Raw genomic sequence first — 230686 nt, 5'->3', positions numbered from 1 at the left:
TTTCAATAGGAAGCGGAAAGCGACATTAGCAAAGAGATTTATTTAACTACAATGATGTTGTTGAACATAAAAGAAAGATGGAAATTGTGCTTAGTTTATGAACACTCAGCTTTTCTTGATCAACTAAAAAGGGTGGTTAGTTGGACAAGGAGAAATAATTGAAGGTGTCGAATTACAAAATACAGGTTAATAAAAGGTATAAAGATGTTCCCAATATTAAGATGATAGAGGTGTGTTATGTTTACAAATGCTTATATTGAAACTGAAAGATTAATTATTAGGCCTTACCAACTCGATGATTTGGAGAGTTTATATAATTTGCAAAAAGATCCTGAAGTACACCGTTTTATTCCAGAACCAATTTATTCTTTGGAAGAAATGGAGAATATTATTAAGTGGAGTATAGATGCAAATAAAAAGAACAATGTAAATAATATTGTAAAATTCAATCTTGCCATAGTAGAAAAAGAATCTCGAAAATTAATCGGTTATTGTGGATTAGGACCGTTAGACTTTGCCCCTTCATCAACAGAATTATATTATGCTTTAAGACAAGATAAGTGGGGAAATGGATATGCTACAGAAGCTTCAAAGGCTCTTTTGAAATATGGCTTTTCAGTTTTACGGATAGAAAATGTTGTAACTACTGTTCATCCTGAAAATCTAGCCTCTATTCATGTATTAGAGAAATTGGGATTTCAATATAAGTATAAAGTTAAAGACATAGAAGTAGAATTTCAAGAATTTGAAGGTTTACTTTTCTTCTCTATGGCAAATCCGATTTTTCAAGTAAACTGATTAATAGTAAGTTTATTATCCTTTGTTGAAAAATAATTGCTGTTTACCAGAAATCTAAGAATAATATAAAACGCCATTCTTTTAGTATTTAATTTCACAAAGAATAGCGTTTTTTCTAATGTTAAGGATGATTAGCATAATTCTTATTTTTTTCTTAATGCTTCTTTTGCAAGTGTATCTGCTGCACGATTTTCCGAACTAGGAATCCATTTAATAAAAAATAAATCAAATTTCTTTGAAAGCTCGAGCGCTTCTTCCAAATAAGGTTTATATGCTTCGTTTTTTACATATTCCTTTTCAATAGAGGCGACGACAATTTTAGAATCAGAACGAACAGAAATAATACCAGTTGATAATTTGAATGCTTCTTTTAATCCGCGAACAAGTGCGATGAATTCCGCAGAATGATTATCACTTTCCCCAATAGACTCTCCAATTTTGATTAATTGACCTTCACCTTTTATAAAGATTCCTATTGCGCTAGGTCCAGGATTTCCAGCAGTTGCTGCATCAATATATAATTCAATCATTTAGTCACCTGCTACATTATATTTATTACTCTAGTATATTTGATGTAGCGAAATATGCAAAGATAAAGAAGGGGAATAGGACTAGTTTGAATAGCGTAAACTAAAAAGCAATTGTAGAAAGCAAATAATTGTAACTAAATGCTCCAAGTAGTACAATAAAAATTATTGAAATTTAGAGGTGAATCGAATTGATGGACAAAGTAACCGTCATAAAAGAAATTGACGAAATCGTGGAAAATTATTGTGAAGGTTGCTTCGTGAAAAATCAACTTCGGAAAGACCGAGGGAAGTCTGGTGCCCACCGATTCTGTATTGAGTCATGTACGGTTGGGGAGCAGTTACACTTTTTAGGCGAAGAACTTTTAAAAGTTTATACAAAATAACCTACTTCTATGTTAAAAACACCATGAGTTTTATCTCTTGGTGTTTTTTTGTTGTTGAAATAACTGATAGATGCTAGTAACATGTTGATAACAATTACTGAATAATTACAATAATTGTTCTATTTCAACAATTTGTTGTGTAAATTTGTAAATAATTATTGACTACTTTGGATAGTGTTTGTACACTGTGAATATACAAATGTTTTTATAGGAGATACAAATGAGTAAATATATAATGTAAGGATATGATAAAATGAAAGTATGTAAATTTGGTGGAACATCTGTTGCAAGTGCAGAACAAATTAAAAAGGTGGGAGCAATCGTACAGTCTGACCCTACAAGACGCCTGATTGTCGTTTCAGCTCCAGGTAAACGTTTTAGTGATGACACAAAAGTAACAGATTTATTAATAGAATTAGCTAATGCTGCATTGCAACAAGGTGCGGTAGAAGAGAAATTAGAAAATGTTGTAAAACGTTATAAAAATAACGCAGATGGACTTGGTTTAGATCATGCCATTTGTGACGTCATTGAAGCTGATTTACGTAAACGTATTGCAGAAGCGGGTTCGATTTCGGATGAATTGTTGATGGATAGCTTAAAAGCGAGTGGAGAAGACAATAACGCTAAAATGATTGCAGCTTACTTTAATAGTATTGGTCTTAAAGCAAAATATATGAGTCCATATGAAGGTGGCTTAATTGTTAATGATCTACCGGCTCGGGCACAGGCATTACCAAAAGCATACGATAATTTGAGTGGCTTAAAACATTCACAAGAAATCGTCGTATTCCCTGGCTTCTTTGGTTATACAGAAGATGGAGTTTTACGTACATTTGAGCGTGGAGGATCAGATATTACAGGGTCAATTTTAGCAGCAGCTGTAAAAGCTGAGCTATATGAAAACTTTACTGATGTAGATTCCGTGTTTTGTGCAAATCCTAAAGTCGTAAATTGTCCAATTGAAATAGAAGAAATTACATATCGAGAAATGCGTGAGCTATCTTATGCGGGTTTCTCGGTTTTCCATGACGAAGCATTAATGCCTGTTTATAAAGTAGGTATTCCAGTATGTATTAAGAATACAAATAACCCATCTGCACTAGGCACAAGAATTGTGTCTGAACGTAAGTCAAATCATAGTCCAGTAACAGGGATTTCTGCTGATAGTGGGTTTTCAATTTTATACGTGAGTAAATACTTGATGAACCGTGAAATCGGATTTGGTCGTAAATTACTACAAATATTAGAAGACGAGAATATCTCATATGAGCATACTCCATCAGGTTTGGATGATATCTCAGTAATTATTCGAAGTCACCAATTAACTCCTGATAAAGAAGATCGTATCGTAAAACGTGTTGAAACAGAATTACAAGCAGACGACGTGCACTTCCGTCATGATTTCTCAATGATTGTAATCGTTGGAGAAGGTATGAATAACAACACAGGGTTAGCAGCGCGTGCGACAACAGCCATTTCAAAAACTGGTGCTAATATTGAAATGATTAATCAAGGATCGTCAGAAGTTAGCCTCGTATTTGGTGTTCGTAAAGAATTTGAAAACAAAATTTTACAAGCGCTATACAATGAATTTTTCGCACTTTCAGCTTCAGTCTTAAAATAATATTTAATTAAAGTTGTGCCCTTAAGTCGATTGAACGATTTATAGGGCCTTTTTTTTTCAAAAAACAATGTGAATTTATACTCTTAGCAAACAGTTTCAAATCAAAGAGTAATCCCATATCTAATGGAGAATAGAATCATTTAAAACTATGATAAATAAAGAATTTTTTAAGTTTATCAGCAGATATAAGGTCTACATTTTAGTAAATAAAATTAAGCAAGGTTCAGATAAATGAAAAAATTTTTAAAATAATCATCTTCTTAATTGCAATTTACATATACTTTCATATAGATTAGTAATAGTAACTTATTTTACAGGAGGTGAATTCTTTATTCTGAATCTGAAATAAGGATCAGATCAGATATAAAGAACATGATTGGACAATGATATAGCCATTAAGTTAGTTGTTTTCGTAATACTAATTGCACTTACTGCGTTTTTCGTAGCTGCGGAATTTGCGATAGTAAAGGTGAGATCAACTAGAATTGACCAGCTTGTACTTGAAGGCAATAAAAAAGCTTTAAGAGCAAAAAAGGTCACGAATAATTTAGATGAATATCTATCAGCTTGCCAGCTTGGCATTACGATTACGGCATTAGGGCTTGGGTGGTTGGGAAAACCGACTATTGAAGCTATCTTGAAACCATTATTTGAAATATTCAGCTTAGATGCTCGTATTTCCTCGGTGGTATCATTTATTATTGCGTTCTCAATCGTAACATTTTTGCATGTTGTAGTCGGAGAGCTTGCACCAAAAACATTAGCAATTCAACAAGCTGAAACCGTCACATTGCAAACAGCTGGATCACTTATTTTATTCCACAATATTATGTATCCAGTCATTAAACTTTTAAATGGTTCTGCAAGAGGCTTAACCGCATTATTTGGTTTGAAAATGCAGTCAGAATCGGATGCTGCTCATAGTGAAGAAGAGTTACGGATGATTTTGTCAGATAGTTATAAAAGTGGTGAGATTAATCGTTCTGAGTATAGTTTTGTGAACCGTATTTTTGAATTTGATGATCGCATTGCAAAAGAAATTATGATCCCTCGAACGGAAATTGTTAGCCTTGATCAGCATCTCACACTTAAAGAAGTATTTGATGTGATTAATGTAGAGCAATATACGCGTTATCCTGTCGTGGATGGAGATAAAGACCATATTATTGGCATTGTTAATATGAAACAGCTGTTAACAGCTTTTATTTTAGATGAAAAGAATGCTTTAAAGCAGATAACTCACTTTATGCAACCTGTGATTCGTATTATTGAGACGGTTCCGATTAGTGATTTATTACTCAAATTTCAATTAAAGCGCATTCATATGGCGATTCTTATGGATGAGTATGGAGGTACATCCGGTCTTGTCACAATCGAAGATATCATTGAAGAAATTGTTGGTGATATTAAAGATGAATTCGATTATGATGAGTTACCAGAAGTGCAAAAAATAGCAGAAGATCATTATAATTTAGATGCAAAGCTTAGACTAGAAGAAGTAGAGACACTCTTAAATATCGATATTAATGATGAAGATATCGATACAATTGGAGGGTGGTTTATGACAAATCATGATCGCATCTTAAAAGGTGAGAAGCATGAAGCTGAAGGCTATGAATTTACCATTCAAGATGTCAATATGCATCAAATTGTAAGACTCGAAGTGAAAAAAGTAGCTTTATAATGTTAAGGCGTTTCTGAAGTTGTTTTAAGACTTTGAAACGCCTTTTTATATTGCAATCAGATAATACTATTATGTATTTTTTTTAGGGATTGAAGCTTCCACTTCTTAAAACTTTGTGGGCAAATTATTCACAATAAAAAAAGCTATTCTCAAGTTAAACTTGTAGAATAGCTGTAATCTTTTATAATTTACTCACATTTGCTGCTTGTGGGCCTCGATTACCTTCAATGATCTCGAAGCTAACATCTTGTCCCTCTTCTAAGGTGCGGAAACCTTCCTCTTGGATGCCTGTGAAATGGACGAATACATCTTCACCATCATTGTACTCTATAAAACCATAACCTTTTTCGTTATTGAACCATTTTACTTTTCCTTGTTGCATGTAGGTTCCTCCCATATGAAACAGAATGTTCAAGCATGAAATCCATCACATATTATATGTGAAATGATAGATGAATATTCACTAAACCTTAATATAACAAGGTTTTTAAGAATATTTATAAAGCACTGGTACCATAATGATGCCTAAAATAAAAATTACCATGAAGTTTCTTGGTTTCTCATTATTTCACCAATTTTTGTGAAGCCACTTTCTTTCTATCTTTAGAAAAAGATAGACTTTCTTTGTTGTTACATCAGATTCATGCCCTTTTAGAGCCAATTAGTTCGAGTAGAACATTTGCCTCAGCTTATAAAGAAGTGTAATTTTTTTAGTAACACAATAAGCAATGTCGATAACACGAATAGATACCTTGTTTTTTGGTGTCGTAATTTCATACTTAGTAGTATTTATATTCGGATTATACAATATTTTCGCAATACTTATTGTAGCTTTATTATAATCGATATCTGTCCATTTTAACACTAATAACTTACCTAAACGCAGTCCAATCCATGCAAGCATGTTGAAAATAAAATGATTTCCAGCTTTTCAAGCTAATGAAGTATCCAAAAATTCTCTTAATGCTTCTTTCTCGAAATAAACATCTGTTACAACTTCATTTTCTAATTCCTCAACAGTTTTACTGTTTTTAGTATTTTGGCGAATTCTGTTGGATCCGTATGAATTATCTCTGGTGTTCTTTTATTGATAGTAATAGCATTTAATTAGCATATATTACTTTTCTCTATGGTGGGATAATCATTGTAGAAGGGGGTGGTATTAATGAATATCACAATAAACAGATTAATAATTCTCAAAGATAAATCTTTTGATTCAAGATATGTTACAAAGACGTTTACATCTGAAGTCATTCCTCATGAAGGAGATTTTATAAACTCTACTGCTTTCGAAAAAGATGAGGAAGTTGAAGTAAGTAGTGTAGTTATTGATTATGAACAAAATGAGTGCATGGTTTATCTAGAGGCACTTTATTTAGAATCTGATAAAAAAGAGCATCTTAAAAATATGGTAGACATGTATATGCTTCATAATTGGAAATGTGAACAGCAGTAAAGTGGTCATTGCGTTAGATGCTAATACTAATCAAGTAGTTGGTTTTATAACAGCAATTAGCAATGGAGTTCTATCTGCCTACATTCCGTTCCTTGAAGTTTTGCCAGATTATAAAAAATAAAGGCATTGGCAAAGAGTTAGTAAAGCAATGTAAAAGAGCTTGATGACATTTATATGGTTGATTTGTGTTGTAATGATGACTTAGTTCCTTATTATGAGAAGTTAGGAAAGTTAAAATCGAACAGAATGCTCTTAAGAAATTACAAAATGCAGTCGGGTAATTCAGACAAATAAATATAAGAAAAACGCTTGGAGAATATCCAAGCGTTTTTGTGAGCTAAATTATTAACTAAACTTACGGTGAATAATAGATTTTTATTTCAGAAAATTATGATATAATGAGAGCGAATTTATTTAGAAAGGATTGATTAATATGAAACAGGTAATAAAGGTGATTGAAAAGTAGATATGGTTTCTCTTTTCAATCTTAATGAAAAGAAAACAATTGAAAAGAGGATAAATGATGTATTCAGACAAAGAATTGACAATTAGACCAATAATAGAGGAAGATTTATTTCGCTTATGGGAGCTCATTTATAAAGACGAAAAACCAGAATGGAAAAAGTGGGATGCTCCGTATTTTCCTCATCAATCCAAACCATATGAAGAATTTCTGTTATCAAAAGATGAATGGATTGGTGATGAAAGCTTTTGGGTAATTGAAGTAAATGGAATTGTACGAGGTATTATCTCTTATTATTGGGAGCATGAGTCATCTAAATGGCTTGAAATGGGGATAGTATTACATGAAGCAGGCACATGGGGAAAAGGCATTGGTACACGAGCATTACAATTATGGGTCAACCATCTATTTTCAACGTTACCATTAGTTCGTGTAGGTTTTACAACATGGTCTGGAAACGAGAGAATGATTCGTGTTGGTGAAAAACTTGGCATGCAAATGGAAGCACGCATTCGTAAAGTTCGCTATTATGAGGGCGTTTATTACGATTCAATTCGTATGGGTATTTTAAGAGAAGAATGGGAAAACAATGGATTGCATACGGAATACAGTACATTGAAAAATAAATAAACGTTCCCCAATGCAATTCTGGGGGCACAATAAAGCACTCTAAACATTGATATAAAAATGTTTAGAGTGTTTTTCTGTATTCCCCTCACATGCAGCTTTTTATACAAAGGTATATGAACATAAATACAATAAGACTTTTCAAGATTTTGCAGAAAACGCTGCAGGTATGCTATCTGAAAAAAACGTGCATATATAGACAATTTATTCACGCTGTAAATCTGCATTTTTTAATCGGTAGTCCAATTTCAACTAACGGGTATGATTGTTCAATATGAGCAGTCGCTTCCTGTGCTAACGGAGCAGCATTCCTGTTTGAAAGATGTTCAGGGTCTTGAAAGAAAAAGAGTCCTCTAGTATGATGCATGAGTGTCAACGAGCATTGACCCATCATCAAACAAGGAGGACTCCCTTATGCATTCTAAATGGAATGATAAAATTAATCAAGTTTCTGAAAATACACTCGTTGTCGGTATGGACATTGCCAAGCATGTTCATTACGCCTGCTTTGTCGATGAACGAGGGCGTGTGATTGAAAAAGCTTTTGCGGTACATCAATCGAAAGAAGGCTTTGAAAGTTTGTATGATAAGATTTGTCAAACGATGAAGATAGCTAACAAAACAGAGGTGATTGTCGGTATTGAGCCTACAGGTCACTACTGGATGAATTTAGCGTATTTCCTAGATCAATATGGTATTCCACTCGTCATGGTGAATCCAATGCACGTAAAACGTTCTAAGGAATTGGATGATAATTTACCGACAAAGCACGATAAAAAAGATGCATTAGTCATCGCTCGCTTATTGAAAGATGGACGTTTCAGTTATCCACGTTTACTAAAAAACGTTGAAGCCGAACTCCGTATCGGCTCTACCCTTCGTTCAAAATTAACGGAAGATTTAGCGAGTATTAAAAATCGAATCATTCGTTGGCTAGATCGCTACTTTCCAGAATTTACTCAAGTCTTTCCGAATTTCGGGAAGATGGCACTTGCAACACTCGAAATGACGCCATTACCAAAGGATATTCAAGGGAAAACAGCTGAAGAGCTTGTATTTCTTTACCGTCAGGTAGAGGGGATGAGAGTTCCACAGTTACCTAAAGCAAAGCTTCTTATTGAAGTAGCGAAGAACTCTATCGGATTATCAGAAGGGACACAGATGGCACAACATGAAATCGCCACGCTCCTACGTCAGTATCGCTTATTAGAAAGCGAAATTGAATCTGTAAACAATGAATTAGCCGAAATGGCTAAAACAACGATGGAATATGATCTACTTGCATCAGTTCCTGGTTTAGGAAATGCGACAATCGTTGATTTACTATCAGAAGTAGGTAGCTTTTCACTTTATGAAAATCCACGCCAACTTATCAAACTAGCGGGATTAACATTACGAGAAAGCTCGTCTGGTCAACATAAGGGACAAAAACATATCTCTAAACGTGGACGAAAGAAACTCAGAAATATTCTTTTCAAAGTAATGGTACCACTGATTCGTCATAACGCAGCGTTTAAACTGCTTCATGAATATTACACCACACGCCAGCAAAATCCTTTACGTGGAAAGCAATCAATGGTGGTACTGTGTGGTAAATTACTGAAGGTATTACATGGTATTTGTAAAAAGAAAGTCAGTTTTGACGAGAAACATATGATGAAAGACCTCTACTGTCTCGCAGAGGCAGCGTAAACAAATTTTCTTCATCGAACTATAACTAGAAGGATGACACGGAGAAGCCAGCAAAATAACTAAACTCAGACTATGAGTCCCCGGAGCAGCTTAGCAGGCCTCTGCCTTATGAATAGACCGAACGAAGGAATGTAAGCGCACGGACGCTAAGAGACATGGGAGGGTACGTCGTCATAAGTATCGCAGAGATTCATTGTGCATCACATAATGGATAAAAAAAGCTAATGATTTTCATTAGTTTTAGCGAAGCGTACGCTCGATTTGGTAATAAAAACTATAAATTCAATCATCTGTTTACAAAAGAGATGGAAAAATATTTTCACTACATCACGAAGTGATGAAAACCGTTGATACTTCAATGTTTATAGAGGGAGGTTTGTTGAAAAAGGAGGGTAAATCTATTTATAGTGGTTTTTTTACATTTCTATTGACATTAACGTAATGTCATACTTTAACATTAACTTTAAAGTCAAAGTAAAGTGGTGGGAAAATGGAGATACTAATCGAAAATACGATTGAGCAATATGAAGGTTTATTCTCGTTAGCGAATAACCGAGAAAACTTTTACAGATTTTCAATGATGAAGCCATTTGCGAAAATGTGGAATACCATTAATGTCCCTATCGTAGCCAAACAACAAAATGGCTACGATGTGATTATGGCTACAAAAATGCTGGGATATCTTGATATATCAGAAGATGAAAAAGGGAAGGTAGCATTAGGGAAACTTAAAGATATGAGTGCCCTTAAAATAGCTAAGGATACATTAAATGAATGCATGTCCTTTCTTGAAACTAATAATTTGCAAATTAACGCTGATGAATTGAAGTTCGGTTTATATATTGCGAATCCAGAAAAACTAAAATTACAAAAGGGGTATTGTGGGTTTGGTGGTATTCCGGGATATATTCATGTTTCTATATTCCCTAATTCATATAATATTCCTAGATTGCCAGCTGTAATAGCACATGAATTTCATCATAATATTCGATTTTCTTACTTTGATTGGGATCATGGTAATGTTACAGTAGGCGATTACTTAGTGATTGAGGGGTTAGCAGAATCCTTTGCGAAAGAACTTTATGGAGTGGAACTATTGGGGCCGTGGGTTACTTCTTTTGATGAGTAGGATTTGGAATATTCGAGAGACGTCATCAAAGAAGTATTACATGTCAAAGGATTTACGGAGATAAGTAGTTACATGTTTGGAGACGAAATCGCTATAGAACAAGGGTATCAACCAGTTGGACTATCTTCTTTTGCAGGTTATGCCGTTGGCTACCAAGTAGTACAAGCATTTCTGAAACGGAATAATGTAAGTATAAAAGAGGCGACATTGTTGCATACCGATAAAATTATTCAAAATTGTGGCCTGTTTTCTAAGTAGAACCTGTTTATTAGGGCGTTAATCTAAAGAAGGATTAACGTCCTCTTTCTTGAATTTATTGACCAAAATTAAAGATATTATGGGAAGATTACTTATGCCACTAACTGGGTACTTTAGTACAAGATCTTTGAGCTGTTCAGACAGCTCTTTCTTACCTCCAGTCAAGTACTCTTGAAAGAATTTTATTGGAATAGATGATATTGATTTAGGTGGTAGGGGTACCCCTACCACCTAAATCAATACTCCACGTTATCACACCACATTCATACAAAACCTGTTTAGTTAATCGTATGTCTTGAATAAATGTAGAGTTAATTCATCTAGTTTTTCATATTGTAGAAAAACATTAGATTCATTTACAATAAAATGGAAAAGGTGTATAGTTTTATATATAACTTATAAAAGTTGGGTTTCTTCTTCTTGCTTAAAAGTAAAGATTTTCATTTTTTTGTGGGAATCCTGGTAATGCGTACTTTTAGGCAACTTTAAATCGCGACACATCAATTGAACAGGATAGTGCGCCTTCTCTACATTAATATGTTTGATAATTTCTTGATCCATCACTTTTTCGCGAATATGGTCATAGCCTCTTTAAAAATTTCTACCTTTTGTTTTAAGCGTAAGTTTTCTTTCTATATGGCCGATATATCAGCTGGTGTAAGTGATTCTTCAACATTAATTGGGGAATATACTTTAATTCATTTATAGATAGTTACTTCAGTGACACCATATTCACTGGAAAGTTAATTTACGGGTGTACCAGTGTGATAAAGTTCTACGATTGTTTCTTTAAATTCTTTGATGTATCGTTTTTGTTACATTACGGACACGTCCTCTCTTAATTACTAGGATAGGGACTTAACTTTAATGTGTCCATGCAACTATATTAAATTAAGTCAATTTCAGATGTTGGTGATAAATTATAAACGCCCAGTTTAAAAAAGGTGCACTTGAATTAATAGTCTAATTGATAATAAACAAAGAGGATGAATACGGCTATTCACTAGTAAAAAAAATATCTAGTAAAATTACCATATCTGAAGGTGCTTTTTATCTTATATTAGGAAGATTGGTAAAAGAAAAACATCTAACTACTTATCATCAAGAATCAACAGAAGGACCAATTAGAAAATACTACAAAAATATAAGGGATGGAATGGATAAACTTGAAACGTTGAAGTTTGAATGGAAAGAGTTTTTCCTAATTATTAATCGCTTTATCGAGGAGAATGATAAACTTGAACAGGAATAATTTTTTGAAATTACTCAAAAATAGTGAAGTTTATGTCTGAAAAAGAAAAAAAAGATATAATAGATGAATATAATATGCACTTTGCTGAGGGGAAACATGAGAATAAAAGTGAAGAGGAAATCTCTAAAGAATTAGGGAATCATGTAGAGATTGCTAAAGAATTAAACGCTGTTTATTCTATTAAGAAGGTTGAAGAGAATAAGAGCATTAGAAGTATGTTTACAGCACTGTTGTCAATTATGGGATTAGGTGTAATGAAATTTATTATTATTATCATGAGTTTATTTCTGCTACTAATACTCTCACCATTTATATTAGCTTATATCATTGGTGTACCTATCATGATTCTATCACCACTGACTTTAATTGTAATGGGATTTGTTAATGGATTTAGTACAATTGGATTTGCTGAAGTTTTCGAGTCCGTAAAAGGGTTTATTATAGGCTCTTTTTTAGCATTCCTAGGTTATTATATAGGGAAATCTTTTGTTAGACTATTTATTAAATGCTTGAGATGGAACACGTCAATTGCAAGGGGGAAACAATTATTATGACAAGGATTTTCTACAGCTTTCTAATTCTTCTGATACTAAGCGCGTGTTCGCAGGAAGAATATATTGACGATACAGAAGATGAAATTCTTCTTACTACTCAGGACGTAGTGATTCCTAGTACCATTTTCACCTCTGAAAAACAAGATAGTATAATAGCCGAAGATGAAATAAAACTAAGCATAAAAACATATCTTGATAGCTATGAAGAATTATCTAATGCTAGTGAACCATTTCAAGAGATTATTAATGAAGACAAAAAACTCAATAAAAAAGAATTAGAGAAATTCGACAAAATTAACAAGCTTACAAAAGAAAATGATAAGAATTTTTCTAACTATATTTTAAATAATACATTGCCTGAAGGTTTTCAAGAAGAGTCTGAAAGAATTAGCCAGTACATTATAGGTTTAAATGAGATCCTTTCTGAAGTAGGTGAAATGGTAGGTGACGTAAATAAAGATGGTATTCCAAAAGTAAACACCTTTTTATCAATACTTGGTAAAAGTGATGTGGTGAATGGAAGAGAACAGAAAAAAATAGAAGAATTCCTTGATAAGAAACATATTGATACTAAAGCATTTGAACGGGAACATTAAGAAAAAGAAAAGTAACAGAGTAATTCATTGAGCTTTATAAGATTGAAGCTGAAAAAGGCTGTCCCAAAAATCCAAACAGGGTACCCCTACCACATAAATCAAAATTGCGTGGTGAAATGCCACTTTCAAGAACTTATTCATACACGCTACGGACGCAACTTTATGAGGTTTCCTCTGAGGTTGCGTTTTTAATTTGTCGTAATACTCCACAAGATGGTTCTTTGTCTTTTGGCGAAGTGTGTGTAGAAAACAATCGTTCTAATTCTGGAAAACTTAGTTGAAGAATAAACACTTTAATTTATATATTACAAATATGAAAATTTTTGGAAAAATGTTAAAGTTGTATGTGGGAGGAAATAAAACAAGACAATATATCGTTTGGGTCTATTTAGATTCAAAACAAGTCAAAATAAATGGGCATCCATATGGAAATATAGAAATTAATAAAAGTATGATAGGAAGTTTTGTACCATCACCTTATGAGGAAATGAGTGAAGATCTAAAAGAGATTATTTCAGGAAAGAGATACACTGTAAAGGTGGAGTGATCATGTATCAGTTTATTTTTCGACAATGGAAAAATAGAAAGGTAACAATTCTATTAATTATTATTGGCTTTTTTATTGGCAGTTTAGTAATGTCACTTGGGACAAGTGCATCTATAGAATCATTAGAATATATAAATGATCAAAAAGCGGGCAATCCTGAACAGCAATTAGATGTTTTTTTATCACGTAATGGCGATTGGAATCAGAAAGATGTTGAAGATACAGTAGAAAGATTAAGTGAATTTGGAGAAGTACAACTTCTTAGTATGGGGAATCGAAAGCTCGATCAATATAATGACAGCTTTCCAATCGTTCCAGTGTTATTTCATCAGGAACCAGACTGGCATATACCATTAATTGAGGGTAAGTACTTTTCAAAAGAAGACATGAAAGAAAATAAATCAATTATCATCGGGAAAAGTATTGCTGATAAGCATAATATTAATTTAGGCGATAGAGTAGTTATTGAGGGTGAAAAATTTCTCGTGATTGGTATTGGTGGGCGTTCTTCAAGAGAAACTTCATGGGAGCATGCTATATATATGCCTTGGAAAGAGTATCTGGGAATATATAGTGATTGTTTTCTAGAAGAAAATGATCTTCATAGTGTTACCATTCGTTTAGAAAGTGGAAAAGACCAATTTATGCAAAACAGCAACATGCTTATAGAGACAGCGAATCAGAAAGGGATCAAATTAGCTTACAAAAATGTGAGTAATGTAGATTCTAGTTCGTTCCGAAATTCGCTTGTTATCACAATAGTGGCTACCGTACTTATCTTTACCATAGCAATTATCAACATTATTCATTTAATGTTGTATTGGTTAGGGGAGCGAAAAAGAGAAATTGGTATTATGAAAGCATTAGGAGCGAACAACGTATATATTGCTAAAACAGTTCTGCTTGAAGTTTTAATCATGTCTATCATTGGTTGCTTACTAGCAATTTCAGTACAATATCTTGCCATGCTACTATTATCTGATTCTTCTCTTGGAAAAGAGATTACCTTTCAAGTAACATGGTTAAATTTATTCTATGCAATGGGTGTGTCTTTGTTTTTTGGAATGATTTCGGCAATTGCTCCTATGTTGAATGCTATGCGTTTTGAGCCTATCAGTGCTATTAATCGTACGTGAGGTGTTATATTTGATAAGACTTATCTACCAATCAATAATCAATAAGAAAAGTAAGTTTTTATTACTGATGGTGCAGTTTACAATTGGTTTTACTGCGTTATTATTTGGATTAAGTTGTATTTTTAATCTGTTACAATATAAAAAAAGTATTGAAGAGTTAGCCCCCTTAGACACGGTTCATGCTTATATTAATGAAGAGGATGGTTTATTAGAAAATAATATAAACATGATTAATGAATACAGCAATATCTTTCAACAACTAAGGGAAAAGAACCTAGTTGAAAAGCTAGGTTTGTTTGAGACTATGTATGTTTATGACAAACCACAAGAAACAAAGAATGAATCACGTTTATATATTCTAAACAATGACAGTATTGAAATGTCAAACCTTACTTTGCAGGAAGGAACTATGAGCCCATTAGAAAGCGATGTACATTCTTTTGAAAATGAAAAGATACCTGTTGTTGTAAGTGCTGCAATGAAAGATCAATATAGAATAGGGAAGACTTATCAACTATATTATGTGAATGGGCATACAGACAAGTATGAAAAGATAGCGATTGAGGTTGTTGGAATTTTGGCATCATCTTCACATTTTTGGCCTGGGGGTTCAACTTATATTAGTGAAAATATCATGAACAATAAAGAGTTTATCTTAGCCCCTCAATTTAAGGAGTTTGAAGTAGCTATGGCATATGCATTCAACTCATTGATTCAATTGCCAGAACACGAAACAAGAGAAGCTAATTTGGAGCAAATTCAATTGCTGTTTAAGCATAACGGTTTGGATTTACAATATACCACATTACAAGATGAAGTAGACTCCTATTATGAAGCTCAAAAAGTATTTATTATAGGTACAATAACTTTCGCAGCCATTCTTTTGTTACTATCCTTGTTGGGATGTATCGGTGCTATTTTAGCTAGTATAACTACGAGATACAAAGAGTTTGGCATTTATTATTCATTAGGATTTACAAAGAATCATATGATTCGATTGGTATACGGAGAAATAATCGCTGTTTTTGGGGTTTCTTTCATTATAGCTACAGTTATTTGTAAAATTCTTTTTGTAACCCTTTTAGTGAATGAAGCACTCACTATGAATTTATCTGTTATTGCTATTGCATTCGTGATTATGATTATCTGCATTATGCTATCTACAATCATGCCTTTTATAAAGCTAAAGAAGATAGAACCAATTGAGATGATTAAAGGAGTGAATAGATAGATGAACTATATTGAGCTAAATGGAATTAATAAACATTTTGAAGTAGGGGACGGAAAAATTGTCTTAAAAGACATATCTCTACACATTAATAATGGAGAAATGATTGCTATTATGGGGCCATCTGGATCGGGAAAATCTACTTTACTTAATATTCTGGGACTACTAGATCGACCAACTTCTGGTACATATTACTTGGAAGATAAAGATACAAATTTATTAAAAGATAAAGAGAGAGCTTTCACCAGAAATAAGAACATTGGGTTTGTATTCCAAAACTTTAACTTAATTAATGAGTTGTCCGCATTGGAGAATGTTAAGATAAATCTGCAATTTTATAATTTGTATAGCAAGAAAAAAGTAGATCATAAAGAGGCATTACATAGAAGCAAAGAGGCATTAATATCTGTAGGCTTAGAAGAACACATCAATAAACGACCGTTACAGCTTTCTGGGGGACAGCAACAAAGAGTAGCAATTGCTCGTGCAATAGTGAATAATCCGACATTTATTTTGGCAGATGAACCAACAGGAGCACTCGACTCAAGTACAACTGAAGAAATTATGCAGGTATTTAAAAGATTAAATCAACAAGGAAACACAATTATTATTGTTACACATAATACAGAAGTAGCAAATCAATGTAATCGTATCATTGAAATAAAGGATGGAGAAATAGTTGCAAATGGAAAGTAGGTAGCACGGCAGCTAGTACTCATCTAGAAAAGAATTCATTTTGATCTATCTTTATTTCAAAACTACATTCGTTGACTATAATGAGAATAAGTCCAAATGCTTTGTCTATTGAAAATTAATGGATTTGATAACAGCGATAGTTCAAACAACTATCTCTATAAAGAAATCATTGTTCTGTGCACGTTAATAGTCGTATTAATAAGTACCATTACGATCACTTTTATGGACAATACAGTTAACGAACTTCTTAAAAATTCAATTAAGGTGAATAGTCTACCAATCAATTGTAAGAATAAGATGTTAGCAGAATTAGTTACTTATAAAGCAGAATTAAAATAACAAAATAAGGGCTTGGAGTGAACGTTTCTTATTTGGAAATCAAGGACAGCACCACGTTGAATTGGTCCTTTCATTAAAAGAGGTAGGTGTGAATCTGAAAGACTGAAAAACTCAGAAAAACGATAAAACTAGTTAATTGGAGTGCATGCGGCGACTCCTTGGGGAACTAACGAACATCTTGAGACCCCGCAGGAGCGTTAGCGACGAGGAGGCTCAAGGTTAGTCCCCAGGAAAGCGTCCTTCGGAACGGAAATTAACGGCATCGAAGAAAAAGCCATGGCAGAGACGATTAATCATTTCCGCCATGGCTAAAATTCATTTTATGAACTTTTTCAGTGCTCTCCCTTATTGGACGGGGCTTTTTATTAAGGGGTCTTTATTTTGTCTTTTCTTAGTAGTCTAATCTAATATTTGGATCATTACTAAATATTGAATTAGTTTGGGAAAGGATGGACCTCACTAGGAGGTCTTTGCTTTTGTAGCTCGTTTTCTTGTAGTCGGTTTTTTCTTCGTAGTTTGAGTCTTATCTAAAGAGGCTTGAAGCGCTGTCATCAAATCGGTTACATTATTAGGTACTGGTTGTTTATCGCTTGATGTTACAGTATTAGAAGCTTTCTTTTCTTCGATTAATTCCATTAATGCCGTGCGATAATCATCAGTGTATTTTGTGGGTTCAAAGACTGTTGTGAGTTGGTCGACTAGCAATAGTGCGGTATCAAGTTCCTTCTTAACTACTGTTTGTTCGCTTGGAATATTAGGGACATCAGCAACACTCCTCACTTCATCAGGAAAATGAATTGTTTCCATGACTAGTGACTCTTTATAAACACGTACTATTGCCAGTTGTTCTTTTGATCTTATTATGATTTTCGCAACGCCTATCTTACCTGAATCTTCTAAGGTTTTTCTTAACAGGGAATAAGCTTTACTCCCAGTAGTATCAGGAGATAAAAAATAAGAACGATCGAAATAGATAGGATCAATTTCTTCTATCTTTACAAAATCGATTATTTCTACAGCCTTATCCTCATTTTCTTTTCTCAGGTTCTCTAATTCCTCAGCGTTTAATACTACAAACTTATTTTTTGCATATTCATATGCTTTTACAATATCCTCGTCCTTAACTTCTTTATTACAACCCTCACATACTTTTTTATAACTAATTGGTGTATTACATTCTTTGTGTAGTTGTCTCAACTTAATATCTTTATTTTCGGTTGCTGAGTGGAGTTTAACTGGTATATTAACCAATCCAAAACTAATACTACCTTTCCAGACTGTATGCATATTCAAGGCACCTCTTTTCTTCTTATTATTAATCTTTTCACTGTTTTTATGTATTAGTAAATAGGATTAATCAAAAACTAGATAGAAAAAGAAAGAAAGTTGGCATAAAATGAAACCCATGCTAATAACTGCTGCAACAGAAATACCTCAAGGGGATGAGTGGCTATATGAAGCAAAATATGATGGCTTCCGTTGTGAATTAGAGTGGGAGAATGAACCCGTTTTAAAGAGCAGAAACGGGAACATACTTAATCAGAAATTTCCTGAGATCATTAATAATTGTCTTGAAATAAAAGAACAAATAAATCCGTTCTTACCATTAACTTTAGATGGTGAATTAGTTTTTTTAACAAATAATTTTCAAAGTAATTTTTCTGTAGTCCAAATGCGAGGTCGAATGCGAAGCCAAAATACTATCAACAAACATGCTAATGCGTTCTCTTGTCATTATGTTGTGTTTGATTGTTTAAAATATAAGGGGAAGAGTCAGACAAACTCATATTTGGAAAAGCGTGAAGAAGTCTTGCAAAAGCTATTTGAAACGCTCAACCTTCCAACTTCCATTAATTATCAGGATGTAAATAGAATCCAGTCCATTGATGTTTTTCAAGATAGTAAGTTATTGTGGAAGGAAATCTTAATTAGCGGTGGGGAAGGGATTATTGCAAAAAGAAAGAACAGTAAATGGATGAGCGATAAGCGAACAACTAACTGGTTAAAAATTAAGAATTGGAGATATGTGAGTGTAATCCTAATAAAATATGATAAAAGCAATGGTTTTTTCTCAGGTGCTATTTATCGAAATGAATCTCTTATGGAGGTAGTCACTTTTCGTCATGGACTTAATGAAGAAGAACTCCATACTTTGATAACTTTATTCCAAACAAATGGGACTGAAAGAAAAGGGATTTGGGAAATTGCACCGTCTATCTGCGTAGAAATAGCGTGCATTGATTTTATGGGGGAAACATTAAGAGAACCAAGCTTTCATTCATTCAATTTCGAGAAGAAAATAGAGGATTGTAATTGGAAGCAAATGCAACGCCAACTTTTCCCATACCCTGAATCTGTTCAGGTTACACATCCTGATAAACCTATATGGCCGGCAAGAAATATTTTAAAAGACGATTACTTGTTATACCTACAACAAATAGCTCCATACATGCTACCATTTTTACGTGACCGAAATTTAACTGTTATTCGCTTTCCGCATGGCGCATCAGGCGAAAGCTTTTATCAAAAAAGCAGTCCAGAAAATACCCCTGATTTTGTTTCAACCAAACAAATTGGAGATACGAACTTTATTATATGTAATAATATTGAAACCCTTCTGTGGTTAGGAAACCAATTAGCTTTAGAATTCCACATTCCATTTCAAACCATTCATACAAATAAACCAACTGAAATTGTATTTGACCTGGACCCACCATCAGTAAATGAATTTCATTTAGCAGTCAGAGCTGCATTGCATATGAAGGCTATTTTTGACAAATTTCAGTTGAGATCATATGTCAAAACGTCTGGGGGAAAAGGTATGCAGATATATATTCCATTGCCGAAAGGTGCTTTCACTTATGAAGAGACAGGTATATTCACTAAGTTTGTATGTGATTTTATAATTGAGCAGGATCCACAATGGTTTACGACAGAACGTTTGAAAAAGAATCGTAATAATAAACTGTATTTAGATTATGTCCAACATCGTGAAGGAAAGACAATTATTGCTCCATACTCTCCAAGAGGCAACGATAAGAGCTTAATAGCAACACCATTATTATGGGATGAAGTGAATGAGAATTTAAACCCTAGTATGTTTACAATCGCAGCTGTTTTAGAACGTATTAAAAAGATAGGGAATCCATTCCAAAATTTTCAACAAAGTGAAAACGAACAAAAATTTACTGATGTACTTAAGCAATTACAAAGCCTACTAGAAAAAGACTAATATGTATACTCTAAATAGAAAAAAATCCCGTCCCAAAATATAACTTAGGACGGGAGTACAATTATTTCTTCACCATATCACTTCTCGATAGCTGTGGTTGCAATTATCCATTCACCACGATTAACTTCATGCTTAACAAAGTAAATAGAGCCTCAGTAAATGAATGATGTATTTCTTCTTCATTACGTCTGCTTGCTTTCAAACGCTCTTGTAAGGTGTAAGAAGATTAAAATATGGCACCTAATAATTTCAGCTTTATCCCGTTCAAGATGAGGTAATGAAATTTAAGGGAAATATAAAAAACCTGAGCAAATTGCCCAGGTCTACATCAATCCTTATGCATTAATTTCAAAATGAAACTTACGATAAAAATCAAAATGATGGACCCAATTAGAGCTGGGAAAATATAAAAGTCACTTAGTGTAGGACCCCACCGACCTAATAATTTCCCTCCAATCCAAGCCCCAATAATTCCTGCAATTATATTTCCAATAATTCCACCTGGGATATCTTTACCAATGATTAAACTTGCTAACCATCCTAGAATACCACCTATAATTAGAAACCAAATAAAGCTAAACATATACACACCTCCTTAAGGTATTTTTTATAATCCCCAAATAAGGTGGAAATATGAATGCTTAATCTAACATACCTACTAATATAAAAGGGTTTCTAACACATGGGTTGAATAAGATTCTATTTGAAGTCCTTTAAAATATCATTTTGACCATCGTTAATGTCAATAAGTTCCGATACGGTTACAAATTTGTAGCCTTGCTTTTGTAGTTCAGGTATTATTTTTTTTAGTGCTTTTATCGTTTGAGTCCGATTCCCTCCACCATCGTGGAACAGTATCACATCACCGGGGTTTGTACTATTTACTACTTTGTTTATAATTTTTTGAGATTTAATTTCTTTCCAATCCAAAGTATCTTGGTGCCAAGACAAAATTACTACTTTATAACCGTTTCGCGTAGCAACATCTATCATTTTATCAGTGTATTGCCCACCTACAGGGCGAAACAACACTGGATAGAAGCCTGTAATACTGTGTGTAATATCGTTTACTTGGTTTTTTATTTGATATAAGGTTGCATTAAGAGCATGGGTAGACGAAGAGTAAAAAAGTTATAAATAGATAGATTATCCGTGAATTAGGATAAGAAAATGGCTGTCCTAAAAGTTAGATATTGGGACAGCTATTTTAATGTTTATAAACTTACTTGACATTACTAAATAATTAAAATATACTAAGTTACGAAAAGTAAGGAAAAAGAGATATGGAGGATTTAGATTATGCAACAGATTGGACAAGTTTTTTTACGAGTGATTTTAGGAGGGTTATTTGCCATCCATGGTTATATGAAATTCCAAGGAGGTATTTCGAATATAGTTGGCTACTTTGATAGTTTAAGTATTCCAGGCTTTGTAGCATATTTTGTAGCAATCGTTGAGCTCGTTGGGGGAGTAGCCATGATATTAGGCCTAGGTAGCCGAATTATCGGTGCATTATTTGCAATCATTATGTTAGGTGCCATCATAACGGCAAAATGGTCTTTAGGCTTGTTAGGAACTGATGGTATGGCTGGCTATGAATTTGAGTTAGCTTTACTGGCAATGTCAGTGTACTTTGCTTTTGCAACGCCAACACCACTTTCTGTAGATGCTTTATTGAAATCTAAAAAATAATAAGATGAGGTATTCAAATGATATATCATGAGAAACCTAATTTATATTAAGAAAAATAATAAATTTAAAGAGTGATAGCCGATGATGGCCGTCACTCTTTTTGTTCTACACTTTAGGGTTTTTATCTTAAATATTTGTGGTGCCGAAAATAAATGTACTTAAAATTATTACAAAATATTTTTTAGCAAATATTACGGTAAAGATAGGAATGACGCGTGATAAAATTATATCCAAACACCACAAATTATATTATGTGTTATATATGAAATGGTGGATGAACTATAAGATAAAAATTGTCAATTGATTGTCGAATAAGCATATGTTTTACTGGGAAAAGTACTTTATAATAGTCTTGGGTAGAAAAATATAAAGATTTACATCTTATTACCCTCAATACAAAAAAATGATTAAAGTAAACGAAAGAGGGATCTGCTGTGTCTAAAACCGTTCAACCTTTATCAGATTTAGAAATCGCACAAAATGCTACAATGCGTCCCATTACGGAGATTGCTGAGATTGCAGGCATTCCATTAGAAGCGTTAGAACTTTACGGAAATTATAAAGCGAAAATCAATCCATTAAAACTACCTGAAAATATAACAGCGGCAAAAGTGGTTCTTGTAACTGCAATCAGCCCTACACCTGCAGGAGAAGGTAAATCAACTGTTACTGTAGGACTTGCTGACGCACTAAACCAACTAAATGAAAAAGTCATCGTTGCATTACGAGAACCTTCTCTGGGCCCAATTATGGGTATGAAGGGCGGGGCAACTGGTGGTGGCTACGCTCAAGTATTACCAATGGATGATATCAATCTTCATTTCACTGGAGATATCCATGCAATTACCACTGCAAATAATGCCCTTGCTGCATTAATAGATAATCATATCCAGCAAGGTAACGTTTTGCAAATAGACCCACGACGTATTATATGGAAAAGGTGCTTAGATATGAATGATCGAGCACTCCGGAACATTGTTATTGGTTTAGGTGGACCTGTGCAGGGAACACCACGAGAAGATGGTTTTGACATTACAGTAGCTTCAGAAATAATGGCTATTTTCTGTTTAGCAAAAGACTTACAAGATTTAAAAAAACGTATTTCTGATATTGTCGTTGGCTACACATATCAACGTGAACCAGTGTTTGTTCGTGATTTAGGAGTAGAAGGCGCCCTAACTCTATTATTAAGAGATGCTTTCAAACCTAATTTAGTTCAAACTATAGAAGGAACCCCAGCTATTATTCATGGAGGTCCATTTGCGAATATTGCACATGGCTGTAATTCAATAGCAGCAACAAATACAGCTCGTAGGTTAGCAAATATTGTCGTGACAGAAGCAGGATTTGGGGCAGATCTAGGTGCTGAGAAATTTATGAACATTAAAGCGATGCAAGGCGGGTTTAAACCTAGTACGGTCGTAATTGTTGCCACTGCACGTGCTTTGAAAATGCACGGTGGTGCTTTGAAAACCGAGTTGAAAGCGGAAAATGTAGAAGCGATTACAAAAGGAATTGAAAATTTAGCGAAGCATGTGGATACTATTCGCAACTTCGGTGTTGAACCAATAATTGCGTTAAATCGCTTTATAACAGATACGGAAGCTGAACTTGCTACTATTTTAGAATGGTGCCAAGAAAATGACGTTAAAATAGCTCGTACGAATGTCTGGGAAGAAGGCGGTAAAGGTGGCATTGAATTAGCCAAACAAGTACTATCTGTTATTAACGAAGAAAATAATTTTGCACCACTTTATGATGTTTCGGCACCTATTGAGGAAAAAGTACGTACAATCGTTCAAAAAGTATATGGAGGACTTGGTGTTCACTTTACAGATAAAGCATTAAAACAAATGGCTCAAATCGAAAAATTCGGTTGGGATGCATTACCGATTTGTATGGCGAAAACACAGTATTCTTTATCAGATCAACCGTCATTATTAGGTCGTCCAGAAAACTTCACAGTAACAGTACGAGAAATTATCCCTAAATTAGGTGCTAAATTCCTCGTTTGTTTAACAGGAGATATTATGACAATGCCTGGTTTACCAAAAACTCCAGCAGCATTGAAAATGGATATCGATGCTGAAGGGAATGCGGTTGGACTTTTTTAACTAGTGAATTGAATGAAGAGTTGTCAATTATTGATTTGAAAATCAATTTTAGGCAGCTCTTTTTTAGTTGTTACTTCATTTCGAAAAAAGTTTTCACCAATAAGATTAGGGGGTCATATAGTGGAGGAAAGGATCATGGCTGAATTAAACACTAAACTACAACCTAATACCAAGTATGCAGATAAGGTTATTTAGAATGGGAGGCAGTAAGAATGGGAAGAGAATTTATTTACTTGTTTGATGAGTGGGCGAAGTCGTATGAGGCATCAGTGACTGGTCAGCATAAAGAATATCGTGATGTTTTCGAAGGGTACGAAAGTATATTACAAAAAGTTGCAAATGCTTCAATAGGTACAGTTATAGAGTTTGGAACTGGAACTGGAAATTTGACATTGAAATTAGAGGCGGCAGGGAGAGAGGTAATCGGGATTGAGCCTCATGAGACAATGCGTGAAATTACGGGTAAACGATGCCCTAATGTTCAGCTTGTTGACGGTGATTTACAAAACTTCACAATAGAAAATAAGCATATAGATTCAATCGTTAGCACCTATGTTTTTCATCATTTAACTGATGAGGAAAAACTAGAAGCTCTAAAAACATATGCCAAACTATTACAACCTGGCGGTAAAATTATTTTTGCAGATACAGCATTTGAATCTGAAGAGTATAAAAAGGCACAGATAAAGAAGGAGAGATCTCGTGGCTACCATGAAGTCGCGGATGATTTAGAACGTGAATATTATACTACAATTACAAAATTACTAACGATGTTTCAAAAGGCAAGCTTTGACGTCTCATTTGAACAATTAAACGATTATGTTTGGTATATGGAAGCAATCAAGAAAAGCACCTAATAATAAGTGATTTATAAAGTGTTTAAAAGGTGGCATGAATATGACTTTGTATAATAAGGTTCAGCAATTAATTGGTAATACACCTTTAATGGAAATTACCCATATTGAGATTCCTAATAATTGCCGTATATTTGCGAAATTAGAGTATTTAAATCCTGGTGGAAGTGTCAAAGATCGTCTTGGCATTGCATTATTGGAGGATGCGGAGAATAGAGGGATAATACGCCCAGGAAGTACGATAATTGAGGCGACTGCTGGTAATACAGGGATTGGTTTAGCACTGGCTGCAATAGGTAAAGGTTTTCATGTGAAATTTGTTGTACCTGAAAAATTCAGTCAAGAAAAACAAACGTTAATGAAAGCTTTAGGTGCAGAAATTATTAATACACCAACGGCATTGGGGATGCAAGGTGCTATAAAAAAAGTAACAGAACTTGTTGAAGCCATTCCGGACTCTTTTTCACCTAGTCAGTTTTCAAATCCTGCAAATCCAGCAACCTATGAAAAAACATTAGGTCCAGAGATTTGGATAGATTTAGATGGAAATATTGATGTGTTTGTAGCAGGAGCAGGTTCTGGAGGTACCTTTATGGGAACAGCTCGTTACTTAAAAACACAAAAAACAAATTTGAAAACAGTTATTGTAGAACCAGTTGGCTCCATTTTAAATGGAGGAGAGGCATCAACGCATGTTACAGAGGGTATTGGAATGGAGTTTTTACCTGATTATATGGAAAAATCGTATTTTGATGCAATTCATACTATAAGAGATGAGGACGCTTTTCGCGCATTAAAAGAGTTAGCAAAAAAGGAGGGCTTACTTGTAGGAAGTTCTGCAGGGGCAGCTTTCTATGCCTCGCTACTTGAAGCACAAGTTGCAAAGCCAGGAAGTAATATTGTTACTGTTTTTGCTGATTCGAGTGAACGTTATTTAAGTCAATCTATATATGAATTATTTGAAGAGGAGCCTATTTAAATGAGAGCAAAAACAAAATTTATTCATGCCGGTATTGTTGGTGATGAAACAACAGGTGCTGTATCAACTCCTATATATCAAGTAAGTACTTATAAACAAGATGCTGTTGGAAAGTTTCGTGGATATGAATATTCTCGAACAGGAAATCCAACACGCCATGCATTAGAAGTTTTAATTAGTAAACTTGAAAATGGACATGCAGGATTTGCTTTTAGTTCAGGAATGGCCGCTGTAAGCTCTGTAGTTATGCTTTTCAAACAAGGTGATCATATTATTGTAACCGATGATGTCTATGGAGGGACTTTTAGAGTCTTTACAAAAGTTTTAAATCGATTTGGTATTGAGGCAACATTTGTTGATACTGCTAATATTCAAGACGTAGAAGATGCAATTCAACCTAATACAAAAGGAATTTATGTAGAAACACCAACGAACCCATTATTGAAAATTACAGATATTAAGCAGATAAGCATTTTAGCAAAACGACATCAACTACTAACAATCGTAGATAACACTTTTTTAACCCCTTATTTGCAACAACCAATCACACTGGGTGCAGATATTGTTTTGCATAGTGCAACAAAGTATATTGGTGGGCATAGTGATGTCATAGCAGGTTTGGTCGTTGTAAATAATGCAGAACTGGCAGAACAATTACATTTTGTTCAAAACTCAGTTGGAGCAATATTAGGGCCTCAAGATTCATGGTTACTAATTCGAGGGATTAAAACTTTGCCAATTCGAGTAGAAGAAGTAAATTCTAGTACTCAAAGGATAGCAGAATTCTTGGAACAAAATAGTAAGGTAGGCAAAGTGTATTATCCGGGACTAATAAATCACCCAGGTCATGAATTACAAAAGGCACAAGCAACTGGTTTTGGAGGTATGATTTCCTTTGATGTTGGAAGTGCAGAGAAGGCAGAAGAAGTAATCTCTAAATTACGATATTTCACATTAGCAGAAAGCCTAGGTGCAGTGGAAAGTTTGATATCCATTCCGGCACGTATGACACATGCTTCCATTCCTACTGATCGTCGTGTGGAACTTGGAATTGTAGATGGACTTGTACGTATTTCCGTAGGTATTGAAGATGTAGAAGATTTACTAGAAGACTTAGAACAAGCACTATTATAAAATAAAATGAAACAAAGTGATTGGCTACCTTTATAATAGGAGGTAGCTGTTTTATTTAGGAGGAACAAAAATGAAAATTGTAGAGCAATGTGAGCAAATGGTAAAGGATATTTATAATCAGTTTGATGCTAGTCATGACTGGCAACATATAGAACGAGTTATGCAAAATGCACAAGCAATTTTGAAAACGGAACCAACAGCAGATGTTGAATTAGTAGTACTTGCAGTTTTATTGCATGATGTAAGTGATTCGAAATATACCGATTCAAAAGAAAATGAACAACGTATTTTACAACAGCTTAATATATCTGAACAAAAGCAACAAATAATTCGAGATATCATTGCTTCTGTTTCTTACAATGGTGGCAATCAATTAGAAGCTACATCAATTGAAGCGCAGATTGTACGTGATGCAGATCGTTTAGATGCAATCGGAGCCGTGGGAATTGCTAGAACATTTGCTTTCGGAGGGGCGAAAGGTCGTAAACTCTATGATGACCAAGAAGAAGCACGCCATAATATGTCTGTTGAAGACTATCGTAATAAAGAAACAGCTTCTGTTACACACTTTTATGAAAAGCTTTTACTACTTAAAGATTTAATGACAACAACAAAAGGCAAGCAGATGGCTAAAGAACGACATGAATTTATGGTATGCTTTTTAAAACAGCTTAAAAATGAAAGAGACGGGGAACTATGAGCCATTTAATTATATCTAATCTAACAAAAACAGTCGGAGATAAAACTCTATTTAAAGATATCGACTTTACTATTTATAGCGGTGAACGCGCTGGTTTAATTGGCATTAATGGCACCGGTAAATCAACGCTTATGTCCATACTAGCTGGAGAGCTAGACGCAGACCAAATTGACAAGGATCACCCAAACAAATACCGCATCGCACATTTACCTCAAAATCCAGAATTTGCTCAAGATGAAACAGTATTACAAGCTGTATTCTCTGGTGATTCACCGATTCTAAAACTAAACCGTGATTATGAAGATACACTCTCTTTACTGGGGAAAAGTCCAGAATCATCTCAATTACAGACGCAATTATTCCGTTTACAACAAGAAATGGATACCCAGCAAGCATGGGACGTTAACGCATTAGCGAAAACAGCTCTTACAAAACTCGGTATAGAAATGTTTGATGAACAGGTTACTAATCTATCTGGGGGGCAACAAAAACGTGTCGCTTTAGCGAAAGTACTAATTGAGCCTGCAGATTTATATTTACTAGATGAGCCAACCAACCATTTGGATGTGCAATCAACTGAATGGCTACAAGAAATGGTGCTACGTTTAAAAGGCGCTGTCATCTTTATCACCCATGATCGCTACTTCCTTGATGAAATTTCGACGCATATATATGAACTTGCAAATCAAACATTGTACAAACATAAAGGTAATTACGGAGACTATTTAGAATCCAAAGCGATTCGTGAGGAAATGACTGTTGCCACTCAAGCAAAAATGCGCAACCGTTATCGATCAGAACTGAAATGGATTCGTCGCGGAGCACAGGCCCGTTCAACCAAGCAAAAAGCACGTATTCAACGTTTTGAAGAACTATCTGATAATATAGACCGTAAATCAGATGATGGAGGTCTTGAACTTGGTTTAGCAACATCAAGACTAGGTAAAAAAGTGTTGGAAGCAGAAAGTATCACAAAATCTTTTGGTGAACGTCATTTAATTAAGGATTATTCATTCCTTTTACAACAAGGCGATCGCATCGGTATTATTGGTGCAAACGGAGCAGGGAAAAGTACTCTCTTGAAAATGCTTGCTGGTGAGGTTGTACCTGATCAGGGGCGAATAGAAGTTGGCTCCACGGTCCGTATTGCACACTTTACACAACAACTGCCGCAAATGAATGACAATCAACGAATGATTGAGTATATTCGTGAGTCAGCAAATGATATTCAAGATTCAGAAGGGGAACATCATTCGGCTGCATCGATGCTCGAACGTTTTTTATTTCCATTGCATACGCATGGAACGCCAATCGGCAAGCTGTCTGGTGGAGAACGTAAACGACTATATCTATTGAAACTGTTAATGGAACAACCTAATGTTCTTTTACTGGACGAACCTACAAATGATCTAGATATTGAAACACTTTCTGTTTTAGAAGACTTTATCGAACAATTCCCAGGTGTTGTTGTGACCATCTCCCATGACCGTTTCTTCTTAGATCGTATTGCGAAAAAACTCTGGATATTGGATGGACAAGGTGGAATCGACGAAAGTCTCGACATCTACAGTGATTATTTAGCAAAACTTGAAGCAGTACCTGCACCTGTGAAAGAAGAAAAAGTTGAAAAACCAAAAGAACAAAAAGTGAAAACTCAAAAGAAAAAACTTTCATTCAAAGAACAAAAAGAATGGGAAACAATAGAAGCTGATATTGCAAAATTAGAAGAAGCGATAATGGAAGCAGAAGAAGGTGTCTCGACAGCTGGTTCTGACTTCACAAAACTTCAACAATTAACAGCAGAGTTGGAAGAACTGAACGCGAAGTATGAGCACCTTATTGAACGATGGGAATACTTACAAGACATTGTGAACCAATAAGAGGGGGATTACAAATGAACATTTTAACAATAGAACCAACACCAAGTCCAAATACAATGAAAATCGTTTTAGATCATGAATTACCATTTGGTAAAGCATATAACTATAACGAAGCCAATAAATCTGATGCGCCAAAAGAAGTGCAAGACATACTTGCAATCGAAGGTGTTAAAGGAGTCTATCATGTAGCGGATTTCCTAGCGGTAGAACGTATTGCAAAGTATGACTGGGAAAGTATTTTAGCAGCTGTTCGTATTGCATTTGGTGAGGATGAGCAAGTAAAGAATTGTGAAGAACAGGTAGACGAACATTTTGGAGAAGTATATGTACATGTTCAAATGTTTAAAGGTATCCCATTACAAGTCAAAGTGTTTGATAGTATTGCTGAAAAACGTTTTGGCCTAGCAGAACGTTTTATCAATGCTTTTAATGAAGCGATGAGTACGGATGAGAACTATATCTATGAACGCAAATGGGTAGACTACGGTGTCCGTTACGGTGATAAACAGGAAATTGGTGATAGCGTTGTTGCAGAACTTGAGGCATCTTTCCCTCAACAACGTATTGATGAACTGATTTCGGCAAGTAAAGAGAAAAAAGACGTTGTTGAGACACGTAAACGAAAGGTTTCGTTAGAAGAATTTTCAGTAGATGATTGGGAAACCCGCTTCCAACTGCTAGATCAAATGGCGGATCCAGAAGTTGAAGATTTATCTTTACTTGAAAAAGCTTTACAAGATGAGAAAATGTCTATTCGTCGTCTAGCAACAATCTACTTAGGCATGGTGGAAGATGTTGCAGTTGTACCCCTATTAGTACAAGCACTAAATGATAAGAGTTCTTCTGTACGTCGAACTGCAGGGGATTGTATAAGTGATCTAGGCTTTGTAGAGTTTGAATCGGCAATGGTGGAGTCGCTTAAAGACCGTAACAAACTTGTGCGCTGGCGTGCAGCCATGTACTTGTATGAAACGGGTACAGAAACCTCACTTAAAGCTCTTGAAGAAGCAAGTAATGACAGTGAATTTGAAGTGAAACTACAAGTGAAAATGGCCATCGCTCGCATTTCACAAGGCGAGGAAGCAAAGGGTTCTGTTTGGAAGCAGATGACAGAAGCACGTGCTTCAAAAAAGATTAAGTAAATAATAAAAAGACAGCTGGGATTAAAAAATAAATAGACTAAACTAAAAAAGAGGATATATGCTCAATATATGAACATATATCCTCTTTCCATAACGGTTATGTTTCTGTAGAAGTGACGAAGACCAACTAAAGTGGGTTAATATGAATATTGTAGTTTCAATTAGGCGTAACAATAACTGGAACATATTGAATTCTTATGAGATCAACAAGAAAAAGCAAATAGTAGTTTAGGTGAACCGTACCATAAGGAGGTGCGGTTTTCTAATTAGGAAGATAAAGTTTGCATGCAATGCACATTATAATAAGTTGTCCAGAATTATCTTAAAGTTATATAATTAATAAACTAATTATATAGAGGAGTTGAAAAAGAATATGTTCGCGAGATATAAAGTGTTTTATATTGTCTTTAGCCTGCTAGCGGTAGCTTTTGTTGTGACGGGTTGTGGAAATTCAACAAAAAGTGGGCAATCAGAGAAGATAGTGGTAAAGGAATCGGGCGAAAAAAAGGACTATTCATCAGCTGTGAAAGAAAATCCAATTGTGACGATTACTATGAACAATAATGAAAAAATAGTTATTGAACTAGAGCCTTCTACAGCTCCAAATACGGTAGCTAATTTTATTTCATTAGTTAAAAAAGGTTATTATGATGGTCTTATTTTTCATCGGGTTATCCCTGATTTTATGATCCAAGGAGGAGATCCTTCAGGAAATGGATCAGGTGGACCAGGATATTCTATTGAAGGTGAATTTTCTAAAAATGGTTTTGAAAATAATCTGAAACATGAGCGCGGTGTCATTTCAATGGCAAGGACGAATGATCCAAATTCTGCGGGATCGCAATTTTTTATTATGGTAGAAGAATCTCAACAACTTGACGGAGAATATGCTGCTTTTGGGAAAGTAATTGAGGGCATGGAAACAGTAGATGCTATCGTTGCCTCTGAACGAGATAGTGCAGATAAACCGTTAAAAGGTCAGCAAATGAAAAAGGTCGAAGTGGATACGAAGGGCTTTGACTACCCTACACCAGAAGTACAAAAATAGAGGATATGACAATCTGAAATTGGGCGAATTTATCTTATATCGGGAGCGTCAATCCAATAACTTGTTAAATTGGCAAGGAATTCGATTTGGTTGTATTGTAAGCATGAATGAAGAATAATAAAACCAAAATCAGTGCTTCTATTAGAATAGAAGTTGCTGATTTTTTTGACTAGAAAATAATATTTAATATGGAGTTTATTTTATGTCTTGAGAAGTATTGCTAACTTTTAATATAGATAATCGAATAAATACAAAGAAGGCATTTTTTCAACAATCATTTTCAAAAATTAGTTCCTTTATATTTTATTTTATATTTATAGTGTGACTTTTGTCTCCCTATAGTATAATGGAGTAGTTATGTAAAAAGAAATAGTTAATGGATTTAAAAGCTTTACTTGGGTTATCAAGTAGTAGTTAAATTAAGAATGGGAGAGATAATATGATTTGTGGGAAATGCGATTGTGAAAAAAAGCCGGCTTTAATCGTGCAAAACTTCAAACTTAACGGTGGAGAACTTCATATTCAAAATATACCTGCAGCGCTTTGTGATTGTGATGTATGGTTAGCACCTTCTATCAGAATGGAACTGCAACAATATGCATCAGAAAATAGTCATTTACAAGGTATAAATAATATTTCATTTGAAGAGATTTAATAAAATAATTTGTACATATCTGTAGAAGGACTTCTGAAACTGGAAGTCCTTTTTGAAATCATTTATTTTCAGTTAATACTTTACGTTTTTTATATTCCATAGATGTAAATATACGCAAGCTACGATAGATAAACTGTATACATAATAGAAATATGATTACTCGAACAACGGGACTTTGAATAGGTGCTACGATCGAAAATACAAATAGTGAGATGCCTAGAACAGTAAAGAAGACAGCAGTATTGACATCTTTCATCAACAAAACTCCTTTTTAATACTACGTATGATTGTTAATGTATTTTCCTCACATTACAATCTTTCTATACACTCGAAATAAAAAAATAATTGTTAAAATCTTAATGAATAAAAGTAGAGTCTTCTTTAAAAATTTCACAAACACTTTTGGGGATTATTCAAAAATTAAAAGGGTTTTTAGAATATCAATATAAAAAACGAAAAAAAATTGAAAAATTTGTGAACAATTGTTTATAATTGTACTAATAATAAATATAAAAGAAAAAAAGTGACTTAGAGTGCTCAAAAATGAATTTGATTAAAACTTTCGTATTTCATTGAAGAAAAGAAATAGACCATTCCTAAATAGATTGTTTTGCATAAGCTATTAGATAAGAATTCGTTAAAAATAAAAAGTATTGATAATTATATATGTTTAAAAAGCTATATAAAGGCAACTTAGTATTAACAAAATAACAATAAGATTGTATAGAAAGGAGATTGCCGATGGATAAAATTAGACTTATACCTCATGATGTTATGTACGCAGAAAAAATATCACCATTAATCAGTTCGAAATTAGTGAAAAGTGCACTAGGCATGAATGATTATCAAACATCAGTCAGTGGGGTACTCAATTTTATACGTGGCATGCAACTTGCTGAAAGAGAAAATCAACAAGTATCTCGTGTTATTATTAATTCTGCTTTTGAAATAGTTGGTGTTACAACTCTAAAAGAAATAGATCATGAAAAGAAGTTATGTCATATTGGCACTTGGATTGCTGATCCTTTTTGGGGATTAGGATATAATGAGCAAGCAAAAGAACTAATTCTGTTATTAGCATTTAATCGGTTCAATTTAGACTATGTATTTGCGGGTGCCAGAGTAGAAAACATTCGTTCTCAAAAAGCACAAGCAAAACTTCCGTATATGACATTATCAGTTGAAGAAGATTTTCCTGAAGAACTTAAAAAAATTGAACGTCAAGAAAAAACGCCCTGTGTTTTAAATGTCATTAAACGAGATGATTTTCTAGCATGGTACCATTCGCGATATTTTGGTAAAGTTGCGAATAGCTAAAAAACGATTCCTAATAGTAGGAGTCGTTTTTTGCTTTCACTATATAAATAAGTGGAAAAATATCTTTTTTTGAAACCAGTAGTCCATATAACCCGTATAATAATTATAGAAGGGGATGAGTAGTTGTATTATTCGTCAAAAAAAGATGCTTTGTGTAAGTATGATTTTGAATATCACTTTACACAGCCGCTTTTTTCACTAACTTTATCATTTTAAGAGATTATGAATGTCTTCTAAAGTTGGTAGAGCAGAAAATGCTCCTTTTTTAGTAGTGGTTAGAGCACCGCAATGATTAGAAAAGGACAGTAATTCGCAAGCAAACTGTGTACAAAAGTTAGCTAATTCATTTATCTCGACGTTATTTGTCAAAAGTTTAAATAAGAACGCACCTATAAATGCATCTCCAGCCCCGGTAGTATCTTGTGCCATAACATCACAACCTGGAATACTAAAGGCTGTATCCTTTGTGAAAAGAGTTGCGCCACTAGCACCTCTTGTATAAATTACAACTTTTACATGACCTGTAAACAAAGATGCGATTGCTGTTTCCTCCTCTTCGATACCAGCGATGAAAAATAGTTCTTCATCTGAAATTTTCACAATATCTGCTAGAGGTATAAATTTTAAAATAGTTTCTCTACAATTTTCTTTTGAAACCCATAAAGGAAGTCGTACATTTGGATCAAAGCTTATCAAAGTACTATTCTCACGTGCAAGGTAAATCGCTTTTTTATGAGCTTCTTTCATTGGACTTTCAACTAAATCAACTGAACAAAAATGCAAAATATCACCATGTGAAAACCATTCTGACTCTATATATTCTTCTTTATATAGCAAATCAGCAGAAGGCTTTCGATAAAAGGAAAAATCTCGCTCCCCTTTGTCAGTTAAAGAAACAAAAGCAAGAGCAGTATTTGCTTCATTTGTTAATTTAATTAAATCAGTATTTACCTGCAAGTTTTGTAATGATTCAATTAAAAATTGACCAAAAGCGTCGGCTCCTACTTGGCTTATTAAAGAAGCGTTTCCCCCGAGTTTTGCTACAGTTGCAGCTACATTTGCCGGGGCTCCACCTGCCATTTTTTCAAAAGATGCCACGTCTTTTAACATGATTCCTTGTTGTTGAGGGATAAAATCTATTAATACTTCTCCAATTGTATATAAAGTTCCCATATAGTTTCCTCACCTTCAATATGCTATGTATTCACTTTATTTTACATGGAAATGAAAAACAATGATTAAGTTGATTTCTAATAGGAAAAGAATAGTGGGTATTTGTTTTTCTATTCCAGTTACTAAAATTGAACTGATGCTAAAACAAATTATTTATTCACGGTAGTATTGATGTATAAATCTTCCCTAAGGAATAGGTTCCGCTATTAATAGTAAAACGTGAGAAATTTTAGTATGATTAATTATGTAAACTATTGTTATATTAATGTTGCATTTATATGATTCATACATAGTAAAACAGGAGGTCTAGATGAAAAAGCGGTTGATTATAGTCATCACATGCCTAATTGTGATGGGTGCTGGACTATATGCAATTCTTCATGTATCTGCCATCCATCAAAGGAAGTCCATATTTTTCCAACAACAGACGATGGAAGAACCAAAATTCTTAGTAGATAAACGTGCAGTTCTTTATGCATCTTCAGCGACACCACAGCTAGAAAAAGGAGTAGGGGAAAGTTTAGCGATATTTATTGATAAAAAAGGCTTTGCCACTGCAATGGAAATGGCGGGAATGGAATTCGGAGTAAGTAAATACAATGGTGAACAATTATATTTGGATGCCAGAAAAAGTGTTTATCTAATAGGGAAAAACGCGCAACAATTCCCGATGAAACGTGATGAAATCCGTAATACTCTTTCTGGTTATATCGCTTCAGAAGAAATCTTTTATAGCCTCTATAACACTGGATTTAGTAATGATGCTGATTATGACACAGGTGTAAGATATGGCAATACATCTGGCTTTAAAACAGCATCACTACCATTTTACGTGGCTACAGCAGGTACGATGAAAGATCAAATAATTGTTTTAACAAAAGATCTTATTAAGGATAGCTTTGATTTAAAATCGGTTACTTTAAAAGACAAAGTAAAAATAGAACAGTTAGCAACAGTTCTATTACCTCATGCTGAAGAATTGGATCCAATCTCATCCATTTTAGAAGATAAGGAAAATTATTATTTTGTTCTCTCATATTTAGAAAACGATGCAAAAGAAGAAATATTGCTTGCAACTATAAATAAACTAACATTCACTGTAAATGTTAAAAACCTCGCTGAGTATCGTAGTGAAGAAATTGTATCAGACTCTTTACCTTACAACTTTGATAATTCAACACACATTCATAATCAGGAATTATATTATATTAACGGTTTAGGGGAAGTATATTCATACAATACTTCTAATGATGTCATCCAAAAAAAATTCCGACTTAACCGACCAACTGGAGATTTCCATCCAGAGTTTGAGCAAGTCGATTTTAGAGGACAAGCGCTATTTTATTTAAATAATCGAAAAAAAGACGTCTATTATTTAGAGAAATATGATTTGATAACCGGTGAAATGATAGAAGAGCAGAAGGTAGAAAACCTAAATGAAATATTAAAATCAGGTAAAAAAGATCTTATATTATATAACTTGGAATTATTACATTCATAAAGAAAACCCAGATGCTTAAATGCATCTGGGATTTTTTTATGAAAAAAATCTTTCTTTAGATTTGTAAAACCTATGTAACAAGTAAAGGTGGGGAATTCTACATGATTTTTCATATTTACGTAATATTTGAACTACCAATTTAAGAATGCTTTGGGATGTACAGAAATTATAACTCCCGATATTCCAGTATTTAATCCGTCATAAGGTAAAAAGTAGGCTTAAAACTCATATTTTTCACAAAAATGATAGGTTCAGCATTTAATAAGTAGTAATGACACTGCAATAAAACTTTTATTAGGGACAAGAATCTAAAATGAAGGAGAGGAAAAACGAGTGGTCAAAATTAGAAAACACCTAGTTTCACAATCAATCATGAATAAAGTAACGAACGGGACCGGAAACGGTCATAAATGGATTACTATTCACGAGACAGATAATACTAGAAAAACTGCCAATGCAAATGCTCATGCTCGTTTACAAGCAATGGGAAATAGTCGTGCTGCCTCATGGCACTGGACAGTAGATGATAAGGAAGCGGTACAATCTTTTAATCATAATGTTAAATGTTGGGCTGCCGGGGACGGTAATGGCAACGGTAATGCAAATTCAATCCACATTGAAATATGCGTAAATGAAGATGGAAACTACAAAAAAGCAGTTGAAAACACCGCTATTTTGGTTGCTAAAATTATGAAAGATGAAAAAATTCCTATTAGTAATGTTGTTCAACACAATCATTGGAGTGGTAAAAACTGTCCATCTAAAATGCGTAGTGGTAAAGCGGCATACACATGGTCAACATTCCGGAATTTAGTCATAAAAACACAAATTATTACTGTTTCAAAACCTACAACAAATAAGACTTTTCAAGTTCAAGTGTTAGCAAGCGTATTGAATTACTATAATGGACCAAGGTGGTCTAAACCGACTGGTACAGTAAAAAAAGGTGAGAAATTAACGATAGAAAAGAAAGTACTTGTAAATGGTTCAGCGATGTATAAAACAATTGGAGGCACTTATGTGACAGCAAACTCAAAATATGTAAAAAGACTTTAACCCTGAAAATAATAAATCATTTGATTATTAATGATTTACTTTGGTTTGAAGGGAGGTAAGTTTTATGGCATTTAATAATCCAAAGTGGAGAAGGTTCATAAGTTCTCACTTACTCAAACATGTAGAACCTATTCCTGGTAGTATTGTCTATTGTAAATTACTAGGGCTTCCAAATAAAATCATAGGTACACCTGATCATACCGGCATCTATGTTGGTAGAAAAAGAATAATAGAGCTGAATGGTAACGAACATATAATAGAAGTAGATTACTATAACTTTCTAAATGGCTCATCTGTACGTTCTGGAATAGAATTATATGTAGCTTGCGATATAAATGGTAATGTCTTGCATGACCCAGCTATTGCTAGGAGAGCGATAGCAGCAAAAAATAAACACAATGGTTATAATCTAATCAGGAATAATTGTCATATGTTCACATCACGTTGCATAAAAGGAACAAACAACGACCCACTAGATGCAACATTTATGAACGTCGAAAGAAATATAAAAAAGCATTTTGGCGTTCCTGTAATTAGTTGGCGCATTGTAAAACAGTAAATCCACCTTAAAATTCTTTGATCTATAAGTAATTAGTAAGGTATTATTGTTGCAGTAGATATTGTAACAAAATAGTAAAAGTGCCAAGCGGGTTTAAACTTCAGGCTTGGCTTTTTACATTCCAATGTTGATTAATGTATGTATTATGTGTACATGCATATTTAGTTTCTATCAATTTTCCGCTCAATTCTAGCTAATTGAGCAACTATAAAATCTAATTGTTTTTGCATATTTTTCAATTGGCGGTTATTATTTGATTGGTTTTTTGTATTTATCTGTTCTGCTGCCTGAACTTCATTTATCTCCTCCACAATGGCTAGAGCGGTTAAAGCATCTGCTATTATTGTAACGGCCGCGGCAAGAACCTCAATTTTGGCGGAATTTTTTGTTCCGGGTAATGCTGAACTTATTAATTCATCTAAATCTATATTAGTGTTACTCTTTTTCAATGCCTTACCCTCCCTCAGATAAAACATAACATCTAAAGATTAATTAATGATACATCAATGAATAAGGACTATTTATTGTCAAATGAACTTCATCTCTAATATTAAATCGTTCATATTAATTCTCGGAATTTCTGTAACTAATAAGAGCAGTTTTTAATGCAGCATAATTTCCTATAGCTGCATACCCGTAAAACCAATAGCTGCATACCCGTAAAACCAACCCATAAATATACCAGCAAGTAAATCATTTCGGTGGCTAATGAAAATAGAAATAAATAATCCAAAGAATAATGCAATTGTAGGAACAAATTTCGAAGGAGTATGATAAATAATTTTAATCATCATAATAATTGGAATGGCAATAACAGCATCCCAAAAATTTGTATGGATAATAGGGAAATTCATGCACTCACCACTTTCAACAATAATGATTTTATTTTCACCTGAAACAAATTAATTATTCACGTTGTTAATTCAGGGGAATTTGCGGTATGAGTGACATGTTGCTACTGAAGTGCCTAGTGTATTGATTCAATTCCTGCTTAACCGTAAAAACGAAATCCTTTGAATTAGTGTCAGAAAATGCAGTGAATAGTGTTCAATTTAGTTACAAAAAATAAAGACCAATCATCTGTATAGCACAACGAATGCTCTTTTAGAAATTAAATTCTTTTTTATAGTGTATGATACTTTTAAGTAGGTGTAACTTGTACAAAGCGTACTGTAAATAAGGAGAGTGAAAGAAGGTAGTGTAGAGGTTGTATTGTGAGTTGTTTGGTCTGAATATTTACTAGTTATATAAGTCTTTATTATCAATTGTCTAACCGATTTCGATAAAATAAATGTCTGTTATTATAATCTGGCTCATTTTTTGTGAAAGTACAGTAAGTTCATTTGCATATTCGCATATGACGGCATATCATGAAAATAGAAATAATTGTTTTTCAAAAAAGCAATTGTTTCACTATGTTAAGATTGTCTAAAGGTCAATCGGTTAAGGAGGTGTATGGGGTGGATGCAATTGATGTATTAACAAACCTAGAGAAGTTGAAAGCGCACTTCCAGCCCATTTTTAGTGCAGACGAGCACATTGTCATTGCATATGAAGTCTCTGGTAAGCTGATAAACAATGAAGAGACTTTAAGTTTAAATTCATTTGCCTACGATGACGATATTCCGGAAGAATATCGAGTGGATGTGGAGCATAGAATTTTGCATTTAGCTCTCTCGCAATTAGCGGAGGAGTCAAAGGATTTCGATATTTACTTACCTTGTAATGCCAACTTGTTAGTACTTGATTATGGAGAAAGTTATTTTGAAGTCATAAAAAAATATATACCTGAAGAAGAGCTAAAACGTATTGTTCTTGTAATCTCAGAGCACAATTATAATGGTGAATTTAGACAGCTTAATAATATCATTCGTTATTTCCAAACATATGGTATGAAAATTGCTATTAATCAGGTTGGCTCTGAAAGTCATTGGGATTATATTAAAACGCTGTCTCCGAATATTTTGAAGCTGAATATAGAGCATTTAACTTATCAATCTTGGGGTGAGCAAAATGATTTGTTCAAATCTCTGGGTAAATTAGCGCGTAAAATTGGCGCAAATATGTTATTTGAAGGGATCGATAAAGAATTTCAACTTCAATTTGCGTGGAAAAATGGAGGACGTTATTACCAAGGGAAATATCTAGCTGATGTACATACAGGAACAATTCCGCGGGATCAATTGAAAAAAAGTTTCAAAGAACGGTGTCAGCAGTTTATCTCAGCAGAAAAGCGCTTGCTTGAAGACAATTACAATGCATTGAAAACTTTACAGAATACATTAGAGAAATCCGTACATCTTATGAAGCCATCGAGCGACAGTACAGAACAACTTTTAGCGCTTGCTAAAGAACTAGATGCATACTCCTTCCGACTTTATATTTGTGATGGAGAGGGTTTTCAGACATCTCCTAATATCATGCGTATAGATAAGAAGTGGGCTATACAGGAAGAAGCAGTTAATAAAAATTGGAGCTGGCGTCCATACTTTTTAAAAACAATTATTGAAATGCGTAATGACCAAAGTAGTGTGTTGTCTGACTTATATAGCGATATAGACACTGGGGAAATGACACGTACTTTCTCAATAGCAGTTAATGAGAATGAATATTTATTTATTGACATTTCCTACGATTATTTATACAGTCATAATATTTTTAGATAAAAGGGGTACTACTAGGTGAGATAATGTCTCAGCCAAGTAGTACTTTTTCTTTTTTTCATAAATTACAAATTTACCATGTTCTTACCTTTATTATTAGTAAAAAACGATTGTGCAAAATTCACTTACGACAATTATTCTATTTTAAATTTATTTTATACAGTTCTTTCGATGTAGTTTGCAATTCGTTTTAGATTTTAGCGTGTGTCGGTTTGTTAATTGGGCATGCTTATATCGTTAAACACCTTAAGGAGGTTACTGGATTTATGTCAATAAGCAAAGAACTTCAGACCCTGAAAGAGTTTCAATGTACGAATCGTAGTGTGTTAAGTGTATATTTAAATACTAATCCAGCTGATCCGGATCAGCTAAAAGGTGCATGGAGCATACAGTTGAGAAGTGGTTTAAAAAGAATGGAAGAGTATATAATTGCTTCCAAAGATGAGGATGAACTGAATGCATTTAAAACAGTGAAAGAAAAAGTCTTAAAAGAAATTGAAGATCGTCAGAATGAATTGAATAAAGGTGTCATCATTTTCGCTTCGGAAAATCCGAGTCTGTGGTCGGTCCACTATGTACAAGTGCATATGAAAACAAGCTTTCATTGGGAGGATCATCCGGTAATTGGAGAAATGGAATACATCTATAAAGCTTATCCTGAGGCAGGCATTGTTTTACCGAGTTTTGGAGAAGTACGCATTCTAGATACGGCTATGGGTTTCTTGAATGACGAACTTATTTACGATTTCGAACCGAACCTTCAAGAATGGGGAAATAGAAAAAAAGTGACGCCTGACAATCACCCAGGAATCGGAAGTACCAAAGCGAATGCATTAGAACCTCGATTAAAAGAAAATTTGGGTCGCTTCTATAAAGGCATTGGGGAAATTGTTGACAAATTAAAGAAAGAACGTGGCTGGAAGGAGATTTATGTGGCAGGAGAAGCCGAAATGGCAAAGGCTTTCGCTGAAACCTTACGAGAAAAACCAGCAAGATGCATTCACAAAAACCTAAATAACAGCAAATCTTATGAAGTGATCCACCAAGTTTTGGAAAAATAACGTAGCAAGAAAAACTAACTGACTCATTTCAAAATGAACCAGTTAGTTTTTTTGGCGTTCTAGGTCTCGAATTCCACAAAAAATATGATAATTTTATGAATTTGGGGTAAAACTATAACAAGTTAGTTTTGATATAAGAATGCTTTGTAAGCGCTTAAAATAATTGAAAAGTATGAATGATTTTTTAATTTACATCCTTTGCACTATTTGTTAAGATGCTTAATAGTTGTCTGTCATCAGATGTATAATAAAGGAATTTATAAAAGGGAATTGTTTTTCAACTACATACAAAGAAGGTGTCTAATATGAATGTATTATGGGGAATATGCGGCATACTTGCCGTTCTTGGTATAGCTTTTATTTTTTCAAGTGCAAAAAAATCAATCAATTTGCGAACAATTTTAGTGGGATTAGCGATTCAAATCTTGTTTGCTTTTATTGTATTGAAATGGGAAACAGGGCGTGAAGGTCTCGTTGCTTTTTCAAATGGCATACAAAATTTAATTTCGTATGCGGGTAAAGGAATTTCGTTCGTGTTTGGCCCTGCAGCTGATACTCAAAATTTCGGTTTTGTCTTCGCTTTCCAGGTGCTGACCGTTATCATTTTCTTCTCTTCATTAATTTCTGTTCTATATTATTTAGGAATAATGCAGTTTTTTATTCGAATTCTTGGAGGAGCTCTTTCAAAGCTTCTTGGAACTAGTAAGGCAGAATCTGTTTCGGCAGCCGCAAATATTTTTGTAGGGCAGACAGAAGCACCGCTTGTTATTCGACCATTTATAGCGAAAATGACAAGATCAGAGCTTTTCGCTATTATGACAGGAGGACTTGCTTCGGTCTCCGGGTCTGTTTTAGTAGGTTATGCATTATTAGGTGTTCCATTAGAATATTTGATTGCCGCAAGCTTTATGGCTGCACCAGCAGGATTAATTTTGGCGAAGATCATGATCCCAGAAACAGAAGTTGTAAATGATGAAAACTTCAAGATGGAAAAAGATGATTCTTCTGTCAACGTAGTAGATGCAGCAGCACGCGGTGCAAGTGATGGATTGAAATTGGCGGTAAATGTTGGAGCAATGCTACTTGCTTTTATCGCAATTATTGCACTTTTGAACGGAATACTAGGTGGATTAGGAAATATCTTTGGATTTAAAGGGTTATCACTTGAAGGGATTTTAGGTTTAATTTTTTCACCACTTGCATTTGTCATCGGAGTCCCTTGGTCAGAAGCAGTTCAGGCTGGCTCTTTTATCGGGCAAAAGTTAGTGCTAAACGAATTTGTTGCCTATTCTGCTTTTGCGCCTCAAATTGCGGAGTTATCTCCAAAAACAGTTATTGTAGTTAGTTTCGCGTTATGTGGATTTGCAAACTTAAGTTCGATGGCAATTTTGTTAGGTGGTTTAGGTTCGATGGCACCAAACCGTCGTTCAGATGTTGCACGCTTAGGATTTAGAGCTGTCGCTTCAGGGATGTTGGCATCGTTATTAAGTGCAGCCATAGCTGGAATGTTTATTTAAACTACCGTACTGAATAATGGCACTGAACATAATTTTGTTTTTAAAAATATATGGGGGACCTTACCAATTAATTGGTAAGGTCTTTTGCATTTTCAGTGACAATTTGATTGAACTCATCACTCTGAAGCTTTTCGAACTTATTGCGTCCTTTCTTCTCTTAACACCATCCTCATGCGGATAGAATGTAATACTCACCATTATAATAACGTGCTTTTCAAGCCCTCGTGCCAAGCCCTTTCACCTAATTGGGGATTCTTGGAAAACAATCCCGATCTCAAGCCAATTAGAAGGCTCATGTTACTAGTAGTAAAATACGATTCCTACAACAACTTCATTTACTTCAATTGCCCAAAAGGTATCATTCTGGACAAACTTATAGTTCATATTAAGAAAATCTTCATAGGCCATTGTTTTATGAAGATAGTAAGGGGCATCCCACAGTTTCCATTCGGGATTTTCATCTTTAAAGATTAACGCCCATAGTTGTATGAAATGTATAAGAAATTAATTAATGTATCATTTTACAATTTAATACATATGATGTATTATTATTAATTATATTAACAATGTTAATATGGATATAAATAATAATGATTGTGTGAGGTGTTTGTATGAAGGGAAGAGACGTTGTATTAGGATTATTGATGGAGAAAGAGCTATCAGGCTATGATATAAAAATTGTATTTGAAGATGTATTCACACATTTTTTTGATGGTAGCTTTGGGATGATTTATCCAACTTTAAAACAGTTGGAGAAGGACGGGAAAATCAGGAAAGAAGTCTTGATACAAGATGGAAAACCAAATAAAAAAATGTTTTTCATAACGGAAGAGGGCCGAGAAGAGTTCCAGCAATATTTGGAGAGCGATCTGGAAAAAGAAGTATTGCGTTCTGATTTTTTAATGCGCATGTATTTTGGTAAATATAGCGATGCACAAACTATTCAAACATGGATGGAAGATCAAATAAAAAGAAAAGAAACGGCAATCGAAGATCTTTTGTCAAAATACGAAATGTGGAAAAAGGGCATGACATTTGAAGAAGAAGTTTCATTAGAAGTTGGTGTCGCAACCTATGTTGCAGAAGTTGAAACATTAAAGAAAAAGTTAACACAGCTAAAGGAAAAAAGGATATGAGCAAGAAGGGTAGTTTTTGAGAGTGAATTGTTTTAATAATTAGGGGGAGATTCACATGGAGCAGTCAAAAGGAATTAAAATCGTCTTTTTAATGTGTTTAGGGATTTTCCTTTGTATGATTGATACAACGATTATGAATATAGCTTTACCAGCAATACAAACTAATTTAGGAACTACATTAGAGAAGATGTCATGGATTTTAAATATATACACAATGTCTATTGCGGTACTTGCGATTCCATTAGGACGTATTGCGGATATATTTGGGAAAGCGAAAATGTATATTATTGGATTACTTGTATTTGGGTTTGGTTCAGTATTATGTGCTTTTGCGAATACAGGAGATTTTCTTATCTTTTCGCGATTTATTCAAAGCATAGGAGCTGCTATATTATTTCCTACAAGTATGGTAATTGGTGTATCAGCAATGCCATTAGCTAAGCGGAATATAGCACTTGGGATATTAGGCGTTACACAAGGTCTATCAGCCGCAATGGGTCCCGTGATAGGTGGCGTTATTACACAAAACTTAGGATGGAGGTGGGTGTTCCTTGTTAATATTCCATTTTGTATAGTCGGTATTATCCTTTGTTTTGTTTTACTTCCAGTTAGAAGTGAAGAGCGTATAATATCTAAAATAGATTGGGTTGGATGTGTAATATGTAGTTCAACTATTTTCTTATTCACTTTAGTTTTAGTGAAAGGGAATATATGGGGCTGGATGAGTGGACTTGCATGGGCATGTTACGTTACTAGTATCATATCTTTCGTATTATTTATATTAGTCGAAAGAAGAGTAGTTTCGCCAATGGTGAATTTACAGCTATTTAAAGATCGGATTTTTGTCGGAGCTTCAATTGTTGTTATACTAAGTAATTTGTCTTTAATCGGAGTAACTGTATTACTTCCTACTTTCCTTACAAAAATGCAAAATCGAACAGAATTAACAGCTTCTTTATTAGTGACACCAATTTCAGCGATGATATTTTTAGTTTCTCCTTTTGCGGGAATTCTTCTTAACAAAATTGGCAAAGTTCCTATTATATTATTAGGATTTATTACTATGAGTGTTTCGTATTTTTGGCTACAAATGATCAGTATTCAGTCTTCAAATCAAGAGATTATATTACCTTGTATGTTATTAGGAGCTGGATATGGTTTAGTTGTAGGGCCAATAACGATCTTAACAGCTTCCTCATTTGAAGGAGAATTACTAACGGCTTCCCAAAGTGTTGTATCGATGCTACGACAAGTAGGTATAGTATTAGCAGTAGCAATATTTGTATCAAGTTTAACGCATAATTTAACAATTAATAAAAATAAAATTGAACAATTTGCGGAAGAAAAAGTACGTGAAATTCATGTGGATAAAAAAGAGCAAGATAAAATTTTACTAGCTGCTAAAGATAAAATAAACGAAAACAGTTTAGAAGAAAGTAATCAAAAGAAACAAGTCGGAGAAAAATTCGGAGTTACTCAAGAGCAAAAAGATGCTCTAATTCAACAAACCGTGGAGAAAGCAATAAAAGACATCCCAGAGAATTATAAAGAAATAAAGAAAGCAGAGATAACAAAACAGGTAACAAAAGAAGTAGAAGAAAAGTCAGAGAAAATAAATGATGAAATTCAGAAATACTCACAAGACATTAGTCGTTACGCAGAAAAAAAATTAGCAATGAGTTTTACTGATTTATATAAAGTAAGCGCACCAATTATTTTGGTTTGTGGATTAGTGAGTTTGTTGTTTATTGGGAGAAGAAAGGAATCTGTTTAGTAAATTCAAATGTGGATTACAATATCCTGAATGACAGCAAACTCGGCTTATACTCCGTTCTATGCTCATAAATACAAAACTCTCGAATATCTTTATATTTTCCTTGTGATTAATAAATAAAAAAATCATGAATTTGTTCATCTTGGGGAAGAATATACTTATAAATTCTTTCAACAAGGACCGAATTTTTTATCAATTTATATTCATTTTGAGAGTTAGCTATTGTTAACAAAGCTTTAACATAAAAATAAGTTCTATCTTTGTTATTTTGGATTAAACTTATTGTAGGGCGAACTGAACAAGGGAGGAAACGACATAGCAAAAAAATTGGGAATTTCAGCTCTATTGATATTTGGAGTGTATGCTTTAGCGATGTACTTTTATATTTTTCATAGTGGTGGAGGCGCAATACCAGCAGGTTTAAAGGGGACTGTTGCAGATCCTTCGGTATTTATGTCTGAGCGCGAATTATTATTAAGTGGGGAGTACTCAAATATTAGGAATTTCCTCTTTTTTGTAGCGACGCCATTTGAATGGCTCTTCTACTTCTTAATGTTGCTTATAGGGTTATCTTTCATGTTAGAAAAATGGTCAGCGTCATTATCTAAATGGACAATCTTCAAAAACGTAATTTATTTATTTTTATTGTCCCTTCTTACTTATATTGTATTATTTCCATTAGATTATTATCGCTTTTCCCTAAGTAAGAAATACGGGATTAGTAACCAGAATTTTTCTTCGTGGATGAAAGATGGAGTAATAGACTTTTGGGTTAGCTTCGGCATGACTGTAGTGATTGTGTCAGTTCTGTACTGGCTCATTAAAAAAAGTACCAAGAGATGGTGGCTATATGCTTGGTTATTAACGATTCCATTCTCTATTTTTATCATGTTTATACAACCGGTAGTAATTGACCCATTGTATAATGATTTTTACCCGCTGAAGAATAAAGAATTAGAAACAAAAATTCTGTCTCTAGCAGAACAGGCAAATATTCCAACGGAACATGTGTATGAAGTGAATATGGCGGAAAAAACTAATGCTCTCAACGCTTATGTTACTGGGGTCGGTAGTAATTCGAGAATTGTGCTGTGGGATACGACTTTAAATCGTTTATCAGATAATGAAATTCTTTTCATAATGGCACATGAAATGGGACATTATGTAGAGAAACATATTTATTTTGGCATGTTAGGTTATATCTTTATGACACTTATTGGTCTTTGGCTAACTTCGAGGATCATGATTTGGGTTATCGCAAGATATGGGAATGTATTAAAAATAAAGAAAATAAACGATATTAGTTCGCTCCCTTTGTTTTTACTGATTACTTCAATTCTATTATTTGCATCAAGTCCTCTTTCAAATTATATTTCTAGATATCAAGAATCAAGAGCCGACCAGTATGCAATCGAGTTAATGGGAGATAAAGAGGCGGCGGTAAAGGCGTTTCAACAGCTCACGAAATCTGGGTTAAGCGAAGTAAATCCGCCATTACTCGTAAAATGGTTCCGATATACGCATCCTCCAATGTTAGAAAGGATTTATAAAGTGGCGGATCAAAAAAGTGCAGAAGAGTAAGGAAGTCCGTGCATGAATTGTTCAAATAGCTATAGTTGTGAACAATTTTTGTGGTTACTGGCTGATTGTAGTTATTCCCATTTTTCAGAAAAAACTATTAAATTTTTTATTCGTTGAAACTCAACTATAATATAATTCAATTGCGCTTATGACATGGTCACCGAGTAGAAGTTCAGAAGCGTTAGTATGAGTGTTGTGTAATTTTTTATTTAATGGATAAAAAAATGATGGCACAGGATAATTTGTTAGGGAGAGTAGCTATGCGCAATATTTTTATCATTACAATGGGTTCTATTTTAGTAGGGTTTGCTTACAATTTCTTATTAATTCCTCATGAAATTCTAAGCAGTGGATTAAGTGGAATTGCTATCATGCTTGGTCTAGTAACACCTTTCAATACAGGAATATTAAACTTTTTATTAAATCTTCCTTTACTTATTATAGGTGTAATGAAATTAGGTAAACGGTTTATTGGATATACAATTCTTTCAGTACTTGTACTTTCAGTCAGTTTGTATGTAATTCCGGTTTATAAAGTAACACATGAGCCACTTCTAGCAGCACTATTTGGTGGAGTTATTACGGGAATTGGTATTGGAATAATTTTCAAAGCATCAGGTTCATCAGGTGGCTTCGATATTATTGCAATGCTGCTAAATAAGAAAAGAGATTTTCCTCTTGGAGCAATGATTTCTGCGATGAACGCGGTCGTTGTAATAATTTCTGGCTTTGTATTTAGCTGGGATGCAGCATTATATACGCTTGTAGCGATTTATGCGACTGGTAAGGTTATTGATACGATTCATACGAATCATATTAAACTCACTGTCATGATCATTACAGGTAAAGGTGACGAAGTGAAAGAGAAGTTACTTGCAAATCTTTATCGAGGAGTAACAATTATGGATGGTGAGGGAGCTTTTACTGGTGAAGGTAGAAAAGTCCTTATTACTGTAATAACACGTTATCAATTATCAGAAGTTAAAGAGATGATTAATGAAGTCGATCCAAATGCGTTTGTGAACATCACTGAGACAAAAGAAGTTATTGGGATGTTTGATCGCGGATAAAATATAAAAAATTACACTGTTGTTTTAGCAAGAAAAATAGAGTTGAACCTGATTTTAGGTCAACTCTAATTTTTTTATTTTCAGTTTTCAACGTATTCTTTAATGTATCATATATAATACTTTTTGATTTTTTATGTTAACCTAAGATTTTGTATAAGGGATCTTAATACACCCCATTTGTGAGGTAATGTAGGAAAGTTATAACTTTGCTTAATAAGAATCTAATAGAGTACATGTTATAATCTATAAAACTTCCAACTTCGGTTGATGTTTTTTCAACATAATAACGAATAAACTAGCTAAAACGCACATGCTACCAGCTAATATGAAAGCCCATTGATATGAGCCTAATACTTTGAAAATGACACCCCCGCCAAATGCTGCAACCCCGGCACCTACTTGATGAGCTGCCATGATCCAGCCATACATCAAGGTGCTTTTTTTTAGGCCAAATTCTCGGCTTGCCAATCCAATAGTAGGAGGGACTGTGGCAATCCAATCTAATCCGTAGAAAATAGAAAAAATAACTAGCCATACATATGAACCTTGAGCTAAAGCAAAAGGTAAAAACAATAGAGATATCCCTCGTAAGCCGTAATACCAAAATAGAAGCCATCGATTGTCAATTCGATCGGACAACCAGCCAGATAATGTTGTGCCCACTAAGTCGAATACCCCCATAAATGAAAGCATTGCCGCTGCCGTTACAACAGGAATGCCAAAACCAATACAGTAGGAAATGAAATGTGTCCCGACCAAACCACTAGTAGATAAACCACAGATGAAGAAACTACCTGCTAATAGCCAAAACTCCTTTAATCGCAAGCCCTCCATCAGCGTACCCAACGCTAATTTAAATGGATTTTGCAAAAGATTAGGCTGTTCCGGAAACTGCCCTCTTTTCTCCTGTCCATAAGGTAGAAGACCCTTATCTTGAGGGAAGTCCTTCATAAACAGAAGAATTAATAATAGCATTAAAATACTAAGAATAAAGATAAGTCCGGTTGCATAACGCCAAGAATATTGGTCGATTATTTTAGCTAATACCGGTAACAATATTAATTGCCCGGTTGCTGTACTTGCCGTTAAAATCCCAACTGCAAGACCACGCTGCTTCACAAACCATTGATTCGCAATTTGTGTACTTAATACGGTTAAGAATAATCCAGAACCAACTCCGATCATGACACCCCAAATCAATACTAATTGCCACTGTGTTTGCATAACGAAAGTCAGTGCAAGTCCTATGGACAATGTCAGCATTGAATAAAGCATCATTCTCTTTAATCCGAAGACCTCTACAAAAGCTGCCATAAAAGGTCCCGAAAAGCCATATAAAAATAAGCTCACTGCAAAGGCAAAAGAGATGGCAGGACGACTCCAACCAAACTCAAGCTCAAAAGGAACTATAAATACACCTGAAGAAGACCTAATGATGCCTGCCGCAATAATAGAGAAGAATGTAACCGCTAGAATAATCCAGCTATAGTGAACCTTTTTCATTAAGTACTTCAACTCATTTCTAGTCATTAACCATTGAATTACCGGGTTTATATAAAAATATGAAATGCTACACAAAAATACAGTGATAGCATTAGTATGATAAATATTACGAATTGTCTGATATATTGTCAATGGTATGGAGGTAGTTAATTTGGATAATTTCAATTTATGATGTTAAATATATTATCTATATCAACTGTATTTAGCCATTTGATAGAGGGGATTCAAATGGTCTTTTTTCTATCGCTATAAAAGCATTTATAAAACTTATCTCAAGTTATCTATAAGGATTAGTTAAACAAGTTTTCAATGTACAATGCATAAGATTAGTAATATAAACAATAGGAAGGTGGAATTCTGTGTATAATCCTAATGCTCATCAACCACCATGTAACTCATCTCGTGTTATAACAGTGACTGGAAACGGGAAAGTCGCTGTTCAGCCAAATTATGTACAACTTCAATTAGAAGTGATTACAGAAGGAAAAGATGTGAGTAAAGCACAGCAGGAGAATGCGAACATTATGAATCGTGTTATTCAATCAATTTTGTCACTCAACATTCCAAGAGAGAATATCCAAACTGCTGCCTATAATATCGTGCCAAATTATGATTACGTTGAAGGTAAACAGGTTTTTAGAGGTTATGAAGTGACAAATGCCATTACTGTTAAAGTAAAAGAAACAAATCAAATTGGTACTGTAATTGATACAGCTGTACAAAATGGTGCAAATCGCGTTCCAGGAATTCAGTTTAAAATTGAAAATGCAGAATTTTATTATCAACAAGCGCTCAGTTTAGCTCTCCATGATGCACAAATGAAAGCAGCAACAATAGCCGAGACAATGAGATTACCATTCCTTCCACAACCGATAGAGATTGTAGAAGAGAGTAATGCAGGTCCTGTTTTATATAAAACTGTTGCCATGGCTGAACAGAATTTCTCCACCCCAATCGAACAAGGTCAAATTACAATTAGTGCAGCGCTAAGGGTTAAATTTCAGTATTAATATATAAGTGATCTAGCTAAATTAGATGGGAAAAATACAAATATGTAAGCTTGTAAATTAATAGAATGAAACCCAATAGACTTATTTTCTTTTCAATAAAATAACACCAGATGAGTTTATATACTCATCTGATGTTATTAGATTAACCTATTTAAAAGTTAAATTCATCTGGGTTGGGACCACAACGGAAGTTATCATTTAGTGCATCAATTTGAGCCATTTCTTCAGCAGTTAGTTCAAAGTCAAAGATGTTAATGTTTTCTTCCATACGTGATTCAGTCATTGTTTTTGGTATTGTTACAACATGATGTTGTAAATCCCATTTTAAGACGATTTGAGCAGCAGTTTTATTATGCTTTGCTGCAATACTTTGTAGAGTTTCGTCTTTTAAAAGTTCGCCGTTCATTAGCGGAGACCATGCTTCAACTTGGATGTCGTTCTCCACGCAATAGTTACGAACCTCTTGTTGTGTAAGGCGAGGATGAAATTCAATTTGGTTAATAACGGGTTTGATTTCTGTTTCTTTTAGCAAGTTTTCTAAGTGGTGAACTTGGAAATTACTTACGCCAATTGAACGAACACGACCTTCTTTATAAATTGTTTCAAGTGCTTTATAAGCTTCCAAATATTGATCTTGCCCAGGCCAGTGAATTAAGTATAAATCTAAATAATCTAAGCCCATTTTTGATAAACTGTCATCGTATGCGTCAAGTGCATCTTCATAATTTAAGCCCGCATTCCAAACTTTTGATGTGATGAATAATTCCTCACGAGTAACTAAACCTTCAGCAATTGCTTCTTTAATCCCTTGTCCGACCATTTCTTCATTGCCATAAATTTGTGCAGTATCGATGCTACGGTAACCTTTTTTAATTGCTGTTTTTACAGCTTCTGCAAGTTCTGCACCATTTTCTACACGGAAAACACCGTAGCCCAAAAGGGGCATTTCTATTCCATTATTTAAAGTTGTTGTTTGTAAGTTCATTTTGAACACTCTCCTCAATTTTTTCTTGTTTGATACAAATAGCAGCTAAAATCACAGCTCCACTAACCATAATACCAGCGATCCATGTCGTATGGATTAATCCCATTGACTTAGCGATAACTCCTCCAGCATATGAGCCAATTGCAATTCCTGCATTGAAAGCAGCGATGTTAATAGCAGAAGCGACGTCTACAGCACTTGGGACAAAACGCTCAGCTAAAATTACGACATAAGTTTGCAGTCCTGGGACATTCATAAATGCAAATAGCCCCATGAATAAAATAGTAATTAAACCTGCTATTTTAAATGGTACAGTGAAGTAAAGAACAAATAACACAATCGCTTGAATCACGAACATATAAAATAATGCACGAATGGGATTGTTATTAGCTAGTTTACCACCAACTGTATTACCAATGGCAACTGTTACGCCATAGAATAAGATTATAAGTGTCACTGTTTGTGCTCTAAAGCCTGTTACTTCTTGCAATAAAGGTGATAAATAAGTAAAGACGACAAATGTACCACCATAACCTAGTGCAGTAATGATGAACACTAGTAATAAGCGGCCGTTTTTCACTAGCTTTAGTTGTTCTGCAAAGCCTGTTTTGGTACCTTTTTGAATAGAAGCAGGTACTAAAATGATATTGGCAATTAAAGCCAGAACTCCAATCACTACTATAAATGCGAATGCTATGCGCCAACCAAATTGCTGTCCGATTAATGTCCCGAAAGGAACCCCTGTTATTGTTGCTACAGTTAATCCAGTAAACATGATCGCTATCGCACTAGCACGACGATTTGCAGGTACAAGGCTCGCTGCAATTGTTGAGCCAATTGACATAAATACACCATGAGCTAACGCAGAAACTAGTCTAGCTACTAGTAATAAGCCGATTGTTGTAGAGAACATGGCTATACTATTACCGAGTATGAATATAAGCATAATCCCAAGAAGTAATTTTTTTCGTGGAATATGAGCTAGTAGAGATGTGAGTACAGGAGCGCCGATCATTACGCCAATCGCATAAATAGAAACAGTCAAACCTGTTACTTGAAGCGAAGTTTTTAAATCGGCTGCGATCATTGGTAGTAATCCAACGCTTATAAATTCAGTTGTCCCAATGGCAAAAGCAGTCACTGCAAGTGCAAGCAGAGCCTTTGTATTTGTTTGTTGCTGTTCTTTCATAGAATCTCCTTCTTTTAATCAGTGTGCAATTACTTGCCAAATGTTCCGGAACAAATGTTATTATGGAGCATGTAAAACAGAAAAGGAAGTACGTACTTTTTTGTTATATAGGAACCTTCTAGTGCCTACAAACAAATGTTCTTATAAATAGAAAGAGGTTATTGATGATGGAAACGAAGAAAAAATACAATATATCAGTAGAAGCAACTCTTGAAGTTATCGGTGGGAAATGGAAATGCGTCATTCTATGTCATCTCACACATGGAAAAAAACGCACGAGTGAATTGAAACGACTGATGCCAAATATTTCGCAAAAGATGTTAACACAACAATTACGTGAATTAGAAAATGATGGAGTCATTAACCGTATTCTTTATCACGAACTCCCACCTAGAGTAGAATATGAATTAAGCGGATACGGAAAAAGTTTAAAACCCATCTTGACATCACTTTGTAATTGGGGAGAGGATCATATTGTTAAAGTTTATGGTAGTAAAGAAGGTTACTTAGAGGATAATGGATTGAATGATTAGCTATAAAGAAAATATGAAATATGCAATAACAGTGTACTAATAGATATGAAAATCATTAATGTCCGTTTTTGGATGTAATGAATGCGATGCGGCAAAACGGGAAGATATTATTTTCTTAAAAGAATTACCATTATTCGAATAAGCTTCAATAAAGGAATCCATATGATTGGAATAATAAATGATTTTTTTTGCTAAATTTGTAAAAATAAAAAATATCCATTGACTAATGGAAAATAATCCTGTATATTGATAAAAATTTAAATAATAAACGCAATGACAAGGACATGAGTAGTTCATAACGGTTTACAGAGAGGGAAGGTAAGGCTGGAAACTTCCTAACGCAGTAGAAAGACTTACCACCTTGGAGCAGTATTGGTGAAAAAAGTAATCAGTACCGTAGAAGCAACGATATAGCTTACACAAAGCCATCAACAGGTAGCTTATTTAGTTATGAGATGGAAATTTGGGTGGAACCACGGGTATAAACCACACTCGTCCCTATATGAGGGATGAGTGTGGTTTTTTTTATTGATAATTAAATAATGAATGCAATGATAAGGACACGAGTAATTCTAACCGCTTTACAGAGAAGGAAGGCAAGGCTGAAAACTTCCTAATGCGAATGAATTACTTACCACCTTGGAGCAGTATTGGTGAAAAAGAGTAATCAGTACCGTAGAAGCAACGATATAGCTTACACAAAGCCATCAACAGGTAGTTTATTTAGTTATGAGATGGAAATTTGGGTGGAACCACGGGTATATGACACGCACTCGTCCCTTTATATAGGGATGAGTGCGTGTTTTTATTTTATAAGAAAATAGGAGTGGATTGTTATGAGTCGAAAGGAAGTTTTGATTAAGTTTCCAGACGGAAATGAAAAGCAATATTTGCAAGGCATATCATTAGGAGAAATCGCGAGTTCTATTAGTTCTAGTCTAAAAAAGAAATCGGTGGCGGGAGAAGTAAATGGAATACGATATGATTTGAATCGAAGTATTACAAATGATGCAGAAGTAAAACTATATGATTTTAAGTCATCAGCTGGTATAGAAATTATGAGACATACTTCAGCACATGTATTAGCACAAGCGATTAAAAGAATATATGGTGATGTAAACTTAGGTGTAGGACCAGTGATTGACAATGGTTTTTATTATGATATTGACATGGAAAGTACAATTACAGCTCAGGAGTTAGCGAAAATAGAGAAAGAAATGTCTAAAATAATTTCTGAAAACATAGAGATTGAACGTGCTGAATTGTCACGTGATGAGGCGAAAAAACTTTTTAAAAAAGATCCATTAAAGCTAGAACTACTAGAAGACATTCCTCAAGATGAAATAGTAACAGTATATCGACAAGGAGAATTTATAGATTTGTGTCGAGGTCCGCATTTACCTGCAACTGGATTTATTAAAGCATTTAAATTAACACATGTTTCAGGGGCATATTGGCGAGGGGATAGTAACAATAAAGTACTACAACGATTATATGGTGTGGCTTTTGCTACAAAAGAGGAGATGAAAGAATATTTTCATTTTGTAGAGGAAGCGCAAAAAAGAAATCATCGTAAACTAGGAAATGAATTAGAGTTATTTATGTTCTCGGAAGAAGCACCAGGTATGCCATTTTACCTTGCTAACGGGCAAATTATTCGAAATGAATTGGAAATGTTCTTACGTAAACTTCAACATCAATATGATTATCAAGAAGTACGCACGCCGTTTATGATGAATAAAAGAATGTGGGAGCAATCCGGACATTGGGATCATTACAAAGAAAATATGTATTTCACAGAAGTAGACGATCAAGAATTTGCATTAAAGCCTATGAATTGTCCCGGTCATATGCTTATTTTCAAAGACAAACGTCGGTCATATCGTGAACTCCCAATTAGAATGGCTGAATTCGGTCAAGTGCATCGACATGAATTTAGTGGGGCATTAAATGGTTTATTGCGTGTTCGCACATTCTGTCAAGATGATGCACATATTTTTGTAAGACCAGATCAAATTGAAAATGAAATTTTACTTGCCTTACGTTTAATAGATCGTGTATATCAAACATTCGGCTTTGAATATGAAATTGAATTATCAACACGACCAGAAGATTTTATGGGAAGTGAACAATTATGGGATAAGGCAGAAGCGTCACTTGGAAGAGTATTAAAAAACCTTGGCTATTCCTACAAGATCAATGAAGGGGACGGCGCGTTTTATGGACCTAAGATTGATATTCATATAAAAGATGCTATTAAACGTAGTCATCAATGTGCAACAGTTCAGCTTGATTTCCAGCTACCAGAAAAATTCGATTTAACATATATAGATGAACAAAATCAGAAGGTCAGACCGGTCGTGATCCACCGTGCTGTATTTGGGTCAATAGATCGTTTTTTAGGGATACTTATCGAGCACTTTAGTGGTGCATTCCCAATTTGGCTATCACCTATTCAAGTTAAAGTGATACCAGTATCAAACACAATTCATAAAGGATATGTTGAAGAGATTACAAGACGGTTAAAACAAGCAGAAATACGTGTAGAACTTGATTTACGTGAAGAAAAACTAGGCTATAAAATGAGGGAAGCACAGATGAAAAAGGTTCCTTATATTTTAGTGATAGGTGATACAGAACTTGAAAATCATTCTGTTAACGTAAGACAATATGGTCAGGAAACATCAATGGAAGTTCAGCTTGATGAATTTATTTCTGAAATAAAAACTAGCATTGAAAATAAATCTTTGCAAATGATGAAAGTATAGATGTTTTTAAATAGAATTTGAATTGAATATCGATTTAATATTAAAGGCTAGTGAAAGTTTTATTACAGGTGATATATATACTAAAAATTTTATAAGGGGCTTCAGAAAAATGCGGATTTACAACATTAAGAAATATGCATAATTTTATTCATTAAAGTCGATAGTGCAACAGTGTTCCAAATACCACTAAAGCATTTCTATGACTGACTTTTGAAGAAAGTGCATAAAAACATGAATAAATAATGTTCACAAGGAAAGCCACGAATCGTTGATGGTACAAAATTCGTGGCTTTTGGGTATATTTCCAAACTTTCATTTGGGAACGTTTATTAGGTGTTGGTTTAGAATAAAGATTGATTATAAATCACTCTAAATCCTTGATTTTACTGCATATAAAAAGCAATCGTTTTGAATAAAGATTGATCAAAACGATTGCTTTCTATTATTTTTAAGAACTGTTTTTTATAAAAAAGATTGTTTATTTTAAAAATCTCCTTATTCCACTAAAGCCCCCCGTTAGTTTAAGTACAAACCTTCACAATCTCCCTTAGTTCCATAAGACAAATATGTGCCAACGCAACTCCCTTATTGCACCTGTTAGGTTAAGAACTACGCTTTTTTATTTTTAATCTCTTCCAACAAAGAGATAACCCTTTCATTCTGTTTAATTATTGTTTGATTTTGATTTCTCATTTTTGTGAAGTTAAATAAAAACATTAATAAGATTGCTAATATAAGGAAATTCATAATTCACCTCTACCTCTATTTTTCTCTAAATTAAACCAGCTCTTATGCAACTAGCCTGCCCCTTTAGTTGAATAAGAAAAAAGAGCTGTTCTGGACAGCTCTAACGATCTTGTACTAAGCACCCATTACTTTAAGTACATTTCCTTCACATTCATACACCTGTTGAGTTTGTTACTCTTTTTTCTTATTTGATAGTAAATAAACACATACAAGTATAACCGCAATGATTGAAGTAATTATAGAATATCTAAAAATATTAAAGAAAAACTCTGGATAAGGTGTTACAACAAATGAAGTCATTCCCTCTACATCAGTTGTGCTTTCTTCTATTTGCATAAAAGCGACTAATATGAAGAAAGTAACAACAAATGAATATATCCCTGTTTTCACTAAGATTTTCTCCATTTAAAAACCCCCTAAAATGTAACGCATTTGGTCAAATAGAGGAAGTTGAACAAAATACGTTTGAGTTTGAGTTATTGTTTCTTTCGATTTCACTATACTTTACCACATTTATAATAATATAACTTATTCGACTAAACTGCCCTTTTAGTCTAATAAAGAAAAAAGAGCTGCATATCCAGCTCAATGATCTTCAAGTATAGCACCAGTTAGTTTAAGCGGGATTATTCCCAAATTCAAATTGTTAATAATTAAAGTTAGTATTATTACAGGAATGCTGCCACCATTGTAATAAAACCAACAATTAGTAAAGCATATATGCTTAACACGATTATTTTCACTCTTCCTTTTTCACTAAATATCGCTAATAAAATGGACACTCCTACCCCAGCCATTAAAAAGTTTGTTCCTATCGTACCAGAAACTTTTCCTACCATAAATAACTTCATAATGAGAATAGTCACTATGAAAACAATAATGGATATAACCCCTAAATGTTTTCTCATTTTCTTTCCTCCCACTTAAATGTAACCATAAATATCCAACACAGCAATTTCTATCTATATATAAGTATTTCAATTACCTTAAAAAGAGCAGATTGAGCAGCTCAACGATCTTCTACTAAAGCACCCCGTTAGTTTAAGTGTAATTCTTCACAAACAAATAGCAGGTTTAGTTAAAGTCTTTTTTATATAAGGCTGTTTTAGTAAAGGTTGTTGATTAATACCAACGTGATGTTTGTAAAACACATTTGTAGCTAACGTGTACCAAAAACAAAGAGGGACGATGTCTTTTTGTACATTCGCCCTCTAGGAATTCTCTAATCTAACAGCCCTTTTCGAATGAGATTTGCCGTAATTGGTTCCCGTCCAATTTCTCTCGCCCATATTGATAACTGACCTATGTGATGTATCTCATGAACGATGACATGTCTTATAACTTCACCGTATGTGAAATTAAAAAATTTATGCACATCAAGTTCTCCCGTCCAGTCCATAACAAATTTCTCTATGTTTGGGCGACAAGTATCTGATAGTTCTTTAACTGCATCAAGTGATGTATAGTTCTCGTAACGGTAATGAAACTCAGGTTTCCCCTGCAAACCATTAATCCAAGCTTGCTCAACATCTACAACGTGCAATAGAGTTCGAAGAATGCTACCTACTCCACCTATACGGTGCTGTGATAATTCATCAGAAGATAGCTGCTTACACCAATTGAACCATTCATCCCGAACCTGCCAATTGTATTGAAGTAGAGCCTGCATTGTTAAACACCTCCTACCAGTATTTAACTTTCTCTGACTAATTCTACAAAGGTGTTTTATATCCTCTTTCTCGGCTGTCCTAGTTCAATAATTTGTCCTCATTTGTATTCATCGTCTAGTAGTGGATGAATTCCCCTCATTTATTACTTCCTGAACTTTTGGACTCATCAACGTTTAACCCTCCTTTCTATGAACTAATCTGCACCGTTAGTTGAATAAGAAAAAAGAGCCGTCTGAACAGCTCGACGATCTTCAACTAAAGTACCCCGTTAGTTGAAGAGTATCGTCTTCAAGATGCTCAATTAAATTTTGTTAGCATATATACTCTAGTATGGTAAAATTAATTCTATAAAAATTATTATCAATTTTGTAATATATACTTTTACTTACATTATAAGGAGAGGGAGTGTCCATACCATGAAAAAGAAAATACTTGTGCTTTTATCTATGGGTTATGGGTACTCGACTGCAGTTTTCTTTTAGAAAAATAGTAATTGGTGGAGTCTGCCTAATTATTTAAGAAGATAGCAGAAAATTTATAACGAGTGAGGTAATATTATGAAAAAAATTATTAGAAAAAACCCTAAGCTAATGCCAAAACCAGTAGGCGACTACAGTCATATCACTAGAGTGCCTAAAGGGGCAGCCTTAATAGTAACATCAGGTCAAGTAGGAACAGACATGAAAGGCAATGTTCCGAAGAGTTTAAACGACCAAATAACTAATACTTTTGCAAACATGAAAAAGGTTCTTGAATCAGAGGGGTTGTCTCAAGAGAACGTTATTAAGGTTAATATCTGGGCGACTGAAGAGATAGACTGGGATTATTTTGACCTTAAATGGAATGATTTTTTTAATAATGAATTCCCATCTATGACAATTGCATATACATCAGCATTAGGATTGCCTGAATTAAAAATAGAAATTGAACTATGGTGTGCTGAAACTTAATGACAAAAAAGGAACAGTGTTTTACTGTTCCTTTTTTGTCATATTCTGTTCTTGTTTCTACTTGAGTTAACCTGTACCGTTAGCAGCATAACAAAAAAACTGCTCATTAGCAGCCTTAATCTTAAGCTCTTACACCCGATAATTCAAGAAGATAAGTCTTATATTATGTACTAACTAATAGTGAAACTTTGCCCTTTATCATCAACTTACTCCACCATACTTATTACAATAAAATACTACTTCTATGTGATCAGGAGAAGACACACCGTTTTGTGAATATATTCCGCCTACAGCAACAACATATTAACGACCACCATCACTTGTTGAACCATTATATCCTTTTTGTATCCAACTTACTCCACCACTTTCAATTTCCGAAGATATAGAATTCATCCTAAAGAGGTTACTGAGTTTGGAAATTTTATTTGGATTGAAGATCCTGAAGGTCGACTGGTCGAGCTTTGGGAGAAATAGCGAGTTGGTCAAGCCGTGATAGCTTACATTTCTTTCTGAGAGATCCTATTCTACTACGGCGAGGCATTACATCATGTACCCATAAGTGATAAGCCTCGCAATGTCGAATGCCACCTCTATGCATTAAAATGGTAATAGCAATATTACGCCAGTTGTAACTCTCAAGAAAACTTAAGTCGTTCTTTTTGTTCGTCTTCTTAAAGCCTTCCCGTAGTAATTCGTGAATCTTATCTTCAGGAAATGCTTTTGTTCCGCTGTTATCACTTGAAGGAGCTCTAGCATTTCTCCATGGATTGAGTGGCTTTACATTAAAGTTCTGTGCATCCAATCAGAGAATTGTGTTAGTGAGTAGAGAAGAATATTCGATGTAGTGGTTCTTTTAGGTAACCAGTAAAGACCACTTGGATCATACCCATCTTCACCAATCGTCCTAGAATGCATAGATTTAGCAAAGGATTCAAAAAAAGCCTTTGGAGATGAAAAGTAATGTTGATTTGCATTCAAATAATCTAGCATTAATTCCACTGCCTGTATAAGTTTGTTATGCCAGACTTGCTCATTTCATGGTTTTTTAGCTGATACTCGTGCAAGAGATGTAAAAGACTTGTTTCTCCATTGTGCTCTACGAGAAGAGAATACAAATCAGTACTTCTACAAGTGTTGTCTTCGTATGTTTTTGCTAGCACTCTTACATATCTCATAAATTCCCCCTGTATCATCTATGTATCTCGAATTGGCGTTATGAAATTTCATATACTTGGTATTAGGTGTATATTTTACCTTTAATAACATTTTAGGACAATGAAAAAATACAGCCTTTTATGTATATAAAGACTGTATTTCGTGGTTAAACTATTAGTTTTAGTATGGTTTCTTGCCTGTAATAAAAAGTTCGCTAGCCTTTTCTAATATAAAAAACGTAAAGTGAACTTGACCTACCAAAAACTGTAAAGTATACTTTACGTAAAGCTTCCTTTACAAGAAAGTGATGGGGAATTATGAAAAATAATATCAAAGATTTTCGAGCAATACACAAATATACGCAAGACGAGCTTGCTGAAAAGTTGGAAGTATCCAGACAGACAGTCATTTCATTAGAAAAAGAACGATACAATCCATCGATTACGCTTGCGTTTAAAATTGCTCGGCTATTCAACTGTTCCATAGAAGATGTATTTATTTATGAGGAAGAATAAATAGGAGGAGCACTTGTTTTGAAGGTAGAATATTCAGATGAAATCTATGTTCACTGTGTGTGCAAAATGTGGCGATGTGTTTTCAATGACCATTGAGAATCCAAACAGACTTTAAACTCAAATTAGGAAGGAGTAAAGACAAATGAAAGAAACGAAAATGGGTTTTATCATAATGGGATGTATTTTTGGTGTTATGGCCTTATTTATAAATGGAGCTTCAATAAGTGTAAATAAATTTCCATCTTCACTAATGCTATTTGGTATTTGCATTATGTGTTTTTGCTTAGCCTACTTAGCACCTCACCTTACCTCAAAAGATGAACGAGCACAAAAAATAAAAGAGAGAGCCATTTATGTGAATTATTTCATTCTAATCGCTGTAGTTGTAATATTAATGATAGTCTTTAACCCAGTGAGTAGTCTACATATAGATGCTTACAATCTACTGACAATAATGATAACAATTTATATATCTTCGGTATTACTAACAATGGTCTACTATGCGAAGAAATATTAAAAACTAAAGTATATAAAAGCGTAGATGTAATGATATGCGATTTGTAACCCACTTATCTATATTACATAAAAATAAGTATTAGAAATGCTGTGGGAAAGTTTTTAAAAGATAGTTTTTTCTCCATTCTTCATGTTTATTGTGGAGAAAATGGTACTATAGTATTGGGGTAGTGGTGAGTGATACAAGAGAAGGTAGTAACCTCTATGATAGTCTGCCATTAATATCCTAAATAATTATTGCTTTTTGAGAAGGGGAATTTTACAACATGATTATGAAATTCAAGAGAATGTCTGCATTATTAGCGGCTTCTTTATTGATGCTGTGTGTATGGGTAGGGGTTATGCCCAATTCAGCAGAAGCTGCGGCAAAGAACGTCTACACAATTTCACCAGTAACAGTACCAGTGGATAAGGCGATGAAGAAATATACTACATATAATAGTAATACTAAGCATTATTATGTGCTACGCTCCTATTTAGAGAAAATGGAGAAAAAAGGTGGCGGCACGCTCATATTGAAAAAAGGTACTTACACAATTAGTAATACGGTATATGTGCCGTCAAATGTAACAATTAAAATGAAAGATGGCGTAAGTATTGTCAAAGGTCAGAAAACAGGTACAAGCAAATTTAAAGCCTCAAAATCAATTTTTCAATTCATAAAACCATCAAAAGCCAATAAATCAGGTGTGTATGGAAAATATAATGGTGAAAAAAATATTACCTTTATCGGTGAAGGTAAAGTAACGATTGACATGAAATATGAAAAAGATAGTATTGCTTTGATTATGGGACATAATCAAAATGTAAAAGTGGAAAACATTCAATTCAAAAATATGTATTCGGGCCACTTTATTGAGCTAGATGCTTCTAAGAATGTAGTAATAAGAAAAAATACATTTACAAATTCGAAAGCATCAGCAAATAAAAACAAAGAAGCTATAAATATTGATACACCGGATAAAACAACAGCAGGATGGAGTCAAAAATGGAGTAAATATGATAAAACTCCAAATCAAAATATAACTATTGAAAACAATAAATTTAAGAATCTAGATCGAGCTATTGGTACACATAAATATTCAGGCAAAATGTATCATGACAAAGTTATCATCCGTAATAACCACATTGATAAAACTCGCTTGGATGCCATTCGTGTCATGAATTGGTCGAATGCTGTTATTGAAAATAATATCATTCAGAATGTAGCAAATGGCAATTCAGCTACCCGTGGAATTCTAGCCAGTGGTGCAATCAACCCAACATTTAAGAGTAATACTTTTAATACAGTGGGACGAACCATTCAATTTATGGCTTGGAAAAACAGTGGTCCAGGCTCACAGTATGATGTTACGTACAATAAGCTGAATGAAGCTAACAAAATAGCACTACTAACAAACAAAGCCATTAATACTTCTGAAACGATTATTCGAATTAATAATTCCTACAACGAATTCATACAAAACACTGAAAAAATTCAACTTGCGTCAAAGTGATTTACATGGGGAAAGAGACCTTTAACAAAATAAAGGTCTCTTTTTGATGGTATCTTAAGATGTAAAGTCACTGATAAGAATGTGGAGAGGTCTTTAACGAAACACATTGTGTGAGGAATTCAGTGTTTCATTAAATTCCTCCTAGGTTTTCAAAAGGGTCTTATACCGCTTCAAGTTTAAAAACTTCTACAAGCAATACAAAGGATTTACAGTGATTTTATGGTAAAATATTTAAAATGAGATAAAATTTAGTTGTATTATTGATTGGTAGAATTACGATTGAATTGGGAGTGTAGGAGTTTGAATAATTCTTGGAACAAATTTATATATAAAATTGGATCCCCAATTTATGATAAGGTTTTTAATTCAGGTATCTTCTTAAATGCTCGAAAACGAATATTCCAATCAATACCATTCGATAGCAAACAAAAAATCTTGTTTGTTGGTGTAGGGACGGGTGCTGATTTAGAGTTAATCAATTACGCTGACCTAGATATAACAGCAATTGATTATTCACCTGATATGCTTGGAAAAGCAAAAATAAAGTTCAAGGATTCTACCATTAAATTTTTAGAAATGGATGCTCAAAATATGGTTTTTGAAGACGAATCTTTCGATTATGTAGTAGCAAGTCTAATACTTTCAGTTGTACCAGATGCTAATAAATGTTTTCAAGAAATAACAAGAGTTTTAAAGCACGAAGGAAAAATAATGATTTTTGATAAATTTGCTCCTGAAAATAAAAAACTTTCGTTACCAAAAGTACTTTTAAGACCAATTATTAGCGTATTAGGAACTGATATTGGCCGAAGTTTTGAAGAATTAATTCCAAAAAATAATAAACATATAAAAGTAGAAGAAGATATACCAATTATGATGAATGGAATGTATAGGAAGATAATAATTGCAATAATTCATTGATTAATGTAAGTTGAAGCGCTTTTTACTAACGAGGCTGTTTACTTTAATAAAGGGAGACGAAAAAATAAAATGGTGGAATTATGTAGGTGTAATAAAACATATGATTTAAAAGTTGAAGCCGATATAGCTGCAGATGCTATCTGGTGTAATAAATGTTATAGTAACTTTGACATAGAAAACGTTCCAATTTCAATCAAGTTGAAGGCTGAATTAATGGAGTGGATATTGCAATATGGTAAATGGATTGATTGGGAAAATGATGGAATAGTTCCTAACGGAGTAGAACTTGAAGAAAAACATAATCAAGAGGGCTTGAAATTAACAGAAAAAGTACAAAAAGAACTTGCAGAAAAATATAAAGTTTCGTTTTCGCCTTCTACATTTGCAAAAAGACATGCAAATAAAATACAGTAAACCTCATTGCATTAACGGGGGCAAGAGTTGAAGTACCGGCTGCCATTGGCCATTTAATTGAATAAGTGAATATCTGCATCTGTTATAAAGATGCAGTTTTTTTAATTTAGATATGATGCACGATGGAAATTTAAAAAATGTTGTAACGAAATCGATAATTTTATGATACATAGGTGAATGGTCAAACGGAAAAGGGAGGGTAGCAGTGGATAAAGACAATATATATCAAGAATATGGGGATTTTATTTTTAAATACTTAGTAACGTTAACAAACAACCTTGATTTTGCAGAGGAGCTAACTCAAGAAACATTTTATCAAGCGATTAAATCCATTAATAACTTTCACGATAATGGTAAAGCCAAGTTTTCCACGTGGCTCTGTGCAATTGCTAAAAACGTTTGGCTACAAGAATTGAACCAAAAAAATAAAATCCAAAAATTGAATGAATCATTAAAGAGTGAAAATACAACTTTTTGCGATTTAGAAGATGAGTATATAAAAAATGAGGATAAAATTATGTTTTTTAAAAAGGCTCATCAACTCAGTGAGGATAAACGAGAAATACTTTATTTAAGATTGTTGGGTGACTTATCGTTCAAAGAAATTGGTTCAATTTTTGAAAGGACAGAAAACTGGGCAAGAGTGACTTTTTATAGAGCAAAACTTGAAATCAGAAAGGGTGAGTAGGGTTATGAACCATAGTGTATTTAAGGATTTGGCTCCTGCTTATATTGATAAATTAACAAGTGAAGAAACAAACGAACAGATAGAAAAACATATGGATCAATGTGAAGAATGCCGAAATTATTTAAACAAAATGAAGGGAGATTTATTTTCAGAAGATGAAAATGAGAGAAGAAAAGATAAAAGGAACATTGATTATTTCAAAAAGGTACGCTCCAAAAATAGAAAAAAGATCTTAGTTATCGTATCATCACTACTAGCAATGTTTCTTGTTCTGATAACTGCTTATTACTTTGTGTTTGTAAATATGTGGCAAGCAAGTTCCAGTAATGTTGAAACAAACATTCAGAGTCAGGGCACGATGGCTACGCTCTTATTCAAAGCAAAAAAGGACAATCATTATATAATTTTAACAGATGCAAAAACAGATGAGGGATATACACATACTATATTTGTGTATGAAAAAAGGAACGATTTCTCTACCCCAGCAAAAATCCTAAAAGATGGGAGTGGCATTTCTTTCACATTTGCAGATGAAAACACATTATTACTGTACAATGGGAAGAAGAAGAAACTAACGGATGAAGATAAAGTAACTATACAATATAAAGATAAAACCGATGTAATACCTATAAAAGATTTATATGATAAAGGTAACGATGCTGAATGATTTAAAAATGGGATAGCAGTTATACCGCAATCGTGCGCGATTGTGGCATAAGGAAATGATTTTTAAACGACTTTATTGTTGCTTCCTTAAGTTCCTATTCAGTAATTAAAAAAGGAATTAAACAACTTTATTTTTACACCGTCCGCAAAAGCGGAAGGTGTAATTCATTCTTTCAGCTTCAAAATTAAACAACTTTATTGTCACTTAACATCTGCAACTAATAGTCCTTCAGACAAACAGGCAATTGTTGATTTTATACAGGGTACTCGGTCTAAAAAGTTTAGGTCTTGCTATTTCAAAAAACATACGGATAGTCTCTTTGCCTTCCATCAAGCATATTGTATTAGTTGTAAACCAATACTAAAATCATTTAATTTCAAACTAATATGTTAAAATATCACTAACATAGGAATGTAAATTACTGAGGATGAGAAGGGGGATACAATATGGAAGACAACATATTGTTATCTAAGCTTATTCCACCAGAACCTGCTATACATTATATGAGACGAGCAAAGGTCATGAAGAAGTTAGCACGAAGTCAGCATACGAAGCTTACTATTTTACATGGTGGAGCGGGTTTTGGTAAAACTTCCGCATTGGCACAATTTTTAGCAGATCAACCCAATGCTTTCTCTTGGTATCAAGTGACAGAAGATGATGACGATGTTCTGCCATTTTTACGTCACTTGTTTTATAGCGTGCGGAATGTATATCCTTCTTTTGGAGAAACAATGATTGGTTGGGATCAGCTTTCAATGTTTCCTAAAGTTGAAGAGTTAAATAAGCTCTTTACTATGTTTGTAAATGAGTTTTGCAAGATGCGAGAACCTTTTTTTGTAATACTAGATGATTATTATTTAGTGGACCATATTTTTCATATTCATTACATCATGGAGAAGCTGATATTACATTTACCACCAAATGTTCATCTAATTATTTTGTCAAGAACATTTCCTTCTTGGGGGTGTATACGGAAATTAAGGTTAAATCATCAATTAGTTGAATGTGTAGAAGAAGATTTTGTCTTTTCTGCAGAAGAAATCCAGGTGTTTTTTGAAGATTACTTTCAACATTATATAACAAAGGAACAAGTGACCAAAATCCTCCGAACAACAGAAGGATGGGCTATTGCTATTTTATTTCTCGCCACCCAATCTATTGATTTAGAGAAGTCTATAGATAAATTACAGAATCTTTCGTCAAATGATTTCTTTACTTATTTATCGGATGAAGTATTTGAGGGGCTGAATGATTTCGAACAAGATGCAATTATGAAATTTAGCATTTTTGAAACTTTTTCGTATGAATTAATAGAAGTATTCTACGGTGAGGTTTTTGAAGAGCAGCTTAAAATTCTAGTCAATAAACATGTTTTTATCCAGCCATTAAGTGGATACACAGAGTTTCGATATCATGTATTATTTCAGCAATTTTTAGAATTGAAACTGATGGAACAGGATTTAGATGCATATCACTCGTTGCATTTAAAGGCTACAAAATTTTTTACTCAGCAAAGAAACCCTGTAAAAGCCGTTCATCATGCGATGAAAACTAAAAATGAAGATTTGATTGCATCTACTTTAGCTTATTTTGCAAATCAGTTTATAGAAGACGGAAAATTCGATTGGTTTATCGAACGTATTCGTGAACTATCAGCTAGTACTATGGCAAATCATTTTCAACTTTACTATTATGAAGGTGAAAGTCAGAGATATCGTGCACAGTATGAAAAAGCAAAAAAAGCGTATGAAAAATGCATTATATGCGCAAAAGAGAGCTTGTCTTATGATTATTTATTAAGAGCCAAGGCTGGGATTGCACATATCTATTTGGATACTATTCAACCGTCACTTGCTGAAAATTATTTACAAGAAGCACTAGAGTTGGTGGAACAAGCGGAGTTAGAAGAAGATTATTTGCAAATTATACAAAAACAATATGCAGAAAATCTAGTGAACTTAGGCAAACCGTATGAAGCAGAAAAGTGGGTTTCGGATGTGTGTCTTTCTTCTCTTGTAGTTAGGCAAGGAAATTTGGATGCAAGAATATTATTAAGGCAAGGCAAACTTCAGGAAGCAAGAAGCTTATTAGAAAATCGTTTAGATTCATATAGTCTTATTTCAGATACTTATCGTGAGACCGATGTTTTATATTCTTTTATTTTAATCTTATTAGGTGATTATGTAACAGCACTAGAATCAGCAAATAAAAGCATTTTGAAAAAGGAAAATGAACATGCACAGTATATTTTAGCGGTAGCGTATCTTCGTAAAGGACATACATTATTGGTTTTGAATCCAACAGATATTGTTGAAGCGGAACAATATTATGAAAAGACCATCGAAATAATGGATAGTATGGATGTGAAACGTGCAAAAGCCGAGTCATATATGGGACTAGCAATTGTGAAAAGTAGACAGCAACAACTTGAGCAAGCACTTATCAATATAAAATTAGGGTTAAAAGAAACGGAGAAAGTGCATGATCATTGGGTCTCGGCTTTACTTAATGTAGCATTATCAAAAATTTATGTGGAACATGCACATTACTTAGAGGCAAAAGAAGCTATTAAGAGTGCAGAAAGTAAGTTTAAAAACTCAAAAGATTATTTTGGAATGACAATTGTTAGCTTTTGGCGTGCTTATATCGCTTATATGCAAAATGATGAAGTTGAATTTGCTTCGAATTTTGAATTATGTATGGCAACTATTGTAGAGAAAAAATATGATTTCTTTGTAAGAGACCAACATATCTTTGGTCCTCAACACAATATAGTATGGTGGCAACTGATGCATCATTGGAATACATTAAAAAAATCAGCTGTTAAAACCGAACACTTTTATAAATTGTTAGAAATAGATGCTGATTTACCTGTACCAGCGCATATGTATACTATTCAGCTATTTGGAACTATTACTCTATATCGCGATGATGAAGTAATAGTTGGAAAAAAGTGGCAACGAGAAAAGGCAAAGGAATTATTCATTTACCTATATCTAAATCGTACGAGATTTGTTTCCAAAGAAGAAATAATTAATGTATTATGGCCTAAAGCTACTGAGGAAACGATGACAAGAGATTTCAAAGTTGCCTATAATGCTTTATTAAAAGTGCTAGAACCAAATCGTCTTCCTAGAATAGAAAGTGCATACGTTGTTCGAAAGCAATCAATGTACAAGCTCAATACACTTCATTGTATGAATAGTGATTTAGATTTTTTTAGACAATTCATGTCTTTAGGCATGCAACAGAAAAATCCTAATCTTTCGAATGAATGGCTTTTAAGAGGAATCCGAATATACACAGGCGATTTTATCGCGGATAAGAAACAATTAGAATGGCTTCAAGATATACGAGAAGAATTGAAAAGTATCTATTTGGAAGGAATCGAACGCTTAGCACAGAATTATGTCCGATTAAAGGAATTTAGCAAAACAGTGTATTGGGCAGAGCACTTGTTGAAACAAGATAATACATGGGAAGAAGGATACCGCCTAATCATGTATGGATATTTCCAACTTCAAAATCGTACTCAGGCTGTCAGATGGTTTGAAAAATGTGAACAAGTATTAAAAGACGAACTGAATATCGAACCAATGGAAACAACCATACAGATGTATGAGATGATTTTAAAATGACCCTATGTGAAAACGGGGGGCATGGTGTATATGAGTAACGGAATTGTCCGATTTATATATCCTTTTTATCAAATCAAGTAAATCCGACACAATCGCATAGAGGTACAAATATAAAGAAAAAATCGACGCACCTTTAAAAAGGTAGCGTCGTTTTTAGAGAAATGAGGTTTATTTCTCTTGTTCTATGATATGCAATTCAATTAAAAAAGTTAAATATTCTTAAGTAAGCATGTTGGATCTTTAAAGAATCAAAAAATGTTCTGTAGATAATATGCATGCACTTCCACACTATAAAGTCCTTAACCTTAATAAAACTATCAATAAATAGCCGCTGCACCCCCATACAGCCAACACAAAGATATTGATATTATTCGAAATAGGAAATGAATTCGAATATAAGAGCCATACAATGTCTGATGAATACCATCAAGAATACGAATAGACAATTCTTTATCGAAATTATTTATTCCTCGGTTTTAGATTCATTGTATAAATAATGTTGGAATTCGTATTCCTTATACGACAGGTACTTGAGCGACTTTGCTTCAAACAATAACGAAGCATATTCTCTTTAGGCACAATTTAATCGTAAAGCGCCATATAAGGGTTTAGAGCAAATGTTTCTTCTTAGGAAATCATGGACAGCAACACCTTGAATTAGTCCTTTCATTATTAAGGGTTTGGTGTGAATCGGAAAGAATGAAAAACTCAGAAAAACGAGTTAATTGGAGTGCAGGCGGCAACTCCTTGGGGAACTTGCGAACATCTTGAGACCCCGCAGGAGCGTTAGCGACCAGGAGGCTCAAGGTTCGTCCCCAGGAAAGCGTCCGCCGGAACGGAAATTAACGGCATCGAAGAAAAAGCCATGGCAGAAACGGTTAATCGATTCCGCTATGGCTAAAATTTATTTTATGGACTTCAATGGCCCTCGTGAAAACGTAGGGTCTTTTTTCTTTGTAACTAATTTGTAACTAGGATTAGTTATGATACTTTTACAGCAAGATGAAAGCGCTTTAAAAAATGAGAGGGAGGTATTGAAATGAAAAAATGGCTGGCGGTGCTATTAGTAGCAGTAATGCTTTTACTCACTGCATGTGGAAGTGACAAGAAAACAAGTGGATCCTCTTCGGAAAAGGACGAAAAAGAAGGAGGAACAATTAAAGTTGGTGTATTGGCCTCATTATCTGGTGCCTTAGAGTCTTATGGAAAACAAACAAAGCAAGGCTTTGAACTAGGGCTAGATTATGCAACAAATGGCAAGCTGGAAGTTGCAGGTAAGAAAATCGAAGTTGTTTGGGAAGATACTGAAACTAAACCAGAAGTAGCAGTGCAAAAAGCAACAAAGTTATTAGAAGATGATGGGGTGGATTTCTTAGTAGGTTCTTCTAGTTCTGGAGATACATTAGCTGTCTTACCACTTGCTGAAGAATACGAGAAAATTATGATTGTAGAACCAGCTGTTGCAGACAGTATTACTGGTGCTGAGTTCAACCCATTTATTTTCCGAACAGCAAGGAATTCTTCTCAAGACGCTTATGCTGCAGCAGCGGCAATTGCTAAAAAAGGAACAAAAATTGCAACATTTGCACCGGATTATTCTTTCGGTTGGGATGGAGTTAAAGCTTTTAAAGCAGCTGCAGAAAAGTTAGGAGCAGAAGTTGTTTTAGAAGAATATGCAGATCCAGCTGCAACAGATTTCACATCTAACTTACAGAAAGTTGTGAAGGCAAAGCCTGAATATCTATTTGTTGTATGGGCTGGTACGAATTCACCTTGGAATCAAATCGCAGATCTTAAGTTAGCAGAAAAAGGTATAAAAATTTCGACAGGTGCACCTGATATTCCCGCTCTTCAATTGATGAAGCCCCTTGTAGGCATGGAAGGATTCTCAGTATATTATCATACATTACCAAAAAACAAAGTGAATGATTGGTTAGTAGAAGAGCATAAAAAACGTTTTAACAATGAAGTGCCAGACTTATTTACACCAGGTGGATTTTCATCTGCTGTAGCTATCGTTGAGGCTTTAAAAAAATCAGAAGGCAATGCAGATGGTAATGCGCTTATTCCATTAATGGAAGGTATGTCTTTTGAGACACCGAAAGGGAAAATGACGTTCCGTAAAGAGGATCACCAAGCATTACAACCTATGTATTCTATTAAACTTGAAGAACAAAAAGGTGTTGACTACCCTGTTCCAGTATTAATTCGTGAACTAACACCTGACGAGACAGCTCCGCCAATTCAAAATAAAAAATAAGTAAACGAGAGTTCAGACCATAAATTTGGTCTGGCTCTCTTAAAAACTTTTTACATAAGAAGTTTTTAAGAGAGCTAGACTTAGGAGGAATGAGGATGGAACCTATCATTAGGACGGAAAATTTAAGTATTCAATTTGGGGGGCATCGTGCAGTTGATGGCGTGAATTTTCAAATGCAGGCACAGCATTTCAAATCTATTATTGGTCCAAATGGTGCAGGAAAGACTACTTTTTTCAACCTACTAAGTGGTGAATTGAAACCAACAGAGGGAGAAATTTTTTTGAAAGGGGAATCGTTAGCAAATGATTCGTCTATCGAACGTACACGAAAAGGACTTGGTCGCTCTTTTCAAATCACAAATGTCTTTCCAAATCTTACAGTCTTGGAGAATGTTAGACTTGCCGTGCAATCTCGTGAAAAGGTTAGATTTAACTTTTATAAGCACCATTTGCAGTATAAATCGATTACCAATGAAGCAGTAGAAATATTGGGTCAAGTATTACTTGATAACAAAGTGAATGCAATTGCAAGTCAACTATCTCATGGTGAAAAACGCAAACTAGAAATTGCGATGTTACTCGCTCTAAATACGGAAATATTATTATTAGATGAACCAACTGCTGGTATGTCTTTAGAGGAAGTACCGGCTATCTTAGAGGTAATACGGTCAATTAAAGAACAAGGAAACAAAACTATACTGCTCATTGAGCATAAGATGGATATGATTTTAGATCTTTCAGATTCGATCATGGTGCTCTTTAATGGAAAGCTTTTAGCAGATGGAACGCCTTCAGAAATTATGGACAATGAAACCGTACAAAACGCGTATTTAGGAGGGCTATATGATGAACAGCTTATTAAACCTTGATCAGCTGCAAACACATATTGGACAATATCATATTTTACAAGGGATTCAATTCGAAGCAATTGAAGGGGAAGTGTCCGTATTGCTTGGCAGAAATGGAGCGGGTAAAACAACTACTTTAAAAACCATAATGGGTTTGACACCTGCTTCCCACGGAAAAGTTATGTATGAAGGGCAAGACATAACAAAGCGTAAGCCTTATGATATTGCCAATCTAGGTATTGGTTATGTTCCAGAAGATCAAGGTATATTTAAGGACTTAACGGTGGAAGAGAATATGAAAGTTGCGATTCGTAAAGAGACAGCTGAAGTATATGAAAAACAGGCATATATATTAGAGTTATTTCCCGATTTGAAAAAGTTTTGGAAAAAGGCAGGGGGGCATTTATCTGGTGGGCAGAAGCAAATGCTGTCTATGGCAAGAGCGTTTGTAAATGACAGTAAACTCTTGTTGATAGATGAGCCTTCAAAGGGTTTAGCTCCAATCGTTGTAGAAAAAGTGATGGAAGCTATTACAGAAATGAAAAAGAAAACAACGATAATTCTTGTTGAACAGAATTTTATAATGGCCAGCCGGATTGGTGATACCTATACATTAATAGATGATGGAAAAACTGTTCATTCAGGATCTATGGCTGAATTGATTGGAGATGAAGAATTGAAACGGAAATACTTAGGAATTGGTTAGGGGGAATCGAATATGGATTTGTTTATCAGTTTATTTATAAATGGTTTAGCCACAGGTATGTTGATCTTTTTATTAGCGGCTGGATTGACACTTATTTTCGGATTAATGGACGTCTTAAACTTTGCCCATGGAGGACTTTTTGTTTGGGGAGCTTATTCTGGAATCTTCGTTTATACATGGTCAGGTAGTTTTATAGTCGGAATACTAGCTGCGATTGTAACAGGGTTTGTACTAGGATGGATCACTGAAAAATTAATCATTACACCCGTATATGGCAATCATGTACAACAAATCTTAATAACGCTTGGATTTATGCTAGTACTATCAGAATGTATTAAGGTTGTTTTTGGACCTAACAGTATTCCTGTAGATGTGCCTTCATATTTGGCAGGCAGTTGGGAGATCGGTGAAGTAATTGTGATTAAATATCGTATTTTTATTATCGTTATTGGGTTTATTGTTTTCGGAATATTCCGATATATATTGAAGAAAACAAAAATCGGTTTAATCGTACGCGCTGGTGTGATGGATAAAGAAATGGTGCAAGTATTAGGTATTAATATTAAACGTGTTTTTTTATTTGTTTTCATGACCGGTTCAGCAATGGCAGCATTCGGGGGAATGCTTATGGCTCCGTATTCGGGCGTTATATACGCAGAGATGGGAATGGAATATGCCATTTTAGGATTTATCGTAGTAGTAATAGGAGGGATGGGGAGTTTCTCTGGTTCATTAATGGCAGCAATTCTAGTGGGGCTTGCGGGTAGTTTCATGGCTTACTATGTTCCATATTTATCATTAGCGGTCAATATGATTTTGATGGCTATTGTATTAATCTTCCGTCCACAAGGATTATTCACAAATGCGAAGGAGGGCTAAAAATGAGACAGGAAAAATACTTTTCTCTTAAAAATTTGACATTCTTGATAATTATAATAGCACTCATTTTCTTTCCCTATGTTGCAGATTCTAGAACGTTAACGATACTAATGACCCAAATATTTATTTTCAGTATATTAGCCATGAGTTATGATATTTTACTCGGTTATACAGGAATTGTGTCGTTTGGGCATGCTATGTTTTTTGGAATAGGCGCTTATACAACGGCCATTTTACTAAGTACTTATAACAATACTATGATGATTTTCCTCATTTCGATTATAGTAGGTATGATTTTTGCAGGTATTGTTAGTTTCCTAGTTGGGCTACTGACACTTCGTTTAAAGAGTCATTTCTTTGCAATGCTGACATTGGCGATTTCAGGTTTGTTTTTAGTTGTTGCAGAGAAATGGCGTACTGTTACAAAAGGTAATGACGGCTTTACTTTCAGGGCTCCGGATGTATTCAGAGATCGTGTTATCTTTTATTTCTTCGTCTTAGTCTGTCTTGTTGTCGTATTCCTTGTACTTAGACGATTTGTAAATTCCCCATTAGGAAAAGTACTAATTGCAGTTCGTGAAAACGAACAAAGGACACGGTCACTAGGATTTAGAACATTACATTATAAGGTGACGGCTTCAGTTGTAGCTGGTGTTGTTGCTAGTCTGTCAGGATCACTCTATGCAATATCTCTCCGCTTCGTCAATACAAGTGTAATGTCAATGGATATAACATTAGATGCACTGTTAATGACGATAATTGGTGGGGTTGGCACACTTATTGGGCCAATAGTTGGCAGTTTAGTGATTGAAACTGCTCAACATTATCTATCAGGTTTAGCAAATGACTATCCGATTTTTGAACGCTGGATTATCTTCTTTGGAATGCTCTATATTTTAGCAGTCATCTTCTTCCCAAAAGGCATTGTTGGTACTGTATATGTGAAATTTTTGGCTTGGAAATCGAAGAAAGCCAAACCCCAACTGCCTACGCAATCTGTACCATTGGTCAAGGAAAAGGAGCGATTTGAATGAGTATAGGGATTGTAAGTACCGGAATCTATTTACCTAAAAACCGTATGACATTTGAAGAGATTAGTCAAAAATCGAATATTCCAGTTGATATTGTTAAAACGAAATTGGGGATTATTGAAAAGACGATTGCTGGACCAGAAGATCATACTGTGCAAATGGCAGTTTGGGCTGCCAAAAGAGCCTTAGAAAAGACAAATTTATCTCCACGGGATATTGATGTCATTATTTATATCGGTGAGGAGCATAAAGAATATCCACTGTGGACAGCAGCTATTAAAATTCAAGAAGAAATAGGTGCTTTAAATGCATGGTCATTTGATGTACAGCTTCGATGTGGAACGACAATCATGGCGATGAAAGTTGCAAAAAGCTTAATGCTAGCTAATGAAGATGTTCGTACTATCTTACTTGCAGGCGGATATCGAAACCATGATTTCATCGATTATACAAATGAACGGACACGTTTCATGTATAACTTGGGCGCTGGCGGAGGAGCTATGATTCTACAAAAAGATGCGAAAGAAAATATCATTCTTGAAAGTGATTTGATAACAGACGGATCTTTTTCAGAAGATGTTGTTGTACCTGTTGGTGGAACAAAAAAACCATTGACCCCTGAATTACTACAAGCAGGTGCATATAAATTAGATGTGCTAGACCCTGAAGGCATGAAGACACGTCTTGAGCAAAAGTCATTGAGTAACTTTTTAAAGGTAATCCGCCAATCTTTATCGAAGAGTGGATATGACGAATCTCAATTGGATTATATTGCTATGCTTCATATGAAAAAGTCAGCACATGATTATGTACTTCATTCCCTAGGGCTAGTCGAATCACAGTCAATTTATTTATCACATTACGGACATATCGGTCAGATTGATCAAATTTTATCGTTAGAGTTAGCTTTAGAAAAAGGGGAAATAAAAAACGGTGACATTGTTACTCTTGTTAGCGCAGGTATCGGTTATGCATGGGGGGCAGTAACAATTCGATGGGGAACTCATGAGGAGGAGATTGTATGACATTGCAGCAAGACGTATTAAAAAAAGTGCCGTTATCTAACGGAGAAACGATTGCTTATCGTGAAAGAGCTGGTGGAGATGAGCTTATAATTCTTGTTCACGGCAATATGACATCTTCAAAACATTGGGATGTACTAATGGAAACCTTGGGTGAACGTTTTACCATCTTGTCACCCGATTTAAGAGGATTCGGTCAATCATCCTATCAAAAGCGAGTGTCTCATATTCATGACTTTAGCGAAGATTTAAAGCTATGGGTTGATGCTCTCGGGTTAAAAGATTTTACTTTAGTAGGTTGGTCTACCGGGGGCGCTGTTGCAATGCAATTTTGTGCAGATTATCCTGGATTATGTCATAAATTAATCCTACTAGCTTCCGCTTCAACAAGAGGTTATGCATTTTATGCGTCAAATCCGGATGGTTCACCTAATCTATTAAAGAGATTACTTACTCTAGAAGAAGTTGAAAAAGATTCCGTGAAAACTGTACCTATGCAAAATTTATATGATAGTGCCAATCGTGAGGGTTTAAAAGCAGTTTGGAATGCGCTTATTTATACGCATAAGCAACCATCAGAACTGCAGTATGAAGCCTATATAGATGATATGCTGACACAGCGTAATCTTGCAGATGTTTATCATGTGTTAAATACTTTCAATATTAGTTCTAAGAAGAATGAAGTAAGTCAAGGACAAAACGAAGTAGCGAAAATCCAAATACCTACACTAATTATTTATGGTGATCGTGATTACGTAGTACCTGAGACTATGACAAAAGAGATAATAGATGATTTTGAGGGACGTGCAAAAGTAGTGAAACTGAGCAACAGTGGGCATTCACCATTAATAGATGATTTACCACAACTAGTTAATCAGATTGAACTATTTATATAATGGAGGAATTGGAATGAGATTACAAAATAAAGTGGCAATGATTACAGGTGGAGCTAGTGGAATTGGTTTAGCAGCAGTAAAACGATTTGCAGAAGAAGGAGCAATAGTTATTATTGCGGATTACAACGAAGAAGCAGGAAATAAAGTTGAAGTAAATTTCCTTGAAGATGACTATGATGTAGCTTTCTATCCCATAAATGTAACTAGCCGTGAGAGTGTCAATGATGTAGTTGCAAAAGTGATTAACAAATATAATAAGATTGATATTTTAGTAAATAATGCGGGTATTACAAATGATGCAATGCTTTCAAAAATGACAGAAGAACAGTTTGATCATGTTATCGATGTAAATTTAAAAGGTGTTTTCAATTGTACTCAAGCAGTTACTCCTTCTATGGTAACACAAGGCTATGGGAAAATTATTAACACATCATCTGTCAGCGGTGTCTACGGCAATGTTGGTCAAACAAATTATGCTGCTACAAAAGCAGCTATTGTTGGGATGACTAAAACTTGGGCTAAAGAACTAGGTAGAAAAGGAATTAATGTCAATGCAGTTGCGCCAGGTTTTACTAGAACACCAATGGTTGAAAAAATGCCAGCTAAAGTATTAGAGAAAATGGAATCCATTGTATCATTACAACGTTTAGCGTATCCAGAAGATATTGCCAATGCTTACTTATTTTTAGCTTCAGAAGAAGCAAGTTATATTACCGGTCATGTATTACAGGTCGATGGTGGAATTATGATGTAAGGGGGAGAAGCTATGCATAGTGAGCAATCATGGATATTAAAAAGAGCTGCCATTACCCCCAAAAAAACATCGTTGATTGATATTGCTACTAACAGGAGTTGGTCCTATAAACAATTAGCCAATGAAGTGAAAAAGTGGGCTATGTTTCTAAAAAACTGCGGCTTACAAAAAGGGGATAGGGTCGCAGTGATCGCGGAGAATAGAATTGATCTATTTGCTATTCTTTTTGCATGTGCCATCGGTGGTTATATCTTTGTTCCCTTAAACTGGAGATTAAGTCATTCAGAACTTGACTTTATTCTTGACGATTGTACACCAGCCTTAATACTATATGAACATCAATTTATGAAGCTTATTGCTAATAACCCACATATGAAATCATACCCAATTACAATAGAGATTTTAGCAGAGCACTTCGATGTACCAACAAATAATTGGAATTCGAAAGACGCATGGTTAATGATATATACTGGTGGGACAACTGGAAAGCCAAAGGGCGTAGTCTTATCATATGATGCGATAAATTGGAATGCCTTTAATACTATTATTAGTTGGAATATTAGTAGTGATGATTGCACATTAAATTATATGCCATTATTTCATACGGGAGGCTTGAATGCATTATCAATTCCGATATTAATGGCTGGTGGTACAGTTGTAATCGGAAATAAATTCAATCCCCAAGAAGCAATTCAGTCATTGAATAGTTACAGCACAACAATTTCGTTATTCGTCCCGACAATGTATCAATCTATGATTGATACAGAAGAATTCAAAAAAACAGGTTTTCCTAGTATAAAAGTATTTTTATCAGGTGGAGCTCCATGTCCCATCACTGTGCATAAAACCTTCTTAGAAAAGGGAGTCCCATTTAAAGAGGGGTATGGATTAACTGAAGCTGGTCCCAATAATTTTGTTATCCAACCAGTGGAGGCCGCAAAAAAACTAGGATCTGTCGGAAAGTGTATGCAATTTAATGAAGTTAAAATTCAAGCCCCAAATGGTCGAGAATGCGGATGTGATGAAGTAGGGGAACTATATATTAAAGGAAAGCATATGTTCAGCGAATATTGGAAGAATCCACAAGAGACAGCTAAAACAATTATTAATGGATGGCTTCGTACTGGTGATTTAGCGAAGATGGATCAGGATGGGGATATTTATATCGTAGGACGAGTGAAAGAAATGATTATTTCAGGGGGAGAAAATGTCTACCCTCAAGAGGTAGAACAATGTATTATCACTCATCCAAAAGTGAAAGAGGTCGCAGTTATAGGAATTGCTGATAGTCACTGGGGTGAAATCGTTACGGCTTTTATCGTTTCGGATGATGCATTTAATAATGTTAAAGAAATTCAAGACCTTTGTAGAAGTCATATAGGTAGTTTTAAAATACCTCGAAATATTTATTTTATCCCCGAACTACCAAAAACTCATGTAGGGAAAATTGATAAAAAGAAACTTCAAACGATCCAAATGTAAAGGGTTTGATTGATTATTAACGGGTTCGAAATTGAGGAGCAAAATGTAAAAAAACATTAAAAAGGGGTGCAATTAGCACCTCTTTTACATCTATTTTAGCAATTAAATTAGACCTGAATTGGTTATCTTTTGAAGATCTCATTATTTTACTAAACTATTTTTAATGCTTCCTGAAGTTTTTCCACTATCCTTGATAAAGCTAATATTGAATTTGTTGTATGAAATTCTTCAATATCCAAGGAATGATTTGCATCTTGGACAATCTCTATCTTTAAATTTGAGTTACTTAATTGTTCAATTTTATTTGAATTGAAATGAGGGTCTTTGTCTCCAATGACTAAAAGCCCTTGATGTTCGCTATTCAAGATTGAATCAAAAATCGAATCGAACTTTAACAATGGAGTGAGTAAAATCATTTTCGACTTTGAAAATTCATTTCTTTTCATTAAGTCATTAGCAATTGGAATTGTTCCAAGTGATTTAATAGAGTTAATCTATTAACTAACTGAAAAAAGAATTAATACAATTATCCAACTGAATACAGTAATACATAAAAAAGAATTTCTAATTTTATTTCGTGTATCTTTAGTGAAACTATTTATGTATTTACGAGTTCCTAACCCGATCGACCAAGCAACAATAAAGAATAAAGCTAAAATAGTTATAAACCTTGCATTAGGGAATTTGTCACTTAATGTAGTTACAACTAAACCGTTCAACCCAAAATATAAAAGTAAAATAGTCGCTATACCATAACCACTTAAAAACCACATACTATTTTTATTCTTAGTCATCCTATTCCTCCTTTAATTTCACTAAACTCCATTATCCTGCCCCGCCAGTAAAAAAGGACCCCACATATTGTAGAACGCACCCGTTAGTTGGGTAAAAGGATACAAATTCGCTTAATATAATATTTTAATTTTGAAACCATGATGACATTACAACTTATTTAAGTTATCACTGTCAAAGGACGGGGATTTCTTACCTTAACTTGGTCTTCTATATAATCACCTCCCACTATAAAATAAACGAAGTGCCAACTTCTCTTTAATAGAAATCGGCACTTCGTTTATTTGCTATATGTTATCGTGTCGCTTTTGGTGGTTGGCACACGTCGCATTTACGTTGGTTATTATTTTTAAATTTCTTAAATGTTTTTTCAAAGTTGCTACCACATGCACATTTAAATAGTAACTTTTGAGAAAAACCGTGATATTCCGTCGTTAGCAACTTACTTTCCGAATTGTTCTCAACAAATTCTTTAATTTTACCAATTGTCCATTGTTTATTCATTCTTTTACACCTCCATATTTTATCGCTATGCGGAGGCTTTTCTTGGCATCCGTTCAATTATAAGCAAAAGTAGTAATTATCCTAAGTTATTCATTATAACATGAGCTGGAACTCAATTAAACAGATGATGTAGCTTTGTAAAAAAGTTTGATTATTTATAATAAATTTTGACTAAAAACAACTCTCCTCTATAGACCTTTTAGAGGTGAGATGTTTTTCTATTGGATACCTATGCTAATATCACTATAAAGATTGTGAAGAAATATACTTAAACTAACGGAACAGATTAGTTCAAGAAGGGATTTGTTATCACAGCCAAGAATATATTGTTAAGAATACTAATTATCCTTAAAGAGATATAATCCCAAAATTGCGGTGGGTGGGAATGAAGAAGTTTTGTAATAAATTGCTTAGAAAATATTTGGTTTGAGGTAGGAGAGAAAAAACAGAACAAGCAGTTGGTAAATTGACATTTTTAGAGGGGGTTGTATCTTGAAGAAAATATTGATTTTAGGGGCTAGTGGTTTGGTTGGGAAAGCAATAGTTAATGAATGTATAAGTGATTTTGATGTATATGGAACTTATTTTACATCAGCAACGAATCTTGCAGACGATAAACAATTTCAAATAAGCATTCAGGATGAGGGGCAATTACGTGAAATAATTAATCTTCTCCAACCTGATATCATTGTTTCGAGTTTAAAGGGTGATTTTGACGATCAATTAAAATTCCACCGTCATCTAGCTGAAGAATTAATAAACAGAGATATTGTACTTTACTTTTTCTCAACTACAAACGTCTTCGATGGAGATTTATCAAGGCACCATAGTGAATTGGATGAACCAATTTCTAAATCTGATTATGGTCAATATAAAATTAATTGTGAAAAAATGCTAACAGAATTACTGGGGAATCGTGCTAATATAGTTAGAATCCCAGGTATTTGGGGAAAGAATTCACCTCGATTTAATACTATTAAGAAGAATATTGAAACAGCTGCACCTATACAAGCTTATAGTAATTTGGAATGTAATTTTTTGTTAGATCAACAGCTAGCCCGTCAAATGCGTTTCATTTTAATAAATGAATTGAGTGGAATATTTCATTTAGGTGCGGTAAATATGATAAATGAATGTGAATTCTTTAAAGAATTAGCTATTAAACTAACAACTGAAAAAGTAAATATTCAATATACGCCTTATCAAGACAAAGAACGTACTTATTATTTCGGTCTTGTGTCAAATCGTAAAGATTTACCAGAATATCTCAAAATGACTAACGGAGAAATTATTACTTACCTGGTAAAGTAAGTTTTTTGTAAATCTATTGGTGTTTATAAATCGTAGAAATCCTAATTTAGAATAACCAATATAGAGATTACTATAAATGAAAAATTAGTTCTTAAAAAATTTGTATGTAACTATTACTTATTAAACTAAACCAGCTAATAGAATGTCAAGAAAAACATTGATAATCAAAAAACACTTCATGTTATACTAAAAATGCGCAAGACAAATAACCCTCCTCATTCAGTGTGGAAGGTTTTTGTTTTATTTGAAAATGCTGTTATTAAATAGTTTCTTGGAATGGTGCTTTCGTTTTTAAAATCGCATAAATCCAGTGTAAAAGCTTATTAGCACAAGCAATAACGGCTACTTTATACGGCTTTCCTTCCTCACGTTTTAAATCGTAGAAGGCTCGTAATCGTTTGTTTCGGGCAATAGTTTCATCTGTTGTTTTCTTTTTACGGCTATCTCGAATGGAACAGCGAACGGCTGTATAAAGCATGTGGCGAAGCCTAGCTGAGCCGCGTTTGGTAATGTGATTTTTCGTGCCTTTAAAGCGACCTGATTCAAACACACTGGGATCTAATCCCGCAAAAGCTACTAACTTTTTCGGATGATTAAACCGCTCAATTTCCCCAATTTCTGAAAGTATCGTGGCCGCGATTTTTTCACCTACACCGGGAAGTGATTGGATTAATTCATATTCTTCGAGTTGTGCCGCCAATTGATCAATCTCACGCTCTAACGTAGAAAGTTGTTGGCGGTAAGCTTGAAGTAAATCAATATACATATTCAGACTGACGAGAAGGCTTTGATAAAGCGTTGACTGAAATGGGTTGCATTCTGCAGCTACTATTAATACTTCAGCTCTTTCATGCGCCCAATTAAATGAACGTGCTTTACAATGCTTATCAATAAATTGTGCAATCTCTTCTACACCTGCGTCTAGTACTAATTCAGATGTAGGGTAGGACTGTAAAGTCCTTAATGAAATCTCTGCGTACAAATTACCAAAAACTCCTTTATACTCAGGGAAAACTTGATCTAATACAGCTTGAAATTGTAGCTTTGTTTGAACCATAATCCCCGTCATATTTTCGTGATGCCTTGTCAGATGCCGAAGGTTTAAAAGGCGAATACCACGTTTTTTCTGAGGCTCTAAATCCTCTTTGTAATACAGTTCGCCTAAGTGATAGGCATCAATTACATCTGTTTTAGTTTTTCGTAAACTAGAGCTTTTAGCTCGGTATGAAACGAGCGGATTGACGATAATGACAATATATTCTCTAGCTTCTAAAAATTGTACAACTGGAGCATGATAGTGACCTGTTGATTCCAATACAACAGGTGGTTTTAACCCTGTTTGACGCTCTAAATCTAGTAAATAAGAGTGTAACTCTTCAAGTCCTCCCACCGTATGTTCAATCTTCACACTGCTTTTATAGGGCATTTTTTTATCCAAAAACATTTGAACCTGACTTTCACCTTTTGCGACATCCAGACCAACTACTGGATTCATAGTTTATCTCCTCCTCATGTAGTGTATTGACCGGTAACCTCTATCTAGCTTGTTATTCATATCTTCGCTTGTTATACGGGATCACTATGTCCCAACCAGCCTAATCATGTGTTAACAAGTAGAGGGCGAACAGTTTAGTTGTCGGGATCAAGTCCCACGGGTGCTTCCGTTCTACCCCGGCTACTATCAATCTATAAATTGAATAAAAAATAGTCAACCAGATTTCTCTGGCTGACCTTATAATACGAACGGGTGCTTTAGTTGAAAATCAAAGGTTGCTTAGGTAACTTTTTTATATAAATGGGGTGAGTATGTTAATTGGTAAATAAAAACGGCTTGTGATTACTGTGGTAATCAACAAGCCGTTTTTTATCTAAATTTTATTAGAAATTATCAATTTATCACAATACTTGATGGGTAGTTTGTTAAATCAATTTACTTTCTTTGAGTAAATCATAGATTATTGTTTCTTTCGTTTTGTGAATACCAAATTTACCTATTTGTTTTAAGATAAATGGAGCATCTACATCTGTTAATTTTTTACCATCAAGTAAGCGAGCAGTTGAAGATAACAAAGTACGAATATCGTAAGTAGATGCAAACACTTCTGGAACGCCTCGATCAATATCTAATAATTGATAAACAGCTTCCATCGCTGTTCTTACTGAGTATTCAGTAGTGAATACAGTATCTCTTTCTGTTTCACTAAAATTACCCATGAAGGCTAAGTTAACAGATCCATTAGGGACAACTAAAGGACGATCTCCCATTGCTCTAGGCATGAAGTAAGATGTTATATAAGGCATGTAACAAGGAATTGTATTACAAGAATTTTGTGCTAAATCCGGTATTTCGTCTACAGGTACACCCATATGGTACAACCACTCTTGTGCTATCTCACTTCCAGAACATTCAGTAATACTCTTTTTAATAAAATCACCCGGTTTATTAGATAGTAAACCATAAATCCAAACTACTAATTGGTCTTTTGGTTGATCTTTAAAATGAGGTTGTCGGTTCAACGTATAGCTGAGCATCCAATTAGAATCTGTAGCAGTTACAATACCACCAGTAACTACCTTTCCAGCATATGGATCTCTTTTACTTATCTTTTCAATATATGGAGAAACTTTAGCATCCAATGTAGTTAGTGTTGCTGAAACAAACCAACTTTCTTCTGGAAGATCATCGCAGAACTTTTCTGGTCTACCAAACTCAAAGTCTTGAGAAGCGATGTTTTTCCAAAGTGACCAGCTTCCACCTAAATCAGTACTTATAGGGGCTGGCGTATTATTATCGCCGTATGTTGTACTCTCCGTAATACTACCATTTGTAACAAATACTAATTCATTTTCTGTTAGCTCAATATTCTTTTTCTCACCATTTTGTTTTAACACTAGAGTATGAGCAACCTTTTTGTCTCCAACTTTATCAACTAAAACATTCTCTACAACAGTATTAAATTGGAAATCAACATTATGGCTTTCTAAATATTTAATCATAGGAAGCACTAAAGATTCATACTGGTTATACTTTGTAAATTTCAAAGCAGATAAATCAGGTAATCCACCAATATGATGAATAAAACGTACAATGTAACGACGCATTTCCATTGCAGAATGCCATTTTTCAAAAGCAAACATCGTGGACCAATATAGCCAAAAATTCGATTCAAAGAATTCTTCAGAGAAAACATCCGTAATTTTTTTATCCTCTAATTTCTCTTCAGGAGTAAAAAATAATTTAATCATTTCTTCAGATGATTTATCAGATAATGTAAATTTTCCATCATCCTCAAGTCTTTCTCCTCTTTTTTCAATCAATCTACATTTAGAATAATTAGGATCTTCTTTATTTAACCAATAAAACTCATCTAAAACAGAAGCATTTTCAATTTCTAAAGATGGGATTGAACGAAATAAATCCCATAAGCATTCAAAATGATCTTCCATTTCTCGACCACCACGAATAATAAAACCTCTTGTCGGATTTAGAATACCATCAAGACTACCTCCTGAGATATCTAACTCTTCGAGAATATGAATATTTTCTCCTTTCATTTGGCCATCACGAATTAAAAAACATGCGGCTGAAAGTGAGGCTAGCCCCGAACCAATAAGATACGCTGACTTCTCATCAACACCCTTAGGTTTTTTAGGACGTGCGAAAGCTTCATAATTACCATTACTGTAATACATAATACCGCCTCCATAAATTATTATTCCGATATAGAATACCATAAATTTACATGATAACGGTAAGATAGGGAAAGAATTAACAAAATATTCAATTTTAAAGTTAAACTGTAGATATACATATCCATCTCATTTGACATAACAATTCATTGCATTTTTATTAAATTATTTATCGATATCTTTTAGTAGGGGGATTTACAGCCAGCAACGGTATGTGTAACTGCAACAAAACGTGCTAATTTGTTGTAAATCTTTTGAATAAAATTAAGACTTAAAATTGATATAGCTTTAAGTTGTAATAACGAATATACTTTATATTAGGAAAACTTTTTTATTTTGCACAAAAAATTACATATAGTATTGGAATAGGTGTGTTCGTTTATAACGAATACTTAATAGGGAAGTCGGTGGAAATCCGACATGGTCCCGCCGCTGTAAGGGTGAGTCTCATGCAAGTTAGTCACTGGATAATATCCGGGAAGACGCATGGAGGCGATGAACCTAAGTCAGAAGACCTGCCTGTTCTAAAAATGCTGATAAACCTACGGGAGATAGGGAGGTGTTAGAGTGCTAGGAGACAAATTTGTTCTGAAACTATAAGCATTGCTGACCTTTTTTATCGGGTTAGGAATGCTTTTTTGCATGCCAATATTTTATGCGTAGTAAAATTTTATAATTGAAGGTGAGAAAAGACATGTTATTCAAACGATCAAAACTATTAAGCCTTTTCTTTGTACTATTATTATTGTCCGTAATGGGTTGCAGCAATACTCCTAAGGGTTCAGAAAATACTTCACCTAAAGATAATGAGAAAGTTGTTACATTTTCTATGACCGGAGATATAGGCGATTTAAATCCACATACATATTTTCCAAATGAGTTTTTTTCACAGGCAATGGTATATGAGTCACTTGTGAATTACGGGAAGGGTGGGGAAATTCAACCTTGGTTAGCAAAGAGCTGGGATATTTCAAAAGACGGCAAAGAATATGTATTTCATCTGAGAAAAGATGTAGCGTTTTCTGATGGCTCGAAATTTAATGCGGCAATCGTTAAGAAGAATTTTGATACGATTTTAAATAATCATAAACAACATGAATGGGTAGAGTTAATTAACCAAATCAAAGATACAGCAGTAGTGGATGAATACACTTTTAAGCTTACTTTGAACAATTCTTATTATCCAACTTTACAAGAATTAACATACATAAGACCTTTAAGATTTGTTGGAGAAGCTGCTTTTCCTGACAGCCAAGATACATTTAAGGATGGTCTTAAATCTCAAATTGGTACAGGCCCATGGGTACTTAGCGAATATAAGAAAAATGAATATGCAGTATTCGATAGAAATGAAAAGTACTGGGGTACTAAACCAAAAGTAGATAAGGTTGTTGTTAAAGTCATTACTGACGGAGAATCTAGAGTATTAGCATTTGAGAAAAATGAACTTGATTTTATTTTTGGTAATGGGGTCATAAGTCAAGATTCATTTCAATTTTTAAAGGATACAGGGAAATATGAAACTAAGTTGTCAGATCCTACAGCTACAAGAACGCTGCTTTTTAACACAAATAAAGAGGCAACTAAAGACCATAAAGTACGTTTAGCGCTTAACTATGCATTTGATAAACAGGCTGTTATCGATAATATTTTTTATGGTCTGGAAAAAAAAGCAGATACATTGTTCCCGCCTGTATTGGATTACACAAAAATTGACATAGATCCATATGAGCATGACACAGCAAAAGCAGAGCAGTTATTAGATGAAGCAGGGTGGAAAAAAATAGAGGGTAAACCGTTTAGAGAAAAAGACGGAAAAGAACTACAGCTAGAATTCCTTTTTAATAGTACAGATAATATCCAAAAGTCGATCGCAGAATTTGTACAAGGCGATTTTAGAAAATTAGGAATTGATATTAAGTTGAATAGTCAGGAAACGAATGCTTTCTGGAAAACGGCATTCCAAGGTAATTACGACGTATTATTTACATCAACATGGGCCGTACCTTTTGATCCACATTCTTACTTAGCTTCAATTACAACAGATTCAGAAAATGGTGGTCCAGATTATACTGCTTTATTGGGGTTACCAGAGAAGAAAGAAATAGACGAGAAGATTAAGAAAGTGCTTTTAACTACAGATGAAAAAGAAAGAAAAATGTTGTATACCGATATTTTATCAACTTTGCATGAGCAAGCCGTGTACTTACCGATATCTTATCAATCTAATGTAGCGGTTTATCATAAAAATATTAAAGGATTAGATTTTTTGCCTCAGGAAGCAGAGGTACCTTTAACTACAATAGATGTTGAATGAAGCAAGGATTATTAATAACGACAACTTAAGGAGTACTACATGAGTTGGTTTATAGTTAAGCGTTTTGCAAGTCTAGTTCCAATATTATTAGGTATCTCAATTATTACTTTTATCTTACTGCACTTAATTCCTGGAGATCCAGCAGTAGCTTATTTAAGGTTATCGAATATTCCGCCTACTGATGAGGCTGTAGCTGCTCTTCGACTTGAGCTAGGTTTAAATAAACCTTTATATATCCAGTATCTAGAATGGTTAGGAAATGTAGTTCAACTGGATTTAGGGATGTCTTTTGTGTCTAAGAAGACGGTTTGGGAAGAGATAATGTTACATTTAGTTCCAACAATTCAACTAACATTCGCTGCGTTTTTCTTTATCGTAGTTATTAGCTTACCAATAGGAATGCTATCGGCTCTCTACAAAGGAAAATGGATAGATCAATTTAGCAGAATAATAGCTTTTGTTAGTGTTTCTATGCCTACATTTTGGTTTGGTTTTCTATTAATCTATTTTTTATCAGTAAAGTTAGATTTATTACCTGTTTTGGGGAGGGGGACACTAGCACATTTAGTGCTTCCTTCCGTAACGCTTGCTTTTGGCTATATTGGCACAAATATACGATTACTTAGAGCAAGTATGCTTGAAAATATAAATGAGCCATTTGTTGTATATGCAAGAGTGAGAGGTTTACGTCAAGGGAAAATCATTAGTAGACATGTGTTAAAAAAATCTGTCCTTCCTGTAGTGACTGGGCTTGGTATGAGTTTTGGCAATATGCTAGGTGGAGCAGTTATTGTTGAAACCATTTTCGCTTGGCCAGGAATGGGACAATTATTTATCTCGTCCATTTTAAATCAAGATTATACAATGATTCAGGGCTGTGTATTATTTATGAGTGTAATCTTTGTGGTCTGTAATCTTTTAGTGGACCTTACATATTCCTTACTAGACCCCCGTATTCGATTGGAGGGAGAGGAATGAGACCGATTGTAAAGTTGAATCGAAAGCTGATAAATCATAAGCTTATGACGATCAGTACTATCATTATTTTACTTATGATTGGAGTAGCCCTCTTTGCACCTTTTTTGGCCCCTAATGATCCGAACTTTGTTAATATTGCTCAGAAACTACAAGGCCCTTCCTCTCAGTTTCCATTGGGGACTGACCATTTAGGGCGATGTATATTATCGCGATTAATCTTTGGAACACAGACTTCGCTCGGAACAGCCATCCTTGTTATGGGATTTATGATGATGATTAGTGTCCCACTTGGCATTTGTGCAGGCTATGTTGGTGGTAAGATAGATTATCTCTTTATGAGAATTTGTGACATCCTCATGGCCTTCCCAAGCTTTCTTCTTTCATTAGCATTGGTTGGCATATTGGGGCCGGGCATTTTTAATCTAATTTTGGCAATGGTGCTTGTTCAATGGGTTTATTATGCTCGTGTCATTCGAGGAATGGTGCTTAGCGTTAAGGAACAAAACTTTATATTAGCAGCCAAAATATGCGGCACTCCAAAGTTTATCATAATTATGAAACACATTTTCCCAGCCATTATCTCTCAAGTTGTTATATTAGTTTTTATGGACATCGGAGGAGTTATCTTAGCTATTTCTAGTTTTTCATTCTTAGGTCTTGGAGTACAACCACCAGAGGCAGAGTGGGGAATGATGATTAATGATAGTAAACCATTTTTTAGAAATTATCCTTCATTGATGTTGTACCCGGGTATGATGATCTTCATCGTTGTCATAGCCTTTAACGTATTCGGCGAGGCATTGAAGGATGTGTTAGACCTAAAAAAGGGCTAGAGGGGGAGGTCGTGGAATGAGGCAACAACCGATACTAACTGTCAACAAATTAACTATATCCGTATCAACACCCCATAAAGTGGTTCAACCAGTACGTGATGTCAATTTTACACTTGAGCCAGGGAAAGTGTTAGGCCTTGTCGGCGAGAGTGGATCAGGGAAAACGTTGACTTGCCTGTCTTTGTTAAATCTTTTACCTGACAATGTAAAAGTAAAGCATGGAAGCATTAACTATAGAGATAAAGACCTTTTAAACTGCTCAACAGAAGACGTAAGGAAAGTACGGGGCTATGAGATTGCTATGATTATGCAAAATCCTATGATTGCCTTTAACCCTGTCAGAACTATTGAAAGTCATTTTATTGAAACAATTAGAACTCACTTGCCTATGACTAAGCGACAAGCGAGGAAAATGGCTGTGGAGTATTTAGAGAAAACCGACTTTACTAATCCCAAGACGGTATTAAAGCAATATCCATTTCAGCTAAGTGGTGGGATGTTGCAACGAGTTATGATTGCGATTACTATGTCCCTAACCCCCTCTATTTTAATTGCCGATGAACCGACAACTGCACTTGATGCAACAAATCAACTTCAAGTTTTAAAACAGTTGGACAGATTAAGGAAGGAATATAATACAGGCATTTTATTAGTATCACACGACTTTGGGGTGATTGCTCAACTAGCTGACGAAGTAGCTGTGATGTATGGTGGCTATATTGTTGAAAAGGCTCCAGTGATGAAGTTATTCAATCAACCAATGCACCCATATACCCGTGTTTTATTAGAATCAAGGCCTGGATTAACAAGAAAAAAAATACAAAGTGTTAGCACTTCAAGTACTAATTCGATTAATAATGAAAATATATGTCCATTTGTAAATCGATGCAAGGACGCAGACCATACATGTACAAGTTATAATCTAGAGTTTAAAAAGTTTGAAAAAGATCATCTAGTACGTTGCGTAAAGGTACTAGAAAGCATAGGTGACTGAAAAGTGAGCTTACTTGAATTGAAAGATATAAAGAAGACATATTCGTTTGGGAACTCTGTTTTTGGGAAGCGTAAATCAGTTGAAGCCATTAAGGGTATCTCACTAACTTTAGAACAAGGAGTATGCTTGGGTATTGTCGGAGAAAGTGGATCAGGTAAAAGTACCCTTGGTAAAATTATTCTGGGCCTGGAAAAACCAAATCAAGGTGAGGTTTTATTTCAGGGAAAGCATCTTCATAGTTTAAAAGCAAAAGAATTAAGAGAGTTAAGGCGTAATCTCCAAGTTGTTTTTCAAGATTGTTATAGCTCGGTTAATCCAAGGCTTACAATTGGTGAAATTATAGCGGAGCCTTTAAGAAATTATGAAAGACTCACATCCTCAGAAGAGAAAAAGCAAGTAAAGGAGCTTTTGGAGAGAGTAGGGTTAAACCCGGAAGATATGTATAGATACCCTTCTCAATTCAGTGGAGGACAGCTACAAAGGATTAATATTGCAAGAGCGATTGCTTTAAAACCAAAACTGATAATTCTTGATGAGGCTGTAAGTGCTTTAGATGCTCTTGTCCAAGTACAAATTTTAAATCTGTTGGCACAATTAAAAGAGGATTTTCAACTTTCATATCTCTTTATTTCTCATGATATACAGGCAGTTAATTACATAGCAGATCGAATAGCTGTAATGTATCAAGGTGAGATTGTAGAATGGCTAGATGATATGGAAAAGCTTGAACAATTAGAACATCCTGTTTCTAAAAAGTTGATATCTTCTGTACTACCTCCTTATCCTGTGTATTTTTGATATGGGAAAAAATAATCTTTAATTATTAAAAAGTTAATCTACGAAATAAAAGAAGATGATAATTAAAACCAAGACTAAGCCAATTTGGTTTAGTCTGTAATATTTGTTTTAAAGTATGGAAGTTACTAAAACATCAAATAAAACGTAGTTAGATAGGACTGAATCATGCCTTTCTAACTACGTTTTTTGTTGTAATAAACTACTAAAATGAACAGCACTCAAAGTAATGTTTGTTACTCTGTATTAAACAAGACTACGGCATTATAGTTTACTCTTGTTTTTTTAGGTCGGGTTTTACATTCATAAATAGAGTGAAACCGTCATTTACTTGTACTTGCTTTCGTAACTCGTTGAACTTATCCTTTAACTCTTGCCCTGTATAGCCTGCTTTGGTCAGTTGCTCCATAATTAATGTTTTATACTTTTCAAAAGCTGGATCAATTATGGGTGTAATAATCAGTGCACCATTCACTTTTGAAATTTGAACTTCATCGATTAATGAAAAATCTTCATAAAACTCTTCCGGAATTTTAATCTCACGCTCTGTAGAAATTTTTACTTTTTTTGACTGGGCTTCATATCCCAACTCATTCACCCCCGTATTATGATATTCTAAGAATAGGGTGAAATAGAATATTCTTGATAAATTTAATGGGAGGTTAATATGAGACTTTTTCATGTAAGTGAAGAACGAAATATTGGTTTTTTTGAGCCTAGATTACCTTCCCGTCAAGATTTAGATCAGACAAAAGGAATTGTTTGGGCAATCAATGAAAAATGCTTACCGAATTTCTTGACGCCAAGAAATTGTCCTCGCGTTTGTTTTTATATAAGTGCAGAGACAACAAAAGAAGATAAAACTCGATATTTTTCATCTAGCACAGGTCATCATGTGGTAGTAGTTGAAAACAAATGGCTACAAAGGATGCAAGATACAAAGCTATATTTATATGAATTTGATTCAAAGGAATTTAACTTACTTGATGAAAATGCAGGATATTATGTTAGCGATAAGAAACAAGTTCCTATTGACTGTGTTGAAATAACCGATTTGTTTGAAGCACTTTCCAATCGAAATGTAGAACTAAAAACGGTAGATAGTCTGTGGCGAATTCATGATGAGATACAACATTCGACGTTAAGTTTCTCAATGTGTCGGATGAAATTTGCGACCCCTAGAAGTTACTAAAATATCTGGATGGAGGATGAAAACAATGAAACAAATTATTGCACTTGGTGGCGGTGGATTTTCAATGGAGCCCGAAAATCCATTGTTAGATTCATATATTCTTAGTCAATCGAAAGAGAATAACCCTAAAATCTGCTTTATACCTACAGCGAGTGGTGATGCAGAGTCTTACATTACAAGATTTTATGATTTCTTTAAGTCTCAAAATTGCAGGCCAAGTCATTTATCTTTGTTTAATCCTCCAACTAGAGATTTAGAAAGCTATATATTAGAAAAAGACATTATTTATGTAGGTGGAGGTAATACAAAAAATTTATTGGTTTTATGGAAAGAATGGGGTTTAGATGAAATTTTAAGAAGAGCATGGGAAAAAGGAGTTATTCTTGCTGGGATTAGTGCAGGTGCTCTTTGTTGGTTTGAAGAAGGCGTAACAGATTCATATGGAGACATCCTCGAACCAATTCAATGTTTAGGCTTTTTAAAAGGAAGTCATTGCCCACATTATGATGGAGAAAAAGATAGAAGACCATCTTATCATCAGTTGATTGAATCACATCACATCAAAGCAGGTATAGCAGCTGATGACGGTGTGGCGATACATTACATTGATGACGAAATTGCTAAGATTGTTAGCTCAAGACCGAAAGCGAAGGCGTTTCAAGTGTTTCTTGAAAATAAAGTTGTAGAGAAACAATTACCAACTGAATTTCTAGGCTAACATAATGAGTTATTTAATTAAATTTCACTAACTTAGGAGGCAATTATGAAGACTATTATAGTTAATTGGAATGGTCATAGAGTAAAACTTACATGGATACCAAATTTTCAATTCGATGAATTGGGTGTTGTAACAAGTGTTCATGCAATTTGTATTCAAGATGATAAAGTGCTTCTTTCTAAGATTAAAGATAGAGGATTTAACTATCCAGGCGGTCATGTTGAAAGTGGTGAATCTGCTGAAGAAGCGATGCATCGTGAAGTGTATGAAGAAGCTTATGTTAAAGGTGAAATTACGTATTTAGGTGCAATTAAAGTCGATCATGAAGAGAACACATCATTTATACCAGGGGGTAAATATCCCATGATAGGATATCAATCTTTTTACAGAATGGATGTGAAGGCATGTTATCCATTTTTACGTGAAAACGAAGGAACTGCACGTATTTGGGTAGAACCAACTGAAGTTCCATTTATCATAGAAGATCATGAATTAGCAACGATTATTTTGGATGATGCGTTGCAGCTTGAGCGTTCTTTATAGCGGATTTAAGAAATTACTTAGAGATAAATAATTTTCTCTGGAGATGAGTGTAATGCAATCAAAAACATCGATTTTGAAACACTATGAAGAATCTATCCAGTATATAGAAAGATTAAATGGAATATCTGATGAGTCTTGGATTACACCTATTGCAGAGAGAAAATGGTCTATCTGTGAAATTGTAGGGCATTTAGTGCCATTGGACAATTTTGTATTGGAAAAAAGATTACCTTACTTGAAAAGTCAATTTAAAGAATTAGAAAAACCGAATGTTCGAGAAATGAATCGTAATGCAGCGTTAGAGAGTCGAAATATGTCTAAAGAGTTAGGCATTCAAAAATTTACAGAGACAAGAAAATGAAATATCAAAGATGCCAGTTAGTGAATTTAGCAAAGTATTAAATATAGGTGCAAGCATGTTGACTGTTACTGAATATTTTAAAGGACTTATAGAACATGATTTACATCACTTTCAACAAATTGATGATTTATTGAAAAAATTAAATAAGAAGCAAAATTGAAGTCATGTATCTTTTCATTAAGGAGTGATTATTTGAACTCTGTTGTAACTGCAAATTTAGAAAATGTAGAGGAAATAATAAAACTTGACTGCGAAATTATAGGAGATACGAGTAGAAGAAAGTATATCGAAAAGGCGGTAGCAGAAGAATGTTGCTTAATACTGAAAGAGGAAGAGATCGTTCAGGGCTTCCTACTATTTGATACCAACTTTTTTGAATGTAGTTTTATATCGTTAATCATTGTTTCAAAGGCAGCAAGAAGAAAGGGTTATGCAACAGCTTTAATTACCTATTTTGAAAGCATTTCACCAACAAAAAAAATATTTTCCTCCACAAACCAATCGAATACCAATATGCAGAAGGTATTTACATCTATGGGATATGTACAAAGTGGCTTTGTTGAAAATTTAGATGATGGGGATCCTGAGATTATATATTTCAAGGCAACTTAGCGACTATATAGAATAGCAAAGAATGGTTTAAAGTAAGGTGGGGGGATAAGATGGCAATTTATATCGCATTTTTACGAGGTATTAACGTAGGTGGTCATAATAAGATTAAAATGGCGGAACTGAAGCAGATGTTTGAGGCAATGGGATTCACACGTGTGCAAACGTATATACAAAGTGGAAATGTCCTATTCGAGTCAGGTGAGAAAGAACAATTTATACGAAAGCATATTGAGCATAAGATTGAGGCGGTTTTTGGGTATGCAATCAATGTTGTTTTAAGAACGTCCACAGAGTTAGAACAGATTACTAAAAAGAGTCGTTTTTCGAAAGAAGCAATTTCAAATGCAGAAGCATCTTCAAAGGGAGAAAGCCAATACGTTGCTTTATTGCTAGAAAATCCTTCAACAGAAGGGATAGAACGGCTGAGTTCTTTTAGAACTGAAGAAGAAGACTTTCTAATTGAAGGTCGTGAAATTTATTTTTTATTCAGTAATAGCATTCGGAATTCCAAGCTGGCGAACAATCTGCAAAAACTGAATGTTCCAGCAACAGTCCGAAACTGGAAAACAATGAACAAGCTCATTACAATGTCCCAAAAAATGGAGCATGATTTATTGGAATAATTAATAAATAAGAGCACCACCCAAAAATATGGGTGGTGTTAAATAAATTCATTTACTTTTACAAAAAATAGCACTTTAAGAAAGAAATCTTTAACAATTACATTCTTCAATAGGAGAATTTGAAGGCCTTATAGGATATATAGGGGAATTCATGGTTTTCTAAGCTGCAATCCACCACTTAATTCTTTCATTTAAAAGCCGTTCTTTAAAAGGATAATTGCCGCTTTTGCAGCTGTATTACACCGTTCATCCTTGCAGTATACATAAGCATCATAAATCCATTGATTGGGCTAAATGTAGATTTGACTCGATTTTGAAAAAATTATTTGGCTCATTCATTATTCCTCCTGATTTATCACTTAGTATTTTTAAAATCCCCACGTAACAATGTAATTACAAGTATACATATGATAATGCTAGATAAAATAAATAAGTAGGGAATGGGAAGCCATTCAGCCCACAGTCCAGCTATAAACAAGCCTAAAGGTAGTACAAGTTTCATAAACATTGAAGATGTACCAGCGACCCGCCCCAATAAATGATTTGGTGTTGATTCTTGTCTGATTGCTAGGTAAATAATGTTTATGATAACGGAAGTAAACGTTCGGAAAGCTAATAATATTCCTAATTGCCACCAAGAATTTGCGAAGAAAAATAATAATAGCGCAACCGCATCAACAGCTAACATGGTAACGAAGATTTGACCTCGTCGCCACTTGTTCCGTAAAGTCTGTATCGCTTTAGCCCCAATAATTCCTCCTATTGCAGAAATAGAATACATCCAGCCAACTTCACTTGTAGTAGCACCAAGCTCATCAACTACATAAAACACAAGAACACCAATGACTAAACTTGTCGCAAAGTTGATAAATAAAATAGTCAGTGTAGGTGACAATAATTGTTTATTACCGAATAATTCCACTACACCTTCTTTCATATCCTCAATTAGTGACTGTGACTTATTGCGCTTTGGGGTTGAAACGGAATCAATAAAGAAATATGAAATCCAAATAATGACTAAGCAAATTGTATAAATTGAAAATAGCCATTCATAAGCAAACCAAACAAGTAAAAAGCCTGCAATAGAGGGACCAATAATGGAGACTATTGTACCGATTAAAGAAAAGTTGGCTTCGATTTCAGTCATCCATTTTTTATCGAATAGCTGAGGGATTATAGAATGTTTAGCATTACCAAATGTATAACCTACAGTTGACAATAAAAACCCTAATAAATATAAATGCCATAATTGCACTATATCTAAAATAATTATGATCACTAGAATAGAAGACAAAATCGCTTGTAATAAACTGGCGTATTGTAACATCCATCTTCGATTAACCCTATCAACTAAAGCCCCTGCAAGCATACCCAGAAGAACGTTCGGTAAGAAATCGACCATTCGCATTGTACTCATTGCAAGAGCCGATTTTGACAAATCATAAATGAATAATGGCAGTATAAAGGTATAGATTTGACCTCCTAGTGTAGAAATGATTGTACTAAAATACAATAATGAAAAATTCTTATTCTTCAATAAATGTAGTTGGTTCATATTATCATCACCCTTACTTATTATGTAAAATAAGTATAAAATGTAAAAAGGGGAACAAAAAGTGTTTAATTTCTGTAGATTTGTTCCTCTTTTAAGAGGTGAATTGATGATTGATGATTGATTATATGTTGAAATTAGCAGAGTATTACCCTACGAATGAATGGCAGAAAACAAGCGTAGCAGAGATTGCTGAACTGTTTAATTGTTCACCCCGCTATGTGAAAACTGTAATAAAAAACCTAGTACAAGCAGATTTGATTGAATGGCAATCCTTTAAAGGAAGAGGGAAATTACCTCTGGTTTTTGTGAAGTTAGATAGTAAGCAAGTGATAAAAAGGAAGTTTGATGACTATTGGGAAATGGGGAATTATTCGAAAGCGTATGCATTATTAAAGGAGTATAAACTTCTAGGTGATGAAGAAGTCATGATATGGATTCAGAAACATTTCGGCATGGTTCATGTTGAAAATAAAGAAAAAAGCTTAGATGTATTTAGATACCCTTACCCTGATACTCAACTCATTTTGGATCCACTTCACACATTATCCCGGCATGATGTTCACTTTTGCGAGCAATTATTTGAACCTTTGTTCATCTTTAATCCAGACACTCAAAAAGTGGTACCTAATATTGCAATTGGGTATGAAACAAATGATGGACAAAATTGGCACATTTTTTTGCGTAAAGGAATTCATTTTCACGATGATTCAATTCTTACAAGTAAGGATATTATCACTACATTTAACCGTGCTGCTAAGCAATTATCCGAACGAGTTAAACTGTATATGTAAAACTAGAAGAAAGTAATTACTTATTTCCACGATATTTATGTAGTATGAAGTTGGCGATAGTATCACATAAGTGGATAGAAGAAGGAGAAAGTGGAACACCGGTTGGATGTGGTCCTTTCCAATTGCTTGCTCATACCGAAGACTATATGAAGCTTTCAGTTTTCCAGAAATATTTTGGACTTAGACCTTGGCTAGATCAAGTAGAAATTATTCATACACCAAATGAAGTGTCATTTGGCATATCTAGAGAACCATCTGATTCTTTGAAAAGTAGCTATAAAATTGAACAGTCTGAGCTTGGGGCAGATTTTATTTTACTAAATGCTACAAAAAATAGCGTTTTGTCAAATAGTGAGTTAAGAGAATGGCTCTATGAACAAATTCAGCCAGAATCGTTTTGCCTTTATGAAATAGGAGAAACCGTTGCTTATAGCTTCTTACAAGAGAACAAGATCAATGAAATAACGAATAGACGAGTTAATAAATTAGAAATAGATTGGCCAGTAATTAGAATTGGAGTGCAACAAATTCGCTCTAATGCAAATCATTTACGTGAAGCTAAGATTTTGGAGCAGCAATTAAATATGCTTGGTATTCCATGTTCACTTGAATTGGCCGATATATTTATAAAAGCTGAAGAGGTAGCAGAGAAGTATGATTGTTTCGTTGGCGGTGTTGCCTTAAATAAGGATAAGTTAATCTCTCTTATGACTTTAATGCAATCAAGCCAGTTTTGCTTTTTGGCGTTTTTAAATGTAAAAGCACAGATACAAGTTCAAAAAATAATGAAAGACATTAAGGCTCAATCAAATGAAGCATCTCAACTAGATTTATATTCACAAATAGAAGCGATACTAAAAAGGGAAAATGTGCTGAAGTTTTTGACTCATCGTAAGCATTGGCTATACGTCTCTGACGATAGTCCGTTTACAAATATCCATATGGATGCTCAAGGCAAACTAGATTATCGACGTATTTATAAGAAAACGAAATTGAGTAGTGTAATAGAAGGTGACTAGGAGGAATCTTAAATGAAAAGAGTAGACGTTGTATATGCAGCAATTTGTAAAGACGGTGCGAATGAAATATTAATGGTACAAAATGAAAATATGAAGTGGACTCTCCCAGGTGGTGCAGTGGAACAGAACGAAACACTTGAACAGGCACTTATACGTGAAGTAAATGAAGAAACGAATTTAAAGGTTGAAATGGGCGCACTCATCGATGTACGAGAAAAGTTTTTCAAAGACCGAAATCATCATGCACTATTATTTACTTTTAAAGTTAAATCATATAGTGGAAAGGTAGCGATTAATATTCCAGATGAGATTCAGCAGATTAAATGGATGTCATTTGAAGAAGCAGACCAACATATGACTTATTATCTAAACGGCATAGCATCCACATTGGATTTTGATGGGCTAACTATTTCTCAATGAGAATAGTATGTCGTTTTTATTAAAGTACTCATAAATGGTATTGTATGTAATGTTTTTATGGTTTTTTAAAGGTAGGAAATATAAAACGAGGAAACGAGGTAATGTAATGATAAAAAAGATTGATATTACTAATCTGAAAATTGCGTTTGAAGTTTTGAACATTCAAATCCCTTCGTACAAGGTAGAGGCAGATATTATTGACTACTATGATATACCACCATTAAAAGATACTGTTGAAAAGTTACAGCAATGTGGAGAAGCTTTCTTCGGTTATTACATCAGTGGAGAGCTATGTGGTGCTATATCTATTAAAATAGATAATGATGTAATGGATATTCATCGATTAATAGTACACCCAAAATATTTTAGAAAAGGCATTGCCAAGATGTTATTGGATTTCATCGAAAGCAATATAGAAGGTATCAAAACAATAATCGTGTCAACGGGTTCTAAAAATTTCCCAGCTGTAAATTTCTATGAAAAAAACGGATTTTCCAAAATTGGAGAAATAAAGGTAAATGAACATTTATCACTAACTAACTTTAATAAGCAACTTTGAAGAATAGATACTTGGAAATATATTTAATTGCATAATAATCTTGCTAATAGATGAAGTTAAAGTTTTATTAGTATCGCGGTAAATCGTAAAGACAGAGGGTAAACAATGTATGTGGTGTAGGGTACCGCCCCATCGCTATCAACCTAAGAAATCAAGTCACCAACTATAAAAAATACTTCTTTGTTCCAAAAGGCCTAAAAATTTCGTTCTGGGTATGCAACAAAATCTTAACTTGATGGGCGTGGGATGAAGCCCCAAAAATGATGGTATAGGCATTAAAAATGTTTAGAAGAAAAAAGGACCCGGTGTATGAAAGTGGCTTCATTTGAGTACGCAAAAAAATATATCAATATACAAAAATCGAAATATTATGATATAATTTTTAAAGGAAGGAGTTGGTTTTTTTGGGAATTATAAAAAATGCTAAAGGAATAAAATTACTAGCATGTTTAGTAGTTAGTTTATGCACTATTAATTATTCATTTATTACCTCCGCGGAAACACAAACAGGTAATTCAGTTGATGCAACAAAAAATCCTAGTGGCATTGATACTGGCATAGCAAATCTAAAGTATGATAATCAAGAGGTTTTAGCAGTAAATGGTGATAAAGTAGAAAGTTTTGTTCCGAAAGAAAGTTTAAATTCAAATGGTAAATTTGTAGTGGTTGAACGTGAGAAAAAATCACTTACAACTTCACCAATCGATATTTCGATTATTGATTCTGTCGCTAATCGTACTTATCCAGGAGCAGTACAACTTGCAAATAAAGCTTTTGCAGATAATCAACCTAGTTTATTAGTGGCTAAGAGAAAACCTTTGAATATTAGTATAGACTTACCTGGGATGAGAAAAGAAAATACAATAACTGTCCAAAATCCGATATATGGTAATGTTTCCGGGGCAGTAGATGATTTAGTATCTACTTGGAATGAAAAGTATTCAACAACACATACGTTACCTGCAAGAATGCAGTATACAGAATCTATGGTTTATAGTAAATCTCAAATAGCAAGTGTTCTTAATGTTAACGCTAAAGTTCTTGACAATTCCCTGGGCATTGACTTTAATGCTGTTGCAAGTGGAGAGAAAAAAGTGATGGTTGCAGCATATAAGCAAATATTTTATACCGTAAGTGCAGAATTACCTAACAATCCATCAGATCTTTTTGATAATAGTGTTACTTTTGATGAGTTAACTCGTAAAGGGGTAAGTAATACGGCTCCGCCTGTTATGGTGTCAAATGTAGCTTATGGTAGAACAATTTATGTGAAATTAGAAACAACATCTAAGAGCAAAGATGTACAAGCTGCCTTTAAAGCCTTAATTAAGAATAACAGCGTCGAAACGAGTGGACAGTACAAAGATATTTTTGAAGACAGTACTTTTACTGCTGTAGTATTGGGCGGAGATTCAAAAGAGCATAACAAGGTTGTTACAAAAGATTTTGATGAAATACGAAATATCATTAAAGATAATGCAGAATTAAGTCTTAAAAATCCAGCATACCCAATTTCATATACAAGCACATTCTTAAAAGATAACTCAACTGCAGCTGTTCATAACAATACAGATTATATTGAGACTAAAACTACAGAATATTCCAGTGCAAAAATGACTCTTGATCATTCTGGTGCATATGTTGCTCAATTTGATGTATCTTGGGATGAATTCTCATATGATCAAAATGGAAAAGAAGTGCTAACCCATAAAACTTGGGAAGGAAGCGGCAGAAACAAAACTGCTCATTTCTCTACAGTTATACCACTTCCACCGAATTCAAAAAATGTAAAAGTCGTAGCGAGAGAATGTACAGGTCTTGCATGGGAATGGTGGAGAACAATTATCGATGAACAAAATGTCCCATTAACAAAAGAAATAAAAGTTTCAATTGGGGGAACAACATTATACCCAACTGCTAATATTAGTCATTAAGAAAAAGTGAAGCGCCCTGTTTACAGGGCGCTTTTCAAATATATCATACTCCTCTAGTTGGAGCGGCAACTTTGAAGAACAGGTAATTGGAAATATATTGAATTGCAACACTTGATTAAACGGTTAAAAAAGGAGAGGGGAAATTGATTATTGTACCTTCAAATGAAATTTTACGGCAGTGGGTTGAAGATTATGTACCTAGAAAAGACTTGTTCTTTTTAGCAGAAGGTAATATTGAGAAACTCCAAGGACATTTGCGAAATGTACTTATAATGCCATCAACAGAATTTTTCAATCATACGTCATATACACAAATTGAATTAATGAATAGTTATGAATATTGGAATATAAAAAATGCATCTCACGTAATTGTGGCACAGCCAGACTGGATTGTTGGGGTGGCTGAAGAAATTAGGACGTTCTTGTTACAGTGTCAAGTTAAAATAGAACGAGGTTTGGTGCTGCCAAAAACCTTTATTGCAGATTTAACGGAAGTGCCTGAGGATTACATAATAGATGACTTAGTTGTTTTACAACGTAGTATGTGGGAAGGCATGTCTCAAAGCAATAAGAAAATGATCATTAAAAAAATGGTTGCTGAGTGGTGGGAGGATGGCGCATGCGAAGAAGTGCCAGAAGAACTACCGCCGCATTTAATGCCGCATGCTAATACATATGTTACAACTGCAGGTGCCAATTGTTTAGCGGCTGCATTATATGCAGTAAGTGATAAAGAAAGTGAATGGTTATTGCAAGAATGGGTCCACCAGCAAGCCTTTTTAAATGGATTGCAGCAGCTCGGCTATGCGGTGTATGAGCAGGATGAAACGCTGATTGCAGGTGATGTAGTCGCATGGGTCGATAACGATGAAGTAATCCAACATGCATCGTACTATGTTGGCAATAGCCTATTTTTCAATAAACAAGGACAAACCATATTCAATGCTTGGAAAGTCATGAAGGAAGCAGATTTGATGAAAGACTGGTCAAGTATGCAGATGAAGATCTATCGTAATCTTAATAAAAATTAAAGTAGATGCTTAGCAGAGCAATCTACTTCATATTTTTTTTCTTGATTAATTATAACTTGAAGAAGGAGCGGTAATATATGAAAACAATTGGATTAATAGGTGGAATGAGCTGGGAATCGTCAGCAGAATATTATAAGTTCATCAATGAGGAAGTAAAGCATCAATTAGGTGGTTTGCATTCAGCTAAATGTATTTTATTTAGTGTGGATTTTGAGGAGATAGAGAAGTATCAGGTAATAGGAGATTGGGAAAGTGCAGGGCATGTTCTAGCAAATGCTGCAATTTCTTTAGAGAAAGCAGGAGCTGACTTTATTGTCATCTGTACGAATACAATGCATAAAGTCGTTGATTTAATAGAAGAAAATATTCAAATACCAATTTTACATATTGCAGATACAACGGCAAATCAAATAAAAGCTCACGGTATTCAGAAAATTGGTTTACTTGGTACCAATTTTACGATGGAACAAGATTTTTATAAATCCCGTGTCGAGAAATGCAATATTCAGGTCATTGTGCCAGAAGAGGCAGAACGGGCTATGGTCCATCAAATTATTTATGATGAGTTGTGCTTAGGCATTTTGAAAGAATCATCAAAGGAGAAGTATTTAGATATCATCAATAGACTTGTAGCAGAAGGAGCTGAAGGAATTATTCTTGGTTGTACAGAAATTGGTCTACTCATAAAACAACAGGATACTGAAATTCCTTTGTTTGATACTACTAAAATCCATGCTATTGAATCGGTCAAACAGGCATTGCAATAAGCTCAATTTCAATTATTAAATTGAATGAGTCAATAGAAGTAGAAGATAGCACTTTATTGGTTTGGAGAAGCGTCCGCTCGACTCCTGCGGGAAAAGCGAGACAGACGAGACCCTGCAGAAGCGTAGCGACGAAGCGGCTCGACGCTCGCCCGCGGAAAGCGAGCGGTAAGCTTCGGAAAACCTGATCTATCCTGTATACAGTCTTAACTCCTAATTTGTTTATTAGGGTTTTTCTATTTTTGTATAAAAATGTTTAAATAGGTATCACTTAGTCCTGATAAATATGATATGATTGCATTTCTCGGTAAAAGGGTCCTATCTTTAATCCTCATATACCTAGAAAAACAAGGATTTAGATTTGAAAGGATGTTAAATATGCAATTACATCATAGACTAAAAGTGTTTAATTTTTTGTTTTTTGGAATGCTTGCGCTATTTGTTCCATTTTTACCAGTTTATCTAGGTGAGAGGGGTTTATCCCCAAGTGAGATAGGGCTTGTCATAGGTACTGGTGGATTTGTAACGATTTTTACGCAACCATTATGGGGTTTCATTAGTGATAAGACAAAGACAATTCGAAAAATATTATTACTTCTATTATTTTTAGCTAGTTTATTTGGTTATTTTTTGTTTAGCGTTAATGGGTTCGTGTTGTTAGTTATTTTTGCGATGATTGTCTACTTCTTCTTAATGCCAATCGACCCGTTAATGGAAAGCTTGAATTTTACAGTAGCAGAAGCATCTAAAATAAGTTACGGTTCGATTCGTACATACGGAGCATTAGGTTATGCGGTATTAGCACTTGTTACCGGCTATATTATGTCATACTTTGGAAACAATAGTGTCGGTTTACTTTTTGTATTATTAGGAATCATTGGGTTCATTATAATATGGAAAATGCCCGATGCTCCAACATCTTCAAAACCAGTAACAATTGCAGGTTTGAAGAGTTTTTTAAGTAATAAACAAACATTATCGTTTTTATTATTAGTCTTTATCTGCTCAGTACCTGCACGTATGAATGAAACATTTTTGGGTGTTCATATTCTGTCATTAGGTGGAAGTACAAAACTTGTGGGGCAAGCATTTTTCATTTCTGCTGCAAGCGAAATTTTCATTTTTGCCCTTAGCTTTTGGTGGCTGCGAAGTGGAAAAGAAATGCTGATAATTACGATTGCAGCGTTTTTCTTCTTTGTACGATTTTTCGTATCAGCTTGGATTACAGATCCGCAAATACTAGCACTCGTTCAATTACTTCAAATGATTACTTTCCCAATCTTCTATACTGCTGCGATTCAATATTTATACCGCATAGTACCAGTAGAATGGAGAGCGACAGGGCAAACGGTGTTAGCATTATTATTCTTCGGTATATCAAGTATCGTCGCTTCATATGCAGGTGGTTTCCTTTATAACTCACTAACAGGGCAACATTACTATCTAGTGATCTCTGGTCTTTCTTTAATAGGAACAATTTATGGGCTAGTGTCCTTATTTATAAATCGTAATAAAACAACAGTTGAATAGTGAAATGCAGGCCTCCTTTTTTTTGATGAAGGGAGGCTTTTGTCTTTATCCCGAACCTACATAAGATTCCATATATTAAAATAATAAGTTCTATTTTTCCGAAACTTTAAAAAACATTGCCGAAATAGTGAATATTGTGGTATGTTCATTATCTACGACTGATATTGTACATCAATCATACATAGAGGAAGATGGTAATTATAAAATTTTATAAAGGTTCTATTATTATTGATATGAGTACAGCAGATGCAGAAACTCCAATCGATTTGGCAAAAATGGTTGATGAATTTGGTCTTTTTATGGTTCTTGATTATTGACGATTCTACTGATACTGATAACGGTATGCTCCCTATTATTGTAGGTAGTACTATTCAAAATAAGAGAAATACCGTTCGAGAAGTGCTAGACGAAGATATTTTTTACATAGGTGAAAATAGTGTCGGCAAATTGCAGAATTTGTCATAATGTGGAGAAAGATTGATTAGTAGAAGTTTGGATAGAGAATGAGTCGAATCTGGAAAATTCCCAGAAGTGTTTGTAATAGGTGCAGCTTACAGTGTATTGAAAATGTTCGAAAGAAATATTTTGAACGACCAACATGATAAAGTTTTAATTAGTTGAGATCATATACATAAAGAAATCTGGAATATACAAAACGGCTATATCTTGAGGAATACTATCGTTTATTTGGTCTACTGTCTATCAATTATATGAACCTGCTAAATAATAGGGAATAGAAATCTAGATGCAACAACCGTGTGCCAAATACTTGTAGCATTAGCATCGATATCTTCAGTAGTGGAGATTCATAGGTGATAATTGAGAAAAAGAGGTGGATAACTTGAAAAAATTATTAAGTTGGAAAATACAGTTAATCGTATTAGCACTTGTAGTTGTAGCCGAATTTATTGGGATAAAGAACTTTGACCTTGGTATTGGAGTAGTTGCACTTTTCCCTATGCTTTATGCATTAATAATTGGTGCGGTGATTAGTTTACCTAAATTAAAGTTGTTAAGTGAAAAAGATATGAATATAGCAGCAAACATTTTAGGTATTTCATTTATGTTATTTGTGGCTAAACTTGGAACTTTAATGGGCCCATCATTGCCTCAACTAATGGATGCGGGATTGTCATTAACACTACAAGAAGTGGGACATTTCTTTGGAACAATTGTTTTTGGTTTACCAATAGCATTATTGATCGGGATGAAACGTGAAGCAGTGGGGGCTACTTTCTCAATTGACCGTGAACCAAATCTTGCAATTATAGCTGAAAAATACGGTGCTGATTCTCCAGAAGGCCGTGGAGCATTAGGTGTTTATGTATGCGGAACATTATTTGGTGCAATTTATTTAACTATATTAGCTAGTGTTCTAGCTAATTCTGGATGGTTCCACCCGATTTCATTGGCAATGGGTGCAGGCGTAGGTTCAGGAAGTATGATGGCCGCAATGACTGGTGCGCTCGCTATTATATTCCCAGAATCAGCTAATGATATAGCATTATTTGCTGGTGCTGCGAACTTAATTACTACAATTGTCGGAACTTATGTATGTATCTTCTTTTCACTACCTGTTACAAATTATTTATATAGAAAATTGGAACCGATTTTGGATAGAAGCTCTAAAAATTCCGAAAACAAAGCTTAAGTTTTTTAGAAGTGGGGGAAATGAACGTTCATGTTAGATAAAATATATACATTTATACTTATCGGTGCTATTGCAATTATAGGAAACTGGGTTGGTTACGATGTATCACCTATAGATGCTTTACCGGGAATGCTTATTATTGTTGCAATTACAGTATGTGGTTTTGCAATTGAAAAATTATTACCAGTAAAATTACCAGTAGTTATTTGGGTTTCATTTATCGCATTATTAATTACTTCGCCAATTTTCCCTGGAAATGAACCAATTGTTAAAGCAACAAGTCAGATTAATTTCATGGCATTAGCAACACCAATTCTAGCTTATGCAGGTCTATCCTTCGGTAAGGATTTGAAAGAATTTAAAAAGCTTGGTTGGAGAATCGTTGTTATTTCTTTAGTTGTATATACAGGAACATTCCTTTTAGCTACTTTAGTTGCAGAAATTGGATTTAGAGTAACTGGAAAGTTTCATTAAATAGAAAGGGACCTTTCAAAAATCGATTATTCGATATTTTGAAGGGTCTTTTTTTATGCCCAAAAACTTCGAAAGGGAAGAAGTGAATTCTTGTGGCTGTGGATGGTAAAAAGGTTGCTTATTGTAAAAATAAAAGAATTATTAATGACTATTGTAAGGTCTAAATTCATATATTGAACTTGGTAGAAAAAATGTATTTACGGGGGGAGTATCATTAGGAAAATTGCTTTAATGCTCATTATGGCTTTTTGTATTTTTCCAATAACTATTTTAGCATCAGAGAATAAGGAAGCTACACCACCAAGTATGATCACTGCTTATTTAAAACAACGGTTAGATGAGTATTCTGCAAAATATATCGGTAAGACAACGACTGGAGCGTCTGTCATTATAGTAAAGGACGGTAAAATAATTGTTAATAATTCCTATGGTTATGCTGATTTAGAGGAAAAGAAATCAGTTACAAAAAATACGGTTTTTGAATGGGGATCAGCTACTAAACTCCTTGTGTGGACTAGTGTAATGCAACTAGTTGAGCAAGGAAAACTGAGTTTAGAAGAGGATATTCGAGAATATTTACCAGAAGGGTTTTTAACAAAACTACAATACAAAAAGCCTATCACAATGTTAAATCTCATGCATCATGATGCAGGATGGGAAGAGAGTTACGCTGATTTATTATCCACTTCACCTGCATCTATTAAACCTTTAGGTGAAACATTGCAAAAGTTCCAACCAGTACAGGTAAAAAAACCAGGTGAAGTTGTCGCATATTCCAACTACGGAGTTGCATTAGCTGGTTATATAGTGGAAAGGATTTCAAATAAACCGTTTTATAAATACGTAAATGACAATATATTTTCTGTTCTCAATATGAAGGATACGGCAATTCATCCGTTACAAGTGGATAACAAAGGAGTTGCAAAAAAAAGGAAGCACGTTCACGGTTACGAAGGAAATAACAAGGGGAAATTCAATCGTTCAAAAAATGAACGTATCTATATTGGTCTGTATCCTGCTGGAAGTGCCATTGGTACAGCTGAAGATGCAGCAAAATTTATTAGTGCATTGATGCCAGTGACAGGTGATAAAAGCCCGTTATTCCAAAGTAATCAAACATTAGATGAAATGCTTACTAGTAGTAAATTTTATGATAATGGCTTACCAAGAAATTCGCACGGTTTTTGGCAAGGAATGTATGCTGTAGATGTGTTGGAACATGGGGGGAATACAGATAGCTTTTCTAGCAATATGACCTTTTCTAAAAAAGATAATATAGGCGTTATTGTTATGACAAATCAATCTAGTGAATCTGGTTTGTGCTATGGCTTACCAGTATTAGTGTATGGTGATTATCATGCAGAAGATAGTAAAGTGACGTTTCCCGATGCTCATGAACTTAAAGGAACGTATAGTATGGCTAGACGTCCTTATTCGGGCTTTTCCAAACTTATGGGTACTCTTATGACGGGAAAGCTAAAAGCAGTTGATAGTAACACATTAACAGGATTGGGTATGACATTTAAACAGGTAGAGCCATATGTATTTAGATCTACTAATGAAAATAATATATTTCTTCACTTCACAATGAACAGCGATCAAGTGGAAAAGATATCTATGATGACGAGTGATTTTCTACCGTTAGCCAACAGTATGAAATGGTTTACGGTCTTTAGTTCTATCGCTGTAATATTTTGTGTAATGTATATAGTTGTTTCTATAATCATTTTTATTATTAATAGTATCAGAAATAGAAAAAAGACTGTCCAACATACGCAAATGAGGAAATTCAATATTACTTTAAACCTAGCTGGTGTAGCTGCAATAATTAACTTTGCACTTCTTGCTTACAGAGCGTTGAACTATGCATCTTATGCTTCATTAAAGATTCACTTTTGGATAAATTATATATATATAGCCGTTATAGGTGTTTGTATAATAATGATTTTGAAACTGTGGGGTAAAACAACATCTACAAAAATGCAAAAAGTCAGTTATATACTTTCAACTATTACTGCATTGTTATTGATAGTCTTAATAATTGGTTGGGAACTTTACAAGTGAAATAATTCTAAACTTAAGAGCACCTTCCTTGTTACAGGAAAGGTGCCAGGAAAGGTGCCTCAGACTGTAGACAAACTCGAAAAAAAGAGTTTTCTACAGTCTTTTTATTTGTATACAAGATAGATCAGGGTTTTCGAAGCTTAGCGCTCGCTTTCTGCGGGCGAGCGCTAAGCTTCTCCAAGCCATTAAAATTATACCTTCTACTTTTCTATATCACATGAATTTTTATAATTGAAAGTAAGGTATTTATATTGGAAATTATAGCATTCGGAGTGGAACGATTACTCAATCATTGTCCCGTTCTTAGCGTAATTGACGTACCAAGAAAATGCTTTTTCAAGATTATGAGGTGTTTGGCTATTACCTGTTTTTTCTACGGCATCATTATAATACGCCCATAGTTGTTCTTTGTAATCTGGATGTACACAGTTTTCGATAATTAACGGTACGCGTTCTTTCGGTGCTAATCCACGTAAGTCAGCAACACCTTGCTCGGTGATCAGTACGTCCACATCGTGTTCAGTATGATCAACGTGTGAGACCATTGGAACAATAGATGAGATGGTGCCACCTTTTGCATAAGATTTCGTTACGAAAATACCTAATCTTGCATTTCTGGCAAAGTCACCAGAACCACCAATACCGTTCATCATACGTGTACCAGAGACATGTGTTGAATTGACATTGCCATAAATATCGGCCTCTAGTGCCGCATTAACAGAGATTAAACCTAAGCGACGGATTATTTCAGGTTGATTAGTAATTTCTTGCGGACGTAAGCATAGTTTATCTACGTACTTGTCCATATTTTCAAATACTACTTTACCTAATTCCTCAGATAATGTAATAGAAGTAGCCGATGCAAATGTTACTTTTCCTGCATCGATTAAATGAAAGACAGCATCCTGTAAAACTTCAGAATAAATTTCTAAATCTTCAAATTCTGAATCTTGGAAGCCTTGTAAAACAGCATTTGCTACTGAGCCTACACCAGATTGTATCGGTGCTAACTTAGACGTTAACCTGCCTGCTTTAATCTCATCTCGTAAGAAATTGAGTAAATTATTGGCCATAATAGCTGTTTCCTCGTCAGGAGGTACGATTAAAGAAGGAGCATCCGTATTTTCTGAGATGACAATGGCTTGGATTTTTTTAGGGTCAATTTTTATACCAATTTCTCCAATGCGATCAGTAGCACTTATTACTGGGATTGGACCACGCTCTCCTTGCTTATTAGGTACATAAATATCGTGAATACCAATAAAAGACTCGGAGCATGAAATGTTTAATTCAACAATAATATTTTCTGCAAAGTCAGCGATGATAGGTGAGTTTCCAACAGAATTTGTAGGGATTAAATAACCATCCTTCGTAATAGCACACGCCTCAATAATGGCAAATTTAATAGGTCCATAAATATTTTGTCGGACTAATTCAGCAACATGAGATAAATGACCGTCTACATAAAGAACTTCACCTTTATTAATGAGATTTCGTAATGCAGGTTCACCTTGATAAGGTCCACGCTTGCGGATAACACCAGCTTCAGCCAAATAGCGGTCTACTTCAGGGCCAAGAGAAGCGCCCGTATACACATCAATTTGGAACTTTTCTTTTTTTGCACGTTCTACAAGTGCAAGTGGCACAACTTTGGCATCCCCTGCGCGAGTAAATCCACTCATCCCTACTACATCACCATCTGAAATCAGTGCCGCAGCTTTTTCTGCAGAAACTACCTTGTCCGCTAATTCTTTCAAACCTAAACGCTTCTCAATCGTCGCTTTCACCTTAACTCCTCCTAGTGCTTCATTTTCTACAGTCTTTCCCCATAGCAAGGATGATTCAAAAACCACCATATGAATCATATATTCGAGACAAAGGTAAAATATGACTGAATAATAAATTTATTTTTTTGAAATATATACTTTGTATGAATATAAGAATTGCTTTTGACGAATTTATTGGAATTATTACAATGAAAAAAATATGCAGTTTATTGAGATAGATTGTGATTAGCTCACATATTCTATACTGTCACTTGAAGTGGAATATATGTATAAAATTAGTGATAAGATTATAGATAATAATAAAATGTAAAAATCAAAAATATTAGCTTAGTGGTTAGGGATAAAGAGGAGAATATATTAGCTGGTATAACAGGGACAATTTTTTGTATTATGTGAAATATTATTCCCTCCTTATTAAATGACAATCTTTTGTTAGGTGGTCAAATATGTAATATACTTCCTCTAAGCTGTTTTTATTTGTATTCATAAAGGTGGTACTCTTTTTAGTTTTTAATTTTAAAGTACTTAGCATAATGGGATAATTCAACTGATTTAGAAGGAATTAGACACTAAGTAACAGGGTTTTAGCTATTCAATTATTGAAATTGGAAACGATGAGGAGGGAAACAATGGTATCAGTAATATCTATTTTAGCTGTATGTATCTTGTTTTGTATTAGCTTACTTCACGTCTACTGGGCATTTGGTGGGAGATGGGGAAAGAATGCTGTTATCCCTGAAGTAGAGGGGAATCGCGCATTTTCACCTAGTGTTAGCGGGACATTGGTCGTAGCTTTAATGCTTGGCATAGCAAGTATCATTCTTCTTTTTGAGGCTAATTATATATCTTTACCTGGGAAATTCTTAATTGTTCGAGTAGGTGCTTGGGTTTGTGCCTGTGTTTTTAGTCTAAGAGTACTTGGCGATTTTAAATACTTTGGGATTTTCAAGAAAATAAGAAAAACGAAATTTTCAAAAATGGATACATTTCTTTATATGCCTCTTTGTGCGTTTTTGTCATTTGCTTTTATCATCACAATCATTAATGGTGGATAAAATTAAATCATATAACTGAACTTAACTTTTGCATACTAGTAAACTAAATTTTCATTTACCTATTATAGCTTAATGGCCTAACCAATAAGTCTATTGATACTTTTAAAATGCAATTAAATCTCAATATTTATTTTCTGGGATTTACCCCATCCCCATCAAGCTAATATTTTTTTTACTTGACAGCGATTGTGGTGGTACCCCCAGCTTCTTGTTAATCATGATCAACAAGAAGCTTTTACCCTTCTATGTACTAAATTTGGATTGAGGTCTAGAATTACTAAAAATATTTAGGAATGTAATAAAGTTAAAAATTCTTTAATCTGCCTAAGTTTAAAGGTAGTAGAAGGTCTTATATACAAGTGATAAATGTATTTGTCTCTTTCCCAATGTATAGCCCAACCTCTATAAGAACTATTTTGTCTACATAAAAAAATATCTTTATTTGGAACACCTAAAAAATCACAACTTATTTTTTTTATATTCCAACTCTGCCTTTTTCCAATTTTATTTCCAATACGTGTAGGTAAAGGGTCGGATAAATTTTTGGGTGCAATCCAAAGCCATAATCCGTCCGTATAATTTAATTGAGACCTATATAAAAGGTGTAATTCTGTACCTGTATGGTGAACTTGATATCCTATGGAGTCTAAAAAATAATCATCATACCTGTGAGGGGGAGATATAGGTATTTCTATCATCAACTCTTTTAGAAATGTAATATCATTTTCGAACCATGAAACTCGTGTAACTTCATCCTCTTTATCCCATTTTGGTTTTTTAAAACGAGAAGTAAAGCTGCTAGTAGAAAAAGATTGCTTGCCCAAACTCTCTATAAAGGATTCATCAACTGGCTCTAACATTTTTAAAATTAACAAAATTTCTTCTTCCTCGTAAACCCCTTTTAAAACAGATAATTCAATATTAGTAAACCATCTAGCAAAGCATGCTGCTTGATTTCCTTTATAATCTATCCCTATAAACCCAACGATTCCATCTATATTAAAAGATTTACCTTGATTTATTAAATTAGTATCAGCAGTTATCACAGGTATAGCCCAATCATAAAAAAACTGTTTAATTCTTATAATTCCTTTTTTATTTTTTATTTCAAAACGGATAGAAGAACGTACTTTGCTCGATTCCTTTCTTAAAGATATATTGTCAATAGAGTAGGTAGAGGGCAATTTAGGTATTAAAATTACAAAGTTAGTGTGTTTTTGCGCCTCTTGCAATTCATCAATTGTAATTGACTCTATCATAAGACCTCTCCTCTACTTATAAATTCAGAATTTACATAGAAAATTAAAACAGAAATTAACTATAGCGTTTTAATATTACAACAATTAATCACATTATATATTGAATAAATTTATAATTCTAGGGACGACATTTTTAAGTGTAAATAAGCATATTTATGGAGAAGTGAACAAATAGCTCATATTTTATGGAAAAGGTGGATTTCATAAAAGAAGAGACAAAAAGTAAATCAGTCGATGTAGACTATGTACAACTCATCCACATAAAGTTGACGGTAAAACGGCCGAAGAAATCACTATATTAGTAGGTAATCACTTCACGAGGGAATTTTTAAATATCAAATCACTTTGTGATAAAATTTGATGTAAATTTGTAAAGAGATAATAAAGTTATTTAATATATAAGAGCCTCGCTACATTGAATGGGGACCGTCAATATTTATGTGTAAATGAGTGTGACCTTTTCTTGTAGATGCTCTTTTATTCTTTTGATTTGAACATTAATTCCAACTCTGCACGCGATTTGTCGAACCCTAAATGACATCGTGTAGCGAAGCGTTGATTGTACTGATCAAACTGAGATACAAGAAAGCGTTCCAACGATTCTTCGTTTGGGAATTGCTCTTTTCGCTTGCTGTATTTCTTGATTTGTTTATTAAAGGATTCTATTAAGTTTGTGGAGTAGATGCTGCGCCAGATACCTTTTGGAAAGCTGTAGAACGTGAAAATATACGGATTTTCAAGCAATGGCTTCGTTACTTTCGGGTAAATGGATTTCCATTTCTCCACAAATTCTTGCAATGCTTTTTGCCCCATTTCGAGGTTGTCTGCACGATAAACAGTCTTAAAATCCTCGCAAATTTCAGCTCGATCTGTCACACGTACTTTATGTGCAATATTACGTGCAAGATGCACACAACACGATTGATATTTTGACTCGGGAAAGACGGAGAAAATACTATCAGTAATACCTTTTAAACCATCTGAAATGAATAATAATATTTCTTCTGTGCCACGATCTCTGATATCTTCCAAAAGTTCTTTCCAAACTCTAGCTGATTCATTTGGTGCGATTGTGTAAGCTAAGACTTCTTTAGAACCATCTTCACGAATACCAACGGCAATATAGACGGCTTCTTTTGCGACTGTTTCACGTTTTAGAGCGATATATGTCGCGTCCAAATAAACGCACGCATAACGTGCAGAGAGAGCTCGAGCTTGGAAAGCTTCTACCTGTTCAGACATCACTTTCGTCATATTCGAAATCGTTTGTGGCGTGTAATGATGACCATACATTTTCTCAATTAAATCAGAGATTTCCGTCATCGTTACACCTTTTTGGAACATATGAATGACAAACGATTCGAGCGTATCATTTGAACGCTTATATGGAGCCACAGTCTGTTGTCTAAATTCACCGTTGCGATCACGTGGAATGGCAATTTGAAGATCACCAAATTCTGTGTGAAGCGTCCGTGAATAGGCGCCATTTCTAGAGTTGCCAGAGTTGAAGCCAATACGGTCATACTTTTCGTAATCTAAGAAACATGTCAATTCGCTCGCTAAGAGCGCGTTTACGGCCGATTCTAGGTGCGTGCGAAAAACTTCCTTAATATCTTCTTTTTTTACTAGAGCTTGGACAATATCTGTTGTAAACTTATTCATAGGGAAGACCTCTTTTCTGTGAATTGTGTTGTGGTGACTTAATTCTACAAGAAAAGGTCTTCCTTTTTCTATTTATTCATTTACACAAGATATTTTACGCTCTCATTGAATGTAGTGAGGCTTTTAAAAGTTGTTTATTTTCTATCCATTTAAATAAGTTTATATGAAAAAATCAATAATAAGGTTGTTTAATTCCTGTCCAACTAAAGCACCCCAAAGCATACCCATGTGATTAAGAGTTTGAGATTACTAAAGCAGCATACGCAAAAATTGTTCAAAATCCACGCCTGCCTCCCTTGGAACTTCCTCCTTCGACGTAGCTTCAATCGCAGCGGCTAAAAACGTCTCTGCAAGCTTCATCGACTCTACTAAATCCTGCCCGCGCATCATGCCACCCATAATGACTGATGCAAACAAATCACCTGTGCCTGAATAGCTCTCGCCGTTATAGTCGCGGATACTATAAAATGAACGATCCGCATCGACATACATATTGCCTACATAACGCTTGTCTGCATCTGTTGGCGGCGGATTCAAACCAGTAATAATGACGTTCGCTCCAGTTGCTTGCTGTAGTTGATGTCCCGCTTCATCTAGCGCCTGAAAATAATCTAAATTGTCTCGATAGCTTTGTAACTTCTCATACGACGAACCTGTAAGCAAGCAGCACTCTGTAATATTTGGTGTAATAATGTCTGCACGCTTCACTAGCTCCTTCATATGATCAAGCAACTCGCCTGTATACATTTTATACACCTCGCCCAAATCGCCCATCACTGGATCGACAAGCAGCGTTGTTTCACTCGAGTGAAACACGCTTAAAAACTGAAAGATGTTATCTATGTGCTCTTTTCCTGTCACAAAGCCTGTATGAATCCCATCAAAGGTCGCACCAAGTTTGCCCCACTCATTCACAAAGTAGTCCATCTTTGACGTTAAATCCTTACAATAAAAGCTCGGATACCCTGTTTGCGCCGTTAAAATCGCAGTTGGCAATGGTACCGCCTGTACACCCATCACTGACAGCACAGGTATCGCAGCCGTTAACGAGCACTTCCCAAAGGATGAAATATCCTGAATTACAGCAACTTTTTTCATCATACTCTCCACCTAACTAATACTACTTATACTCTCTTCATCGTATCATATTTAAAAAGATGCGAAAATACACCCAACTGATATTCGAGAGATGAATAATTATTATACATAGAAAAACAATCTGACCTTTAATATTTTTATTAAATTGACACTTTTACAATAGTCAGTCGTCTGCTAAAGTTAAAATTATCAAAAAAATTATCGTAGGGTGGAAGATACAGATGCAAAATATACAAAGTCAAACCTATATTAAACCACGCAACAAAACATTTGATTTAGTTATTACAGGAATTTTATCAACACTTGTTTTCGTGGCAACAATGTTTATCAATATCAAACTCCCATTCGGTCAAGGTGGTCTCATCCATTTAGGCACGTCAATGCTTTTCATCGCAGCGATTTTATTCGGCCCTAAAAAAGGTGGTCTTGTAGGGGCAATCGGGATGGGCTTATTTGATATCGTAGGTGGTTGGTTAATTTGGGCACCAACAACAATAATCGCGCGCGCATTACAAGGTGTCATCGTTGGGAAAATCGCTTGGTCTAAAGGACATAGAGGCGACAACATTCGTTTAAACATTTTAGGAGCAGTCGTTTCAATGCCCGTGATGATTGCCGTATACTACACCGGGCAAGCGATAATGTTCAAAAGTTGGGTTGCGCCTATGGTATCCATTCCCGGGGACGTAATTCAAAACGTTGTCGGTTTACTCATCGCGATTCCAGTATGTATCGTGCTGAAAAAAACACCGTACTTCAAAAAGAATTTTTAACTTCTTTCAGCATTCAACCCATACTTCTATAGGCGATGAGAACTGTCAGTATAATGTTTTTGCTTATAATTGGTTGTACCAATATAGAGACTGATTCAAAATAAATTGTTCCTTCTGATACTGATATTGTGAATAGAAATAATAGTGATATTGAAAATGAACCTAGGTTAAAAGAATTTATCAAGAATACAGAAGCAGTTTGTTAATCTTGAAAAAACGAACAGGTTGTGGGGGAGTCCAGAACCTGTTCGTCAAGCAATCTTTAACCAATTTCCAATTCATAGTGCTGAAGGTATGGGTCCTAACATGCTGCTTGCATTGCAAAATGGACTTATGAATATGTGGCTAAAAAACTTTGCCTAGGTCATCCTTTATCCGAAGTGTGGGGTATTTCAAACAAATGGAACATAATTTTAATAAGATGGGGTCTCATTCAGTAGGGGACTTAGCACACACGGACTTAAAGAGACTTGAAAGGACATTTGGTGTAATAGGTACACAATGCGGTTACAAAAATAAAAGCACAAAAGGCTGTGTAGTATACGGGACTGACCCGACATCCTTTTGTGCTTTTATTAAATATTAAACCTAAATTTTTTGTTGAATTATATAAAATACATATTCCCGTTCTGAGAAGTAATATATGCGTTAGTATAATAATGACTAGTTTTTTAATGATTAAATACCTCCTTATAAATTATTCTCTATAATGTTTTTGGGAGAATAAGTAAAAAAGAAGTTGATCACTTTTCCTTTTATTTGAGAGCTATCTGGCTTTTACTCATGTACTTTGCTTGACGTTTTTAAAATAGAGCGCATAACACTTGTAAATTTCTCTGCCTCACTCCATTGAGGGAAGTGACAAGAATTTTCAAACCAATAAAATTGCTTTGGCGTAACTATCGTATCAAAATATTCTTTTGCAAGACTTGACGAAACGTGATAATCATGTCGACCTTGAATAAAAACGACTGGAACATATATTTCCTTAACACTTTCAAAATTGACTGTCATCAGCTCAGGCCATAGACGTTTTATTGATTGGATAGAACCTTTTTGACGATTGATTAAGTCCCTAAAAGTATATTCTCTAGAAAAGATAAAATCTCTCACAAAGGTATTATAGTTTGTGTGTCCATAAAGAGAGCCCTTGTATTTAACAACTTGCCTTGTTACAAACAACAAATCACTCAACCAATTCTCCGACGAATATGTGTAGTCAATTCTTTTTAATCTATTCTCTTTTTTAGCATTGCCTTCCTCCAAACATTTCTTAAGTACGTATTCATAAGCTAGACGCGATGATTTTTTCATATTGACCACTTGACCACAGCCAATATATGTATGTATCATTTCTGGATACAGTTGACTAAACTTCAATCCCAGGACGCTACCCCAAGAATGACCTAATAAATATAGTTTTCTTTGCTTATATTTCCGCAACAGATATTCCACAATTAAATAAATATCTTCAATAAACATTGAGATCGTGATTTTTTCATCATCGTGAAAAGAATAATACGATTTCCCTGCCCCGCGTTGCTCCCATACAGCAACTGTAAAATATTCTTCTAAGGATTGGTTGTATTTTGTAATCAGAGGTAATGCAGCATCACCTGGTCCGCCGTGTAAATATAACAAAATAGGCAGGCTGTCATCAGATGAGTGTATCGATAGAAATTGCTTTTGACCGTTGATCTCTAAATATTGTGAAACTGATTTTAACTGAGACATTACTTTTCCTCCCTTTTTGCAAATCTTATAGCTGATAGAATCTCAAACAAAAGGTAAACAGTTTTCATCATTAATTAAACTCTGAAAATCGTATTTGCATTAGGGATATATTAAAGAAAAATAAATCAAGAAATTGATAGAAACTATGATTATTAGTCAAAACAGCTTTATAATTTGAAATCATAATTCATTTAATCCCTCCAGTCTTTAATAGTATTATAACATTGAAAACTATAGAATTTTATAAAAATAGTATAATATTGGTAAATGTGGGTTTAATAGAACTAGGGAAATTTGAGGAGTGTATTATATTTCGTATACTAGAGGTGAAAAGTGATGAATATTAAGTTAAGGGATTATTTGGATGAAGATTACAATGAATTTTTTGAAATGGTAAGTTCTCTTTACAGCGATGATCTTGAAGGGCAACTGATGAATCGCACAAAAGTAGACGCTACCATTAATGAGTGTAAAAAAAATACACAAAAGGTTCAGATTAAAATTTTATTAAACAACAATGAAATTATCGGATATTCAATACTAGTTTACTTTTGGAGTAACGAATATGGGGGAAACATTCTATTCATAGATGAGCTTTACGTTAAAGAAAAGTTTCGAAGTAAAGGAATAGGTGCTTATTTTCTTAATTGTATGGAGAAAATAGATAATATTGTAGCTCTTCAACTAGAAACAAATCCTTCCAATAAGAGGGTGTTTGACTATTACACAAGATTAGGGTTTGAAGTTGTGGGGAATACTCAAATGATTAAAACTTTCTAGAAGAGGTGTTGATGAAAATGGCTGCGTTTGCAGAAGTGTAAATAGGTAGTATTTTCAGATATGCATTGCAAATTTGCGTCTTCTACAACTTATAATTGTTTTGGGAGGTGATAGATATGAAAGTTGAGTTTGCTGATTCGGATGGAGAAGTTATTTTCAAAACACAAACGAATGATGTATCGGGGCTCTTAGCCGCAGCAAAAGGTGAAGCAATTATATTTGGAACCAAAAGATTCACTTACACTTCTCATGTTTTAAACCATTATGAATTATTAGAAAGAGGTATGGAACAACAACTAACAATCTATATGAAGCGCTAACCAAGCATCCTTCGGGATGTTTTATTTTGCTTTCAAACAAGCAAATGCCTAGGTTATGATATAAATTGGAATTTAGTTGAATAAGTCTTTTTTTATTATTTAATAATAAAGATAGATGGTTGAAGAAAAAAGAAGTAATACAAATTAATATTAGTTACAATGAACCATATCATAAGTAATAGAGGTTTTCCATGTATAATAGGATACAGATATAAATTAAAAATAGTAAAATGATCTAGAACTAGACTGTTAGCTAGAAATTATACTTTTAATTTTAGTAGGCTTTGATTGGAGACCATGTGAATGCTAATTGAACAGACGAGATATTCTAGGCTCGCGAATATAACCAAAGTAATTAATACAAAGTTAGAATTACGTGATGTTTTACAGCGTGTAACGCAGGCAATATCCGAGGAAATCGTGCAATGTAACTCGGTTGGTATTTATTTACCCGAAAAAGATGGCACATTTAGAGGATTTATAGGAAAACCAGAAGATATGAATGGCATAACGCTCGATACACTGGTAATTGATATTGAACTAGACTTACTGGCCAAAGAAGTTATTGAAACTAAAAAAACCATCTATATCTCTGATTCCTCAAAGGATAATCGGATGGACCCTAAATTGGTAGAAGCCTTCAAAATTAAATCCTTATTAGCACTACCTATCTCATATGAACAAGAGATATTTGGTTTAGTTTTTTTATTTGATTATGGAACGCCGATGAATTTAACAGAGTCGGAAATTCAAAGTGTTGAAGCATATGTGAATATGGTTGCAGTTGCAATACAAAATGCAAATAATTTAAAGCAAAAGGAAAACCTTATTGCAGAAAAGCAGTTGTTACTCGATGTGACACGTGATTTGTCGATGTGTTCCTCCGTGCAGAAAAGTCTTGACAAATGTTTTTACTACTTAGGAAAGATTTTAGATAGCAAAAAAAGTGCAGCCCACATCCTGGATCCGTTGGGAAAAAACACAATCACATTCATGAAGATAAATAAAGACTGTGATTGGACAGAAGCAAATTGGATGGAGAATCTTAGTAGCATAAGAATGAACCAAAGCTACGAAGCTATGATTCAGCAGGTTATTGAAACAAAAAGTATAATTCTCACTCCAAATATAGATAATATGAGTCTACTTATGATCCCACTGGTTTCAATGGGGGAAGTATTAGGGGTTATAACAGTTGTCAATTTAGGAGGGGAAACTTGTAATTACCATGAATCTCAAATTCAATTAGCAAAATCGATAGTCGATGCCACAGCCCCTACGTTTTCAAACTTGTTATATATGGATCAACTTGAAAATATGGTAGAAAGGCGAACAAGGGAACTAGCTTCTGCTAATGAAAAGGTTACAAGTGTTATTGAAAGTATAACGGATGGATTCTTTGCATTGAACAAAGAGTGGGAATTTATTTACATGAATAAACATCAATATTTGCCGCAAAAGAAAACGGCAAAAGATGTATTAGGCCAGAATATATGGAGAATTTTCCCGAAATGTATAGACACGGTCATGTATAAGGAATTTCATCGTGCGATGTCAGAGCGAATACCAGTACATTTCGAAATGACCTCAGCCTATGGTGATCATTGGTACGAAGTAGTTGCTTACCCGTATGATGAGGGAATCTGTTGCCTTTTAAAAAACATAACCGAAAAAAAGAAATATGAGAAGGAATTGAAAAGATTATCAAACCTAGACTTAATAGGTCAGATGGCAGCAGGTATTAGCCATGAGATTAGAAATCCCATGACAACAGTACGAGGATTTTTGCAGCTATTAAAAAAAGAGAGCGAATTCGAAAAACATAATGATTACTTTAATGTAATGATTGAAGAACTTGACCGTGCCAATTCTATTATTACTGAATTTCTTTCTATAGGTAATACAAAGACATCCGATTTACAGATGTTAGATTTAAATTCTATTATTCGAGATATTACTCCTTTAATAAAGATAGATACATTTAATCAAAACAAATTTATTCAATTTGATCTGAAAGACATTCCAGATTTACTTTTAAATCGTAACGAAATACGACAATTGATAATAAATCTATACCGTAATGGATTAGAAGCAATGAGCACAGGTAAGGTTTTATCCATCAGTACCTACAAAGGAGATGAAAATTGTGTAGTTCTTGCAGTACGGGATCAAGGAGAAGGTATCAGTCCTGCGATTGTAGAGAAATTGGGTACTCCATTTTATACGACCAAAGATAATGGCACTGGATTAGGACTGGGCATATGCTATGCCATTGCGGCCCGTCATAACGCAAAAATTGAATTTCAAACAGGAACTGAAGGAACTACTTTTTTTGTAAAATTTACAAGTCCAAATTCCAAAAAACTATTTTAATAATTATTAATAGCTATGATGAAATCTGCGCTATATTGATATACTATTTCGAAGGAGGTGCAGAATGAAGCAACTTTATATAAAACAAAAGGTATTCAGTCTAAGTGGCAAATTTACGGTAAAGGATCAGCAGGAGAATGATGTTTATTACGTAGAGGGTAGTTTTATGCAAATTCCAAAGACTTTCTCCATTATGAATACAACAAGAGATGAAGTCGCGCTTATTACGAAAAAGGTGTTCAGCTTTTTACCGAAGTTTTTTGTTGAGGTAAATGATCGAGAGGTGTTAACGATTAAGAAGAAGTTTTCTTTCTTTAAAGCACACTATACGATTGATGCATCAGACATTGATATATATGGTAATTGGTGGGATATGGATTTTCAGGTCTTACAGCATGGTGTTGTCATCGGTAAAGTGAACAAGGAGTGGTTCACTTGGGGAGATAGCTATAAGGTTCAAATATTGAACGAGGAGATGGAGGCCATTATTATTGCGATCGTTGTCGCAATTGATTGTGTGAAGGCTGACCATGCAGCCGCTTCCTCAGCAGCGACCTAACCTCCATTAAAGGTGCAATGATGAACCGTATCATAAGCAAATGAGGTTTTCTTCCTCGTTTGAGTGACGTAATATATCTAGGGAAAACAGTCTGACTAAGTAATTAGTTTGGCTGTTTTTTTGCAAAGATTCCCGTTCTAAAGTTAGATTATCCTATAGTTATTTTAGATTTTTATGTGCTCTTTCTTTAGTTGATGTATCAATAGTCAAAGTTTTGTACAAAAATTCATATTTAGATTACATAGATATACGTTATTATTACTGTGCATATTTTCTGGACATTTTACAATACTATGTCTAGATAATTTATCTAATTGGTAGGAAGGGAAGAGGCATAATTGGCTAAGCACTCAGATATAAGCTGGAAACAGGATCATCCAAGCACTTTGTTTAGCAACTCTGTCCAAAAGGCAGATCGTATGTTAAAGCAAGTAAAGTCACACCTGGAGGAGATAGGGATTGAGCATACTTTCAATCAAATAGAACATGCAGAAAATGCACACTTGAATGCAGAACGATATGGTGAGAATTTGGATACAGTCCAACAAAATAAAGAAAACTTAGAGCTGATCAAGCAGCAATTACACGAAGTGCAAGAAATAATGAAAAAGCAGTAAGACAATAACCCACGCCGGTTTTGAACTGCTCCTGTTAAGTAGACAGTCGATATAATAAAATGCTTAAACGGCTTGAGCCCTCATGTTCTAATGGACTCAAGCTGTTTTATTGTTCTTGTTCACCCATCGGCTCAGGTTATTTTAAGAAGATAACTTTGTATTAATATGGTAAAATTAGTGTTATGTGGGGGTGGTAACGTATGATTTTAGAATTGAAAAAGTTTGAATTCTATAAGTGTAAAGAATTGTTATATGAGCATGGTCAATTAGAAGCAAAAGCAGTAATTGAAGGAGTAAATCCAGGTCGAGTATTTGTAGATGATACTGATTTGCCTACTTCTGGACTTATTTGGTTAGGTAATAATTATGGCTTTATCTTTATTGGGGATGAAAAAAATGAAGGGTTCAATAACGAATTAAACAATTTTATTGATAAGATAATCATACCTGAAGCAATAAAAGTTGGATTAAATTGGTTTGAAGGTGTTGGTAATCACAGAAAATGGAATACAACTATTAAAAAAGCACTTAAAAGCCGTAAATTAGGAAGTTGGAATCAGAGGGTATATACGCTACAAAAGGATGATTATAAATGCAACTATGAACTTGCCATTGAACAAGGATATAAGGTTGTGAAAATTTGTGAAAACCTCTTTGAAAACAATGATTACTCAATAAAAAACATTGAATTTTTACACTCCAAAATTTTAGAGTTTTGGTCTTCTACTGAAACGTTCTTTAGTGAAGGTATAGGATATTGTATGATTTACAAAGATGAAATTGTAAGTATTTGTTTTTCAGGTTTTGTCGTTGAAAATGTACATGCTGTAACCATTGAAACTATAGAAGGACATCGAGGGAAAAAGTTAGCCCAGAAAATAGCTAAATCTTTTGTAAACGATTGTTTAAATAATAATATTGTTCCGTATTGGGATTGTATGGAATCAAACAAGCCGTCTATTGCAGTTGCAGAAAATATAGGATTCAAAAATGTATTTAACTATATAGGATATGATTTTCCTTTTAAGTAATTTTTACTTCCACTAACCGAGCGGGTTAGAAAAAAGTAAAGAATTTTTATAAAAGGGGTGAAATTAAATGGATTTACTACTTCAAAAATTGCAAAGAGTTGGTGTGAATTACATAAAATGTGATAATGTAATCATTTTAGAAATTTTAGAGAATAGACATTATCAAGCTGCTGAAATAGATATGCGTATAAACGAGCTTTTAGCTCAACTAAAAGGCAGTAAACTGAAAAAAGTAATGTTTGAGTGTCCTAAAACTTTTTTGGATAACTTAAATTGTACAAGAACTAAAATGAAAATTATTGGTGAAAGGGTTATATATACAAGATCTTTTACAACACCATTAGATGTATCGATACCGAAATATGAGGTATGGTCAACTTCTGAGAATAACTCTATCTCTTTTTTATCTGAAGTAATGGGTAAAAATTATACTGAAACAGAGAAGTTTTTAACCGGAATGAGGACGGAGCTTCCATCACAAGTAGAGAAAATGTATACAGTGTGTATAGTTAATAATGAACCTGTTGGTGTAGTTTTTCCTCATATAGAACCAAATACAGATAAAGAAGGTCGCATTTTTTGGATAGGCATTCACCCCGATTTTCTAGGGAAAAGGCTGGGCAAAAACTTACACTTAATAGGATTACACAGATTGAAAGTTGAATTTATGGCAAAGTCTTATCTAGGGCTTACTCAAGTTGATAATACTCAAATGAGAAATATAATGGTTTCAAACGGCTGCATTCAAAATGAAAATTCAGTAATTTCATTACAACATTCTATTAAAGAATAGATAAGTATGGAGCAGAATTAAAAATAAAACTTGTGAAAAAATGTACTTAAACTATCGGGGAGCTTTAATAAAAGATCTTTGAGCTGTTCTGAAGCCGCACCGTCTTTACAAGCTACAGCAAACTAATGAACAATTTGTATTGAAAAAGAAAAAAGGAGGAAGTTATTATGGTGATAAAGGGAATGTTTTTGTACTTAAGACCTATTAAAGATGAAGATATGGAAAGTATTTATAAGTCTTGTCAGGATGAAGAGTTTTTGTATATGACTGGTACTCGTAACCCATTTACACTTGACCAAATCATAAAAAGTTATAAACAGTTTAGCAAAGACCCCACACGTTATGATTTTGCCATTTGTTTATTGGATAATAATGAAATAATAGGTGATTTATCAATCTTAGACATTGATCAAGACAATAAAAAAGCGGGTTTTAGAATATCACTACATAGTAGAAATACTTTGAACAAAGGTTATGGTACTGAAGCAACTAAACTTGCACAAAAATTTTCTTTTGAGGAGCTTAAACTAAATCGTTTGGAATTAGAGGTATTTTCTCATAACATTCGTGGCATAAAAGCATATGAAAAAGCAGGATTTAAAAAAGAAGGAACATTAAGACAATCCCTTTATATGAACAATAAATACTCTGATGAAGTCCTTATGGGAATGATTCAAGAAGACTATTATAAATAAAGAGTATTCACAACCCTTCTGATACCAACAGCACGGCTCTTTTTCTTCTTTAACTAAAGCAGAGGGTTAGTAAAAAAGTGTAAAATGTAACAATATTGTATAGAAAGTGAGTGATTTAATATGATAGTCAGCTCTTTACCTACATCTAACAAACTTGAGGTGCGGAAGTTTTAATAATTCGATTAATATTCTTCTGCATATAATATCGGAGGAAATGAAATGTTTAGTTATTATGGTGCATTAAGTACGGAAGTATATGATTTTACCAAACCAGTGGGGTATTCAATTGACGGTGATATTGAATATTATCTTGAAAGATTAAAAGGGACTAAAGGGAAGATACTTGAAGCTGCTGTCGGATCAGGCCGATTCTTAATTCCCTTACTTGAAAATGGATTTATTGTTGATGGCATTGACTATTCAACTGAAATGTTAGATTCTTGTTGAAAACGATGCAAAGAAAGAGCCTTAAATCCGAAGCTATATGAAGGTAACTTACGTAGTTTTTCTTTGGAATCAAAGTATGAAGCTGTCGTTATACCTACAGGCTCCTTTTGCTTGATTGACAATTTAACGGATGCTAAAGATGCTCTGAAATGCTTTTATAATCATCTAATACCAGGAGGGCGTGTAATAGTTGATTTGGAATTACCAAGCAATTGGCGTACAGGAGAAATTACTACTGCAACCTTTCCACTTTCTAACGAAGAAGGCATTTCATTAGAGAGCAAATCAATTGAAATCAACTGGGTCGACCAATATACCTTATCTTATTTAAAATACGAGAAATGGAGAAAAGGTAAGCTGATAGGCACAGAATTACAGAAGTTTGCAATGAGATGGTACGGAATCGAGGAATTTAAACTTATATTAGAAAGCATTGGTTTTTCCGATATTACTTGTTCTGCCGATTATGCTTTCAAAAAACAACCATCAAAAGATAGCCAACTCATTACATTTGAAGCTGTACGAAAATAATAAGATTGCACATTTATGAAACGGGATGTTTGCAAAAGAACTGAGTGAAAAATAACATTCAGTTCTTTTGTTTATTGAGTTGCATATGCAGCTCTTTTTTCTTATTGTGCTAACGAAGCAGGTTAGTTGAATAGGGTCTTTGTTTATCTATAACTACAGAGATTGATGGTCAAAGAGAAGGGAAGTATTACAATTTAATATAAGCTACGATGAACCGTATCATAAGTAATTGAGCTTTTTCCAATTAAGTTGTTCATGGTGTTCCAGTTGCTGAAATGTGAAGCTTCACCGCTTCGTTCATGTGGTCTTTGTTTTGAAAAAATAGCCTCATGAAACATGAGGCTATACCGATTCAAAAGATGTATAAAGTTAACGTTTCTTCAGAAGGCGAAAACTAACAGTGCTGGCCAAGCTGAAGGATTAATCACATCTATATTTAAATTTAGGTTCTGTCTGAATGTAAAAGGCATTTCTTACTTGCGCACACCAATTGGCAAAGGCGGATCTCCATTCGGGCGTTTTAAAGAATTGTTCAACAGTTTGTGTTTCAGAATGCCATACGATAAATAGATTGAGTGGGGCAATTCCTCCTGCCCAAATTCCGTTATTTGCGTCGGTATCCTCTTCCCTTACTAATAATAAGGGTAGTCCAAATTGAAATGCCATTGAGGGTTCTACTTGCGAATAAACGGAACCTTCCCAGACCGGAGTGGGTGGTGGAAGGGGTCCGGTATTGACATCGACTGTTTCAACTTTAAACCGACGAAGGTTGACTGCCAACATTCCATAACTTGATGAAACTAACCGACGAATATCCGTTAAAATCGATTCCGGATAACTTTCGCTTAGAGGCAATGTACGTGGAAAAAGCAAAGCGTTCTCGATCTCCAAAATGAGACGGTTTAGAAACCGTTGTTGGTTGTCATTTAAATGCGTTGTCGTACTTAAAAATATGGGAATACGATAAGCGCGGTCAATGCACGCTTGATGTGCTGAATCTATATTTTCTTTATCTCTATCTCTGCGTGAAGCGTTATGTCCATCACTACTCATTTTCTCACCTACTTTTTTCCTTAGTATATGAAAAAGGAATAAAGAGGATTGGACATAGTAATGATCAAGAATAGATTGACGCTAAGTTTAATATATCTACAAATAATTCCATCCCCTTGTTCAACTAACGGGGTTCGTTTCTTGATGAAAGTCTAAGGAAAGATAAGGCGATAATAGAAGTTGGATTACATATAATTTCGTTTAGAAGGAGAATGAGATGATAATTAAAATGACTCAATTTAATATGAAGGATTTTAATAAATCAAACGATGGTTTCATTGTTACGGGGAGAATTATACCTACATTTGAAAACAATGTTTGGAAATATACAGAGGAGATATTTTCTGAACCTTGTTTCAAGAAATATGAAGATGATGAAATTGATATCAGTTACATTGAAGAAGAGGGGAAAGCTGTATTTTTTTATTACGTTGAAAACAGCTGCATTGGTCAGATTAAGATTCGTTCTAATTGGAATGGATATGCATTTATTGAGGATATTGCTGTTGCAAAAGAATATAGAAAAAATGGTGTTGGAACAGCATTATTAAATAAAGCTATTGAATGGGCAAAGGAGAATAACTTTGGTGGTCTTATGCTTGAAACACAAGATATTAATGTTTCAGCTTGTTATTTTTATGCCAAAAATAACTTTGTAATCGGTGCAGTTGATACTATGCTTTATTCAAACTTTCCAACAGCAAATGAAATAGCGATTTTTTGGTATTATAAATTTTAGGTTATAATGATGCAGTTGAATAAATTGAGAGATGTTAATTTGGTGTTTCGTCTTGTTGAACTAATGATGGCTTTAAAAGAAGAGATTAATCTGTAAGTACGTAAGGCTCTTTTCTATTATTCAACTAAATGGCAGTTTAGTTGAATAATAATGGTGGTGAACCGTTTCATAAATAAGTGCGTTTTTTGAAGATTACTAGATATTTTTATCAAAATGATAAAGAAGTCAATCAACTACTTTATGTAGTGATTTGACTTCTTTATTTATTCTTTCTACAATCTATTGATGTAATTGAGCTTAATTGATAATAAATTAGTTCAAGTATTATTCAATATGGTATAACGTAGTTCAACCATAGTCGCCACTCTAGACAAAAAAATGAGTAAAATATCTTACACTATGACCAAATTCCATAAGTCTTATTTGAGCTTATCTTGAACACTGGAAGGAATATCATTCAACTGAACCTCTTCCCAAGCTTTCACATAAGTTCTTTTTGTATCAACTTTTAAGTATGCCCCCTCCCGTAATTGTTTACCGGCAGTGAAAGTAATCTTTATTTTCTTGCCATCTTCATTAATTCCTTCTAAGGCATACTCATATGTTTTTTGATCAATCTTTCTTCCAGTTTGAACAATCTTTACGAAAACATCCTTTTGATGAATAAAAGGGTTTAACATATCTGCAAGCTCGTTCTTAACGAAAAGAGACATTGACAATATTATTATAACTGCAACAACTAGAGTTCCAATTGCTATTTTTAATGCTTTCATCGTAAAACCCCTCCATATTTTCTTCTTTATTTACATTTTATAAGAAATAGAAAATAGTAGCCTTCGATTATGGTTACAAATTAAATAAAAAAGTTACGATATTGTCACTTTTCATTTATGGTATAATACCCATTTTATGTATTGTTGATAGTATACTAATCTGTTATCACAGAGGTTTATGTAAAATTAAGGAGAAAAATAACTTGAAGACTTACTGGTATAGTAACCAATGCAAATGATATGTTTTGCAGTATGAAAATTTAGCATAATATACACTCTTATCTAAGTATAGTGGGCTATAGTAGAAGAACGTTGAGTGTTGTTTAACTTGTAGTCAACAATCGGGATAGATTTTAAATAGAGAAATTTTTGGTATAGCACACTTTGAAATTTTAAATTTCCCAAGACGAAAGTAGATCGGTTTTAAAAAAAGTAACATTAATTTAAACAGCGAATTATCATATTCTAGTATGATTCTAGTGGATCATACTTTTTATTTTGTAAATTTTTAAGAAAAATTTCATTTTAAGTGTTAACTTTTTTCGTTGTTAAAGGTCTTATAACTGGAAAGGAGGGGAGTAATTGAGTCGGCATGATGAACTGTACATAGTTTTGCAAGAAAAAACAGCAACTATTTTTAAGTATTTAATTAAAAATGGCGCAAATCCTCGAGATGCTGAAGATATTATCCAAGAATCCATCTATAAATTTATTTTAAATATTGATGCAGTTGATCCAAACAAAGCGTATAGTTGGCTATTTCGAGTAGCAATTAATCATTATTATGATTTGTGTCGCAAACAAAAAAGGGAAGTGAGTATATCTTTTGACCACTTTGAGCTTGTAGACGATTCACTTTTACCAGAAGACTATGTTCAACAAATTGAGATGAAAAAAGAAATTGAAGACATACTGAATCAACTCACTCCCTTACATAAGCAATTAATCTTATTGAAATATGTACTTGGATTAAGTTACGAAGAGATTTCTGAGATGCTGGATTTAAATTTAGGAACATTGAAAACCTATTTATTCCGTGCAAGAAAAACCTTTAAAGAGATATATCGAAAGGAGCAGGAAAAACATGACAGTAAATAAAAAAGAACAGGAATTAAATGATTTTTTTGATGGAAAGTCAACAAGTACTATTTCAAAGGTTGTAAAAAAAGCAAAGAGAAGAACGATTCTTCGAAATATGGGTATCTCTCTATTTGTTATAGTTTTCTTGTTAATTACTTTAAGTTTGTCTTGGTTTTTTATTTTAAGGGGAAGTCAAGAAAAGGCGATGCGTGATATCGAATCATTTAGCAGAATCACTAATCCTAATATTGAGTTATTAGGGGGCCTAAACGAATCAAATGGTGTATTTCAAGGGATTTTAACGTTTAATCGATATAAAGAGATTGAAGGGATTCCAGTAGATTGGAGTAATCATGTTGTTACGTATAGTCTGTTTGGTGGGGTGAGTGGTTTCACAGGTGATCATTCATTAATACAGATTGAAGATAAAGAAGACGGACTTTTAAGGTTTTATGACCGTGATACAAAGCAAAGAATGATGAATTTTTATCATCCAGAGGTATTGTACAGCCAAATTCGTAATGACCTAAAAACCTTAAATAAATTTACAGATGATACTTTGATCGAATTAGGGGTTTCATTTAACCAAAAATATACACCGGAAGAAGTTCGTGAATTAATTCCAAAGAATATAAAACTTAAATGGTACTGGGTAGATACTTATTCAGAAAAAGACATTGAATCATTAAACACACACAAAAGCAAATACAAACCTACTTTCCCTGAATTAGCTACTGAAATTTACGGGTTTAGTGAACACCCTACCGATTCCTCTATGAGTGAGAAGCGTTTTATTGATGATGTACAAACGGGCTTAAATTATGAAGATGGAAAATACTTTGGGGAATTTAATCGTATATATAACAATTTAAAAGGTAATTCTGCAAAACTAGCTCCTGAAAATATTGAAATAATAGGCGCTGTGGTAACAGGAACACCGAAAGAATTAGCTAAATTAAATGATATGGATATGATTCGGGCAGCTGTACTAGGCGTAACGGTAAAACCATATTGAAAATAGATTGTTATAACTATAGTTAGTAAAGAATTGTACTTAAATTAATAGTTGCTTTAGTAAAAAAAATAGGGGCCACTTTTTAGGTTAGGTTACACTTAGTTGGACAATATAGGAGAGTAGAATTAAATTTAAAAAGGAGAAATAACTATGACAAAACAATTTTGGATTAACTTGCCAGTTAAAGATACAAATAAATCAAAAGAGTTTTATAGCAAACTTGGATTTTCGACTAGTACACCACTTGGCAATAGCAATCAAGTGAAATTAGTCATTGGAGATAATAATGCTACCATAATGCTTTTTCCTGTTTCCACTTTCGAAAATTTCACCAAACATGATATAGTCGACACAAAACAAGCTACTGAAGTATTATTTTCGATTGATGCAGAGAGCAAAGAAGAAGTAGATGAATTAGCAAAGAGGGCAGTAAAGGCTGGGGGTACAATTTTTGGTGAGCCCTCAGAGAACCAGGGTTGGATGTACGGCTGCGGTTTTACCGATTTAGATGGTCACCGCTGGAATGTGTTGTATATGGATATGAGCAAGATGCCGAAGGAGTAAGAAATAGAAAGCTAAATCTTGTATTAAGTTAACGAGTGCGTTAGTGAAAAAAGGGTAATAAAAAAGTCAATTCCTTCATACCAAATGGAATTGACTTTTTTTATTAGACGAAACTTTCTTAGCATTGTAAATTCGCACTTTCCTGATGCTACCCCTATAAGGGAACTTCAAGATTAAATTTCCTGTACTCGTCCAATTTGTCCATCTCTTAGCTTGACTTTAACACCGTGGGATGGGTATCTGATTTTATCTGTTCATTAGACACCCATTTTTCTACGGGTATTGCTTGTTTTTTTCGTTTGCTGACTTTTCATTTTTTTCGTTGAAAGGTCGACATTCTTTTTTCCTTTATTAACAGAGGACTGATTTTTTTTGATTTCAAGCTGCTGCTTCACTGCCTCTTTCAGGCTGATTTTCTTTTTTGGTGCTTCGGATTGATTTTTCTCGGTCATAGGAAATTCCTCCTTTTTGAATATGATAGTTAGTCCAGTATAATCTATTTTCACTTATTTGTGAAATATTCCACTTAAACAACAGGGCGTCAATCCAAGAAGGAGAAAAGCTTCTGTTATAAACTTGTAGGTACAGAGGAATGTATCGATATAATTTAAAGGGGATTATACTCCTAGTATATTGGGAATGTGAATATTTAAAATTTATGTAAATAATTTTAAAAAAACGCTGTGCATTCTATTTTAAAGCGTAGTAATCTTGTAATGAACAAGTTATTTATTCTTTAAAGGAGGCAAACAGATCATGAATATTATGATTGAAAAGATTCCAGCATATCGGATTACTTACATAAGGCAGATTGGCCCTTATGGAATTAACAATGTGCGAACAATGGAAAAATTAAAAGAATGGGCAAAAGCTAATCATTTACTTAATGACGAATCCGTAATTCTTGGAATTGCTCAGGATAATCCTGAAACTACTAAACCTGAAAACTGTCGTTATGATACCTGCATAGTTGTTTCAAACGACTATTCAGTAACTGATGGCTATATAAGAGAAGGTAATATTGTTGGAGGAAAATATGCTGTTTTTAAAATTAATCATACAGCAGAAGCAGTTCAAAAAGCGTGGATTAATATTTTTCCAGAATTATCAAGGCTAGGATATCAATTTGATGAAGCAAGACCAATTATCGAAAGGTATGTAGTCAAAATGGTTAATAATCATCATTGTGAAATTTGTGTACCCGTATATTAAGGTAGTAATTAGATAAATTCCAATTTGTTTGATTGAACAAAACGTACATAAGTCTAATTCAATTAATGCATATAAAATGTGGATGAAGAAAAAATAGCTTCTCTTAAAATTCGTAATATTTTCCTGATTAAATTGGACAATGAATGTTTGGTTTAAGAGATAATATTGAAACATGGAGTAATATAATAATTGTCCATATTCTAAATATAATGTTTTAAAGTTTAAAGTAGAAAAGGGAACATAGAAAAGTGCCATTTCTTATTTAGCTATGGGGTTAATTGAAACCTGGTTGCACATTTCTACGTATATGTTAAAAAATGAAAGGTTGTGTAGCATGAATAAATACTCGATTGCTGAATTTATTAAAAACACGGAGCAAGTGGATAAAGGAGAAGGATTTTTTGAATTAGAGACACCTCGTTTGCTAGAGGTGAATCTTGATGGACTCGTTTGGGCCAAGGCAGGTTCAATGATCTCTTATCAGGGAAGGATTAAGTTTGAGAGAGAGGGTATTTTAGAAAATGGAATTGGGGCTATGTTCAAAAAGGCTTTGACTGGTGAAGGTGCTGCCCTCATGAAAGCAAATGGGGAAGGAAAGTTATATCTTGCTGACAGTGGGAAAAAAATCATTATTCTTTATTTACAGAACGAAGCAATTTATGTAAATGGAAATGACCTACTTGCCTTCGAACCAACTATCAAGCACAATATTAAGCTTATGAAAAAAGTAGCAGGTATGATGGCAGGTGGTTTGTTTAATGTTCGGTGTGAAGGAACTGGTATGATTGCCATTACAGCCCATTATGAACCACTTACATTACGTGTAACACCAGGAAAACCAATTATTACAGATCCAAATGCAACTGTAGCGTGGTCGGGAAATCTTCAACCTGAATTTCAAACTGATATTTCACTAAAAACATTCATTGGAAGAGGTAGTGGAGAATCGATTCAAATGAGGTTTGAAGGGGACGGTTTTGTCATAGTTCAGCCGTATGAAGAAGTTTATATGCAAGCACAGAGTTAATGGTTTTTAAGTGCCTATCTGTATAAGGGGCTAAAGCCCAATTGAGCTACAGAAGAGGCATTAATGCAATTAAATTGGATAGAAAATGAGTCGTTCTAATATTGAAGCATCCTTATGGGTGCTTTTTATTTTGCATTCAAACAAGCGAATACCTACTGAAGTCGTTCGATAGCATTCTGTTTTTAAAGCCATTTAAACACTATGTTTGATGCTGACTTTATTATTCGTTTGAATGAGTGTAATGTGATTTACGTCACAGACTTGCATTCTTCTACAACTTATAATTGTTGTAGGAGGCGAATATCATGTCATATTTAGAGTATTTAGAAGATAAAGCATTTGAGAGTGTCGAAGAAATTATTAGCCAATTTATTGTTAGAATTGGTGATCAGAAGATTAAAATAAGAATCACTAAAGATGCTCATGGATATTTTCATTTTGTAACCAGTCATTATTATCAAGGCAGTGAGCAAGCAGGGCCATATATATCATCTATAGCAAATTTTCCTTCTGAGATAGAAGCGATTACAGGTGCAAGAAGACAAATAGTTTCATTTTATGATCCAGCAGATAAAAATGCTGTTTGGATAGAAAATAAGTCGTTCTAATATTGAAGCATCCTTATGGGTGCTTTTTCTTTTACCCTGACACAGGCCAATTCCTAGCAGTCCCCTTTTATTGTATGGCGTTCGGTTGTTTGAGGGTTAGATACGAATCAATCAAACGCAGAATAGTAGAGTGGATTTTCATTCGTTTCACATTAGCAGTTGATCGTACTTTTAAGTATGCAAGTGGAGAACAACAAGTAGACTTTATCCATTGTATTGTACAGCGTAAACAGGCTGAGAACGCAGTTGAAGAAGGGCAGTTCTGCAGGAATCGAAGGGCGTATTCAAACAGGTTTGTATGAGGGGCAAGATGGCAAATGTACTTATACAACTGAAGTAGTTGCCGATAGCATTCAGTCTTAAGAGCCTAAAGGGGCGTAGGGAGGCTCGTAACGGAACGAATACCCAACAGGAAATACGGGTGGATGATGATCCGTTTGCTTTTAATAACTGCACAGGGCTGATTGAAGTTAACGGTAAGATTGGAATATCCAAGTAGTGACGATTTATTAATGATGGTTTGGGAACAAGCAGAGAAATGATTTACACTATTTTCTATGGCGGCTCTGTCTATTTACTTGATTTTTAAGTTTTTCTAATTCTGTTGTTAAATAATCAATCTGTTTCTGCATGTTTTTAGTATCTTTCTTATCATTTTCCTGTTGATTTTGGTTTTGTAGTTCTGCCTCCAATGCAAGTATCGCTGAAATTGTTGATATTGTATCAGAGAGTGTAGATATTACTCCAGCAACGACGGCTAGTTCGGCAGCCTGAAGTGCTAGTTGGTCACTATCTTTACCTAAGCCTTTATTAATTTCATTCAAACTGTTAGCCTCCAGTAATCAATGTCATATCAAAATTATTTTATGCTACATGTATTTTTTTATGAAGGGTCTTTAAAGTACGAATTTCCAAAATTGAGTGAGACGGGAGGAAAACTATGAATCTAATAAAATTATTTGAGGCTCAGAGAGAGCTGGATGAGTATATATATGAAAGCGAATGCCTTAGCTAACAATACCCCCTTTTAGGATGGCGTTCGTTTGTTTAAGGGTGTAATATATCGATCATCAAATATGTAATATACTTCCTGTAAACTGTTTAATATAGTGAAGTAGGAGGTGTAATATGAAACAAATTAATGAGTTTTAGAGGGGGGGATATAACTTGGCTAATAAAACAAAAAATTCAATTCCATTTTTGAAAAAAACTTGGGTGGCTTCTATTGGTGTATTTTTATTGTCACAGATATTCTTTATTACATGTGAAGCAACAGGGTGGGTACCTAATTATAGAGATATTGATGGAACGTTATTTGGAAGAATTACGGAATCTTCAATTTTCAGAGAGTGGTTTACTTTTTATGAAACACCAAATTTCAATTTACTTACTATCTTTTTTGGCATCTTTCTTGTGTATGGAATAATAAGTGCGATAAAAAACGTTTTTTCACCAAGGTCTACATAAGTAAGGATTCTAAATGACTATCGTCGAGTAATAAATACGGATGCTTTAATTAAATAATTTATAATAGACCACTCCGTGATGGGTGGTCTTAATTGTTGTTTATAATAGAAGAAAGCATGGGTGGCCTTCAGTAAAAATAGGCGACTTCAGGAGACCAAAAAGGGACCCAGCGATCGAAGAAATCTAAATTATACTACTTTTAAATGTAGTATAATGAAATTCACAAAAGCATAAATCCAGTAAAATAAACGCTTTTGTAAGTGTTGAAAGTTGGTTGTACATAAAATCTAAAAACAGTAACAATAATGTCTATCGACTATTAAACAACTTATAAATTTACAAACATTTTTAATTAATGTAAGCTTATTTCTCAGCATTGAAAATTTGTTATACACTAGGAAATTAAAAACCAAACATTTCAATAGTAGGTGGAATAATATGTATGATGTTACAATCATCGGATCCGGTGTAAGCGCTGTTTTTATGGCTTATACATTAGCCCACAGCAACAAAAATATTTTAATTCTTGATAAAGGAAAACCATTAGAACATCGAAATTGTCCTTTAGAACAAGAAGAATCATGTAACTGTAATGCATGTGATAAATATTTTGGTTTTGGGGGCCTAGGAAAATCTGAAGGGAAATTTAATTACACAAACGGGTTCGGAGGGGAGTTAGAGCAAAAAATAGGTAAAGAAGTTTTTATAAAACTAATGGATGAAGTAGATGAGATCCTATGTAGTTTTGGTGGAAATTCAGTTCTAAAATACTCTACAGATAATACAAATCTCACCAAAAGAGCCGAATCATGTGGCTTACAAATGCTAACAACACAAGTACGGCATCTAGGTACTACACTTTCGACCGACATTTTTCAGCAACTCTATGAGTTTTTACTTAATAAGATAGATATGCGATTTCATACAGATGTACAACATATCGTTAAACAGAAAGGACATTTTAAAATAACTACAAATCATGGAATAGTTCATTCTAAGCAATTAGTATTTGCAACTGGACGTTCTGGGACAGATTGGTTAAAAAAAATGTGCTCGACTCTTAAAATTACACAGGAACAAAGTCGCGTGGATTTAGGTATTCGAGTAGAAATGAAAGAAAATCAACTTCGCTCAATATTAAAAGATACATTTGAAACAAAACTTTCTTATCAACACGAACAATTCACAGCAACCACTTACTGTATGAATCCAAAAGGACGTATTATCCGTAAGTACGAAGAAGGTTTAGTTATGCCTGACGGTCAAAATTTTCGAGAACAGAAGACTGGCACTTCTAACCTAAATTTCACTTTATTTATCCCACGTTATTTTCCTACTCTCACAGAAGCAAATTTATATGCAAGGACAATTATTAAAGGTATTAACCAAGGAAGAGATCGAATTGTTGTACAGCGTTTGGAGGATTTATTGAGGGGACAACCTACAGTGGAAAAGTTGATGAAATATAATCGTATACAGCCTACACTATGTGGGGATTATGGGGACCTTAATAAAGAAATTCCACAATTATATATTGAAGGTCTTAAACAATTTTTGTTACGTTTAGAACAATTTATTGAAGAACCTATTGATAAAGATACTTTACTATATGGAATTGATGGGAAATTTTACGCTCCTACGATTAAAATCAATGAACAGTTTGAGACAACTGTTAAAGGATTGTATTTGATTGGAGATTGTTCAGGTGTTACTCATTCATTATCACAAGCAGCAGCAAGTGGCCTATATGTAGGGAAATGTTTATCTGATAGTTTGACATTCTAATTATAAAAAATAGTTAATTCTTTATATAGAATCAAAAACAGCATTACGTTTGAGGGAAGGTGGTTGGCAAGTCGTTGAAGCATGGCACCTACGAAGGCTATCTATGAAGCATAAATTAGTTAGTGGTGGTTGAAGAATAATACGGAGTAAAAGGAAAAAACGAGCACCTTAAGGTGCTCGTTGAGAGGGATTATTTTTCGGTTGCTATATTTCCCATTGCAATAGAAATTCTATTCCAACTGTTGATTTGATTGATGATTAGTACAAGGTCAACGTATTCTCTATCGTTATACAGTTCGCGTACTCGCTTATACAAATCTTCAGGAACTCTTTTAGTTGGGATTAAAGTAATATGCTCAGATAGTTCTAGAGCAACTTTTTCTTCAAGTGTATAAAAAGTACATTCATTCCAAGCATTTAAACAATAAATTCGTTGTTCCGTTTCACCCATCTTACGAGCATCGGATGTATGAGTATCTATACAAAAAGCACAACCGTTAATTTGAGAAACTCTAATTTTGATAAGTTCTCTAGTAGTTCGATTAATAGTAGATTTTTTGGTGTACTTCTCCATATCCATCATGATTTTCAACCCATCAGGTGCAACAGTATAATAGGGAACTCTTTGACTCATAAGACAAAACTCCTTTGATTTTTAAGATATGACAATTATACCTTTATATGAATATTTGCACTATTAATTAGTTTGTATGACATGTCTGGTGCAATTGGTTGAATGTTAGTTATAGGTTTGGTAATTGTTCTCGATCCTCTTAAATATTTTCACATCCCGTTAAGATGGTTATGTATATGATGTTTGGGAGTTAGGAGGGCAGCAGCGATAAATGAATAATACATAGGCCAACCAGACTACTATCAACAGCTATCTGATTATCTTTTACTTGAATAGTAGAGAATGTTTTTGCAGTTGTGCTTGTTATTCATAAGGAGCGAGAAGTCGTATGATTAATTACGAAGCTGAAGCTCAAATACATAATGCAATAATATTAGAACTTACAATACGTACCTTAGAGAGAGATAAAAAATATTTGGGTACATTAAAAACAAATTTTGCTATTAAAGCATGGATTGAACAAAAATTACCCTATTCATTTGGATGGAGCTTTTTTATTTGTGCGAAATAGAGTGAAAAACAAAAGAAACCAGACGACCCTAAAGAATCACTTGGTTTCTCTTCTAACTGTTTACACTTTTGAATTTCTATCCTTTAATTCTTTTAGTTCCTTTTCCAATTCCAGAATTTTTTTTTCTAAAACACTTGATTTAGAAGCAGTAATTACTGCTGTTCCTAACGCCATCATAGAAATTGAAAATAAAAATATCGTAATCAAATTGACCCCCCCATAGTAGCAATCATCAAATTCCATAGAAGTAATCATCAAATCCTTTGAGCAAGTACTGGCCCAGCTACAGCAGTTATACCTGCAAAATAATACCATTTATTATCTTTATAAGATTTAGTAGTAAGTCCTAGCCTTACTTCACATTGTCGTGCTGCATATCTTCCTGCAGCATATAAAGAGCCTCCCAAACCTATAACAGAAGCTATTATCCCTAAAATAGTACCAATTCCAATTGAGTAAGTACCCACTTTCTAATCACTATAACACGAATGTTTTATATTCCCAATTATAGGTTTAGTTACTAATAATGGTTTTGTCTTAAATTAAATCTATTTCAATAAGCAATATAACTCTTGTATGCTTTTCGGAAGGTGTATTATTTTCTTCCAAACCAATGTATATTGAAAATTGAATGGAAAAAAGCTCCTTTAATGTATATGTCGGAAGGTGGAGAAGTAACTAAAAGGCGTGTGAAAATCATTAAGATGACAGCTGGTTCATTTCAGGCGTATTGCTTTGTAAAACACAGGCTAAACGTACTTTTATCATAGATAGTGTACTTGCGATTGTTCCGGTTATTTATAAAGAGAATGAAGTCATATGTTAAAACATGACCAGCAAATCCATATCCACAATACGATAAAACTAAAGCTTATGATTCGCACCTTAGAACTAGATAAAAAACATATAGATGACTTGAAAGTGAATTTTGCTTTTAGAGCTTGGATTGAACAATAGTTGAAAAAGTTAAATAGATATTTAAGTGATGTCAGCAGAGTATTAGGTATGAAGGTATTGGAAAAAACTAAAAATATTGATGAATACTTCGTTGCATATTTTGCACAAATTTGTATTGTGATCTTTTTTGAAAAAATCACAAAAAAATCACATAAGAAGTGAAAAAGGGTGAAATTATATGTAAGTACATATACAATAAGAAGGTGAAAACCCTTATAAATCAAGAAATATGAATATATAAGAAAGAGGATGAAAATATGAATGCTTACGAAGAATATATGTTAGGAATTGTAAAACCAATGCGCGAGGAGCTAGTTACCGTTGGATTTACAGAGCTATTAACTCCCGATGAAGTAGCTGAACACGTGCAAGAATCTAAAGGAACTTCACTAGTAGTCATTAACTCAGTCTGTGGTTGTGCGGCAGGTTTAGCAAGACCAGCTGTTGCTGCAGCTCTTGAAGCAGCTGAACATAAACCGGATCATTTAGTGACGGTATTTGCAGGACAAGATAAAGAAGCAACTGCTCAAATGCGTAGTTATTTTGAGGAAGTACTACCAAGCTCTCCTTCTATTGCACTTTTAAAAGATGGTCAATTAGCTTATTTCATCCCTCGTGAACAAATCGAAGGATTCGCGATGGAGCAAGTACGTGATCATTTAGCAGGCGTGTTAGATCAAGTATGCACGAAATAACTACGATAGTAACAACTGCGGCAAGACCAGATGCAGTATCGAAGAAGCTTGCCGAACGAGCATGTGACGCATTAAATGCGCGCTTTGTTGAGCGGAAAAAGCGTGGGGTTGCAAAAATGGTATCATATTATAATGCGAATGTGATTGTTGCAGGAAAAAATCGCTATGAATATTATACGTTGGGAGCAGAAGCACCTTTCTTCTTTCATCCAAGCTCTGCGGCATTTCGCTTGAAACGCGCGGCAAGAGGGGAAATAGATACCTTTTTAGCTGCATGTCAGTTGAACGAAGGTGACACCTTTCTGGATTGTACTTTAGGTATGGCGACAGACAGTATGATGGCAGCATTTGCGGTCGGTGAATCAGGCAAAGTCATTGGCTGTGAAGGTAATGCTAATGTTGCTTTCATCGTCAGTGAAGGGATGAAGCGCTATGATATTACGGACTTACCTCTTCTTTCTTGTATGGAGCAGATTAAAGTTGTTCATTCAGTAGCGCTAGATTATTTGAAATTACAGCCTGACAATAGCTTTGATGTTATTTATATGGACCCAATGTTTGAAGAAACGATTGAAGAGTCGACTAGCTTTCAACCACTTCGACAAGCAGGGCTTCATGAAGGTTTATCAGATGAATGGATGGCACAAGCAGAGCGTGTTGCAAAGAAACGACTAGTTTTAAAAGCACACTTCAAATCAGGATTATTTGAGCAATATGGCTTTGTTCGAGACGCTCGTCTTTCGTCAAAATTTCACTATGGAATAAAAGAATTAACTTAAAAGAACTGCTATTCACGGAATCAAAATCGGTGGATAGCAGTTTTTTTATAATGAAAAGTATCTAATAATTACCTATTTATCGCTATTTATTTATAAGGAAATGTTATTTTTTGTATACTAAATGCCTGTTAAATAATAAAATGAAAATAAGGAATGGTACTATAATGTCACTTTAATATACTTTTTGGTATTTATTTCAATGAAAATCAAAAAACAATATTTTCTTAGAAATGACTAGCTCTTTGTGAAGTGGGGGAGAAAGATTTGAAACTTGGCAATAGAATTAAAAGAATCAGACTTTTAAAGGGGCTAAAACAGGCAGATATTTGCCACGGAATTATCTCGCCAACCCATTACAGCAATATTGAGAATTGCAGATATACCCCTTCTATTGATACACTCAAGTTACTAGCCGCTAGACTTGAAGTGCCGGAAAGATATTTTCATAATATTTATGAAGATACAACTGAAATGCAAAATATCTTATCCACCCTGGAATCTAAAATTGATAAGGAGAGCGTTGAAGAGGTCCAGCAATATTTGGACTTACATCAAGAGCAATTTCGATACATACCCTCCATCAGACTAGAATATTATTTCTTACTTCTTAAGTTTCTAGCATTAGTTAAGATGGAACAGGATAATCTGGCAATTGAATTATATGAAAATGAAATTGCAATGGTAGAAATTGATGAATCGCAATTATTTGTATCAACAAGACTTCAATATCTTTATGTAACAGCTGTCTACCACTACTATGTTGGAGATTTTAAAGAAAGTGTAGAGAGATTCAAAAGGCTTTTGGTGATGAATGAAGATCAGCTACTCAAAGCTCGGGTATCATATAATATCGCAATGTCTCATCTTCAATTATGTCAATTTGAAAGAGCATTAAAGTATGCAATTGAAGCAAAAGATTTATACTTAAAGCTTCATGAGTGGATGAAGGCTGGAGATAGCTATAATTTAATTGCAATTTCATTGATTGAAAAAAAAGAACTGGATGAAGCAACAGAGTATATAAAAAGAGGTTTTAATATTTGCCGTCCGGAGTTCCATAATTTAAAGTCACTATTGCATCATAATTTGGCACTCATTTTATATGAGAAAAATCAATTTGAAGAAGCATTAATACAAATAAATTCTGCTATAGAGTATAAAAAAACAATTAGTTATGCTGATAAATATATTTCCATAAAATTAAGATTAGAAATTTTATTGGAGTTTAACCAGTTATCAGATGTTGAAAGTCAAATACCTCTATTAGTTTCTAATATTCGAACAAAAAAAAATAAAGCAGGATATTATTTTTTGGCAGCAAGGGTCTACTATAAAAAAGGCGATTTTGAAAAATACGAGGACGACATTCAACGAAGTATCGAATTATACAAAGAGCATATCGATCTTAAACACTTAATATTAGCTTCTGAGCATTATGCAACTTATTTAGCAATGAATAAAAAATATAAAAAAGCATTTGAAATGCAATTACTTTGCACGGAATGCTTAAAAAAAATGTAGAGGAGAATTAACTATGAAAAAAATTAAATTCGCTGTACTTAGTCTGCTATCATTCGCATTATTTTTAGGAGCTTTCGCTACTTCGTATGCTGAGGCAAATCCAGGACGCTTACACTTCATCACAGCATTTTTAAACAGTTTCTAATGTGAAACGAAACCATGCCTTATTGTTCAGGCAATAAGGCAGTCTCTTACTTGAAGGGAGGAGCTAAAACATGGTCAAAGTATATATATTTGAAGTAAGAAAAAGTGGCCATATGGGTAAGTCAAAGATTGGTGTTGTTTTTGACGGGAATTCGCTTACGACCTCAGAAATGCAAGAAGTGGCAATAAAAGCTGGATTTGTACAAACAATATTTATCGTTAAGTCCAAATTAGCTGATATAAGACTGCGATACTTTACGCCAAGTAGAGAAGTGAATTCCGGTATTGATGGTACGATGGCAATTGTACATGCATTAGAGAAGTCTCCGTTTTCAAACAATAAAGATGTTATTACCACTGAGACTAATGTTGGGATTTTCCCTATGCAGTTATTTAAGCAATTGAAAAAGGAGGAAAAAGCGAAACAGCTAGCTTCACATTCATTCAATGAATGTAAAAGTGTATCATATTCTAATGATGCAAATCGTGACCGAGTTTTACAAGTATTGAATGGCTGTGCAGTAGATGGCTTAACAGAAGCTGGGCTCCCGAAGCGGAATATTGTTCAAAGTCATGAAAAAAGTTATCCTGCTGTAGATCAGTCTATCCATTATTTAAATAGTAAAGAGGAAAGAGTTCCAACTAGCCTTTTTACATCATCATTTTTTCTAATAACAGCAAATAATATTAGACGCTATAAAAATGAGATGTTTAATGAAAAACTCAACATGAAAGCGGAATGTAGATTGAGAAATGAAACTGTCTCAATCATTCGCATTATGATTAACGCCCCCCACATTGCTCGTCCTATTGAAACAGAAGGAATGACGTTTTATTTAGGACAGCGTTTTATACCAATATCTATATAAGAAAAAACACGAGTACAAATTTGTACTTGTGTTTTTTCTTATAAGGAAGAATATAAATAATAAGAAAATAATTTATTATTTATAAAGAAAAACCGCCTTGTTCATAAAGAACAAGACGGCTTAGTAAATATTAGTCCGTGATACTTAGAGAGCATAAGTATGCTAATAAACATAAAAATCCAATACCAATAGCAATTGAAGACATAATTTTTGTCCCTCCTTTATTACAAAAAGCGAACATGTTTATTCATTAATATTGTACAATGAATACAGTAAAAAATCTATACAATTCCATATACATCAAGGATTTGTGAACAAATCTTTACAAATACGTACAAATATCTTTTGTAAATAATGATTTTTTAATCCTATCAATAAAATAGTGTAATTTGAAATCTAGGGAACATCGTAAGTATGTGTCAAAATGTTATAATAAGAAACATAGATTTTCTGATGGTACTCCTGTAATGATATTTCGATTTTATGATTATAAATAGTATATTGTCGTGCTGCAACTATTAAAATAATTCAGGAAAATAAGAAAGAGATTCAAATTAAATAGTTTGTATATTCCTAATAGTATCTTTATTTTAATAGTTTTTGTACAATTACACTAGGAATGATGAAACTTTTACTTGTGAGATTCGTATATATAATATAGATATTGAAGATTTAAAAATGTTCGAAAGTAGGTAATGAATATGCAAAAATGGATTCAAAAGTTCCTTGTTGCATCCGTAGCGGTAATTACATTAGGTGTAATTACACCCAGTCATGCAATCTGGGAAGGCTTACTAGATCATAGTTCAAATGCGAAAGCGCAATTTTCAGGCGATACTACTAGTCAACTAACGAAATACATAGAAACTCAAAATGAATCAGTTATTTCAACAGAAGAAGAACAGAATTTTGAAGAGTATGCTTTTGCAGCAGCAAAGGAACAAGCCTATTTAAAATTCGGTTCACGAGTAGGACCACAAATTAGTAATGAGTTTGAGGATGTCATTTTCCCGAAAATGCAAGAAGCGATTGAAATGACAGTAAATCGCCTTGATAACGAAACAACAAAATCATTGGCAATTACCGAAAACCCAAGTGGAGATTACGCGGAGAAAATTTTCCACGTTTATAACACTGCATCTAAACAAGACATCATACGTTTCCATGTACGTACGGAAAAGCGCCCATTTGATGGCTATTATTACAATTTCCATTACCATACGTATGAAGATCATTTCACAGCACATTACGACTTAGGTGAAATCTATTGGTCTAAAAACACACCACCAAAATGGTTATCTTAATGTTAAGCTCTTCACGGATTGACTACAGAAGTTGAATAAGCCATTTAATTATTACAAACAACCGATTTATTAGACTCTTCCGCTCTGAAAAAGTGCAGAAGAGTCTTTTATTTATTTTTAGGAAATATTTAATGCGAATGTGAACTACTATTTACAAAGACTTAGATAATCAAGAAGTATTAGGTAAGTAGCTTATTTCTCTTCCAAAGGCTACAATCTTTTATTCCTTAAAACATGAAATATCTGAATATTACCCAGGAAATATTCAGATATTAATGGTCGTAATTGAAATTATTTCTTTCATCATTTTATTTATTTTCCATTAGCTTTTGAGATAATAAAGGGGAATATTATGATATAGTTAAAACTATATAAATTTCTAGGAGGCAGTTCAGTGCAACAATATTTACAACTTTGCCAACATATTTTAGATGAAGGAAATGATAAGGGAGATCGTACTGGAACTGGTACGCGCAGTGTATTTGGTTATCAAATGAGATTTGACTTACAAAAGGGGTTTCCTTTATTAACAACAAAAAGAACTGCTTTCCGTCTTATTGCAACCGAATTACTTTGGTTTTTAAAAGGCGATACAAACGTGCGTACACTTATTGCCCAAAATAATCATATATGGGATGAATGGGCTTTTGAAAAATGGGTGAAAAGCGATCAATATGAAGGTCCAGATATGACGAATTTCGGTTTACGCGTTAATGAGGATCCTCAATTCAAAGTTCAGTATGAAGAGCAAATGGCTATTTTCCAAGATAAAGTATTGAATGATGATGATTTTGCTCAAGCATTTGGTGATCTGGGACCTGTCTATGGCAAGCAATGGCGTTCTTGGCCAGCGGATAATGGAGAAACAATTGATCAAGTTAAAAACGTCATTGAATCAATTAAAAAAAATCCAAACTCACGTCGTCATATTGTTAGTGCTTGGAATCCTGCAGAAGTAGATGATATGGCGTTGCCACCATGCCATACACTATTCCAATTCTATGTAGCAGATGGGAAACTCTCTTGTCAGCTTTATCAACGTAGTGCAGATGTATTTTTAGGCGTACCATTCAATATCGCTTCGTACGCGTTATTAACGCATCTTATTGCGAAAGAATGTGGCTTAGAAGTGGGAGACTTTGTCCATACTTTAGGTGATGCACATCTGTATAGTAACCATTTTGATCAAGTAAAAGAGCAATTATCTCGAACACCACGTGCATTGCCACAACTTGTTATAAAAACAGAAAAAGAATCCATTTTCGAGTATGAAATAGAGGATTTAGCGATTGATGGCTACGATCCTTATCCACGAATTAAAGCGCCAATTGCGGTGTAAGGGGGTAAATAAATGATTTCATTGATCGTTGCTCATGATGAAAAAAATGTCATTGGCTTAAATAATGCAATGCCATGGCATTTACCTGGAGACCTAGCCTATTTTAAACGTACAACGATGGGGAAACCGATGATTATGGGACGCAAAACGTTCGAGTCTATTGGTAAGCCTCTTCCTGGACGTACGAATATTGTTATTACTCGTGATGAAAAGTATGCTAAAGAAGGTATTGTCATTGTACATTCTTTAGAAGATGCATTAGCTCAGGCTAAAAAAGAGTCAGAGGAAATAATGATTATTGGCGGGGAACAAATTTTCCGTATGACTTTGCCTATGGCAGATCGTCTTTATGTTACGAAGATTGAAAAGCAATACGAAGGTGATACATTCTTCCCATCATATGGGGACGAATGGCAAGTTGTTTCACAGTCCGAAGTGAATGAGACAGAGGACGGCTTGAAGTTTTCGTATTTGGTGTATGAGCGTAAATAAGTAAATGAAAAGGTTGCCACTGTAAAATAATTAGTGGCAACCTTTTATTTGGATTGAAATTTTTTCTAAGCGATAAGTAATCGTCAAATTGATATTGAATATTAAAAAGTCACTTAGACATAAAATAAGATGCATGAGTACATCATGGCACTACCAGCAATAACAAATAAATGCCAGATCGCATGGTTATAAGGTATTTTACGGTATGCGTAGAAGAATGCACCAATCGTATATAAAATTCCGCCACTTAATAGAAGTGAGAAACCCGCACCTGTAATATGTGCATATAATGGTTTAATAGCGATAATAATAAGCCAACCCATTAAAATGTAGAAGATTACTGATACAAATTCAAAGCGGTGAATAAAAAAGCATTTAAAAAGAATACCAAGTAATGCTAGCGCCCAAATGATACCAAATAAAGTCCATCCTAATGCCCCGTTTAATGCAATCAACAGGAATGGAGTATATGTACCTGCGATTAAAATGTAGATAGATGAGTGGTCTAATATAGCAAAGAATTTTTTATATTTTTCAGGCATGCTGTGAAGTAAAGTTGAAGCTAAAAATAGAATTAGCATTGAAACACCAAAAACAATAAAGCTAACAACATATAGAGTGGAGCCTTTATCAATTGCTTTCATAATTAGTAAGACAAGCGCTGGGATACATAATAAGAAAGCGATGCCGTGTGTTATGGCATTCCATATTTCCTCTTTCGTGTTTTTATAATCAAAAGCCTGTTGCATATGAATGGCCTCCTTGTAATGGTAAGTTATTTGTATATAGTTATTATGCAACGGCTTTTTATGCATTTGAACTGACAAATGTCACGTGTATTGGGTGACAAAAGCTAGTAAAATAGAATAAATAGCTAACGGTTTACAATGACCTTGCTTTAATTTTATAATAAGAACAATGAAACAAAGGATGTGTCAATGTGAGACGAATTCATATAGTAACGGATTCAACAGCAGATTTAACAAAAGAAGAAATTGAAAAACACGAAATACATATCGTTCCACTATCAATACATATTGAAGGCCAAACGTATACTGATGGTGTCGATATTACTCCAATAGAATTTTTGGATAAAATGAGTAAAGCAAAGGAACTACCAAAAAGTTCTCAACCTGCTGCAGGTGTATTTAAAGAATTATTTGATGAATTAGGAAAAGATGGCGACGATATTATTGCTATCATGATGACTGGCGGAATGAGTGGTACTGTAAAATCAGCAGAAGCTGCTGCAAGTATGACAGATTCAAATGTAACAGTTGTTGATTCTCGTTTTACTTCATTTGGCTTAGGATTTCAAGTACTTGAAGCATGTCAATTAGCAGAGCAAGGAAAATCAGTTGAAGAAATAGTTGAAGGATTAAATAAAGTTCGTGAGAATACGAATTTATACGTCGTTGTAGACGTTTTAGATAATTTAATTAAAGGTGGCCGCATTGGTAAAGGGACAGGTATGATTGGTTCTTTACTTAATATTAAACCAATAGCTTCTCTTGAAGGTGGCGCATACAACCCTGTGGCAAAAGTACGAAGCCATAAACAAGTTGTAAAATATTTAATTAACCAGTTTAAAGAAGATACACAAGGGAAAGTTATTAAAGGTGTAGGCCTTTCGCATGCTGAAGGATTAGCAATGGCAGAGCCACTAAAAAAACAACTTGAAGAATCAGGTTATATGGATACGAAATTTGCCTATACTTCACCAATTATTAGTACACATACAGGCCCGGGCGCAATTGGTTTTATGTACTATACTGATTAATATGATGAGCAGGGGATGATTTCATTCCCTGCTTTCTTTCATTATACGTACTTAACGAAAGGAAGAAATGGAACTTGAAGAAATTAATCATTTTCATGCTTGCAGTTCTTTTATTAAGTGCTTGCAGCAAGGAAGTAAAAACACCAGTAACACAAGAAGTCATTCCAAAAGATATCGTTTATGTTGCTTTAGGCGATTCTTTGACCGAAGGTGTTGGTGATGAGCTAAATCAGCAAGGTTATGTCGGTAGATTATCGGATCAGATGCTTGGGTGGGAAGGTGTTAAATACGTCGAAGTAGAAAATACAGCAAAAAAAGGTCGGCGTACTGATCAGCTCCTAGCACAACTTGAGAGCGGTAAAATTGACGAACAATTAAAGAAAGCTGACTTTATCACACTCACTATGGGTGGAAATGACTTGATGAAAATTGTTAGACGTGATTTGTTGAATTTAAATAAAGAAGCATTTGATACGGAACGCATCGAATTTCAAAAGCGTTATGGTAAAATTATGGAGTTAATCCGAAAACAAAATAAATCAGCACCTATTATATTAATCAGCGTTTATAATCCTCTTTCCATCTTTACGAAGGAAAAATCGGACTTAAATACGATTATGTATGAATGGAATACAGATATTCAAGATTTTGCAGATTCAGATAAAAATGCATGTTTTGTAAATGTAGAGGATTTATTCGATTCGAACGAGAATATGGTATATCATACAGACTTTTTCCATCCTAATGCTAGAGGCTACGATGAAATGACAGACCGCATAGTTGGCACACTAAAGTCTTGCGGTTTAAAAAATTTAACAAATGGGGAAATGGACTTCAAGGAGTGATGTGACGGTGAATAAGTGGAAAATAGCTTTTTTCTTTTTAGTAGCTTTAATATTATCAGTAATTATTGGATTGTTTGTCTTCATTACGAAACCGGCAACTGACATGCCAATACCTGAAACAACTACAATGCCTGAAGGTAGTAAATTATTAGTTCAAACAACACCTGCAGATTTTGAAGCAATTGCAAACAAGTACATCCAGGACGCAATGAAAGCCAAGTCTATCCCTGTACATATGTACATTAATGAAGAAGTTTCTTTAGTAAGTGAGCTCAGTGTTTTTGGAATGGAATTACCAATTACGATGAAGTTTGACCCAACAATTGATGAAGAAGGCAATCTGTTATTAAAACAAACTAATGTAGAGGTCGGTATGTTGAACATCCCTCCAAGTACGGCATTAAAATTGTTAAATGACTCAGTAGATTTACCTTCATGGATGGTTATTCGTCCAAACAAAGAAGAAGTATATATGGGTTTAACAGAGATATCAGTACTTTCAGGATCGCACATGCAAGCAAAAGAATTCAATTTAAAAGAAGGTAAGATTATACTGGAAGTAACAGTACCCGTTCAAGAATAGGAGGAATAGCATATGGCAGTAGCAACATTTGCAGGTGGATGCTTTTGGTGTATGGTAAAACCATTTGATCAGCAAGAGGGCATCGAGTCCGTAATATCTGGTTATACTGGAGGACATACTGAAAATCCGACTTATGAACAAGTTTGTAGTGAAACAACAGGGCATTTTGAAGCTGTACAAATCGCTTTTGATCCAACGATTTATCCTTATGAAAAGTTAGTCGAGCTATACTGGACTTTAATTGATCCAACAGATTCAGGTGGTCAATTTTATGACAGAGGACAGTCTTATATGACCGCGATTTTCTACCATGATGTAGAACAGCATAAAATAGCTGAAGCGTCAAAAAAAGTATTACAAGACTCAGGTAAATTCAAAGCTCCAATTGCTGTACAAATACTGCCAGCAAAAACGTTCTACCCAGCAGAAACTTATCATCAACACTATTATAAAAAGAATCCAGCACATTACGAGCGCTATTCAACTGGTTCTGGGCGAACTGCATTCCAACAACAGCATTGGGGGACAAAATCATGAACAAAGAAGAAAAGTTGAAAACATTAACACCGATGCAATACCATGTTACGCAAGAGCATGGAACTGAGCCGCCTTTCCAAAACGAATACGACAGTCATTTTGAAGAAGGTCTATATGTAGATATCGTATCTGGTGAACCATTATTCCACTCAAAAGACAAATTCAATGCAGGCTGTGGTTGGCCAAGTTTTAGCAAACCTGTAGAAGGTGCTAGTATACAAGAAAACTTCGACACAAGCTTTGGTATGCGTCGCACAGAAGTACGTAGCGGACAAGCTGATTCACATTTAGGACATGTCTTCCCAGACGGTCCAAAGCCAACAGGATTACGTTATTGTATCAACTCTGCAGCATTGAAATTTGTACCAAAGACCAAGTTGCATGAAGAGGGTTACGGAGAATATATAAAATATTTTGAATGAAATATATTAATGGCAACCCCTTATTGTGGGTTGTCATTTTTTTTGTAGAAGAAAGGGGAAGGGTGATATAAAACTAACAATCTTATGGCCAAATATCAATAAATCAGTGGGAGTGATCTCATATAGTATTTAGAAAAAAGCCACCCCAAATCAGAGGAGCGGCTTATGCAATTATTTATTTATTTATTTATTTATTTATTTATTGCTAACAACGGTAAGTTCTATCGCTTTAGCAAAAGCTTGCTCAAAATCTGCGATTAAATCATCAACATTTTCAAGCCCAACAGAGAAGCGTAAAAGTCCATCTGTTATACCACGTTTTTCACGTTCTTCTTTAGGAACAGCGGCGTGGCTCATTGTAGCCGGATAAGAAAGGATAGACTCTACGCCACCAAGGCTCACAGCGAAAATTGGAATTTGTACATGTTCAACAAATGCTTTTGTGATTTCACGATTAGGCAGTTTAAATGATAATACAGCACCAGCACTTTTTGCTTGTTTTGCATGGATATCATGACCTTGGTGCGATTCTAAGCCTGGGAAATATACTTCTTCTACAAGTTCATGAGCATCTAAATAATTTGCAATTTTTGATGCGGATGCTGTTGATTGTGTTAAACGGGCATTTAACGTTTTGATACCTTGAATTAAAGAGAAGGAATCTTGCGCACCTAAAATAGCACCGAATGAGTTTTGCATGAAGTAGATTCTGTCACCCAGCTCTACGTCTTTTGTTACTGCAAGCCCTGCGATAATATCACTGTGTCCCCCTAAAAACTTAGTTGCACTGTGTAATACAACGTCCACACCTAGATCTAATGGACGTTGATATAAAGGCGTCATAAACGTGTTGTCTAAAAACGTTAGAGCCCCATTTGCCTTTGCAATAGCCACAACACCTTCAATATCAGTAATACCTAAAAGGGGATTAGCCGGTGTTTCTATATATAATACTTTTGTATTTGGACGTAAAGCTGCTTCGATTGATGCTAAATCAGAGAAATCAGCAAATGTATGTTCAATTCCAAATTTTGTTAACACTTGTGTTACGAAACGGTATGTTCCACCGTATACTTCAGATGTCACAACAATATGGTCACCGGCTTCTAAGATCATAAAGGCGGAAGCAATGGCTGCAATACCTGAAGAGAATGCAAATCCACGAGTACCACCTTCAAGTTCGGCAATTGTTTTCTCTAAAGCATCACGAGTTGGATTGCCAGAACGACTATAATCATACGGACCAAAAGAATCGAAATGTTCCTGATCAAATGTAGATGATAAGTATATTGGAACATTAACTGCACCAGTTTTTTGCTCGTAATTACCACGAGTAGAAGCGGTGATTAAACTTGTTTCGATTTGTTCATTAATTGAACTCATATGATGACACCTCTTTTTCTAAGATAGAAAAAACTTGTTGTAAATCGGCGATTAAATCTTCTGCTTCTTCAATACCCACTGAAAAGCGAAGTAAAGAGTTATCAACACCTCGAGCTATACGTTCTTCTTCTGGAATATCCGCATGTGTTTGTGTAGTTGGATATGTGATAAAGCTTTCCACACCGCCCAAGCTTTCAGCAAAGACGATTAATTTCAAGCCTTCTAAAAACTTACCAACTAAGTCACCTTTTTGTAAACGGAAAGAAATCATCCCGCCTTTACCAGCAAACAGAACGTCTTTTACTAAAGGTTCTTGTTCTAGATAAGCCGCGATATGCTTAGCATTTTCCGTATGTTGTTTCATGCGAAGATGTAATGTTTTTAATCCTCGTAGCAGTAACCATGAGTCGAATGGAGCAAGTGTTGCACCTGCAGCATTATGATTTGTGAATAGTTTTTCGCTAAGCTCTTTACCTTTACTAACGACAAGACCAGCCAAAACATCATTATGACCACCGATGTATTTAGTCGCACTATGTAGAACAATATCAGCGCCTAGCTCTATTGGACGTTGATAGTAGGGTGTTAAGAATGTATTATCGACGATGAGAAGTAAATTATGTTTTTTCGCAAGCTTTGCATATAGCTCAATATCAATTTCCTGTATTAACGGGTTAGTAGGAGTCTCAATAAAAATGGCGCGCGTTTTGTCGTTAATGAAGGACTCAACTTCTTCAGTTGAAGAGAATTTCGCATATTGAGGTTTGATAGCATATTGTTCATGGTATTGAGCAAGTAAACGGTAAGTTCCACCATAAATATCCTCTGGTAAAATAAGCTCATCACCTGATTTGAAAAGGGATAGTACTAATTGAATAGCAGCCATCCCACTACTACAGGCAAAGCCAGCGTCTCCGGATTCTAAGTTAGCTATAGCTTCCTCTAATACAGATCGTGTTGGATTTTTTGTCCTTGTATAATCGTAGCCAGTAGATTGGCCAAGACCCGCATGTTTATAGGCTGTCGAAAGGTAAATCGGGGTGTTAATAGCACCAGTTTTTTGATCAGTGTTATTGCCAAGCTGAACTAGGCGTGTTTCAATACGATTGTTTGTCATCATGTCATCATCCTTTATAAAAAATTAAAAGGCCCTCTAAGGAAGAGGGCCTTCAAAATATGAAGTCAATTTCCTTATCTACAAGACTACGTCTACTGGAATTAGCACCTTGCCACAAATAGGGTGGTTGCTGAGATATCGACGGGCCAAGTCCCTCCATCTCTCTTGATAAGTGAGTATATTCAATTGTTTGAAAGTTAATAATAATGAAATTTTAACACGCGAACATGAGAATATCAACATTATTATGAAACAATATAATTTGAAAAGTTTATAAATTTTGAGAAGTGGTACATTTTTTATATGAATATGCTATTATTTGCATAGTTGAATTGGAAGGTGACAAGATGAATTTAAATGACATAGCTGTTAATCGGTTATTACAAGAATTTAAATTTGAAGAAGCTCAAATGATGCTAGAGCAAGCAGTAGTGGAAAAAAGAGATATACAATCGCTCCATAACTTAGCATGTTTTTATATTAAAGACGCTGAAGAATATTACAAAGCTTTACCGCTCTTAGCTGAAGTAATAGAGCAACAACCAAAACATTATTTTCCTTTTGCTTTACTCGGTGAAATTTATTTGCGAATGGAAAAATACATTTCAGCCATCAGAATTTTAGAATATGCTTTAAAAATGGAAGATACTGAAGTAGTCCATGCGAATTTGGCAGCAGCATATTTTAACATGGACAATTTTGAAAAAGCAGCAGAACATTATAAAAAGTCTGCAACTGATGGCGATTTTTTGAAATATGCGGAAATGGTTTCTTACTTACATTTAGATGATTACGATTCTGTACTTAATACGCTGAAAAAAGTTAATACAAATGATGAAAATTATATGGGTGAAGTAAATGTAGCTGAACTTTATGTGCAAATTAACTACTTTGATGAAGCAATTCCTTTGTTTGAAATAGGATGGAGAGAAATTGTTAGATCGTATGATTGGGTAGAACATTATGTTTATGCACTTATTCAATTAGGTAGAGTAGAAGAAGCGTCAGATATTATAGACAAGATGAAAACAGAAACAAATGATGAAATTGTAGAAAGTAGTGTAAGAGCAATAGATAAAGCGGTGATAGAGGAAAATTTTGAAGAATCCATTATGGACTTACAACATACAAAAGAAAAATATAATAAACTGATTGGCCGAATTTTAAAGGGCTACCGCCCAAGAATTTATTTCGAGCCATACTATGTTTCAAAATGTTATCTATATGACTGCAAAATACATGGTAATAAAACGTATGCCAAATTTGTTAATATGTAAATGGCCGAGAGATGGTGTCTTATCTCCTGCCATTTTTTTTATACGACTAATATCCCAAGTGTAATCATTGTTATCACTATGAAAGGTAGTCTTGAGAAGGGGATTGGGGTAATAACAGATGAACGAAGGAATTTCTGATACATATAAATTAATGAGTAGAATAAAAAAAACTTGCAATCTCAATAGAAATTGCAAGTCATTTAGTGAAAAAGTTATACTTTGAATTCCCCAACCACTTTTCGCAATTCGTCAGCTTGATTGGATAGTTCAATTGCTGAAGCTGTAATTTCTTGCATTGATGCAGAGCCTTCTTCAGCAGAAGCTGCTGAACGCTCTGTGCTCATTGCTGTATTTTCTGCAATCTGATTTACTTCTATAAAGGAAGCAGCCACTTCTTGGCTATAGCTTAAAGTTTGCTCAATTTGAATGACCATCTTGTTAATAATAGCTACAGTATCGTTTGTTTGTTTAATAATTTTATCTAAAGAAGCATTTGTTTCATTTGTCACTTCAACACCGTGTATGACATTTTGTACACCATCATGATTTTGTGTGATAATAGCTTGTACTTCTGATTGGATTGATGAAACGATCCCCGTTACTTCACGTGCTGCTTTTTGAGATTGCTCAGCTAGCTTTCGAACCTCATTTGCTACGACAGCGAATCCTTTACCATGTTCACCAGCACGAGCTGCTTCGATGGCTGCATTAAGGGCCAGTAAGTTTGTTTGTTCAGAGATATCAGTAATTGTACGAATAATGAAAGTGATGTCGGATGATTTTTTGCCTAGTGCTTCAACGGTTTCTGTAGTATTAGCCATAGTTTCTTCTATTAACATCATTACTTTTGAAGACTGTTCGACGGTTTTTCCACCAAGTTCAGCAGCAATCTTCATTTGATCAGTTGCTGTTTTCACATGTTCAGCATCTGTACTTAAGTAACGTGCAGCTTCTTCTAACAAATTCATCTTTTGAACTGCGTTATTCATACGTAGCATCGTTTGCTCGCTACCTTCAGCGATTTCACCTGTTGTATCGGCAATTGATTGGATAATATTCGAATTTTCATCGGCTGAAGCCATTAATTGTTGCCCACTAGCAGATACACTTTCAGCAAGTGTGCTCACGCGTTTTACTAATGAAGAGATGGATGTGATTAACACATTTGTACTATTGGCGATTTCAGCAAATTCATCTTTTGTTTTTACTTTTACTCGTTTTGTCAAGTCACCATTTGCTTGAGCAATATCCATAATAGATGTATTAATAGCTAATGTGTTACGTTTAATTGAACGGAACAAGAGGGTACCCGTTACAATAGTTAAAATAATAGACGATATTGTTAAAATCAAGAATATTATCAATGCAATTTCCGTTTGCTTTTCAAGTGATTTGATTTGTTCATTACTTTTCTTTATTAGCATGTCATTAATCATTTCAATATGCACATCTATATAACCCATGGCTGTCTTGCCATTTCCAGCGAGAACGAGTTTTTGAGCATTTTCAAGACCTGATTTTTGGCGAGTGTCAATCAATCGTTTCGAATACTGAATATAATTGTTATAAAATTGGTCGATGGAAGTAATTCGATCTAATTCTTCTTTTCGGTCAGCGAATATTTTTTGAAGATCTAATAAATTGGATTCAATTTGGTTTTTATCCTGACTATATTGTCTTAGGAAATTATCTTTTCCCGTTATAATATAACTTTGTTCAGAGTTAGATAGTTTCGCTATATCAGCAGCTAAACTATTTACTTTCATCTGTTCTACAAGATGCTTCCCTGTAAAAACCTTTAATTCGTTTTGAAGGTTTGACATATTTGAATAGGAAACAACAAGCATTGCTGATAGAATAATGATGAGTATCAAGAAGTTAGTAATAATGCGGCCGCGAATCATTTGGAAAAAGTTTGATTGAATAGGTCCATGAACTTCAATGTTATTTTGCTTTTTTTTCTTTCTGAAAAATGAAGCCATTGAAACTGATGTCTTATTAGTGCTTTGATCAGTGCTTTCCCTTACATTTCGCGCATTAATTTTGAATTTTTTTACCAATCTGTCACCCACTTTCCATATTTCTGTTGAATACTGTTCATTTTACTTCTTTATGAAAGAATATTCTATACTTTTCAAAAAATATATCGTGACTAAGTAACTATTAGGAGGGAGATATTCATGAATCATTCGTTCTACAGTTATGTTCAAACATTTCGTGGTGGTGAAAAACATGATGAAAAAGCTTCGTTTGCAGAAGCAGCTTTTCAAGATCATGGTTTTCCTAAACAATCAACAGATTTCCATATGCTTTCGAGATACATCGAAGAAAAAGCAGATGACGAAATGAGCGCACGTGTTTTTGATGAACTTTGGTATTTATACGAATTAAAATATAATTAATTTAAGTTATTATTAAGTAACAATGGGGTAAATTAATTAATAAAATTTTTAAAATTTATTTAAGATAATATTTGTCAGAGGTCAGACTTTCTTGGTACAATGCTTGTAGCATCATAGCTGTTTTATAGAAATATGATGAATAACTATACTAATGAAAAGAGTGATACTAATGAGTATTCATATTAATGCCAAACAAGGCGATATCGCAGAAATCGTTCTACTTCCTGGAGATCCATTACGTGCGAAATACATTGCAGAAACTTATCTAGAGGATGTTACATGCTATAACGAAGTACGTAATATGTTAGGCTTCACAGGTACATATAAAGGTAAACGTGTATCTGTACAAGGTACAGGTATGGGTGTGCCATCAATTTCTATTTATGTAAACGAATTAATGCAAGAATACGGTGTACAAAAACTAATCCGTGTAGGTACATGTGGAGCAATTCAAAAAGATGTTAAAGTTCGCGACGTTATTATTGCTCAAAGTGCTTCTACTGATTCAAAAATGAACGAAATTATCTTCAATGGTTTAGACTATGCGCCTACAGCTGATTTCGATTTACTTTTAAAAGCATATAATGCTGGAAAAGAAGCGGGTCTGAATTTAAAAGTGGGTAACATCTTTACTGCAGATATGTTCTATAGTGAAGAAAATCAAAATGAAAAATTAGCTCGTTATGGTGTTTTAGCAGTTGAGATGGAATCAGCAGCACTTTACACTTTAGCAGCAAAATATGGCCGTCAAGCGCTTTCTATCCTAACAGTAAGTGACCATATCATTACTGGTGAAGTAACATCATCTGAAGAACGTCAATTAACGTTTAACGATATGATGGTTGTTGCATTAGAAGCAGCGATTCAAGACTAGTCGAAATATAAACGTTCTAATCACATACTAAAAAAATGAGCAAGTGACACAAAAGTGACCATTCTATTTTAGAAGTCATTGAAAAGGTCGCTTGCTTTTTTAATTCATATCATTAAATATAGAAAAAATGGCCATATAATTAATTGCTGGTCTTTTTGCTCTGATTCAAAATACTGGATGGTATCCGAGTTTAATATCATAATGGTTTCATATATATAAGTAATTAAAGAATATTTTTAGTTTCAAAAGTTATAAAGTCAGTAGAATCTGTTTACATTTTGGAGGAAATGATAATGGAACAAGTTAGAGATATTGTTGCCGAAAGAAGAACCTATACTTCGGATCAAGAAAACCATTCACATCGTTATGCACAGTTAATACTCCCTCTACAAGGAGAACTTTCTATAAAGACCGAGTCGAAAAAACTTTTATTAGATCTTGAAACTATATTTTTTGTTCCTCCTGAATGTAATCATACATTCCATTCAGTTGGTCGAAATGAGTTTTTAGTATTAGATATCCCTCATTTTATGCTTACTGAGAGGCAATTACAAAATAGGGGGAAATCATATAAGTTGAATAATCAATGGAAAGGAATCAAATATCTTATACTAAACGAAATCGAACAACAATCATTACGAGGATCAGCTGTTAACGAACTCTATCCTTATATTTCTAAATGTTTAATACAAGAACAACAACCTAAGTCCATTACATATATCCATGAACATTTTAATGAAATTATTACAGTACAAGACCTTGCTTCCCTTGAACATTACAACCGTTCATATTATTCTGAATGGTTTTTAAAAGAAACAGGTAAATCACCTTCAACATACATACAAGATGTACGTATGAATAAAGCTAAAGAATTACTGAGAGGTACAGATTTATCTATTTTACATATTGCGATTCAAGTTGGCTTAGATCATCAATCCTCATTAACGCGTTTGTTCCAAAAACATGAGGGTATGACGCCTAGCCAGTATCGAAAAAATCAGAGAAGGTAGAAATATAATCAAATATAATCTATGTCATAGAAGGAAATTTAGAAACCGTTCAATATCCGACATCTAGTTAAATCAATCTGATATTCAGTAAAAACCGCTCATCTAATATATGCAAAACTTAGTTATGGCCTTTAATGAAGGTCATTTCAAAGATTAATTATTATAAGGAGCGAAAAGATGAAAACGATAGTGGGCTTGTTTTTTACACTTTTATGGTCATCTGCGGCGATAGCTACTAAATTTGGCTTGTATTCTACCACCCCTATGCTACTTGCTACAAGTCGATTTTTAATCGCAGGAATATTACTATTTATTTATGTTTATATAATCAGTAAAAAAAGTCCTTGGCCGAAGAAAATCGAATGGAGACCCCTAATTATCTTAGGGTTATTGAATACAACAATTTATTTAGGCGCATCCTTTTGGGCATTAAATTATATATCTGCAGGTTTATTTAATTTGTTTGTTACAACCAATCCATTTATTGTTGCCTTTCTATCCTACATATGGCTAAAAAGAAACGTTTCCTTCCGAGAATGGATAGGGATGATTATCGCCGCAGTTGGATTATTAATAGCGATTTGGCCTTCTATCATGAATAGTGAAGTAAAAGGAATGGGGTTGCTTATTTTAGGTGTGGGAATGATTGCAATGGCAATTGGAAGTGTCTATTTTAAAAAAGCTAATTTAAACCTACCGAATATTGTTATTAATACTTGGCAAGTGCTTATTGGGGGAGTGGTATTAATCCCTATAACATTTATGCTCGAAAAAGATATCTATTTTTTGAAATTAGATTGTTATCTATTTGGCTCGTTAATATGGTTAGTGTTAGTAATATCAATCGGTACGATGTTGTTATGGTTTTATTTATTGAAACAAGATGCAGTAAGGGCTAATAATTGGTTATTTATGACGCCAATTTATGGATATATTTTAGCTGCTATTTTTCTTAATGAAAATATTACTTTGTATAATATTATAGCAACGTTTTTAGTTCTAACTGGCTTATTACTTTCGGGTAATATTGCAATCAAATCTATCAAAAAATTAGATTAGTATCTAAAAACACTTTTTGGATGTGGTCTTAGACTTTAGACGAACTCGAAAAAATCGAGTTTTCTACAGTCTTTTTATTTTTATATAGGTTAGACCCGACAAAAAGGCAGTTGGTATAACACATTCCAACTACCTCTAATTACTAAGGTAATAATTTTTATTGGTTTGGAGAAGCGTCCGCTCGACTCCAGCGGGAAAAGCGAGACAGACGAGACCCTACAGGAGCGTAGCGATGAAGAGGCTCGGGGATCGCCCGCGTAAAGCTTCGGAAAATCTAAGCTGAGACCACTTTAATATTAAAGACAAGTAAATGTACATTACTATAATCAATTTAGTGGTGTATGTTTTTTATTTTGCATTCATTTCTATTGATTTAATAAATGATTAATTTACAATGAACAGTAAAAAAGTTAAAATTGAACAAATGTTCTATTCTGTGAGGTGTAAATAAATGTATTGGTATGAATACTGCCCGAAACATATCGAAAGTAAATATCAGCTACTTGTATTCAAAGGAAATCCGCCATTTTACCTTTAACGGATTACTACCATGATTGTATAGGGAGAATTGATAAGTGATTTACTCAAAAAGGATATAAAATAAGTATAGCTGTTAGTAGATCTTCACAAATAGCATTCTGTTAAAATTTGTAATTTCAATAAATTTGGAGGGGTAGTTTTGTATCAATTAACTAAAGAAGAGCGAAACGGAGTATATAAGGCCATTTTTAATAGGAGAGATATAAGGTCCTTTTTAAATATCCCCATACCTGATGATAAATTATATAATTTATTAGAGGCAGCTCATCGTGCTCCATCAGTTGATTTTATGCAGCCATGGAATTTTATTATTATAAAAAATGATGAGATTAAGAAAGAACTTGCAAGAATTGTTGAAAAAGAAAGACGAGCATTAGCCATACATTATGAAGATACAGATCGTGAGCTGAAGTTTCTTGATCTAAAAATTGCCGGTATTATTGAAGCTCCTGTTACTATATGTGTAACTTGCAATCCTTTTAGCGGGGGTGATCATGTATTGGGGAGAAACTCTATTCCGGAAACTGATCTGATGTCTGTTAGTTGTGCGATTCAAAATATGTGGCTTGCTGCTTACGCAGAAGGATTAGCTATGGGATGGGTAAGTTTTTATAAAAAGTCTGATGTAAGAAAAATTCTTGAGATTCCATATCATATTGATCCCATAGCATTAATTTCTATTGGGTATACAGATAATTATCCAGATCGACCTTTGCTTGAAATACACAACTGGGAAAAACGTGAACAACTAAACCGATTGATTTTTGATAATAAATGGGGAACAAATGAAGTAAAGGCGGGGCTTAGCGATTAAATGTCAGCAGTATCCTTATATGCAATAAGGAGTGCCACCTGGAAAATGCGGATTTACACCGATAAGGAAAGCTAATACTAAAAAGCTCAACTTCTCCCTAAATTTTAATATAGAAGTTGAGCTTTTTCATTACTCCATTAAAGTGTCTGAGTGCGGAATATCATAAGTACACGTCTATTTAAATGAGTTATTTGGAAATCAATTGTTTTCCGGAATTATCAAATCGAAAAATAGTCTTTTGTCCATCAAATGTTTTCCCGTTTTTCTCTATGTAAACTCCATTAGTGTAATTAGATATTGACTTCCTCCAAAATTTTAGTCCAACAATGTTTTTCTCTAACGGGTTAGTAAACAACTCCCAATTTCCTTTAAATTGATCAAATACTATATTTGCTGCTCTTTCAGCGATACCTTTTCCTCTTAATGATTGAATTAAAAAGAATTCATTTACAAAATAATCAATTCCTTTATTACAATGTGGCGGAGTTGCTATTAAGATAAATCCCACCGGAATCCCATCTACTGAAATTACGTATGGGAATAAAATTCCGGGCTTTTCCCACCAGATATTTTGAACTTCATACTGGTCGTTTAGTGTTCGAAAATCATCACTATCCTCGTATATCCCGTGAACATTCGGGATTCTATCATAATGTCCAGAAAGGTCATATAGGTACTAAGGGTATAAGTTTTTTATAATATATGCTTCATTCTTATCTGTTAAATAAACTTCAATTTTCATAGGCTTCTCCTTTTAAAATAGACATAAAAACATATGTGTAAGTTTTCATTTTAAACAATAATTGTAGATAAGACTTTCTCAGCTACTCAGCTGCTTGATATGTTTTCCATCCCTTACCTGATAAAAAACATTCTTAAACACTGCTTGAAAGCTTTCCCTTCTAAGTCATACTGTAGTAAGGATAATAAAGCTACTCTCCTCGTCTTTATTAACAAAGATCGCCTACTTTCATCAGCATCTAATTGAAAAAAATTAAACTTATCCTGACCTCCAAAACTGTATTAAGCATCATCCTTTGTGCTTATATATGTAATTATAATAAAAGCAATCCAGTGAGAATATATAATGAATGATTATAAATTATACTTTACACAAAAAAGTCACATCAGATTTAATCCGATGTGACATATACAAACTATTTTTTTGAGTAAACTATTTTTTTAATACTATCGCGAGAAAGAAAGAATCGATCTGAAAGTTGATCTATCTTTATGCCGGCAGAAAATTTTTGACGGATCTCAAGGTTTCTATCGTTCAAATAAGTTTTACTCCCAGAGTTTTCTCCCCATTTCTTCCGTGATCCCTTAGAAATAGGGACGTAAACCATTTCTCCATTTACATACTTCTGTATTTCATTTAGTAATTCTACTGGAAAGATGCTTTCTGCATTTACATATTTCATGTTAGCTTCGCTCCTTAAATCAGATGAAATTTTTAAGGTAGCAAAGTCATTACTATAAACAATAATCACTTTTCAGGCGGAAACCAATTTCTAGCTCTATACAAACAACCACCTTGTTTACAGTATAAACTTTGCATAGAGCTAATCTTTAAACTTCTCATAATTCTTGTCATAGTGAACCTCCTCCCTTTACGTAATACAACCGCAGTTACGTTCCTATTAATAATTTCGATAAGGACTCCCCGATATCCTTCGAAGCGTTGATTAAATCCACGCCAATAAGCTACACCTAATTATATAACCTTAAGTAAGTTACTCAACAATCTGGCCCGAATGTTGAACAAATTGAAAAAAACTTTTTCTACAGTCTTTTTATTTTTATACAGGTTATAGTGACGGGTATCTCAAGGGTGGCAATATGCGAAATTAAATTAGTCATTGTAACCTCCTATAATTCTTTGTGAAATATATTTTCGGCATTAGCATAAATAATCCTTTAGATTATTCAAGAAAAAAAGGGGTCTAGTTTGAATAAGGTAAGAAATGAATTGTACTTGATGATTACAGGAAGTTTATTTCTAAATTAAATCGCAAGAGGGGAGGGGGTGACAATTTTAAATAAAGATATTTCACTCTCAATGAAAGGGCTTAATTGACGTTGAAAGAGTCGTACTATATTATGGTATTAGTGTTTAAAACACTTGAAGATTGAAAGTGGTGAAATGAATGGACGAACAAAACAAAGTGGAGCCAGAAAAAAACGATGTACCTACTGATGAACAAAAAAAATTAGAAGATGTAAAGCCGGCTGGCAAATACATACGTATTAAACCTTTTGCATTAATCATGATGGTAATTGTTTTAATATTATTTACTTCTGGTTTAACAATCTTTGCGCTAACATTTGGAGAGAAAAAAGTTGTAGAAGTTCGTACGCCTACTCATACAGAATTCCAAAAATTATTTAACGCATTTGATGAATTGAAAGCAAACTATTACAAAGACATTGATACAGACGAAGCAGTAAATGGTGCGATCAACGGTATGATTGAAGCACTTGGAGATCCTTATTCAGATTATATGAATGTTGAGGAAGCTTCGCAGTTCAATGAAAGTATCTCTTCTAGCTTTCAAGGGATTGGAGCTGAAATTCAAGAGAAAAGTGGCAATATAGTAGTTGTTTCACCGATTAAAAACTCGCCGGCTGAAAAAGCAGGGATTTTACCAAACGATATCATTGCTACAGTTGATGGTAAAAGCATCTCAGGCATGACTTCTTCTGAGGCTGTATTATTAATTCGTGGTGAAAAAGGAACATCTGTATCACTTGAAATTGTTCGTGGTGATAGTGAGAAAAAAGTTAAGATGAAAATTGTTCGTGACGATATTCCGATTGAAACAGTTTATAGTGAAATGTTAAGCGGGAAAGTTGCACATATTCAAATTACAACCTTCTCTAATAACACATATAAAGAACTATTAACAGCACTTGATGATATGGAAGCTAAAGGCATGAAATCACTTGTAGTTGATGTCCGTCAAAATCCAGGTGGTTTGCTTGACTCTGCTGTTAGTATTGCAAGCCTATTTGTTAAAACGGGGGAACCTGTTATGCAAATAGAAGACAGAACTGGAAAACAAGAAGTGGTTGAAGCACAAGGTGGACGTAAAGTGAATGTACCTGTGTCGTTATTGATCGATGGTGGTAGTGCCTCGGCTTCTGAAATTTTAGCTGGTGCGCTTAGTGAATCTGGTAATATTCCATTAATTGGTGAAAAGTCATTTGGTAAAGGAACAGTTCAAACTGCTAGTAGCTTAAAAGATGGTTCAAACTTGAAATTTACTACAGCTAAGTGGTTAACACCTAAAGGTAATTGGATTCATGAGAAGGGTATTGAACCAACTAATAAAGTAGATTATCCTTCATATGCTTCATTACCATATCTTGATCCTGAAAAAGAAATGAAAGAGGGCTCTTTATCAGATCAAGTGTTGGCTGCAGAAAAAATGTTGAAAGCAGTAGGTTATACACCAGGTAAAGTGGATGGACTATTTGATGCAACAACAAAAGCTGCAGTAATGTCATTCCAAAAAGACCAAAAGCTTAAAGAAACTGGCGTTTTAAAAGGCCAAACAACATATGCATTAATGCTAGAGCTAAGACAGAAGATCAAAAAAGACGATCCTCAGTTATTAAAAGCTAAGAAATTGATGAAACAACAAAGTAGTTCGAAATAGTATAAAATCACATTTGGTGATAAAAAAGAAATGCATGAAGAGCTGACCGTCAAAGGAGGTCAGCTTTTTCATGCATTTATAAAGAAAGGTGATTTAAATGGTCGATGTATATCTTTTTAGTGGGTTTTTAGGAAGTGGTAAAACTTCTATGATGACAGATGTAATCCGTCAATTAAAAGAAAAAAATATTAAACCAGCAATTATTATGAATGAACTAGGAAAATTAAACTTTGATTCACAAGCAGTAGAGGGGGATGTTCCGTTAAAAGAAATGTTAAACGGGTGTATTTGTTGCTCAGGTTCAGAAAAAACAGAAGCGCAAATACAAACATTATTAGCAGAGTCAGAGTTTGATGTACTGATAATTGAAACAACAGGTGCAGCACATCCAGTAGAGGCCTTAGACGCTGTGTATTCTCCTCTTTTTGCAGATCAATTAAATATTAAAGGGATTGTGACAGTCGCAGATAGTAAGCGCTGGTTAGAACGAGGTCAATTATCACCTCAAGTACGATCCCTGTTTTTAGAGCAAATCCGTCATGCGCATCTTATTTTGGCTAATAAATCCGATTTACTTACAGAAGAAGAACGTGCACAGGTGACATTTGAAATTCAATCTTTGAATCCGCATGCGCAATTACTACAAACAACTAATGGAAGAGTACCTCTAAAATTTTTACAAAGCTTGCATGCAACGGCCCGTCCTACTCAAATCCAATCAGCACCAATAGGTCACATGCACTTAAGTTCGCGCTTAGTGACATTCACTGAGCCAATAGAACAAGAGGTTTTTGAGGAGTGGCTTAGAACAATTCCTTCAACGATTTATCGCATGAAGGGGTATGTTCCTATTAAAGGAACGAAAAACCCCATGCTTTTTCAATATGCATATGGTTTAACACAATGGATGCCAGAATATATGCAGATGCCACCTAATATTGTCATTATTGGTGAAGGTGTTAATGAGCTCGAGGTTATTGGTACTTTGTAACATAACAAGCCATTTTTTTTGGTGTCAACCCAATCCTTCTAGTAATAAAACGATAGATTGCTAAATTTGCACAATTTCATAGCCTATTCATGCTTGAAACCAAGGTGTTTTAATTCTAAATTGGTCGAGGTAGCAATTATTGGACGCTTTATTACAAAAATCCCGCGTTACGATGTTTGCAGACAAGGAGGAATAAAACATGAAAAAATGGTTATTACCAATGAGTCTCGTTATGCTAATGGGCGTACAGGCAGGAACGGTGGAAGCTTCAGCTTCTACAAACTCATCCGATACATCGAAGCAAACGCAAACAATATATAAAGGTGTTAAACCTTGTAAGATTACTTACAAGTATAGTTCAAACAAACCTTCTGGTAGCACTACAACTAAACCAGAGAACAAGCCATCAAATGGTAACTCAAATAATACGGGCAATAGTTCTTCTAATAGCAACACAAGTAACTCAGGAAACAATTCATCAAATTCGAATAACTCAGCATCAACTTCTGTAGATCAATTCGAACAAAAAGTTATCGAGTTAACTAATGTTGAGCGTCAAAAAGCTGGACTAGCTGCTCTTAAATCAGATAAAGCTTTAATGGGTGCTGCACGTGAGAAATCACTTGATATGCAACAAAACAAATACTTCTCTCATACAAGTCCAACATTTGGGTCACCATTTGACCGTATGAAAGCACTAGGTATTAAATACAGTGCTGCTGGTGAAAATATTGCTATGGGTCAAAAAACACCAGAGGAAGTTGTAAAAGGTTGGATGAATTCACCTGGTCACCGTGCTAATATTATGAGTACCTCATTTACTCATATTGGTGTAGGTTATGCAGCAAAAGGTAACTACTGGACACAACAATTTATTAAAAAATAATAATGTTTAATAAGCCAGTTCTCAATTCTGAGAGCTGGTTTTTTCGTACTTAACTTTAGAAGTTCGATTGAATTCTAGTAAACTTTCCAAGTGTGTAGTTGATTGGAGCGAAGGTGGTGACTCCAGCGGGAAAAGCGAGACAGTCCAAGACCCTGCAGGAGCGTAGCGACGAAGCGGCTTAGCACCCGCCCGCGGAAAGTGTCCACTGTAGCGGAAATCAGCGTTTTATTTATCTGTTTATATTACATGTGTAGTTGATTGGAGCGGAGGTGATGACTCCTGTTGAAAAAGTGGAGAAGTCCAAGACCCTGCAGGAGCATAGCGACGAAGCGACTTAGCACCCGCCTTAGGAAAGCGTCTACCGTAGCGGAAATCAGCGTTTTATTTAATTGTACATATTACATGTATAGTTGATTGGAGCGAAGGTGGCGACTCCAGCGGGAAAAGCGAGACAGTCCAAGACCCTGCAGGAGCGTAACGACGAAGCGGCTTAGCACCCGCCCGCGGAAAGCGTCCACTGTAGTGGAAATCAGCGTTTTATTTATTTGTTTATATTACATGTGTAGTTGATTGGAGCGAAGGTGGTGACTCCAGCGGGAAAAGCGAGACAGTCCAAGACCCTGCAGGAGCGTAGCGACGAAGCGGCTTAGCACCCGCCTCAGGAAAGCGTCCACTGTAGCGGAAATCAGCGTTTTATTTATTTGTTTATATTACATGTGTAGTTGATTGGAGCGAAGATGGTGACTCCAGCGGGAAAAGCGAGACAGTCCAAGACCCTGCAGGAGCGTAGCGACGAAGCGGCTTAGCACCCGCCCGCGGAAAGCGTCCACCGTAGCGGAAATCAATGGCCTTCTGTATACAAATAAAAAGACTGTAGTTAAACCCGAATTTCTTCGAGTTTGTCTACAGTCCTGAAACGCCTCTATTAAGCAATAGAGGCATTTTCTTGTGATTCTTTTTTCGCTTTCCGTTGAACAATAATGAGACGGAAGCTTAAGGTAACTGCACCAGCTGTAAGTCCACTAATAAGACCAATCCAGTAACCGAATGGACCTAAATCTGAATAATTTGCAACAACATAGCCAAGAGGTAATCCAATTACCCAATAGGATATCATCGCCATTATAAAAGTAATCGTTACATCCTTATATCCACGTAAAGCGCCTTGTACCGGTGCTTGAATGGCATCAGATAACTGAAAGAAAGCTGCATAGATTAAAAACTGAGTAGCTAGAGCGATTACTTGTGGATCTGTTGAGTATACACTCGCAATTTGTTCCCTGAAAATGATTAAAATAGTAGCGGAAAGGAAACTGAAAATGATGGCGGTTACGACAGATAGATAGCTATATATACGAGCATCTTTTAAACGTTTAGCACCGACTTCAAAGCCAACAAGAATAGTTGCACCCATAGATATACTTAAAGGTATCATATAGACAAGACTTGCAAAATTCATCGCAATTTGATGCGCGCCAATAACAGCAGTACTATAATTACTCATCATTATTGCCACAATTGAGAATATGCTTGTTTCGGCAAAAATAGATAGACCAATAGGCACGCCGATCTTGCAAATTTCACGCCATTTTGCGAAATGGACTTTTGGCCAACTAGCATATAATTGAAAGGTTTTAAATGGTTGACCTTTCATCGTAATTAGAATAGCCACAATACAAATAATCCAGTAAGTTACGGCTGAAGCAACTCCAGAACCAACACCACCAAGTTCCGGAAAGCCAAATTTACCGAATATTAATAAGTAATTAAAGAAAATATTAACAGGAGTAGCTAGTAAAGTGATGAACATTGATATTCTAGTTTTTCCTAGAGCATCGATGAAACATCGTAGTACACTATAAACAAATAACGGAATTAAGCCAAAACTCATAGCAACCAAATAATCATGTGCAACGCGTTGTACTTCAGGCTCTAAAGTCATCGCATTTAATAAGGGATTAATGCCGGCCATTAATAGTCCAAATATAATAATTGCTAATACAATTGCTACATAAAAACCCTGTTGGACTGAAAATGTCGCTTCTTTCTGCCTTTTAGCACCGACAAATTGTGCTACAATAGGTGTTATGGATAAAAGAATCCCTGATAAACCTGTATAAACAGGCAACCAAATCGAAGAACCAATGGAAACACCTGCTAAGTCAGCAGTACTATATTTACTTGACATTAAGACATCGAAGAACGACATCAGATATAAAGCAATTTGGGTGATTAAAATGGGGAACACAATTTTCAGCATGACTGTCCATTTCGCTCTCATCGTAGTTGTTTCATGCATATAATTCGCCTCCAAGTATTAATTGACATCTTTTCTATTGTAATTTCGTATAGTAAAATAAGTAGCTGTTCTAATAAATCCAAAGCAGTTCATACATTGTTCTAGCAGAATAGGAGAATAATAATGAAGAACCAAACAATAATATTAACTGGTGGGGGTACAGCTGGTCACGTTTCACTCAATCAGGCTATAATACCATCTTTCATAAAAAAAGGCTATGAGGTCCACTATATTGGCTCGAAAGAGGGTATTGAAAAAGAGATTATTGGCCAGGCATTCCCTGACCTCCAATATCATGCAATTTCAAGCGGTAAATTAAGACGTTATTTTTCAATGAAAAATTTTACAGATCCGTTTAGAGTTATAGCGGGAGTTGCACAAGCATTAACAATTATTCGTAAATTAAAACCGGTAGCGATTTTTTCTAAGGGTGGCTTTGTATCAGTACCTGTTGTTATAGCTGCAAAAATGGCTGGTGTACCAGTAATTGCACATGAATCTGATGTTACACCTGGTCTTGCCAATAAATTATCATTACCATTTGCTTCGCATATTTTCACTGTATTTAAACAAACGCTTAAGCATTTGCCAGCTGATAAAGCATCTTGTACGGGATCAATTATACGCCCTGCTTTATTTGAAGGACGTAAAGCAACAGGCTTAGCATTCTGTGGATTTAAAGAAAAAAAAGAAGTAATCCTTATTATGGGCGGTAGCCAAGGTTCGAAATTTATTAACGATGCAGTACGCGCTAACATTGTGCAACTTTTAGAAAAGCACAATATTATTCATCTTTGCGGAAAAGGGCATATAGATGAAGCTTTAGTGAATATGCCTGGTTACAAGCAGTTTGAATATGTAACGACAGAACTGCCAGATTTATTACACGCTTCTGATTTAATCGTATCAAGAGCAGGTTCAAACTCTATTTTTGAGTTCTTAGCTTTAGAAAAACCAATGTTACTCATTCCGTTATCTCTACAAAAATCACGTGGTGATCAAATTCTAAATGCTAAACTATTTTCTGAACAAGGTTTAGCAGAAGTACTACAAGAAGATGATTTAACGAACAAAACATTTATGGACGCTTTACTTAGCTTAGAGCAACATAAAGAAGTCTTAATCAAGCAAATGCGTGAAACTGAATCTCCTAAAATACCAGATGAAATGGTAGATTTGATACTAAATTATGCCAAATAGAATAATTTACCTCTAAATGAGGGAGTTGTATAAGAAGGACATTATGATAATGTCCTTCTTTTTTATAGAGTTATGAGGCTATTTGTGAATTAGATAGAAGATGATCTTTTCGAAGAATTAAAAAAGAAGCTTTCATTATGATGAAGGCTTCTTTTAATACGAGCGATATAGGTGCAATGTATTTGTCAAAAATAGACCATCTTTCTCTTAAAGGATGTGTTCAGCTTTAATTAAGATATCCAGCTTCAGGCGCTAACGGCTCAGGTCGTTTCAGTCGGGCGCTCAAAGTCAAAGAGCGACTTTGGCTTCCGCCTTCCAACGACCTCGCAGTTTAACGAGCGCCTTCAGCATTTAGTTAGATATCCAGCTTCAGCGGCCAGCCCCTCGAGGTCACTTCCACTTTCTCGGTCGAAAATTGAAAAGATATATTCGATTCGAAAGTTCCAGTGCTTGTCGGAGGCCCACAGGATGTGGGTCAGATAGCCGTTGCCACAGGACGTGGCGTTCTTAGGTTATCTTCCTCGAAACGGGCCGCTTCAGCATTTAGTTCTATCCAGCTTCAGGCGCTAACGGCTCGGGTCGTTTCAGTCGGAGGCCCGCAGGATGCGGGTCAGATAGCCGTTGCCACAGGAAGTGGCGTTCTTAGGCTATCTTCCTCGAAACGAGCGCCTTCAGCATTTAAGTTACATCGCTTGTTCTTCTTCTTCTGTGTTCTGACTAGCTGTATATAAATAAAAGAAGTCTTTTTGGATTTTCATTAATTCGAAGTGCTTGTCACCTTGGTTGATTTGCTCGTACAGGGATGGGTGGCTTTCTTTGGCATCCATGATATATCCAATTTTTTCGGCCGCGCGAAGGGATTTGGTGTTTTCAGTGCGAATGCGCAAGAAAACGGTATGGAAATCTAGTTCAAAGAACAGTTCGTGCAAGAAAAGTTCTTTTGCTTTCTGATTATATCCCTTACCTTGGTGTGGGGTACCAATCCAAGTACCTAAAAAGCCAGCGCCATCTTGCACATCATAGACGGTAATTGTGCCGATGGGTTGTCCCCAGTCATCGGTTATTGTACGGGAAACGGCGTTGCCGTTCTCCTCGTCTTCCATTAGTTGGTTAGTCAAAAACCAGTACTCATCGGCACTATTAGCTTTCTGACGCACAAAAGGGAAGACAGATGGGTGTTTTAGTAACTCATAAAGATCGTTACATTCGTGTAATTCACGTCGCTTAATCAAGCGAAACGCCTCCTTTACGGGGGTGAACATCCAAATTAATGGCAGGTCCTAGCCCCCTCGAAATTTTTCATATAATGTTGCATAAAAAATTTCGGGGTGGGAATCGAACCCACTAGAACCAGCATGACTACTGGTGGCGCACCATTTGCCTTCCCTATATTGACTCTATAAAAAATAGGAATCATTTTATGAAATTATTTTGCAATTTAACTATACTAAGTTTTCCCTGTTTTGCAAAGAAAAAATCATTAAAAAATAAATTTGTAATATTTACATTCCTTAATTGGAGCATATACAGTTGTATGCTTGACAAAATAGAATTATGATATATATAGATAATACGGGGGGATGTATATGGCAATGCATTTACATAAGGTCCATGGTTCAGGCAATACCTTTTACATATATGAAACAACTGATGAAAAAAGTATGGATTGGTCTAGATTTGGCGTTTGGCTTTGTCAAAAAGACAATCTAGGTGGGGCTGATGGTCTACTACTTGTCGCTCCATCTAAAAAAGGGCTTGCTAAAATGCGCGTCATTAATGCTGACGGATCTGAGGCATCCATGTGTGGCAACGGTTTACGTTGCGTTGCTCGATATATTTGTGAAAAATATAATGTTTCAGAGGCACTTATTGAAACAATGAAAGTAGTCCTAAAGGTACGAAAAGAAGCTTCAATTTTCGATGGGATTCCAACATATTCAGTTGAAATTTCCCCAGTATCGTTTGATCTTGCATCTTTACCAATGGTTTACAGAAATAAACACCAAATTTGCAATGAAGTAATAGAGGAATTTGCAGATGATATTTCATTTACAGCGGTTTCTGTTCCTAACCCACATTTAATAGGAATTGTAGATTCAGATAAAATAGCTAATCCTCATCACCAAGAAAGATTATCTAGCAAATTAAATGGGGATAATGAATATTGTCCAGACGGTGTAAATGTGAGCTATGTGTATCCTATGGATGAGGATTCTATTTACGTCCGCACATATGAACGTGGAGTAGGGTTTACTAACGCTTGTGGCACTGCGATGACAGCATCTGCATTGGTCTCTTCTTTAGAAGGAGTAGTTTCAACTGGTAAAGTAACAGTCTATAACCCTGGTGGTTTTGTTCAATGTCATGTAAAACATAATGAAGGGCATTATGTTTTAAAACTAATTGGTAATGCAACTTTCGTAGCTGAATTAGAGTTAACCAACGAAAATGAATGGTTGTGGCAATCTGTTAAAGAAACAGACGAGCAAAAAGGTTATGAAACACTAATTACTTATGCAGAGACTAAAGTATCGTATTATTTAACTTCTTGAAGAGGTGGCAATATTGAGTGGTAATCTGATTACTAAAGAGCAGTTTGATGCGCTTTATCAAAATTGTTTAGATTTTGTTTTTTTTATGGAAAAAGTTGATGGTGAATATCTATACGTATATATAAATCGTGCTGCTGAAGAGGTTTTTGACGAGTCGCCAATAGGAAAAAGTTTATTTGTTGGTTTAGAAACAGAAAGCGTTGAGATGATAGTCAATTATTATAATGAATCCATCGAGAACCAGGAGATTCTACAATATAGAGATTTTTATTTATTTTCAGATACTAAGCGCACTAATGAGACGACAGTTACACCAATTTCCTATGGCGGAAAGCAATATATTCTTGCCATTACGAAAGAAATTTCACAGCAAAAAGTGATGGAGGAAAAAAACTTATTTCTACAATCACTTTTTGACATGAAAATGGATCCGACAATTGTATTAGCCAATGATTTAACCTTTTTTGATGGTAATCCGAAATTTGAGCAGTATTTTAACTGCAAGATTGAAGACTGGAAAGGGAGGCTGTTTTTTGATTTTCAGCTTGTTTCACCAGAAGATCAGGTATCGTTCGCAGAGCATCTTCAAGATGCATTAAATGGAAGAGGGCAGTCGTCAGTTTTGTATACACATAAAAAAGCGGATGGCAATGAGAGTAAATTTCTTGTCAGTTTTTCGCCAATCTCTACAAAAAAACAAGTTGTAGCGATTTATATTCAGTGGTTAGAGTTGACAAAAAATATCCAGTTAAAAGAAGATTTACGTTACGTAAATCAAGTGCTAAATAGTTATAAAGGTGCGTTAAATTCAGCTGCAAATATTTGTATTACTGATAAAAATGGTGTCATTCAATTTGTTAATGAACGTTATGCACAATCGAGTCAATATAGTGCAGAGGAGCTCATAGGAAATACAATTATGCTATTAAATTCTCTCATTCAGCCTTCTTCATTTTATGATGAAATGTGGAAAACGTTACAAAATGGTCAAATATGGCGTGGAGAAATTTGCAATCGTTCAAAATATGGCAATCGATATTGGATGGATACTACTATTGTCCCTATTTTCGATAATAGTGGAGAAATTGAGAGTTTCCTTTCTGTTTGCTTTGACGTATCTGATAAGAAAGTTATGATGACCAATCTACGTAATATTGAAAAGACATTTCGTCTAATTACCGAAAATACAAATGATTTGATTGTCATTACGAACGATGATGGAATAATTATTTATGTGTCACCGAATCATATAAAACGACTTGGCTTTGAAAAGGACGAGCTACTTGGTTGTTTCTATTTTGATATGATGTCTGATGATAGTAAAGAGTTGTTAAAAGGTGAATTCAAATCGACTCTCATAGAAGAGGGAGACGTACAAATTGATTTACAAATTAAAACGAAAAATGGAGAAACTTTTTGGACTGAAACCTATATTACAGCAGTAAAGGATGCAGAACGTGACAAAGTGTTCCAATATGTATCTGTTGCTAGGGAAATTACTCATCGTAAAAAAAGAGAAGATCAGCTACGCTTTATGGCCTATCATGATAGCTTAACCTTGCTACCAAATCGACGTTACTTATTGATGGAATTTACTAAGTTAGTCAAAGAAGCGATGGTTTTTGACCATGCTATAACATTGCTCTATATAGATGGAGATGAGTTTAAGAAGGTCAATGATGATTTCGGTCATGATGTTGGGGATGATTTTATCCGTAATTTTGGTCTTGCGCTTGTTGCCAGTGTGAGAGATCTAGATATAGTTAGTCGAATTGGTGGAGACGAGTTTGTTGTTGTTTTAACGAATATGTCCAAAGACGAATGCATTCGAAAGCAACAAGTAAAAAATACAATCAAACGTATTCAGCAAACAATAAAAGACGGCTGGACAATTAACGAACAATACTTTTCACCAACATCATCTATAGGAATTGCTTCTTTCCCTGAGGATGGTTATTCAATAGAAGACTTGCTAGATAAAGCCGATCAGGCACTATATATTGCGAAAAAAATAAAAGGGAAAAATTCATATCATTTTTCAAGCTAAAGATGGAAGGTGTTTTCGATGCAAAAGCATATTCTAATAGTAGAAGATGAAAAAAACATTGCGCGATTTATTGAATTAGAACTAAAGCATGAGCAGTTTGCAGTGACAGTTTGTTCTAATGGTCGTGTGGGTCTAGAGACTGCTCTAGAACAAGAATTCGATGTCATCTTACTCGATGTTATGCTGCCTGAACTAAATGGAATTGAAGTATGTAGACGTATTAGAGCTATTTCGGATGTGCCAATTATTTTAATAACCGCACGAGATGCTGTAATTGACCGGGTAGCAGGTCTAGATGCGGGGGCAGATGATTACATTGTCAAACCTTTTGCAATTGAAGAATTGCTCGCAAGAATTCGCTCTATTTTAAGACGCTACACTTCGACGGAATCAACAGGTCAACAATTGACATTTAAAAATATAACTATTGATACTGCTGCATACACGGCATTTGTCAACGAGGAAATACTTAGTTTGACGAAAACGGAATTTGATTTACTTAGCCTACTAATAGAAAATAAAAACCGCGTTTGTACTCGTGATCGAATTTTAGAGCAAGTTTGGGGTTATCAATCAGATGTTGAAACAAATGTTGTAGACGTTTATATCCGTCACCTTCGCTCAAAATTACCTAAATTGGCAAGTAGTTATATTGAAACGGTTCGCGGAGTAGGGTATGTGATGCGTGAATGAAGAAATTCCAATATTATGTATCAAACCAGTCATTAAAAGGGAAATGGGCACTTACATCTGCTGTAGTCATTTTCATTAGCTTTGCTGTAATTTGTTCGGTTCTCTATATTGCAATCCATTCATGGCTTTTAAATGAACAGGAGCAGTCTGTTAAACGAACGATGGATGATTTAACAGTGTTCTTTGAATCTCAAGGTAATTTCTTAACCATACATGATATACAGTCAAATAAAGGGCTTATGAATTCTATTGTCGATAAGAATCAGACGGTACGTATCTTAAATCAAGATAAAGTAGAAATATTACGTATTAATGATTCGACGAAAATTATGCCTTCATTACCAGATAATTTACCTAATCACGGTTATGCAATATCGAAAGAAAAGGTAGAAAGTGTAGATACGTTTTTAGCGACATCCTCGATAAGGATTGGACCTTTCTCAGGTTACATACAATTGACGCATCCTTTGACTTCATTTGTATCACTTATGCGATATATTCTAACGGCTATGTCTATTATGGGATTAGGGGCCCTTATAGCATCTGCAGGAATAGGCTATTTTTTGGCGACAACTTTACTGAAACCATTAGACGACTTGAGATTAGAGATGACAGAAGTTGCTGAACAGGGTTTTACAGCACCTATTAAACTTCAATACGATGCCAAGGATGAAATTGGTGACTTATTGTCCGTATATCGTTCGATGATGGGGGAGCTAGAGCAATCATTCCTGAGTCAGCAACAATTCATTTCTGATGCCTCTCATGAGCTGAGAACACCAGTTCAAGTAGTAGAAGGACATTTATCGTTAATCAAAAGATGGGGTAAAGATGATCCAGCGGTTTTTGAAGAGTCACTAAACACTTCTTTGCTTGAAATTACACGTATGAAAAAGCTAATAGAGGAGATGTTAGAACTTGCAAGGAGAGAGCAAAATGATTTGCAAAACAGTGCTGATATTCTTTTGATTACTACCGATATTATAGAGGAAATAAAAATATTGTTTCCAGCTGCTACGATTGAATTAGAAGTTGATCCAGAATTTAGTTACCGAGCGATTATTTCTGACAACGCTTTTGGTCAGATTTTGCGAAACCTTTTGCAAAATGCTATACGCTATTCAGAAAATAGTCCGATGATTAAGATTAGACTCTCAAAACAACAAGAAAGTGTGCAAATTGAAGTGTCAGATCAAGGTATTGGTATTGCAGAGGAAGATCAAGCACGTATATTCGATCGTTTTTATAGAGTCGACTCATCTCGTTCACGTGAAGATGGAGGCACAGGATTAGGTTTAAGTATTGTGAATATGTTGGTAAATAAATACCGAGGAACCATTAAACTGGAAAGTAAACTTCATTTTGGTAGCACTTTTTTTATTGATTTGCCAACTGAAAAATGACGTTTTTTTCGAAGTTTATTCTATTATTAGTTCGTTCAAGAAAAAAATTGCTAAATTTGTTGAAAACGATTGTATTTTTTGTGAAGAGTAGTAAGATTGAAGGGGAAAAAAATGTTCTTCTTGATTTATTAATACAGTTGTTTCACTTATGCAGGAAGAATGGTAAGATAGTTAGTGGATTTTCAAATTATTAATTAAATTAATTAATGGAACTGCCACTTGGCAAAAAAGTTGGAGGTAATTCTACATGTCAAACAATGTTTCACCTGTAAGCTCACCATGGGCAGCATTTTCAGGTCCCAACCTTGGCTATGTGATGGAAATGTACGATTTGTACTTAACATCACCAGAAGAAGTTGATCCAGAACTTGTATCATTATTCGAGCAATACGGTGCACCAATACAAAAAAGTGAAGTATCTGACGCTACAAGCGTTGATCCTGGTAACTTTACAAAAGTTTTAGCTGCAGTTCAATATGCGGATGCCATTCGTGTATATGGTCACTTAGGAGCAGATATTTATCCTTTAAAAGACCATCCACGTGACACTACTCGAATCGAAGCAAAAACTTACGGTTTAACTGACCAAGATTTAATGCAAGTACCTGCTTCGGTATTATTAAAAGATATTCCTGCAACCGTTAACAATGGTTTAGATGCAATTAATTACCTGAAAGCTATTTACACAAGTAAAATTGCTTTCGAAATTGCACATGTTGTTAACAGTGAAGAGAGAGTGTGGCTTCAATCTAAAATTGAAAGCGGTGTATTAAACACTGGTCTTTCAAATGATGAGAAAAAAGCGGTTTTAAACCAATTAACAAAAGTTGAGGGCTTTGAGAAATTCATCCACAAAACATTTGTTGGTCAAAAACGCTTTTCTATCGAAGGTTTAGATGCATTAGTTGTTCTAATGGATGAAATTGTTCACCGTTCAGAAGACAAAGGTGTAAAAAATGTCATGATCGGTATGGCTCACCGTGGTCGCTTAAATGTGTTAACACATGTATTACACAAACCATATGATATGATGTTTGCTGATTTTGCGCACGTTCCAAATGAGTTATTTATTCCACAGGACGGTTCTTTAGAAGTGACTAAAGGATGGTTTGGTGATGTTAAATATCACATGGGTGCTACATATAACAGCAAAAAAGGTGCAACAATCAAATTAGCTTATAACCCATCTCACTTAGAAGTAGTTAGTCCAGTTGTTACAGGCCAAGCTCGTGCAGCTCAAGATAATACTTTTAAAGCAGGTGCTCCAACTCAAGATGCTAAATCTGCATTAGCGATTTTAGTTCATGGTGACGCAGCGTTTGCTGGTCAAGGTGTCGTAACTGAAACAATGAACTACTCTCGCACAAAAGGATTTAACACAGGTGGTTCAGTTCATATTATTGCAAATAATATGATCGGCTTTACTACTGAACATTATGATTCACGTTCAACTGTATACTCTTCTGATCCTGCAAAAGGTTATGAAATTCCAGTGTTACACGTTAATGCTGATGATCCAGAAGCAGTTGTACAAGTGGCTCGTTTTGCAATAGAGTACCGTGAACAATTCGGTAAGGACATTTTAGTAGACTTAGTCGGTTATCGTCGATATGGTCATAATGAAATGGATGAACCTATGATCACAAACCCAACAATGTACACAGGTGTTCATAAACACGATACTGTCCGCGCATTGTATGGTAAAGTACTTGCAGATCAAGGCGTTGTAACAGCAGAAGAAGTAGCTTCTTTAGATGCTGATACACAAAAGGAAATGCAAGCAGCTTATGATCATGTGAAAGAAGTTGGCGACGGGCAACATGTTGAAAACGAAATGCCAGAAGCTGTGAAGAACGGTTATGACATCGTTGAAACTGGTGTTGAACGCGAACGTCTAGAAAAAATGAATAAAGAATTATTAACATGGCCACAAGACTTCAATGTCTTCAAAAAACTAGGCAAAATCCTAAGTCGTCGTGAAGATGCATTCATGGGTAAAGGGAAAATTGACTGGGGTCATGCTGAAACATTAGCATTCGGTGCAATTACACAAGAAGGTAATTCAATCCGATTAACAGGTCAAGATGCACAACGTGGTACGTTCGCGCACCGTCACTTAGTATTACATGACGAAAAAACGGGTGCAGAATTAACACCATTACACCATATTTCTGGTGCAGATTCTTCATTTGTTGTTTATAACAGTCCTTTATCTGAAGCTGCTATCGTAGGCTATGAGTATGGTTATAATTTAGAAAACGAGAAAAACTTAACTATCTGGGAAGCACAATACGGTGACTTCGCAAATATGGCTCAAGTAATGTTTGATAACTTTATTTCAGCATCTCGCTCTAAATGGGGACAAAAATCTGGTCTTGTTATGTTATTACCACATGCTGCTGAAGGTCAAGGTTCAGAACATACAAGTGCTCGTTTAGAACGTTTCTTACAATTAGCTGGTGAAAACAACTGGACAGTTGCAAACCTATCAAGTGCTGCAAACTACTTCCATTTATTACGCCGCCAAGCTAAAATGTTAGGAACAGAAGCAATTCGTCCATTAGTTCTTGTATCACCAAAATCACTATTACGTAATCAAATCGTTGCTGCAGATGTTGAAGAATTAACAACTGGCCACTTCGAGACAGTTATTGAACACCCAACAACTGGTTCAGCTGCGAAAAAAGTTGAGCGTATTCTATTTGCTTCTGGTAAAGTAGCTATTGATATTGCAGAAAAAGTAGGCGATGGTAAAGAGTTCGATCACGTACACTTAGTACGCGTTGAACAACTGTACCCATTCCCATCTGAGAAAATTGCTGCAATCATTAAACGTTTCCCTAACGCAAAAGAACTTGCTTGGGTACAAGAAGAACCACAAAACATGGGTTCATGGTCATTTGCAGATCCTTATATGCGTGAAGTAGCAGAAGACAAAGACGTTCGTTACATCGGTCGTATCGTACGTTCATCTCCTGCTGAAGGTGATGCAGATTCATACAAAGCTGAACAAGCACGTATTATTGAAGAAGCTGTAACTCGCTAATAGCGAATACTTTGAAGGAGGAAATTATAGTGGCTGAAATTATTGTCCCGGAATTAGCAGAATCAATCACAGAAGGTACTATCGCACAATGGGTGAAAAAACCTGGTGATAGAGTAGAAAAGGGCGAGTTTATCGTTGAACTTGAAACTGATAAAGTAAACGCTGAAATCATCTCTGAAGAAGCTGGTATTTTGAAAGAAATCCTTGCTGAAGAAGGCGATACTGTACTAGTAGGTGCTGTAATCGCAATCGTTGAAGCAGGTGATGCTGCTGCAACTCCAGCACCAGCAGCTAAAGAAGCTGTACCTGCTGCACCAGCGCCAGTTGTAGAGGCACCAAAAGCTGCACCAGCACCTGTAGTGGTAGAAGAATCATCATCAAATGAGCGTGTAATTGCTAGCCCTGCTGCTCGCAAACTAGCTCGTGAAAAAGGAATCGACTTAGCGGCTGTATCTCCAGTTGATCCTCAAGGTCGAGTTCGCGTACAAGATGTAGCTGCACACGGTACAGCTCCACAAGCTCCTGCTGCAAAACCGGCTGAAGCGCCAAAAGCTGCTGCTCCTGCAGTTGACGAATCTCGAGTGACAGTTGAAAAAATGTCTCGTCGTCGTCAAACAATCGCAACTCGTTTACTTGAAGTAAAACAAAGTACTGCAATGCTAACTACATTCAACGAAATCGACATGACAAACGTTATGGCACTTCGTAGTCGTAAAAAAGATCAATTCCAAGAAAAACATGACGGGACTCGTCTTGGTTTCATGTCATTCTTTACAAAAGCAGTAGTTGCTGCTCTTAAAAAATACCCATACGTTAATGCTCAAATCGTAGGTAACGAACTACACCTAAACAATTTCTATGATATTGGTGTTGCTGTATCTACTGAAGACGGCTTAGTAGTACCAGTTGTACGCGATTGTGACCGTAAAAACTTCGCTGAAATTGAAGATGCAATCGGTGGCCTAGCTAAAAAAGCGCGCGACAAAAAATTACAAATTGGTGACCTACAAGGTGGTTCATTCACAATCACTAATGGTGGTGTATTCGGTTCATTAATGTCAACACCAATCATGAATGGTACTCAAGCTGGAATTCTAGGTATGCATACAATCCAAAAACGTCCAATCGCTGTTGGTGATGAAGTACAAATTCGCCCAATGATGTACGTTGCATTATCTTATGACCACCGTATCATCGATGGTAAAGATTCTGTAGGATTCTTAAAAACTGTTAAAGAATTACTGGAAAACCCAGAAGACTTATTATTAGAATCTTGATTTAAATGTTCTAAATTTAATTGAATTAGAAATAAGCCCTACACACTCAACGAAGTGTTGGTGCTGCACCCCAAAAGTTAGAGTAATAAATCTAACTTTTGGGGTGTTTTTGTATGGCGAAATATAGCCAAGGTTTTAAATTAAAGATTGTTCAAGAGTATTTAAAAGGGAATCTGGGATACCTATTATTAGCGCAAAAATATGGTATTCCATCTCCAACTCCAATCAAACGTTGGGTTAGAGCATATAAAATTTTTGGAGAAGAAGGTTTACAACGGAAAACAAAGCATGAAGAATATCCTGTTCAATTCAAATTAGATGTATTAAACTTTATGAAACAAACAGGTGCTTCTTACCAAGATACAGCAATTCGATTTAACATGAATGATCCTAGTTTAATCGCAACTTGGAACAGTAAGTTTTTAAAAGAAGGAGTAGAAGGCCTGAAACATGCGAAGGGAAGGCCATCTATGTCTAAAAAATCAGAAGCTACAGTGAAAAAAACAATGTCTCGTGAGGAGCAGTTAGAACGTGAAAATGAACTACTTCGTCTAGAGGTTGCGTATTTAAAAAAGTTGAAGGCTTTTCGAGAGAACCCGGATGCCTTCCTCGAAAAGCACAAGCAGCAATCGCCTTTGAACTCAAAAAAGAAGGGTTCCGATTAAAATACATCTTTAAACAAGTCGATATTCCAGAAGCAACGTATCACTATCACATCAAGCAAATGAAGGATGAAGATCCAGATCAAGCGTGGAAAACGTTGATTTTAGAGACTTTTGAGCAACATGAAGGGCGATATGGATATCGTCGCATTCATGCGGAATTAAAGGGACAAGGACATAAAATCAATCATAAAAAAGTACAACGAATCATGAGTGAATTGAATTTAAAATGCGTGAAATTCGTGCGTAAATCTCGCTATAAATCGTATAAGGGTACTGTAGGGAAAGTCGCGAGGAATCGATTAAACCGCCGTTTCCATACAACGTACTTCTTACAAAAACTCGTGACAGACGTAACAGAATTCAAATGTACAAACAACGAAAAACTCTATTTAAGTCCGATTATGGATTTATATAACGGTGAAATACTGAGCTTTAGTATGTCTAAACGCCCTACACTTGATTTCGTAATAGACTCATTGAAACAAGCACTCCCAATTATTCAAGAACATGCCCTATACCGTACAACGATTCACTCGGATCAGGGCTGGCACTATCAACATCATTTATGGGTGAAAAAATTAAAGCGAAACAAGATTTTCCAAAGCATGTCTCGTAAAGCAACCTGTGCAGACAATGCGACCATGGAGAACTTCTTTGGCTTACTCAAACAAGAAATGTATTACGGAGAAGAATTAATCTCCTATGAAGCGTTAAAGAAGAAAATAGAGAAGTATATCTATTACTATAATAACGATCGAATTAAACAAAAATTGGCCAGCATGAGCCCGGTAAAATACCGAACTCATGCCAGCCAATTAGCTGCATAAATAAAACTCTAACTTTAAGGGGTCACTACCGTTTAGGGCTTATTTTCATTATTTCTTTACCACATTATAGTTTATCAGATGTTGAAAGGCTACATTCGTTACAAGATAATATGGGCATGTTGGTTTCGCAGTCTTTACACCATTCGTTAGAAATTGTCGGAACTAACCGACTTTATACGGCGTCAATTGTAGAAGTATTTAATGCACGTTATGGTTGAAACGTTGACTTAAACCTTTTGATAATGATACAACTGTAGAATTCCTATCTTTTAATAGAATAAAAGTGTTGGATGATAATGGGTATTTAGGCAGGGTTAATAATGAGTAGAAGGTAGTGCTATTTATAATCTGTTAGAATATATAAGATGAAAATAGCTCACTCAAAAGATATTATAACCAATAACTAGCATATGTCATTACTCTAGTTTCTTTTTTATTTTTTTTAGAGTACAATGCATAGAGTGATTAAATTGATAAAGTAAAGAAGGTAATTAAAGCGTGGCAACATTTTTACAACTGAATACTATTTTTATTAGTATTATTATAGAAGCATTACCATTTGTTCTAATAGGTGTATTTATTTCAGGACTTATTCAAATGTTTGTAAGTGAACAGATGATCGCTAAAATTGTACCGAAAAATAAAATACTTGCAGTTTTATATGGAACGTTAATTGGTGCGTTATTTCCTGCGTGTGAATGTGGCATTATACCAATAGTTAGAAGATTATTGAAAAAAGGCGTGCCACTACATGCCGCTATACCTTTTATGCTTACTGGTCCAATTATTAATCCTATCGTGTTATTTTCGACTTATATTGCTTTTGGGAATAGTTGGGATATGGTTTGGTATCGTGGGGGATTAGCATTTGTTATTGCATTTATCATTGGAGTTATCATTTCATTTCAATATAAAGACACGCAGTTATTAGAAGAACCCGAATTACAATGTCATCATGACGAAGTAAAGAAATCATTTTTACAAAAATTTGTTGGTACTCTTAATCATGCAATTGATGAGTTTTTCTCGGTAGGGAAGTACTTAATTATCGGTGCATTTGTAGCAGCTTCTATGCAAATATTCGTTAAAACTTCATTTTTATTAGAATTAGGCCAAACGAAAGCTACATCCTCTTTAGTCATGATGGGATTATCGTTTGTACTATCACTTTGCTCTGAAGCAGATGCATTTATAGCTGCCTCATTTAGAGGTACTTTTACAACATCTTCGTTAGTTGCTTTCTTGTTGTTCGGTGCAATGGTTGATATTAAAAACTTATTAATGATGCTTTCAACATTTAAAAAGAAATTCATAATGACGCTGATTTTATATATTTTTATTTTCGTATTTATCAGCTCGATGTTAGTATAGCGGAGGGGAATAAAGATGATTCGAGCATTAATACTAATGAGCTTTACTTATTTCTTTTATTACCTCTACTCATCAGGCGATAATTCAAAATATATTAATATGAAGTATGAGTATATATGTATATTGGGAATTATACTTTTTGCTATACTGACAATTGTTCAAATTATCAGTATGACAAAAGAGGAAGAGGAACACAGTCATGAGTGCTGTGACCACGATCATAAACATGAAAAGGACAGTTCGTTTGTTACTAGAATTTTCCACTATGCAATATTTATATTTCCATTAGTGACAGGCTTATTTCTTCCAATAGCTACATTAGATTCAACTGTAGTAAAATCAAAAGGCTTTTCTTTTAAAGCAATTGATGATTTTGAGGAAGGAGATTCTTTTGTACAAACGCAGTATTTACGTCCAGATACTAGCATTTACTTTGGAAAAGATGGATATAATGAAATCATGCAAAAAGAACTCGGTGTCTTCGCTAATATGCCTACAGTCGCTTTAAATGATGAAAATTTTCTAAAAGGGATGGAGACAATCTATAACTTCCCTGGAGAATTTATCGGAAAAAAGCTCTCATATAAAGGATTTATATACAAAGAGCAAGTAATAGATCGTAAGCAGGCTTTTGTGTTACGCTTTGGTGTCATTCACTGTGTAGCAGACTCAGGTGTGTTTGGAATGTTAGTTGAATTTCCGGATGATATGAAATTACAAGATGATGATTGGGTGAATGTAGAAGGTACGATCTCTACAGTTTACTACCAACCTTTTAAAGCAAATATCCCAGTACTGAAGGTTGATTCTTGGGAGAAAACAATACAACCAGAAGAACCATATACATTCAGGGGTTATGAAAATCCAAATTTATAAATGAACATAGTAAAACGCTATCTCTTTGTAGATGGCGTTTTTATTTTGGATAAACATGCGTAGATTGCTAAAGTGGATAAAACGGTATCTTTTGATGCAGTGTTTAAAAGTTCGTTTGCAGCGCACTGTAAATAGTGCCTCTCAGCAGTTGTCAATTGCTGTTTTTTTACTTGTTGTTTCATGCGACTCACCTCTTATATCCATTATAAGAACATTTGTTCCTAGAATCAAGAAGTATTTTATTACGGGTGCTAATAATGTTTATTAATATTAAATAGGTAAGTGTTTAAGTATAGAAGAGGAAGTTAGAAGTAGAACAAGGAAGTATTTTAAAATAGCATGCATGTGAAGTAAGATTATATATTTAAATAGCCCATTGCATATAGAATACTCAATGGGCTTGATTATTTCGATTGAAAATATGGAAATCTAACGCAATGTTTCTTTCACCAATTGGCCCATCTGACTGCTCAGGGAACCTAACTCTTCGATAATTGAGCTGAAACCTTGTACAAGCTCTGCTTGCTCATTTGATGCAGTATTGATCTGATTCATACTCCCCATTAAACCTTGTAGATTTTGTGTGATATTTTTCAGTGAATCTTCAATCTTTTCTGTAGCTGACTTTGTTTCTAGAGATAATTTTCGTACTTCTTGAGCAACAATATTAAATCCAGCTCCATGCTGACCTGCTCGAGCAGCTTCAATAGAAGCATTTAAACCAAGTAAATTCGTTTGTTGGGAAATTGATTTGATAAAATCTGTTACGCTATGTGAAGCTTCTGAATCAGCAAGTGCTTGTCGAGATTGTACTGTAATTTCAGTACTTGTTGCTGCAAGCTCCTCTGAATGAGAGGCAACAAGATGTACTTTATCCTGTAAACCAATGACAGCATTTTGTAGGTGACTCAAATAAGATTGTAACTTTTCTTGGTTCTCCATTGAGAAAACTAAGCTAAGAGCTCCAACTACACGACCGTTTTCTTTAATTGGATATATTTTCGTATGAAGTAAGACCCCATAAAATTCGGCAGGTATATCCTTCGATACGTTTTTCCCTGCGTAGGCTTGTCGTAATTCTTCAGTAACCTTCATTGTATCGCCAGTCTTTACCCCTAGATCAACTTTAGTACCTGGAGACGCAAAGTAAACCTTGTTTTGATCACGATCAACTATACTGACAAAAATTTCATTATTGAATGCTAATTGTATGTATGGTGTTGCCTGTTTTAATACTTCTAATAAATCCAAATTAATGACCTCCGCCCTATATACTAGCCATCAAAAGAGATAGATGGTCGCAAGTAATTTGTCATTATCTATAATTAAAATATAGATAGAATTGACTATTCCCTAATTATCATAGCTTATATTTCCTATAGAGTAAATATTTCAATTATTCATTTGGTGAAAATCGTATAAAAAGTTCCTTGTTTCGACAATATCTGATGAGAGGTTTAAAATATTTTTATAAAAATTTTATCGTTAGAGTAAAGATACCTTACATAAAAATACATGCGTTGTAAAAAAGTATATAAAAAAGGTCGTCTATTAAGACAACCTTAAAACTACTTACAATAATTTTCTCTTTTTTGTAATTTCCGAAGTCGATTCATCTGTTGACTTAATCATTGTCTTACCAAGAATCAGTAATGTTAGAAACATAACACCAACGCCAACAGCTAAATAAAACATCGTAAATACTTTGCCTAGACTTGTAGTCGGTGTGAGTGAAGTATCTACACCGCTTGGAATGAGACTGACGACACAAAAGTAAATGGCATCAAGTATAGACCAACCTTCTACGTTCGTATAAAACATCGTCCCTGACAAAAGGATAAAAAATAATGATGTAATCAATGAAATAAACAACGGTTGCTTAAAAGCGCGAATTAGAGCTTTTAAAAGACGCTTTGTAGTTAATATAAATGAAATCATACAATCTCTCTTTCTGCTGCTATTTGTAACAAGTATACAACAGATAGAAAATAAATAAACAAATATATATTTTAGTTACAATCACCTATACATAATGGATTTACTGATAGTTTAAAACTATTTTTTATCTTTATAATCATAAAAAAATGATACTGTGATATAGTGAGTAAAAATTGAGTCAATACGATTCTTTTTTAATTGATATTGATTAAACGACTATATTTAATGAAGAATTCTCCGAAAAGATTATTGAGAGAGTACTACTAACATTGAAAATTATCGTTTTAATAATTAGATTCGGAGGAATTAAGTTGAATAATAAAATGGTGAAAAAATTTAGCGTCGTATTCATGGCGATGATCTTATTATGTAGTTTAGCAAGTCCAACCAATGTTAAAGCAAGTAGTCCAAAAACAAAACAAGTAACGCTTACTGAAACAAGTAGACTGTTTACTAAGCAAGATGGATATGGAAGAAAATCTATAGTAGCTGCTAAAAAGAAAGTAACGATTATAAAAACAACAAAAGATAAATGGATGCAAACAAAAGATAAAAAGTGGGTAAAGAACGGTTTCACTGGTGATTATATCTATCTTTCAAAAAAAACAACAACCTATAAAAAAGCAAAAGGTTCTAAATCAACAACGAAGCTTGCCGCTGGGATTTATAAAGTGAGTGCAGCAAATACAAATGGGTGGATTAAAGTAAACAAAGGTAGCAAGACTTACTGGATTAAATCTGGTAAATTTGTTGATAGTTACATTGATTTAGGAAATAAAAAAATGCAAGATCAAATAGTTAGCATAATAAATAAAGAGCGTGCAAAAAAGAAATTGAAACCTTTAAAGCAAGATCCAAAGCTTACAAAGCTTGCGATAATTCGTTCACTAGATATGGAGACAAATCGCTATTTCAGCCATACAAGCCCAACCTTCGGGAGCTGGTCAAACCTCCTTAGTGGATCAAGGTATAAAACATATGCATCAGGGGAGAATATCGCTGTAGGTTATCCAACGGCAACAAGTTTCATGGATGGCTGGATGAATTCTACTGGTCACAGAGAAAATATTTTATCACCTAATTATCAAAAAGTTGGAATAGGTATTGTTATTTCAGGTAAAAACGCTCAATATCCAACATACGGTACTCAAATTTTTGCAAAATAACTACAAACCCCCTTCTTGCTTTTTGACAAGAGGGGGGTTACTATCGCTGAATATAAAGGGGAAATTATCTTAGCGCGAAATGGTCATTTATTGAGTTGTGCATTTCATCCGGAATTAACCGGTGATTCAAGAATTCTAGAATATTTTGTATACTATGGTATGGCTTGCATAATCTGTTTTCATATAGTACAGTATGGTTAAAATTTAAATAACTGAACACGATGATGGGAAGTAGTAGCAAGCACGTTTTTTTTTAGAGAGTCAGCGGTTGGTGGAAGCTGATAGAAGCACTTGTGAATCCGTCCTGGAGTTGCACAGTCGAAGTAATGTAAGTAGGCTGTAGCCGGCTGAAATGCCGTTATGAAATAAGTGGATTAGGTATATGCCTAATCAATTAGGGTGGCAACGCGGGTAGCTCTCGTCCCTTTTTAGGGATGGGGGCTTTTTTGTGTTTATTTTGATTCAAAGCGGAGCTATTGGAGTTTAGCTTGCAACGCAATTACACCAAGACTTAATGTTTGCAATGTCATTAAACTACTGGAGGTATGACTATGTTAGATATTAAACGCGTACGCGATAATTTCGCGGAAATTAAAGAAATGCTATTAACGCGTAATGAAGATTTAGGCAACTTAGATCACTTTGAGGATTTAGATGCAAAGCGTCGTGAGTTAATTGCTAAAACAGAAGAATTAAAAGCAGAACGAAATAAAGTATCTGAACAAATTTCAATTATGAAACGCAACAAGGAAAATGCAGATGAAGTTATTGCTCGTATGCGTCAAGTAGGTGATGATATTAAAGAGCTAGATGTTCAACTAAATGATGTTGAAGAGCGCTTTAAAGATATGATGATGCGCTTGCCAAACATTCCACACGAATCTGTACCAGTAGGGACAACAGAAGACGACAATGTAGAAGAATATACTTGGGGTGAAATTCCAACATTTGATTTTGACATTAAAGCACACTGGGATCTTGCTACAGATTTGAAGATTGTTGACTTTGAACGAGGTACAAAAGTAACAGGTAGCCGTTTCTTATTCTACCGCGGGCTTGGAGCTCGTTTAGAACGTGCATTAATGACATTTATGATGGATTTACATGCAGAGGAGCATGGTTATGAGGAAATGCTACCACCTGTCATTGTTAATCGTGATAGCTTGACGGGTACTGGAAACCTTCCTAAATTTGAAGAAGATGTATTTAAATTAGAGGAAACAGATTATTTCATGATTCCAACTGCAGAGGTACCTGTAACAAACTTCTATCGTGATGAAATTTTACTGGCGGAGGCTTTACCACAAGGCTTTGCTGCCTATAGTGCGTGCTTCCGTTCAGAAGCGGGATCTGCAGGTCGTGATACACGTGGTTTAATCCGGCAACATCAGTTCAACAAAGTAGAACTAGTTCGCTTTGTAAAACCAGAGGAATCATACGAACAATTAGAGCTATTAACAAATCATGCGGAAAAAGTATTGCAATTACTAGGCTTACCATATCGTAAGCTAAAAATATGTACAGCTGATTTAGGTTTTACTTCAGCGAAGAAATATGATTTAGAAGTTTGGATTCCTGCACAAAACATGTACCGTGAAATTTCTTCTTGCTCTAACTTTGAGGATTTCCAAGCACGACGAGCGAATATCCGCTTCCGTCGTGAGCCAAATGCAAAACCAGAATATGTTCATACATTAAACGGTTCAGGTCTTGCCATTGGTCGTACAGTTGCTGCTATTTTAGAAAACTACCAACAAGCTGATGGAAGCGTAGTAATCCCTGAAGTTTTAAGACCATACATGGGTGGTAAAGAAGTAATTGCACCAAAATAAATAACGGATAAAAGCTATTTTAGATATCCTTTACAGGTAATTGTATTGCCTTTTTATCGATTTACAGGTGCTTTTAATAGTATCGGGTGGTGTAAACGCTGTGGAATTGAAAAAATGCTTTATTTCTTAAAGGAAATTTAGCGGGATTAAAAAAGATGTTACTATGATCAAGGATGGGGTGCATTAGAAAAAATTTAGAAATGACATTTTGCAGCTCTTTCGCATTTTCCACTATTCCGCAATCGGGCGCGATTGTGGAGTAGGTGTCTCTTTCTTATTTAATTTACTGCCAATTAGTTGTATGAGAAAGGACATAACATATTAGTCATATAAAATATGTTATGTCCCTTAATTTATCTATGCTTATTAAATTTAGGTCTTGATAATATAATATGATTCAATCATTTTGTAAGTAGATTGATAAAGTGACATCTGCTGACAAAGTATCATCCTATCGAATTACAACGTACTTCATTTCTAATTCTTTTAACCTTGAAACATTGAATTTAATAGAAACTAAAATAGAACTCATTTTGAAAAAAGATTGATCAAAATGAGTTCTTTCTATTTGTTTATCTGTTTATGAAGATTGTTTAAATGAATTAGATTAATTTATATCGGGAGGCTATAATGCTTCTGAAATAGGTCATTAGTTGTGAATTTTTAAATGTAATTTTAATTCGGAATTTTAATGTTCGAATTATTGTATTTCGGCCGATAAAAGCAAAGGAAATAATTTATTTAATCAAAGGAGTTGTAGTTGAAAAATATGTAAGAAAGCAGCTTTTTTCTTTTTGATTCCTTATCAGTATTTCGATATAAGGTTTGCGTATAAAAGCATACAGAGAATAGTTGTAAGAAAGCATCTTAAGAATAAAGCTTTTAAAGCATTGTGTAGAAAAAGGAGAATTGTTGCATGAAAAATTTATTCAGAAGCCTTAAAAATAAGCTATATATTTCATTTGCGCTTGTATTAGTAATCCCTGTTGTTTTGGTTGGGGTATTGTCATATATATCAGCTAAAGATTCTATAGAAGAGGAAATTCTTCATAGTGCCAACGAGAGTGTTGAAGTATTAAATAAACTTATAGACAAAACCATCAGTGAAAAAATAAACGAATTAGGCGTCTTCAGTGAGGAAATTAATTCTTCGATGTATGGAAAGGGCGAGGTTGCCCTAAGATCACTTCTTCAGCAATACTTTAAATTAAACCCAGATGTCTTCAGTATTTATCTTGCAACGAATAGTGGAGCATTTATTCAAGGTGCGAACGTGTCTACTGCTAAAAATTATAATCCTCTGGAAAGAAGTTGGTATAAAAGAGCAGTAGAGCTTAAAGGAGATCCTTTTATAACAGAACCTTACAAAGATGTGCGGACTGAAGATATGATCGTTACAATTGCTCAGCAGTTAAATGATCGTTCAGGTGTTGTCGCAGTGGACCTTAATCTAACAGAACTACAAAAAGTATCAAATTCAATTAATATTGGGAAGTCGGGATACTCATCTATTTTTGATGAAAATAAAAAGGTGGTTTCACACCCTACTTTAAAAGGTGGAGGGGAAGTGAAAGAGAGCTTTATTAATCAGATGTATGATTCTAAATCGGGTAAGTATGATTATGTATATGATGGTGATGATCGAACATTGTTATTTACAACAAATAAACTCACAGGTTGGAAAATTACAGGAACAATTTTTTCGAAAGAAATAGATGAATCTGCTTCGCCCATTTTGCTTACCACTATTCTCGTATTAGCCATTTCAATTGTTGTAAGTGCTGTTGCCGTTTATTTTATTACAAAAAGAATTATCAGACCAATTGAAGATTTAAAAGATAGTGCAATGACGATTAGTAAAGGGGATTTGACTGAAAAATTGGTGATTACCTCTAAAGATGAGATTGGACAATTGGGACAAGTCTTCAATCTCATGCAAGATAGTCTTAAAACACTTATTCAAAAAGTAGAGGTAAATGCAGAACAAGTTGCCTCTTCAGCAGAAGAGCTCACCGCTAATGCCGATCAAACTAGTATGGCAACCGAGCAAGTGGCTATCGCTATACAAGAAGTTTCTAGTAACGCAGATACCCAAACTACGAATGCGGACAAGAATGTAGAAGAGCTAAATGAACTGTCGAAAGCAATCCTTCATATAGCCGAATGTTCTTCCAATGTAACCACCCTCTCTCAACATGCCACTAAGCATGCCCTAGAGGGGGGCAAAGCAGTACAAGATACAAAAGATCAAATGAATTCTATACATCTATCTGTTACAGATTCAAACACAAAAATTCAAACGTTACATGACCGTTCACAGCAAATCACCTCTATTTTAGATGTTATTACAGGTATTGCTGAACAAACGAACTTGCTCTCTCTAAATGCCGCAATCGAAGCAGCCAGGGCAGGAGAGCATGGAAAGGGTTTTGCAGTAGTAGCCGGGGAAGTAAGGAAGCTAGCAGAGCAATCGCAGCAATCTGCAACACAAATTTTTGACCTTATTCATGGAATTCAAGCAGACACAGAGCAATCTGTACGTATTATGGCGAAAGTTAATGAAGATGTAATTAGCGGCTTACGGGTTTCAGATGAAGCCATAGCCAAGTTCCAAGTAATTATGTCAAGTATGAAAGAAATTACTCCTCAAATGGAGGAGGTTTCTTCCACATCAGTACAAATGTCAGAGAGTGTCCAAGAGGTTTCAGCTAATACTCAGGATTTAGCTTTTTCAGCTAAAGGAAATGCTGCTACATCGGAAGAAGTCGCTGCCTCTACAGAGGAGCAATTGGCTTCTATGGAAGAAATTAATGCGTCTGCTCAAGCACTTTCTCACATGGCTGATGAGTTAAAAGACCTAATAAGTCAGTTTAAATATTAAAACGGATATTAGAAGCAGAATATACTAAATTAGCGTTACTATTCAAAGTGTTAAAAAAAGCTATTTAACACACAATTATTAGGCTACTTGATGACCAAATTCTTTTGGCTTTAAGTAGCCTAATTTTTTTGAATCCTATTATTACAAGATACCGTGATATTTGATTTTTCTAGTTATTGAAATTAAGAATAGCAAGGAAGAAGAACCGACAGTCCTTCGATATTTTTACCCCAATAAGTAAGCGTTTCACCTAAAGAACCAAAAACAAATGTAATGTTAACACTGTTGTTGGCATATATAGTGTTTTGGGGACCCTGCACTGTAAATACTACCAAAGTGATTCGCTAGCAAGTTTCGGCTTTTCCCTGGTTGAACAGTAGAATTATTAGAGGAATCTGCGAAAGCTCCTGTTTTACGTTTACTAAGTGTCTCTTTTATGCTTGTCTCAAAGCTTAAGGAATTTGTAAGAATTGAGTAAGAAAAAAGAGAAGTTCGTTCCGTACAATTAATATAGACAGCGAAAGGGGGAAATCGATTTCTTATTGTCTATAAATAAGCAATAACCCAATCAGTGCATCACATTCACATGCAGCAATTCAGGCCTCTAGAACAATGAATTTCCAAAAGATATATTTATTAAAAAGTCAGAAAATTAAGAAGTGGAGAGGTGTACAATATGAAACAAGAAACAATGCTGAAAGAATTCGATCAGTACGCTGTTGAACTTACAAAGAAATATCAAATTCCAGGGTTTGCAATGGGCTTGGCGAAAGACGGTCAATTATTTTATGAAAATGAATTTGGGTATCGAAATGTAGAAAAGGAGCTACCTTTATCCTCTGACACCGTATTTGGAATCGGTTCAATAACGAAGTCATTTACGTGTATGGCTATTCTCCAGCTACAAGAGGCTGGAAAACTTTCTGTTCATGATGCTGTTGTTCAATATTTACCAGAATTTAAAACTAATAATGAAGAGTATACAAAACAAATGACGATTCATCACTTTATGACTCATTCTGCAGGATTACCTCCTTTAACATTATTAATGGGTGCATTACGTAAGAGTATAGAGTTGGATCCAAGATTCGAAGAAGATGAAAAGAAAGAAAATGAATTATCTGAACTTCCATATATTGAAACATATGAGGAATTGATGGAAGGTATTGCGAACGCGGAGTATCAGCTATTTGGTGCACCTGGTACAGAGTTTAGCTATTCAAATGAGTGTTACGCTCTTTTAGGCACTATTATTGAAAGAGTTAGTGGAATCAAATACGAACAATATTTGAAAGATTACATTCTAGATCCAGCAGGCATGTATCAAAGTGTATTTCATTTAGAAGAATTAGATGGACATGAGGATATTGCCACACTTTATAGTTCACGGGGAAAAACGGAAGAAACAATCGTGTTTGAATCGAATAATCCTTGGGACGCGCCCGCAATGCGTGCAGCTGGATTCTTGAAATCTACTGTAAACGATATGCTTAAATACTCGGAAATCTTCAGAAACAACGGAAAAGTAGGCTCAGCACAAATATTGACACCAAAGAGCGTCGAGTTAATGACAACACCTTATATACAATGTGATCCTGATAAATATTACGGATACGGTTTAATAATAGTACCAGACTTTTTTGGTTATCGACTGATAGAACATGGAGGTTCCATTAAAGGTGTAGCAGCCCAATTGAATATGATTCCAGAATTAGGTTTAGCAGGTATCGCATTTGCTAACTTAGCAGGAGTACCATCTACACAACTATTATATAGTGCATTTGCAGAACAACTGGGTAAATCTGTTTACGATACTCATTTTAGTTTGAAAGAAATTGATGTATCCCTTGCTAAATTAAAGGAGTATGAAGGTGAATTTGTTTCTGGTGAAGGAGCGAAAGTGAAACTTCATGTTGAAGCGGGAAAACTTCATATGGATTCAGATGGAATTCAAACAATAATTAAACCAATTGCAGAAGACACATTTTTAGTACACATAAAAGACTCGAATTTTATTCTGCGTTTTAAAAGAGATGAAGAAGGCACAATCGTAAGGATTAAATTCGGATTTAGACAAATTCCAAGGGTGAAGTAAGGGGGTTTACTACTGAAAATTGTATGTTTATAGCTTGTAAAAAAGTTTGATAAAAATCACCTCAACTCTTTAGATTTCTTAGAGTAGAGGTGATTTTATTATTGGTACTCTAAAGCGGCAGCATTCCTGTCAGAAGGATGATTGGGGGCTTGAAATAAAAAGAGCCCTTTAGTATGATGCATGAGTATCAACGAAGTCAACTTATTGGTTGTGTAACATAAATGCCGATTGTTTCAGGGATACGGTCAATAATTTGAGCAATTTCTGATTTTTTATATCTATACCCGTTTAGGAATTCTCGGAATCTTTAAGTAAATATATATAGATCCTTATATTGCCTAGTTTGTTGGAGATACCATGATTGTTTAGAAGACTGTCATCCTTTTTACTTTTATTCCACCTTAAATTTAAAACCCTTGTCTACTAGCTGATCGGGAAGAGCTTGGAAACACAGCGCCTATCTCCATTATAAAAAAATGATGGAGTAAATGAAAAAACTAGTCCCGGATTTCAGGACTAGTCTTTGGAGTAATTTATTTATTTTCATTTGTTTTGATTACACGTGGTTCCGTCGTACTATTTGATGCATCAGTAACAATAGCTGGATTTTGTTCTTTGCCTTTATTTGTTGCGATTACATGTGGTTCCGCCGTACTATTTGATGCAGCAGCAACAATAACTGGATTTCGTTCTTTGCCTTCTTTCAGCGTTGGTGGCTCTTGGCCAGTTGCTGCAAAGACGGTCATCCCTCCAATGACTAATGTACATGCTAATGCTGTTCCTAAAACCGACTTTTTCTTTAAGGTCATAATGGACACTATCCTTTCTTCAATCCCGTTTTTACTAAAATGATTACAAAGCGGCGTAACCGTATAGGTTTCATCTGCCATATTGATGAGAGATAGTGCATATGCTGACTTTGCCTTATCTCCAAACTGTCTAATAACCCTTTCGTCGCAAGACAATTCAATGTCTCTGTTTACTAAAAAATACATAAGCCAAACTAATGGATTAAACCAATGCAAAGTTACCATAATCGTTAAAATTACTTTCCACAAAACGTCAAAGCGTTTAATATGAATTAATTCATGCGTGAGAATAAACTGAATACTTGCAGCATCTTCCCAATTTGTTGATTTGGGCAATAAGATGACTGGTTTAAAGATTCCATATGTTAACGGGGTAGTAATTCTATCTGATACTGCAATTTGAATCGTTCTTTTTAACTTATGATCGTTTAGCCATTGATCAAGATACTCATCATTCTTCACTGGGATGGCTGTTTGAAATTCTTTATAAAATCTAACATAGGCCACTATAAAGAATAGCAGAACCCCGATACCCCCACATATCCAAAGGTACTGAACGAAATCGCTTGTCATCACAAAAATAAGCTGATGATAAAACGTGTTTGATGTTTGTGCGATTTCGATTGTATTGTGCATACTTTCCGAATCATTTGAGTGAGTAAGCGTAACAAATAAGTTTTTCAGCATAGGCTGTATGCTCAACTTCGAATAAAAAGAGTAGGGGATGAGTAGTTTAAATACAACGATTCCCCAAAGAACTAAAAATGTATACTTAGGCACTTTATTTCTTACTAACATCCGCATCAATAGCACAATGATGAGGAGGAGAGATGCGTCTACACTCATGTTGAGAATACTCATATCATAATTCCTCACTCAAGATCTTTAACAATTTGCTTTAATTTATCGATCTCACTCGCGGACATTTTTTTCTTGTCTAGTAAGGATGCGAATAGTAAAGATCTAGAACCATTAAATACTTTATCAATCAATTCTGTCGTTTCTTGTTCTTGTATCTGTTCTTTTCTGATAATTGGATGACAGATAAAGTTAGGTTCAATTCTTTCAATGGCCTCTTTTTTTATACATTTTTTTATGACTGTATAGGTGGTATTTTTATTCCAACCTATTCGTTCGTTTAATATTTGTGTGAGCTGTTTAGCTGTCAAATCGCCTTCTTCCCATAAAATATTCATGACTTGTAATTCCGAATCGAACAATTTAACTTGCATACGCGCATGCTCCTTATCTTAAGTGGACTATTGCAATAGTTTGCCACATACCCATACTACTGCGATAGTCTGTAGTTGTCAAGACTATTGAGATAGTCTGTTGGAAAAAATCCAATATAAGGGGATAATTATACGGATAAATACCTTTGGATACTGTGTCTAAACCCATTTAACTTCTTTCAGTAGAAGTCTACCTCTATAGGTGGTGAGATGAATGCGGATTTAAGCTGCTTTTCAGCGGGTGTCCAAACACCCGCTGAAAGAAGTTAAAGCCTCCGGCGGATGTCACGGAATCGGAAAGGAGTTCTTTGTGCAAGCACAAAGCCGATTCCGGACGCAATTATGCCGAGGCATAATTGATCTCTGAGTACTTTTTTATACTTCAACCTGTTGCAGGTGCTTTTAATTGCTATTACTGTGATACAACAATTATCACTCTCTTTGTACATATACCTTTTCTATTATCAATCTTTATAAAATCTTTATTTTTTTTTTACTTTCTTTTAAATTTTTTGTTTTAAAGTAATTTTATAAAGAAATGGAGGCTAGAAAATGAATTTTTTAAAGAGATTTAAGTATCTGTTTATAGCGTTTATCCCTATGTATATAGTTATTCTTTATTTTCAATCGAATAAAAGAAAGCTAGGTATTCAAGAAAAAAGTGTGGTCTTAATGTGATAAAAGCGGATGTTATATGGAAAGAAACCTTAAATAATTACAATTAAAAACCGCTATTTAATGTAATAACAACGGCATTTTTTCATTGCCACTTTGTAAATTTAAATTTATATATACTGCATATACAACCGATGGAGAGAGATAAATAATGAAACTATCAAGAAATACTAAAAAGAGAATATTTAAGATCGTACTATCATTAGGAATTCTTCTAACAACAGCATTTTTAGTGTACTTTTCAATAAGTAAATTCAATTCTACTTCTGCAAAAGCGGGAGTTAAAGAAAATAGTAAACGAGCTACGGAACAACTAAAAGAGAAAGAAAAAATAGAGCATGAAAAAAAGAAAAAACCTGATGGAAAGCCAGAAGGGAAAGTTGTGTATTTAACATTCGATGATGGGCCGAGTACATTGACAGGTCAATTTTTAGATGTATTAAAAGAGCAAAAAGTCAAAGCAACATTTTTTATGATAGGAAAAAACCTACAAAATGCGGGGTACCAAGAAAATGTTAAACGAGCGATAAAAGAAGGTCATTATATCGGTGGACATAGTATGACACATGATAGCAAGAGGTTATACACTGAAGGACAATTTGTACCAGAGATGAAAGAAGCATTAGAGCTTATCCGTAATATTACAGGCACAAATCCTACGTTGGTTCGTTCTCCATATGGTTCAGCACCGGGATTGGAAGACCAACAAATTCGGGACCAAATTGTAGAAGCTGGTATTAAAGTTTGGGATTGGACAATTGATTCTCGTGATTGGGAGCTAAAAGATAATCCTAATCAAATTGTAGAAAATATTAAAAAGGGAACAACAGATGACATAGAGGTCATTCTTGTACATGAAAAGCCACAAACATTACAAGCACTTCCGGAAATCATCAAATATTACAAAGAAAAGGGATATGAGTTTGGTGTTTATCAGGATGTTGACCATTTTCACCTGAATTTCCAAAAAGACGCACGCTTGTAGGCTGACAATAATACAGAAGCTCTGTGCTAACAGGAATCTCTTTTTATTTGAAGAAGAGAAGTCATAACAAATAGTAATGTAAAACCGACTGAAGGGGTATCAGTAATTAAAGAAAAAGAGAATAATCAAATGATAAACGATTACGAGTTAATATCCCCCACAAATATGATTATTAGTAACAATCTTTGATACGGACAAGAGGTGGCATGGATGAGAGGAACATTAATAATAATTGGAGTATTTATTTTGGTTTTAATAGTTTGGATATATCTTGTAAAATACGCATATGACCAACGTAAACCAATACATGAATTGCAATATCTAATACGACAAATACATACAACCGTGGTTTATAGCAAAAATTAAAAGGACTAGAGCTATTAAAACATGTTGCTAATTTTTCGGTTGGTATCTGGAAATAAGGGAGTTCAATGGACAGAGAAACAGATAGACAGATAGACTATAACAAGGGAAAAGAAAACAAATTTATTACAATGCTCTCCAAAGAAATTCTAGGAGGGCATTTTCATTTCAAACTAATAGTACTTTCATTTTTTTTTTGAAAATAAATATTTTTGATATACTATTCCGGTGTTGAAAAATGCGAAAAATCCACCAATAACCAAAATTGTATTGCCCCAATCTAATTCACCTTTATAATTTTTAAAAATTATAAAAATTAAGATTCCAAACATTATTGATAGAAAAATAGAAAATAATAGATTCGTTTTTATTGAATTAAAAATTGTACTCACACCTTTCAGTAAACTAATAATAAAAAAATGTTAACAAACTTTATGTAAAAATTAGTCGGTTTTTTGTTATTAAGTTTACCGGAAATTAGGCGTAAGTGAAAAGCTTTCTGCATTTTTTGAAATTCCTGTAGAGGTCTTATGGCAAAATGGTCGCCTGTTATTATCGAAGTAGAATTAAATTTATCTTAAAATCAAAATAAAACGAGCTAAGTTTGATATAAGGACAGCAGCTCGTTTTTTGATAATGAATAACAATTACTTAGATTGCTTCTCCAATAACATAATAATCTTATCCAATTTTTCATTTAGTTCTGTGTATTCATTCTTTGGGGTTGGAGTTGTATTAATAATGATCCTTCTCACAAACAGCATGAAAGAAATCGTACCTAATAATATTAAAGCTAAGCAAATAAATAAAAGTACTGAACTGTCCATCTAATCTCTCCTTTATTTATAAATTTGTATTTTTAAAAAATAGATATATTCACTAATAATAGCATGTATTTGAATATACTGTTATTTGTTGAGTGATAGAATCACATATATATACTATTTTTTGACACAGAAAAATGCATTTTAATATTTTAAAATGTAGATATTTGATGTATGGTGAAATAAATGTCAAATATTAATCAAAATTAGATAGATTAATTTTAAATATTATGATAAGTTTGTATTAAGTGAATATTTTATGCCAGAATTAGATGTAATTACATACATAAAAGGGAATTCGGTGAAGTACCGAAGCTGTATCCGCAACTGTAAATGCTGATGAAATAAGGGAATACCACTGTTTTAAACGGGAAGGGCCTTAAAGTAAACTGATGCAAAAGCCAGGAGACCTATCTAATTCAAAGTGTATATCTACTCTTCGGAATAAAGTGAGATTACGGCAAAACAATCTATATTGGACAATTCTATTGTTTTATATTTCTTTGTATTTATGCTATTTCTCTATGGAGAAATAGCTTTTTTTTTTGTTAAGAACTTATAAATTACATGAATTAAACATAAGTGAAAGTTATTTAGTTTATTAGCATAAAAAAGCCGATTTCCGAATGCTACAAAACCTAATAAAATTGGAGGGATTCAAATGTTAAAACGTTCATTAAGTAGGATGCTAGCTTTTGTAATGCTATTATCATTACTAACACCGTTTGCAGCTCAAGCTGAAAATAATACGGTAGTAAACAATGAAGTAAATGTAACTCAAACAACATCGTCACAAGCAATCAAAGAAAAACTAGTAAACTCACTAGAGAAAGCAAAGCAATATTATATCACTAACAAACAAACTATTAGTTCTAGAGTAATTGGCTCACATAGTGGCTACTGGTCATTATCTGCTATGTATGCATTAGGAATGGATATTAAAAATTACAAATGGGCAGAGGGCTCAGAAGTTACAAGTGATAAATCATATTGGATGAAAACAAAAGCAACTGCTTCAAGTACATCTAATGAAGATGCAGGTACAATTATCGGTGCCTATATTCTAGGGTTGGATCCAACAAACCTAGGGCAACGTAATATTGTTGAGGATTTACAAAACAAACAAAAAGTAGATGGTAGCTTCTTTACAGCCTATGGTGAATCTTGGGCATCTATTGCACTAGGATTAGCAAAAGGAACTTATGACAAAGAGAAACATCTATCAGTTATTTTAAAGAAACAAAATGCTTCAGGTTTATTTTCTGGATTCGGTTCATCCGATGATCTTGATGTAACAGGGTGGAATATAACTGCTTTAACGCTTATTAATGATATAGAAGATAAGAATTTAACAGTTGAAGAAGCAATTACTAAAGCGGTAAATGGTCTCCATGCAAAATATCAAAAAGAAGGTTTTGTTAATAATGCGAACTCAATGGCTAGTATTATTATGGGACTTGCTACAGCTGGTGAAGATTTAACAACTGATAAATGGAGCTATGAAAAAGACGGTAAAAAAGTTAATATTCTAGAGCAAATGATTGATCAGTATCAACTATCAGATGGTTCATTTAAGTGGATGGCAAATGATACAAAATCGAATTTGATGGCGACTGAACAGGTTATCATCGCTCTAGCCGATGCTCTAAATGGCAAATCAACATTTGCTCGATTAGCTGCAGGTGAAACTCCTGATCCAAGTGTACCAGAAGAAAAACCAGAACCTGATAATGTAGGGCCTTCTGAACTTACAGTAGGTACAATTTCAAACAAAACAACTTCAGTAACAGGAACGACAGAAGCAAATGCAACTGTCTCAATATACTATGGCAATAGACTACTTACATCTACAAAGGCCAACGGGAATGGAGTATTCACACTAAAGATTCCTGCACAAAAGGCGAATGTCAAATTAGTGGTAAAGACTACTGATGAAGCTGGCAATGAGGGTATTTCAAAAACAATTACTGTATTAGATAAAATAGGCCCAACAAAACTTACAGTCGGATCAATTTCAAACAAAACAACAACTGTAAAAGGGATTACAGAAGCGAAAGCAATAGTTTCTATTTATAATGGCTCAAAACTACTTAAATCAACAAAAGCTAGTAGCAAAGGCAACTATACACTGAAATTTTCAAAACAAAAAGCTAATGTAAAATTAGTTGTAAAAACTCTAGATACAGAAGGCAATAAAGGCATATCAAAAACAGTTACTGTTAAAGACAAAATTGCGCCGAAAAAACCAAAAGTATCTAAAATTACATCGAAAACTACAAAAGTAACTGGTAAAACTGAGGCAAGAGCGACCATTACAATTTACAATAGTAAACATAAAAAAATTGGTACTGCTAAAGCAACAGACAAAGGTAATTTCAGTGTGAAAATCAAAAAACAAAAAGCTAAATCAACAGTATCTATTTATGCTAAAGATCAAGTAGGAAATAGAAGCAGCAAATTAAGTATAAAAGTGAAGTAATATTTAAATGAAAAAGCTTCGGATTCGTTAAGAATCTGAAGCTTTTTAACTTTATAGAAAAACATTTTTTAAGGTATTAGTCTATATGAATTAAACTATCACCAACAAGAGGTTAATTATAAATTATTTACAACTCCTGAAATTGTCTGCTTTTCTTCTTTCAATAGAAAATCAATCCCAGCCATTTCCACACCGTTTATAACGATTGCTATTCGATGTTTACCGGCATAGTGTTTTCTAGTAGATAGCTGTTTAAAGGAATGACTTCTAGTATAAGTATATTCGCCATGTAGATACGTATTTTCAGTTATCTTAAAGAGCTTTCTACGTGTTATGCCATTAGCTTTCATAAAGTCGATACCGTACTCTATTCGAAGTTTTGTGGCATCTGTTGTCGGATTAGCAAAGGTAAATGTAAATGTAAATGCATCTCCTATCGCTATTTGATCTGTTGAGAGATTAAAATCTTTTAATTCAACAGTAGGGGCATGATGGAACCCGAATAAGGCAAGTGTGGTTGGATCTGCTTGTCTAAGGAGTGTTCTACAGGCATGTTTGATGATCCAATCGGTTTTAGAATTTTGTCCCATCCAACTTTTGCCAAGAGATTTCACTAATTCAGGATGATCTTTTGTTATATCATTTAAATTATTTGCAACACTTTTTCGGACATATTCGCTGTCATCCGCCTTTAACAATTCTAAGATTCGGATAATTGGGGCAGGGTTTATTTTAAACATCGTTAAAGCTGGTGCCCAAGGAAGGCGGGGGCGACACCCTTCACTCGCTAGCCTACGAACATGCTCATTTTCATCAGTAGCCCACTCTTCCATAATAGCCATCATTCTTTTTGGATCTTGTTCTATAAATGGGCGCACAGCGAATTCAGCACTGGAGGTTAGTGTAAAGAGTTTCAATGCTTCAATTGAAGTTTCCCAATCTGTTAAACCATATACCTCTATAAAGTCAGGGAAAAATAAGTATTCAAAACCTTTGCACTCAGGAGCGAGTTGACTTAAAACAACAATAGCATCGGGATAAGAAGGAGGTAAGGTAGCTCTTAATGTAATTGAAATATGTCGAGTCCTTTGCTTTAATTCTCGTTGTTCCCATCCTTCATCAAGTAAAAGAGTCATGAAAAGCTGTTCATCAAATGCTGGATATACGTTTTTAACCTTCTCAGAAAATTGTAAAAAAAACGCTTTATTATAAACATCTTTACGTAGTTCTGCCATAATTCTTTTTGCTCCTTTTAAAAGAGATAATACAATCAAATAAAATAAACTTCTAATTCATTTCTGAATATGAAGTTTAAGTATACCTTATTTTGGTATAAAGAAGTAATTACTTTAATAATAGCTTACTCGTACTGCCTAATCTGATTCCGCCCATTTTCTTTTGCTTTATATAAAGCTATGTCTGCATGCTTGAAGATTTCGTGGAAAGAATTTATTTCGCCTTTACGGTTCTTAGCCATACCCATGCTAACTGTAAATGTAAGTATTGAATCTTCTATTGGTAACCTCATAGCAGCCAACGTATGATTAAGAGTATTTGCAAATTCCATTACTTCATTTGTCGTTAGATGGCGTAGTAAAATGACAAATTCGTCTCCCCCAAACCGAGCTGCAAAAGTTGTTTCAAGATTGACCATTTCTTTACAAGTGTTTGCTACAAGTTTGATTACATCGTCGCCAATTAAGTGGCCGTATTGATCGTTAATTGATTTGAAATTATCGATGTCGAATACTAAACAAGTGACAGTCGATTTTTCATTTGTTGCTTCTAGTAACCACTTTTTTGCTACATTTTCTAAATGATAACGATTAAAAATATTAGTTAAACCATCTAAGTTTGTCCGTTCTTGAATAGCTGCCACACGATGCTGGATTTCTAACTGGAGGGTTGTTTTATATATAGCAGCTTGTTTGAGTTCTTGTAAAATATCAACATATTCTTTGTAATAATAATAACCGTCTTCAAAGCGCTTCAACCGTTCACAAAGCTCTATTAGTAGTGAAATAATCCTCTTTTTAGCTGCCAAATTCCCTGCTTTTGTCGTTAATTCTTTGCAAGTAATGGCTGCTTTGTAACTTACTTCGTATTGCTCTATTAATAAATATAATTCACCAACATATTGGTAATAAAGAGTTTGCCACTTGATGGAGTTTGAATCATCCAAACAAGCTGATAAGGTGCTTAAATACTTCGTCGCATCATTTACTAGATTAAGTTTTAACGATGCTTCAACGAGGTTACATAATGCTTGGAATGTAAGCTGAGGAATATTAGCATGCTTTGATAAGGCTATATCTAACCCCTGCAAAGCATAATCATGTGCTTCGCTATATTTTTGCTCTGCAATTGCAACCTTGCTTAAATTACTATAACAATTGCTCATCATATCAGTTGCGTAGAGCTTTTCAGCTAGCTCCATATTTAGTCTTATTGTTTCCCGCGCTTTTTCCCAGTTTTCGTTATATTCATAAAGGAAAAACAGTAGAAGATAAAGATTTTCCTTCTCTGGATTACTTAGTTCCTCTTTGCTTTGTTGACAATACTCATCGTATAAAAAAGTATAGTGGAATGCGTTTTTTAATTCTCCTAATGCATGGTATGAAACTGCCAGGTACATATAGCCATAACGAATACTAACCCGATCTTGTTGTAGTATGGCTTTTCCGACTAGCTCATGACCAAATTTGATAGTCTCTAGCAAATTTCCAGATAAATAAGTAGCGTGCGTTGTATTTTTTAATTCTTCAATTGTTAAAAGCATTTACACAACCACCTTTATTTTTATTCGTTCATAAAATAGAACAAAGGGAAGGGGGGTACTTAAGAACTATTTTAACCCATTAATTCACAAAATGTTAGCTGATGCTAAATTAATATAACAAATAGGAATAATTATTAAGTGAGATAGTGTTGAATAGTTGTTATAATAATGGGAAAATACTGTAAAATAAGAATTTATTACAATTGAAATAGTTTTACATATATAAAGGAGTGCGCTAATATGGATAAACTAAATGGCCAATCTTTTCATAATGTACAGCATAATATTGAAAAAATGAAAGTGCTTTTCCCGGAAATTTGTACAGAAAACAAAATAGATTTTGCGAAGCTTCAATTGTTATTAGGTGAACAGATAGAAACTGAAAAAGAACGGTATGATTTTACATGGAATGGAAAAACAGCAGCGATACAGTTAGCCCAACAGCAAACGACAGGAACTTTACGCCCGGATATTGCAGGGAGTATAGATTGGGAAACAACGAAAAACCTTTATATTGAAGGCGATAACTTAGAAGTCTTGCGAGTACTTCAAAGCAGTTATTGTAATAAAGTAAAGCTTATCTATATCGATCCACCATACAATACTGGAAATGATTTTGTTTATAAAGATAATTTTCGTGACAAGATGAAAAACTATAAAGAACATACGAATGGATGTTTAGAATCTAATGCAGTGACTAGTGGTAGGGTCCATACTGAATGGTTAAATATGATGTATCCAAGATTGAAAATTGCACGTAACTTATTGTCTGATGATGGGGTGATCTTTATCTCCATTGATGATAATGAAGTGGATAATTTAAAACGAATTTGCAATGAAATATTTGGAGAAGAAAATTTTGTCTCTACTATAGTTGTTAAAATGTCTGAGCCAACAGGTGTTAAAATGACTCACGTTAAAAGAAAAATCCCTAAATTAAAAGAATATGTGCTCTGTTATAAAAAAAGGAACGCTACTTTTCAGAAAATACAGATTCCTAAAAACGAGTGGGACAATGAATATAAAACAATTCTCACAAATATTAGTGAGAAAGAAATAAAAGAACTAAAAGCAATTCGTGATAATGAAGATAGAACAATAGCGGACATTAGAAGAAGTGATGACATAATAGCAAACATTCAAATGGTCACCGTTTCTGAATTTGCTAGAAAAAACAACATTAAAAAAAATGAATTTGAGACCTTTTTATTCAGTAACGCTTGGAGAATTATAAGAACGGTCTCAGTGGCAGCTAGTGTAAAAACTATTGCTGATGACAAGAGAAAAAAGAATCAAAATAGAGCATTTGTTATTACCACACCAAATAAAAAGCTCTATTTTATAAACAATCATTATAATTCAGCTGTGGAGTCACCACGTATCAAAATACTATTTGCAGATGATTATTTAACTGTGCATCCATGCGATTTCTGGGCAGATATTAAAACAACTGGATTAGATAAAGAAGGGTTTGTTGAGTACCGAAATGGGAAAAAACCCTTGAAATTAATAACTAGATTATTAAGCATGGTCTCTTTAAAAGACGATGATATAGTAATGGATTTCTTCTCTGGATCAGGGACGTTTGGTGAAGCGACTGTTCGATACAATATCGAGAGTAATTTATCACTTCGATACATCCTTGTACAGATTGACGAAGACCTTGAACAATTGCATGAAAATTTAACAGGTGATGCTAAAAAAGATACAAAAAAACTAATCGATTTTTTAAAGAGCGTTGATAGAAAGCCACTGTTATCAGAACTTGGTAAAGAGAGAATGGTATGTGTGCAAAGAGAAGTACAAGATGCGAGTCATTATGATTTAGGTTTTAAAAATTTTAGACTAGATACGACTAATCTAAATCTGTGGGAAGAGTACCTGACCAATATAAAAAAAGTGCCATTAAGTATAGTAAAACAAGGGAGAAGTGAAGAGGATGTACTATTTGAAATACTTCTCAAGCAAGGAATAGATATAGTATTACCAGTTGAACGATTCATTCTAGGGGAGTGTACCGTCTTTGCAGTTAATGGAGGTACAGTATTCATATGTCTTGAAAAGAATCTATCACTAGAGCAAATTAATATTTTAGCAAGTAAAAAACCAAGTAGTATTGTATTCTACGATGATTGTTTTCATAATGATTCAATACGCAACAAGGCTCAGCAAATATTAAAGCGAAATGGTGTAAAAGAAATTCAAGTAATATAGTTTGTAGTTGAAGTTAACCTGAAACCATTGATCCTTTCTATTCGTATAGTTAGTAATAAAAAGGAAAGCCGGGATAAATAATGGATAATCAATATGTTGTAGGATGGGGTACTCTGATGCTCATAAATGCAGGCATAGCTCAAGGGAAAAATCGATCAGGGTTTAACTGGTTTGTTTTGTCTTTACTATTGGGACCTATAGCCACATTAATATTAGTGCTTGTTGATAAAAAGGACGATTAAAAAGAGCAGTGCTGAACTGCTCTCGCTGTATATAAACTCTAAAAAAACGAGATTTCTACCGGCTTTTTATTTGTATATAGGATAGATTGGGTTTTCCGAAGCTTACCGCTCGCTTACCGCGGGCGAGCGCTGAGCCGCTTCGTCGCTACGCTCCTGTAGGGTCTCGTCTGTCTCGCTAATCCCGCAGGAGTCGAGCGGACGCTTCTCCAAACCAATAAAATGCTACCTTCTACTAATTTTCTATATACTCATTCATTTTAATAGATGTTAGACTGTAGACAAATTGCGAAAAAATTAGGGTTTATCTACAGTCTTTTTATTTGTAAACAGGATAGAACAGGTTTTCCGAAGCTTACCGCTCGCTTACCGCTCGCTTACCGCTCGCTTACCGCGAGCGAGTGCCGAGCCGCTTCGGCGCTACGCTCCTGCAGGGTCTCGTCTGTCTCGTTTTTCCCGCAGGAGTCGAGCGGACGCTTCTCCAAACCAATAAAATGCTACCTTCTACTAATTTTCTATATACTCATTCATTTTAATAGATGTTAGACTGTAGACAAATTGCGAAGAAATTAGGGTTTATCTACGGTCTTTTTATTTGTATACAGGATATCAGGTTTTCCGAAGCTTACCGATCGCTTTCCGCGGGCGCGCGCCGAGCCGCTTCGTTGCTACGCTCCTGTAGGGTCTCGTCTGTCTCGCTAATCCCGCAGGAGTCGAGAGGACGCTCCTCCGAACCAATAAAATGCTACCTTCTACTTTTCTATATACTCATTCATTTTACAGTCTTTTTATTTGTATACAGGATAGATCAGGTTTTCCGAAGCTTTCCACTCGCTTTCCGCGGGCGAGCGCCGAGCCGCTTCGTCGCTACGCTCCTGTAGGGTCTCGTCTGTCTCGCTAATCCCGCAGGAGTCGAGAGGACGCTTCTCCAAACCCCAAAAAATCTACCCTCTACTTTTTTATAGATTCATTCATTTTAATAATTGAAAATAATCTTTAGGTGATGGAAAATGATGACGGAAACCAAAATCAAGAACGCGACCAATAAAAGGCAGTTGGAATGAGCTCCTTCAACTACGTTTTATTTTCCTGAAAACAGTGCTGAACTGCATTTTTCTAGTGATTTAATACCTTTGATAGAAATAATTTAGCGCGTTCTGATTCGGGATTAGTGAAAAATTTATCAGGAGAGTTAACTTCAACAATTTTACCCTCAGCCATGAAAACAATTTTGTCGCAAATTTCGCGTGCGAAGCCCATTTCATGAGTTACGACGACCATTGTCATACCTTCCTTTGCCAGTTTGCGAATGGCATCTAAAACTTCCTTCACCATTTCTGGATCTAGAGCAGATGTAGGCTCATCAAAGAGCATAATTTGTGGGTCCATCGCTAATGCTCTTGCAATGGCAACACGTTGTTGCTGTCCACCTGAGAGGTGAGAGGGATGAACATGAATTTTATCAGCTAAGCCAAGTGAACTAAGTAACTCCGTGCCCATTTTTTCCGCTTCAGCTTTTGTCATGCCTTTTACCTTTATTGGTGCGATTGTAACATTTTCAAGTGCTGTTAAAAACGGATACAAGTTGAAACTTTGAAAGACGAAACCAATATTTGTACGGGCTTTATTGATGTCTGTTTTTTTATCATGAATTGAAATTCCATCTACTAATATTTCCCCATTATCAATTTCTTCAAGTGCATTAATAACCCGGATGAGCGTGGATTTTCCTGCACCACTTGGTCCTATTAAAGCAATCACATTTGATTGTTCTACTTGTAAATTAATATCGATTAAAACTTGATTGTTTCCAAAGCTTTTATTGACATTATTAATGGAAATCATGCAATCAGCCCTTTCTTAATACTCACTTTTTAACCAATGTTTCTCAAACTGGCGAATGATTAGTGATAATGTAAATGTCATTGCAAAATATAATAGAGCAACGAATGTCCATATTTCGATATAGCGGTAAGAGATAGCAGCGAGATTTGTCGCCTTTAATGTTAAATCTACAGCTGAAATGGTTGAAACGAGCGATGAGTCTTTAATAAGAATGATGAATTGCGATGCCATAGGAGGTAATGTTTTTCTAAAAGCTTGTGGTAATATGATTAAACGCATGGCTTGAATATTAGACATGCCTGATGAACGAGCAGCTTCCATCTGGCCTTTCGGAACAGATTGAATTCCACCTCGAACAATTTCTGCGATAAATGAACCAGAGAAAATAGCGAGTGAGACAATCGATCCCCAAAAAGAGCCAAGTTTTAAAAACTGACCAAGAACGAGATGAATCCAAATCAATATAACGAGTAGAGGTACACCACGCATAACTTCAACATACACAGAGGCAGTAAATCGAATGATCCGATTTTTTGATATACGTCCAACCCCAAAAAGGATACCAATTGGTATTGCAAATAGTAAAGACAATGCTGAAATTTCTAGCGTCAAATACATCCCTTTAAAAAAGATATCGAGATTATTTGTAATAACAGTCCAATCAGGCTGATATCTCATAGTGCAGGAACTCCTCCTTTGATATGACTTTAAAATAAGATCGTAAAAACAACTGAAGACCTTATATTCATTTAGCATAAGATAAGGTCTTCCGAGTATTGGTTATAATCGGTTATTCTTCTTTTACTTTTGTATTAATATCTCCATACCAATCATCACTTTCAAACCAGTAAGAACGTGAAGCTAGTTCCTGTGGTCCACCTAAATAACTATAAAGGAATGAATTTAACCATTGGACTGTCACTAAATCATTGTGAGCTACTGCAATTCCTAAATTTTCTGCGGAAATATCTTCATCTAAAATACGAGATTTTCCATTTTCCTTTTGCCAAATTCGAACTGAAGATTCATCATAAATAACAGCATCTAACTGACCTGATAACATCGCTAAAGCAGCAGCAGGCATTTCTCTATAATCTTTGAACTCTGCATTTTTAAAATTTGCTTTTGCTAAAATTTGACCAGTCGTCCCGATAATAGTTGCAATTTTATTCCCTTTTTTATCGAGCTCTTTCCAAGATTTTGTCGTTTTATCTTTCTCAGGTAATAGCACAACCTGTTTTGTTTGATAATACGGATTTGGGAAACTAACAGACAATGCACGAGGCCCAGTAATTGTCATACCAGAAATGATCATATCAATTTCGCCAACTTGCAGTGCAGCGATTAACCCATCGAATGAATATTCTTTAAATTCTACTTTGACATCCAATGCCTTTCCTATTGCTTTTGCAGTATCGATATCATAGCCGACAAATTCTTCTTTCATATTTACCATTTCAAAAGGTGCATAGCCAGTAGCCGTACCAACAACCAATTTCCCAGCTTTTCGTACACGGTCAATTGTAGATTCACCGGTAGTCCCAGCTTTATCACTGTCACCTCCTCCACATGCCGTTAAAACAATGCTCATCACCAATAGCAATACTATTAAACTCTTTTTCATCCTATCTCCTCCTTTCGAATAAATTGTTCTAACTAGTAAATCTTTAAACTTAATATATGGAGAACAAGCTATCAAATATACCAATTAAAAATAGGTAATTTGATAGTTGTTTGAAAATTCAGTCTATTTAAAGGTTTAAAAAATGATTTAATTGGATATTTTAGGGTATTAATTATGTATAATGGTTTGTGTGGAATAAATAGGGTTTTTTATTAGATAGGAGGAGTGTCCAGATATGAAACGCCTTAAATATATATTGATTATCATGATTTTAATCAGTAATGTGAGTTTCATTAACCTAACAAAGATAGAAGCAAAAACGAACTTATCAATACAATATGTACAAGTAGATGTGTTAAACGTTCGGATGAATGCTACGAAAAATTCAAAAAAGCTAGGGCAATTAAAGAAAAACGAGAAAGTGGAAGTGATTAGTACATCAAAAGGGTGGTCAAAAGTAAATTATAAAAAGGGTACGGGTTTTGTTTCTACCAGCTATTTAAATTCAAAAAAAGTTGTGCAAAAAGTGACGGGGAATTTGCTACCCAAAATAGGGAAGTATACTTACGGAAATTATGAAGAGGATGTCTACTACGGGAAGAGTACAGATACGTTCGTAGAAGTAAAAGGCGGTGTGAAAACGAAGTCTAAAAATGGATTGGATTCTTCTTATTTGGAAAATAGTAAGTACTTCACATATCTCTCGCCTACTGGACACACAAATTTTCGACTAAACTATCCATTAACGAAGGGGAAGAAGTGGAAAAATGATCAAGATAAGTTACAGGTTCAAGATGTCAATATGACTGTTAAAACTACTGCGGGTTCTTTCGAAAATGTTGTTAAAGTTCGAATAGATCACCACATATATGGCACGTATTCTCATTACTATATTGCACCAAGAAAAGGTATTATCATGTGGAAACTAAACGGCAAAAAAAAGTTCCAATTGACCAAGTACACAAAGTAAAAAATGTATAAAAAAATGTTCAAGCTTCTCATTTGGCTTGAACATTTTTTATGTCATCTAAGCTTGAAGGTACGTACTACAAAGTAGATTATCGTACCGAATAGGATCACAAGGAACAGTGGCATCTCATAGATTCCAAGTAAACTTTCACCGCCACGAGCCACATGAACATCATTCCACATATTATAAGCAAAAAATAAGAGAACCTCATTTTTGACAAAATTTAATAGTAGCATTGAATTCTGATATAGTCTCTCAGTATTTTCTGCTGTTAATGTACTATAATTATGCAAATGAGGTTTTAGTTCAATTACATACAAGAATATCCATATTGCTGCTCCAATACCAGGTGGTAAAAAAAACATCCATTTAGGTCCCCAGTCATCTGGTTCACCTAATGCATTATAGTGAGTAGGGACCTCTGAAGGCAAACTAGACCACTGTGTAATTCCATATATAATTGCTAATACGAATACCCCGATTGCCAAAATATCAAATGTCGTTCTCAAAGGAGATCGGGGAATATTTAACTTAGGTTGATTGAACATGTGATAACTCCCTTCTATTTATTTACGTATGAGGGAAGAAAAGGTTTCATTCAAATGATTAAAACGCTGCACATTTATTTAAAAAAATACTGCTACAAGTATATTTATGGTATAAATATAAAAAGGTTTTTACATATAAATTAGGAGGAATCATGATGAAATCCCAATTACAAAGTAGACAACGTAGAATTTTATGTTCACAGAAGAAAATAAAAGCTGATTTTATTTTACGAAACGCACAAGTAGCTGATGTATTCAACTTGCAATGGAGAATGGCTGATATTGTTGTCTCAGAAGGATATATTGTTGCGATTGATCCAAAAGGTCAATATGATGCGGAGCGTGAAGAGGATGCGCAAGGGAAATATGTTATCCCTGGTCTGATTGACGGGCATATACATATTGAATCATCGCTGTTAACACCATCTGAATTTAGTCGTATTTTATTGCCACATGGTATTACGACAGTAATTACAGATCCACACGAAATTGCAAACGTCTCAGGAGTAAATGGGATTCAATTCATGTTGGATAATGCTAAAAATGCTACCATGGATATTCACGTAATGCTACCATCGAGTGTTCCTTCAACTTCATTTGAAAATGCTGGTGCCGTATTAGAGGCTGAGGATTTGGCGCCATTCTTGACACATCCAGATGTACTAGGCTTAGCTGAAGTAATGGACTTTCCAGCAGTACTAGAAGGTAATGAAAAGATGCTTGCTAAAATTGAACAAACTGAATCTATTAATCGAGTCATTGATGGACATGGTGCCGGATTATCACCCCAACAAATTCGAGGTTATCGTGCAGCTGGTATTCAAACCGATCATGAATGTGTAACGGCAGAAGAAGCTAGAAATCGTGTGCAGCAAGGTATGTATGTACTCATTCGAGAAGGTTCAGCAGCTAAAAACCTTCGTGCGTTACTCCCGGCAGTAACACCTACGAATGCGCATCGATTCCTATTTTGTACTGATGACAAACATCTAGATGAACTCATGCAAGAAGGTAGTATTAATTATGACATCGCACTCGCAATTGAAGAGGGAATGGAACCGTTACAAGCCATCCAGTTAGCCACACTTAATGCAGCCAATTGCTATCAATTACAACATAAAGGTGCATTAGCAGAAGGATTTATAGCAGACTTCATACTACTTGAAGATCTCTATACTTGTAAGCCACGAAGTGTATGGAAAAATGGCAAAAAGGTTGCGGAACATGGTCAGATGCTCCAACGGAAAGAGGAAGGAGTTTATGTCCCAACCGCTATTATGCAATCTGTGAAGATTCCAGCATTGACAGCTTCGGATTTGACGATTTCTTTTACAAAAGGGTCGAAAGCGAATGTTATCGAGATTCAACCTAATCAGATAATGACGACGAAGCGGGTAGCTGATGTTACTGTTGAAGATGGTATTTTCATACCTTCAGTAGAAAATGATCTGTTGAAATTGGCAGTTATTGAACGTCACCATCAGCTTGGCAATATTGGTCTTGGTATTACACATGGCTTTGGACTTCAAAAGGGTGCTGTTGCGACTACAGTTGCACACGATTCTCATAATGCACTTGTGTTAGGAACAAATGACGAGGATATGCTCCTTGCTGTTGAAGCATTGCAGAATATGCAAGGGGGTTATGTTGTCGTTGCAGACGGGCAAATATTAAGCGCTCTGCCATTACCAGTTGCTGGACTGATGACAGACCAATCAGCTACTGTTGCCGAAAAACAACTTCACAATTTGCATGAAGCATTATTACAGCTCAACCCAGATTTAGATTTCCATTTATTCTTAACACTTTCATTCATCAGCTTGCCTGTTATCCCAGACATTAAACTGACAGACACTGGATTATTTGATGTTGTGAACTTCAAGCATATTGCCATTGAAGTGGAGTAGGTTATTAAAGAAACTAGTTTCAGACTGTAGACAAACTCAAAGAGATTCGGGTTTATCTACAGTCTTTTTTATTTCTAAAATATATTTAATTAGATAAGACCGTTGATTTCCGCTACGGTAGACGCTTTCCGCGGGCGGGCGCCAAGCCGCTTCGTCGCTATGCTCCTGCAGGGTCTTGGACTGTCCCGCTTTCCCGCAGGAGTCACCACCTTCACTCCAATCAACTACTCATGTAATATAAACAAAAAAATAAGACCGTTGATTTCCGCTACGGTGGACGCTTTCTGCGGGCGGACGCCAAGTCGTTTCGTCGCTATGCTTCTGCAGGGTCTTGGTCTGTTCCGCTTTTCCCGCAGGAGTCACCCCCTGCGCTCCAATCAACTACACATGTAATATAAACAAATAAATAAGACCGTTGAGGTAGTGACCCCTTAAAGTTAGAGTTTTATTTATGCAGCTAATTGGCTGGCATGAGTTCGGTATTTTACCGGGCTCATGCTGGCCAATTTTTGTTTAATTCGATCGTTATTATAGTAATAGATATACTTCTCTATTTTCTTCTTTAACGCTTCATAGGAGATTAATTCTTCTCCGTAATACATTTCTTGTTTGAGTAAGCCAAAGAAGTTCTCCATGGTCGCATTGTCTGCACAGGTTGCTTTACGAGACATGCTTTGGAAAATCTTGTTTCGCTTTAATTTTTTCACCCATAAATGATGTTGATAGTGCCAGCCCTGATCCGAGTGAATCGTTGTACGGTATAGGGCATGTTCTTGAATAATTGGGAGTGCTTGTTTCAATGAGTCTATTACGAAATCAAGTGTAGGGCGTTTAGACATACTAAAGCTCAGTATTTCACCGTTATATAAATCCATAATCGGACTTAAATAGAGTTTTTCGTTGTTTGTACATTTGAATTCTGTTACGTCTGTCACGAGTTTTTGTAAGAAGTACGTTGTATGGAAACGGCGGTTTAATCGATTCCTCGCGACTTTCCCTACAGTACCCTTATACGATTTATAGCGAGATTTACGCACGAATTTCACGCATTTTAAATTCAATTCACTCATGATTCGTTGTACTTTTTTATGATTGATTTTATGTCCTTGTCCCTTTAATTCCGCATGAATGCGACGATATCCATATCGCCCTTCATGTTGCTCAAAAGTCTCTAAAATCAACGTTTTCCACGCTTGATCTGGATCTTCATCCTTCATTTGCTTGATGTGATAGTGATACGTTGCTTCTGGAATATCGACTTGTTTAAAGATGTATTTTAATCGGAACCCTTCTTTTTTGAGTTCAAAGGCGATTGCTGCTTGTGCTTTTCGAGGAAGGCATCCGGGTTCTCTCGAAAAGCCTTCAACTTTTTTAAATACGCAACCTCTAGACGAAGTAGTTCATTTTCACGTTCTAACTGCTCCTCACGAGACATTGTTTTTTTCACTGTAGCTTCTGATTTTTTAGACATAGATGGCCTTCCCTTCGCATGTTTCAGGCCTTCTACTCCTTCTTTTAAAAACTTACTGTTCCAAGTTGCGATTAAACTAGGATCATTCATGTTAAATCGAATTGCTGTATCTTGGTAAGAAGCACCTGTTTGTTTCATAAAGTTTAATACATCTAATTTGAATTGAACAGGATATTCTTCATGCTTTGTTTTCCGTTGTAAACCTTCTTCTCCAAAAATTTTATATGCTCTAACCCAACGTTTGATTGGAGTTGGAGATGGAATACCATATTTTTGCGCTAATAATAGGTATCCCAGATTCCCTTTTAAATACTCTTGAACAATCTTTAATTTAAAACCTTGGCTATATTTCGCCATACAAAAACACCCCAAAAGTTAGATTTATTACTCTAACTTTTGGGGTGCAGCACCTGATTTCCGCTACGGTGGACGCTTTCTGCGGGCGGACGCCAAGTCGTTTCGTCGCTATGCTTCTGCAGGGTCTTGGTCTGTTCCGCTTTTCCCGCAGGAGTCACCCCCTTCACTCCAATCAACTACTCATGTAATATAAACAAAAAAATAAGACCGTTGATTTCCGCTACGGTGGACGCTTTCTGCGGGCGGACGCCAAGTCGTTTCGTCGCTATGCTTCTGCAGGGTCTTGGTCTGTTCCGCTTTTCCCGCAGGAGTCACCCCCTGCGCTCCAATCAACTACACATGTAATATAAACAAATAAATAAGACCGTTGATTTCCGCTACGGTGGACGCTTTCCGCGGGCGGGCGCCAAGTTGCTTCGTCGCTATGCTCCTGCAGGGTCTTGGACTGTCCCGCTTTCCCGCAGAAGTCACCCCCTGCGCTCCAATCAACTACACATGTTTAGATCAACTAGTGTCTTAAGAACATGAGAAGAATTGAGTCTGCGATTTACTTCTCCTTCATTTATTAATTAGTTGAAAACTTATATTCACCCTTAGGTCGTCTGAGTATAGTCCATGCGTCCCTGTTGTCCAAATAAAAATGATTATTTAATATGTATTTGGCATCTGTTCAATGTGTCAAATGATTAAAGTTTGAAAATATTGTAAGATTCCTTTTCCGGTGATAGAATGAATAACTATAAATATACTGGGAGTTGCTGCCAATAATGAATGCCTATTAGTAATTTTGTTTTTGAGTCTATTTAAGTGACGTTAAAATTAAAAATTATGATAGGGGGTGTAAGAATGATAGAACTTAACACTGAAAGATTAAAACTAATTCCATTAAGTCCAGAAAACTTGAAGTTACTAATTGTTAATCAAAGAGAAATGGAAATAAAGTTATCTTTAAATGAATCAGAGGAATTCCTGAGTGAAGAGCTTAAACTAGCTCTGAAATTCAGGCTTTCAAAATTAATGGAGGATCAGCAAAATTATATATGGTACACCAACTGGTTAGTAATATCGAGTAATAAAAACTGTATAGTTGGTGGCATAATGTTAAAAGGTCGCCCTAATGAAGTTGGTGAAATTGTAATTGGTTACTACACGATTCCTGAGTATCAAGGAAAAGGATATATGACCGAAGCCGTTAATAATATTAAAAGTTGGTTGTTAAATCAGCCAGAAGTTATGTTTGTTATAGCAGATACCGCTAAAAACAATATTGCATCGCACAGGGTATTAGAAAAATCAGGAGCAGAAATCTATAAGGAAACGGAAGACTTATACTTCTGGAGATTTTCCTGAAATAATTCCAACAATAAAATAGCTAAGGGTCAGCATTTTATTGTTGGCTCTTTTCTATCTAGGAAATAATACAATAAGTAGTTCAATTTATTGGGACTTTTCACTAGTACTTATTTTTATTTCAATTTTTCAATGAAAAGCTCTTCATGCATAAGTTGAATCGAATGTCCCATAGTGATTAGCTGCTCCGCTTTTTGAAATTTACTACTTTTATGACCGGACTCAGAACGTTCGATACTATTGCGACTAATGACTAAATAATCGGTCTGTTTTGATACTACATTGCTAAAAACACCTCCTGCTTGGCGTAACTTTTGAGCAGCAGAGGAACGGGTCATGCCTTGTAAACCACCTGTGAAGACGACCGTCTTTCCTTTGAAGAAAGGCTTATTTACACTCGAAGTCTCATTTTGACTAATTTCGAAAGTAAAATCGAATAGTCTATTTATCTGTTGGGAATTTTTCACCTTACTAATAGCTAGAACAATGCTAGCGATCATGTCAGCATTCTCCGTAGAAAGTGGGATTAATAGATTAGAAGCAACAGAGGTTAATTTATAATTTGGTAAATCAGGGAGTACTTTTTGTGCTAACTCAAATGTACATCCGTATCGACAATAAGGGGGAAGTTGTTGAATACTTTCGCAAGATTCTTGAATGACATTTTCATCATATTTGACAAAATGTGCAACAACAAATTGATTGTTTAGCCAACGACATAATGTTGGATAGAATTCTTTAAAGGTCGGTGCATGCATGACCATTTCAGCTGTTAAGCCATGTTGATGAGTATGATATTCATCAAATGGTTGTTCAGGGTTGATATATGTATACAGGGTGTCCTGGATTTCTCCATCTACCACCTTTACTAATCCTATCGAACAAATACTATCTCGCCATTGGTTGGCTGTTTCAATATCAATGGCTACAAAATTCATGTGAGGTCCTCCTAAGTTGAAAAAATATAAATCTATTATAACAATAGAATTTGAAAAAATGGTCATTGTACAGTAATAATACTGGTAAATCTTTCTCTCTAAATTGCTAGGAAAATAAAATCCCGCCAAATTATATATTGGCGGGATTTTATTATGAATTAGTTATATTGTGTTCATTACGAATCTTTTCAATTAATGCGCGGCAACCGTCAGTGACGAGATCATACGTCTCCTGGAAGTCACCAGTAAAGTAAGGATCAGGGACATCCTTTCGATGATCGGTTAAATCAAGTAGACGTATGATTTTTGGGTGATTAGGTTGACCTGTCATTTCGTAAATATTCAAGATATTACTGTTATCCATACCTACAATATATTCAAATTGCTCAAAATCTTCTTTTTTTAATTGCCGACCAGTCATACCGGCAGAAGAAATATTATTTTTCTTTAAAATTGCCAGTGTACCTTCGTGCGGAGGATCTCCAATATGCCATGATCCAGTAGCCGCGGAATCAACTGTAACTTTGTCTTCAAATTTTTCTTTTTTTAGTAAGTCTCGAAATAATGCTTCAGCCATCGGTGAGCGGCAAATGTTTCCGAGGCAGACAAATAAAACGTTTATCATATCTATATCTCCTATGTGAATAAATAATGTATTGATGCTTCGAGATCTAATGGGTGGATATAATCAATTTTACGACGATTATGGAGTGAAGACAAGTTTTTAATTTATTTATAGTTAAAAAGGTAGTAATTATTCTTAAGATAATTATAGTTCAATCGAACTATAATTATGGTGTGATGAGTAGGGTTTTATGGTATCATAATAGTATTGATAGAAAAATTAAATAAATTACCAAATAAAGAAGATATTTACAAAGTGGGGGTAGTAATATGCTTCAATCGATTTTATCGAACCTTGCGATTATTTTATTAATGCACTTAATCATCCATTCGCTTAAAAATTACAGAAAACGCTTACCGAATAAGCTATATACTTTATTACTAGTGCTTACTGTTTCAGCATCAGTTATCTCAATGTTTTATTTACCTATCGAATTTGAAGGTTATAGGGTAGATTTGCGAATGATTCCGCTGGTTTTTTTAGCTTATTTTAGTAATTGGAAATTGACACTACCAATCTTGTTGATTGTATCTATTTGGCGTGTTTTGATGGGCGGAGTTGGTACTACTCCCGGTATCCTATTTGGCATGATTGGACCCACTCTATTAACATTAGCCGTATATAAAAATAACAAATACCCGCACAGTTATATAGACAAGATTGTACTAATTACAGTATGTTGGTTAATCTCAGATTTTCCTATTGTTTTTATTGTCCCAAACGGACTAGCTATTTTTAAAAGCATAGTTATCTGGCGGTATACTTCATTGATAGGAGCAGCATCTGTTTTTTATTATTTTGTTTTAATGGAACGTAAACGGTACAGTTTAAATAATCAACTAGAATTTATAGCTTGGCATGACTCATTAACGAAGTTATTGAATCGAAATAAGTTCTTTGAAATAGTAGAGGGAAAGAGAAATGAAACAAAGGAAAATCAATATTTAGCGATGGTTGATCTCGATTATTTTAAGAAGTTAAATGATACATATGGTCATGTAGTAGGCGATCAAATTTTAAGTGAAATTGGTGGCATATTTAAGAAATATGAAAATGAGTATGTAAAGGTTGGAAGATATGGAGGAGAGGAATTTATCATTTATCAAGGACATACTAATTTTGAACAAGCTGTTTTATATATAGAGGCAATTCAAAAAGAAATACGTACAACATCATTTTATATTGATGAGCATTTATCAACTTATGTAACAGTTTCTATTGGTATTGCGAAGTTGGAGGATGATATGACATTACAAGAAGCCGTAAAACAAGCTGATCAAAACTTGTATGTCGCAAAAGAAAAAGGAAGAGATCAAATCGAAGCATCAGAGATTCGTTCTAATCGAAATTTAATGACTGTGGGTGGGCAATAAAAAATTACATTAGAAGGCGCCATTCTTTAATAGGAGGGGGTCTTTTTGTATAGAGTAATTTAATTACATAAAACATTGATTTATCAGCGATATTTATATAAACCTGCCTAACTGGCAAAAAATGAGGAGGTCAAATCCCTGATGCTTTTATAGATGTTATAATTAATAAAAGACATCTGTTCTAGTGAAGAACATTAATAGGAAGGATAACTAAAGTTATGATCAATTTAAGTACACCAACTTTTCAACTTGGAGATAAAATAATTGAAAGAAAAATACGGTACGACTCCGTAATTGTAGAACATAGCTGTATGTTGTTAAAGGCACAAAATCAAAATGTCGTGCTTTTTCATAAAATACTAGATTCCTTTACGATGATAGCAAGCCAAACAAAATTAACCATTTCTAAAGGTAGTTATACAATTGCATACTACTGGGGAAATCGTCCATATAATTTATACATCTGGAGAGATAATAAAGGGAATTATTTAGGTTCCTATTTTAATATTGTAAAAAATACATATATGACTGATAATTTGCTGTCCTTTGAGGATCTGATTATTGATATTTTGATCCTTCCTAATGGAGACTATTTTGTTTTGGACGAGGATGAGTTACCTGAGCCGTTAGATCAATTTGAGAATGGCTCTGTCCAACAGACTTTAAACTCATTAACAGATTCCATTGATATTCTTCTTTCTCAAATTATTAGAGAAACTGAGGAAATCTATAAACATGAAGAACTCCTTCCTTGGTTGAACAACAAATAATATTTATAGATGTTTGTTACTATAATTTGAACCTTCAAAACGGGTGCGTTATTCTAGAAAATTAAAATGATTAATCTTTTTTCAAATCATGCTCTTTCTATCTGTTCATTTATCATGGCTTCTTGTATTAATTTAGTTAAACTTTGTTTCAAAACGATAAAAGATTTATTGGAATATTTACGTCTTATTCAGCGTAAATATAATTTAATTATATTCACTGATAATTAATTTACTATTCAGAAATTTAATGATAGAATATAGTAATATCAAAAACTGAAATTATTCGCTAGCTTAATTGAAATCATTTTAGAAGGTAAAAATTCTGAATATGAAGTCATGTAAATGCAAGCGGATTTTTTTGTATTTTCTAGAAACCAGCAAATGAATCTACACAAATTCGAGCTAGTGAAAGGAATGATGCAGATGGAATTAATGAAAAAGGATATTGGTAAATGGGTGATTTCTCAAAATCTTGATGGATATATTTTGTCTATTGATGTTGAGGGAAGAGCAGCGGTTGTTAAATTTTTTGATGGAAGACTACAAAAAGATCGTATTGTTCAATTTGAGAATTTAATATTAAATGATGAAGACAAATTACAACTGCAAGATTTACTAGCGCTACAAGAGTTAGCGTTAGATACTAATGACAAAAAGTGGTTCGATGAATTAAGCAAACAAATAGCGAAATTTAAAGTAGAGTTTTAGATGAATATCTTTAGCAATAGTTATTTAATAATGAAAATTAAACTACTAGAAAGCATTTTTCATAAAGTAATAAAATATAAACTAATAAAGAAGCAGGGATGCAACTTAATTTGCAAACCTGCTTTTTTATCATTCTATCCTTCTAATTTTACTAAATAATCAATGATTCCCATTGCAGAAACTGCCGTATCTAAAGGTATTACTTTGAAAACAGGGTGATTTAGCATTAAACCATGTTGTAACACATAATCATTTACTAATGCATTTAACCGCTTTTCCAAATCTCGTGATCTCTCATAGAACTCCTCTTTTACCGCCATTGCTTTTTTTCCTTCTTCTAAGAAAATAGGTAACCAGTAACGAACTTGTTCATATGCCATATTAGGCTCATAGTAAACACCGTAATGGCCAAAGTATAGCTGACTTGGCGCAAGTTTTTCATATAACTGAATTGACTGCTTCATAGCATCAGGGTCGAATTGATTTGGTGATGTAGAAGGAAGTATTAAGTCGAAATTTTCTTCCAAAAGTTCAGGATAATAAACGCCAGTCGTATCTCCAACGAAAATGCCATTAGACTTACTATCATGGATAGATATATGGTGATTTGCATGACCTTTAGTATGATGAAAAGTCAAAATTGTTTCACCAAGCACGAGTTGATCTCCATCAGCAACTGTTCTCAAGCGTGTCTCTTCTACAGGTAAAATAGGATCAAATAGAGTATCAAATTGATCACCGTAAACAGATTTTGCACTAGCGATAAGACGACTAGGATTGACTAAATGACGGGCTCCTTTTGGATGTACGATTAGTTCAGCCTTTTTGCATTTTTCCATAAACAACCCAGCACCACCTGCATGATCCAAATGGATATGCGTTAATATCAAATAGTCTATATCTTCAGGAGCCACTCCTAGTGCTTGAAGTCCCTTCATGATATAAGGAACGGAAGGACTAGCAGATGTTTCGATTAATGCAATTTTTTCATCCTTTAACAAATAAGAACTCGTTCGATTTGGTCGTCCTAAATCATATGTATCGATGCAAAACAAACCTTCGCTAATCTGTTCAATTTTTTCCATCTGAACCGCCCCCAATATATGTAGTTGATACTTAGTTTAAATAGATTGAAAGAAAATGTAAAAGAAAAAGGTTGAGGTTAAAGAACCATGGTCGTTATAGGTGCATCGAAATTCATAAAAATGGGGTAGAGGAAATGTCTTTAAGCACTTAACGTACTATTTAAAGTATCAAAAAAAGCTAATGGAAATGTAATTTTCCATTAGCTCTAATATCATAACTTAAATTGTTGAATTTCTTTTTGAAGTAATACAGATTTTGAGTTTAAATCTTGAGCTATGCTATGGACTTCTTGCATTGACGCCACTTGCTCTTCAATTGAACTAGATACTGCCTCAATTTGAACAGAAGTACCATCTGAATGGTTTGCGATTTCTGAGATAGATGCGGCAACTTCTTCGGCGCTTGCAGAAATTTGTTCTGAAGCAGCAGAAATGTCCTCAATCTGGGATGTCATAGAACGTACAGCATCAGTTATGGAGTGGAATGAAACATCAGCTTGCTCAATAATCTTGACACCTTCTTCAACAGTCATTAACCCTTGTGAGACACTACTTTCAACATTTTGTGTATCTCGTTGAATTGTGGCTGTTAAGTTAACGATTTTGTTGGCTGATAATTTAGATTCCTCCGCTAATTTTCGAACCTCATCTGCAACAACAGCAAATCCTTTACCGTGTTCTCCAGCGCGAGCAGCTTCGATAGCTGCGTTTAAAGCTAGCAAATTCGTTTGCTCTGTAATTCCAGTGATTACTTTTGTAATATTTTCAATTTCTACCGTTTGTAATCCTAGTTTTTTCGTTAACTCTGTCACTAGTACAGTTGCATTATAGATATTTTGCATTTGATCTTTGGCGTCAATCAGTTTATTCTGACCTTCTTCTGCGGCAGTCAGAGTATTAATTGCGGTAGTGTGCAAAGTCTGTGTTGATTCGGTAATACGTTGAACACCAACAGCAGTTTCATCCATAGCAATAACACTTTCTTTAGCAGCTGCAGATGACATATTAGCATTTAATGAAGTTGTTTCGATACGAGTCGATACACTTTCAGTAGCTTGCGATACTTCTTCTGTACTAGCTGATAATTCGGCTGCAGAAGTGGATAGATGTTCCGCACTATTATTCGTTGCAAGAATTAAATGACGTAAATTCTCTTTCATATCATTGAACGAATCTGCTAGTTCACGTAGTTCATCTTTTGTATGAATAGTGATTTTATCCTGTGATAAATCGCCTTTAGCTATAAGCTTAACGCCTTCGTTTAGCTTACGAACAGGGGAAGAAATCATTCGAGTAATGATGATACAAATGATTGTAGCAGCAACTAAGTTTACTATGAAATTAATTATTCCTGTAAGAGCAGCGTAACTAGTTTTATCTTTTGCATCAGCTTGAATATTTTCTAATTGTTTATTTTGGTATGTAAGCATATCTTCAGCATTGGTTAAAATTCTGTCATTTATTGGTTGTATTTGATCATTCATCAATTGGGTTGCTCTACTAGCATTATCGGTTTGATGTACCATAATTGTTTCTTTTGCATAGCGATCAAATTCTTTTTTTGCAGCGATTGAATCTGCAACTAATTCCTTCATCGTATCAGATCGCACTATTGCTTCTAATTCAGCCATTTTTTCATCAAAAATGACTTGATGGTCTCTTAAAGAATCTAATGATTTACTATGTTTTTGCAATAAATAACCGCGTAAATAAGACCCTTGTATAGCCATTTCATATTGAATATCATCTACTAATCTAATTTGAACAAAACGTCTGTCTATCAATTCTTCAAAACTTTGCTCAATATCACGAGTATGTTTTACAGTGAAAATAGAGGAAATCCCTATAAGAATAACCATCAATGTAAATCCTAATAATATTTTTTTTCCTATCTTCAATAAAATCACTACTTCCTATTATATTTAGTGAAACAATTGACCATAATACTTTTAACTTACATCTCTTTACATATTATAAGGAATATTGTTGTTAATTTCATCTAATTTATTTCGGTTTATGAAACTTTTTGCCTGAACCGTTTTAACTATTATACCTTCTATCGCTAGTATAAGATAATTTTAAATAATATTAGGAAGTGATTTAAATTTGATTAATAAGAGAAATTTAGAACGGGAGAACTTGAAATGAGTTAAATCAACTTTAATGAACATCAACAACAATTACTAAAAATAAATCCAAATGTAGCTTCGGTTTCAGATTGAGATAGTTAGAATACACCTCAGTTTAAAATCAAAGCGGTGAAAGAGAATTTAGCTGGGAAAAGTACTTCTGGTTTTTTTATTTGCAAATATCCCTAAAATAATAATACTGTGGAAGTTGGATGGAAAGGGTTCTTCTGAATAAAAGAGAGCGACTTTTTTCTTGATGTAAAGATTAAATAAAGATTAAATGAAATTTTGCTTCTATATGTTAAATGAGATTGCTTATGTTTGATTCCTAACTTAATATGGACATGTGCGAACCAAATGTTACTTACATTAATACTTGGCTAAAATAACTAAAGCAGGAGATATAAAATGACAGATATATTAATTGTAGAAGATGAGGATATTTTAAGAGAGATTCTTAAAGATTATTTTCTGAATGAAGGTTATTCAGTTTTAGAAGCTACAAATGGCGAAGAGGCACTAAAGGTGTTTCAAGAAAAAGAGCTTAGTTTAATAATATTAGATATCATGTTACCTAAATTGGATGGATGGTCTATATGTCGTCGAATAAGAAAATCTTCAAATATCCCTATTATTATGTTGACAGCTCGTTCGGATGAAGATGATACTTTATTAGGCTTTGAATTAGGAGCCGATGACTATGTGACGAAACCTTATAATCCCCTCGTATTATTAGCCCGTGCTAAAAGGCTCTTATGTAATCGAGAACAAAAAAATGATATGGGAAATGACTATCTTGAAAGTGGAGGAATTCAAATTCACACTCCTTCCAGAACAGTACAGGTAAATAAAAAAGAGATTTCCTTAACACATACAGAATATGAAATGCTAATTTATTTAATGGAAAATAAAGGTATTGTTATATCGAGAGAGCAATTCATAACAAAAGTATGGGGTTATGAACATATTGGAGATGATCGAACGATTAATAGCCACATGCGCAACTTACGAAATAAATTAGGTGACCATTCCACATGTATTAAAACCATTGTTCGAACGGGATACAAATTTGAGGATTTACGATGAAAAGAGGAATTGTTCTTAAGTTGTTTTTGTTAACGTCAATGCTTTGCATACTTATTTTAGCTACAGTTTTTATAGGACAAACTATCTTTTTTAAACAATTTTATGTTAATAAAAAAGTGAAAGATTTAGAATCCAATATAACTTTATTCGAAAAAGAGTATATGAAAAATGCGAATGATATTTCAACAATTCAGCAGCTTGAAAGGGATTTTGCTGAAGATAATAATGCTTGGATTACAATATTAAATCAGAATGGTAATCTAAAATATGAGAATGATTTCAACATAGAAGTACAATTAGATAAATATAATCAACAAATTTTGGGGATGAAAACAACTAAAGTCCCTTTATATATGATTGATAGAAGTAAATTGGATCGGTTGTCAGAATCAGAATCATTGATGAAGAAAAGTGAAGTATATATATATGGAATTTTGAAAGGGGCACAATTGACCCCTATTGAGATCACGGTAATAAACGAAGTGAATAATACAAATCCAGAAATTTGGATGATAAAAAATGAAATGCTCTATGAAAAAATAGGGGATCCAAGGATAAAGTTAAAAGAAGAAATGGCGAAACCAAGGGGGAAGTTAAAAGAAATAGGTTCATCAGATAAAAATTCTGATTTAGTTGGTTTTAGTGGAAAAATTTTAAATGTCCAATTTCCTGAAAGAAATGATTTATCCAACGTTATTTATTCAAATACATTATTTTTAAATCAAATTAAAGATTTTCAAAACAAGTTATTGCTGGATGAAATGGATTTACTGAATACTACTTTGCAAATTGTTGATTATGAACAAAATGATATTAAATACAATATTTTGATAAAGCGAATAGAAAATTCAGATGGCACGAATGCTTATATTTTTTCAATGACTTCGTTACAGCCTGTTGATGAAGCTGTGCAAATGATTGAAGAATATTATATATACATTGTTGCTTTTGTATCCATATTAATTTTGCTAGCTTCTTTTTACTATTCCATAAAAATTGCTAGGCCATTATTAAGAATTAATAGTACTACGAAGAAAATAGCAAATTTAGATTTTTCAGAGACAATTGCTGTCCATTCAAAAGATGAGATTGGTGATTTATCACAGAATATCAACCTACTTTCTCACCGATTGAGTATGTATATTAAGCAGCTACAGCAAGATATTGAAAAAGAAAAAAAGCTAGAGAATACACGAAAAGAGTTCATTTCTGGTGTTTCACATGAATTAAAAACACCTTTAAGTATTATGAAAAGCTGTATAACAATACTAAGGGGTAATGTAGCAAGCCATAAAAAAGAGTATTATTTTAATGCAATGGAAAAAGAAGTCGATAAGATGGATTTAATGATTGTGGATATGCTTGAATTGGCGAAGTATGAATCAGGTACTTACAAAATGAAAATGAATATCTTTTATATTAACGAGCTATTGGAAGAGGTTTGTGAGAAGCTATCAACGGAAATCCAACAAAAGAAGTTGCGGATTCACACGTATGTACTTCCCATTGAAGTCGTAGCTAACCAACGTCGTATCGAACAAGTTCTAACGAATTTTTTAACTAACGCTATTCGATATTCACCTTCGAAAGAAAGAATAATAATGGTTACAGAGAAGAAGGGGAAAAGGGTGAAAATAAGTGTGGAGAATAAAGGTGCTCATATTGAAGAAGAACATCTTGAAAAGATATGGGATCGCTTTTATCGCATTGATGCTTCTAGGCAAAGGTCAAGAGGAGGGACCGGCTTAGGGCTTGCTATCTCCAAAAATATATTAATGCTACATGGAGTAGAATATGGTGTTTGTAATACAGATAATGGAGTACAGTTTTATTTTTATTTAAAAATAGAAGAGTAAGTAAAACAGATCATAAGAATGGTTTTGAAGCCAATCGTATGATCTGTTCTTTTATATGGAAATACATAAATTTAACTTGTTTCAGCAGAAGTCTCCCACCTCTATAGGTGGTGAGATGAATGCGGATTTAAGCTGCTTTTCATCGGGTGTCCAAACACCCGATGAAAGAAGTTAAAGCTCTTATTTTTCAAAGAATTCAATAATCCCATTTACTATTGATATTGCAGTTTTACTTTGAAAATCTTTGGATGTCATTCGTATTTCATCTTCCTTATTTGAAGTAAAGCCTAATTCTAACAATACTGCAGGAGCAGAATTGTTCTTTAAAACATAATAATCACTTTCTTTTATACCACGATTTTTTGCGTTATTACTTTGATTGAAGATGGAATTTTGTAAGATTATCGCTAAATTTTTACTCTCTCTATGATTTGAACTGTAATGTGTCGTTATTCCTTTAACATTAGTGTCTGTAAAAGCATCGTGATGAATACTAATATATAGATCAGCTAGAGCCTTATCGGCAATTTGAATTCTTTTTCGTAAAGCTGCTTTTTGAGTATTACCTAAATCCATATCTTTATCGCGTGTTAGGATGACCGTTGCCCCGGTTCTATCTTCAAGTTGCTGTTTAATATTTTTCGCTACTGTAAGATTCACTTCTTTTTCAATTGTTCCATAGGTTAAGCCGGTTGTTCCACCATCAACCCCACCATGCCCAGGATCAATAACGATAGTTTTTCCATTTAGAAGATTTACAGTTTCACTGTCAAATGAATTACTAGCTACCGTATGATTTTTTAATGTATGAATTTCTTTTTTTAATATCTCCACATCATTAACTTCGATATTATCCATTAGACAAACTAGACAAACTAA

211 protein-coding genes, 11 pseudogenes, 3 riboswitches and 2 other annotated features (1 of these 227 running past the window's edge) are annotated in these 230686 nt (G+C 34.5%); of the genes and pseudogenes, 156 read left to right on the top strand and 66 right to left on the bottom strand.

Annotation, left to right across the window (positions count from 1 at the left end; translation table 11 throughout):
• Nucleotides 1-237 precede the first annotated feature (237 nt).
• Nucleotides 238-798 carry a GNAT family N-acetyltransferase gene (locus tag ACZLO7_RS15610; RefSeq protein WP_464940792.1) on the top strand — a complete coding sequence of 187 codons (561 nt, stop codon included), beginning with the start codon at nucleotides 238-240 and terminating at the stop codon, nucleotides 796-798.
• A gap of 143 nt (nucleotides 799-941) precedes the next feature.
• On the opposite strand, the gene ACZLO7_RS15605 is transcribed toward ACZLO7_RS15610, so the two are convergent.
• Nucleotides 942-1328 (bottom strand): ribonuclease HI family protein, encoded by a 387-nt coding sequence (locus tag ACZLO7_RS15605; RefSeq protein ID WP_464940793.1) that lies wholly within the window; start codon nucleotides 1326-1328, stop codon nucleotides 942-944.
• 191 nt (nucleotides 1329-1519) lie between these two features.
• On the opposite strand from ACZLO7_RS15605, the gene ACZLO7_RS15600 reads away from it, so the two are divergent.
• The 3 genes from ACZLO7_RS15600 to ACZLO7_RS15590 all read left to right on the top strand — a co-directional run bounded on the left by ACZLO7_RS15600 (nucleotide 1520) and on the right by ACZLO7_RS15590 (nucleotide 5022).
• Nucleotides 1520-1711 carry a zinc-finger domain-containing protein gene (locus ACZLO7_RS15600; RefSeq protein ID WP_464940794.1) on the top strand — a complete coding sequence of 64 codons (192 nt, stop codon included), beginning with the start codon at nucleotides 1520-1522 and terminating at the stop codon, nucleotides 1709-1711.
• Between the two features lie 253 nt (nucleotides 1712-1964).
• Nucleotides 1965-3338: an aspartate kinase gene (locus tag ACZLO7_RS15595; RefSeq protein WP_464940795.1), complete on the top strand. Its 1374-nt coding sequence runs from the start codon at nucleotides 1965-1967 to the stop codon at nucleotides 3336-3338.
• A gap of 376 nt (nucleotides 3339-3714) precedes the next feature.
• Entirely contained in the window at nucleotides 3715-5022 is a 1308-nt protein-coding gene (locus tag ACZLO7_RS15590; protein ID WP_464940796.1) for a hemolysin family protein, read from the top strand.
• A 181-nt stretch (nucleotides 5023-5203) separates the two neighbouring features.
• Here the strand turns inward: ACZLO7_RS15590 and ACZLO7_RS15585 are convergent, their stop codons facing one another.
• Together ACZLO7_RS15585 and ACZLO7_RS15580 are read right to left on the bottom strand one after the other, a co-directional pair.
• Nucleotides 5204-5404, bottom strand: a complete 201-nt coding sequence (locus ACZLO7_RS15585; RefSeq protein ID WP_464940797.1) for a cold-shock protein — start codon at nucleotides 5402-5404, stop codon at nucleotides 5204-5206.
• 279 nt (nucleotides 5405-5683) lie between these two features.
• On the bottom strand, nucleotides 5684-5887 hold the full coding sequence (locus ACZLO7_RS15580; protein WP_464940798.1) for a site-specific integrase: 204 nt from the start codon (nucleotides 5885-5887) through the stop codon (nucleotides 5684-5686).
• Nucleotides 5888-6187: 300 nt separating this feature from the next.
• On the opposite strand from ACZLO7_RS15580, the gene ACZLO7_RS15575 reads away from it, so the two are divergent.
• From ACZLO7_RS15575 to ACZLO7_RS15565, 3 genes and pseudogenes are all read left to right on the top strand, one after another.
• Nucleotides 6188-6478: a hypothetical protein gene (locus tag ACZLO7_RS15575; protein ID WP_464940799.1), complete on the top strand. Its 291-nt coding sequence runs from the start codon at nucleotides 6188-6190 to the stop codon at nucleotides 6476-6478.
• Nucleotides 6468-6772 (top strand): annotated as a pseudogene (locus tag ACZLO7_RS15570) (GNAT family N-acetyltransferase); the annotation flags it as partial. The gene ACZLO7_RS15575 and the pseudogene ACZLO7_RS15570, both read left to right, overlap by 11 nt.
• A 229-nt stretch (nucleotides 6773-7001) precedes the next feature.
• A complete protein-coding gene (locus tag ACZLO7_RS15565) occupies nucleotides 7002-7571 on the top strand; it encodes a GNAT family N-acetyltransferase (protein ID WP_464940801.1) in 570 nt (189 codons plus the stop codon).
• A 205-nt stretch (nucleotides 7572-7776) separates the two neighbouring features.
• Here the strand turns inward: ACZLO7_RS15565 and ACZLO7_RS15560 are convergent, their stop codons facing one another.
• The gene (locus ACZLO7_RS15560; RefSeq protein ID WP_511261347.1) at nucleotides 7777-7965 is read right to left on the bottom strand and encodes a hypothetical protein; all 189 of its coding nucleotides are present in this window, start codon (nucleotides 7963-7965) and stop codon (nucleotides 7777-7779) included.
• Between the two features lie 17 nt (nucleotides 7966-7982).
• Between ACZLO7_RS15560 and ACZLO7_RS15555 the strand changes: the two genes are divergently transcribed.
• From ACZLO7_RS15555 to ACZLO7_RS15535, 5 genes and pseudogenes are all read left to right on the top strand, one after another.
• Nucleotides 7983-9260, top strand: a complete 1278-nt coding sequence (locus ACZLO7_RS15555; RefSeq protein ID WP_511261346.1) for an IS110 family RNA-guided transposase — start codon at nucleotides 7983-7985, stop codon at nucleotides 9258-9260.
• A gap of 490 nt (nucleotides 9261-9750) precedes the next feature.
• Nucleotides 9751-10647, top strand: a pseudogene (locus ACZLO7_RS15550) (DUF2268 domain-containing putative Zn-dependent protease).
• Between the two features lie 967 nt (nucleotides 10648-11614).
• The gene (locus ACZLO7_RS15545) at nucleotides 11615-11899 is read left to right on the top strand and encodes a PadR family transcriptional regulator (protein ID WP_464939814.1); all 285 of its coding nucleotides are present in this window, start codon (nucleotides 11615-11617) and stop codon (nucleotides 11897-11899) included.
• A 32-nt stretch (nucleotides 11900-11931) separates the two neighbouring features.
• The gene (locus ACZLO7_RS15540) at nucleotides 11932-12453 is read left to right on the top strand and encodes an HAAS signaling domain-containing protein (protein ID WP_464939816.1); all 522 of its coding nucleotides are present in this window, start codon (nucleotides 11932-11934) and stop codon (nucleotides 12451-12453) included.
• Nucleotides 12450-13049: an NDxxF motif lipoprotein gene (locus ACZLO7_RS15535; RefSeq protein ID WP_464939817.1), complete on the top strand. Its 600-nt coding sequence runs from the start codon at nucleotides 12450-12452 to the stop codon at nucleotides 13047-13049. Before ACZLO7_RS15540 ends, ACZLO7_RS15535 begins: the two co-directional genes overlap by 4 nt.
• Before the next feature lie 24 nt (nucleotides 13050-13073).
• Here the strand turns inward: ACZLO7_RS15535 and ACZLO7_RS15530 are convergent.
• Nucleotides 13074-13283, bottom strand: a pseudogene (locus ACZLO7_RS15530) (hypothetical protein); the annotation flags it as partial.
• 43 nt (nucleotides 13284-13326) lie between these two features.
• On the opposite strand from ACZLO7_RS15530, the gene ACZLO7_RS15525 reads away from it, so the two are divergent.
• The 4 genes from ACZLO7_RS15525 to ACZLO7_RS15510 are packed head-to-tail and all read left to right on the top strand — an operon-like array spanning nucleotide 13327 to nucleotide 16656.
• Nucleotides 13327-13596, top strand: coding sequence for a hypothetical protein (locus ACZLO7_RS15525; protein ID WP_464939818.1), 270 nt, complete (start codon nucleotides 13327-13329; stop codon nucleotides 13594-13596).
• A gap of 2 nt (nucleotides 13597-13598) precedes the next feature.
• The gene (locus ACZLO7_RS15520; protein WP_464939819.1) at nucleotides 13599-14732 is read left to right on the top strand and encodes an ABC transporter permease; all 1134 of its coding nucleotides are present in this window, start codon (nucleotides 13599-13601) and stop codon (nucleotides 14730-14732) included.
• Nucleotides 14733-14742: 10 nt separating this feature from the next.
• The gene (locus ACZLO7_RS15515; protein ID WP_464939820.1) at nucleotides 14743-15963 is read left to right on the top strand and encodes an ABC transporter permease; all 1221 of its coding nucleotides are present in this window, start codon (nucleotides 14743-14745) and stop codon (nucleotides 15961-15963) included.
• Nucleotides 15964-16656, top strand: a complete 693-nt coding sequence (locus ACZLO7_RS15510; RefSeq protein ID WP_464939822.1) for an ABC transporter ATP-binding protein — start codon at nucleotides 15964-15966, stop codon at nucleotides 16654-16656.
• Nucleotides 16657-17454: 798 nt separating this feature from the next.
• On the opposite strand, the gene ku is transcribed toward ACZLO7_RS15510, so the two are convergent.
• Complete coding sequence (gene ku, locus ACZLO7_RS15505; protein ID WP_464939824.1) at nucleotides 17455-18282, bottom strand: non-homologous end joining protein Ku; 828 nt, start codon at nucleotides 18280-18282, stop codon at nucleotides 17455-17457.
• Nucleotides 18283-18391: 109 nt separating this feature from the next.
• Between ku and ACZLO7_RS15500 the strand changes: the two genes are divergently transcribed.
• Complete coding sequence (locus ACZLO7_RS15500) at nucleotides 18392-20227, top strand: DNA ligase D (RefSeq protein ID WP_464939825.1); 1836 nt, start codon at nucleotides 18392-18394, stop codon at nucleotides 20225-20227.
• A gap of 328 nt (nucleotides 20228-20555) precedes the next feature.
• Here ACZLO7_RS15500 and ACZLO7_RS15495 read toward each other — a convergent pair whose 3' ends face one another.
• Nucleotides 20556-20810: a GlsB/YeaQ/YmgE family stress response membrane protein gene (locus ACZLO7_RS15495; RefSeq protein WP_464939826.1), complete on the bottom strand. Its 255-nt coding sequence runs from the start codon at nucleotides 20808-20810 to the stop codon at nucleotides 20556-20558.
• A 116-nt stretch (nucleotides 20811-20926) separates the two neighbouring features.
• The gene (locus tag ACZLO7_RS15490) at nucleotides 20927-21259 is read right to left on the bottom strand and encodes a polysaccharide deacetylase family protein (RefSeq protein WP_464939827.1); all 333 of its coding nucleotides are present in this window, start codon (nucleotides 21257-21259) and stop codon (nucleotides 20927-20929) included.
• A gap of 267 nt (nucleotides 21260-21526) precedes the next feature.
• Here ACZLO7_RS15490 and ACZLO7_RS15485 point away from each other — a divergent pair, with 267 nt between their 5' ends.
• The 10 genes from ACZLO7_RS15485 (at nucleotide 21527) to ACZLO7_RS15440 (ending at nucleotide 32425) form a co-directional block, all read left to right on the top strand.
• Nucleotides 21527-21919, top strand: coding sequence for a DoxX family protein (locus ACZLO7_RS15485; protein WP_464939828.1), 393 nt, complete (start codon nucleotides 21527-21529; stop codon nucleotides 21917-21919).
• Nucleotides 21920-22353: 434 nt separating this feature from the next.
• Nucleotides 22354-24033: a formate--tetrahydrofolate ligase gene (locus ACZLO7_RS15480; protein WP_464939829.1), complete on the top strand. Its 1680-nt coding sequence runs from the start codon at nucleotides 22354-22356 to the stop codon at nucleotides 24031-24033.
• A 212-nt stretch (nucleotides 24034-24245) separates the two neighbouring features.
• The gene (locus tag ACZLO7_RS15475) at nucleotides 24246-24890 is read left to right on the top strand and encodes a class I SAM-dependent methyltransferase (RefSeq protein ID WP_464939830.1); all 645 of its coding nucleotides are present in this window, start codon (nucleotides 24246-24248) and stop codon (nucleotides 24888-24890) included.
• Nucleotides 24891-24930: 40 nt separating this feature from the next.
• The gene (locus ACZLO7_RS15470) at nucleotides 24931-25866 is read left to right on the top strand and encodes a PLP-dependent cysteine synthase family protein (RefSeq protein ID WP_464939832.1); all 936 of its coding nucleotides are present in this window, start codon (nucleotides 24931-24933) and stop codon (nucleotides 25864-25866) included.
• The gene (locus tag ACZLO7_RS15465; protein ID WP_464939833.1) at nucleotides 25867-27000 is read left to right on the top strand and encodes a bifunctional cystathionine gamma-lyase/homocysteine desulfhydrase; all 1134 of its coding nucleotides are present in this window, start codon (nucleotides 25867-25869) and stop codon (nucleotides 26998-27000) included.
• A 70-nt stretch (nucleotides 27001-27070) separates the two neighbouring features.
• The gene (locus tag ACZLO7_RS15460) at nucleotides 27071-27700 is read left to right on the top strand and encodes an HD domain-containing protein (protein WP_464939834.1); all 630 of its coding nucleotides are present in this window, start codon (nucleotides 27071-27073) and stop codon (nucleotides 27698-27700) included.
• Nucleotides 27697-29580, top strand: a complete 1884-nt coding sequence (locus tag ACZLO7_RS15455; protein ID WP_464939835.1) for an ABC-F family ATP-binding cassette domain-containing protein — start codon at nucleotides 27697-27699, stop codon at nucleotides 29578-29580. The genes ACZLO7_RS15460 and ACZLO7_RS15455 overlap by 4 nt, the downstream gene beginning before the upstream one ends.
• Before the next feature lie 14 nt (nucleotides 29581-29594).
• Nucleotides 29595-30722 (top strand): conserved virulence factor C family protein, encoded by a 1128-nt coding sequence (locus ACZLO7_RS15450; RefSeq protein WP_464939836.1) that lies wholly within the window; start codon nucleotides 29595-29597, stop codon nucleotides 30720-30722.
• Nucleotides 30723-31095: 373 nt separating this feature from the next.
• On the top strand, nucleotides 31096-31770 hold the full coding sequence (locus ACZLO7_RS15445) for a peptidylprolyl isomerase (protein ID WP_464939837.1): 675 nt from the start codon (nucleotides 31096-31098) through the stop codon (nucleotides 31768-31770).
• A 439-nt stretch (nucleotides 31771-32209) separates the two neighbouring features.
• Complete coding sequence (locus ACZLO7_RS15440) at nucleotides 32210-32425, top strand: hypothetical protein (RefSeq protein ID WP_464939838.1); 216 nt, start codon at nucleotides 32210-32212, stop codon at nucleotides 32423-32425.
• A gap of 58 nt (nucleotides 32426-32483) precedes the next feature.
• Here the strand turns inward: ACZLO7_RS15440 and ACZLO7_RS15435 are convergent, their stop codons facing one another.
• Entirely contained in the window at nucleotides 32484-32681 is a 198-nt protein-coding gene (locus tag ACZLO7_RS15435) for a hypothetical protein (protein ID WP_464939839.1), read from the bottom strand.
• A gap of 485 nt (nucleotides 32682-33166) precedes the next feature.
• On the opposite strand from ACZLO7_RS15435, the gene ACZLO7_RS15430 reads away from it, so the two are divergent.
• Nucleotides 33167-33742, top strand: coding sequence for a GNAT family N-acetyltransferase (locus ACZLO7_RS15430; protein ID WP_464939840.1), 576 nt, complete (start codon nucleotides 33167-33169; stop codon nucleotides 33740-33742).
• Between the two features lie 207 nt (nucleotides 33743-33949).
• Here ACZLO7_RS15430 and ACZLO7_RS15425 read toward each other — a convergent pair whose 3' ends face one another.
• On the bottom strand, nucleotides 33950-34915 hold the full coding sequence (locus ACZLO7_RS15425; RefSeq protein ID WP_464939841.1) for a carbohydrate kinase family protein: 966 nt from the start codon (nucleotides 34913-34915) through the stop codon (nucleotides 33950-33952).
• 310 nt (nucleotides 34916-35225) lie between these two features.
• Here ACZLO7_RS15425 and ACZLO7_RS15420 point away from each other — a divergent pair, with 310 nt between their 5' ends.
• The 3 genes from ACZLO7_RS15420 (at nucleotide 35226) to ACZLO7_RS15410 (ending at nucleotide 38031) form a co-directional block, all read left to right on the top strand.
• Nucleotides 35226-36416 (top strand): YycP family beta-propeller protein, encoded by a 1191-nt coding sequence (locus ACZLO7_RS15420; protein WP_464939842.1) that lies wholly within the window; start codon nucleotides 35226-35228, stop codon nucleotides 36414-36416.
• 333 nt (nucleotides 36417-36749) lie between these two features.
• Nucleotides 36750-37472, top strand: coding sequence for an N-acetylmuramoyl-L-alanine amidase (locus ACZLO7_RS15415; protein WP_464939843.1), 723 nt, complete (start codon nucleotides 36750-36752; stop codon nucleotides 37470-37472).
• A 64-nt stretch (nucleotides 37473-37536) separates the two neighbouring features.
• On the top strand, nucleotides 37537-38031 hold the full coding sequence (locus ACZLO7_RS15410) for a hypothetical protein (RefSeq protein ID WP_464939844.1): 495 nt from the start codon (nucleotides 37537-37539) through the stop codon (nucleotides 38029-38031).
• Between the two features lie 161 nt (nucleotides 38032-38192).
• Here the strand turns inward: ACZLO7_RS15410 and ACZLO7_RS15405 are convergent, their stop codons facing one another.
• Nucleotides 38193-38480, bottom strand: coding sequence for a hypothetical protein (locus tag ACZLO7_RS15405; protein ID WP_464939845.1), 288 nt, complete (start codon nucleotides 38478-38480; stop codon nucleotides 38193-38195).
• 115 nt (nucleotides 38481-38595) lie between these two features.
• Nucleotides 38596-38885: pseudogene (locus ACZLO7_RS15400) on the bottom strand (hypothetical protein).
• A 606-nt stretch (nucleotides 38886-39491) separates the two neighbouring features.
• On the opposite strand from ACZLO7_RS15400, the gene ACZLO7_RS15395 reads away from it, so the two are divergent.
• The 7 genes from ACZLO7_RS15395 to ACZLO7_RS15365 all read left to right on the top strand — a co-directional run bounded on the left by ACZLO7_RS15395 (nucleotide 39492) and on the right by ACZLO7_RS15365 (nucleotide 48833).
• Nucleotides 39492-40697, top strand: a complete 1206-nt coding sequence (locus tag ACZLO7_RS15395; RefSeq protein ID WP_464939846.1) for an EAL-associated domain-containing protein — start codon at nucleotides 39492-39494, stop codon at nucleotides 40695-40697.
• A gap of 263 nt (nucleotides 40698-40960) precedes the next feature.
• Nucleotides 40961-41755, top strand: a complete 795-nt coding sequence (locus ACZLO7_RS15390) for a VLRF1 family aeRF1-type release factor (protein WP_464939847.1) — start codon at nucleotides 40961-40963, stop codon at nucleotides 41753-41755.
• 305 nt (nucleotides 41756-42060) lie between these two features.
• Entirely contained in the window at nucleotides 42061-43272 is a 1212-nt protein-coding gene (locus ACZLO7_RS15385; RefSeq protein ID WP_464939848.1) for a NupC/NupG family nucleoside CNT transporter, read from the top strand.
• A gap of 611 nt (nucleotides 43273-43883) precedes the next feature.
• Nucleotides 43884-44408, top strand: a complete 525-nt coding sequence (locus tag ACZLO7_RS15380) for a PadR family transcriptional regulator (RefSeq protein WP_464939849.1) — start codon at nucleotides 43884-43886, stop codon at nucleotides 44406-44408.
• Nucleotides 44409-44463: 55 nt separating this feature from the next.
• Nucleotides 44464-46182 (top strand): MFS transporter, encoded by a 1719-nt coding sequence (locus ACZLO7_RS15375; protein WP_464939850.1) that lies wholly within the window; start codon nucleotides 44464-44466, stop codon nucleotides 46180-46182.
• Between the two features lie 315 nt (nucleotides 46183-46497).
• Nucleotides 46498-47763, top strand: a complete 1266-nt coding sequence (locus tag ACZLO7_RS15370) for a M48 family metallopeptidase (protein ID WP_464939880.1) — start codon at nucleotides 46498-46500, stop codon at nucleotides 47761-47763.
• A gap of 260 nt (nucleotides 47764-48023) precedes the next feature.
• Complete coding sequence (locus ACZLO7_RS15365; RefSeq protein WP_464939851.1) at nucleotides 48024-48833, top strand: YitT family protein; 810 nt, start codon at nucleotides 48024-48026, stop codon at nucleotides 48831-48833.
• Between the two features lie 243 nt (nucleotides 48834-49076).
• On the opposite strand, the gene ACZLO7_RS15360 is transcribed toward ACZLO7_RS15365, so the two are convergent.
• Nucleotides 49077-50336, bottom strand: a complete 1260-nt coding sequence (locus tag ACZLO7_RS15360) for an MFS transporter (RefSeq protein WP_464939852.1) — start codon at nucleotides 50334-50336, stop codon at nucleotides 49077-49079.
• Between the two features lie 359 nt (nucleotides 50337-50695).
• Between ACZLO7_RS15360 and ACZLO7_RS15355 the strand changes: the two genes are divergently transcribed.
• Entirely contained in the window at nucleotides 50696-51346 is a 651-nt protein-coding gene (locus ACZLO7_RS15355; protein WP_464939853.1) for an SIMPL domain-containing protein, read from the top strand.
• Nucleotides 51347-51497: 151 nt separating this feature from the next.
• Here the strand turns inward: ACZLO7_RS15355 and ACZLO7_RS15350 are convergent, their stop codons facing one another.
• Both ACZLO7_RS15350 and ACZLO7_RS15345 read right to left on the bottom strand, forming a co-directional pair.
• A complete protein-coding gene (locus ACZLO7_RS15350) occupies nucleotides 51498-52331 on the bottom strand; it encodes an aldo/keto reductase (protein WP_464939854.1) in 834 nt (277 codons plus the stop codon).
• Nucleotides 52303-53520, bottom strand: a complete 1218-nt coding sequence (locus tag ACZLO7_RS15345) for an MFS transporter (protein WP_464939855.1) — start codon at nucleotides 53518-53520, stop codon at nucleotides 52303-52305. Before ACZLO7_RS15345 ends, ACZLO7_RS15350 begins: the two co-directional genes overlap by 29 nt.
• Nucleotides 53521-53687: 167 nt before the next feature.
• Between ACZLO7_RS15345 and ACZLO7_RS15340 the strand changes: the two genes are divergently transcribed.
• Nucleotides 53688-54053 carry a winged helix-turn-helix transcriptional regulator gene (locus ACZLO7_RS15340; RefSeq protein ID WP_464939881.1) on the top strand — a complete coding sequence of 122 codons (366 nt, stop codon included), beginning with the start codon at nucleotides 53688-53690 and terminating at the stop codon, nucleotides 54051-54053.
• Nucleotides 54054-54317: 264 nt separating this feature from the next.
• Nucleotides 54318-54556 (top strand) — a binding site (T-box leader).
• A gap of 333 nt (nucleotides 54557-54889) precedes the next feature.
• Nucleotides 54890-56821, top strand: a complete 1932-nt coding sequence (gene thrS / locus ACZLO7_RS15335; RefSeq protein WP_464939856.1) for a threonine--tRNA ligase — start codon at nucleotides 54890-54892, stop codon at nucleotides 56819-56821.
• A gap of 918 nt (nucleotides 56822-57739) precedes the next feature.
• Here thrS and ACZLO7_RS15330 read toward each other — a convergent pair.
• The 3 genes from ACZLO7_RS15330 to ACZLO7_RS15320 form a co-directional block, all read right to left on the bottom strand.
• Entirely contained in the window at nucleotides 57740-57973 is a 234-nt protein-coding gene (locus tag ACZLO7_RS15330; protein WP_464939857.1) for a hypothetical protein, read from the bottom strand.
• 263 nt (nucleotides 57974-58236) lie between these two features.
• On the bottom strand, nucleotides 58237-58476 hold the full coding sequence (locus ACZLO7_RS15325; RefSeq protein WP_464939858.1) for a hypothetical protein: 240 nt from the start codon (nucleotides 58474-58476) through the stop codon (nucleotides 58237-58239).
• 314 nt (nucleotides 58477-58790) lie between these two features.
• Nucleotides 58791-59237 (bottom strand): DinB family protein, encoded by a 447-nt coding sequence (locus ACZLO7_RS15320; protein ID WP_464939859.1) that lies wholly within the window; start codon nucleotides 59235-59237, stop codon nucleotides 58791-58793.
• 558 nt (nucleotides 59238-59795) lie between these two features.
• Here ACZLO7_RS15320 and ACZLO7_RS15315 point away from each other — a divergent pair.
• Both ACZLO7_RS15315 and ACZLO7_RS15310 read left to right on the top strand, forming a co-directional pair.
• A complete protein-coding gene (locus ACZLO7_RS15315) occupies nucleotides 59796-60188 on the top strand; it encodes a RidA family protein (RefSeq protein WP_464939860.1) in 393 nt (130 codons plus the stop codon).
• A gap of 396 nt (nucleotides 60189-60584) precedes the next feature.
• A pseudogene (locus ACZLO7_RS15310) lies at nucleotides 60585-60662 on the top strand (VOC family protein); the annotation flags it as partial.
• Nucleotides 60663-60965: 303 nt separating this feature from the next.
• Here ACZLO7_RS15310 and ACZLO7_RS15305 read toward each other — a convergent pair.
• Nucleotides 60966-61178 (bottom strand): hypothetical protein, encoded by a 213-nt coding sequence (locus tag ACZLO7_RS15305; RefSeq protein WP_464939861.1) that lies wholly within the window; start codon nucleotides 61176-61178, stop codon nucleotides 60966-60968.
• Nucleotides 61179-61660: 482 nt separating this feature from the next.
• Here ACZLO7_RS15305 and ACZLO7_RS15300 point away from each other — a divergent pair, with 482 nt between their 5' ends.
• From ACZLO7_RS15300 to ACZLO7_RS15220, 17 genes are all read left to right on the top strand, one after another.
• Entirely contained in the window at nucleotides 61661-61858 is a 198-nt protein-coding gene (locus ACZLO7_RS15300) for a helix-turn-helix transcriptional regulator (RefSeq protein ID WP_427753628.1), read from the top strand.
• A gap of 142 nt (nucleotides 61859-62000) precedes the next feature.
• Entirely contained in the window at nucleotides 62001-62375 is a 375-nt protein-coding gene (locus tag ACZLO7_RS15295; RefSeq protein ID WP_464939862.1) for a hypothetical protein, read from the top strand.
• A gap of 265 nt (nucleotides 62376-62640) precedes the next feature.
• Nucleotides 62641-63870 carry a right-handed parallel beta-helix repeat-containing protein gene (locus tag ACZLO7_RS15290; protein ID WP_464939863.1) on the top strand — a complete coding sequence of 410 codons (1230 nt, stop codon included), beginning with the start codon at nucleotides 62641-62643 and terminating at the stop codon, nucleotides 63868-63870.
• Between the two features lie 300 nt (nucleotides 63871-64170).
• Nucleotides 64171-64791 carry a class I SAM-dependent methyltransferase gene (locus ACZLO7_RS15285; protein ID WP_464939864.1) on the top strand — a complete coding sequence of 207 codons (621 nt, stop codon included), beginning with the start codon at nucleotides 64171-64173 and terminating at the stop codon, nucleotides 64789-64791.
• Nucleotides 64792-64860: 69 nt separating this feature from the next.
• On the top strand, nucleotides 64861-65205 hold the full coding sequence (locus tag ACZLO7_RS15280; protein ID WP_464939865.1) for an immunity protein CdiI family protein: 345 nt from the start codon (nucleotides 64861-64863) through the stop codon (nucleotides 65203-65205).
• Between the two features lie 205 nt (nucleotides 65206-65410).
• Nucleotides 65411-65893 (top strand): RNA polymerase sigma factor, encoded by a 483-nt coding sequence (locus ACZLO7_RS15275; protein ID WP_464939866.1) that lies wholly within the window; start codon nucleotides 65411-65413, stop codon nucleotides 65891-65893.
• A 4-nt stretch (nucleotides 65894-65897) separates the two neighbouring features.
• Nucleotides 65898-66560, top strand: a complete 663-nt coding sequence (locus tag ACZLO7_RS15270; protein WP_464939867.1) for a zf-HC2 domain-containing protein — start codon at nucleotides 65898-65900, stop codon at nucleotides 66558-66560.
• Nucleotides 66561-67006: 446 nt separating this feature from the next.
• On the top strand, nucleotides 67007-70201 hold the full coding sequence (locus ACZLO7_RS15265) for an AfsR/SARP family transcriptional regulator (protein ID WP_464939868.1): 3195 nt from the start codon (nucleotides 67007-67009) through the stop codon (nucleotides 70199-70201).
• 1039 nt (nucleotides 70202-71240) lie between these two features.
• Nucleotides 71241-72461, top strand: coding sequence for a substrate-binding domain-containing protein (locus ACZLO7_RS15260; protein ID WP_464939869.1), 1221 nt, complete (start codon nucleotides 71241-71243; stop codon nucleotides 72459-72461).
• 95 nt (nucleotides 72462-72556) lie between these two features.
• Complete coding sequence (locus ACZLO7_RS15255) at nucleotides 72557-73330, top strand: ABC transporter ATP-binding protein (protein ID WP_464939870.1); 774 nt, start codon at nucleotides 72557-72559, stop codon at nucleotides 73328-73330.
• On the top strand, nucleotides 73308-74015 hold the full coding sequence (locus ACZLO7_RS15250; RefSeq protein WP_464939882.1) for an ABC transporter ATP-binding protein: 708 nt from the start codon (nucleotides 73308-73310) through the stop codon (nucleotides 74013-74015). The genes ACZLO7_RS15255 and ACZLO7_RS15250 overlap by 23 nt, the downstream gene beginning before the upstream one ends.
• Nucleotides 74016-74027: 12 nt before the next feature.
• Entirely contained in the window at nucleotides 74028-74894 is an 867-nt protein-coding gene (locus ACZLO7_RS15245) for a branched-chain amino acid ABC transporter permease (protein WP_464939871.1), read from the top strand.
• A gap of 2 nt (nucleotides 74895-74896) precedes the next feature.
• Nucleotides 74897-75928 carry a branched-chain amino acid ABC transporter permease gene (locus tag ACZLO7_RS15240; protein ID WP_464939872.1) on the top strand — a complete coding sequence of 344 codons (1032 nt, stop codon included), beginning with the start codon at nucleotides 74897-74899 and terminating at the stop codon, nucleotides 75926-75928.
• On the top strand, nucleotides 75925-76950 hold the full coding sequence (locus ACZLO7_RS15235) for a 3-oxoacyl-ACP synthase (RefSeq protein WP_464939873.1): 1026 nt from the start codon (nucleotides 75925-75927) through the stop codon (nucleotides 76948-76950). Before ACZLO7_RS15240 ends, ACZLO7_RS15235 begins: the two co-directional genes overlap by 4 nt.
• The gene (gene phaZ, locus ACZLO7_RS15230; protein ID WP_464939874.1) at nucleotides 76947-77843 is read left to right on the top strand and encodes an intracellular short-chain-length polyhydroxyalkanoate depolymerase; all 897 of its coding nucleotides are present in this window, start codon (nucleotides 76947-76949) and stop codon (nucleotides 77841-77843) included. The genes ACZLO7_RS15235 and phaZ overlap by 4 nt, the downstream gene beginning before the upstream one ends.
• Nucleotides 77844-77856: 13 nt before the next feature.
• Nucleotides 77857-78597, top strand: a complete 741-nt coding sequence (gene fabG / locus ACZLO7_RS15225; protein ID WP_464939875.1) for a 3-oxoacyl-ACP reductase FabG — start codon at nucleotides 77857-77859, stop codon at nucleotides 78595-78597.
• A gap of 12 nt (nucleotides 78598-78609) precedes the next feature.
• Nucleotides 78610-80079: a class I adenylate-forming enzyme family protein gene (locus ACZLO7_RS15220; protein ID WP_464939876.1), complete on the top strand. Its 1470-nt coding sequence runs from the start codon at nucleotides 78610-78612 to the stop codon at nucleotides 80077-80079.
• Between the two features lie 149 nt (nucleotides 80080-80228).
• Here the strand turns inward: ACZLO7_RS15220 and ACZLO7_RS15215 are convergent.
• From ACZLO7_RS15215 to ACZLO7_RS15205, 3 genes and pseudogenes are all read right to left on the bottom strand, one after another.
• Nucleotides 80229-80561 (bottom strand): annotated as a pseudogene (locus ACZLO7_RS15215) (alpha/beta hydrolase); the annotation flags it as partial.
• A gap of 15 nt (nucleotides 80562-80576) precedes the next feature.
• Nucleotides 80577-80873, bottom strand: coding sequence for a hypothetical protein (locus tag ACZLO7_RS15210; protein WP_464939877.1), 297 nt, complete (start codon nucleotides 80871-80873; stop codon nucleotides 80577-80579).
• A 292-nt stretch (nucleotides 80874-81165) separates the two neighbouring features.
• Nucleotides 81166-81375: a hypothetical protein gene (locus tag ACZLO7_RS15205; protein ID WP_464939878.1), complete on the bottom strand. Its 210-nt coding sequence runs from the start codon at nucleotides 81373-81375 to the stop codon at nucleotides 81166-81168.
• 492 nt (nucleotides 81376-81867) lie between these two features.
• On the opposite strand from ACZLO7_RS15205, the gene ACZLO7_RS15200 reads away from it, so the two are divergent.
• Nucleotides 81868-82686, top strand: a complete 819-nt coding sequence (locus ACZLO7_RS15200) for a sugar nucleotide-binding protein (protein ID WP_511261345.1) — start codon at nucleotides 81868-81870, stop codon at nucleotides 82684-82686.
• A gap of 259 nt (nucleotides 82687-82945) precedes the next feature.
• Here ACZLO7_RS15200 and ACZLO7_RS15195 read toward each other — a convergent pair whose 3' ends face one another.
• Together ACZLO7_RS15195 and ACZLO7_RS15190 are read right to left on the bottom strand one after the other, a co-directional pair.
• Nucleotides 82946-84181, bottom strand: a complete 1236-nt coding sequence (locus tag ACZLO7_RS15195) for an IS110 family RNA-guided transposase (RefSeq protein ID WP_511261344.1) — start codon at nucleotides 84179-84181, stop codon at nucleotides 82946-82948.
• 425 nt (nucleotides 84182-84606) lie between these two features.
• Nucleotides 84607-86379 (bottom strand): oleate hydratase, encoded by a 1773-nt coding sequence (locus ACZLO7_RS15190; protein WP_464941102.1) that lies wholly within the window; start codon nucleotides 86377-86379, stop codon nucleotides 84607-84609.
• 347 nt (nucleotides 86380-86726) lie between these two features.
• Nucleotides 86727-86913, top strand: a riboswitch (cobalamin riboswitch).
• Nucleotides 86914-87070: 157 nt separating this feature from the next.
• Here ACZLO7_RS15190 and nikA point away from each other — a divergent pair.
• Genes nikA through nikE form a run of 5 tightly spaced genes read left to right on the top strand, consistent with a single transcriptional unit; the run spans nucleotide 87071 to nucleotide 92296 of the window.
• Nucleotides 87071-88693 (top strand): nickel ABC transporter substrate-binding protein, encoded by a 1623-nt coding sequence (gene nikA, locus ACZLO7_RS15185; protein WP_464941101.1) that lies wholly within the window; start codon nucleotides 87071-87073, stop codon nucleotides 88691-88693.
• A 39-nt stretch (nucleotides 88694-88732) separates the two neighbouring features.
• Nucleotides 88733-89671: a nickel ABC transporter permease gene (gene nikB, locus ACZLO7_RS15180; protein WP_464941100.1), complete on the top strand. Its 939-nt coding sequence runs from the start codon at nucleotides 88733-88735 to the stop codon at nucleotides 89669-89671.
• Nucleotides 89668-90504, top strand: a complete 837-nt coding sequence (gene nikC, locus ACZLO7_RS15175; protein WP_464941099.1) for a nickel transporter permease — start codon at nucleotides 89668-89670, stop codon at nucleotides 90502-90504. Before nikB ends, nikC begins: the two co-directional genes overlap by 4 nt.
• A 16-nt stretch (nucleotides 90505-90520) precedes the next feature.
• A complete protein-coding gene (locus ACZLO7_RS15170; RefSeq protein ID WP_464941098.1) occupies nucleotides 90521-91498 on the top strand; it encodes an ABC transporter ATP-binding protein in 978 nt (325 codons plus the stop codon).
• 3 nt (nucleotides 91499-91501) lie between these two features.
• Complete coding sequence (nikE, locus tag ACZLO7_RS15165) at nucleotides 91502-92296, top strand: nickel import ATP-binding protein NikE (protein WP_464941097.1); 795 nt, start codon at nucleotides 91502-91504, stop codon at nucleotides 92294-92296.
• Nucleotides 92297-92564: 268 nt separating this feature from the next.
• Here the strand turns inward: nikE and ACZLO7_RS15160 are convergent, their stop codons facing one another.
• Nucleotides 92565-92882, bottom strand: a complete 318-nt coding sequence (locus ACZLO7_RS15160; protein WP_464941096.1) for a hypothetical protein — start codon at nucleotides 92880-92882, stop codon at nucleotides 92565-92567.
• Nucleotides 92883-92960: 78 nt separating this feature from the next.
• On the opposite strand from ACZLO7_RS15160, the gene ACZLO7_RS15155 reads away from it, so the two are divergent.
• The 6 genes from ACZLO7_RS15155 to ACZLO7_RS15130 all read left to right on the top strand — a co-directional run bounded on the left by ACZLO7_RS15155 (nucleotide 92961) and on the right by ACZLO7_RS15130 (nucleotide 96342).
• A complete protein-coding gene (locus tag ACZLO7_RS15155) occupies nucleotides 92961-93485 on the top strand; it encodes a DUF6886 family protein (protein ID WP_464941095.1) in 525 nt (174 codons plus the stop codon).
• Nucleotides 93486-93510: 25 nt separating this feature from the next.
• Entirely contained in the window at nucleotides 93511-94203 is a 693-nt protein-coding gene (locus ACZLO7_RS15150; protein WP_464941094.1) for a Type 1 glutamine amidotransferase-like domain-containing protein, read from the top strand.
• Between the two features lie 45 nt (nucleotides 94204-94248).
• Nucleotides 94249-94746, top strand: a complete 498-nt coding sequence (locus ACZLO7_RS15145) for an NUDIX domain-containing protein (RefSeq protein ID WP_464941093.1) — start codon at nucleotides 94249-94251, stop codon at nucleotides 94744-94746.
• 52 nt (nucleotides 94747-94798) lie between these two features.
• A complete protein-coding gene (locus ACZLO7_RS15140) occupies nucleotides 94799-95107 on the top strand; it encodes a hypothetical protein (RefSeq protein WP_464941092.1) in 309 nt (102 codons plus the stop codon).
• A 192-nt stretch (nucleotides 95108-95299) separates the two neighbouring features.
• Nucleotides 95300-95719, top strand: coding sequence for a GNAT family N-acetyltransferase (locus tag ACZLO7_RS15135; protein ID WP_464941091.1), 420 nt, complete (start codon nucleotides 95300-95302; stop codon nucleotides 95717-95719).
• Between the two features lie 50 nt (nucleotides 95720-95769).
• Nucleotides 95770-96342, top strand: coding sequence for a DUF1697 domain-containing protein (locus ACZLO7_RS15130; protein ID WP_464941090.1), 573 nt, complete (start codon nucleotides 95770-95772; stop codon nucleotides 96340-96342).
• 355 nt (nucleotides 96343-96697) lie between these two features.
• Here ACZLO7_RS15130 and ACZLO7_RS15125 read toward each other — a convergent pair whose 3' ends face one another.
• The gene (locus tag ACZLO7_RS15125; RefSeq protein ID WP_464941089.1) at nucleotides 96698-97897 is read right to left on the bottom strand and encodes an MFS transporter; all 1200 of its coding nucleotides are present in this window, start codon (nucleotides 97895-97897) and stop codon (nucleotides 96698-96700) included.
• Nucleotides 97898-98010: 113 nt separating this feature from the next.
• Between ACZLO7_RS15125 and ACZLO7_RS15120 the strand changes: the two genes are divergently transcribed.
• The 12 genes from ACZLO7_RS15120 (at nucleotide 98011) to ACZLO7_RS15065 (ending at nucleotide 110134) form a co-directional block, all read left to right on the top strand.
• The gene (locus ACZLO7_RS15120; RefSeq protein WP_464941103.1) at nucleotides 98011-98688 is read left to right on the top strand and encodes an SgrR family transcriptional regulator; all 678 of its coding nucleotides are present in this window, start codon (nucleotides 98011-98013) and stop codon (nucleotides 98686-98688) included.
• A gap of 44 nt (nucleotides 98689-98732) precedes the next feature.
• Nucleotides 98733-99707, top strand: coding sequence for a periplasmic substrate-binding domain-containing protein (locus ACZLO7_RS15115; protein ID WP_464941088.1), 975 nt, complete (start codon nucleotides 98733-98735; stop codon nucleotides 99705-99707).
• A 12-nt stretch (nucleotides 99708-99719) separates the two neighbouring features.
• Nucleotides 99720-100127: an NUDIX hydrolase gene (locus ACZLO7_RS15110; RefSeq protein WP_464941087.1), complete on the top strand. Its 408-nt coding sequence runs from the start codon at nucleotides 99720-99722 to the stop codon at nucleotides 100125-100127.
• A gap of 106 nt (nucleotides 100128-100233) precedes the next feature.
• The gene (locus ACZLO7_RS15105) at nucleotides 100234-100686 is read left to right on the top strand and encodes a GNAT family N-acetyltransferase (RefSeq protein ID WP_464941086.1); all 453 of its coding nucleotides are present in this window, start codon (nucleotides 100234-100236) and stop codon (nucleotides 100684-100686) included.
• 395 nt (nucleotides 100687-101081) lie between these two features.
• On the top strand, nucleotides 101082-102620 hold the full coding sequence (locus ACZLO7_RS15100) for a thiol-activated cytolysin family protein (RefSeq protein WP_464941085.1): 1539 nt from the start codon (nucleotides 101082-101084) through the stop codon (nucleotides 102618-102620).
• Nucleotides 102621-102763: 143 nt separating this feature from the next.
• A complete protein-coding gene (locus tag ACZLO7_RS15095; RefSeq protein WP_464941084.1) occupies nucleotides 102764-103651 on the top strand; it encodes a hypothetical protein in 888 nt (295 codons plus the stop codon).
• Nucleotides 103652-103728: 77 nt separating this feature from the next.
• Complete coding sequence (locus ACZLO7_RS15090; protein ID WP_464941083.1) at nucleotides 103729-104418, top strand: aspartate/glutamate racemase family protein; 690 nt, start codon at nucleotides 103729-103731, stop codon at nucleotides 104416-104418.
• A 375-nt stretch (nucleotides 104419-104793) separates the two neighbouring features.
• Nucleotides 104794-105945: an MFS transporter gene (locus ACZLO7_RS15085; protein ID WP_464941082.1), complete on the top strand. Its 1152-nt coding sequence runs from the start codon at nucleotides 104794-104796 to the stop codon at nucleotides 105943-105945.
• Nucleotides 105946-106191: 246 nt separating this feature from the next.
• Nucleotides 106192-106410 (top strand): hypothetical protein, encoded by a 219-nt coding sequence (locus ACZLO7_RS15080; RefSeq protein WP_464941081.1) that lies wholly within the window; start codon nucleotides 106192-106194, stop codon nucleotides 106408-106410.
• A 376-nt stretch (nucleotides 106411-106786) separates the two neighbouring features.
• Entirely contained in the window at nucleotides 106787-107596 is an 810-nt protein-coding gene (locus tag ACZLO7_RS15075; protein WP_464941080.1) for a DUF3100 domain-containing protein, read from the top strand.
• 30 nt (nucleotides 107597-107626) lie between these two features.
• Nucleotides 107627-108070 (top strand): hypothetical protein, encoded by a 444-nt coding sequence (locus tag ACZLO7_RS15070; protein WP_464941079.1) that lies wholly within the window; start codon nucleotides 107627-107629, stop codon nucleotides 108068-108070.
• Nucleotides 108071-108301: 231 nt separating this feature from the next.
• Complete coding sequence (locus tag ACZLO7_RS15065; RefSeq protein WP_464941078.1) at nucleotides 108302-110134, top strand: serine hydrolase domain-containing protein; 1833 nt, start codon at nucleotides 108302-108304, stop codon at nucleotides 110132-110134.
• Between the two features lie 281 nt (nucleotides 110135-110415).
• Here ACZLO7_RS15065 and scpC read toward each other — a convergent pair whose 3' ends face one another.
• On the bottom strand, nucleotides 110416-111921 hold the full coding sequence (scpC, locus tag ACZLO7_RS15060; protein ID WP_464941077.1) for a succinyl-CoA:acetate CoA-transferase ScpC: 1506 nt from the start codon (nucleotides 111919-111921) through the stop codon (nucleotides 110416-110418).
• A 629-nt stretch (nucleotides 111922-112550) separates the two neighbouring features.
• Between scpC and ACZLO7_RS15055 the strand changes: the two genes are divergently transcribed.
• Nucleotides 112551-112976: a DUF3995 domain-containing protein gene (locus tag ACZLO7_RS15055; RefSeq protein ID WP_464941076.1), complete on the top strand. Its 426-nt coding sequence runs from the start codon at nucleotides 112551-112553 to the stop codon at nucleotides 112974-112976.
• Nucleotides 112977-113263: 287 nt separating this feature from the next.
• Here the strand turns inward: ACZLO7_RS15055 and ACZLO7_RS15050 are convergent, their stop codons facing one another.
• From ACZLO7_RS15050 to ACZLO7_RS15040, 3 genes are all read right to left on the bottom strand, one after another.
• The gene (locus tag ACZLO7_RS15050) at nucleotides 113264-114235 is read right to left on the bottom strand and encodes a hypothetical protein (RefSeq protein WP_464941075.1); all 972 of its coding nucleotides are present in this window, start codon (nucleotides 114233-114235) and stop codon (nucleotides 113264-113266) included.
• Between the two features lie 477 nt (nucleotides 114236-114712).
• Nucleotides 114713-115897: an IS256 family transposase gene (locus tag ACZLO7_RS15045; RefSeq protein WP_464941454.1), complete on the bottom strand. Its 1185-nt coding sequence runs from the start codon at nucleotides 115895-115897 to the stop codon at nucleotides 114713-114715.
• A 249-nt stretch (nucleotides 115898-116146) separates the two neighbouring features.
• Nucleotides 116147-116995: a pyridoxamine kinase gene (locus ACZLO7_RS15040; RefSeq protein ID WP_464940130.1), complete on the bottom strand. Its 849-nt coding sequence runs from the start codon at nucleotides 116993-116995 to the stop codon at nucleotides 116147-116149.
• 221 nt (nucleotides 116996-117216) lie between these two features.
• Between ACZLO7_RS15040 and ACZLO7_RS15035 the strand changes: the two genes are divergently transcribed.
• Nucleotides 117217-117768 carry an ECF transporter S component gene (locus ACZLO7_RS15035; RefSeq protein ID WP_464940125.1) on the top strand — a complete coding sequence of 184 codons (552 nt, stop codon included), beginning with the start codon at nucleotides 117217-117219 and terminating at the stop codon, nucleotides 117766-117768.
• A 777-nt stretch (nucleotides 117769-118545) separates the two neighbouring features.
• Here ACZLO7_RS15035 and ACZLO7_RS15030 read toward each other — a convergent pair.
• On the bottom strand, nucleotides 118546-119502 hold the full coding sequence (locus ACZLO7_RS15030) for an alpha/beta fold hydrolase (protein ID WP_464940124.1): 957 nt from the start codon (nucleotides 119500-119502) through the stop codon (nucleotides 118546-118548).
• A gap of 336 nt (nucleotides 119503-119838) precedes the next feature.
• Between ACZLO7_RS15030 and ACZLO7_RS15025 the strand changes: the two genes are divergently transcribed.
• The 9 genes and pseudogenes from ACZLO7_RS15025 to ACZLO7_RS14985 all read left to right on the top strand — a co-directional run bounded on the left by ACZLO7_RS15025 (nucleotide 119839) and on the right by ACZLO7_RS14985 (nucleotide 127648).
• Nucleotides 119839-120282, top strand: a complete 444-nt coding sequence (locus tag ACZLO7_RS15025) for a GNAT family N-acetyltransferase (protein ID WP_464940123.1) — start codon at nucleotides 119839-119841, stop codon at nucleotides 120280-120282.
• A gap of 116 nt (nucleotides 120283-120398) precedes the next feature.
• Entirely contained in the window at nucleotides 120399-120602 is a 204-nt protein-coding gene (locus tag ACZLO7_RS15020; protein WP_464940122.1) for a thymidylate synthase, read from the top strand.
• Nucleotides 120603-120905: 303 nt separating this feature from the next.
• A complete protein-coding gene (locus tag ACZLO7_RS15015; protein ID WP_464940121.1) occupies nucleotides 120906-122975 on the top strand; it encodes a GAF domain-containing sensor histidine kinase in 2070 nt (689 codons plus the stop codon).
• A 64-nt stretch (nucleotides 122976-123039) separates the two neighbouring features.
• Nucleotides 123040-123534 (top strand): LURP-one-related/scramblase family protein, encoded by a 495-nt coding sequence (locus ACZLO7_RS15010; protein ID WP_464940119.1) that lies wholly within the window; start codon nucleotides 123040-123042, stop codon nucleotides 123532-123534.
• A gap of 338 nt (nucleotides 123535-123872) precedes the next feature.
• Nucleotides 123873-124151, top strand: a complete 279-nt coding sequence (locus ACZLO7_RS15005; RefSeq protein ID WP_464940118.1) for a hypothetical protein — start codon at nucleotides 123873-123875, stop codon at nucleotides 124149-124151.
• Between the two features lie 200 nt (nucleotides 124152-124351).
• A complete protein-coding gene (locus ACZLO7_RS15000; RefSeq protein ID WP_464940117.1) occupies nucleotides 124352-125182 on the top strand; it encodes a GNAT family N-acetyltransferase in 831 nt (276 codons plus the stop codon).
• Nucleotides 125183-125249: 67 nt separating this feature from the next.
• Nucleotides 125250-125975: a GNAT family N-acetyltransferase gene (locus tag ACZLO7_RS14995; RefSeq protein WP_464940116.1), complete on the top strand. Its 726-nt coding sequence runs from the start codon at nucleotides 125250-125252 to the stop codon at nucleotides 125973-125975.
• A gap of 167 nt (nucleotides 125976-126142) precedes the next feature.
• The gene (locus tag ACZLO7_RS14990; protein WP_464940115.1) at nucleotides 126143-126670 is read left to right on the top strand and encodes a GNAT family N-acetyltransferase; all 528 of its coding nucleotides are present in this window, start codon (nucleotides 126143-126145) and stop codon (nucleotides 126668-126670) included.
• 219 nt (nucleotides 126671-126889) lie between these two features.
• Nucleotides 126890-127648, top strand: a pseudogene (locus ACZLO7_RS14985) (class I SAM-dependent methyltransferase).
• A gap of 420 nt (nucleotides 127649-128068) precedes the next feature.
• Here the strand turns inward: ACZLO7_RS14985 and ACZLO7_RS14980 are convergent.
• Nucleotides 128069-128701 carry a hypothetical protein gene (locus ACZLO7_RS14980; RefSeq protein WP_464940114.1) on the bottom strand — a complete coding sequence of 211 codons (633 nt, stop codon included), beginning with the start codon at nucleotides 128699-128701 and terminating at the stop codon, nucleotides 128069-128071.
• 217 nt (nucleotides 128702-128918) lie between these two features.
• On the opposite strand from ACZLO7_RS14980, the gene satA reads away from it, so the two are divergent.
• The gene (satA, locus tag ACZLO7_RS14975; RefSeq protein ID WP_464940113.1) at nucleotides 128919-129440 is read left to right on the top strand and encodes a streptothricin N-acetyltransferase SatA; all 522 of its coding nucleotides are present in this window, start codon (nucleotides 128919-128921) and stop codon (nucleotides 129438-129440) included.
• A gap of 419 nt (nucleotides 129441-129859) precedes the next feature.
• On the opposite strand, the gene ACZLO7_RS14970 is transcribed toward satA, so the two are convergent.
• Nucleotides 129860-130213: a YxeA family protein gene (locus ACZLO7_RS14970; RefSeq protein WP_464940112.1), complete on the bottom strand. Its 354-nt coding sequence runs from the start codon at nucleotides 130211-130213 to the stop codon at nucleotides 129860-129862.
• Between the two features lie 582 nt (nucleotides 130214-130795).
• Here ACZLO7_RS14970 and ACZLO7_RS14965 point away from each other — a divergent pair.
• The 3 genes from ACZLO7_RS14965 (at nucleotide 130796) to ACZLO7_RS14955 (ending at nucleotide 132872) form a co-directional block, all read left to right on the top strand.
• Nucleotides 130796-131311, top strand: coding sequence for an RNA polymerase sigma factor (locus ACZLO7_RS14965; protein ID WP_464940111.1), 516 nt, complete (start codon nucleotides 130796-130798; stop codon nucleotides 131309-131311).
• Nucleotides 131298-132308 (top strand): anti sigma factor C-terminal domain-containing protein, encoded by a 1011-nt coding sequence (locus tag ACZLO7_RS14960; protein ID WP_464940110.1) that lies wholly within the window; start codon nucleotides 131298-131300, stop codon nucleotides 132306-132308. Before ACZLO7_RS14965 ends, ACZLO7_RS14960 begins: the two co-directional genes overlap by 14 nt.
• 150 nt (nucleotides 132309-132458) lie before the next feature.
• Complete coding sequence (locus ACZLO7_RS14955) at nucleotides 132459-132872, top strand: VOC family protein (protein WP_464940109.1); 414 nt, start codon at nucleotides 132459-132461, stop codon at nucleotides 132870-132872.
• A 173-nt stretch (nucleotides 132873-133045) separates the two neighbouring features.
• Here the strand turns inward: ACZLO7_RS14955 and ACZLO7_RS14950 are convergent, their stop codons facing one another.
• Together ACZLO7_RS14950 and ACZLO7_RS14945 are read right to left on the bottom strand one after the other, a co-directional pair.
• A complete protein-coding gene (locus ACZLO7_RS14950) occupies nucleotides 133046-133117 on the bottom strand; it encodes a DUF2196 domain-containing protein (RefSeq protein ID WP_464940129.1) in 72 nt (23 codons plus the stop codon).
• A 12-nt stretch (nucleotides 133118-133129) separates the two neighbouring features.
• On the bottom strand, nucleotides 133130-133324 hold the full coding sequence (locus ACZLO7_RS14945; protein WP_464940108.1) for a hypothetical protein: 195 nt from the start codon (nucleotides 133322-133324) through the stop codon (nucleotides 133130-133132).
• Nucleotides 133325-133628: 304 nt separating this feature from the next.
• Between ACZLO7_RS14945 and ACZLO7_RS14940 the strand changes: the two genes are divergently transcribed.
• From ACZLO7_RS14940 to ACZLO7_RS14925, 4 genes and pseudogenes are all read left to right on the top strand, one after another.
• Nucleotides 133629-134084, top strand: a complete 456-nt coding sequence (locus ACZLO7_RS14940) for an AraC family transcriptional regulator (RefSeq protein WP_464940107.1) — start codon at nucleotides 133629-133631, stop codon at nucleotides 134082-134084.
• 334 nt (nucleotides 134085-134418) lie between these two features.
• Nucleotides 134419-135111 carry an AIM24 family protein gene (locus tag ACZLO7_RS14935; protein WP_464940106.1) on the top strand — a complete coding sequence of 231 codons (693 nt, stop codon included), beginning with the start codon at nucleotides 134419-134421 and terminating at the stop codon, nucleotides 135109-135111.
• Between the two features lie 305 nt (nucleotides 135112-135416).
• On the top strand, nucleotides 135417-135719 hold the full coding sequence (locus ACZLO7_RS14930) for a hypothetical protein (RefSeq protein WP_464940105.1): 303 nt from the start codon (nucleotides 135417-135419) through the stop codon (nucleotides 135717-135719).
• Nucleotides 135720-135862: 143 nt separating this feature from the next.
• Nucleotides 135863-136076 (top strand): annotated as a pseudogene (locus ACZLO7_RS14925) (single-stranded DNA-binding protein); the annotation flags it as partial.
• Nucleotides 136077-136267: 191 nt separating this feature from the next.
• Here the strand turns inward: ACZLO7_RS14925 and ACZLO7_RS14920 are convergent.
• Nucleotides 136268-136543 (bottom strand): translation initiation factor 2, encoded by a 276-nt coding sequence (locus tag ACZLO7_RS14920; protein WP_464940104.1) that lies wholly within the window; start codon nucleotides 136541-136543, stop codon nucleotides 136268-136270.
• A 343-nt stretch (nucleotides 136544-136886) separates the two neighbouring features.
• On the opposite strand from ACZLO7_RS14920, the gene ACZLO7_RS14915 reads away from it, so the two are divergent.
• Together ACZLO7_RS14915 and ACZLO7_RS14910 are read left to right on the top strand one after the other, a co-directional pair.
• Nucleotides 136887-137186 carry a YfzA family protein gene (locus ACZLO7_RS14915; RefSeq protein WP_464940103.1) on the top strand — a complete coding sequence of 100 codons (300 nt, stop codon included), beginning with the start codon at nucleotides 136887-136889 and terminating at the stop codon, nucleotides 137184-137186.
• A 438-nt stretch (nucleotides 137187-137624) separates the two neighbouring features.
• Nucleotides 137625-138971: an NAD(P)-binding protein gene (locus ACZLO7_RS14910; RefSeq protein ID WP_464940102.1), complete on the top strand. Its 1347-nt coding sequence runs from the start codon at nucleotides 137625-137627 to the stop codon at nucleotides 138969-138971.
• Nucleotides 138972-139161: 190 nt separating this feature from the next.
• Here the strand turns inward: ACZLO7_RS14910 and ACZLO7_RS14905 are convergent, their stop codons facing one another.
• Nucleotides 139162-139605 (bottom strand): carboxymuconolactone decarboxylase family protein, encoded by a 444-nt coding sequence (locus ACZLO7_RS14905; RefSeq protein WP_038191034.1) that lies wholly within the window; start codon nucleotides 139603-139605, stop codon nucleotides 139162-139164.
• Between the two features lie 328 nt (nucleotides 139606-139933).
• On the opposite strand from ACZLO7_RS14905, the gene ACZLO7_RS14900 reads away from it, so the two are divergent.
• Nucleotides 139934-140116 carry a hypothetical protein gene (locus ACZLO7_RS14900; protein ID WP_464940101.1) on the top strand — a complete coding sequence of 61 codons (183 nt, stop codon included), beginning with the start codon at nucleotides 139934-139936 and terminating at the stop codon, nucleotides 140114-140116.
• Between the two features lie 60 nt (nucleotides 140117-140176).
• Here ACZLO7_RS14900 and ACZLO7_RS14895 read toward each other — a convergent pair whose 3' ends face one another.
• Complete coding sequence (locus ACZLO7_RS14895; protein WP_464940100.1) at nucleotides 140177-140323, bottom strand: hypothetical protein; 147 nt, start codon at nucleotides 140321-140323, stop codon at nucleotides 140177-140179.
• A 47-nt stretch (nucleotides 140324-140370) separates the two neighbouring features.
• Nucleotides 140371-140583, bottom strand: coding sequence for a hypothetical protein (locus tag ACZLO7_RS14890; protein ID WP_464940099.1), 213 nt, complete (start codon nucleotides 140581-140583; stop codon nucleotides 140371-140373).
• Between the two features lie 747 nt (nucleotides 140584-141330).
• Here ACZLO7_RS14890 and ACZLO7_RS14885 point away from each other — a divergent pair.
• From ACZLO7_RS14885 to ACZLO7_RS14850, 8 genes are all read left to right on the top strand, one after another.
• Nucleotides 141331-141768, top strand: a complete 438-nt coding sequence (locus tag ACZLO7_RS14885; RefSeq protein WP_464940098.1) for a BrxA/BrxB family bacilliredoxin — start codon at nucleotides 141331-141333, stop codon at nucleotides 141766-141768.
• The gene (locus tag ACZLO7_RS14880; protein WP_464940097.1) at nucleotides 141756-142547 is read left to right on the top strand and encodes a class I SAM-dependent methyltransferase; all 792 of its coding nucleotides are present in this window, start codon (nucleotides 141756-141758) and stop codon (nucleotides 142545-142547) included. Before ACZLO7_RS14885 ends, ACZLO7_RS14880 begins: the two co-directional genes overlap by 13 nt.
• Before the next feature lie 264 nt (nucleotides 142548-142811).
• On the top strand, nucleotides 142812-144068 hold the full coding sequence (locus tag ACZLO7_RS14875) for a helix-turn-helix domain-containing protein (RefSeq protein ID WP_464940096.1): 1257 nt from the start codon (nucleotides 142812-142814) through the stop codon (nucleotides 144066-144068).
• A 13-nt stretch (nucleotides 144069-144081) separates the two neighbouring features.
• Nucleotides 144082-144213 carry a hypothetical protein gene (locus ACZLO7_RS14870; RefSeq protein ID WP_464940095.1) on the top strand — a complete coding sequence of 44 codons (132 nt, stop codon included), beginning with the start codon at nucleotides 144082-144084 and terminating at the stop codon, nucleotides 144211-144213.
• A gap of 70 nt (nucleotides 144214-144283) precedes the next feature.
• Nucleotides 144284-145081 carry a PhzF family phenazine biosynthesis protein gene (locus ACZLO7_RS14865; protein ID WP_464940094.1) on the top strand — a complete coding sequence of 266 codons (798 nt, stop codon included), beginning with the start codon at nucleotides 144284-144286 and terminating at the stop codon, nucleotides 145079-145081.
• Nucleotides 145082-145782: 701 nt separating this feature from the next.
• Entirely contained in the window at nucleotides 145783-146385 is a 603-nt protein-coding gene (locus ACZLO7_RS14860) for a YpjP family protein (RefSeq protein WP_464940093.1), read from the top strand.
• 394 nt (nucleotides 146386-146779) lie between these two features.
• Entirely contained in the window at nucleotides 146780-147724 is a 945-nt protein-coding gene (locus ACZLO7_RS14855; RefSeq protein ID WP_464940092.1) for a thymidylate synthase, read from the top strand.
• 12 nt (nucleotides 147725-147736) lie between these two features.
• Entirely contained in the window at nucleotides 147737-148216 is a 480-nt protein-coding gene (locus ACZLO7_RS14850; protein ID WP_464940091.1) for a dihydrofolate reductase, read from the top strand.
• Between the two features lie 113 nt (nucleotides 148217-148329).
• Here ACZLO7_RS14850 and trhA read toward each other — a convergent pair whose 3' ends face one another.
• Complete coding sequence (gene trhA / locus ACZLO7_RS14845; RefSeq protein ID WP_464940090.1) at nucleotides 148330-148965, bottom strand: PAQR family membrane homeostasis protein TrhA; 636 nt, start codon at nucleotides 148963-148965, stop codon at nucleotides 148330-148332.
• Between the two features lie 191 nt (nucleotides 148966-149156).
• Here trhA and fakB point away from each other — a divergent pair, with 191 nt between their 5' ends.
• The 5 genes from fakB to msrB all read left to right on the top strand — a co-directional run bounded on the left by fakB (nucleotide 149157) and on the right by msrB (nucleotide 152383).
• Entirely contained in the window at nucleotides 149157-149996 is an 840-nt protein-coding gene (gene fakB / locus ACZLO7_RS14840; RefSeq protein WP_464940089.1) for a fatty acid kinase binding subunit FakB, read from the top strand.
• A gap of 74 nt (nucleotides 149997-150070) precedes the next feature.
• Nucleotides 150071-150841 carry a GDSL-type esterase/lipase family protein gene (locus ACZLO7_RS14835; protein ID WP_464940088.1) on the top strand — a complete coding sequence of 257 codons (771 nt, stop codon included), beginning with the start codon at nucleotides 150071-150073 and terminating at the stop codon, nucleotides 150839-150841.
• A 7-nt stretch (nucleotides 150842-150848) separates the two neighbouring features.
• Complete coding sequence (locus ACZLO7_RS14830) at nucleotides 150849-151424, top strand: YpmS family protein (RefSeq protein ID WP_464940087.1); 576 nt, start codon at nucleotides 150849-150851, stop codon at nucleotides 151422-151424.
• Nucleotides 151425-151436: 12 nt separating this feature from the next.
• Nucleotides 151437-151961, top strand: a complete 525-nt coding sequence (gene msrA / locus ACZLO7_RS14825; RefSeq protein WP_464940086.1) for a peptide-methionine (S)-S-oxide reductase MsrA — start codon at nucleotides 151437-151439, stop codon at nucleotides 151959-151961.
• A complete protein-coding gene (msrB, locus tag ACZLO7_RS14820; RefSeq protein ID WP_464940085.1) occupies nucleotides 151958-152383 on the top strand; it encodes a peptide-methionine (R)-S-oxide reductase MsrB in 426 nt (141 codons plus the stop codon). Before msrA ends, msrB begins: the two co-directional genes overlap by 4 nt.
• A 195-nt stretch (nucleotides 152384-152578) precedes the next feature.
• On the opposite strand, the gene ACZLO7_RS14815 is transcribed toward msrB, so the two are convergent.
• Nucleotides 152579-153757 carry an aminotransferase class I/II-fold pyridoxal phosphate-dependent enzyme gene (locus ACZLO7_RS14815; protein WP_464940128.1) on the bottom strand — a complete coding sequence of 393 codons (1179 nt, stop codon included), beginning with the start codon at nucleotides 153755-153757 and terminating at the stop codon, nucleotides 152579-152581.
• Nucleotides 153753-154883 (bottom strand): methionine biosynthesis PLP-dependent protein, encoded by a 1131-nt coding sequence (locus tag ACZLO7_RS14810; RefSeq protein ID WP_464940127.1) that lies wholly within the window; start codon nucleotides 154881-154883, stop codon nucleotides 153753-153755. Before ACZLO7_RS14810 ends, ACZLO7_RS14815 begins: the two co-directional genes overlap by 5 nt.
• A gap of 71 nt (nucleotides 154884-154954) precedes the next feature.
• Nucleotides 154955-155058, bottom strand: a riboswitch (SAM riboswitch).
• A gap of 172 nt (nucleotides 155059-155230) precedes the next feature.
• Between ACZLO7_RS14810 and ACZLO7_RS14805 the strand changes: the two genes are divergently transcribed.
• The gene (locus tag ACZLO7_RS14805; RefSeq protein ID WP_464940084.1) at nucleotides 155231-156160 is read left to right on the top strand and encodes a tetratricopeptide repeat protein; all 930 of its coding nucleotides are present in this window, start codon (nucleotides 155231-155233) and stop codon (nucleotides 156158-156160) included.
• A 212-nt stretch (nucleotides 156161-156372) separates the two neighbouring features.
• On the opposite strand, the gene ACZLO7_RS14800 is transcribed toward ACZLO7_RS14805, so the two are convergent.
• On the bottom strand, nucleotides 156373-158220 hold the full coding sequence (locus ACZLO7_RS14800; RefSeq protein WP_464940083.1) for a methyl-accepting chemotaxis protein: 1848 nt from the start codon (nucleotides 158218-158220) through the stop codon (nucleotides 156373-156375).
• A 120-nt stretch (nucleotides 158221-158340) separates the two neighbouring features.
• Here ACZLO7_RS14800 and ACZLO7_RS14795 point away from each other — a divergent pair, with 120 nt between their 5' ends.
• The 5 genes from ACZLO7_RS14795 (at nucleotide 158341) to bluB (ending at nucleotide 162859) form a co-directional block, all read left to right on the top strand.
• Nucleotides 158341-158562 (top strand): YozE family protein, encoded by a 222-nt coding sequence (locus tag ACZLO7_RS14795; RefSeq protein WP_464940082.1) that lies wholly within the window; start codon nucleotides 158341-158343, stop codon nucleotides 158560-158562.
• Nucleotides 158563-158731: 169 nt separating this feature from the next.
• On the top strand, nucleotides 158732-159436 hold the full coding sequence (gene deoD / locus ACZLO7_RS14790; protein WP_464940081.1) for a purine-nucleoside phosphorylase: 705 nt from the start codon (nucleotides 158732-158734) through the stop codon (nucleotides 159434-159436).
• A 293-nt stretch (nucleotides 159437-159729) separates the two neighbouring features.
• A complete protein-coding gene (locus ACZLO7_RS14785; protein WP_464940080.1) occupies nucleotides 159730-160446 on the top strand; it encodes an AraC family transcriptional regulator in 717 nt (238 codons plus the stop codon).
• Nucleotides 160447-160623: 177 nt separating this feature from the next.
• Nucleotides 160624-161505 (top strand): DMT family transporter, encoded by an 882-nt coding sequence (locus ACZLO7_RS14780; RefSeq protein WP_464940079.1) that lies wholly within the window; start codon nucleotides 160624-160626, stop codon nucleotides 161503-161505.
• Nucleotides 161506-162184: 679 nt separating this feature from the next.
• A complete protein-coding gene (gene bluB, locus ACZLO7_RS14775) occupies nucleotides 162185-162859 on the top strand; it encodes a 5,6-dimethylbenzimidazole synthase (RefSeq protein WP_464940078.1) in 675 nt (224 codons plus the stop codon).
• A gap of 187 nt (nucleotides 162860-163046) precedes the next feature.
• Here bluB and ACZLO7_RS14770 read toward each other — a convergent pair whose 3' ends face one another.
• The gene (locus ACZLO7_RS14770) at nucleotides 163047-163484 is read right to left on the bottom strand and encodes a GNAT family N-acetyltransferase (RefSeq protein ID WP_464940126.1); all 438 of its coding nucleotides are present in this window, start codon (nucleotides 163482-163484) and stop codon (nucleotides 163047-163049) included.
• Nucleotides 163485-164016: 532 nt separating this feature from the next.
• Nucleotides 164017-164283: a CD3324 family protein gene (locus ACZLO7_RS14765; RefSeq protein WP_464940077.1), complete on the bottom strand. Its 267-nt coding sequence runs from the start codon at nucleotides 164281-164283 to the stop codon at nucleotides 164017-164019.
• A gap of 726 nt (nucleotides 164284-165009) precedes the next feature.
• On the opposite strand from ACZLO7_RS14765, the gene ACZLO7_RS14760 reads away from it, so the two are divergent.
• The 3 genes and pseudogenes from ACZLO7_RS14760 to ACZLO7_RS22790 form a co-directional block, all read left to right on the top strand.
• Nucleotides 165010-166521, top strand: coding sequence for a lmo1851 family serine protease (locus ACZLO7_RS14760; RefSeq protein WP_464940076.1), 1512 nt, complete (start codon nucleotides 165010-165012; stop codon nucleotides 166519-166521).
• 97 nt (nucleotides 166522-166618) lie between these two features.
• Nucleotides 166619-167512 (top strand): CobW family GTP-binding protein, encoded by an 894-nt coding sequence (locus tag ACZLO7_RS14755; protein ID WP_464940075.1) that lies wholly within the window; start codon nucleotides 166619-166621, stop codon nucleotides 167510-167512.
• A 511-nt stretch (nucleotides 167513-168023) separates the two neighbouring features.
• Nucleotides 168024-168398, top strand: a pseudogene (locus ACZLO7_RS22790) (YkwD family sporulation-associated protein); the annotation flags it as partial.
• 925 nt (nucleotides 168399-169323) lie between these two features.
• On the opposite strand, the gene ACZLO7_RS14745 reads toward ACZLO7_RS22790, so the two are convergent.
• On the bottom strand, nucleotides 169324-170697 hold the full coding sequence (locus tag ACZLO7_RS14745) for an MATE family efflux transporter (protein ID WP_464940073.1): 1374 nt from the start codon (nucleotides 170695-170697) through the stop codon (nucleotides 169324-169326).
• 123 nt (nucleotides 170698-170820) lie between these two features.
• On the opposite strand from ACZLO7_RS14745, the gene murG reads away from it, so the two are divergent.
• The gene (gene murG, locus ACZLO7_RS14740) at nucleotides 170821-171897 is read left to right on the top strand and encodes an undecaprenyldiphospho-muramoylpentapeptide beta-N-acetylglucosaminyltransferase (RefSeq protein ID WP_464940072.1); all 1077 of its coding nucleotides are present in this window, start codon (nucleotides 170821-170823) and stop codon (nucleotides 171895-171897) included.
• Nucleotides 171898-172580: 683 nt separating this feature from the next.
• On the opposite strand, the gene ACZLO7_RS14735 is transcribed toward murG, so the two are convergent.
• Nucleotides 172581-173129: a GNAT family N-acetyltransferase gene (locus tag ACZLO7_RS14735; protein ID WP_464940071.1), complete on the bottom strand. Its 549-nt coding sequence runs from the start codon at nucleotides 173127-173129 to the stop codon at nucleotides 172581-172583.
• A gap of 354 nt (nucleotides 173130-173483) precedes the next feature.
• Here ACZLO7_RS14735 and dapF point away from each other — a divergent pair, with 354 nt between their 5' ends.
• From dapF to ACZLO7_RS14685, 10 genes and pseudogenes are all read left to right on the top strand, one after another.
• Nucleotides 173484-174449 carry a diaminopimelate epimerase gene (gene dapF, locus ACZLO7_RS14730; RefSeq protein ID WP_464940070.1) on the top strand — a complete coding sequence of 322 codons (966 nt, stop codon included), beginning with the start codon at nucleotides 173484-173486 and terminating at the stop codon, nucleotides 174447-174449.
• A gap of 13 nt (nucleotides 174450-174462) precedes the next feature.
• Nucleotides 174463-176496, top strand: a complete 2034-nt coding sequence (locus tag ACZLO7_RS14725) for a sensor domain-containing diguanylate cyclase (RefSeq protein WP_464940069.1) — start codon at nucleotides 174463-174465, stop codon at nucleotides 176494-176496.
• A gap of 18 nt (nucleotides 176497-176514) precedes the next feature.
• On the top strand, nucleotides 176515-177189 hold the full coding sequence (locus ACZLO7_RS14720) for a response regulator transcription factor (protein WP_464940068.1): 675 nt from the start codon (nucleotides 176515-176517) through the stop codon (nucleotides 177187-177189).
• Nucleotides 177186-178592 carry a HAMP domain-containing sensor histidine kinase gene (locus tag ACZLO7_RS14715; RefSeq protein WP_464940067.1) on the top strand — a complete coding sequence of 469 codons (1407 nt, stop codon included), beginning with the start codon at nucleotides 177186-177188 and terminating at the stop codon, nucleotides 178590-178592. Before ACZLO7_RS14720 ends, ACZLO7_RS14715 begins: the two co-directional genes overlap by 4 nt.
• Nucleotides 178593-178839: 247 nt before the next feature.
• Nucleotides 178840-181638 (top strand): 2-oxoglutarate dehydrogenase E1 component, encoded by a 2799-nt coding sequence (locus ACZLO7_RS14710; RefSeq protein ID WP_464940066.1) that lies wholly within the window; start codon nucleotides 178840-178842, stop codon nucleotides 181636-181638.
• Between the two features lie 29 nt (nucleotides 181639-181667).
• Nucleotides 181668-182915: a 2-oxoglutarate dehydrogenase complex dihydrolipoyllysine-residue succinyltransferase gene (gene odhB, locus ACZLO7_RS14705; protein ID WP_464940065.1), complete on the top strand. Its 1248-nt coding sequence runs from the start codon at nucleotides 181668-181670 to the stop codon at nucleotides 182913-182915.
• Between the two features lie 113 nt (nucleotides 182916-183028).
• Nucleotides 183029-183580 (top strand): helix-turn-helix domain-containing protein, encoded by a 552-nt coding sequence (locus ACZLO7_RS14700; RefSeq protein WP_464941449.1) that lies wholly within the window; start codon nucleotides 183029-183031, stop codon nucleotides 183578-183580.
• A pseudogene (locus ACZLO7_RS14695) lies at nucleotides 183541-184407 on the top strand (IS3 family transposase); the annotation flags it as partial. The gene ACZLO7_RS14700 and the pseudogene ACZLO7_RS14695, both read left to right, overlap by 40 nt.
• 498 nt (nucleotides 184408-184905) lie before the next feature.
• Nucleotides 184906-185778, top strand: coding sequence for a permease (locus ACZLO7_RS14690; protein ID WP_464939094.1), 873 nt, complete (start codon nucleotides 184906-184908; stop codon nucleotides 185776-185778).
• A gap of 15 nt (nucleotides 185779-185793) precedes the next feature.
• Nucleotides 185794-186654, top strand: a complete 861-nt coding sequence (locus ACZLO7_RS14685; protein ID WP_464939095.1) for a TIGR03943 family putative permease subunit — start codon at nucleotides 185794-185796, stop codon at nucleotides 186652-186654.
• Between the two features lie 17 nt (nucleotides 186655-186671).
• Here the strand turns inward: ACZLO7_RS14685 and ACZLO7_RS14680 are convergent, their stop codons facing one another.
• The 3 genes from ACZLO7_RS14680 to ACZLO7_RS14670 form a co-directional block, all read right to left on the bottom strand.
• The gene (locus ACZLO7_RS14680) at nucleotides 186672-186836 is read right to left on the bottom strand and encodes a hypothetical protein (RefSeq protein WP_464939096.1); all 165 of its coding nucleotides are present in this window, start codon (nucleotides 186834-186836) and stop codon (nucleotides 186672-186674) included.
• 247 nt (nucleotides 186837-187083) lie between these two features.
• Nucleotides 187084-187905 carry a methyl-accepting chemotaxis protein gene (locus ACZLO7_RS14675; protein ID WP_464939098.1) on the bottom strand — a complete coding sequence of 274 codons (822 nt, stop codon included), beginning with the start codon at nucleotides 187903-187905 and terminating at the stop codon, nucleotides 187084-187086.
• 321 nt (nucleotides 187906-188226) lie between these two features.
• The gene (locus tag ACZLO7_RS14670) at nucleotides 188227-188592 is read right to left on the bottom strand and encodes an ion channel (protein WP_464939099.1); all 366 of its coding nucleotides are present in this window, start codon (nucleotides 188590-188592) and stop codon (nucleotides 188227-188229) included.
• A gap of 311 nt (nucleotides 188593-188903) precedes the next feature.
• Between ACZLO7_RS14670 and ACZLO7_RS14665 the strand changes: the two genes are divergently transcribed.
• The 5 genes from ACZLO7_RS14665 (at nucleotide 188904) to ACZLO7_RS14645 (ending at nucleotide 196566) form a co-directional block, all read left to right on the top strand.
• Nucleotides 188904-189758, top strand: coding sequence for a CAP domain-containing protein (locus ACZLO7_RS14665; RefSeq protein WP_464939100.1), 855 nt, complete (start codon nucleotides 188904-188906; stop codon nucleotides 189756-189758).
• Nucleotides 189759-189773: 15 nt separating this feature from the next.
• On the top strand, nucleotides 189774-189959 hold the full coding sequence (locus ACZLO7_RS14660; RefSeq protein WP_464939101.1) for a hypothetical protein: 186 nt from the start codon (nucleotides 189774-189776) through the stop codon (nucleotides 189957-189959).
• 11 nt (nucleotides 189960-189970) lie between these two features.
• Nucleotides 189971-190187, top strand: a binding site (T-box leader).
• Nucleotides 190188-190309: 122 nt separating this feature from the next.
• A complete protein-coding gene (serS, locus tag ACZLO7_RS14655; RefSeq protein ID WP_464939102.1) occupies nucleotides 190310-191590 on the top strand; it encodes a serine--tRNA ligase in 1281 nt (426 codons plus the stop codon).
• Nucleotides 191591-192506: 916 nt separating this feature from the next.
• Nucleotides 192507-194471, top strand: coding sequence for a methyl-accepting chemotaxis protein (locus tag ACZLO7_RS14650; protein WP_464939103.1), 1965 nt, complete (start codon nucleotides 192507-192509; stop codon nucleotides 194469-194471).
• A 676-nt stretch (nucleotides 194472-195147) separates the two neighbouring features.
• Nucleotides 195148-196566 (top strand): serine hydrolase domain-containing protein, encoded by a 1419-nt coding sequence (locus tag ACZLO7_RS14645; protein WP_464939104.1) that lies wholly within the window; start codon nucleotides 195148-195150, stop codon nucleotides 196564-196566.
• A gap of 533 nt (nucleotides 196567-197099) precedes the next feature.
• Here ACZLO7_RS14645 and ACZLO7_RS14640 read toward each other — a convergent pair.
• Both ACZLO7_RS14640 and ACZLO7_RS14635 read right to left on the bottom strand, forming a co-directional pair.
• Nucleotides 197100-198236: a M56 family metallopeptidase gene (locus tag ACZLO7_RS14640; RefSeq protein ID WP_464939105.1), complete on the bottom strand. Its 1137-nt coding sequence runs from the start codon at nucleotides 198234-198236 to the stop codon at nucleotides 197100-197102.
• 11 nt (nucleotides 198237-198247) lie between these two features.
• Complete coding sequence (locus ACZLO7_RS14635) at nucleotides 198248-198607, bottom strand: BlaI/MecI/CopY family transcriptional regulator (protein ID WP_464939106.1); 360 nt, start codon at nucleotides 198605-198607, stop codon at nucleotides 198248-198250.
• An 826-nt stretch (nucleotides 198608-199433) separates the two neighbouring features.
• On the opposite strand from ACZLO7_RS14635, the gene ACZLO7_RS14630 reads away from it, so the two are divergent.
• A complete protein-coding gene (locus ACZLO7_RS14630; protein WP_464939107.1) occupies nucleotides 199434-200267 on the top strand; it encodes a polysaccharide deacetylase family protein in 834 nt (277 codons plus the stop codon).
• 1010 nt (nucleotides 200268-201277) lie between these two features.
• Here ACZLO7_RS14630 and ACZLO7_RS14625 read toward each other — a convergent pair.
• Nucleotides 201278-201457, bottom strand: a complete 180-nt coding sequence (locus tag ACZLO7_RS14625; RefSeq protein WP_464939108.1) for a DUF4083 family protein — start codon at nucleotides 201455-201457, stop codon at nucleotides 201278-201280.
• Nucleotides 201458-201707: 250 nt separating this feature from the next.
• Nucleotides 201708-201886: riboswitch (cobalamin riboswitch) on the top strand.
• Between the two features lie 229 nt (nucleotides 201887-202115).
• On the opposite strand from ACZLO7_RS14625, the gene ACZLO7_RS14620 reads away from it, so the two are divergent.
• Nucleotides 202116-203933: an Ig-like domain-containing protein gene (locus ACZLO7_RS14620; RefSeq protein ID WP_464939109.1), complete on the top strand. Its 1818-nt coding sequence runs from the start codon at nucleotides 202116-202118 to the stop codon at nucleotides 203931-203933.
• 116 nt (nucleotides 203934-204049) lie between these two features.
• Here ACZLO7_RS14620 and ACZLO7_RS14615 read toward each other — a convergent pair whose 3' ends face one another.
• Both ACZLO7_RS14615 and ACZLO7_RS14610 read right to left on the bottom strand, forming a co-directional pair.
• Nucleotides 204050-205168: a DNA alkylation repair protein gene (locus ACZLO7_RS14615; protein WP_464939111.1), complete on the bottom strand. Its 1119-nt coding sequence runs from the start codon at nucleotides 205166-205168 to the stop codon at nucleotides 204050-204052.
• Between the two features lie 125 nt (nucleotides 205169-205293).
• A complete protein-coding gene (locus ACZLO7_RS14610; RefSeq protein ID WP_464939112.1) occupies nucleotides 205294-206712 on the bottom strand; it encodes a GGDEF domain-containing protein in 1419 nt (472 codons plus the stop codon).
• A 240-nt stretch (nucleotides 206713-206952) separates the two neighbouring features.
• Between ACZLO7_RS14610 and ACZLO7_RS14605 the strand changes: the two genes are divergently transcribed.
• Complete coding sequence (locus ACZLO7_RS14605; RefSeq protein WP_464939113.1) at nucleotides 206953-208926, top strand: site-specific DNA-methyltransferase; 1974 nt, start codon at nucleotides 206953-206955, stop codon at nucleotides 208924-208926.
• A 116-nt stretch (nucleotides 208927-209042) separates the two neighbouring features.
• Complete coding sequence (locus tag ACZLO7_RS14600) at nucleotides 209043-209168, top strand: hypothetical protein (protein ID WP_464939176.1); 126 nt, start codon at nucleotides 209043-209045, stop codon at nucleotides 209166-209168.
• Nucleotides 209169-210281: 1113 nt separating this feature from the next.
• Here ACZLO7_RS14600 and ACZLO7_RS14595 read toward each other — a convergent pair.
• The 3 genes from ACZLO7_RS14595 to ACZLO7_RS14585 form a co-directional block, all read right to left on the bottom strand.
• Nucleotides 210282-211010, bottom strand: coding sequence for an amino acid ABC transporter ATP-binding protein (locus tag ACZLO7_RS14595; protein WP_464939114.1), 729 nt, complete (start codon nucleotides 211008-211010; stop codon nucleotides 210282-210284).
• Between the two features lie 15 nt (nucleotides 211011-211025).
• The gene (locus ACZLO7_RS14590) at nucleotides 211026-211688 is read right to left on the bottom strand and encodes an amino acid ABC transporter permease (RefSeq protein WP_464939115.1); all 663 of its coding nucleotides are present in this window, start codon (nucleotides 211686-211688) and stop codon (nucleotides 211026-211028) included.
• A 112-nt stretch (nucleotides 211689-211800) separates the two neighbouring features.
• Entirely contained in the window at nucleotides 211801-212634 is an 834-nt protein-coding gene (locus tag ACZLO7_RS14585) for a transporter substrate-binding domain-containing protein (RefSeq protein ID WP_464939116.1), read from the bottom strand.
• A 235-nt stretch (nucleotides 212635-212869) separates the two neighbouring features.
• Between ACZLO7_RS14585 and ACZLO7_RS14580 the strand changes: the two genes are divergently transcribed.
• Nucleotides 212870-213604 carry an SH3 domain-containing protein gene (locus ACZLO7_RS14580; protein ID WP_464939117.1) on the top strand — a complete coding sequence of 245 codons (735 nt, stop codon included), beginning with the start codon at nucleotides 212870-212872 and terminating at the stop codon, nucleotides 213602-213604.
• Between the two features lie 53 nt (nucleotides 213605-213657).
• Here ACZLO7_RS14580 and ACZLO7_RS14575 read toward each other — a convergent pair whose 3' ends face one another.
• Nucleotides 213658-214152, bottom strand: coding sequence for a DUF1648 domain-containing protein (locus tag ACZLO7_RS14575; RefSeq protein ID WP_464939118.1), 495 nt, complete (start codon nucleotides 214150-214152; stop codon nucleotides 213658-213660).
• Nucleotides 214153-214307: 155 nt separating this feature from the next.
• Here ACZLO7_RS14575 and ade point away from each other — a divergent pair, with 155 nt between their 5' ends.
• Entirely contained in the window at nucleotides 214308-216059 is a 1752-nt protein-coding gene (ade, locus tag ACZLO7_RS14570; RefSeq protein ID WP_464939174.1) for an adenine deaminase, read from the top strand.
• Nucleotides 216060-216508: 449 nt separating this feature from the next.
• Here ade and ACZLO7_RS14565 read toward each other — a convergent pair.
• Nucleotides 216509-217375: pseudogene (locus ACZLO7_RS14565) on the bottom strand (IS3 family transposase); the annotation flags it as partial.
• Nucleotides 217336-217887: a helix-turn-helix domain-containing protein gene (locus tag ACZLO7_RS14560; protein WP_464941449.1), complete on the bottom strand. Its 552-nt coding sequence runs from the start codon at nucleotides 217885-217887 to the stop codon at nucleotides 217336-217338. The gene ACZLO7_RS14560 and the pseudogene ACZLO7_RS14565, both read right to left, overlap by 40 nt.
• 846 nt (nucleotides 217888-218733) lie before the next feature.
• Between ACZLO7_RS14560 and ACZLO7_RS14555 the strand changes: the two genes are divergently transcribed.
• On the top strand, nucleotides 218734-219237 hold the full coding sequence (locus ACZLO7_RS14555) for a GNAT family N-acetyltransferase (RefSeq protein WP_464939119.1): 504 nt from the start codon (nucleotides 218734-218736) through the stop codon (nucleotides 219235-219237).
• Between the two features lie 116 nt (nucleotides 219238-219353).
• On the opposite strand, the gene ACZLO7_RS14550 is transcribed toward ACZLO7_RS14555, so the two are convergent.
• Both ACZLO7_RS14550 and ACZLO7_RS14545 read right to left on the bottom strand, forming a co-directional pair.
• Entirely contained in the window at nucleotides 219354-220175 is an 822-nt protein-coding gene (locus ACZLO7_RS14550) for an exonuclease domain-containing protein (protein ID WP_464939120.1), read from the bottom strand.
• 151 nt (nucleotides 220176-220326) lie between these two features.
• A complete protein-coding gene (locus ACZLO7_RS14545) occupies nucleotides 220327-220800 on the bottom strand; it encodes a low molecular weight protein-tyrosine-phosphatase (RefSeq protein WP_464939121.1) in 474 nt (157 codons plus the stop codon).
• Between the two features lie 269 nt (nucleotides 220801-221069).
• On the opposite strand from ACZLO7_RS14545, the gene ACZLO7_RS14540 reads away from it, so the two are divergent.
• The 3 genes from ACZLO7_RS14540 to ACZLO7_RS14530 all read left to right on the top strand — a co-directional run bounded on the left by ACZLO7_RS14540 (nucleotide 221070) and on the right by ACZLO7_RS14530 (nucleotide 223651).
• Complete coding sequence (locus ACZLO7_RS14540) at nucleotides 221070-222173, top strand: GGDEF domain-containing protein (protein WP_464939122.1); 1104 nt, start codon at nucleotides 221070-221072, stop codon at nucleotides 222171-222173.
• Between the two features lie 218 nt (nucleotides 222174-222391).
• Complete coding sequence (locus ACZLO7_RS14535; RefSeq protein WP_464939123.1) at nucleotides 222392-222943, top strand: DUF402 domain-containing protein; 552 nt, start codon at nucleotides 222392-222394, stop codon at nucleotides 222941-222943.
• Between the two features lie 342 nt (nucleotides 222944-223285).
• Complete coding sequence (locus tag ACZLO7_RS14530) at nucleotides 223286-223651, top strand: hypothetical protein (RefSeq protein WP_464939125.1); 366 nt, start codon at nucleotides 223286-223288, stop codon at nucleotides 223649-223651.
• A 134-nt stretch (nucleotides 223652-223785) separates the two neighbouring features.
• Here the strand turns inward: ACZLO7_RS14530 and ACZLO7_RS14525 are convergent, their stop codons facing one another.
• Both ACZLO7_RS14525 and ACZLO7_RS14520 read right to left on the bottom strand, forming a co-directional pair.
• Nucleotides 223786-224736 carry an MBL fold metallo-hydrolase gene (locus ACZLO7_RS14525; protein ID WP_464939126.1) on the bottom strand — a complete coding sequence of 317 codons (951 nt, stop codon included), beginning with the start codon at nucleotides 224734-224736 and terminating at the stop codon, nucleotides 223786-223788.
• Between the two features lie 212 nt (nucleotides 224737-224948).
• Nucleotides 224949-226634 carry a methyl-accepting chemotaxis protein gene (locus ACZLO7_RS14520; protein ID WP_464939127.1) on the bottom strand — a complete coding sequence of 562 codons (1686 nt, stop codon included), beginning with the start codon at nucleotides 226632-226634 and terminating at the stop codon, nucleotides 224949-224951.
• Nucleotides 226635-227273: 639 nt separating this feature from the next.
• On the opposite strand from ACZLO7_RS14520, the gene ACZLO7_RS14515 reads away from it, so the two are divergent.
• Both ACZLO7_RS14515 and ACZLO7_RS14510 read left to right on the top strand, forming a co-directional pair.
• On the top strand, nucleotides 227274-227951 hold the full coding sequence (locus ACZLO7_RS14515) for a response regulator transcription factor (RefSeq protein ID WP_464939128.1): 678 nt from the start codon (nucleotides 227274-227276) through the stop codon (nucleotides 227949-227951).
• Complete coding sequence (locus ACZLO7_RS14510) at nucleotides 227948-229807, top strand: sensor histidine kinase (protein WP_464939129.1); 1860 nt, start codon at nucleotides 227948-227950, stop codon at nucleotides 229805-229807. The genes ACZLO7_RS14515 and ACZLO7_RS14510 overlap by 4 nt, the downstream gene beginning before the upstream one ends.
• Before the next feature lie 180 nt (nucleotides 229808-229987).
• Here the strand turns inward: ACZLO7_RS14510 and ACZLO7_RS14505 are convergent, their stop codons facing one another.
• Nucleotides 229988-230686, bottom strand: partial view of an N-acetylmuramoyl-L-alanine amidase family protein gene (locus ACZLO7_RS14505; RefSeq protein ID WP_464939130.1) — the 3' portion only. 51 nt of this gene lie beyond the right edge of the window; 699 of the gene's 750 nt are visible here — the last part of the coding sequence; its start codon lies beyond the right edge, outside the window; it ends in the stop codon at nucleotides 229988-229990.

The sequence above is a fragment of the Viridibacillus sp. d25.2 genome (assembly GCF_055456015.2).
The sequence above is the reverse complement of the archived record's forward strand: the minus strand, read 5'-3'. Positions and strand labels throughout refer to the sequence as shown.

Bases quoted from the DNA above. Each gene is read 5' to 3' on its own strand.
- ACZLO7_RS15610 (WP_464940792.1), top strand. From the start codon at position 238: ATGTTTACAAATGCTTATATTGAAACTGAAAGATTAATTATTAGGCCT.
- ACZLO7_RS15605 (WP_464940793.1), bottom strand. From the start codon at position 1,328: ATGATTGAATTATATATTGATGCAGCAACTGCTGGAAATCCTGGACCT.
- ACZLO7_RS15600 (WP_464940794.1), top strand. From the start codon at position 1,520: ATGGACAAAGTAACCGTCATAAAAGAAATTGACGAAATCGTGGAAAAT.
- ACZLO7_RS15595 (WP_464940795.1), top strand. From the start codon at position 1,965: ATGAAAGTATGTAAATTTGGTGGAACATCTGTTGCAAGTGCAGAACAA.
- ACZLO7_RS15585 (WP_464940797.1), bottom strand. From the start codon at position 5,404: ATGCAACAAGGAAAAGTAAAATGGTTCAATAACGAAAAAGGTTATGGT.
- ACZLO7_RS15575 (WP_464940799.1), top strand. From the start codon at position 6,188: ATGAATATCACAATAAACAGATTAATAATTCTCAAAGATAAATCTTTT.
- ACZLO7_RS15565 (WP_464940801.1), top strand. From the start codon at position 7,002: ATGTATTCAGACAAAGAATTGACAATTAGACCAATAATAGAGGAAGAT.
- ACZLO7_RS15555 (WP_511261346.1), top strand. From the start codon at position 7,983: ATGCATTCTAAATGGAATGATAAAATTAATCAAGTTTCTGAAAATACA.
- ACZLO7_RS15540 (WP_464939816.1), top strand. From the start codon at position 11,932: ATGTCTGAAAAAGAAAAAAAAGATATAATAGATGAATATAATATGCAC.
- ACZLO7_RS15535 (WP_464939817.1), top strand. From the start codon at position 12,450: ATGACAAGGATTTTCTACAGCTTTCTAATTCTTCTGATACTAAGCGCG.
- ACZLO7_RS15520 (WP_464939819.1), top strand. From the start codon at position 13,599: ATGTATCAGTTTATTTTTCGACAATGGAAAAATAGAAAGGTAACAATT.
- ACZLO7_RS15510 (WP_464939822.1), top strand. From the start codon at position 15,964: ATGAACTATATTGAGCTAAATGGAATTAATAAACATTTTGAAGTAGGG.
- ku (WP_464939824.1), bottom strand. From the start codon at position 18,282: ATGCATACAGTCTGGAAAGGTAGTATTAGTTTTGGATTGGTTAATATA.
- ACZLO7_RS15500 (WP_464939825.1), top strand. From the start codon at position 18,392: ATGAAACCCATGCTAATAACTGCTGCAACAGAAATACCTCAAGGGGAT.
- ACZLO7_RS15495 (WP_464939826.1), bottom strand. From the start codon at position 20,810: ATGTTTAGCTTTATTTGGTTTCTAATTATAGGTGGTATTCTAGGATGG.
- ACZLO7_RS15485 (WP_464939828.1), top strand. From the start codon at position 21,527: ATGCAACAGATTGGACAAGTTTTTTTACGAGTGATTTTAGGAGGGTTA.
- ACZLO7_RS15475 (WP_464939830.1), top strand. From the start codon at position 24,246: ATGGGAAGAGAATTTATTTACTTGTTTGATGAGTGGGCGAAGTCGTAT.
- ACZLO7_RS15470 (WP_464939832.1), top strand. From the start codon at position 24,931: ATGACTTTGTATAATAAGGTTCAGCAATTAATTGGTAATACACCTTTA.
- ACZLO7_RS15465 (WP_464939833.1), top strand. From the start codon at position 25,867: ATGAGAGCAAAAACAAAATTTATTCATGCCGGTATTGTTGGTGATGAA.
- ACZLO7_RS15460 (WP_464939834.1), top strand. From the start codon at position 27,071: ATGAAAATTGTAGAGCAATGTGAGCAAATGGTAAAGGATATTTATAAT.
- ACZLO7_RS15455 (WP_464939835.1), top strand. From the start codon at position 27,697: ATGAGCCATTTAATTATATCTAATCTAACAAAAACAGTCGGAGATAAA.
- ACZLO7_RS15450 (WP_464939836.1), top strand. From the start codon at position 29,595: ATGAACATTTTAACAATAGAACCAACACCAAGTCCAAATACAATGAAA.
- ACZLO7_RS15445 (WP_464939837.1), top strand. From the start codon at position 31,096: ATGTTCGCGAGATATAAAGTGTTTTATATTGTCTTTAGCCTGCTAGCG.
- ACZLO7_RS15440 (WP_464939838.1), top strand. From the start codon at position 32,210: ATGATTTGTGGGAAATGCGATTGTGAAAAAAAGCCGGCTTTAATCGTG.
- ACZLO7_RS15435 (WP_464939839.1), bottom strand. From the start codon at position 32,681: ATGAAAGATGTCAATACTGCTGTCTTCTTTACTGTTCTAGGCATCTCA.
- ACZLO7_RS15430 (WP_464939840.1), top strand. From the start codon at position 33,167: ATGGATAAAATTAGACTTATACCTCATGATGTTATGTACGCAGAAAAA.
- ACZLO7_RS15425 (WP_464939841.1), bottom strand. From the start codon at position 34,915: ATGGGAACTTTATATACAATTGGAGAAGTATTAATAGATTTTATCCCT.
- ACZLO7_RS15420 (WP_464939842.1), top strand. From the start codon at position 35,226: ATGAAAAAGCGGTTGATTATAGTCATCACATGCCTAATTGTGATGGGT.
- ACZLO7_RS15410 (WP_464939844.1), top strand. From the start codon at position 37,537: ATGGCATTTAATAATCCAAAGTGGAGAAGGTTCATAAGTTCTCACTTA.
- ACZLO7_RS15390 (WP_464939847.1), top strand. From the start codon at position 40,961: ATGTCAATAAGCAAAGAACTTCAGACCCTGAAAGAGTTTCAATGTACG.
- ACZLO7_RS15385 (WP_464939848.1), top strand. From the start codon at position 42,061: ATGAATGTATTATGGGGAATATGCGGCATACTTGCCGTTCTTGGTATA.
- ACZLO7_RS15380 (WP_464939849.1), top strand. From the start codon at position 43,884: ATGAAGGGAAGAGACGTTGTATTAGGATTATTGATGGAGAAAGAGCTA.
- ACZLO7_RS15375 (WP_464939850.1), top strand. From the start codon at position 44,464: ATGGAGCAGTCAAAAGGAATTAAAATCGTCTTTTTAATGTGTTTAGGG.
- ACZLO7_RS15365 (WP_464939851.1), top strand. From the start codon at position 48,024: ATGCGCAATATTTTTATCATTACAATGGGTTCTATTTTAGTAGGGTTT.
- ACZLO7_RS15360 (WP_464939852.1), bottom strand. From the start codon at position 50,336: ATGAAAAAGGTTCACTATAGCTGGATTATTCTAGCGGTTACATTCTTC.
- ACZLO7_RS15350 (WP_464939854.1), bottom strand. From the start codon at position 52,331: ATGAACTTACAAACAACAACTTTAAATAATGGAATAGAAATGCCCCTT.
- ACZLO7_RS15345 (WP_464939855.1), bottom strand. From the start codon at position 53,520: ATGAAAGAACAGCAACAAACAAATACAAAGGCTCTGCTTGCACTTGCA.
- ACZLO7_RS15340 (WP_464939881.1), top strand. From the start codon at position 53,688: ATGGAAACGAAGAAAAAATACAATATATCAGTAGAAGCAACTCTTGAA.
- thrS (WP_464939856.1), top strand. From the start codon at position 54,890: ATGAGTCGAAAGGAAGTTTTGATTAAGTTTCCAGACGGAAATGAAAAG.
- ACZLO7_RS15330 (WP_464939857.1), bottom strand. From the start codon at position 57,973: ATGGAGAAAATCTTAGTGAAAACAGGGATATATTCATTTGTTGTTACT.
- ACZLO7_RS15325 (WP_464939858.1), bottom strand. From the start codon at position 58,476: ATGAGAAAACATTTAGGGGTTATATCCATTATTGTTTTCATAGTGACT.
- ACZLO7_RS15320 (WP_464939859.1), bottom strand. From the start codon at position 59,237: ATGCAGGCTCTACTTCAATACAATTGGCAGGTTCGGGATGAATGGTTC.
- ACZLO7_RS15315 (WP_464939860.1), top strand. From the start codon at position 59,796: ATGAAAAAAATTATTAGAAAAAACCCTAAGCTAATGCCAAAACCAGTA.
- ACZLO7_RS15305 (WP_464939861.1), bottom strand. From the start codon at position 61,178: ATGCTAGATTATTTGAATGCAAATCAACATTACTTTTCATCTCCAAAG.
- ACZLO7_RS15300 (WP_427753628.1), top strand. From the start codon at position 61,661: ATGAAAAATAATATCAAAGATTTTCGAGCAATACACAAATATACGCAA.
- ACZLO7_RS15295 (WP_464939862.1), top strand. From the start codon at position 62,001: ATGAAAGAAACGAAAATGGGTTTTATCATAATGGGATGTATTTTTGGT.
- ACZLO7_RS15290 (WP_464939863.1), top strand. From the start codon at position 62,641: ATGATTATGAAATTCAAGAGAATGTCTGCATTATTAGCGGCTTCTTTA.
- ACZLO7_RS15280 (WP_464939865.1), top strand. From the start codon at position 64,861: ATGGTGGAATTATGTAGGTGTAATAAAACATATGATTTAAAAGTTGAA.
- ACZLO7_RS15270 (WP_464939867.1), top strand. From the start codon at position 65,898: ATGAACCATAGTGTATTTAAGGATTTGGCTCCTGCTTATATTGATAAA.
- ACZLO7_RS15265 (WP_464939868.1), top strand. From the start codon at position 67,007: ATGGAAGACAACATATTGTTATCTAAGCTTATTCCACCAGAACCTGCT.
- ACZLO7_RS15260 (WP_464939869.1), top strand. From the start codon at position 71,241: ATGAAAAAATGGCTGGCGGTGCTATTAGTAGCAGTAATGCTTTTACTC.
- ACZLO7_RS15255 (WP_464939870.1), top strand. From the start codon at position 72,557: ATGGAACCTATCATTAGGACGGAAAATTTAAGTATTCAATTTGGGGGG.
- ACZLO7_RS15250 (WP_464939882.1), top strand. From the start codon at position 73,308: ATGAACAGCTTATTAAACCTTGATCAGCTGCAAACACATATTGGACAA.
- ACZLO7_RS15245 (WP_464939871.1), top strand. From the start codon at position 74,028: ATGGATTTGTTTATCAGTTTATTTATAAATGGTTTAGCCACAGGTATG.
- ACZLO7_RS15240 (WP_464939872.1), top strand. From the start codon at position 74,897: ATGAGACAGGAAAAATACTTTTCTCTTAAAAATTTGACATTCTTGATA.
- ACZLO7_RS15235 (WP_464939873.1), top strand. From the start codon at position 75,925: ATGAGTATAGGGATTGTAAGTACCGGAATCTATTTACCTAAAAACCGT.
- phaZ (WP_464939874.1), top strand. From the start codon at position 76,947: ATGACATTGCAGCAAGACGTATTAAAAAAAGTGCCGTTATCTAACGGA.
- fabG (WP_464939875.1), top strand. From the start codon at position 77,857: ATGAGATTACAAAATAAAGTGGCAATGATTACAGGTGGAGCTAGTGGA.
- ACZLO7_RS15220 (WP_464939876.1), top strand. From the start codon at position 78,610: ATGCATAGTGAGCAATCATGGATATTAAAAAGAGCTGCCATTACCCCC.
- ACZLO7_RS15210 (WP_464939877.1), bottom strand. From the start codon at position 80,873: ATGACTAAGAATAAAAATAGTATGTGGTTTTTAAGTGGTTATGGTATA.
- ACZLO7_RS15205 (WP_464939878.1), bottom strand. From the start codon at position 81,375: ATGAATAAACAATGGACAATTGGTAAAATTAAAGAATTTGTTGAGAAC.
- ACZLO7_RS15195 (WP_511261344.1), bottom strand. From the start codon at position 84,181: ATGAATCCAGTAGTTGGTCTGGATGTCGCAAAAGGTGAAAGTCAGGTT.
- ACZLO7_RS15190 (WP_464941102.1), bottom strand. From the start codon at position 86,379: ATGTATTACAGTAATGGTAATTATGAAGCTTTCGCACGTCCTAAAAAA.
- nikA (WP_464941101.1), top strand. From the start codon at position 87,071: ATGTTATTCAAACGATCAAAACTATTAAGCCTTTTCTTTGTACTATTA.
- nikB (WP_464941100.1), top strand. From the start codon at position 88,733: ATGAGTTGGTTTATAGTTAAGCGTTTTGCAAGTCTAGTTCCAATATTA.
- nikC (WP_464941099.1), top strand. From the start codon at position 89,668: ATGAGACCGATTGTAAAGTTGAATCGAAAGCTGATAAATCATAAGCTT.
- ACZLO7_RS15170 (WP_464941098.1), top strand. From the start codon at position 90,521: ATGAGGCAACAACCGATACTAACTGTCAACAAATTAACTATATCCGTA.
- ACZLO7_RS15155 (WP_464941095.1), top strand. From the start codon at position 92,961: ATGAGACTTTTTCATGTAAGTGAAGAACGAAATATTGGTTTTTTTGAG.
- ACZLO7_RS15150 (WP_464941094.1), top strand. From the start codon at position 93,511: ATGAAACAAATTATTGCACTTGGTGGCGGTGGATTTTCAATGGAGCCC.
- ACZLO7_RS15145 (WP_464941093.1), top strand. From the start codon at position 94,249: ATGAAGACTATTATAGTTAATTGGAATGGTCATAGAGTAAAACTTACA.
- ACZLO7_RS15140 (WP_464941092.1), top strand. From the start codon at position 94,799: ATGCAATCAAAAACATCGATTTTGAAACACTATGAAGAATCTATCCAG.
- ACZLO7_RS15130 (WP_464941090.1), top strand. From the start codon at position 95,770: ATGGCAATTTATATCGCATTTTTACGAGGTATTAACGTAGGTGGTCAT.
- ACZLO7_RS15125 (WP_464941089.1), bottom strand. From the start codon at position 97,897: ATGAACCAACTACATTTATTGAAGAATAAGAATTTTTCATTATTGTAT.
- ACZLO7_RS15120 (WP_464941103.1), top strand. From the start codon at position 98,011: ATGATTGATTATATGTTGAAATTAGCAGAGTATTACCCTACGAATGAA.
- ACZLO7_RS15115 (WP_464941088.1), top strand. From the start codon at position 98,733: ATGAAGTTGGCGATAGTATCACATAAGTGGATAGAAGAAGGAGAAAGT.
- ACZLO7_RS15110 (WP_464941087.1), top strand. From the start codon at position 99,720: ATGAAAAGAGTAGACGTTGTATATGCAGCAATTTGTAAAGACGGTGCG.
- ACZLO7_RS15105 (WP_464941086.1), top strand. From the start codon at position 100,234: ATGATAAAAAAGATTGATATTACTAATCTGAAAATTGCGTTTGAAGTT.
- ACZLO7_RS15090 (WP_464941083.1), top strand. From the start codon at position 103,729: ATGAAAACAATTGGATTAATAGGTGGAATGAGCTGGGAATCGTCAGCA.
- ACZLO7_RS15085 (WP_464941082.1), top strand. From the start codon at position 104,794: ATGCAATTACATCATAGACTAAAAGTGTTTAATTTTTTGTTTTTTGGA.
- ACZLO7_RS15080 (WP_464941081.1), top strand. From the start codon at position 106,192: ATGCAGAAACTCCAATCGATTTGGCAAAAATGGTTGATGAATTTGGTC.
- ACZLO7_RS15070 (WP_464941079.1), top strand. From the start codon at position 107,627: ATGTTAGATAAAATATATACATTTATACTTATCGGTGCTATTGCAATT.
- ACZLO7_RS15065 (WP_464941078.1), top strand. From the start codon at position 108,302: ATGCTCATTATGGCTTTTTGTATTTTTCCAATAACTATTTTAGCATCA.
- ACZLO7_RS15055 (WP_464941076.1), top strand. From the start codon at position 112,551: ATGGTATCAGTAATATCTATTTTAGCTGTATGTATCTTGTTTTGTATT.
- ACZLO7_RS15050 (WP_464941075.1), bottom strand. From the start codon at position 114,235: ATGATAGAGTCAATTACAATTGATGAATTGCAAGAGGCGCAAAAACAC.
- ACZLO7_RS15045 (WP_464941454.1), bottom strand. From the start codon at position 115,897: ATGAATAAGTTTACAACAGATATTGTCCAAGCTCTAGTAAAAAAAGAA.
- ACZLO7_RS15040 (WP_464940130.1), bottom strand. From the start codon at position 116,995: ATGAAAAAAGTTGCTGTAATTCAGGATATTTCATCCTTTGGGAAGTGC.
- ACZLO7_RS15035 (WP_464940125.1), top strand. From the start codon at position 117,217: ATGCAAAATATACAAAGTCAAACCTATATTAAACCACGCAACAAAACA.
- ACZLO7_RS15030 (WP_464940124.1), bottom strand. From the start codon at position 119,502: ATGTCTCAGTTAAAATCAGTTTCACAATATTTAGAGATCAACGGTCAA.
- ACZLO7_RS15025 (WP_464940123.1), top strand. From the start codon at position 119,839: ATGAATATTAAGTTAAGGGATTATTTGGATGAAGATTACAATGAATTT.
- ACZLO7_RS15020 (WP_464940122.1), top strand. From the start codon at position 120,399: ATGAAAGTTGAGTTTGCTGATTCGGATGGAGAAGTTATTTTCAAAACA.
- ACZLO7_RS15015 (WP_464940121.1), top strand. From the start codon at position 120,906: ATGCTAATTGAACAGACGAGATATTCTAGGCTCGCGAATATAACCAAA.
- ACZLO7_RS15010 (WP_464940119.1), top strand. From the start codon at position 123,040: ATGAAGCAACTTTATATAAAACAAAAGGTATTCAGTCTAAGTGGCAAA.
- ACZLO7_RS15000 (WP_464940117.1), top strand. From the start codon at position 124,352: ATGATTTTAGAATTGAAAAAGTTTGAATTCTATAAGTGTAAAGAATTG.
- ACZLO7_RS14995 (WP_464940116.1), top strand. From the start codon at position 125,250: ATGGATTTACTACTTCAAAAATTGCAAAGAGTTGGTGTGAATTACATA.
- ACZLO7_RS14990 (WP_464940115.1), top strand. From the start codon at position 126,143: ATGGTGATAAAGGGAATGTTTTTGTACTTAAGACCTATTAAAGATGAA.
- ACZLO7_RS14980 (WP_464940114.1), bottom strand. From the start codon at position 128,701: ATGAGTAGTGATGGACATAACGCTTCACGCAGAGATAGAGATAAAGAA.
- satA (WP_464940113.1), top strand. From the start codon at position 128,919: ATGATAATTAAAATGACTCAATTTAATATGAAGGATTTTAATAAATCA.
- ACZLO7_RS14970 (WP_464940112.1), bottom strand. From the start codon at position 130,213: ATGAAAGCATTAAAAATAGCAATTGGAACTCTAGTTGTTGCAGTTATA.
- ACZLO7_RS14960 (WP_464940110.1), top strand. From the start codon at position 131,298: ATGACAGTAAATAAAAAAGAACAGGAATTAAATGATTTTTTTGATGGA.
- ACZLO7_RS14955 (WP_464940109.1), top strand. From the start codon at position 132,459: ATGACAAAACAATTTTGGATTAACTTGCCAGTTAAAGATACAAATAAA.
- ACZLO7_RS14945 (WP_464940108.1), bottom strand. From the start codon at position 133,324: ATGACCGAGAAAAATCAATCCGAAGCACCAAAAAAGAAAATCAGCCTG.
- ACZLO7_RS14940 (WP_464940107.1), top strand. From the start codon at position 133,629: ATGAATATTATGATTGAAAAGATTCCAGCATATCGGATTACTTACATA.
- ACZLO7_RS14935 (WP_464940106.1), top strand. From the start codon at position 134,419: ATGAATAAATACTCGATTGCTGAATTTATTAAAAACACGGAGCAAGTG.
- ACZLO7_RS14930 (WP_464940105.1), top strand. From the start codon at position 135,417: ATGTCATATTTAGAGTATTTAGAAGATAAAGCATTTGAGAGTGTCGAA.
- ACZLO7_RS14910 (WP_464940102.1), top strand. From the start codon at position 137,625: ATGTATGATGTTACAATCATCGGATCCGGTGTAAGCGCTGTTTTTATG.
- ACZLO7_RS14905 (WP_038191034.1), bottom strand. From the start codon at position 139,605: ATGAGTCAAAGAGTTCCCTATTATACTGTTGCACCTGATGGGTTGAAA.
- ACZLO7_RS14900 (WP_464940101.1), top strand. From the start codon at position 139,934: ATGATTAATTACGAAGCTGAAGCTCAAATACATAATGCAATAATATTA.
- ACZLO7_RS14885 (WP_464940098.1), top strand. From the start codon at position 141,331: ATGAATGCTTACGAAGAATATATGTTAGGAATTGTAAAACCAATGCGC.
- ACZLO7_RS14880 (WP_464940097.1), top strand. From the start codon at position 141,756: ATGCACGAAATAACTACGATAGTAACAACTGCGGCAAGACCAGATGCA.
- ACZLO7_RS14870 (WP_464940095.1), top strand. From the start codon at position 144,082: ATGAAAAAAATTAAATTCGCTGTACTTAGTCTGCTATCATTCGCATTA.
- ACZLO7_RS14865 (WP_464940094.1), top strand. From the start codon at position 144,284: ATGGTCAAAGTATATATATTTGAAGTAAGAAAAAGTGGCCATATGGGT.
- ACZLO7_RS14860 (WP_464940093.1), top strand. From the start codon at position 145,783: ATGCAAAAATGGATTCAAAAGTTCCTTGTTGCATCCGTAGCGGTAATT.
- ACZLO7_RS14850 (WP_464940091.1), top strand. From the start codon at position 147,737: ATGATTTCATTGATCGTTGCTCATGATGAAAAAAATGTCATTGGCTTA.
- trhA (WP_464940090.1), bottom strand. From the start codon at position 148,965: ATGCAACAGGCTTTTGATTATAAAAACACGAAAGAGGAAATATGGAAT.
- msrA (WP_464940086.1), top strand. From the start codon at position 151,437: ATGGCAGTAGCAACATTTGCAGGTGGATGCTTTTGGTGTATGGTAAAA.
- msrB (WP_464940085.1), top strand. From the start codon at position 151,958: ATGAACAAAGAAGAAAAGTTGAAAACATTAACACCGATGCAATACCAT.
- ACZLO7_RS14810 (WP_464940127.1), bottom strand. From the start codon at position 154,883: ATGACAAACAATCGTATTGAAACACGCCTAGTTCAGCTTGGCAATAAC.
- ACZLO7_RS14805 (WP_464940084.1), top strand. From the start codon at position 155,231: ATGAATTTAAATGACATAGCTGTTAATCGGTTATTACAAGAATTTAAA.
- ACZLO7_RS14795 (WP_464940082.1), top strand. From the start codon at position 158,341: ATGAATCATTCGTTCTACAGTTATGTTCAAACATTTCGTGGTGGTGAA.
- deoD (WP_464940081.1), top strand. From the start codon at position 158,732: ATGAGTATTCATATTAATGCCAAACAAGGCGATATCGCAGAAATCGTT.
- ACZLO7_RS14785 (WP_464940080.1), top strand. From the start codon at position 159,730: ATGGAACAAGTTAGAGATATTGTTGCCGAAAGAAGAACCTATACTTCG.
- ACZLO7_RS14780 (WP_464940079.1), top strand. From the start codon at position 160,624: ATGAAAACGATAGTGGGCTTGTTTTTTACACTTTTATGGTCATCTGCG.
- ACZLO7_RS14765 (WP_464940077.1), bottom strand. From the start codon at position 164,283: ATGAAATATGTAAATGCAGAAAGCATCTTTCCAGTAGAATTACTAAAT.
- ACZLO7_RS14760 (WP_464940076.1), top strand. From the start codon at position 165,010: ATGGACGAACAAAACAAAGTGGAGCCAGAAAAAAACGATGTACCTACT.
- ACZLO7_RS14755 (WP_464940075.1), top strand. From the start codon at position 166,619: ATGGTCGATGTATATCTTTTTAGTGGGTTTTTAGGAAGTGGTAAAACT.
- ACZLO7_RS14745 (WP_464940073.1), bottom strand. From the start codon at position 170,697: ATGCATGAAACAACTACGATGAGAGCGAAATGGACAGTCATGCTGAAA.
- murG (WP_464940072.1), top strand. From the start codon at position 170,821: ATGAAGAACCAAACAATAATATTAACTGGTGGGGGTACAGCTGGTCAC.
- dapF (WP_464940070.1), top strand. From the start codon at position 173,484: ATGGCAATGCATTTACATAAGGTCCATGGTTCAGGCAATACCTTTTAC.
- ACZLO7_RS14720 (WP_464940068.1), top strand. From the start codon at position 176,515: ATGCAAAAGCATATTCTAATAGTAGAAGATGAAAAAAACATTGCGCGA.
- ACZLO7_RS14715 (WP_464940067.1), top strand. From the start codon at position 177,186: ATGAAGAAATTCCAATATTATGTATCAAACCAGTCATTAAAAGGGAAA.
- ACZLO7_RS14710 (WP_464940066.1), top strand. From the start codon at position 178,840: ATGTCAAACAATGTTTCACCTGTAAGCTCACCATGGGCAGCATTTTCA.
- ACZLO7_RS14700 (WP_464941449.1), top strand. From the start codon at position 183,029: ATGGCGAAATATAGCCAAGGTTTTAAATTAAAGATTGTTCAAGAGTAT.
- ACZLO7_RS14685 (WP_464939095.1), top strand. From the start codon at position 185,794: ATGATTCGAGCATTAATACTAATGAGCTTTACTTATTTCTTTTATTAC.
- ACZLO7_RS14680 (WP_464939096.1), bottom strand. From the start codon at position 186,836: ATGAAACAACAAGTAAAAAAACAGCAATTGACAACTGCTGAGAGGCAC.
- ACZLO7_RS14670 (WP_464939099.1), bottom strand. From the start codon at position 188,592: ATGATTTCATTTATATTAACTACAAAGCGTCTTTTAAAAGCTCTAATT.
- serS (WP_464939102.1), top strand. From the start codon at position 190,310: ATGTTAGATATTAAACGCGTACGCGATAATTTCGCGGAAATTAAAGAA.
- ACZLO7_RS14650 (WP_464939103.1), top strand. From the start codon at position 192,507: ATGAAAAATTTATTCAGAAGCCTTAAAAATAAGCTATATATTTCATTT.
- ACZLO7_RS14645 (WP_464939104.1), top strand. From the start codon at position 195,148: ATGAAACAAGAAACAATGCTGAAAGAATTCGATCAGTACGCTGTTGAA.
- ACZLO7_RS14640 (WP_464939105.1), bottom strand. From the start codon at position 198,236: ATGAGTATTCTCAACATGAGTGTAGACGCATCTCTCCTCCTCATCATT.
- ACZLO7_RS14635 (WP_464939106.1), bottom strand. From the start codon at position 198,607: ATGCAAGTTAAATTGTTCGATTCGGAATTACAAGTCATGAATATTTTA.
- ACZLO7_RS14630 (WP_464939107.1), top strand. From the start codon at position 199,434: ATGAAACTATCAAGAAATACTAAAAAGAGAATATTTAAGATCGTACTA.
- ACZLO7_RS14625 (WP_464939108.1), bottom strand. From the start codon at position 201,457: ATGGACAGTTCAGTACTTTTATTTATTTGCTTAGCTTTAATATTATTA.
- ACZLO7_RS14620 (WP_464939109.1), top strand. From the start codon at position 202,116: ATGTTAAAACGTTCATTAAGTAGGATGCTAGCTTTTGTAATGCTATTA.
- ACZLO7_RS14615 (WP_464939111.1), bottom strand. From the start codon at position 205,168: ATGGCAGAACTACGTAAAGATGTTTATAATAAAGCGTTTTTTTTACAA.
- ACZLO7_RS14610 (WP_464939112.1), bottom strand. From the start codon at position 206,712: ATGCTTTTAACAATTGAAGAATTAAAAAATACAACGCACGCTACTTAT.
- ACZLO7_RS14605 (WP_464939113.1), top strand. From the start codon at position 206,953: ATGGATAAACTAAATGGCCAATCTTTTCATAATGTACAGCATAATATT.
- ACZLO7_RS14600 (WP_464939176.1), top strand. From the start codon at position 209,043: ATGCTCATAAATGCAGGCATAGCTCAAGGGAAAAATCGATCAGGGTTT.
- ACZLO7_RS14595 (WP_464939114.1), bottom strand. From the start codon at position 211,010: ATGATTTCCATTAATAATGTCAATAAAAGCTTTGGAAACAATCAAGTT.
- ACZLO7_RS14590 (WP_464939115.1), bottom strand. From the start codon at position 211,688: ATGAGATATCAGCCTGATTGGACTGTTATTACAAATAATCTCGATATC.
- ACZLO7_RS14585 (WP_464939116.1), bottom strand. From the start codon at position 212,634: ATGAAAAAGAGTTTAATAGTATTGCTATTGGTGATGAGCATTGTTTTA.
- ACZLO7_RS14580 (WP_464939117.1), top strand. From the start codon at position 212,870: ATGAAACGCCTTAAATATATATTGATTATCATGATTTTAATCAGTAAT.
- ACZLO7_RS14575 (WP_464939118.1), bottom strand. From the start codon at position 214,152: ATGTTCAATCAACCTAAGTTAAATATTCCCCGATCTCCTTTGAGAACG.
- ade (WP_464939174.1), top strand. From the start codon at position 214,308: ATGAAATCCCAATTACAAAGTAGACAACGTAGAATTTTATGTTCACAG.
- ACZLO7_RS14560 (WP_464941449.1), bottom strand. From the start codon at position 217,887: ATGGCGAAATATAGCCAAGGTTTTAAATTAAAGATTGTTCAAGAGTAT.
- ACZLO7_RS14555 (WP_464939119.1), top strand. From the start codon at position 218,734: ATGATAGAACTTAACACTGAAAGATTAAAACTAATTCCATTAAGTCCA.
- ACZLO7_RS14550 (WP_464939120.1), bottom strand. From the start codon at position 220,175: ATGAATTTTGTAGCCATTGATATTGAAACAGCCAACCAATGGCGAGAT.
- ACZLO7_RS14545 (WP_464939121.1), bottom strand. From the start codon at position 220,800: ATGATAAACGTTTTATTTGTCTGCCTCGGAAACATTTGCCGCTCACCG.
- ACZLO7_RS14540 (WP_464939122.1), top strand. From the start codon at position 221,070: ATGCTTCAATCGATTTTATCGAACCTTGCGATTATTTTATTAATGCAC.
- ACZLO7_RS14535 (WP_464939123.1), top strand. From the start codon at position 222,392: ATGATCAATTTAAGTACACCAACTTTTCAACTTGGAGATAAAATAATT.
- ACZLO7_RS14530 (WP_464939125.1), top strand. From the start codon at position 223,286: ATGCAAGCGGATTTTTTTGTATTTTCTAGAAACCAGCAAATGAATCTA.
- ACZLO7_RS14525 (WP_464939126.1), bottom strand. From the start codon at position 224,736: ATGGAAAAAATTGAACAGATTAGCGAAGGTTTGTTTTGCATCGATACA.
- ACZLO7_RS14515 (WP_464939128.1), top strand. From the start codon at position 227,274: ATGACAGATATATTAATTGTAGAAGATGAGGATATTTTAAGAGAGATT.
- ACZLO7_RS14510 (WP_464939129.1), top strand. From the start codon at position 227,948: ATGAAAAGAGGAATTGTTCTTAAGTTGTTTTTGTTAACGTCAATGCTT.